The organism is Marinobacter sp. F4216 (assembly GCF_019931195.1).
Taxonomy (GTDB): domain Bacteria; phylum Pseudomonadota; class Gammaproteobacteria; order Pseudomonadales; family Oleiphilaceae; genus Marinobacter; species Marinobacter suaedae.
In genome coordinates, this window is sequence record NZ_JAIOUO010000004.1 from 1 (window position 1) to 230,686 (window position 230,686).

Genomic DNA, 230,686 nt, shown 5'->3' on the forward strand with positions numbered 1-230,686 from the left:
GCCATGGGAATACCTGGCGAAACACCAACGGGCGGAAAACTCTAATCAGCGGTGCAACTGAAACAGGGGTGTTTACAAAAGCAAGAGAGGCTTTATTTGCATCAATAGGTGAAATTGCACTAGGAATTGATGACAAACATGAATTTCAGAGCAAAGCCGATGAGCTTATTCGTAGTTATCGGAAGGAGTCAGAAGAACTACTCAGGGAACGAAGTAATATTGATTATAAAATAAAATGTGATATAGGCATTGCTGCTTTGAGCGGAGGCCCTGCCTTTATCGGCCTGCTTTCACAACTAGCGTCCCCGCTAGCTAGTATCGGTATAACGATGGCTGCCGGCGGGGTGTGGGCTTTGGATAAAAGTAAAGAATATGTTCCCGCCTTGAAAGAACTTAAAGCGCGGGAGCAGGAGTTAAAACGAGGGGCTGGATTTGGTATTCACGACTTTTACTCTCGACTTAAGTAAAAGCGCTAACAAAGACAGTCATAGGGGTCTACCCACTGCGTCCTTCAGTCATTGCTGGCAAGGTGGATCACCGCACCCGAATGCCCTCTTGTTCGACCAAAATTTGCATAGTGGTCATACCTTGCCGTTGAGTTCCAGTCTGGTTGCTCGTGTCACTAGAAGTTAATGGAATATTATGCTTCTCGATTGAAAAAATGGGGTAGGTCAGATCAGTTTTTCTGAATAAGAAAAACCAGCGATTTTTGGGTCGCTGGCTTTCGTTCTTAGTTATCCTCGAATGCGTCGCCACACTTAAGCCAAACGGCTTGGTCACTGACGGGGCTTTTTCATGCTTTCCTCCGAAACTTAGGCACAAATCCCTCCGGCTTATCCCGCAACCATTCCACAAACACCCTAAGCTCTTCCAGCTCCAACAGCTTCTCCCGGGTATTGAAATGCAGACCCAGCTCGTATTCGGAGCATGCCTCATGAATGGCGTTATGGCAGGGGCGGCAGACCCACAGGGTGCGGGTAATCAGTTCCTCCTTGCTGAACAACTTCTGGAATCTCTTCTTACGGTGAAGGTGTTTGGGGATCAGGTGATGACGGGTGAGCTTAACGACCGGGCGCCGGCAAAGCTCACATTGATCCGGCTGTTCAGGCAACTTCAGCATGAGCAATCAACTACCTTTCAGATGAGCGGCTAAGGAGGCGGCAGGAAGTACCGATCCAGCAGATGAGGATCATCAAAATGCCGTCGCCCTACAAAAGATACGGCATGCCGCCCCCACTGGCGCATTCCCCCAGCAGACGGCACCCCTGTCGGCCACAGCAAGAAACGTTCAAGTCGCTCGGTTCCGGCAATCAAACCATCGTCGCCATACAGGCGACCGCCCGCATTCGACAGCCCGCGAAGTCCGTCCAACGACTCCAGGCGATAGCTGTGGATTTCCGCGCCAAGATCAGTCGGGTGGAACCCTGAGGCACCAACGAGCTGATGGTCACCCGCAGAAAGAGACAACAAAGGCGCTTCCTTTCCACCCAGTGGAAGGGACCCGAGCAACCAGATTTGCTCTGCCTCATAATCAACACCAACGCTTTTTACCAGCCCACCTTCTGGCAACAGCCACTGGTGGTAGCAGCCACAGGGATGAATGGTGTCATACGCCAGCGGCTGCCCCCTCGGGCCCAAAGTGACCCTCCAGATAAAGCCATCGAGCTCTCCGGCGTAGATATCCAACCAGTGCTCTGATGGCCGGCCCGAAAACCAGAGCACATAGACCAGTTGGGGCAGAATCCGCCCTCTCATTCGGGCAAAGCTGAGATGAGTAAACACCACCGGCTCTGGCCGAAACTGCAGCTGCCCATTCAAACCTCGAGCAGGAATTCCCGGCACATCGTGACTGTCCCGCGTCTCAATTCGCCATGCAGGCGCATGACGCTGAAACAGCATCAAACGCAACGATTCGCCCAGAACTGGCACGCCGAGAGAATCTAACGGGTAAGTTTCGACCTCAGAACGCCCAACGACGTCAGTCAGGTCCGGCACATAGGTTCGCCAGCCTGCCAAGGCTTTGTAGTGACCGTACTGATCAACCAGCTCCCCCATGGTCACACCGGCCCGCCAACGAACGACGGGTTTCACCAGCGGATACACCCCAAGAACCTGGGCGGGAGTGCTGTAGCTGTCAGGGACCTGCACCGATTCGGCCAGTTTCAACCACAGATCCGACTCCGCCCCCAGCTTCGATACCGCCTGGAGAGCACAGCTCCTCAGATCGTCCAGCCACTGCGAGGACGCATCCGGACCACCCTGAAGCTCAAACTGCCAGGCAATATCCGCCTTATCGTAAGCGCGCCCCAACCAATCACGACGCTGCGCGGGTGTAAGCTCTGTCAGATCAAAGCTGGCGAGAAAACGGTCGACTCGTAAATAGGGAAAGCCGGGAGGAGACCACTCCTGAGCATCAAAACGATCATCGCTGACGACCCAGTTACGCCACAGGGTAAAGTGGCGATCACAGTCACGGGAAACCGCGACCGTCGGCTCAGCGGCGTATTGAGGGCTCGCACAACCAGTCAGCACCTCCAGCAGAAGCGCCATCCAGACTACGAGCCACCAGTTTCGCCCCATGATGAACCGTCCACCATCGCCCTATCTTGTGTTTTGAAGGCTGCGCGATGGCATTGGTTCCCGGCGAACGCATCTCTCCGGAATCTATCAGTGCATCAGGGTGTACAGTTTACGGCGATAGGTTCGCACGTCAGGGTTGCTGTTACCCAGCTTGTCGAACAGCTCGATCAGGGTGGTTTTGGCGACGCCCTCTTTGTAATTGGCATCCGCCTGCATCAAGCGAATCAACAGCGCCATGGCCTCGCCATTTTCTTCCTTGATTACGTGCTGCAGAGCCAGCTGGTGAAGGGCTTCCGGATTCTTAGGATCGTTTGCCAGAATATGCTCCAGCTCGGCCACCGGCGGTAACTGCCCGGCCTGACGGATAAACTTGATGCGCGCCGCCAGCTGCTTGGCCTGGGGCTGGAGTTTCTCTTCGGGCGGCAGACTATCCAGCACCTGCTCGGCCGTATCCACATCCCCCAGCTCGGCTTTCAGCTGGGCAATGTCGATCAGCACCTTGAGGTTATCCGGATCTTGCTGATTCATCTCCGTCAGGATGGCCAGTGCGCCTTCAACATCCCCCTGCTCCCAACGCTTGTGCGCCGCTTCGTAAGGGTCTTCTGCCGGTGCTTCCACGTGCTTGTCGAGGATCTTGCGAACCTCACCTTCGGGCAACGCACCATTGAAGCCATCCACGGCCTGCCCGTCCTTTACCAGAATTACCGTGGGCAGGCTGCGAACACCAAGACTGGCAGTCAGCTGCTGCTGTTCGTCAGCGTTTACTTTCGCCACCAGGAACTGCCCCTGGTATTCATTCGCCAGTTTTTCCAGGATCGGCATCAACTGTTTGCACGGCGCACACCAGTCGGCCCATACGTCCACCAGAATCGGCGTTTCCGATGAGGCATCCATGACCTGCTGCTGAAAATTTTCCATGGTGGCGTCAAATATGTACGGGGACTCGCTCATGCATTGCACCTGTTATCAATCAATGAATCGTCAAATCTGCCACAGAACGTGGGGGCAGATGACCAGAAATCAAGCAGCCAGCGCAGCAGGCCGTGCCTTGAAATCACCACAACCGTCGTTACATAGACTATAACTTGGCATCCCGGGCAAAAACGCAGACGCCCTGGCCCCGATTTCACGCTTTCCGGACGGATATCGCACAGCATGAATGACGAAAACCGCAAAGACAAAATCGAGGAACTCGAAGAAGACATCACCGAGTACATCGGCAAGGATGAGCATAGCAAGGGCCTGGCGCTGCCGCAGCAGATGATGCCCCGGCGCATGTACGTCCTGCCGGTCTCCAACCGTCCCTTCTTCCCTGCCCAGGTGCAACCGATCATGGTGAACCAGAACCCCTGGCAGGAAACCCTCAAGCGGGTTGGCGAAACCGACCATCGGGTACTGGGCATTTGCTTTGTCGACCATCAGGAAGTGGAAGACGACATCCCCGCCAGCGATGAACTGGAAACCGTTGGCTGCGCGGTTCGCGTCCACCACGCCCAGCAGGAAAACGGCAAGGTTCAGTTTATTGCCCAGGGCCTGCAGCGTTTTCGCATTGTCCAGTGGCTGCGCCGGAAACCACCCTACCTGGTGGAAGTGGAATACCCCTCCGAACCGGAGGAAGATGCCGATGAACTGAAGGCCTATACCCTGGCCATTATCAGCACCATCAAGGAGTTGCTGCGCAGCAATCCGCTGTACGGCGAAGAGGTCAAACAGTACCTGTCCCGCTTCGGCCCGGACGATAGCTCCCCTCTGGCCGACTTCGGAGCCTCGATGACCAGCGCACCCGGCCATGAACTGCAGGATGTCCTGAACACTCTGCCACTGGTCCGGCGCATGGAGAAAGTCTTGCTGCTGATGCGCAAGGAGCAGGAGGTTGCACGCCTGCAGTCGGAAATCAGTGAAGAGGTCAACGCCAAGGTCCAGAAACATCAGCGGGAGTTCTTCCTGAAGGAACAGCTGAAAGTCATTCAGCGTGAACTGGGCATGGCCAAGGACGACAAGACTGCCGACATCGAACGCTTTGAAGAGCGCATGTCGGAACTGAACCCGCCGGAACAGGTGAGGGAGCGCTTCACGGAGGAAGTGCAGAAACTGCAGGTGTTGGAACAGGGGTCCCCGGAATACGGTGTGACCCGCAACTATCTGGACTGGCTGACCCAGGTCCCCTGGGGCGTGCATTCCGAAGACCACTTTGACCTGCCAGAAGCACGCCGCGTTCTTGATCGGGACCACGACGGTCTGGAAGATGTGAAATCCCGGATTATCGAATTCCTTGCCGAAGGTACTTTCAAGGGCGAGATCAGTGGCTCCATCCTGTTACTGGTGGGCCCGCCAGGCGTCGGCAAAACCTCCATCGGCCACTCGGTGGCCGACGCGCTCGGCCGGAAATTTTACCGGTTCAGCGTCGGCGGCATGCGCGACGAGGCGGAGATCAAGGGGCACCGTCGCACATACATTGGCGCCATGCCGGGCAAGTTCGTCCAGGCACTGAAAGACAGCGGTGTATCCAATCCGGTGATCATGCTGGATGAAATCGACAAGATCGGCGCCTCCTACCAGGGCGATCCGGCCTCCGCCCTGCTGGAAACCCTGGACCCGGAACAGAACAACGACTTCCTGGATCATTACCTGGACGTTCGCATGGACCTGTCGAAGGTTCTGTTTATCTGCACCGCCAACCAACTGGACACCATTCCCCGGCCTCTGCTGGACCGGATGGACGTCATTCGGCTGTCCGGTTACATCACCGAAGAAAAGCTGGCAATTGCCAAGCACCACTTGCTGCCGCGACTGCTGAAACGGGCAGGCCTGCTGAAAAAGCAGATCAACATCACCGATGCTGCCATCAAACAGGTGATCGAAGGCTACGCGCGGGAAGCCGGCGTTCGGAATCTGGAGAAACTGCTGCACAAGATCATTCGCAAGGGTATCGTGAAGCTGCTTGAAGATCCCGACACCCCGGTGCGGGTTGGCGTCTCGAGCCTGCCGGACTACCTTGGCCAGCCAGCGTTCAAGAAAGAAAAAGCCCTGAAGGGTACCGGCGTGGTCACTGGTCTGGCCTGGACCGCCATGGGCGGCGCCACACTGAGCATCGAAGCATCACGAATTCACGCCAGCCAGCGCGGCTTCAAGCTGACCGGCCAGCTCGGGGATGTGATGCGGGAATCGGCAGAAATTGCCTACAGCTTTATCTCCTCGAACCTCAAGCAGTTTAAGGGGGACCCGATGTTTTTCGACGAGTCCTTTGTGCACCTGCACGTACCGGAGGGGGCTACCCCCAAGGACGGCCCAAGCGCCGGCATCACCATGGCCACCGCCCTGCTGTCCATCGCTCGCAAGGAGCCGCCGCAGCAGAACATCGCCATGACCGGCGAACTGACGCTAACGGGGCAAGTGCTACCGGTGGGAGGCATTCGGGAAAAGGTGATTGCCGCCCGGCGCCAGAAAATCACCAACCTGATCCTGCCGGAGGCGAACCGGGGAGACTTTGAAGAGCTGCCGGACTACCTCAAGGAAGGCCTGACGGTGAATTTTGCCAGGCATTACAATGACGTGTTCCAGGTCTGCTTCGCCAACAAACCCCGCAAGGGCTCAAGCGTTCACTGAGAAACTGGTCCTACCAGTGAGCGGCCTCCTTGACGCTCACTGGGCTGCTGTCTTTACTGCCACTGAACCAGTGTTCAAAAAGCAATCAGCGGAGAACGTTCCGATTCTCCGCCCCGATTCGTGGACCAAGGAGCGGAAAACAATGAACAAGAAAGCCCCTGTGATGTGCCTGGCTGCGAGCGTTGCAGCCATCTCGTTCGCCCATGCCCAGTCTGATGAAACGCTTAAAAAGCTGGGAAGTTTCAAGACTACCGGGAAGGCCGAATTCACTGTCATTGACCAGCAGAGCGACAGCGCTGACGCCATCCGGAAAACCCTGGAAAAAATCACCCTGCCCAAAGGCTTCGAAATTACCCTGTATGCGCTGGTGCCCGATGCCCGCCACATGGCCGTCGGCCCCCAGGGCGTTGTCACCTTTGTCGGAACCCGGAAAACTGAGGTCTGGGCTGTCACCGACCGGGACAAAGACCGGGTTGCGGATGATGTAAAGAACTTTGCACCATCGCTTGCAAAGTCGGTTCCCAACGGCCCCTGCTTCTCACCGGACGGAGTTCTTTATATCGCCGAGCAGAACCGGGTACTGGCCTACCCGGCCGCCGAATTTTTCTATGAGGGCGGGGACGTTGTGGCTTCGGAAGTGATTCCCGGTGGCGAATTGATTCCCGAGGAGTTTGTCAGTTACAACCACACCGCCCGGGTCTGCGATGTCGGTCCCGATGGCAAACTCTATATCTCCCTGGGCCAACCCTACAACGTCCCACCGAAGGAGCATATGGAGACGTTCAATGAGGTGGGTATAGGCGGCATCATCCGGGTCAACCAGGACGGCACCGAGCGGGAAGTGTACACCCGCGGCGTCCGGAATTCGGTGGGCCACGACTTCAACCCGACCACAGGCGAGCTGTGGTTTACCGACAACCAAGTCGATGGTATGGGTGACGACATCCCACCGGGTGAGATCAACCGCCAGACTGCCATGGGCCAGAATTTTGGCTTCCCATGGTACGGCGGCGGTGACGTTCGCACCAACGAATACAAGGATGAGGAAGTGCCGGGCGACGTGGTATTCCCGGTGTCCGAAACCGTCGCCCACGCTGCCGACCTGGGTATGATTTTCTACCGGGGCAACATGTTTCCGAAGAAATACCAGGGCGGGATATTTTCAGCCCAGCACGGCTCCTGGAACCGCACCACCCCCATCGGCGCCCGGGTCATGTTTACCCCGGTTGATGCGGACGGCAATATTGCCGGGGAAACCGTTCCCTTCGCCGAGGGCTGGCTGGATGAAAACGGCGAATACTTGGGTCGCCCGGTCGATGTAGCCCAACTTAAAGACGGGTCACTGTTGGTCTCCGACGACCTGGCCGGCGCCGTTTATCGAATCGCCTACACCGGCTCAGGCTCCTGAGTCATGCCTGCCCAGTGCCGGAGAGCAGAACGCTCTCCGGCAAACCGGAGACTCTGCATGTCGAAAGCATTCAGAACAGCCCTTGAACGGGCGCTGGTGCCAGCGTTACTGCTATCCGCCGTGTCCCTTCCGGTCTATTCGGCCGATCCCGAGGCCGGACGTAAACTCGCAGCGCAATGCAAAACCTGCCACGGCCTGGACGGCATCGCGACCATTCCCATCGCGCCCAACCTCGCCGGCGAAAGTCAGATCTATATACAGAATCAGCTGAAAGCCTTCCGCAGCGGCAAACGGGAACATGAAATGATGACAGTCGTCGCCCGGGACCTGACCGATCAGCAGATTGCCGACGTGGCGGCGTGGTATGAATCGATCGAAGTCACTGCGAAACTGCCAGAGTAATCGTCAGGTACGATACCCGCCCTCAGGATTTGGACTCCGATTTCCAGCCATCCTCCCGCAGTACCGGCCCGACGTGCAGCACGGGTGAGGCGTCGATCTCATCGGCGTCCATCATGTTCGCCACTCGCTGCAGCGACGCCAGAATCATGGTCTGTTCCCACTCGTCCAGGCTCTGGAACTTCTTGATGAACTCTTCCTGGAGCGGATTTGGCGCCTTGGCCAGCAGGTCGGCCCCGTCCTCGGTCAGATGGGCATGTACTTTGCGCTTATCCTGGGTACTGCGAACCCGGTACACCAGCTTGCGGTGCTCCAGCCGATCCAGAATCGTGGTCACGGTAGCCTGGCTCAAACTCACCTTGTCGGCGATGGTTCCGATCGTCACTTCGCCGAGGTCACGTATGGTCCGCATAATCAAAAGTTGAGGGCCGGTCAGCCCGTTGTGCTTGCTCAGCCGCTTGGAGTGAAGATCCGTCGCCCGGATAACACGCCGAAGCGCTACCAGCACCTGCTCGTAATTGTTCACAGAATTGCTCCGATCGGGGGCAAGCGCCCCTGGTTGAGATGGACCGGAGGCTAAGGGCGACTTCGAGTACATGGTCTTGCTACTCGCCATCTGCTTTGGCCTCGTTCCGATGGTCAAACACTTTCTTCCGAGAAATATCAGTTTATTTATACCACTAATAATTAGAGGGCTTTGGAACATGAAATGCAAGTCGCAACTTGTGCTAACCAACTGAGCACCGGCTTATTCCAATGATGCGGCTCTTTTTCCAATCGTCACTATGCTAAGGTCAGCAGCTTTTTAAAGAACCCGTAAAGCAACCAGTAAACGTGGAACGCAATTCATGATCAGCCGAAAGCTCCTCCCACATCCCCTATCCTTACTGTCCACGGCGTCCCGGCCCCGCGTCGGACATCTGCTGGTTTGGATGGCGGCGATGATAACTCTTACGCTGACAATGCCCGCCCAAGTCCACGCCCAAGGCACAGACACCGCTCCGCCCGGCAAAAAAGACATCATGGAAGAGGATATCGCCGCAGCATTGTCTGATCTCGAAGAGCCGATGTACACGCCCTTTATTGAGCTTTACTTGCTCGAGGAAACCAAGGCCCTGCGCAAGGAGCTACAGAATACCCGTGCCGAACTGATCGAAAAGGTTGTGGACAAGGAGCTGTCAGTTGCCGACAAAACCATGTCGTATGCCACCGACACGGTCACGTACTTCTTCTACTTGATTGCCGGCGCCAGTTCGATTCTGGTTGTCATCGGCTGGAACTCCATCCGCGACATGCGGGCCCAGCTCACCAGTCTGGCGGAAAAGCGGGTAAACGAACTGGTCGTGGTTTACGAGAAACGCCTCAAGGACATTGAAGAGCAGCTGCAGCAGAAGTCCGACATCATCAACCAGAACCAGGTTGAGATTGAGCGCACCAACGAAATTCACTCCCTGTGGCTAAAAGCCAGCCAGGAGACTTCCCAGCAGAATAAAATTTCCGCGTACGACCAGATCCTGGATCTGCGCCCGGACGATGTGGAGGCGCTCAGCTATAAGGCAGATGCAGTTCTGGAAATGCAAGAACCCCTGTGGGCCATCAGCCTGTGTCAACGTGCGCTCAAGCTAGATCCAGACAACGGTCACGCACTGTATCAGCTGGCCTGTGCCTACGCCGAAATTGGCCGTTGGGAAGACTCGGTTTCCACGTTACAAAAAGCAATAGACATTTCCGAAGCTTACAGAGACGATGCCTCGGTCGACCTGAGTTTCGAGCAGCTGCGGGAGCATGAAAGCTTCCGCACACTGGTCTTCCCGGATAAGGAAGAAAGCTCGGACACCTGATTCAGACAACGTAAAAAACGTGACTTTTTCTCGGCCGGGCATCCCCGCCACTGCTGCAGTGGCCGGTGCCTTGACAAGCCCGCGGCTGTGGTGTTTGTTTAACTCGCTGAGAACAAAAGAATAACCCTGAAAAAGAAACAGGAAGGATCCAATGAAAACGTCAGTTAAAAAGCTAGTGACTGCTGTAAGCACTTCCGTTGCCCTGATGGCCGCGGGCAACGCCGCTGCAGAAATCCAGATTGGTATCGCTGGCCCGATGACCGGCCCGGTTGCCCAGTATGGTGACATGCAATTCTCCGGTGCCCGCATGGCGATCGAGCAAATCAACGCCAACGGTGGCGTGATGGGCGAGCAGCTGGTTGCCGTCGAATACGACGACGTGTGCGACCCGAAGCAGGCCGTAACCGTGGCCAACAGCATGGTGAATGATGGCGTTCAGTTCGTTATCGGCCACCTGTGCTCAAGCTCCACCCAGCCCGCGTCTGACATCTACGAAGACGAAGGCATCCTGATGGTCACCCCGGCTTCCACCAGCCCGGACATCACCGAGCGCGGCTATGAGCTGGTGTTCCGCACCATCGGTCTGGACAGCATGCAGGGCCCGGTTGCCGCCAACTATCTGGCCAGCCTGAACCCTGAGCGCGTTGCCATCGTTCACGACAAGCAGCAGTACGGTGAAGGTATTGCCACCGCCGTTCGCGATACGCTGGAAGCCAAAGGCGTCGAGATTGCCATGTTCGAAGGCATTACTGCCGGCGACAAGGACTTCTCGTCCCTGGTCACCAAAATGAAGCAGGCCGACGTGGACTTCGTTTACTACGGCGGTTACCACCCGGAGCTTGGTCTGATTCTGCGCCAGGCCGGTCAGGCTGGCCTCGACGCCCGCTTCATGGGTCCTGAGGGTGTAGGCAACAAGGACATCAACACCATCGCCGGCGAAGCCGCTGAAGGTCTTCTGGTGACCCTGCCGCCCAGCTTCGATCAGAAGGCAGAGAACCAGGCGCTGGTGAAGGCGTTCCAGGACAAGGGCGAAGACCCATCCGGCCCGTTCGTCCTGACCTCGTACGCAGCGGTCCAGCTGGTCGTCGACGGCATCAAGCAGGCTGAGTCCACCGATCCGTTTGAAGTCGCCCAGGCTCTGCGCAGCGGCAGCTTCGAAACACCGATCGGTACCGTTCAGTACGACGAAGCCGGTGATCTGCAGTCGTTTGAGTTTGTTGTTTACGAATGGCATTCAGACGGCAGCAAAACTCCGGTAAACTAAGCCGGAACCGTTAACTAACGGTAATCCAAAGAGCACCTTCTCGCCATGCCCCGGGAGAAGGTGTTTTTCTTGGCTATCAAGCTTTTTTCCGCCCCCGGCCGGATTTTCCGTACCGGGGGCGAAATTTAGCAGAGAGCGGGCATTCAGAGAGTTCCAAAAACCATGCAAGACCTCTTGTATTTCTTTCAACAACTTATAAACGGGCTGACGATCGGAAGCACTTACGCCCTCATTGCCATCGGATACACGATGGTTTATGGAATCATCGGAATGATTAACTTTGCCCATGGTGAGATCTATATGATCGGTGCCTACACGGCGCTGATTGCGATCACCGGGCTGGCAACACTGGGTATCGCCTGGCTGCCGCTGGTACTGCTTGTTGCGCTGGTGTGCGCGATGATCGTATCCAGTTCCATGGGCTGGGCCGTAGAACGGGTCGCCTATCGCCCTGTGCGTGGCCGGCACCGACTGATCCCGCTGATTTCGGCCATCGGTATGTCCATCTTCCTGCAGAACTACGTGCACCTGGCACAGGGTTCCCGGAACATTGGCTTCCCATCGCTGATTCAGGGCGGTTTCACCTTCGGTTCCGAAGGCTCTTTCCAGATGTCTCTGTCCTACATGCAGATTACGATCTTCATCACCACGCTGATCTGTATGACTGCGTTGTCTCTGTTCATTTCCCGCTCCCGCATTGGTCGGGCCTGTCGCGCCGTCTCCCAGGATCTGGGCATGGCTAACCTGCTGGGCATTGATACCAACCGCATCATTTCCGCCACCTTCGTTATTGGTGCGGCGCTGGCAGCGGTCGCGGGTCTCCTGCTTGGCATGTACTACGGCTCTATCGACCCGCTGTTCGGTTTTATTGCCGGCCTTAAAGCCTTTACTGCAGCGGTGCTGGGCGGCATCGGCAGTATTCCTGGCGCCATGCTCGGCGGTCTGATTCTGGGTGTTGCCGAGAGCATGACCTCCGGCTACCTCAGTGGCGAGTACAAGGACGTGGTCTCCTTTGGCCTGCTGATCCTGATTTTGCTGTTCAAGCCCACCGGCCTGCTTGGCAAACCGGAGGTTGAGAAAATCTGATGCCTGCTCAAAATTTCAAACACGCGCTGTTTTGCGCGGTGATCACGCTGATCATTGCCTATCCCATTCTTGGTCTGAACCTCGAAGCCCAGGGCATTAACGTAACTCTGACGGGCGCCGACACCTTTACCATTGTCAGCGTGTTTCTGGCCGCCGTCGTGGTATTCCTGTTCCAGCTGTTCCGCGACAACATCATGGGGAGCCTCCAGGGTGCCCTGTCCGGCCTGAGTTCCGGCTCTCAAAAGGAGCCGATGGCGGAGAACAAGCGCGCCAAGATCGAATCCTGGGTGCTGACCGGCATCGTGGTTCTGGCCCTGTTCTGGCCGTTTTTTGTCTCACGAGGCGCCGTTGACCTGGCTACACTGGTACTCATCTATGTGATGCTGGCCCTGGGCCTGAACGTGGTTGTGGGCCTCGCCGGCCTGCTGGACCTTGGGTACGTGGCCTTCTACGCGGTGGGCGCTTATACCTTCGCATTGCTGTCCCAGTACACCGGCATTTCCTTCTGGGTGTCGCTGCCCCTGGGTGCCCTGCTGGCCGCTCTGTTCGGTCTGGTGCTCGGATTCCCGGTCCTGCGACTCCGCGGGGATTATCTGGCGATTGTGACCCTGGGTTTTGGTGAAATCATCCGGATCCTGCTGAACAACTGGACCAGCCTGACTGGCGGCCCGAACGGTATTGGCGGCATTCCGGATCCCACACTGTTCGGCATGGAGTTCGGTCGCCGGGTGAAGGAAGAGGGCAACACCTCCTTCCACGAGACCTTCGGTATTGCCTACAGCGGCGAGCACAAAGTAATCTTTCTGTACCTGATTGCCCTGGTGCTGGCGGTCTTCACGGCTCTCGTCATCCGCCGCTTCATGCGCATGCCCGTGGGCCGTGCCTGGGAAGCCCTTCGGGAAGACGAAATCGCTGCCCGCTCTCTGGGGCTGAGCCGCACCGCTGTCAAGCTGTCCGCGTTCACCATCGGCGCTTTCTTTGCCGGTTTCGCCGGTACCGTGTTCGCCTCCAAGCAGGGCTTTATCAGCCCGGAATCGTTCGTATTCCTCGAGTCCGCCATCATCCTGGCGATCGTGGTACTGGGCGGCATGGGTTCACAGATCGGTGTGGTACTGGCCGCAATTGCCGTGACCATCCTCCCTGAACTGGCCCGTGAATTCTCCGAATACCGCATGCTGGTGTTCGGTGCCGCCATGGTACTGATGATGGTTTGGCGTCCGCAGGGACTCATGCCCATGCGCCGCATTCACATTGAACTCAACAAGCAGGATTAACGGACGATGCTAGACGTAAAGAATCTGTCCATGCGCTTTGGCGGCCTGCTGGCTGTAGATCAAGTGTCTCTGGACGTAAAAGAACGGGAAATTGTTTCCGTCATCGGCCCCAACGGGGCCGGTAAAACCACGGTATTTAACTGCATCAGCGGTTTCTACAAGCCCACCGGAGGCACCATCAGCTTCCAGGGCGAGGAAGTGCAAGGAAAGCCGGATTACCAGATTTCACGGTTGGGCATGGTGCGAACCTTCCAGCACGTGCGCCTGTTCAACCAGATGACGGTAGTGGAGAACCTGCTGGTTGCCCAGCACCGGCACCTGAATACCAACCTGATTGCCGGCCTGCTGAAAACGCCGGGCTACCGGGACCGGGAGCAAAAGGCCCTGGACCGTGCTGCTTACTGGCTGGACCGCGTAGGCCTTCTGGAACTCGCTAACCGGGAAGCCGGCAACCTCGCGTATGGCCAGCAGCGCCGGCTGGAAATCGCCCGCTGCATGGTGACCGAGCCCAACCTGCTGATGCTCGACGAGCCGGCAGCAGGTCTCAATCCGGCGGAAACCAAGGATCTCAACCAGCTGATTGTAAGCTTGAAAGAAGATTACTGCGTTTCCGTGCTGTTGATTGAGCACGATATGAGTCTGGTCATGGATATTTCCGACCGCATCAACGTAATCAACCAGGGTCGTCCTCTTGCCAGCGGAACTCCGGACGAGATCCGCCAGAACGACGACGTGATCAAAGCTTACCTGGGTGAGGCCTGAGGAAATCCAATGCTAGTACTAGAAAATGTCCATACCCACTACGGTAAGATCGAGGCGCTGCATGGCGTCTCGGTTGAGGTCAACAAAGGTGAGATTGTCTCCCTGATTGGTGCCAACGGCGCCGGTAAGACCACCCTGCTGATGACGGTTTGCGGCACCCCCCAGGCCACATCCGGCCGGGTGATCCTGGAAGGCCGGGATATTACCCATGAGCCCACCTCGCAGATCATGCGTTCCGGCATTGCCATCGTGCCTGAAGGCCGCCGCATCTTCTCGGGCCTGACGGTGGAAGAAAACCTTCACATGGGAGGCTTCTTCAACACCAAGGCGGAGATTCGCAAGAGCCAGGATCATGTGTACGAACTGTTTCCGCGCCTGAAGGAACGGGAGAGCCAGCGCGCAGGCACCATGTCCGGCGGTGAGCAACAGATGCTGGCCATCGGCCGCGCCCTGATGAGCAAGCCGCGCATGATCATCCTGGACGAACCCTCGCTGGGCCTTGCCCCGATCGTGATCAAGCAGATTTTCGAGATCATCGGCCACCTGCGCGACGAGGGGATCACCGTCTTCCTGGTCGAACAGAACGCCCACCAGGCGCTCAACCTGGCGGACCGTGGCTATGTGCTCGAAACCGGCAAGATCCGCCTGCACGACACCGGCAAGAACCTTTTGGCCAACCCGGAAGTGCAAAATGCCTATCTCGGCGGCTGATGAATGAATCATCAGTATCCTGAAGCCGGCGCATGGTTCCATGCGCCGGCTTTTGTGTTTTTAAACACGACACAAACTCCCCTCCCCGATTTTTTCAGGAGAAATCAATTACTCACACCGCTTTCCGCTTGCACTTTCGGGTTTTGAACTATACTCAGACGAACGGTAATCCTGTCTCCGCACAAACCAGTCAGGGCCGTTTCCGCAATGCAGCGCCCGATTCCGGGCCTCCATGCGTTGACCGCGCAACCACACAAAGGAGTGGATAATGAAAAAACTGATTGCAGGTGCAGTTCTTCTGGGTGCTTCGTCTCTCGCATTTGCTCAGCCGGGCTGTGGCGTTGGCGCCATGATCTGGAAGGGCCAGTCCGGGGCGGCCCCGCACATTCTAGCGGCGACCACCAACGGCACTTTCGGTAACCAGACGCTGGGTATGACCACCGGCACGCTGGGTTGCGACACCGATCAGTCTGTACAATCCATGGCGTTGTTCATGGACAACAACATCGACAAGGTCGCCCGCGACATGTCCCGCGGCAGTGGTGAAAATCTCGACACAATGGCGGTCCTGCTGGGTGTAGATCCGGCCGATCGAGACGCCTTCCGCAAGGTGCTGCAGGATAACTTCGCCACCATCTTCCCCAACTCAGACACCACGTCCGGTGAAGCGGTTGACGCCATCGTTGCCGTACTGGAAAAGGACAAGACCCTGAGCAAGTACGTCTCGGCTTAATGTCGATGATCTAAGGAATGCCCGAGCGCCACGGATGGCAAAGCCTTTCTGTATTCCATCACGCTAAAATCCGGAAGTATTAAAACCCATGGGCAATCTGTTCCGCCTGGGGCTTGTAGTGTGCTGGCTGGCTCAGTTCCCGCTTGCACAGGCCCAATCGACACTTGCTGATAGCAACAAGCTGTATCTGGACCCTGCGTGGCTGACGCTGGGTCACTACCACCCCGACAAATTTGGCGGCGGCTATACGAGCCAGGCGGACGATCCGGCCTTTTTTCTGAGCGAACAGGGGAAACACTCCCCGGAATCAGAGTTAACTGCCACACTGGACGCCATCCAGCAACCCGGTAATGGCGATGGTCATGCCCAATGCCGGTTCCCGGCCCGCACCGCCTGGCTGGCAGACACGCTCGATCTCTCTTTGCCTCGGGTTACCTGCCCGGCCTATCGGGAATGGGCTAACGAACTCAATACCGCGAGTGTGACACTGGTATTTGCGGCCTCCTACCTGAACAGCCCCTCGTCCATGTTCGGCCACACCTTCCTGCGCCTCGATCCCCCAAGCACGGACGCCACCACCAATCTGTTGCTGGCAAGCACCATCTCCTATGCGGCCGATGCCGCCGCCCACGACAGTGAACTCCTGTTTGCCTACAAGGGCATCTTTGGCGGGTATCCGGGGATTACCAGCGTTCAGCCCTACTACGAGAAGATTCGCCTGTATTCCGATATCGAACATCGAGACTTGTGGGAATATCGGCTCAATCTGTCGGAAACTGAGGTGGATCAGTTGCTGGCACACGCCTGGGAAATTCAGGATCGCAACTTCGATTACTACTTCTTCGATGAGAACTGTGCTTATCGTTTGTTAGCCCTTATCGATGTAGCGCGGCCGGGCACCCGGTTGTTGGGCGAAGTATCCACACACGCGATTCCATCCGATACCGTGCGATGGGTGCTGGACAAGGATCTGGTCCGCGATATTCACTACCGCCCCTCGGCCGCTACCGAAGTGGCTTACAGTCTGAACATACTGCCCGAGGCACATCAGGACCTGGCCGCTGCCATTGCCACTGGCGACATCAGCGCGGAATCCGAAGAGCTTGCGGGACTGTCTGATGAAGAACGGGCCCGACTCCTGGATGCCACCTACGATTACGTGCGCTACCAGAGCGAAGCGGAAGACTGGCCCCGGGACTATGCTGCGCCCCTGTCCCACCAACTCCTGAAAGAGCGCAGCAAGGTGGATGACGCAGTGGCATTACCCTCGCCGCCCCAGCCTGCTGTAAGGGATGACGAGGGCCACAACACCTTTCGCGCCAGCCTGGGCGCTGGACAGATCGACCATCGCGAGTTTATCCGCCTTAGCCTGCGCCCTGCCTATCACGACCTCCTTGACCCTCCGGCGGGTTATCGGGAAGGTGCGCAACTCCAGTTTCTAGGATTGGATACCCGCTACTACACTGATAATGATGAATGGCAGGTTGAGGAATTAATCGGCGTCGAAATCCGATCCCTCAGCCCCAGGGATGCGTTTTTCGAACCGCTTTCCTGGCAGGTTGGGTTCGGTGGGCGCCGTACTGACACCGGTAGTAAGCGAGTATTTACTGCCTACCTGGATGGTGGGGCCGGTGGAAGCTGGAAACTTGAGGACCATATGCAAGCTTTTGCTCTGGCCACCGCCGACCTTGAGGTGGACGACGAGCTTCGCCGTGGTTATGACGTCGCACCCGGGGTTGACGTGGGCCTGCTGTACCAGGCGCCTCGCCTGAGCCTGCTCGCGGGCCTGAAGACAAAGGCGTGGATTGTCAGTGACCAGCATCGCCAGGATCAGGCCTACGCCAGGGCCGGCTGGCATTTCCAAAGGGGTCTGAGCCTGTACACCGAATTGACCCGGGAAGACCACTACGACAGGTACCAGAGCATATGGCAAGCCGGCGTTCACGCATACTTCTGATGGTTCGGGAGGCAACCCTGAAAACCAGGCTTGCCGTGGTTCTGGCCGGCCTCGGGCTGATGACGGGTTGCAGTAGTGCATTTTTCTACCCCGACGACATCACCTACGTCACACCGGGACGCCTTAACCTGACCTACGAGGACGTTTATCTGGACACCCGTGACGGGGAAACCCTGCATGGCTGGTGGCTACCCGCAGAACCCTCTGAGGCACCACCCAAAGGCACTGTGTATTTTCTCCATGGCAATGCCCAGAATATCAGCAGCCACATCCTGAACGTGTCCTGGCTGCCGGAGCAGGGCTATAACGTCTTTGCCCTGGATTATCGGGGCTATGGTAAGTCAACGGGTGCACCAGACATTGAAGGCGCCCTTCACGACGCAGAAACCGGCCTCAACTGGCTGAACACACGGGACGAAGTCCGCACAGGACCTCTTTTCCTGCTGGGCCAGAGCCTTGGCGGAGCGCTGGGGGTCGCGCTGGCGAGTGAATGGATCAAGCGAGGCAAAGAGCCGGGCATCGACGGGGTGATCATCGACGGCGCATTTTCCGGGTTTCGCGGTATCGCAAGGGAAAAACTCAGCAGCTTCTGGCTGACCTGGCCACTTCAAATTCCCCTGAGCTGGACCATTCCGGACGATTACGAAGGCGTGGACCGAGTCAGGGATATCAGCCCGGTTCCCCTGCTGGTGATTCACAGCCTTCGGGATGAGGTGATCCCGTTCCATCATGGCAAGGCGCTTTTCGAAGCAGCAGCCCAGCCCAAACGACTGATCGCTACCGACACCCCGCACGCTGCGACGTTCATTCTTCCTGAACATCGGATCACCGCGCTGAGCTTTTTCGACGAGGCCGGCGCCGAGCAAACCCAGGTATCCGCCGCTCAGGAGCCATAAAAAAACCCGCATCTCCCTGAGGAGTGCGGGTTTTTCCTTCAGCCGCCAGCTATCAGGCGGAGAAGTCGGTCGGCTGCTCGCCTTCCTTCACTTCTTTCATGGACAGCTTGACGCGACCGCGGTTGTCCACATCCAGCACCTTAACCAGAACTTCCTGGCCTTCGCTCAGCTCGTCAGTCACGTTCTCGATGCGACGGTCAGAGATCTGGGAAATGTGCACCAGACCATCCTTGCCAGGCAGGATGTTAACGAAGGCACCGAAGTCCACAATGCGCTCAACGCGACCACTGTAGATGGCACCCACTTCGATTTCAGCAGTGATTTCAGTAACCCGCTTGACCGCGGCCTGAGCAGAAGCCTGGTCGTCGGCGTAGATTTTCACATTGCCGTCATCGTCCAGATCGATGGAAGCACCGGTCTCTTCACAGATAGCACGGATGGTGGCCCCACCCTTGCCGATCACGTCTCGGATCTTGTCCGGGTTGATCTTGATTGCGGTTATGCTCGGTGCACGGTCAGACAGTTCCGGACGGGACTCGGCAATCACCTTGTTCATCTCTCCCAGGATGTGCAGACGCGCTTCGTGAGCCTGCTCCAGAGCGATTTCCATGATCTCGTCGGTGATACCGTTGATCTTGATATCCATCTGCAATGCGGTCACACCATCTTTGGTACCGGCTACTTTGAAGTCCATGTCGCCCAGGTGATCTTCGTCACCCAGGATATCGGTCAGTACCGCGAACTTGTCGCCTTCCTTGACCAGACCCATGGCGATACCGGCAACCGGAGCCTTCAGCGGTACACCCGCGTCCATCAGAGCCAGGCTGGAGCCACACACGGAGGCCATGGAGCTGGAACCGTTGGATTCGGTGATCTCGGATACCGCACGGATGGTGTACGGGAACTCGTCGATGGTCGGCATAACCGCCGCAACACCACGCTTGGCCAGACGACCGTGACCGATCTCACGACGGCCCGGGCTGCCCATACGACCGGCTTCACCAACGGAGTACGGAGGGAAGTTGTAGTGGAACAGGAACGGATCCTTACGCTCGCCTTCCAGCGCATCGATGATCTGCATATCACGGGCAGTACCCAGAGTCGCAGTTACGATGGCCTGGGTCTCACCGCGGGTAAACAGGGCAGAACCGTGAGTGCTCGGCAGGACGCCAACTTCGATCTCGATCGGACGAACGGTCTTGTTGTCACGACCATCGATACGCGGCTTGCCGTCAATAACCTGGTTGCGAACAACCGACTTCTCGATCTTGCCGAAGTACTTCTTCACTTCCTCTTCGGACGGCTGGCCTTCTTCTTCCCCGGCCAGTTTCTCAACCGCAGCAGTCTTGATCTCGCCCAGACGCGCATAACGCTCCATCTTGTCACGGATGGTGTAGGCTTCTTCGATCTGGCCAGCAAACTCGCCCTTGATGGCATTCAGCAGTTCGGTATTTTCCTGCTCTGGCTGCCACTCCCAGCGCGGCTTGCCGATTTCAGCAGAAAACTCTTTGATGGCGGTAATGGCAGTCTGCATTTCCTGGTGACCATACAGAACGGCACCCAGCATCTGATCTTCGGTCAGGCCCTTGGCTTCGGACTCAACCATCAGAACCGCTTCGTCAGTACCGGCCACAACCATGTCCAGCAGCGAGGTTTCCAGTTCCTCGAAGGTCGGGTTCAGGAAGTAGCCACGCTCGTTGGTGAAGGCAACACGAGCTGCGCCGATCGGGCCGTCGAACGGAATGCCGGAGATAGCCAGAGCCGCGGAAGCAGCCAGCATGGCAGCAATGTCCGGATCCTGGGTCTTGTTGGCAGACATCACGGTCAGGACAACCTGAACTTCATTCATGTAGCCATTCGGGAACAGAGGACGGATCGGACGATCGATCAGGCGAGATGTCAGGGTTTCCTTTTCAGAAGGACGACCTTCACGCTTGAAAAAACCACCGGGGATTTTGCCCACGGCGTAGGTCTTCTCGGTGTAGTTAACGGTCAGCGGGAAGAAGCCCTGGCCCGGCTTTGGCTCTTTAGCGCCAACAACGGTGCCCAGTACGGACACATCGTCGATGGAGACCAGAACGGCGCCGGTTGCCTGACGGGCAATACGACCGGTTTCCAGAGTGACGGTCTTGCCACCCAGTTCAAACGTTTTCTTGGTAGGGGTTAGATTCAGGTTCACAAATCGCTCCTGGCAATGTGTTTCCAATTCATTCAACCGATGCCCGCGGGAATCGGTCATGTCGATTGCAGTTCAGTGCCAAGGCATCCAAAAAACACTCTGTCTGAAAGCTAACAGGCTGTTGCAAAACCCCGGAGATTTCTTTGGCGAACACCCGGGCTTTCAACAACCTGCTATCAGTTTCGGCTTTCGGTTACGACAGATGGGCTCCCTCGATGATTGACACGTTCACTGCGGCTTTCTTGAAGAGAAATACACAACCGGCAGAACCCGTGAGGATTCCGCCGGTTGTTCGGGCTCAACGGCGCAAGCCGTCAATGCCCTGAAGGTCAAAAAGACCCTATTAACGACGCAGACCAAGACGCTTGATCAGCTCCAGATAACGGTCAGCGTTCTTACGCTTCAGGTAGTCCAGCAGCTTACGACGCTGGTTTACCATGCGAATCAGGCCGCGGCGGGAATGGTGATCCTGCTTGTTGGCCTTGAAGTGATCCTGCAGCTTGTTGATGTTGGCGCTCAGCAGAGCTACCTGAACTTCAGGAGAGCCGGTATCGCCATCACCTTGCTGATAATCCTTTACGATCTGAGCTTTCTCTTCGGCAGAAAGAGCCATAATTCACCTCATTGTTTGCGGTGCTTTCGAATACAGCCGAACCGCGCACCTCTACAGCCCGGCTACTTCAGCGGACGTTAAAATTTCCCGCTGTTCTTTACCAGCCGACGGGGCGCTAACTCACACTCCTCGCCGTCCGGCAATGCTTCGGCCACCCCCAGAAAACGGTCGGCACCATACAAGCGCACATACCCGCTCAGGGATGAGCCCGGTATTCTAACTGGTTGTCCGTTCAATATCGACACTGATGCCGGTTCCGGCAAGCGAACCTCCGGAAACATGGCCAGCGCTGAATCTGGCGGCAACAAAAGACCATCCAGACTCTCTCCCTCAGCCCGGAGGTTCTCAAGCTGCTGGATTTCATGAGCATTTTCCAGGGTATAACCAGATGCCATGGTTCTCCGCAGCGCGGTAACGTGAGCACCACAGCCCAGCGCCTCGCCGATATCCTCGACGAGTGAGCGAATGTACGTACCTTTCGTACAGGTCACCGCCAGATCCAGCTCATTGTCGCGAACAGCCAATAGCCTCAATTCATAAATCGTTACGGGTCGCGCGGGCCGTTCGATCTCGATACCCTCCCGGGCATACTCGTACAGGGGACGACCTTTGTGCTTGAGCGCGGAATACATCGACGGCACCTGCTCAATAGCGCCCCGAAAACGATCAAGTATCGGCTCAAGGACTTCTGGCGTCAGACCAGACGGTACCGGCTTTTCCTCAACCACAGCGCCTTCACTGTCGCCCGTTTCCGTACTTACGCCCAGATGGGCGGTGGTGATGTAGGCCTTGTCACTGTCCAGCATCAACTGCGAAAACTTGGTAGCTTCGCCAAAGCACAGCGGCAACACACCCGTGGCCAGAGGATCGAGAGCGCCTGTGTGCCCTGCCTTGGCAGCACCCATCAAACGCTTGACCTGTTGGAGAATACCGTTGGAGGTGACGCCCTGCGGCTTGTCGATCACCAGAATTCCGTTGACGTCACGACCTTTGCGTCTTCGGCTCAATCGCTCGACTCCGGATCTTTCGGGTCACTGTTATCCCGCTTGACCGCAGGTTCGTCGCCGACCGCTTTGCGGATCAGGGAATCGAGCCGTCGGCTGTAACCTTGCAGGGTATCAAAATGGAAGCGCAGTTGCGGGACAACCCGCAACTTCATGGCGCGGCCAACCTGACCCCGCAGGAACCCGGCCGCCTTGTTTAAGACGGCGATGGATTCCTTCACTTCCGGGGAGTTCTCTGACAACTCCTCGGCCGACAGCAGCGAGATATAGACATCCGCATAGCCAAGGTCACGGCTGACCTTTACGGCATTCACGGTGACCATGCCTACCCGCGGATCTTTAACTTCCCGCTGGATCAGCGTGGCCAACTCCCGCTGCATCTGATCGCCGATGCGATCTACACGACTGAATTCGCGTGCCATCAAGCCCCCGAAGATTTGAGCTCACGCTCTACCCTGACGCGATCGAAGACCTCGATCTGGTCACCGACTTTCACATCGTAACCCTTAACGCCAATACCACACTCCATGCCATTACGGACTTCCGGCACGTCATCCTTGAAGCGACGCAGGGATTCCAGCTCACCCTCAAAGATAACCACGTTGTCCCGCAGTACACGGATCGGCTTGTTCCGGTAGACGGTCCCCTCAGTCACCATACAGCCAGCCACCTGGCCAAACTTCGGCGAACGGAACACGTCACGAACGTCGGCGATACCAACGATGTCTTCGCGGAATTCCGGCGCCAGCATGCCAGTCAGCGCTGCTTTCACATCATCGATCAGGTTGTAGATGATGCTGTAATAACGCAAATCCAGGCCTTCCTGCTCTACCAGACGCTTGGCCGCAGTATCCGCCCGCACGTTGAAGCCGAAAATGACCGCACTGGATGCCATCGCCAGGGACACATCGGTCTCGGCGATACCGCCCACGCCGGAAGACACGATCTTGACCTGCACTTCGTCGTTGCCCAGATCCTGCAAGGCCTTGCTGATTGCTTCCAGAGAACCACGCACATCGGTCTTGAGCACAACGTTGAGGGTCTTGACCTCGTCCTTGCCCATGTTCTCGAACAGGTTCTCCAGCTTCGCTGCCTGCTGGCGCTGCAATCGTTGCTCACGCTCACGGGACTGACGGAACTCGGCCAGTTCTTTGGCCTTCTTCTCGTCAACAACCGCCAGGAACTCATCGCCGGCGTCCGGGGTACCGTTCAGGCCCAGGATTTCGACCGGAATAGCCGGTCCGGCTTCTTTAACCTGCTTGCCTGCTTCGTCGGTCATCGCCCGGACTTTACCGAAGTAAGGACCGGCAACAACCATGTCACCCTGGCGCAAGGTGCCGTTCTGCACCAGCACAGTGGCAACGGAACCACGGCCACGCTCAAGACTGGATTCAACCACAACGCCCTTGGCCGGGGCGTCCGGAGACGCCTCAAGCTCCAGCATTTCTGACTGAAGGATCAGCGCTTCGAGCAGATCATCAATACCGGCGCCAGTGTGCGCAGACACCGGAACGAACTGAACATCACCGCCCCAGTCTTCCGGAATGACTTCCATACTCGCCAGTTCGTTCTTCACGCGGTCAGGATCGGCTTCTTCCTTGTCCATCTTGTTGATGGCAACAACGATAGGCACACCGGCAGAACGAGCGTGATCCACCGCTTCCTTGGTCTGCGGCATGACGCCGTCATCCGCCGCGACAACCAGAACCACGATATCGGTGCACTGAGCACCACGCGCCCGCATGGCGGTGAACGCCGCGTGGCCCGGAGTATCCAGGAAAGAAACCATACCGTGATCGGTTTCTACGTGGTAAGCACCGATGTGCTGGGTAATGCCGCCGGATTCGCCGGAAGCGACCTTGGTGCGACGAATGTAGTCAAGCAGCGAGGTCTTACCATGGTCAACGTGACCCATGACACTGACCACCGGCGCTCGTTTGATCGTCTCCTTGCCTTCAACAGCAAGCTCGCTGAGCACTTCTTCTTCGTATGCATCTTCGCTGACGAGCTTGGCCTTGTGGCCCAGCTCCTCAGTTACCAGAACCGCAGTTTCCTGGTCCAGTGCTTGGTTGATGGTAGCCATCACACCCATTCCCATGAGTGTCTTGATGACATCCGCCGCCTTTACGGCCATGCGCTGGGCAAGGTCACCGACGGTAATTGTTTCTGGAATTTCAACTTCTCTGACCATAGGCTTGGTCGGCTTTTCGAAGCCGTGACGCTTATCTTTGGGTTTCTTTTTCGCCCGCAGCGGTTTACGAAGGGTGGAAGATTCTTCGTCCTCTGAAATGACCAGAGGTTCCTCCACCGGACGGCTGCGCGGCCCACGATGGCCTGCCGACTTCTTCTTCGGCTTGCCTTCGTCCATGTCGTCCCCGCGTTCACGGCCTTTTTCTTTTTTCTTCTTGCTGTGCTTGCGATCCTTGCCCTCATCCTCGGGCGGCGGCATCGGAATCTCTGAGGGTTCCGGCACCTGCTCCGCTTCTTCGGTCGGGGCGGGTTCTTGCTCTACTTCAGGCTCTGCCTTGGCTTCAACCGTTGGCTCAGCCTGTGTCTGTTCGGTTTCCTGCACCTGCTCGGCAGCGGCCTTCGGTGCTTCCTCTACCACCGCCTCTTCAGGCACCTGAGCCTGTGCTTCCGGCGTCTCTGCTTCGGGCTGGAGCTCTGCTCGCTTGATATACGTCCGGCGCTTGCGCACCTCTACGTTGACCGTCTTGGTCTTGCCCGCCTTCAGAGTAGTCGTTGTTTTACGCTTAAGCGTAATTTTGCGCGGCTCGGCTTCGGCCTCACCGTGAGTTTTTCTCAAGTAGGCCAGCAACTGCTGCTTCTCGTCACTGGTCACAGAATCGGTTTCAGCGCGAGCCTTGAGACCCGCCTCAACAATCTGCTTCAGCAGACGATCCACGGGAGCGCCTATATCATCGGCCAGTTGTTTAACCGTTACTTCTGCCATACTGGTCCTCCTCCCGAATTAAGCCTGGTCTTCAAACCAGGGGGCACGTGCGGTCATGATCAACTGCCCGGCACGCTCTTCATCCATACCTTCGATCTCAAGCAGGTCGTCAACAGACTGCTCTGCCAGATCCTCCATGGTGCGCACACCCTTGCCCGCCAGCTTGAACGCCAGGGCACGGTCCATGCCATCCATTTCCAACAAATCTTCGGCCGGCTCTGCGCCTTCAAGCGCTTCTTCGCTCGCCAGTGCCTGGTTCAGCAGCACATCCTTGGCGCGACGACGGAGTTCCGTGACGGTCTCCTCATCGAAGCCCTCGATGGCCAGCATTTCCTCCATGGGCACATAGGCCACCTCTTCAATGGAGGTGAAGCCTTCTTCGATCAGCACACCGGCGAACTCATCATCCACATCCAGATTGGAAGTGAAGTGCTCAACCAGACGGCTGTATTCCTGCTCCTGACGTTCGCCCGCTTCTTCTTCGGTCATCACGTTCAGGGTCCAACCGGTCAGATCAGTGGCCAGACGCACGTTCTGGCCGTTTCGACCGATGGCCTGTGCAAGATTGTCTTCCGCCACAGCGACGTCCATGGTGTTGCGATCCTCATCCATCACGATGGACGCGACCTCTGCGGGCGCCATGGCGTTGATCACCAGTTGTGCCGGATTGTCATCCCACAGAACGATGTCCACACGCTCGCCACCCAGCTCGTTAGATACGGCTTGGACGCGGGAACCGCGCATACCGACGCAGGCACCAACAGGATCTATGCGACGGTCGTTCGTCTTTACGGCAATTTTCGCACGGGAACCCGGATCACGGGCCGCGCCACGAATCTCAATCAACTCTTCCGCAATTTCAGGCACTTCGATGCGGAACAACTCGATCAGCATCTGTGGAGCCGTGCGGCTCAGGATCAACTGAGGGCCACGGTGATCCGTGCGAATTTCCAGCAGCAACGCACGCACACGGTCACCCATGCGGAACGTTTCCCGCGGAATCAGGTGTTCACGGGGCAGCAACGCTTCGGCATTGGAACCCAGATCGACAATGACATTGTCCCGCGTCACTTTCTTTACGGTGCCGGAAACCAGCTCGCCAATACGGTCACGGTAGCTGTCGACAATCTTGGTGCGCTCAGCTTCACGGACCTTCTGGAAAATAATCTGCTTGGCCGCCTGGGCGCCGATCCGGCCAAAGGCGACAGACTCGATTTTCTCCTCGTGGATATCACCCGGCTGCAGTGCCGTGTCAATTTCTTCGGCCTCCTGCAGCGTGAGCTCGGTGCCCAGTGCAGGAACCGCGTCATTGTCCACCACCAGCCAGCGGCGGAAGGTTTCGTATTCACCGGTGCGACGATCAATGGCAACCCGAATATCCGCTTCCTCGTCCTCGTACCGCTTTTTAGCAGCAGTGGCGAGCGCGAGCTCGATCGCTTCAAAAATCACATCCTTCTCGACACCTTTTTCGTTCGAGACGGATTCAACAACCAGCAAGATCTCTTTACTCATTGGATTGCCCTGCCCTCTAGATAAACCGTACGTCTAACAAATTCTTTTCGTTGGAATTCACTCAAATACCGGAACGATATTCGCACGTTCGATGCTTTCGAACGGCAACAGGTATTCGTGGTCATCCACCACGATCACCACGTCCTCGCCTTCGACCCCCTTGATGAGCCCCAGGAATTTCCGGCGACCCTCAAAAGCCATGCGCAACCGGAGCTCCACCTTATGCCCTACATAGGCCTGATATTGCTCAAGGCGGAATAGTGGCCGGTCCATTCCCGGAGAAGACACCTCAAGGGTGTACTCGGTCTGGATGGGATCTTCCACATCCATGACACCGCTGATCTGGCGGCTGACTTTTTCGCAATCTTCAACAGAAATGCCGCTCTCGACATTGTCAATAAAGACGCGCAGGGTGGAATGACGGCCCTGGGAGCGAAACTCAATACCCCAGTAGTCATACCCCATCCCCTCGACCACAGGTCGCAGGAGTTCTTCGAGTTGTTGCAGCTTGGCTGACACCTTGTGCCTTCTCCGTATTCAGTTTCTGTGCCCCACAAACAAAAAAAGGGCTGTTAATCAGCCCTTTTTATGCATCAGGGCCCGATGCGCCAGGCCCCTTAATCAAAAAGCCCCTTGCTTGGGGCCTTTTGTTGCAAGTACTCACAGGAAGCAAACCGATAAACCACTTCCTGCTGACAGACACCTGGCCTGCCAGAAACCCGAAAGCGTTAAAAACGCCCACCGGTTCCAATATCCGCCGGAGTATAGAGACGCCCAACGGACTGGTCAAGGACTGACCAAAAAAAACGGCCTGGATACTCCAAGCCGCCTTTTACTATATGGTGCCCAGGGCCGGACTCGAACCGGCACGGCTTTCGCCACTACCCCCTCAAGATAGCGTGTCTACCAGTTTCACCACCTGGGCAATTCTTTTACTCGAGCTCGGGGAGTCCTGACTCCTCGCCCTCAAGATCAACTTCGACGCCGGACTCGTCTTCCGCAGGCTGGGCCGAAGGAGCGGTTTCGTCAGAAGACTCCTCAACGACCGGAATACCGGCCTCACCAGCTACTTCCGCACGCTGCTTGGCGAACACGGCCAGCGAAAAGCTGGTCACAAAAAACACGATGGCCAGCATGGTGGTCAGACGGGTCAGAAAACTACCACTGCCCTGACTACCAAACACAGTCTGGGAGGCACCGCCACCAAATGCCGCACCGGCATCCGCGCCTTTGCCCTGCTGAATCAGCACCAGACCTACCAGCGCGATGGCAATCACTACGTGCACAACGACTACCAGTGTTTCCATCCAGTCCATAATAACTCTCGCGAACTTAGCCTTTGGCACCCGCCGGCATAGCCCGGCAAATGCTTATAAAATCATTTTCAACCAATGACGCCCCACCAATAAGACCGCCATCAATATCCGGCTGGGCGAAAAGCGCGGCAGCATTATCCGCTTTTACACTTCCGCCGTAAAGCACCGACACTGATTCTGCCGGCGCCCCCATATCGGCAAGCACTTTCCGAATTTCGGCATGCATTGCCTGAGCGTCTTCTGCGGTTGCCGTCTTGCCAGTACCGATCGCCCAAACGGGTTCGTAGGCAACCACAATCTGCGACCACTGATCACCGGTCACGGTCGCAAGCCCCTTACGAACCTGACCAGCAACAACATCAACCGCTCGGCCAGCTTCCCGCTGCTCAAGGGTCTCCCCGACACAAACAACTGCGCGAAGCCCGCCCTTCAAGAGCAAAGACACTTTTTCTGCAACCAACTCGTCGGTCTCACCAAACAGTTGGCGCCGTTCAGAGTGGCCGACCAATGCAAACTGACACCCCTGATCCACTGCCATTCCGGCGGATATCTCGCCGGTGTACGCGCCAGATGGCCATTGCCCGATATTCTGGACACCAACACTGAGCTCACCACCGGCTTTATCAGCAACGTCCCGGACATAGATTGCGGGAGGGATGATAACAACCTCCACACCATTATCAAGAGACGCGACCTCTGAGCGGACCGAGCCAACCAGAGTAGTTACCAGGTCTTTCGACCCGTTCATCTTCCAATTTCCGGCTACGATCTTCCGACGCATGACAGCTCCCAACCCTGAGGGAGGCCGAACTATACAGGACTCCCCCTCTCCAGACAACCGACCAAAATCAGAATTTCAGTCGCAGGATCCTTCGACGACTTTGGCCAGATTCCGGGCGACCTGTTCGATCTGCTCGGCGTCCTGCCCCTCGGCCATCACCCGGATTAGCGGCTCGGTTCCCGACGCCCTGAGCAGAATTCGCCCGGCTTCACCCAACTTCGCTTCCGCCTCACGCACTGCAGAAACAATATCTTCGCGGGAAAGGGGATCGAATCGTTCTGCCACGCGCACGTTGATCATGGTCTGAGGGAGCTTGCTCATGCCCTGACGAAGCTCCGACAGCCTCTTACCCGACTTACGGATGGACAAAAGCGCCTGCAGCGCCGAAACAATGCCATCGCCCGTGCTGGTGCAGTCGCGAATCACCATATGTCCGGACCCTTCGCCACCGAGCACCCAGTTGCGGGCCGTCAGGCGCTCCATGACGTAACGATCCCCCACCTTGGCGCGCTCGAATTCGATGCCTTGCTCTTTGAGGGCCAATTCAACACCGAGATTGGTCATCAAGGTACCAACCACACCACCTTTGAGGCTGCCCTCAGCAAATCGCTGGGATGCAATGATGTACAGCAACTCATCGCCATCGACCTCAGATCCGTCACTGTCCACCATCAACACCCGGTCACCGTCGCCGTCAAAGGCAATCCCGAGGTCCGCTCCCTTTTCGACAACGAAGTGCTTAAGGGCGTCGAGACTGGTGGACCCCACACTGAGATTGATATTCAGCCCATCGGGCGACGCTCCGATGACCGACACTTTGGCCCCCAACTCCCGGAACACCTTGGGTGCCACGTTATAGGTCGCCCCATGGGCACAATCCAGAACGATGTTCAGGCCATCAAGGGTGAACTCATTGGGCACCGTGCTCTTGCAGAACTCCACGTAACGCCCGGGCGCATCTTCAATTCGCGATGCCTTGCCAAGCTCCTCGGAAGGACCCACCACCAAGGGCTTGTCCAGCCACTGCTCGATCTCTGCTTCCAGGCGGTCATCCAGTTTCGTACCCAGGGCAGAGAAGAACTTGATTCCGTTGTCGTGATGGGGATTGTGAGAGGCACTGATCACGATGCCGGCAGAGGCTCGAAAGGTGCGGGTAAGATAGGCAATGGCCGGCGTGGGCATCGGCCCCAGAAGCTTCACATCGACCCCGGCCGCCGAAAGACCAGCCTCCAGGGCCGACTCGAACATGTAGCCCGACAACCGGGTGTCCTTGCCAATCAACACACTGTTACGCTGACCAGCCCGCTTGAAGGCCATACCGGCCGCCCAGCCCAGCTTGAGCATGAACTCAGGCGTAATCGGTGATTCACCAACCCGTCCGCGAATCCCATCGGTACCGAAATACTTTCTTTCTGACATTAATGCGCCTCCCTCATCGCCGTGACCACTTTCACGGCATCGACTGTCTCTCTCACATCGTGCACCCGGACGATGCTGACCCCCTTCATGGCGGATATTGTTGCTGCCGCGAGACTGGCCGACAAACGCTCGCCCACCTCACGACCAGTAATGGCGCCGAGCATGGATTTACGGGACATGCCTACCAGCAAAGGATGGCCCAGCAAATGAAACTGCTCCAGAGCTGCCAGAAGCTGAAGGTTGTGATCCAGCGTTTTGCCGAAACCAAATCCAGGGTCCAAAACGATATTCTCCGGCTTCACACCGGCCAACTCAGCCGCCCGGACCCGCTCTGTCAAAAAAGCGCTCACCTCTCGTCGCACATTCCGGTATTCCGGGCGCAGCTGCATGGTGTCCGGCTCCCCCTGAATGTGCATCAAACACACCGGCACGCCGGCCCGGGCAGCAGCGTCAAGCGCACCATCCCGCCGTAAAGCGCGTACATCATTCAACAAGCCCGCCCCGAGGCGCACCGCTTCGGTCATGACCTCGGGGGAACTGGTATCCACCGAGACCACCGCGTCGAGCTCGCTGGCAATCTTTTCGACCACCGGACACACGCGGTCCATCTCTTCCTGAACGGATACCGGGGCGGCACCAGGACGAGTGGACTCACCACCCACGTCGATAAAGCCAGCACCTTCCGACACCATTTGACGGGCCCGCACCAGCGCCGCATCCGGGCGATTGAAACGCCCGCCATCGGAAAACGAATCCGGGGTAACGTTCAACACGCCCATGACATGACACCGGGACATATCCAGAACTCGTCCGGCAAAATTCATTTCCATATAAAGTCCACCCGATCTGATTGCAGAAGCAACAAAAAACAGACGCCGCCCGTTTCCGGGCGGCGCCTATATCCGTGCGCTACTGGATGGTCGGCAGTTACCGACCGATCAGTGCTCACCTGCCGGACGCCCGACCTCAGGCTGGCGCCCGTCGTCGTCATCCTTCTTCGACTCAGCCGGCTTCGGCTCTTCAGCCTGCACACCGCCAGTCGGACCGTTATCACCCCAGCCTTTGGGTGGGCGTGGCACTCGTCCTTCCATGATGTCGTCAATCTGGAAACGGTCGATGGTTTCGTACTTCATCAGGGCGTCTGCCATCAAATCGAGCTTGTCACGATTATCAACCAGCAAGTGACGAGCCTTTTCGTAACAGGTATCGATGATTTCGCGAACCTCGTCATCAATGCGGCGTGCGGTTTCCTGAGAGTGCACGGAATGAGACTGTCCGGCCGTACGACCAAGGAACGGCTCTTCGCTGTCCGAATCGTACTGGAGAGGCCCCAGCTTTTCCGACAAGCCCCACTTGGTCACCATGTTGCGGGCGAGACTGGTAGCCCGTTCGATGTCATTCGAAGCACCGGTGGTGACACCATCAAAACCAAGGGTCAGCTCTTCCGCAATACGACCACCAAACAGACTACAGATCGAGCTGATCAGATAACGCTTGGAGTGACTGTACTTGTCCTCTTCCGGCAAGAACATGGTCACACCCAGGGCCCGGCCGCGAGGAATGATGCTGACTTTGTAAACCGGATCGTGCTCGGGCATCAGCCGCCCGACGATGGCGTGCCCAGCCTCGTGGTACGCGGTGTTTCGCTTTTCCTTCTCGCTCATGACCATTGACCGGCGCTCGGCGCCCATCATGATCTTGTCCTTGGCGAGTTCAAACTCCTCCATGGAAACCAGACGCTGGTTTCGACGGGCCGCAAACAGCGCCGCCTCGTTCACCAGGTTCGCCAGATCCGCACCGGAGAAGCCCGGTGTACCGCGAGCAATGTAGACGGGTTCCACACCCTCGGCCAACGGCACTTTCTTCATGTGTACTTTAAGAATCTGCTCCCGACCAATAATGTCCGGCAAGCCGACCACAACCTGACGATCGAAACGGCCCGGACGCAACAGCGCGGGGTCGAGAACATCGGGACGGTTAGTAGCGGCAATCACGATAACACCTTCATTACCCTCGAAGCCGTCCATTTCTACCAGCAACTGGTTGAGGGTCTGCTCACGCTCATCGTGACCACCACCCATGCCAGCGCCCCGGTGACGACCGACCGCATCAATCTCATCAATAAAGATGATGCAGGGGCTCTGCTTCTTGGCCTGTTCGAACATGTCGCGAACACGGGATGCGCCCACACCCACGAACATCTCTACGAAGTCAGAACCGGAGATCGAGAAGAAAGGCACTTTAGCCTCACCGGCAATCGCCTTGGCGAGCAGGGTTTTACCGGTACCCGGAGGACCAACCATCAGCACGCCCTTGGGTATTGTGCCACCCAGACGCTGGAACTTGCTCGGATCCCTCAGGAAGTCCACCAATTCCTTGACGTCCTCCTTGGCCTCATCAACACCGGCCACGTCCGCGAAGGTAGTCTTGATCTGATCTTCGCTCATCAATCGCGCTTTGCTCTTGCCGAACGACATGGGGCCTTTGCCGCCACCGCCGCCCTGCATCTGCCGCATAAAGAAAACAAAGAGCGCAATGATGATCAGTATCGGGAACGCCGCGACCAGCAACTGAGTCCACAGGCTCTGACGCTCAGGCTCCTTGCCGACCACTTCGACGTTGTTGGCCAGCAGATCGTCCATCAGCTTGTTGTCAGCCACCTGAGGCCGGATGGTCTGGAATTGCGAGCCATCACCCAGACGGCCCTGAATATCAAGACCGTCGATGGTCACAGAGTTGACCCGGCCTTGCTGGACCATTTCAACAAACTGGGAATAATTGACTTGTTGCCCGCTGGTGGTTGGTGAGAAATTCTGAAACACCATCATCAGCACGGCGGCTATGATTAGCCAGAGAACCAGATTTTTTGCCATATCGTTCAAGGATCGTCACCTGTGAATGAAAGAACGGTTGTCACGCGCCGCTCCCTTTTTCGCCACCTTACACCAATTCTACGTCCATCCACCAGAAACGGCCTATCCGCCCGTAAACAGATCGTAAAGGTCACCAGGTCAGCGCTTAAAACCTTTACAAAGCCACCAGTCGGCAGAAAAACTGCCGGCCACACCCCGCATGGTTCCCCTCTCGGTCAGTGCCTTGAGGTGATAAACGGCGGCTCTACCACACATATTGGGCACCAAATTTGAAATTACAACATCTGCCCGGCGATCTCCTGGCAATCAGCGTAATTCTTCAATGCCTTGAGCTCTGCTGAAGGGCCTTCAACGGAACGGTTTGACCCAGCCCCACTCTAAATGTTCCTTCCGCCAGGAAAACGCCAGATGCGGTACTGCACCGATCCGAAGTCCCAGACAATCCGTCCTGATGGTTTAACCGTAAGGGTTAACGGCCATTTCTACCGCCCAGCGATTTGTTACAATCATCGGATTATAGGACGATACCAGCGAATAAGCCGCTGACCTTTCGTTAATCACACCGATAAAGAGATTACATCATGAGTCTTTCACCGGAACAGCGCCGGGCCTACCGGGGCATAGCCCACCACCTGAAGCCCGTCATTATCGTTGGCGACAAAGGCCTGACCGAGGGCCTGCAGGAAGAGCTGGAACGTGCCCTGAACGATCACGAACTGATCAAAATCAAGGTGGCCAGCAATGACCGGGAAGCGCGCCTGGAAGCAGTGAACGCTCTCTGCGAATCCTCCGGTGCCGAGCTGGTGCAAACCATCGGCAAGATCGCTGTCATCCTGCGGCGGGCCAAAAAGCCAAATCCGAAGCTGTCCAATCTGGTTCGCCACCAAAACTGACGGCACGGGCTCCGAAAATAAAAAAGCCGGCACATCAAATGCCGGCTTTTTTGTAGGCGCCGTGAGGGATCAGACGTATTCGACTTCCTCGATTTCGTATTCCACCGTGCCAGACGGTACGCGAATAGCCACGACATCCCCTTCACTCTTACCGACCAGGGCGCGGGCAATCGGTGATGAAATGGAAATTTTGCCCGCTTTGATGTCAGCCTCATCCTCACCAACGATCTGGTAAGTGACCTGCTCATCGGTGTCCATGTTCAGCAGTTGCACAGTAGTGCCGAAGATCACCTTGCCGGTGTTCTCCATGCTGGCCACATCAATCACCTGAGCCGCCGACAGCTTGCCTTCGATCTCCTGAATACGACCTTCGATAAAGCTCTGCTGCTCACGGGCGGCGTGGTACTCCGCGTTCTCCTTCAGGTCACCGTGCTCACGCGCATCGGCGATAGCCGCGATAACTCGCGGCCGATCCTCTGACTTCAGTTTCTGGAGTTCGTCGCGAAGGGCGGCTTCACCCGCCTTCGTCATAGGTACTCTGTCAGACATAGTCTTACTTTCCTGCGTGCAAATCCTGGAGACGGCGAACAGTACGCTCCGGGCCAAATTTAATCGCCCGACTTAGCGCATCGCCACCTGCCAGTGTTGTTGTATAAGTCACTTTGGCCTGCAGTGCGGACTGGCGAATTTGCGCAGAGTCCGAAATCGCCTTGCGACCTTCAGTGGTGTTGATAATCAGCTGAACCTCGCCGTTCTTGATCGCATCCACAATATGCGGGCGCCCCTCACGGACTTTGTTCACCCGCTGGACTTCAATACCCGCTTCCCTCAGAGCCTTGGCAGTGCCAGTCGTCGCAATCAGCTTAAAGCCAGCGTCAAGAAGATCTCGCGCCACATTAGCTACGCCCGGCTTGTCCATATCACGGACCGACATGAAGGCCGTACCTTTTTCCGGCAATACAGCACCTACACCCAATGCAGCCTTGGCAAAGGCCTCATCGAAGCTGTCACCTACCCCCATAACCTCACCCGTGGACTTCATTTCCGGCCCAAGGATCGGATCTACTGCAGGGAATTTATTGAATGGGAAAACAGACTCTTTGACAGAGTAGTGGTCAGGTACGATTTCCTGGGTGAAACCCTGCTCTGCCAGAGACGTGCCCGCCATAACCCGGGCAGCCACTTTGGCCAGAGAGGTACCAATCGCCTTCGAGACAAACGGTACAGTACGGGACGCCCGCGGATTCACCTCAATCACATAGATTTCGTTGTCCTGCCAGGCCAGCTGTACGTTCATCAGGCCAACCACTTCAAGCTCAACAGCCATCTTTTTCACGGCCTCACGCATTTCATCCTGCACATCTTTGGGCAGGGTGTAGGGAGGCAGCGAACAGGCGGAGTCACCGGAGTGAACACCCGCCTGCTCGATATGCTGCATGATACCACCGATAACCACATCCTTGCCGTCGCAGATGGCATCGATATCTACCTCAATGGCAGCATTCAGGAAGTGATCCAGCAGAACCGGGCTGTCGTTGGACACCAGCACCGCATCGCGCATGTAACGGGTCAGCTCATCTTCGGTGTAGACGATTTCCATCGCCCGACCACCCAGCACGTAGGACGGACGAACCACCAGCGGATAACCGATTTCCCGCGCCGCGAGCACACCTTCTTCGTGGCTGCGCACGGTGGCGTTCTTCGGCTGCTTCAGACCCAGTCGGCTGATCATCTGCTGGAACCGCTCACGATCCTCGGCACGGTCGATGGCGTCCGGGCTGGTGCCGATGATCGGTACGCCAGCTGCTTCCAGGCCACGAGCCAGTTTCAGCGGAGTCTGGCCACCGTACTGTACAATCACGCCCTTCGGCTTCTCGACGTGAATGATCTCCAGCACGTCTTCCAGGGTGATAGGTTCGAAATACAGCCGGTCGGAAGTGTCGTAATCTGTGGACACGGTTTCCGGGTTGCAGTTAATCATGATGGTTTCGTAACCATCTTCCCGCATGGCCAGCGCCGCGTGCACACAGCAGTAATCAAACTCGATCCCCTGACCGATCCGGTTTGGCCCGCCACCAATAACCACAATCTTCTCGCGATCAGACACATCCGCCTCGCACTCTTCCTCATAGGTCGAGTACATGTAGGCCGTGTCAGAGGCAAACTCGGCGGCACAGGTATCCACCCGCTTGTAGACCGGACGCACATTCAGGTCGTGACGAAGTTTGCGCAGGCTCACCTCGGAAATACCCAGCAATTTGGCCAGGCGGGCATCGGAGAACCCCTTGCGCTTCAGGCGGAACAGGGTGGCGTGATCGATATCCGCCTTGCCAGCCGACTTGAGCGCCTGCTCTTCCTTGATCAGATCCTCAATCTGGATCAGGAACCAGCGGTCAATCTTGGTATGAGCGAACACGTCGTCCACGGTCAATCCCGCACGGAACGCATCCCCCAAGTACCAGATTCGCTCGGCACCGGGCACGTTCATTTCCCGGATCAGAGTTTCCTCAGCATTCTGGGACGTCAGCTCTTCAAGCTTCTCATCGAAACCGTCAGCACCCACCTCAAGGCCACGCAGGGCCTTCTGAACGGACTCCTGGAAGGTCCGACCAATGGCCATGACCTCGCCCACAGACTTCATCTGGGTGGTCAGGCGGGCATCGGCCTGCGGAAACTTCTCGAAGGTGAAGCGCGGAATCTTGGTGACCACGTAGTCGATGCTCGGCTCGAAGGAGGCCGGGGTAACACCACCGGTAATCTCGTTGCGCAGCTCGTCCAGCGTGTAACCGATGGCGAGCTTGGCGGCTACCTTGGCGATCGGGAAGCCGGTGGCCTTGGACGCCAGCGCGGACGAACGGGACACCCGTGGGTTCATCTCGATCACGACCATACGCCCGGTGTCCGGATTGATACCGAACTGGACGTTGGAGCCACCGGTTTCGACGCCAATCTCACGCAGAACCGCCAGCGAGGCGTTCCGCATGATCTGGTATTCCTTGTCCGTCAGGGTCTGTGCAGGCGCTACGGTGATGGAGTCCCCTGTGTGCACGCCCATCGGGTCGAAGTTTTCGATGGCACAGACAATGATGCAGTTGTCGTTCTTATCGCGGACAACCTCCATCTCGTACTCTTTCCAGCCAATCAGCGACTCGTCGATCAGCAGTTCGTTGGTCGGTGATAGGTCCAGCCCACGTGTGCAGATCTCTTCGAATTCATCCCGGTTGTAGGCAATACCACCACCCGAGCCACCCATGGTGAAGGACGGCCGGATGATGCAGGGAAAGCCGATTTCCTCCGCCACTTTCCAGGCCTCGTCCATGGAGTGGGCGATCTCGGCCCGCGGGCACTCCAGACCAATCTTTTTCATGGCCTTGTCGAAGCGATCCCGGTCTTCCGCCTTGTCGATGGTGTCCGCGTTGGCACCGATCATTTCCACACCGTGCTTCTCAAGCACCCCATGCCTCTCAAGGTCGAGAGCGCAGTTCAGTGCGGTCTGTCCGCCCATGGTGGGCAGCAGCACATCCGGCTTTTCCTTCTCAATGATCTTTTCGACAGTTTTCCAGGTGATCGGCTCAATGTAGGTGGCGTCAGCCATCACCGGATCGGTCATGATGGTGGCCGGGTTGGAGTTCACCAGGATAACCCGATAGCCCTCTTCACGGAGGGCCTTACAGGCCTGGGCACCGGAGTAGTCAAACTCGCACGCCTGCCCAATGACGATGGGGCCCGCGCCCAGAATCAGAATGCTCTGGATGTCAGTACGTTTCGGCATGTCTTGGTATACCTGTCAGCAACTTGGTAATTCGTGTAGCGCAATGCATGGCGCCGGTCTCGTCCGGACCGCGCGGCCCGGAACCTGCCCTCAGGCAGAGCGATCTTCCATCAACCGGATAAACTGGTCGAACAGCGGCGCCACATCGTGTGGGCCAGGGCTGGCTTCAGGGTGCCCCTGGAAGCTGAACGCCGGCTTGTCAGTACGGCGGATGCCCTGCAAGGTGCCATCAAACAGCGACTTGTGGGTCGCCTCAAGGTTGTCCGGCAATGAAGACTCATCCACGGCGAACCCGTGGTTCTGGCTGGTAATCATCACTGTGCCATCCGCAAGGTTCTGCACCGGATGGTTGGCACCGTGGTGGCCGTGTCCCATCTTCATCGTCTTGGCACCACTGGCCAGTGCAAGCAACTGATGCCCCAGACAGATACCGAACACCGGGATATCGGTCTCCAGCACGGCCTTGATCGCCGTAATCGCGTAGTCACAGGGCTCGGGATCCCCTGGACCGTTGGACAGGAACACGCCGTCCGGATTCATGGCCAGCACCTCTGAAGCAGGCGTTGTCGCCGGCACCACGGTGATGTCACAGCCGCGGGAGGCGAGCATCCGAAGGATGTTGTACTTCACGCCATAATCCCAGGCCACGACCTTGAAGCGAGCCTCTTCCCGCTGACCGTAGCCATCGGTCAGCGACCACTCGCTTTCACTCCACTGGGAAACCGAATCAGCGGTCACTTCTTTGGCCAGGTCCATACCCTTCAATCCTGGGAAGGCCTTGGCCAGCTCCAGGGCACGCTCAGTGCTGGCGTCAGCGCCGGCAACGATGGCCCCGTTCTGGGAGCCCTTGTCCCGCAGAATGCGGGTCAGGCGTCGAGTGTCGATATCGGCGATACCAACAATGTCGTTAACCCGCAAATACTCATCCAGAGATTCTTCGCTGCGCCAGTTGCTGGCCACCAACGGCAGATCACGGATAATCAGGCCCGCGGCATGGATACGGTCTGACTCAACGTCTTCTTTGTTGATTCCGGTGTTTCCGATGTGGGGGTATGTAAGAGTGACAATCTGGCGGGAATAAGAGGGATCGGTCAGGATTTCCTGGTAACCGGTCATGGCGGTGTTGAAAACCACCTCACCACTGGTTTCTCCGTCGGCACCAATTGCCGTACCGTAGAACAGGCTTCCGTCTTCGAGTGCAAGGATTGCGGGAGTACTCAAGGCTTGTATCCTCATCGAGTGGCGTATCATTTCGTCACTAGCAGGAACGCAAGCGCGTATTCAGGTTGCAAAAAAGCGAGAGGGAGTCAGAACTCCGTCCCGCTTTTTGCTCTCCGGGCAGTCGGTGCCCGGATATTTTTCTAACTACGCCTTGGTGCAGCTAAATCGCCATATTGTAAAAAATCTTTACTGCAGTGTCCACGCTGATACACAAGATCACGTCGACTAACGCTGACTACTCAAGACTTAAGGGATAGCACATCCTGCATATCAAACAAGCCGGCAGGCTTATCCTTCAGCCACAAGGCAGCGCGCATGGCGCCCTTGGCGAAGGTCATCCGGCTGCTGGCCTTGTGGGTGATCTCGATGCGTTCACCCTCGGTGGCAAACAAAACCGTATGGTCACCGACTACGTCACCGGCACGAATAGTTTCGAACCCGATCTCCTTGCGACTGCGCTCACCGGTAAAGCCTTCACGGCCGTAGACCGCACACTCCTTCAAGTCCCGACCCAGAGCATCGGCAACCACCTCACCCATACGAAGAGCGGTGCCTGACGGCGCGTCCTTCTTATGACGGTGATGGGCCTCGATGATTTCCACATCGTAGTCATCACCCAGTGCCTGAGCGGCGGTGCGGAGCAGGTTCAGGGCCACGTTCACACCCACACTCATGTTGGGGGCAAACACCATCGGAACCGTTTCAGCTGCCTGGGCCAATTGCTCCTTTTCAGCCTCGGACATCCCGGTGGTACCGATGACGAGCTTTTTGCCGTTCTTCTTGCAGAACTCGGCATTGGCGAGGGCCAGGTCCGGGAAGGTGAAGTCGATCAACACATCGAAATCATCCCGGGCATCATCCAGGCTTCCTGCCAACGTCACGCCAAGCCGGCCAATACCGGCCACTTCACCGGCATCCGCACCCACCAGAGTACTACCCGGCTCGACAATTGCCGCACCCAGTTCAAGGCCGTCGGTTCCGTCGACCGCTTCAATGAGCACTTTCCCCATGCGCCCGGCGGCGCCGATGATTCCTACCCTCATAATCGGACGACTCCCGGTTGTCCTGTCAGAATTTCATTTCGTCGAAGAAGCTCTTCACACCCTCGAACCAGGAGGTTTTCCTGGGAGCGTGATTCTTTCCGTCGGCATGATCCAGCGTCTGCTGAAACTCTTCCAGCAGGTCTTTCTGGCGCTTGGTCAGTTTGACCGGAGTCTCCACGATCACACGACACAACAGGTCGCCTGCGGCCCCGCCGCGAACCGGTGTCACCCCTTTGTTTCGGAGGCGGAACAGCTTGCCGGTCTGGGTTTCTGCCGGAATCTTCAACTTTACGCGGCCATCCAGCGTTGGCACTTCCAACTCTCCACCAAGCGCGGCATCCACGATGCTGATGGGCACTTCACAGTAAAGGTTTCTGCCGTCGCGGGTAAAGATCGAGTGCTCGCGAACCGCGACCTGAACGTACAGATCGCCGGGAGGACCACCATCAACGCCCATCTCACCTTCACCGGACAGGCGAATTCGATCACCGGTATCCACGCCGGGCGGCACTTTAACAGAAAGCGTCTTTTCTTCCTGCACGCGGCCCTGACCATGACACACCTTGCACGGATTCTTGATGATCTGCCCGGAACCACGGCACGTTGGGCACGCCTGCTGGACCGCAAAGAAGCCCTGCTGCATGCGCACCTGCCCCATACCTTTACAGGTTCCACAGGTCTCGGGTTTGGAGCCTTTTTCAGCCCCACTGCCATCGCACGTCTCGCACTCTTTATGACCCGGGATGGTGATCTCGACGGCCTTGCCCTTGACCGCTTCTTCCAGATCCAACTCCAGGGTGTAGCGCAGATCGCTGCCACGGGTATTTCGACCGCGACCACCGCCGCCAAAAATATCACCGAACACATCGCCAAAGATGTCGGAGAAATTCGCGCCTCCGCCACCGAAGCCACCTCCGGCCTGGCCATCCACGCCGGCATGACCAAACTGATCGTAGGCTGCCCGCTTGGAATCATCGGCGAGCACTTCGTAGGCTTCGCTGGCCTCTTTGAACTTGTTCTCGGACTCAGTATCGCCCGGATTACGGTCGGGGTGATGTTTCATGGCGAGCTTACGATAAGCCCGCTTGATTTCCTTGTCGTCCGCATCCCGGGACACACCGAGAACTTCGTAATAATCGCGTTTGGCCATGCTTGAAAACCTTGTTTGTAAACGCGGAAAACGCGGGGCTTACCCCGCGTTTTCCAACCATCTGATATCGATCAGATTACCGCTTATCGTCGTCTTTAACTTCTTCAAATTCGGCGTCGACTGCGTCGTCGCCTGACTGAGCCTGGGCCTCTTCCTGACCGCCAGCCTGCTCAGCCTGATCGGCATACATCTTCTGAGCGAGCTCAGAGGATACTTCCGTCACCTTCTGGGTCTTGGCTTCGATATCCTCTTTGTCGGAACCTTCCAGAGCCTGCTCCAGATCCTTGATGGCCGCTTCGATAGACTCTTTCTCGCTGTCGGACACCTTGTCACCAGCTTCGGTCAGGGTCTTGCGCACCGCGTGAACCATGGCATCGCCCTGGTTACGAGCCTGCACCAGCTCCTCGAACTTGCGATCTTCCTCGGCATTGGCCTCGGCGTCGTTGACCATCTTATCGATCTCGTCATCGCTCAGACCGGAAGAAGCCTTGATGACAATGGACTGCTCCTTACCAGTCGCCTTGTCCTTCGCGGACACGTTCAGGATGCCGTTGGCATCGATGTCAAAGGTGACTTCGATCTGCGGCACACCGCGCGGCGCCGGCGGGATGTCCGCCAGGTCGAACCGGCCCAGCGACTTGTTCTGGCTCGCCTGCTTGCGCTCACCCTGAACCACGTGGATGGTTACGGCAGTCTGGTTGTCATCCGCGGTAGAGAAAGTCTGAGACTTCTTGGTCGGGATGGTGGTGTTCTTGTCGATCAGCGGAGTCGCTACGCCACCCATGGTTTCGATACCCAGGGTCAGCGGAGTCACGTCCAGCAGCAGAACGTCTTTCACATCACCAGACAGTACCGCTGCCTGGATGGCCGCACCCATGGCAACCGCTTCATCCGGGTTCACGTCTTTGCGAGCTTCCTTACCGAAGAAGTTTTTCACCTTCTCCTGAACCAGCGGCATACGGGTCTGACCACCCACCAAAATCACTTCATCCACTTCACTGGCACTCATGCCGGCGTCCTTCAGAGCCACTTTACACGGCTCGAGAGAACGGTCGACCAGATCTTCAACCAGTGACTCCAACTTGGCACGGGTCAGCTTCACGTTCATGTGCTTCGGACCGCTCGCATCTGCAGTGATGTACGGCAGGTTCACGTCGGTCTGCTGGCTGCTGGACAGCTCGATCTTGGCCTTCTCCCCAGCTTCCTTCAGACGCTGCATGGCCAGAGAGTCGCCGCGCAGGTCGATACCGCTGTCTTTCTTGAACTGGTCGGCCAGGTATTCGATAACCTTAAGGTCAAAGTCTTCACCACCCAGGAAGGTGTCACCGTTGGTCGCCAGTACTTCGAACTGGTGCTCGCCATCCACGTCGGCGATTTCAATGATGGACAGGTCGAAAGTACCACCACCCAGGTCATAAACGGCCACAGTGCGGTCGCCACTCTTCTTGTCCAGACCATAAGCCAGGGCAGCGGCGGTCGGCTCGTTGATGATCCGCTTCACTTCCAGACCGGCGATTTTACCGGCGTCCTTGGTGGCCTGGCGCTGGCTGTCGTTGAAGTAAGCCGGAACGGTGATAACCGCTTCCGTCACTTTCTCACCCAGGTAGTCCTCGGCGGTTTTCTTCATCTTCTTCAGCACTTCCGCAGACACCTGCGGCGGCGCCATTTTCTGGCCTTTCACCTCAACCCACGCATCACCATTGTCGGCCTTGGCGATCTTGTAAGGCACCATCTTGATGTCTTTCTGAACCACGTCATCTTCAAAGCGACGACCGATCAGGCGCTTGATGGCGTACAGCGTGTTGTCCGGGTTGGTAACCGCCTGACGCTTTGCAGACTGGCCAACCAGAGTCTCACCATCATCGGTATAAGCGATGATGGACGGGGTAGTGCGATCGCCCTCGGCGTTCTCGATCACTTTGACCTTGTCACCATCCATGATGGCAACGCAGGAGTTGGTCGTTCCCAGATCAATACCGATAATTTTGCTCATTGATTCACTCCAATTCTTTTGCACATTCCCGGAGGCTCAAGACTCCGGCTTTAACCGTTATCTGGCTATATTGGCGCTTTAATCGACTTTTCAAGCCTGCTCGTCGATTTTTGGCGCACTATCCGCTTTTGCGACCACCACCATGGCCGGGCGCACCACTCGACCGTTCAGCAAGTATCCTTTCTGAACCACTGCCACCACACTGTTCGGCTCAGCGTCCGCCGCCGGCACCATGGACATCGCCTCATGCTGCTGGGGATCAAACGGTTCGCCCACCGGATTTACCTGCTCAACGTTGAATTTTCCAAGGCTGTTCAGGAAAAGGTTCAGGGTCATTTCCATCCCTTCGCGGATGGAGGCCACGACCTCACCGGCGTTCTCAGTGCCTTCTGTGCTTTCAACGGCCTTTTCGAGGCTGTCCGCAACCGGCAACAACTCCTTAACAAACTTCTCCAGCGCGAATTTGTGCGCCTTCTCAACATCAATTTCGGCACGGCGGCGAACATTCTGCATCTCCGCCTGCGCCCGAAGAACCTGATCCTGGGCATCCTTTACCTGGGCCTTCAGCGCCTCCAGTTCAGAACCTGCGCCCTCTTCTTCAACCGCATCCTGCTCCAGCGCCTCTTCGGCGGCAGCTTCTGTCGCTTCATTCAGTTCCTCAGCGACCTGCTCGTTGCGCTTCTCCTCAGTGCTCATGTTGACTCCTGCTGAATATCCGGCGGCCAGTCCGGACTGGCCAATTGCATGTGGTTCCCGGCCAACGCAAGCCGGAACTGAGTATTTGCGAAGGGATATGGGGCCCAGTTGACAGGTTTCAACCACCCCTGACGATCATTCACTCACTTTTTATACGGACCGGTTTGCAAACAGGAAAAACCCTGTATATATTCACAGTCACTGTATTCGCATACAGTATTTTTTGATTGAGAACTGTCGCGCCGGGGGCAAGACTCCCAGAAAAGGACACGGAGGCAACGCACATGCTCACACAGCTCACCGTCTCGAACTACGCCATCGCTGAACGCGTGGAACTGCAATTCAAGCAGGGAATGACCGCGCTGACCGGTGAAACCGGTGCCGGCAAGTCCATTGTGCTGGATGCACTGGGCCTGGCTATGGGCGGCAGAGCCGATGCCGGCGCCGTGCGTCACGGGGCCAAACGTGCCGACATCACCGCCAGTTTCGATGTATCCAGCATTCCTGAAGCCACTCAGTGGCTGGAAAGCCATGAACTCGACGACGACAGCGACTGCATCCTCCGCCGGGTAATCAGCAAGGACGGCCGGTCCCGCGCCTACATTAACGGACAACCCTGCCCCCTCGCGCACCTCAAGGAGCTGGGCGGATTGCTGATGGATATCCACAGCCAGCACCAGCACCAGTCACTGCTGCGCAAAGACACCCACCGCAAGTTACTGGACGAGTTCGCCGGCGCTGAAACCCTCGCGACAGAGGTTCAGGCTGCCTGGAAAATCTGGAACCAGACCCGCCAGCGCCTGACCGAGCGCCAGCAAAATGCCGATGAAACCGAAGCGAAGCTGCAGCTGTTGAGATATCAGGTTGAAGAGCTGGACCGGCTCGACCTGCAAGAAGACGAGCAGGCACAACTTGAGCAGGAACAGGCCCAACTCAGCCAGGCGGATGCCGTACTGCATAACAGCCATCAGGCAGCCCAGCTGTGCACTGAAGAAGACAACAGTGCCGCAAGCCTTGTTCGCCAGGCGCTACAGCAACTGGAACAACTACCGACCGACGTACCGGCTCTGGCTGACACGATCCAGATGCTGAACGAGGCACAAATCCAGATCAGCGAAGCGGGCGACAACCTGCGCCGGTTCGTCGACGATTACGAAGCCGACCCCGCCCGGCTGGCCGACGTGGAAGAACGACTCAGCGCTATCTACCAGATGGCACGCAAACATCGGATCGGGCCAGAAGAACTGCCGGAATTCCATCAGAAACTGTCTGCAGAACTGGCCGAGCTGGACGGCGGCGCTGGCAGCCTGGAGCAGCTGGAGGCGGAGCTGGGCGAACATCGACAAGCCTACGATGCTCTTGCCAAGCAACTGACCGATGCCCGCCAGCGCGCCTCCGTTGAACTGGATCAGCGAATCGCTGAAGAACTGGCCCAGTTGAGCATGCCCTCGGTGCAGTTCGTCACTCACCTGAACCGCAGCGCCGACGGCGAGCCAACACCTCATGGTCAGCAGGACATTGAATTCCTGGTCAGCGCCAATCCCGGACAGCCGGCGCGCGCGCTGTCCAAGGTGGCGTCGGGCGGTGAGCTTTCCCGCATCAGCCTCGCCATTCAGGTGGTGGTCGCACAGACCTCAACCACGCCCACCCTGGTATTCGATGAAGTGGATGTGGGGATTGGCGGTGGCACCGCTGAAGTGGTCGGCCGATTGTTACGCAAATTGGGTGAGAACGGACAGATCCTTTGCGTCACGCACCTTCCGCAAGTGGCCGCGCAATGCCACCAGCATCTGTTCGTCAGCAAGTTCACCGAACAGGACACCACCTTCTCCAGGATCGAAACACTGGATGATCAGGGGCGCATCAGCGAAGTAGCCCGAATGCTCGGCGGCGTGGATATGACCGATCAGACGCTGGCACACGCAAAGGAAATGGTTTCAAAAGGGCAGGCGACGCATCACTGACAGGGCCTGGCCGCGACGGCGAACCGAACACATCCCCTCTCGACTTCGAGAGCTTTTACGGGCGGACCACAATCCGCCCTTTTTTGTTCGGTATTATTGAGACTTGATGGGCTTCACGTACAGGATCAGGCTGTGATCAACAATTTCATAGCCATGCTCCTGAGCGATTTTCTTCTGGCGCTCTTCAATCACTTCGTCGACAAACTCAATGACCTCACCGGTCTGGGTACACACCATGTGATCGTGATGATCGTCGCCAGCCATCTCAAACACGGCATGACCACCCTCGAAATTGTGGCGCAACACCAGCCCGGCGGCTTCGAACTGAGTCAGAACCCGGTATACCGTCGCCAGTCCAACGTCATCCCCTTGCTCGAGCAGTTTCTTGTAGACGTCTTCGGCACTCAGATGATGCTCGTCCGCGGTCTCAAGAATGTTCAGGATCTTCACCCGCGGCAGAGTGACTTTCAGACCGACCTTACGTAATTCGGCGTTCTCGGATGACATGTTACATTTCACTCTTTGGTGTACTTCCCGGCTTCCGGTATGATGAAGCCGCTTTAAATAACGGTATAGCGCCCATGCCCGCTTGTGGCAGGCGTTTTCAAAAATAGAGGATTTGCTCCGGCGATGCAAAAGCTAATCTCATTTATTCTCATCTTCATGATGGCTGGCTGCAGCTTTCCTGGCGTGTACAAGATCAATGTCCAGCAGGGCAACATTGTGACCGAGGAAGAGATTAGCCAATTGGCTGAAGGCATGCCGAGACGGCAGGTTCATGCGGTGCTCGGAACCCCCCTGCTGATCAATCCCACTGACATGTCCAGAGAATACTTTGTGTATACCTTCCAGCGCGAGGGTGGCGATATCCGCAAGCAACAGGTCGTGGTGCATTACAACAGCGATAACCAGCTCGCTCGTTACGAAACCGAACTTCTTGCCGAGACGCCGGCGTACTGAGCCTGCCCGGATTACCCTTTCTTCTTTGCCCGATTCAGTCTTGCCTGCTTGGGATCGATAATCAGCGGGCGGTAAAGCTCTACGCGATCGCCTTCCCGCAACGTATGCGCCGAAGGATCTTTAACGACCTTGCCGAATATGCCCATATCCGTTTCCCGGGGATTCACCTCGGGAAAGAGGGTGGCAATGCCAGATAGCTCGACCGCCTCCAGAACCGTGGTACCCTCCGGAACGTTTACCTTCACGATTTCCTGTCGGTCCGGCCGGGCGTAGGCCACTTCTACGTTCAGCATCACACCGCCCCCCGGTAAACTTCATCCGCTCGTTTGCAGAACGCATCCACCATGGTGTTGGCCACCTGATTGAACACCGTCCCAAACGCCATGCGTGACAAAGAGCCGGAGAACTCAAATTCCAGCGTAAGGATCACTTTACAGGCGTTATCTGCCAGCGGCCGGAAATGCCACCGACCGGTAAGATTCTGGAATGGCCCGTCCACCAGGTTCATGTCAATGCGCTCGGGCATCAGCAGCTCATTTCGAGTGGTCAGGGTATGACGAACGCCAGCCTTCTCGATTTGCATCGAAGCGGTAATGGCATCCGAACTCTGTTCATGAATCTCAGTATTGGCGCACCAGGGCAAAAATTCGGGATACCGGGCCACGTCATTGACGAGGTGAAACATCCGCTCCGCTGAGTGCATGACCAGGGCTGACTTATCAATCTGATGGGGCATGAGCTCCGATTATCCTGCTAAAACACGCTGTGCATCTAAAGACACATCGAACAGATGCGTCAAATTCAGACGCTATGATAAAGGATCTCGTCCTGTTTGGGAGCGCGACGATCAGATGCCGGCTCCTGCGGGGATTTCCGAGCCGGTGTGTCCAGCTCCTGTTCAGCGGCCGGTCGCGGTACCGGACCGCTTTGCACTGTGCCCTTGTCGCCCGGCGTCTCATCCAGTCTTTGGCCCTCGATTTCAGTAAGCACTGAGGGCTGACCGCACCAAAGCCCTTCACTACCCGAGTCGCACAGGTAAGCAAGTGACGACACCATGTACTGAACACCAATAAACAGAACAACTACTGGCACCACCAGGCGCATCACCCAATACCAGGTCGCCAGGAACAGGCCTGGCCCCTCACCGAGAATCCGCCGGGACAAACTGTGGGTGAGCTTCCAGCCGAAAAACACGGAGATGAGGATGGCGACGGTCGGGATCAGCAAGCCGCCGGTCAACAACTCTACCCAACGGAACAGCGTACCGCCGGCCAATCGCTCTCCGGCCCAGATATTGAAGGACAGCAGGGTCCCCAGGCCGGCAAACCAGGCCAGCGCGCCAATCAGAAGGGCCGACCACCCCCTCGGGGCCCCCGTCCACTCCCGGAACCAGCCGACAACAGGCTCCATCAACGCCAGTGAGGTGGTCCAGACAATGAGCACCACCATCAGGAAAACGCCGGAGATCACGAACTGACTGGCCGGAAGCTGCCCGAGCGTCACCGGCAGGGAAATAAACAGCAAGCCAAAGCCCCGCTCACCCTCCAGAAGCCCACCCCCGTCGGCAGCCACGGAGAACATCATCATTCCCGCGACAATCGCGACCAGCGTATCGATCAACACCACCGCCAGCAGGGATCGCTTGAGGCTGGTTCCAACCGCGGTATAGGCGCCAAAGATGGTCCACACCCCCATGCCGAGCCCCAGAGTGAAGAAGGCGTGAAACAAGGCGGCACGTACACTCTCAAAGGTAACGTCTTCCGGATGCATGGCGAGGATCTGGCTAACCGCGCTATCCACCCGGCCATGCCAGGCTGACAGGACAAACAACCCCAGCATCAGCAACAAGGTGAAGGGCACGACCACTCGCAGTGTCCGCTCAACACCTCTTACCACGCCCTGCACCGAGACCCAGATCACCAGCATCATGAACAGGGCGTGCCAGGCCATAAACAGTCGGTATTCTTCCGGATCGGAGACGAGGTGGGAAAGCACCCAACCAGCCTCTATCTCATCCGCTCCGCTGAAGCGTCCCAGGGCACCGAAGAAGACATACGCCAGGGCGATAGCACCAAATACCGCGGTAAACGAGAGCACGAGGAAAGCAGCGATCACCGACAGCCGCCCCGCCAGAACCCAGGCGCGGGACACCTTGGCACTGCGGACAAATCCGTCCATCGCCAGCACAATGCCGTGGCGGGCATAACGTCCTACGGTGGATTCGGTCACCATGATGGGGAGGGTTACCAGGAGCAGGCACCCCAGGTAGAGAAGAATGAAAAGACCGCCGCCGTGAAGGCTGGCCAGATACGGAAACTGCCAGAGATTCGCCAAACCAACGGTGGCGCCAACCCCAGCCCAGAAAAACGTCGATTTTCGGGTAAAGGACCCAATAGATGTCTGATACGGCGTAGGCATTCGTGTCCCTGATCCAATCTTACTGTTCATTGTAACGGAAGGATTCACGAACGCACGACCACCGGCAGACAATATCGGCGAATTCGTGACCGGTCTGGCACTCCTGAGCTACAATGCGCCCTTTGCCGGCACCGTGCCGGCCCATTCAGTCATTTGTCTGAACCCGGATTAACTGATTCATGAGTAAGAAAAAGCCCGGAACCCCGAGCTCAACCATCGCCCTGAACAAAAAGGCGAAACACGAATACCACATTGAAGAACGCTTCGAGGCGGGTCTTGCCCTTCTTGGCTGGGAAGTGAAATCCCTGCGCGCCGGAAAGGCCCAGCTTGTGGACGCCTACGTGCTTCTGAAAGACGGGGAAGCCTGGCTGCTGGGTGCGCACATCACGCCGCTGAGCACGGCGTCGACTCACGTGATTGCCGACCCGACCCGCACTCGCAAACTGCTGCTCCACGCCAAGGAAATTGCCAAGATTGTCGGCCAGGTCAACCAGACCGGACACACCTGCATTCCGCTGGCTTTGTACTGGAAGAAAAACAAGGTCAAATGCGAAATTGCCCTTGTGAAAGGCAAGAAGCAGCACGACAAGCGCGCCACCGAGAAAGAGCGCGACTGGAATCGCCAGAAGCAGCGCATCATGCGCGACGCCAACGCTTAAACGCGGATTTTTCGACCGGAGCGTGACCCACATCAACTGCGACACCGGCCAGTGTGTCGCATACTCATTCTCTTTGCGGCCGGTTTTTCGGGCTCTATACTCGGGCCATGGAATACCCGGCAAAGGGAGTGTTTATGTCAATAACAAGAACCCCCATGACCTCCGTAGATCGTGCCTGGTTGCGCATGGATTCTCCGGAAAACCCCATGATGATCTGCGGGGTTCTGGCGCTGGACCGGCAGATTTCCATCAACCGCCTGAAGCACACGATCGAGCAACGCCTGTTGTGCTTTGATCGATTCCGCCAGCGGGTGATCGACAAGGGCGAGCGGGCCTACTGGCAGGAAGACCCTCTGTTCCACATCGACAACCATCTGCACCAGATCGCCCTCCCCGGCCATGCCGGCAAAACCGAATTACAGACCCTGGTCAGTGATCTCAACAGCAGTGCACTCGATTTTCGTCGACCGCTTTGGCAAATGCATTACATCGACAACTACGAATCCGGCAGTGCGGTCTTGCTGAGGGTTCATCACTGCATCGCCGATGGCATATCGCTGGTGCGGGTCATGCTCTCCCTGGCGGACACAACACCCGAGCCCCGGCTGCGGCGCTCCGCCAGCAGCAAAACACCAACACCCTCTGCCGGATCCGGATTACAGAAAACCCTACACAGAGCGGTGGACAGTGCACTGATGGCCGCGGAACAGACTCGGTTATTTCTTAGCGAAATCCGCAAGGAACCCAACTATCCGATGAAGCTGGCATCGGCCGCAGGAGGCATCGCCACCGATCTGCTCAAGCTCGGGCTCGCCCCGTTTGAACCCGCCACCGGATTACGGCAACCCCTGAGTGGCCGCAAACAGGTGGCCTGGGCCGAACCGCTGGATCTGGCCGAAGTCAAAGCCTGCGCCAAGGCGCTGGGGGGCACCATCAACGACGTTCTGATGAGCACTGTCACGTGCGCCCTGCAGCGGCACTTCAAGGCCCGGAAAGAACCCATACCCGAGTGCGGGCTGCGCGTTGCCGTGCCCTTTAATCTTCGCCCCCTGGATCAGCCCATCCAGACCCTTGGCAATAAATTTGGACTGGTCATCGTGCCACTGCCGGTTGAGATACAGGACCCCATCATGTGTTTCAACCAGGTTCGCGAGAACATGAACCGCCTCAAACATTCCTACCAGGCTCAGGTCACCTACAGCCTGCTGGACCTGTTTGGCCGCGGCCCAGACATCCTCGAACGCCGGGCCCTGGACCTGCTCAGCAACAAGGCGTCTGCCGTGCTGACCAATGTACCCGGCCCCAAAGAACCGCTGTATTTCGCCGGCGGCAAGATCACCCAGCCCATGTTCTGGGTCCCCCAGAGTGGCACCATCGGCATCGGGCTGAGCGTATTCAGCTATGCCGGCACGGTTCAGTTTGGGGTGACACTGGACAAGAACATCCACGCCGATCCGGACGAAGTGATCGCTCATTTCCAGGAGAGTTTTAAAGCGCTCAGCCATGCAGCGCTGGCTGGCCGGGAGGGTCTGATAAACAGGCAGGCGGGATAATTCTCCGGGCAGGATTTACCTGCCCGCTACGACGCTTAAAACGGTATTCAATTAGAGGCTCGCCGCATTAGCAGGACGAATCCCCGCATAAGGGCCGACGGGCATCCAGTTTTCGACGTTTCTAGCCAGAGATGAAGCCCCCAAAGCCTTAAACCTTTCATCTGAAATGGCTTGCCGATAGGTGGTGTCGCCCATCCATATCTCGATCATGGTTTTGAGGCTAGTATTGAGATAGACGTCCACCTCTTTACCCGGGTCGTGGACACACACATCCACTTCCTCACCTTCCACCACCAACCACCAGTTCGGGAAAGCATCCACATCATCGAAGTTAAAACGGATAATGGTTTCTCGCCCGACCAGCTTGTGGACATCGATATGCCGGGGCAAATGCAGCATGAGCAGGTCCAGGTCGTAATCCTCTTCCGTCATCTGCCCCCGGGCCCAGCGCATGCCCCACTGGGAAAGGTGGTCAATCACCGGCATGAGCTCCGAGCAACACTCTGAGGGGAAGTACTCGTACCCTTTCTGGCCCGGTATTTTCTTCTTAATCACCAGCCCCTCTTCCACCAGGGTATTCAGGCGGCGAGTCAGCATCGTGGGCGACATCATCCGAAGCCCCCGCTGAAGCTGGCTGAATCGAGTTGAGCCCAGAACGAGCTCCCGAACCAGCAACAACGTCCAGCGCTCACCCAGAATCTCCATCGCTTTGGAAAGGGGACAAAATTGGCTGCTACTCATAATACCGCTGCCCTCCTGACAGGGTGCCGGACCGGTGCTTAAGCAAGTATCAAAACAGTAGTGGGTTACTACCATTTTTGTAGTGGGTTACTACCGTTCGTGAAGTATCTCGGCCAACACCCGACTCATATAGTGACACTGACAAATGAAACACACCGAGGTTCTTGTCATGTGCCACTCAACCATCAACACCACCAACCCAACCGATACCAAACAGTATCGCAGCACGCTGGGCCGTTACCCCACCGGGGTAGCTGTTGTCACCATGCAGCACGAAAGCGGGCATTACATCGGAATGACCATCAACAGCTTCTGCTCGCTGTCACTGAGCCCGGCGCTGGTCAGCATCTGCATTGATGATCGCTCTCCAAACTATAGCAGCTACTACCACTGCAAAGGATTCACGCTGTCCTTCCTGAGCGCCGACCAGGCGGCCATCGCCACGTTGTTTGCCACCCGCGGCGCCGACAAGTTCAGCAACATCGATTACTCGCACCCCGAAAACCAATTCGCACCGGCCATCACCGATGCGATCGCGATTCTGGATTGCGAAACCTACCGGCGAATGCCCGTCGGTGACCACCTCATGCTGGTGGGCAAGGTCAGGCACTTCCAACACTCTGACCAGGCCCCACTGGTATTCGAACAAGGTCGGTTTACCGGCATTACCGACCACCAGAACCCGGCCCAACAAACGGCCGCCTAATAAGAAAAACACAAACAACCGTAACAGGAGAATGACAATGAAACAGCCAACCCAACTTTTTGATCGTCTCGAAGGCATCACCAGCATTTATGCCGCCAACGGCCAGGAGGCCGATAACAGCGACCGTTTCTCGGTCGAGAATTACCAGCTGCTCAAGCAGCACAACATCTTCTCGGCCATGGTGCCGGAGGATCTGGGTGGCGGCGGAGCCAGCTACGCAGACATGTGCCAGCTACTGCAGCAGCTGGCGGGCCTGCACCCTGCCACCACGCTGTCGCTGTCCATGCATCAGCACATTGTGGCGGCCAACCGCTACAACCACACCCACGGCCGCCCGGGGAAAGCGGTACTGGAAAAAGTAGCCGCCAACGAGCTGGCGCTGATTTCCACCGGTGCCGGTGACTGGCTGGCGTCGAGTGGTACGCTGACCAAAACCGAGGGCGGCTACCTGATATCCGCCACCAAGCACTTTGCCAGTGGCTCCCCCGGCGGCGACGTATTTGTGACCTCCGCGCCCTATAAAGACCCGGAAGACGGCTGGATGGTGTTCCATTTCCCGGTGTCCACCAAGGCTGAAGGCGTACAAATCCTCGATAACTGGCGCCCCATGGGCATGCGCGGCTCGGGCTCCAACTCCGTCGTCATGAAAGACGTGTTTGTACCCGAAGAAACCATCGCTGCCCGCCGCCCCCGTGGCGAGTACCACGCCATGTGGTCCGTCGTTCTTCCCGTCGCCCTGCCACTGATCATGTCGGTATACCTGGGCGTCGCCAAGAAGGCTGCCGAGAAAGCGCGCGAACGCTGCAAGCAAAGCAACGACCCGGTCACCCCTTACCTGCTGGGTGAAATGGAGAACGCACTTACCACCGCGGCCATCACGGTGAAGGACATGATCCGCATTGTTGATGACTTTAACTTCACCGCCGACCTGGACACGGTGAACGAAATCGTCAAACGCAAAACCATTGCCGCGGAAGCCTGCAAGGAAACCGCCCGCAAAGCCGTCGAAGCCTGTGGTGGCCCTGGCTACCTGCGTGACTTCGGCATCGAGAGCCTGCTGAGGGATGTCATGGCGTCTCACTTCCACCCACTGCAAGAGAAGCGGCAGCACCTGTTTACCGGCTCCCTTGCGATGGGCCAGGAACCCCCAGGACAAGCCTTTCAGAGCTAACCGCTCTGGAAGGTCCTCTTAAAACCATCGAGTGAAGGAGAAGAGTCATGGCTTTATTACCGGAAACCACTCGTCTGCGCTTGTTCGACAAGCTTTCCATCCAGACCATGCGCTACGTGCATGCCGTACCCTACGATAAAGCGACGGGAGCGCTTAAAGAGATGTATGAGCAGGTCAATCGGGATTTCTTCATCAACGGATCCCTGACCGCCCGCTCCAAGGTCACGAACCTGTTTGCCGCGGCATGGGTCATCGGCCGGGAAGCCATCCTGGTGACCGATGAACTGGACCGCACCACCAAAGAGGCCATCGCGGCAGTGCTGTCCAGCATCAACGACTGCCCTTACTGCGGAGAGATGCTGATAAGCCTGGTTCATGCCGGGAAACGCTCGGACGATGCCATGAAGATCTTCGACCAGGACGAAGAAACCATCGAAGATCCCCAACTGAAAGCGAGGCTGGCCTGGGTCAAAGCCGTGGTCCGAGCCGATGACATGGTTCCACCGCTGCCGTTCTCGACCCAACAGTTGCCGGAAGTGATCGCCTCCATCATGGCCATGAGCGACATCAACCGCTTCAGCCATGTTGTGATGGCTGGATCGCCGGTCAAGGTGCCTTTTGGCGCCAAGGCTCTCAGGAAGGCGGCATTGAAAGTGTTCGGCAACGAACTCAAGCCCAACCACCATAAACCGCTGAGCAAAGGCACCAGTCTGCATTTCTTGCCTGCAGCCACGATGCCTCCAGACCTGAACTGGGCCAACGGGAACCCGAGAGTCGCCCAGGCCGTGGCACGCTGGGCGGCGATGAGTGAAGAGGAGGCAACCGCGCTCATTTCTCCGGAGGTTAAACAGCGCGTCCACGCTAACCTGCGAGCATGGGATGGCAAGCCCATGCCCATGGGGCGCCACTGGGCGGAACGGGAAATCGAGGGCTTGGCAGGGAAAGACAAGCGAATCGCCCGGTTCGCCCTGCTGCTGGCCAAGGCCCCCTGGACGATTGACGACAATATGGTCACCGACATCCTGGCCATCGCCGGCAACGAAAAGAACTTCATTCGCATATTGGCCTGGAGTTCCTGCGCATCGGCCCGCCATCTGGCCGGCAGGATCGCCCGATCCATTCCGGAAATAAACCAACTGCCCCATGTGGCTTAACTTACCCACCACTCAGCCGCCCCAAACGTTTCACCGGCGTTTCGGGCGGCCCGCTCGCTCCTTACGTGCCCCGGATGGGTACAACTACCGACCGCCAAATACGGGCCAGACAAAAACAACCCTTGAAGTACAACAAACCGGCCACATATACTGAGACATAAGGGGACGACATGGCTTCGACGCTGGTGACGAACCCTTGGGTGCATGTCGAGATGGCAGCCAATCTCGTAAATCAAAAGCTGCAATTAAATAGTCGCAAACGACGAAAACTACGCACTGGCGGCCTAAGGGCCTGCCAGTCGTCCCGGCTAGGATGCCTGTAACCTAGTAGCAACATCCCGGGACGTCATCGCTAACAGGATGCTCCGTTAGTCAGATCCCACTGGTTGACGGCTAAGATTAAAGGGATCGCCTCTTGCACCCTGGCCTTCGGGTCGCTTGAGGTTAAATCAATAGAAGGACACTAAGCATGTAGATCTCAAGGCCTAGTGCTGGCGGACGCGGGTTCAATTCCCGCCGTCTCCACCAAATTAGGAATTGACGGGAACTTCCCGGCATTCAAACCCTCACAGAAAGCCCCGAATTTCGGGGCTTTTTTTCGTTTATACCTTCCGAACACATCCCCATTCTTCCACTGGATTCCGGCCCCACGCGGGGGTATCTTTGGGGGTACACAGGGGGATCACAAAACACATACCCCCAAACTGCGCACCCCAGCATGGAGACTAGGCCGTGAGCAGAGCCATGAACAAACTAACGGAAAACACCATCAAACACGCTTCGTTCGAAAAATTCGGCAAACGAACCAAGCTCGCCGATGGTGGCGGTATGTATTTGGACGTCCAAAAGGCGGGTCGCTACTGGCGTATGAAGTATCGCTTTGGCGGAAAAGAAAAGCTCTTAGCTCTCGGTGTATACCCCTCTGTATCGCTGAAAGAAGCACGACTCAAACGGGACGAAGCCAAACGCCTGCTGGCAAATCACACCGATCCCATGACCCACCGTAGTTCAATTAAATCCGAACGCATCGAAAATGCCGCAAATACCTTCAAAGCAGTTGCCCAAGAATGGCTAGAACACGTGCACAAAAAATCGGTGGGCGAAACGACTTCAGGGCGAAATGAACGCAGGCTGGAGATGTATGCATACCCAAAGCTTGGCCGATGCCCGATTGCCGAAATAGAGCCTCCCGACGTATTGGCGACCCTGCGAGACATTGAAAAGACGGGTCACCTAGAGAGTGCCCACAGGGTGAAAGCCCTGATCGGACAAGTATTCCGCTACGCGGTCAGCACAAGCCGCGCGCCGAGAGACGTGACAACGGACCTGCGCGGCACTCTTCCACCATCAAAACCCAAACATCACGCCGCCGTTGTCACCCCAGATGAAATTGCCCGGCTTCTGAACCTGATCGATCATTACGGGGGCACCCCCACCGTCCGCATGGCACTGAAAATGTCATCCTACGTATTCCTGCGCCCCGGGGAGCTCCGGACCATGCGTTGGGATGAAATCGACTGGAACAATGCCACCTGGACACGGGAAAAAACGAAAAACGGCGAGGCCTTGATCGTTCCCTTAGCTCGGCAGGTCATCGAGATCCTGCGGGAACTCCAAGAGATCAACGGCAAATGGAAATGGGTGTTTCCAAACGGCCATAGCAGACAGCGCGCAATGAGCGACAACGGCATTAACGCAGCTTTAAAACGCATGGAGTTGCGAGACATCATGACCCCGCACGGATTCCGTGCCATGGCCAGAACCGTGTTGGCGGAGCGCTTGGGGTTCAGAACCGAAATTATTGAAATGCAGCTAGCCCATCGGGTAAGAGACGTTCACGGCAGAGCCTACAATCGCACCACTTGGCTTTCGGAGCGCCGAGCCATGATGCAGAAATGGGCAGACTACTTGGACGAACTTAAGGTGTCGAAAAAAACACAGATGGAATTAAGAAGCAGGCAGCATGACTACCAGATCGAAATCTAGGCTCACAAAACGATCAGAGCGTCGGACATCCAATTCAACAACCATTGCGACTAAATAGAGCCCAAATAATCAGGCCATCAACATGAAAACAATTGACCTAAAAGATTCTTTTACTTTGGAAGAGGCTGCAGTTTACCTTTCGCAGCTCACAGAGGAGAGCATAGCCCGCTCTGATCTGAAAGCGTTCGGGCTGCTCGGGCTCGTGACACTTTCCATAAAACTAACACGTCGGTATCCCGCAATGACTGGCAAAATGGTTGATGTCAACGACGCCGCCCTAATTAAGATCCCGCTTAAAGCCCCATCGCCAGACAGGCACTCAGCCGCTGTTTCAAAGCCGGAAAGGTGCGTTTTTATTGCTAGTGAATCTGGACGATTCATTGAGCGATCCTTGTCTCACGCCCCCCATTCTGAAACGCCCGACAGCTTTATCATCGAAACGCTCAAACTCATCTCTGAATCACCAGAAGCCGACTCCGCAGTTTTCTTCAGAGGTGATCTTTCACCCGATGGCAGGGGAGTAATCGAGCTTAACGAAGACCGTATTGACTACGTAACTGACCTTTGGGATTTGCCCCTGGTAGGAACAGAACGCCTATCGATTAAAGGCGCTCCAGTCTCAGAAGATGAAGTAAAGGAAGTCGACATGACAACGTTACGTGGCGTACTTCTGAAGCACCCATACGCTAATCGCTGGGCCAGACTCCATGAAAAATACTCCGATGGTCGTCACTACAACGACCCTCGAGTACACGGAGAAATGAGGCGCTTGCCAGAGGGGGAAGAAATTGTAATTCGTACAGATGAGCTAAAACGATTCGCCGACGTCCTGCTTCCAAAAGAAGAACTTCTTCCCCTGGATCCGGACTGCGAAATCCGTTCAGAAGATCTCCAACACCTAATCGCAGCCGCAGATAAATTCTGGGTAAACGCTGACCCCGACGACCGAGGAACTTGGCCCCCCAAAGACATGGTTGTAACGCATCTGATAAACCTAGGGTTTAGCCGTCGAGCCGCAGCAACTGGAGCCACAATAGCCACGCCAAGCTGGGGCCGAAGGAACCAGAAATAAACTCACCCTGTCACCCTTTCAGACCTTGGTACACAAGGGTTTAGCGACTTGTGTCACCCTTACCCTGTACACCCTGCCACCTGTTCAATCCCAAGCAGCAAAGACAGGATTACCCAACACCAGAGAGGAACTAAGGGGTAATCCTGAATGACCGAAAAATCGCAAACCGAAGAAAACATCCAACCTCAGATCGAACGCATGCTTCGCCGCCCCGAAGTCGAAGTCATCACCGGTCGCAGCCGCAGTGCGATCTATGAAGGGATGGCCAACGGAACCTTTCCTAAACCCGTAAAAATCGGGGCACGTGCCGTGGCGTGGCCGGAGTCTGTAATCCGTCAATGGATTGCAGACCGGATGATGGAGGGCCAGGCATGAAAAAAGCGCCCGCCACCGAAGCAGCAAAGCGCCTGACCCGGCACAAGTATAACAGTACACAGCCAGAAACACGCACGGTACGCAGTTGTGCCGAGTGCTTGGCATCCATTCATGCAACGCTGCTGCAAGCGGATATAACGCCGATCGATGTTGATGCCTTGATGGCCCGCATACAGATCACCGACGGCGAAGTGATACGATTCGCTACTGCTGGAAAACCACGCCACAAAAACGGATGGCTGATTGCTTACCATGATCTCGGTCTTCCGCATGTGGTGATCGCTGGAGACTGGAGTAGCGGGGCCGAAACCAAGTGGATTGCCGGAACCACAAGCAGCCTTACCGCAGCCGAAAAGCAGAGACTGCAACACCGCATCCACGAAGCCCGTGAGACCAGAAAGGCAGAACAGATCCGCCAATGGGAGCGAGTGGCCACAAAAGCAGCTCGCCTCTGGCACGCCAGCTCACCCGCTGCCCCCAATCATCCCTACCTTCGACGCAAGGGTATTCAGGCCCACGGGGCCCGCCAGATAGGGCGAAACATCGTCTTACTCATCACTGACTTCTACGGCAAAGCCTGGAGCCTGCAAACCATAAACGAAGCCGGGGAAAAGCGGCTTTTGGCCGGTGGCAGGAAGTCCGGCAACTTCGTAGTTGTCGCTGGCCCGGCATGCCCGGCCCGCATACTTATCTGCGAGGGCTACGCAACGGGCTGCACCCTGGCCGAACTCCATCCGGAAGCCCTAGTGCTGGCAGCTCTTGATTGTGGCAACCTCAAGACGGTCGCAACCGGCGCCAGGAACCGATGGCCCAGCGAAGAACTGATTATATGCGGTGATGATGACCGCAAAACCCCCGGCAACCCAGGCGCCAAGGCCGCGCACGCAGCAGCAGTGGCTGCTAGTGCGAAGCTTGCTCTGCCCACTTGGCCTCCAGCGGCTCCACTACACCTATCGGACTTCAATGACTTGATCAACTGGCAGGGGGGCGCAGCATGAGCAAACAGCCCCCGATGGCAATCATTGATACGCGAACCAATGTACAAACACCATTGCCTGGCTTTGACGCCAACCCCATCCCCCTTACACGCAAAGCGCCAGCACCCGAGTATCCGGTCGAGGCTCTTGGAGAACTTCTCGGCCGCGCCGCAACCGCCCTGGCGCATCATGTCCAAGCCCCTGTCGGGATGGCCGCACAATCTGTACTCGCAGCTGCCTCACTGGCCGTCCACGGTCATGCCAATGTGCAAAAAGGGGGCATCGGTATAAGCCCCTTAAGCCTGTACTTTCTTACCATCGCGGCCAGCGGCGAGCGCAAGAGCTCGCTCGACAACCTCGCCATGAAACCCGTGTACGACTACCAGAAGGAGCGGCGGGAAGAGTATGAATTCCTTATGGCGAAATACCGGGCGGACATGGAGGCTCATGAAATGCGCCATAAAAGTATCGTGGCGAGCTACAAAGGACACGGCAAAAAGCACAAACCCTTGACCCATGACGAACAGCAAGCCCTGGCATCCGATCTGGCAGAACTAGAGAAGAATCGTCCGACACCACCAAGCCGGCCTCATATCTTGATGGAGGAGCCCACAGCTGAAGGCATCTATAAACATTTCCTGGAATCCCTGCCATCAGGAGGCCTTTTCTCCGACGAGGGTGGCGGATTCTTCAGTGGCCACGGTATGTCCGACGAGGCAAAAGGCAGAACAATCACCCTGCTCTCCCAACTCTGGGATGGCAAGCCCATTACCCGAACGAGGGCTGCCGCAGGGGAGTCCGGGGTTCTGGCCGGCCGTCGCCTCGCTGCTCATCTGATGATACAACCGGTGATCGCTGACAAGGTACTGTCCGACAGGCTGATGATGGGGCAAGGCTTTTTGGCCCGTTTTCTCGTTTGTAGTGATCGCTCGCTGGTCGGCAGCCGCTTTCTGGCAAATCGCCCCCGAGATGAGCGCGCACTCCACGACCCGGCAATCAACCAGTTCTGGGAAAGGATATCAGAGCTGATCCGGCAGTCCCTGCCAACCGACGAAGCCGGAGAGATAGACCCCGTCATCCTTCCGATCAACGGGGCTGCCTATGACCAATGGACGAACGTACACGACACCATCGAGGAGCAGTTAGGCCCCCATGGTGAATTCTCCGTTATCCCTGGCTTTGCCTCGAAAGCTGCCGATAACGTCGCTCGAATTGCAGCCGTTCTTAGCTATGTTGAAACGGGCGCAGCTCCAGATAAGGAACACATCAACCGAGCTGCAGAAATCATCCAGTATTTTCTGCAAACCATGCTTCAGCGGTCGCAGGAAGCCTCAAGTGGTGCAGCAGAACACGACGCCATGGAGTTGGCTGACTGGATCAAACGCAACGGGGGCGAACTGCACGCCAACAACTTCAACAAACTTCCCGCCGCTTACCGAAAAGCACAAACCGCCCGGGCACTCCTGGCCTTGCTAGTGGAGTGCGGACATGCCGTCGTCACCGCAATCGGTCCCAACCGAAAGCCTCGCGCTTGGCAGCTGGTGGAGGGCGACGAAAATGTTTGATTTGATGCGGGCAATTCGAAGCAAGGACGAAAACAACCGGAGTTCACCGGCTGCGGAAACTGCGGATACTGCGGAGAGCGCACCACCACGGTCTGAACACACTGCGGACGATTTGCGGAAAACGCCGGATTGTTACGATAGCATCGACTCTCCCGCAACCATTTGCAACCATCCGCGAGCTCCCGCATCCCACAGAGTCTCGGAAAAAACGGGTACGCGGAGTTTTTCTGCAAGTCCGCAACATCCGCAGGCGCCAGTCGGTGAAAACAACCTGAACCCGAATGTCGTGCTGATGGAAATTGCCCAACACCTGCAAGCAGATCCCCTTATGCTGCTTTTGCTCGTTTCGGAAGATGACATGCAGGCTATCGCCGAGCGAGCATACAGCCGCGATTACCTCATAGCCTACTTCGAACAGATGGCGAGGGATGGAAATCCACTGAAGGCTCCGCAATGGATCAAGGATACCTTGCTCCGGCCTGCCCCAAGCCACACCGAGGACCCCGACAAAAACGTGGACTGGGAAAGCAACTGGCAAGCTGCCCATGCGCTATTTCTGAACCACCTGATGGCCTGCCCAGCCTGTCTTGCACCACGGGATCGGTACTGCCCCCAAGGCGCACGCCTGCGTTCGGGGTACCGGTGGGCCTACGAGCAAACAGAAGTTTGAAGCACGACCGCCAACGCTATGGGCCATCAACACGGCGGGGCGAAGAACGGGCCTGACCCGCAAGACTCACCCAGATCCTGCGGGGTAAAGCCCATCTCCCCCGAACTACCATTTACCACCATGTTGTCGGTTGGCTTGTCTCTGTGAGCCAACTCCAGTAAAACACCACCATAACGACTAGTTAACAATCCATGTTCATGCGTTTTTGCACGCGGCCTCCACAACACCAAAGGGGATAGAACTCGCCCCTTGTTCTCGGCCGCAATTCGCGACGCTGCGCGGACAATCCCTAATCAAGGCCCTCAACTACCAATGAACAACACGGAACAACAATTCCTCAAAGCCCTCGACGACAAACTCTGGAAAGCCGCCGATAAACTCCGCGCCAACCTAGACGCTGCCAACTACAAGCACGTAGTGCTGGGGCTTATCTTTCTGAAGTACGTGTCCGATGCCTTCGAAGAACGTCAGGAAGAGCTGTTGGCGCGGTTCAAGGACGAAAACGAGGATCTTTATTACCTTCCGCCAGAAGACTATGACACCGACGAAGAGTACCAACAGGCGCTGATAGAAGAACTGGAAGTACTGGATTACTACCGCGAAGCCAATGTGTTCTGGGTACCCAAGCCCGCCCGCTGGAGCACCCTGAAAGAAAAAGCGGTCTTGCCCGTTGGTACTGTACTCTGGCAGGACGATGCCGGTAATGATGTGAAGTTGCGCTCAGTCTCCTGGCTGATCGACAACGCCCTGGAAGAGATCGAGAAGAGCAACACCAAGTTAAAAGGCATCCTCAACCGCATCAGCCAGTATCAGCTAGAGAACGACAAGCTGTTGGGCCTGATCAACACCTTCTCCGACACCTCCTTCACCAAGCCGGTATTCAACGGCGAGAAGCTGAGCCTGCACAGCAAAGACATCCTCGGCCATGTATACGAATACTTTCTGGGCCAGTTCGCGCTGGCTGAAGGCAAGCAGGGTGGCCAGTACTACACCCCCAAGAGCATCGTTACCCTGATCGTGGAAATGCTCGAACCCTACTCCGGCCGCGTCTATGACCCCGCTATGGGCTCCGGTGGCTTCTTTGTTTCCAGCGACAAGTTCATCGAAGAGCACGCCAAAGAGCAGCTCTACGACGCCAGCGAACAGAAAAAACACATCTCCGTGTACGGTCAAGAGTCCAATCCCACCACCTGGAAGCTGGCCGCCATGAACATGGCCATTCGGGGCATCGACTTTAACTTCGGCAAAAAGAATGGCGATACCTTCCTCAACGACCAGCATCCTGACTTGCGCGCGGACTTCGTCATGGCCAACCCGCCGTTCAACATGAAGGACTGGTGGAGCGAGTCCTTGGCCGAAGACAGCCGCTGGAAATACGGCACCCCGCCAAAAGGCAACGCCAACTTTGCGTGGATGCAACACATGATCCACCACTTGGCACCTACGGGCAGCATGGCCCTGCTGCTGGCCAACGGTTCCATGAGCTCCAACACCAACAACGAAGGCGAAATCCGCAAGCGGCTAGTGGAAGAAGACCTCGTGGAATGCCTGGTCGCCCTGCCCGGCCAGCTGTTCACCAATACCCAGATTCCGGCGTGCATTTGGTTCCTAACCCGAGACAAAACCAACGGAATGGTGCGCAACGAGAAAAAGCGAGACCGGCGAAAAGAATTCTTGTTCATCGATGCCCGCAATCTGGGCTTCATGCGGGATCGGGTGCTACGGGACTTCACAAATGAAGACATCGCCAAGATCGCCGACACACACCATGCCTGGCAGCGCGGTGAGGGTTACGAGGATATCGCCGGATTCTGCAAATCCGCCAGCCTGGACGAGATCAAGAAGCATGACTTTGTGCTGACGCCGGGACGCTATGTGGGTGCTCAGGAGCAGGAAGGCGATGGCGAGCCCTTTGCCGAGAAGATGGCGAGATTGACCGGGCAGTTACGGGAACATTTCACTGAGAGTGGGCGACTGGAGGCTGAGATCAAGCAGAATCTTAAGGGGCTGGGATATGAGCTCTGATTGGCCTTTGGTTCAACTGGTTGACCTAATATCCATTAAACACGGGTTCGCTTTCAAAGGTGAATTTTTCAGCGATACGTCAACGGATACTGTATTGGTAACACCTGGGAACTTCGCCATAGGCGGAGGCTTCAAAGCTGACAAATTGAAATTCTACAGCGGCCCGGTTCCTGCGGGGTACAAGCTGAAAGCCGATGATTTGATAGTAACCATGACTGACCTCAGTAAGCAGGCTGATACCCTCGGGTACTCGGCACTGGTTCCGGAACATTCGGGTCGGCTCTATCTCCATAATCAACGTATCGGGCTTGTCGAGATCAAAAGTCAGGAGCTTGATAAGCTCTATCTGTATTTCTTGATGCGTTCTCGCGAATACCGCCACCACGTGGTAAGTTCCGCCACCGGATCGACTGTTAAGCACACATCCCCAAGCAAAATAATGTCCTTTGAGTTTCGTCTGCCACCTCTAGAAACTCAGAAAAACATAGGTCGGGCATTAAAACTTTTGGAAGAAAGGGCTGAAATCAGTCACAAAATCAACCTCACCCTCGAACAGATGGCTCAAGCCATCTTCAAAAGCTGGTTTGTCGATTTCGAGCCGGTCAAAGCCAAGATCGCCGCACTGGAAGCCGGTGGCAGCGAGGAAGACGCCCTGCTCGCCGCCATGCAGGCCGTATCCAGCAAGGAAGAAGCCCAGCTAACCCGCATGAAGACCGACCAGCCCGAGCAATACACAGAACTCCGTGCCACCGCCGAGCTGTTCCCGTCGGCCATGCAGGATAGTGAGTTGGGGGAAGTCCCCGAGGGTTGGAATCCAGGAACTCTTCATGACGTGGCGAAGTTTCCGAACGAACGAATTTCAACGGAACATCTGGGGCCGGATTCTTACGTGTCGACGGAAAACATGCTAGAAAATAAGCGGGGAATCAGTACCGCATCTTCACTGCCCTCCTCGACCTCAGTTCCTGCCTTCGAGCCCGGACAAATCTTGATTTCAAATATTAGGCCCTACTTTAAGAAAATCTGGCTTGCAAATATTCAGGGTGGTCGCTCACCCGATGTCCTTGGCTTCAAGTGCAAGCACGACCACACAACCGAGTTTCTCTTTAACCTTCTCTATCAAGACCAGTTTTTCGATTACATGATGCTCACATCGAAAGGGGCGAAGATGCCCCGTGGCGATAAGAAAGCGATCATGCAGTTTGTCTGTACGCTTCCCCCCATCAAACTAATGCAGCGCTTCTCCGATCGAATCAAGCCGTTCTATACCTTATCCAACTCGAACAACACCGAGTCAAAGCTGCTTGAGGCAACACGCGAGGCACTTTTACCCAAGCTCCTTTCCGGCGAGCTCTCCATACCAGAAGCGAAGACATGTATGCCCCCCGCATTGGCACCAGCTCGGGAGGAAAATTGATGGAGCTTTGGCTAACTCGTGCTGGCTCACATGGTGAGTTCGAGCAAAAGTTCCTGGACGAAAGACGCATCTACCTGACCTGGGATGGATTGAATGCGAACCTGGCCGCTTTGGACAGTCGGGAGTCCCTGCTTGAGCACCTGGAAGAAGCTTACCCGGATGAAAAGCTGAAGCGGCTCCAGAACCACAGCAGCCAGATCTGGGCATTTACCAAATCCATGCAAAATGGGGATTGGGTCGTACTACCATCGAAGAAGCAGCCCGTCGTCTACGTCGGGCGAATCACTGGTGATTACATCCACAACCCCGAAAGCCCGGACCCATTCTTTCATTGGCGCACAGTCGATTGGTTCGGTTTGGAGATTCCTCGATCCCACTTCGGCCAGGATCTGCTCTATAGCTTCGGGGCGTTCATGACCATTTGCCGTATCCGCCGCAACAACGCGCTGCAGCGCCTGCAGGCCATGTACGAAAACGGGTGGAAAGCTGAAAGCACTAAATCCCTTGTGAAGCACACAGGCAACGCTGTAAGCGGGCAAGCAGACGATATATCCGACGACGACAGCGTCGAGTTCAACCTTGCCGACCTGGCGAAACAACAGGTCGTCGCTCTGATCGAGCAAAAATTTAAGGGCCATGAACTCACTCGCCTGGTGGCGTCGATCTTGAAAGCACAGGGCTATACGGTCTGGCAAAGCCCAGAAGGGGCCGACGGTGGCGCCGACATTCTGGCATCCAACGGCATGATGGGGTTCGGCAGCCAAACCATTTGCGTCGAGGTGAAGTCCGGCACAGGCACAGTGGATCGCCCAACCGTGGACAAGCTTTTAGGGGCCATGTCCAAGTTCAACGCAGACCACGGCCTATTCGTCGCCTGGGGAGGCTTCAAGCAAAACGTACAGAAGGATATGGCCAGCAGCTTCTTCCGCCTACGGTTGTGGTCACAGGACGATTTGTTGAACGAACTTTTCGCGGTTTATGACAAGCTGGAAGACGAACTGAAAGCCCAACTGCCGCTTAAACGGGTTTGGACGGTAGTTGCATCTGAGGACTGATGCTTTTCTCAAAATGAGATTTGCCTGAGTCGCAGGTAGCTGGAGCGGTATAGGAACGGACTGATGACGGAAGACCAACTAGAACAACAATGCCTGGAATGGTTCGCTGAAGGTGGCTGGGAAGTCGCGCACGGACCTGATCTGGCTCCTGATGGCGAGGCGCCAGAACGCGCCGATTACAAACAAGTCCTGCTTCTGTCGGACCTTGAGGCAGCAATTCGCCGCATCAACCCTCACCTGCCGCAAAGTGCCGTGGAACAGGCTGTAGCCGTCGCCAAAAAACCGGAAAGCTTGGATACCGTCGTCAGCAACCGATCGTTTCACCGCCTTCTACTAGACGGCGTGCCGGTCAGCTACAAGAACGAAGACAAGGAGATTCATGATCAGGCGTTTCTACTGGATTTCGGCGATCTGACCGCTAACCGCTTTCGGGCCATCAATCAGTTCACCATTGAAGGTTCGAAGCAACTACGTCGTCCGGACATTGTGTGCTTCATCAATGGAATTCCGTTAGCAGTTTTAGAGCTGAAAAGCCCTAGCTCGGACAGTGCAGACTTCTGGGATGCCTACCACCAGATTCAAACTTACAAGGATGAGGTCAGCGACCTCTTCGCCTTCAACGAAGCCGCGATCATCAGTGATGGATGGACCGCCCGCGTGGGTTCTCTCACAGCAAGCCAGGAGCGATACATGCCCTGGCGCACCATCAAGGACGAAGACGATAAGCCCTTGATGGAGCGGCAGCTGGAAACCATGGTTCGGGGCTTCTTCGGCCGGGAATTGTTTCTGGATTACATCCGCCACTTCGTTATTTTCGAATCAGACTCAGACAAACTCATCAAGAAAATCGCCGGTTATCACCAATTCCATGCGGTGCGAGAAGCAGTAAAAGCAACGATCATTGCCGCTCAACCTTCGACCGGGGGAAGCTCTGGCGAAACGACAACCACCAACGCCGACGGCGTGCTCCCCGGCAGCAAAAAAGCGGGGGTGGTTTGGCACACTCAAGGCTCCGGCAAGAGTATTTCCATGTGCTGCTACGCAGGCAAACTGCTGCAACAGCCGGAGATGAATAACCCGACCCTGATTGTGGTCACCGACCGAAATGATCTCGATGGCCAACTCTTCGCCACGTTCAGCGCAGCCCGAGAACTTCTAAAGCAGGAGCCGGTGCAGGCCGACGACCGCGATGCTCTGCGCCGTCTTCTGGCCGAGAGAGAATCAGGCGGGATCATTTTTACCACGGTTCAGAAGTTTGCCCTGCTGGACGATGAATCCAGTCACCCCGTGCTGAACGACCGTCACAACATCGTGGTGATATCAGACGAAGCTCACCGCAGCCAATACGGCCTGAAAGCCACCCTGAAAAAGGATGGCAAGTTTAAGTACGGTTATGCCCGCCACATGCGCGACGCGCTGCCCAATGCCTCATTCATTGGCTTCACTGGAACCCCCATCGAAAGTGAGGACAAAGATACCCGGGCAGTATTCGGCGACTACGTGTCTATTTACGACATCCAGGATGCGATGGAGGATGGCGCAACCGTACCCATTTACTATGAGTCCCGTCTCGCCAAGCTAGACATCAATCGTGATGCTATCGATGAACTTTCCGATCAAGTAGATGAGGTCGTTGAGGACGAAGAGGACGTTGGCGCGCGAGAAAGAACCAAAGGCGAATGGAGCCGACTGGAGAAGTTGGTCGGGTCCGGCCCTCGTCTACAACAAATCGCAGAAGATCTTGTCACCCACTTCGAAGCACGCTCCAGCGTGATTGATGGCAAGGCCATGATTGTCGCCATGAGCCGGGAGATCGCCGTTCACCTATACAACGAGATCGTTCAGCTGCGGCCAGACTGGCATGACGACGATCCAGAAAAAGGTGCCATCAAGATTGTGATGACGGGCTCAGCATCCGACAAAGCGCTGCTGCAACCGCACATCCACAACAAGCAGACAAAGAAGCGGCTGGAGAAGCGATTTAAGGACACCAACGACCCGCTCAAACTGGTGATTGTCCGGGATATGTGGCTCACCGGTTTCGATGCCCCGTGCTGCCATACCATGTACGTGGATAAGCCGATGAAGGGCCACAACCTGATGCAGGCCATCGCTCGGGTGAACCGAGTCTTTAAGGACAAGCCTGGCGGTCTGGTTGTGGATTACATCGGGATCGCCAACGAGCTTAAGCAAGCCCTGAAAACTTACACCGACGCAAAGGGCAAAGGTGAGCCAACACACAGTGCCGAAGAAGCCTATGCCATCCTACTGGAAAAGCTGGACATCATTCACGGTATGTTCGCTCCCGGCCCTAAAGGCAGGGGCTTCGATTACAGCGGATTTGAGGTCGACCCCTTCAAACTGCTTGTACCCACCGCCAACTACATCCTCAGCCTGGAGGACGGCAAGAAGCGCTTCTTGGATACCGTCCTGGCCATGAGCAAGGCATTCTCACTGTGTGCCACCCTGGATGAGGCCCAGCCACTTCAGAAAGAAGTCGCCTTCCTCGCGCAGGTGAAGACAGCTATTACCAAGTTCACCAGCGTGGACAAAAAACTGACCGAAGAGGAAAAGAACTCCGCACTCAAGCAGATTCTGGACAACGCCGTAATTGCGGATGGCGTAACCGATGTCTTCGCCCTCTGCGGCTTGGACAAGCCCAATATCGGATTGCTCTCCGACGAGTTCCTGGAAGACGTTCGGCAAATGCCCTACAAGAACTTTGCGGTAGAGCTGCTTGAGAAGCTGCTTAAGGACGAGATCAAAGCCCGAACGCGCAATAACGTCGTGCAGGAAAAGAAGTACGCAGAGCGGTTACAAGAGACGCTGCGCAAGTACAACAACCGAGGCATCGAGACCGCGCAGGTCATTGAAGAGCTGATCGCCATGGCCAAACAGTTCCAGGCTGAACTGGATCGTGATGCAGGACTCGGCCTGAATCCAGACGAGGTGGCCTTCTACGACGCCCTGGCTAGCAACGAGAGCGCCGTACGCGAACTCGGGGATGAGATCCTGAAGAAAATCGCCGTTGATATCACCGACAAACTGCGCAGATCCACCACCGTGGACTGGCAAGTACGGGAGAGTGTGCGGGCCAAGCTGCGGATTCTGGTACGGCGAACGTTGCAACGATACAAATATCCGCCTGACAAGGCTCCTGAAGCCGTTGAGCTTGTGATGAAGCAGGCAGAGGCGTTATCCAACCACTGGACGCAAAACTAACAGGCGCATAAGTCTATACAGAAGCCAGACGGGAACTTTACTCAATCCATGTTGAAGCCCATATAAAAACATGGTTTAAGTTAGCCTCAAATTTGAATTTCGATAGGACCACCGGTTTCAATGTTTACCAGAATAAAAATCATCCTGACCATCGCATTGGCAGTAACGATAACCAGCGGCTGTACCTTCCACAAAATCAACACAAGCTTCAACGCCGCTGATGCTGGCGCCTATTACTCCTCTGGCTGGATCGTCCAAGAACGTCAGTCTGACCAGTATATCGTCCGCCTTGCCATACTTGATGAGAAGAACCCTTGGTCCGCTGTTACTGGTGACGTTTTTGTTCAAAACCTCACAGACACTCCGGTGACGATAAGCGTTGAGGACATTTCGTTTACTCAAGATGAGAATCCAATCGGCTTGCTGTCATACAAACAGTTAAAAAAGAAATATGTCAGCCAAGCACAATCCCGCAGAACCGCAGTCGCCTTAGGCGCGATGGCTCAAAGCCTCAGCGCCTCCCAGCCGCAAACTACGACGACCTATGGTTCTGGCACTGCCTACGGCACTGGTGGTTCAGCGTCCTATTACGGATCGACGCAGTCATACTCATACAACCCAGCAGCCTCAGCAGCCGCTAACGCGCAAATTCAGGCTAATGCCCAAGCAGGAATCAACAACATCGAATCAGACCTGCAAAAAAGCCTGAATTCGCTGGATGGCTACCTTCAAAAAACAACCATATTCCCAGACCAGGCATACGGGGGCATGTTTAAATCAGAGATGACTCGTTTCGACCAGAGACCCGAGTCCTTCTACACATTCGCAGTTAACGTCGGGACAGAACGGTTCACTTTCCAGTTCGTGGAAAAAACAGTCATCACTACACAAGAAAGAAAACTGTTTTAAAGGCTTATCCACTGACTGACAGACCAGAGAGAATCTCTTCTACGGGGGTATTATTGGGGGTATCAACCTCAGACAAAAAAACGAAACACCATATCATTCAATACTATAAGGCCATTATTCAGTGGGCGCCGTCTCCACCAAACGCCAAAAAGCCCCCGACTTCGGGGGCTTTTTTCGTTACTGAGGACAGCGATCTGATGGCATCGCGCTTAACAGCAACTCGAATCACCCTGGAATCTCTTGAAACTCTCGCGAATCCTCAGCAACCAGAATGGCGTCAGTCGACAGCAGGCCATACGGACCATCGCCGCCGGGCAGGTTCATGTGGACGGCGAGGTCTGCACCGATGCGGCCAGGGAGGTGTCACGTTTCGAGAGTGTGGTTGTCGGTGATCAAGAGATACAGCGTGCGGTTGCCGCCCACTACCTGATGCTGAACAAACCTGCCGGATACCTCAGTGCCACAAAGGACGAAATACATCCAACGGTGATGGAACTGGTACCTGAGGAGCTACGCCCCCACCTTCACATTGCGGGGCGCCTGGACCGGGCCTCTACCGGCCTGCTGATTATGACCAACGACGGCAACTGGTCGCGACGGCTAACTGAGCCCGCCGTCAAGATCCCCAAGGTCTACCGGGTAAAAACCCTCCAGCCCATTAGCAAGGAAACAGAGCAACGGTTTGCGGAGGGCATATGGTTTGCCTGGGAAGGACTCACAACCTCGCCCGCGGCAATAGAACAGCTAGCCCCCTGCGAGGCGCGCGTGACCATCTTTGAAGGACGCTACCATCAGGTGAAGCGAATGTTCCATGCCGTTGGCAACCAGGTCACCAGCCTGCACCGCGAACGCATTGGCGGTATCACCCTGCCAGCCCAACTGCCCCAGGGCGCCTACCAGAGCCTGACGCCAACCCAGGTAGCGTCAGTACGGCGCCATTAATTCCGCAAACACTCCCAGATTCGGCCGCTACCATTCACCCGATGTGTGAGCACCCCATCTACCTCTCCGTGATTAGATAAGCCATCACAAAGCCATGCTCATTCCCCACAAATATCGGTTTTTTCGACTAACAGAAGCCCGCTCGATGTAGATAGGATTGGAATTATTCGTACCCTATTCAGGAAACATAATCCATGAGAACTCTGCTTCTGACGTTTATTGCTCTCACCCTTTCCACCCCATTCGCACTGGCGCGGGATGCAAAACCGCTACGAGTTGGAATGGACGTTCCCTACGCACCTTTTGGCGTGCGCGGTCCAGACGGTGTGCTAACAGGATTTGAAGTCGATCTGGGCAATGCCATGTGCCAGGAAGTCACTGGCCAGGACTGCGAGTGGGTAGTACAGGCATGGGACGGCATCATTCCGGGACTGCTTGCTCGAAAGTACGACCTTATTATTTCTTCCATGACCATCACCGCAGAGCGTCGCAACGCGGTGCTGTTCTCTGAGCCCTACTACGCCACCCCCTCAGCGTTCTTCACCCGGGCTTCGTCGGAGTTTGATCTAAGCAATACCAGCAACACTCGTATCGGCGTTCAGCGCGGAACCAACCAGGAACGCTTTGTGGCGGAAATTCTTCCGGACGCAGAAGTTGTTCGCTACACCACGACAGACGACATGTACCTCGATCTGATTGGCGAGCGCCTCGACGCCGTTATGCTCGACGCTCCTGTCGGTATTCAATGGGCTGAGGACGACACCAAGGTCGTGCAGAGCGGCGACTTCATCAAGGAACCGGCACGGATTTTTGGTGAGGGTGTGGGCGTGGCCATGCGCAAGCGCGACAGAAAGCTAGCGGAACAGGTTAACGCTGCTCTCGACAAGCTGAAGAACAACGGTGTCTACGACGAGCTGATGGCGAAGTATTTTAGCTTCGATATCAAACTCTGACGTCGCTTTCTCCGCCAAACACGAAAAAGCCCCCGGTCTCGGGGGCTTTTTTATTGCCTTTACTCGGCAAGACCAACTTACCTCCTGCCTTGCTGAGGCCTCTGAACTTACTTGTTCATAATATGCGCCCGAATCCGCGCCGAGATGGCCTCGGAGAAGATCACGGTGAGCAAGATGGCCAGGATGATGAGAGACACCTGCGGCCAGGCCAAGGTGTTGAGGGAGGAAGAAAGCTGAAGGCCGATACCGCCCGCACCCACCAGGCCCAGTACGGTGGAGTGACGAATATTCACATCCCACCGGAACACGGCCACCCCAACGAAAATCGCTTTCACCTGAGGCCACACCGCATAAGCCATCACCTGCAAGGGCGAGGCGCCCGTTGCCCTGATAGCCTCTACTGGCGTGGTGTCGATTTCTTCAATGGCTTCATAGATCAACTTTGCAAAGAAACCAATGGAACGAAGCGAGATGGCAACCACACCTGCCAGCACACCAGGCCCCAGAATGGCGACCGTCAGCAGAGCCCAGATCAGGGAATTGATCGAACGGGATGCAACGATGAACACCATGCATATCGGGCGAATGATGTAACGCGATGGGGTGGTGTTATTGGCCGTCAGGAAGGCCATGGGAACACCAAACAGGATCGCGATCCCGGTGCCGATGGTGGCGATATTGAAGGTATCCCACAGCGGCTCCCAGAGTTCGTTGATGTATTCCCAGCGCGGCGGCATCGCCCGCGTGAATATATCCTCGGCAATACGCGGCGCATCGAACACGAAGAACCAGGTGGTGGCCTCCGAGATGATCTGCCAGCAGAGTACAAACAGTACCAGCCCGGCCAGCCAGCCCGACCAGATCATCAGGCTGGTTTTCAGGTCATGGCGCTGCCATTTCTTAGTGTCATCACTTAAAAACTTTACCGCCATGTTTACTGCACCTTAACTCGTAGCCAACTGGAGGTGTATTCCGCCATCAAGACCAGCGCGATGATGATCAGGATGATGGCCGCCGCCGTGTCGAACTCGTAGCGGTCAAACGCGGTATTCAGGGTTGCCCCGATACCACCGGCCCCGACAATGCCCAGTACGGCCGATTCCCGGAAGTTGATATCCAGCCGGTACATCGACAGTCCGATGAATCTTGGAAAAACCTGCGGATGGATGCCGTACAACACCCACTGCGACCAGCTTGCGCCGGTCGCGCGAATGGCTTCCGACTGGGACTTACTGACATCCTCTATTCTTTCCGCCAGCAACTTGGCGAAGAAGCCGATCGTCGCGAACGCGAGAGTCAGGAAACCGGCAAACGGCCCGAAGCCAAAAATGGCCACCATCAGAATGGCAACAATGATTTCCTGCAAGGCCCGCGAGAGCGCAATGATGCCACGGCAAACCAGATAAACCGGCGTTGGAGCCAGGTTCTTTGCTGCGCCCAGGCCAATGGGAACGGAGATCAGAATGCCCACCACCGTTGAGGCAAAAGCCATCACCAGGCTTTCATAAATGCCCTCGTAGATATCATTCCAGCGAGTCGTAAAATCCGGCGACGAGAACGACAGAATGAACTCCTTGGCTCTGGGTAGACCATCGATCACCCGCGCCCAGTTCACTTCCATGCTGCCAAGAGACAACACCACATAGAGCGGCACACCGACCCAGACCAGCGCCCGAAGCCAGGTGCGCTTGATCATCGGTGGGCGACGCCACCTTTTCAATTGAACGGTATCAGTCATTCCTTCTCCACCGCGTACGCTTCTGGGGTCTCTGCTTCGGATGCGCCTTCGTCGCCATCTTTCCGGACGGTGGCGGACCAGTCTTCTTCACCGTAGATTTCGGTAAGCACTTCCGGTGTCAGGCCTTCGGGCGGTCCGTCATAGGCCACCTGCCCTGCTTTCAGGCCAATCACCCGTTCCACAAACTGCTGGGCCAGGGCCACGTCGTGAATGTTGATGATGGCAGCAAGGTTGCGCTCGTGACACAGATCCTGAATCAGGCGCATCACCTGGCGGGCGGTTTTCGGATCGAGAGACGCGGTGGGTTCGTCCACCAACAACAGACTGGGGTTCTGGATCAGGGCACGGGCGATACCGACTCGCTGGCGCTGGCCGCCAGACAGGGCATCGGCTCGCTTATCTTCGTAGCCGGGCAAGCCTACTTTCTCCAGCAAACCGAACGCATCGTTCTCGGCTTCCGGACCAAACTTACGGAACAGGCTCCGCCAGAACCCGACATAACCCAGTCGACCGGACAGGATGTTTTCCATCACAGTCAGGCGTTCCACCAGGGCGTAATCCTGGAAAATCATGCCCATCTGGCGGCGCACCTGGCGCAGCTTTCGTGTGGGCATCGCGGTGATGTTCTTCCCGTTTAAACTGGCGGTGCCGGAGGTGGGGTCCACCAAACGGTTGATACAGCGGATCAGGGTCGATTTGCCGGCGCCGGATGGTCCAATCAGCGCGACGACCTGCCCTTTCTCAATGGTGAAACTGACGTCCTTCAGGGCGTAATCACCAGACGTATAGGCTTTGGACAACTTCTCAAGTTCGAGCACGAATTCATTCCCTAACAAACAGGCTTAACAGTGGAAAAACCGGGCAGCGGAACATCCGCTGCCCGTCGACCTCTTGGTAGCTCTTTATTTTTAAGAGCAGGAGTAGGAAACGTCGTTCGCGGCGTCGATCTTGCGAATCACATCCCAGTGTTCCTTGTAGGTAATGGGAACAAACTGAGCTTCGCCGTTACGGGAGAACTCCTCTTCCAACGTGGTGCCTTCCCAGGGGAAGTTGAGGAATGCCTGCTGGATTTTCTCCTGCAGTTCCGGCTTCAGGTTATGTGCCACGCCATAGCTGGTGGTCGGGAAGGTCTGGGATTTGTAGATAGACACAATCTGGTCCTGAGTGACCACATCGCGGGACAGCATCCGGCCCAGCACGGAGTTGGCAACAGCCGCGGCCGGGTAATCCTGGTTGGCAACACCCAGAATGGAGTTATCGTGCTTGCCAGAGTAAACCGGCTCAAAATCCCGCTCAGGCATCATATTGTAATCAGCCTTCAGAATGGCAGACGGAGCCTTGAATCCAGAGTTGGAGGTTGGTGAGGTAAAGGCCATTTTTTTGCCTTTGATGTCCTCAATGGATTCGATTCCTGAGCCCGGATAGGTCAGGATTTCCATTTCATAGCCATAGCTGCCATCGTCACCGGCCATCATGGTGAACGGACGATAACCTGCACAGTTAACGGCCAAAGGGTTAGAACCGGTGTTAAAGCCCGCAATGTGAAGGCGGCCAGAGCGCATGGCTTCGATTTCAGCCGCGTTGGACTGTACCGGGAAGAACACGACTTCCTTGCCGGTTTGCTCTTCCAGATAGGTCAGGAAGTCCGCCCAGGCTTCTTTATACACGGCCGGATCTTCAACCGGGGTGTAGGCAAAAATCAGGGTTTCCGGATCCAGCCACTGGCTGGAGTCAGCAGGGATATCCGCAATCAGGTCGTTGTCCGCGTCACAGTAGCGCGCATCCAATGTACCCTGGTTGGAGCAAGCGGCGCTTGCTGCTGTGCTGAACGTCGCCGTGATCCCGGCAAGTGCTATGGCTTTGGCAATTGTTTTTATTTTGCTCATCGCGTGTTCCTTATCATTCCGTTGTTTGTTGTCGTTATATCGATGGCAGGATGTAGTCCGGTACGATCTCCGATTTAGAAATGTAGGTAGCCACATCTTGCCCGGCATAACTGCCATGATCCGTCACCAGGGCAGTTTTAATTCCGGAGGCCTGTCCCCCGAGAATATCCGTATGCAGGGTATCCCCCAGCATAAGAATTCGATCCAACGGCAAAAGCGCGTTGTTTTTCCTTATCCTTTCGATGGCATAACTGAAGGTGTTTCCAAAGGGTTTGCCAAAGAATTCCACCGGACATTGGGTCTGGTCCAGCAGCTCATGGGCGTAATATCCCGGTTCCAGGGAAAAACGGCCCTCTCTCGGGGCTACAAGATCAGGATTCCCCACATACACCGGCTTTGGATTTTGCTTGAGATGGGCGAGCAATTCGGCCTGAGCTGCATCACTCCATTGCGCCGCACTTAAGAAGATATAGCCATCCGCTTGCAGGAACGGTTCGTTGCTGGACACGGCTTCCGCATCGCCCTCGCCGGAAATGGATTCGTACTGAAGATTTTTGGGGAAGTCCGCTAGGTTACAGACGTTGATCACTCCCCACGAATTAATATCAGAGCCGGAAAAGATATCGGCGGCAACCAGGGAGTGAATCATCACTTCCCGACTGCTGATGATGTTCCCCGCCTCAACCTCAAAGCCAAGACGGCGAAACTTGGCCACCAGGGAATCTTTCTCGTAGCTGGCCGAGTTGGTCAGGATGTACAGATCCTTCCCCATCGCTTGCAGCGACCGGAATCGGGAAGCGGCGCCCTCAATGGCTTGTTCACCAACGTTCAATACCCCAAAAGCATCAAACAGAAAAGCATCAAACCGGGCTGATATTTCACCCAGATCGTTAACGTGTTCGGGTAACTTTGGCAACGGAGAAGACAGCAGGCCAGAAAGGGGCAGGCGCCAACGAATTTCTTCGTATCGATCGAAAATCGCTTGCGGGGTCATAAATCTACAACAAACCTTTTTTATTTTTTTCAGGCGCTTAGCGCCTTCTATTATTATTTCTAGCCGTCATAAGCACTTGTACAAGTTCGTATGAAGGCCAACGAAAGTCAAGGAAAAATGGTGATTCGGATCACAACCCATATTGGGCTGGGGCACAGTTGCTTAAGGCGCACCCACTGAACTCAGGAGACAACTTAGATCTTTCAAAACTCAATCGACTCCGAGAACAGTTTCCGAGCTCGTTTGTGGGTCACTTTTTGAAGCTTTCTTTGTGTTTGCAGAACACAGCCTTTTGCAGTTCTCCAATGTTTTGTATCCAGAGCTATCTCATCTCGATGCGTTTTCAGATAATCCAGCAACACCGACTGATCGTTGGCCTGCCCCTGCACTTCCGTGACATCCCTGAGTTCTCGCACCCATGTTTTGAGTTCCTTACCCATCACCGGCCTCAGCGCCCGGGAGCAGTAAAACAGGTCTTTCGAACATTTCCGAAACCGATGAAAGTCTTCTATGTCGCCGGATTTACGCGCCCTTTTTTCGGCACGTCGGGCTTTCTTGAGGAGTCGCTGGAGTACTGGGGAGAGTTCTTTCGGGGCGCTGGGCAGGTTCCAGCTGCGGGAAGCCGTTCGTTCTGCCTCCACCTCCTGGGCCAATCTCAGAAAGAAATGTTCATCGCCAAGGTTCTTTCGAGCACGTTTTTTGTATTTGTTCAGAATTCGAGTGACGTTCCTGAACGACCTGGCCTGCAGTTCGGGATTTTCTTCGACCAACAACCGCCAGGTCGTCAGGCGCACATCGGCATCGCGGGTGTCCCCAAGTTTCTTCGCCAGTTTGCGATAGCGAGCACGCCAATCGGCGTACGTGGCCTTGCCAAGCCAGGGCCGAACCAGTCGGAGCAGTGCCCGGATTTCTTTGGTGCGTTTACGGGCTTCATGCACACCGGTTTCCGGATCCCGGGTGGCATGCAGAAGGGACAAAGCAATGTCTTCATGGACGGACTGGATGAGCCGCTTGAGCTGTTTGTTGAAGTTGCCGTCGCGGCTGAGTCGATAGCGCATGCCTCCTCCTGAGGCGTTACATGCCCAGCGTTTTCGCAGCGATGATTGTTCCGCCGACGCGGTTTACAGCGACGACCTTACCGCCGCTGCCAGGTTCCATCGGGCTGGCACACCAGGGGCCCAATGACCGTACCTGTCGGGTAGGACTCGCCGTTGTACATGCAATCCGCTGCAGCCGCGGATGCGAAGAAGAAGCTGGCTAACAGAATCATTGTTTTCATTGGTCACCTCCAGTGCCATGAAAAACCATGGACACGCTTGTTGTGCTGTCATTAACGATTGCCTTGACCTGATACCCCAACGGCACCACGAACATGAGCGCTGATTTGATCTGGCCCGTCTCGTCACCCTCTCCGTAGAGCTTCTCAGCGGTGTTGCTATTTATGGTGATGAGGGGCGACCTTACCTCTTCGCCATCCTGAAAGCAGATAAAGGGATTACGCGCGTACACCGACACCATTCTTTCCGCCATATCCTTGTTGGCTAACACCAGATCGTGGCCGATGTACTTGTGTTTACCGGGCGAGCAGACAGAGGCATGGTTATCGGAAAGTCGTGAAGGTGGCACCACTGCGATCTCCACCGGCTGGCCGATCTGCCTGAATATTCCTTCCTGATTCACCGCCGCATCCCTGAGACGAACAGCGGCCGGCGATTCCGGATTTAGTTTGATGATTTCGAGGGCAGCACTGAGGGTATGGATGTTCCGATAGGTATGGAACTGATGATCAAAGGGGCCAGCGCCATCCACCAGCAGCCCGATGATTTCCTCAGACACTTGGTCCTGCGGGGAAAGGCGACGCAGGTAGTCGACAAACTCGATGCTTTTGACGTTGTAGAGGTCGTAGTTTTCCCGGAGGGTCGCCCGCACGATGGCAGCCCGTTTTTCATCCTCCATCACTTTATCGATGAGGGTGGTCAGCTCATATTCCTGCTCGCTGAAATCCAGCTCAAACGCGTTACCACCTTTGGTGGTGACTTTCAGGCTGCCCGGCACCTGCTGGTTTACAACCATGTAGACAAAGAACGCGGCGAATAACAGAAACGCCACAACGATAATGCTGGTATTGAGTTTTATACCTTCACTCATGAGTCCTCCCCTTGCTGCGTCTGGCCAGGTGAAACTGGAGGAACTCCCCAACAACAAGAGCGACGCAGGCCTTTGGCCATTGCTCTATGGAAGGAATCGGGCGAGGTAAAGGTAGGACGGCTGACCGACACCCGCTCGCCGCCAAGTTGCAGTCTTGCTATGTGAATCCTTCGGTTAATTTAGATCATCCTGAGAGGATCACAAGTTGGCAGGGCCCGCAACGGTGGCGTCTTTCCAGCGATCAAGTAGGGTTTTCAGCACGGGAATATCAAAATGCCGCTTGGTGGTGATGGCATAGAAGTTTTCCATCACTCCCTCAAGTACCGCGTATTTCTGTAAGGTTCCGTTCTTTAGTTCGTCCTGAACCACCACCTCGGGAACCACAGCGACACCTCCGGAATCCCGCGCCAGCAGACGAAGCATGGCCATGTCATCCACCTCGGCATAGGGTTCTATCTCAACGCCAAGCTGCTGACACAACATGTCGAACTGGCTGCGGATATTGCTGCTGGGGCCAGGCACCAGCAGGTTCACTTTGGGCAAATCCTCCGGGAATCGAAAATGCTCGCCTTCTTTACCCGCCGGGCCGACCAGGCAGACATTACGCTGGGCAATACGCTGGCAGCGCCAGGGAGTGACCGAATCGGTGGCGACTGGGCGGTTAGAGAGGATCAGATCCAGCTTGTGCACCTTCAGCTGTTCCAGAAGCTCCTCCTGGCTGGCCGAATGAATGACCAGTTTGATCTGCGCCTCACCCACCACCGGGCGCAGGAAGTTTTCCTGAAAGTTCCGGGACAATGTGGCCACAGCGCCAATGCGCAGGCGCTGGACTCGCTCGAGCTTTCCGCTTTCCACCGTAGCCAGCATTTCGCCACCCAGGTTGAAGATAGTGTCTGCATAGGCGAGCACCAGATGACCCGTTTCGGTCAGGCGCAGCGTTCGGCCATCCCGGATGAACAGGTCACGGCCCAGGCGCTGCTCCAGCTTCCGGATCTGGGAGGACAACGCCGATTGGGAAACATGCAGCTGCGTAGCGGCGCGTGTCAGGTTTCCCTCTCTGGCGACCATCCGGAAGTAATACAGATGATGAAAGTTCAGGCTTCTCATTCGTCAGTTCTCTTTTTTAGAACGGTTCATGTATTTATATATATTTTAAAAAACGACGGATAAGCAACAAACTATAGGGAGTTATTTAACAAACCCACCGAGGCACACAGACACCATGGAACACCTTTCGAGCGGTTGGTTGCTCGCCGGCACCTACACAGTTGGATGCTTACTTGCGTTCTTATCCTCTCAAGGCGTCTGGCGCATCGCCCGGAACACCGCCCACCTTGGACTTGCCGGCGCGTTGATCAGCGGTGGCTGGGCGCTGCTGGATTCATCAGGCGACCACGATGCCCTCGGCCTGGTGATGACCGTTCTGGTTGCCTTGCTGGGCTGGGTAATCACCCGGTTTTCTTACCGCTACCTTCACGGTGAGCCTCGCCAGCCCCTGTTCGTGCGAGCGCTGTTGTTTACCCTGTCGTGTGTGGGGGTGTTGGTTACCAGTAACCATCTGGCGGTGGTCGCTCTTGCCTGGTGCGGTACCAGTGTGGGCCTGCATTATCTGCTCACTTTTTACCGGGAGCGCAAGGCCGCGCAAATCGTTGCCCACAAGAAGTTCATTGTCAGCCGACTGGCGGACCTGTCACTGCTGGTCGCACTGGGGCTTATTTACCACAGCACCGGCACGCTCACGCTTGATGGTCTGAATGCCCAAGTAGCCTCCATGCAGACCCTGCCGGCAGGGCTGCATGCTGCCGCCGTCCTGTTCGCACTGGCCGCCATTCTCAAGTCCGCCCAGTTGCCCCTGCACGGCTGGCTGATTCAGGTGATGGAAGCTCCAACACCTGTGTCAGCGCTGCTCCACGCGGGTGTAGTAAACATCGGTGGCTTCGTACTGATTCGTCTGACGGATCTCATCATCCTGGCGCCGATGGCACAGGCCATGCTCGTTGTCGTCGGTGGACTGACTGCGCTGCTCGCCGGTCTGGTGGTGATGACCCGTATCAGTATCAAGGTTCGGCTGGCCTGGTCGACCTGTGCCCAGATGGGCTTCATGCTGATGGAAATCGGTCTTGGGCTCTATGAGCTGGCACTGCTGCACCTGCTTGCCCACTCGCTGTACAAGGCCTACGCCTTCCTGAGCTCCGGCGATACGGTGAACGAAGCACGTCGCAAGGATCTGTTCAGCGGGTTGGGGCAAACCTCGTCCCTGCCCTGGCTGCTGGCGGCCCCCCTGATCACAGCCGTGTTGATTGCCAGCACCCTGCTGCTCTGGCAAGTGGCGTTGCCGACCATGCACATACCCATGGCCGCGCTGCTGATCGTTACCTTTGGACTGGCTCCCTTGCTCTGGCTGGAACATGGAAAAGGCACCCCTCACCTGCTGCTGGGCACCTTCCGGGGCGTAGGACTGACCCAGCTTTACATGGTCTGGCACCTGCTGTTTGCCGAACTGGCCCCGGCCTCCTCAGAACCTTCCATCCTGCTCACCACCTGGGTGCTCGCCATGATCGGGGGCCTGTACGTGACCCAGATATGGCTGCGCTGTTTCCCCCGGGGCAAGTTCGCCGAACGGTTTTACCCGTGGGCCTACTGTGGGTTCTATCTGGATGAAAGCTTCACTCGCCTGACGTTCAAGCTGTGGCCGGCGCGCCTGAGCCCGGCGCAGGCTAAAACCTCGGTTAACCGTCATCCTGCACAACTGGGAGCCGTCAAATGAGCGCATCCGTCGTGGCACAAACCAGCATTCAGGCCGAGGTACACGAAGCCATTCAAAGCGCCTGCGACAGCATTGCGCCAACCTGGCCGCTGGACCGGATGATTGCCGTCAATCCGTACTGGCAACACGTGTCTGCCCCCTTCAGTCAGACTGCGGAAACGCTGGACCGGTTGGCCGGATCACCGATGGCGATGTCACTGACTTACTACCGTGAGCGCTGGCAAGCCGGTACGATTGAACGCACCCACCTGGCCCGGGCGATTGAGGAACACTCTGCGTCCGTGAGCGCCGGGCAGTTGATTGCCGCGCTGGATGATCAGGAACGGGAGCCAACACCGGCCCCCTTGCTATGTGATGCCCTGGATCGACAACGGAACCTGCTCCATGAGCCCGCCTGGTGCGACACCATCACCCACCAGATCGCACAGTTTTGCGCGGCCTATTTCGACCGGGAACAAGCCGACTGGCACCCCGATCAAACCGCCGAGCTCTACAGCGCCTGGCGCAAAACCCTGGGCGATGACCACAGTGTCGCCCTGCTGATGAAAGCATCGGACATTCCCCGCAACGCAAGGGAACTGCCCGACGATGCCGAAACCCTGATCCAACAAGCACTGGAGCAACTGGTTCCTGACCCGGAACACTGGCAGCCCTATCTGCAGGCCGTCCTCCTGCGGATCAGTGGTTGGGCCGCCGGATGTGCCTACCGGCGCTGGCAGGCCCGACTGGAAGGCGGCGATGATCAGACCCTGACGGACCTGCTCGCTATTCGCCTGAGCTGGGAAAGCCTTATTGACGACGGCAAACGCCACCCGGGTTCGGTGTTCAATCGCTGGCAAAGCGCCTGGCGCGAGCACTTTCAGGAACAAGATCGCCCCGAGCGAGCCTTGCGACAACTCTGGCAACGGGCCCACGAGATCAGTTATCAGCAATCGTTATTCCAGAGCCTCACAAACCATCGCCCGGCACCGGCTGTGCAGACCTCGCCGGACGTTCAGGCGGTGTTCTGTATCGATGTCCGATCCGAAGTGTTTCGCCGCCACCTGGAAGCGCAATCTGACCACATACAGACGTTTGGCTTTGCCGGCTTCTTTGGGTTACCCATCAGTTACCGCCCCCTGGGCACCGAGGCCCGGCGCCCCCAATTGCCTGGATTGCTGGCACCGGCGCTGGAGATAACCGACTCCTCCGGCGATTCCGCCGCTGATGAACAGATCGTTCACCAGCGTCAGCAGTCGTTGAAAAACCGCCTGAATTGGCGTGCATTCACGTCGGTGCCGGCCTCTGCCTTTACGCTGGTGGAAACCCTCGGGCTTGGCTATGTGGGGAAACTGATCAAGCGCAGTGCGCCGAGGGTGGGCTGCGCCAGAAACAAGGATGGACTGTCGTTGAGTGCTGCCCAGAGCGCCCGTCCGAGTCTGATCACCGCCGTGGGCAGCGATGTGGGCAGCGATGTGGGTGCCCAGGTGGACATCGCCACCCGCGTGCTCAAAGGCATGAACCTGACGGAGGACTTCGCCCCTCTTGTGTTACTGGTAGGCCATGGCAGCCAGACCGAAAACAACCCCCAGCGTGCGGGCCTGGATTGCGGCGCCTGCTGCGGCCAGACCGGCGAGATCAACGCCCGGGCGCTGGCCGGTTTGCTGAACGACACGGAGGTGCGCGGCGCGCTCCGTGGGCAAGGGATCAACATACCTGGCAGTACCTGGTTCATCGCGGCACTGCACAACACCACCACCGATGAAGTGGCGCTGTTCGATACCGACGACGTGCCGGGGGAACTGAATGGCGCTCTGGATACGCTGTCGCAGCAGCTTGGCCAAGCGGGCGAAGGCGCCCGCCGGGAGCGATCGCCGGCGCTTGGCCTGTCACACCTGCGGGAAAAAACCGACAAGCTGAAAAAAGCCATCAAGTTGCGCGCCAGCGACTGGGCACAAACCCGCCCGGAGTGGGGACTGGCAAACAACGCGGCGTTTGTGGTGGCCCCCAGATCCCATACCCGGGGTCTGTCGCTGGATGGTCGCAGTTTCCTGCACGACTACGATCACCGCAACGACCCGGATGGCAAGCTGCTAGAGCAGATCATGACCGCTCCGATGATCGTCACCCATTGGATCAACATGCAATATTACGCATCCACCGTGGACAACCAACGCTTTGGCAGCGGCAACAAAACCCTGCACAACGTGGTTGGGGGCCGACTGGGTGTGTTTGAAGGCAACGGCGGCGATTTACGCATTGGCCTGGCGTGGCAGTCGGTGCACGACGGTGAACGCTTCCGGCACGAACCGTTGCGGCTAACGGTGGTGATTGATGCCCCGAGAGAATCGATCGAGCGGGTTATTGAAAGCCACGAGGTGGTGAGGAACCTCGTGGACAATCAGTGGCTGTACCTGGCGCGCCTGGACGGAGATGCTGTTGAGACTTATCAACCCGGCGACCAGAAACCCTGGCACGCCGCACGTCAGGCCGGCTTGGCGCCCAGCACAGAGGTGTAGCAATTCATGCCGAGGTAACTGAAACGCCGGGTGTCTTTGATACTCAGCCCCTCGGCTTCCATTAATTCCGGATAGTTGTAGATCTCGTGCACCGCGTTATCGGAGGCAAAATAGAAGATGATCGCCGCGGTGTACCAGTAAACCTTTTGCACGCCCCGGGCCAGCAGGTTGCCGCTGGGATAGGAGAAGTCGCCGATGACGAACGTGCCACCGGGCTTCACGCACAGCACCAGGTGACTTAGCAGCTTGCGCATGAACGCCTCATCAAACACGTTGAGGAAGAAATTGGCGACGACCATGTCATAACGCTCGAACTCCTCAAACTTCAGGATGTCAGCGTGTACCACTCGCACCTTGAGGTCATCGGGGTGTTTCTCAAATGCCGCCTGCAATTTCTTGAGCATGGTTTCCGAGATATCCACCACCGTGACATCGGCACCCATTTCGGCGGCGCGGATGGCGTCCTTCCCATGCCCAACACCCGCAATCAGGATCTTGTCGCCCGGCTTCACGTACTCGGGGGTCAGCATCGCCCGCTTGCAGTCGTGGATGGCTTCACCGCCATAGATGCTGCTAAGGAAATCGTAAAGAGGCCCGATGTATTTATATTTGTCGCGCATGACACTTCCCGCTTTGTCCGTTGTCCTTCCTTGAGGCTTTGCAGTCTACGACCTCGGTATTGATTGCGGAAGCTGGTGCTGGCGTGCCTGCCCGAAAACCTGACGGTGGTCACACCTCCGGCATCGAATGGCGCTGACATTGCCAAGTTTGAGAGCTTCGGCCAGCTTTGGCGCCAGCAAATGGTTACTCTCGGGTTTTGATCGATTTTCTAAGCCAACAAGGATTGGGCACTTACTCATGACAGCACAGCCGAGCCAGTCACAACACCAGTCGTCACCAGAGCACTCTCTCACGCGCGCCGCGCTGGCCGGCAAGCGCATTCTGTTGACGGGCACCACTGGATTTCTGGGCAAGGTCATACTGGAAAAGCTGATTCGGGAGGTGCCCGATCTGGGCGGGCTGGTGCTGCTGATTCGCGGCAACCGAAAATACCCCTGCGCCAAGGCCCGTTTCCACGCTGAGGTGGCCACCTCCTCTGTATTCGATCACCTGCGCGAAACCGACCCGGCACGCCTGAGCGCCTTTCTGGATAACCGCCTTCAGTGCGTGGGCGGAGAGATTACCCAGCACCGTTTTGGCCTGGAAGACGAGGCTTACGAGGCACTGGCCCAATCCGTCGACGTGATTATCAATTCAGCCGCATCCGTGAATTTCCGCGAAGCACTGGACACCGCAATCACCATCAATGCCATGTGCCTGCATAACCTCGCGGATTTTGCTGAGGACGCTGGACAGGTTCCGGTCATACAAATTTCCACCTGCTACGTGAACGGCTACAACCGCGGCAACATTGCAGAAAAGGTCTCCGCGCCGACCTCAGGCTTGATTCCCCGTGATGCCAATGGCCATTTCGCCGTGGAAAGTACCCTGGTGACGCTGCGACACAAATGCAATGACTTGAAGCGCCGCATCCAGGATCCGGAGGCCCTTGCCGAAGCCCTGACAGAACTTGGCCAGCACGAAGCCCACCGGTACGGCTGGGGCGACACTTACACGTTCACCAAATGGCTTGGCGAGCAGATTCTCCTCAATCGTTTGAAGGGTAAAACCCTTACCATCGTTCGGCCGTCCGTCATCGAAAGCTGCCTGCAAGGCCCGAAGCCCGGCTGGATTGAGGGCGTTAAAGTGACCGACGCCATCCTGCTGGCCTATGCACGGGGCAAGGTATCCCTGTTCCCCGGCCGCAAAGCCGGGGTTGTCGATATCATTCCAGCCGATCTGGTGGCCAATGCGACCATCCTGAGCGTGGCAGAAGCACTGCTGGAGCCGGGCCACTCCCGTATCTACCAGAGCTGCAGCGGCACCCAGAATCCCCTGATCGTCCGTGACTACGTGCCCACCATCTGCGGCGAAGTGAAGGACAACTGGCAAAAGTACCCGCGCCTGACCCGCAAAGGCCCCAGAAAGAACATGAAACTGGTGAACAAGCACCTGTTCGTTGCCCTGATTCAGGTACTGCGGGGCGTATTCACCGTAACGGATCGGTTGCGTTTGCGCACCGCCGGCAATAAATCGAAGACCCTTGAGGCCGTGGAGACCACCCTCAAACTGACGAAAATCTACAGCACCTACACCAGCCCCACCTACGTCTTCAGCAGTGACCGCCTGATGGCGCTGGCCGCACGGATGGGCGAAGTGGACAAGAGCCTGTTCCCAGTGGATGCAGCACTGATCGACTGGAAAGAATACTTCACGGAGATTCACGTGGCCGGTCTTAACCAATACGGGCTGGAAGATCGAAAAGTGCCGACGCCAAGCCCTGCAGAGACAACGACGGTCAGCGAAGAAGTGGCAGACACCACCCCGGCTTGATCGCAAGAGACGACACTTCCTGGAACAATAAAAAGAGCGTTAACAGAATGACCAAGGACAAATACTGGCTGATGGGCCCGGTTTATGATGCGTTGAGCTGGGTCTTTGCCGGCAACTCCATCTACAAGTGCAAGTGCAGCATGCTGGAAGACCCGTGGCTGAAGCCGGGTGACAAAGTGCTGTTCGCAGGCGTCGGGCACGGCAAAGAAGCCATCTACGCCGCCGAGCGGGGCGCCAGGGTCACCGTGGTGGACCTGTCCGAAGCCATGCTCAACAAGTTCCGGGAAGCTGTGGAAAAGACAGGCAAGAACCTGGACGTACGCATCATCCACGCCGACATCTTCAAAGTGGAAGAATTCGGCGAATACGACATGGTGACTGGCAACTTCTTCTTTAACCTGTTCCCGCGTGAGATGATTCCGGAGGTACTCGAACACCTCAAAAAGCTAGCTCGGAAAGACGGCTACATCGTCATCAGCGACTTCGCTTACCCCCAGGGCAACCCACTGGCCAAGCTGTTCAAGAACGCCTACTGGTACACCGCCATCCTGATTTTCTGGGCAACCACCGGCGCGGCCATTCACCCGGTCTATGACTACCAGCACTACATGGAACAGGCCGGACTGAAGATGCGGGACCTCAAGCACACGCCCTTCCTGGGCATCAATGCCTACACCTCCATGCTGGGGCAGCGCCTGGCCTGAGGACCGCTGCGAGGCTATTTTTTTCAGGGACGTAAATCTTCGTAAAATCCTGTAGTTTTCTGCGCCCTTTCTCGCCGGAATTAGCCGCTATCGGTCATACTCACCAGACGTGAACGTGTGCCCCGGGTGTCTATGGGATTGACCTGGATGCTCGGCCCCTCACACGTTGTTGTCACGGACTGCCTACCGACGCGTCGCCAGACGCCAAGCTTGGCATCCCCGGGCCAAGTGGGCGTCGATCGTGATCCAGTACGAACCGACTCAAAAGGACCGTCTCCGCCATTTTCGTGGGAGCAGGTTTTGCCCTGATGAACGAACTGATGAATGTGAAAGAGGCTGCCTTGAAACTAACGAAGTATCTCCGCGTGAATACCCTGCACTTACCCCTGTTCGGATTATTGGCCACCCTGACTGCCTGTGGTGGTGGCGGAAGTGGGGGTGACGATACCCCGAACTCGGCACCTATCGGCACTGTCTCAATCTCGGGTACCGTCGCGGAGCGGGAGTTACTGACAGCTTCCCATAACCTCACCGACGCCGACGGCATGGGCACAGTGACCTACCGGTGGAAGCGCGATGGCGTGGACCTGGGAGCGACCTCCAGCACCTACACACTGACCTATGAAGACGTCGATGCCCTGATTACAGTGACGGCCTCCTACACGGACGGCGCTGGCAACAAAGAGAGTGTGGACAGTGATCCCACCGTGGCCGTCGGCCGCAAGCACGACATGCTGATCGTTTTTGGCGACTACAACCTGTACAGCAACACCTCAACAGACTCCGGTGCAAGCTGGAACGGCGCCACGACTTTTGATGTCCTGGGTCTTACCAACGGAGACGTCTATCATTACGACGGTGATGGTGCTTCCGACGGCAAAGGCAACATTATCGTGGTCTGGGGCGGAGAAGCGATTCCGGGGTACGGCTCTGAGATTGATATCATCTTTAAAACGTCCAATGACGATGGCGCGACCTGGAGTGATCTGGTTGCCGTCAACAGTCTGGCAGAGACGGATTCAATTGATGACGAAGACCCCAGTATTGCCACGAACGGAGAAGGGCGCTGGATCGTTGTGTGGTCTGGGCCGAACGCCGACGGCGGCACCGGCGACGATATCCTCTATGCCATTTCTGACGATAACGGTGCCACCTGGTCCGCTCAGACGGAGCTGGCGTCAAGTGTTGAATCCTACATTGATTCCGTTCCGATGATTGCCAATGACGGTGGCGATAATTGGTTGGTCGTGTGGTACAGCGGCGATGACCTGAACGACACCATCGGCGCGGATTACGACATTCTGTACAGCTACTCCTCTGACAATGGCGAAACCTGGAGCCCTCGGGCGGCCCTGGATTCCCGTGCTGCATCCGATGGCAGCGCATCGGATGGGTGGCCCTCGCTGGCGATGGATGCCAGCGGAAACGCGATCGTTGTGTGGCAAAGTAATAATGATCTGGGCGGCACCGTCGGTACGGACAACGATATTTTTGTCGCACGCTCTTCCGACGCCGGTCACACGTGGACGACCTCGGCTGTGGTTAACGACAATGCTGCAACGGATGGCGTCGGATCAAATAGTGATAGGAGGCCTCAGGTGGCCATGGATAATGCCGGTAACGTGGTGGTCTTGTGGCAATCCGACGAGGACCTGGATGGTACGGCGGGAACGGACATTGATATCTTTGTCGCCAGCTCCAGTGACCTCGGAGCGAACTGGAGCAGCGTGGCCACTTTGAACAGCGACGCGGCTATGGATGGTGCAGACAGGGATGAATACCCCAGGATCACGACGGATCGAGACGGGAACTGGTTAGTTGTCTGGCGCGACACCCTGGCCGCCTTCAGCAGCAGCGTCAGCACCGATAACGGAAAAACCTGGAGCCCCCTGGTGAATGTGGACGAGGGCGTTATGTCCCAGGATAACTACAGCTCGATTCCCATCGTCTACTAACGGTGACTGTCAAAAAAGCCCCGATATTCTCGGGGCTTTTTTGTTGAATCTGGTTACCGCAATCTATTGGCTAATCGTTAGTGTGCCACCACAGCCTGCTAGGGCGAGGCCGCCCAGTACCAGGGACTGGCCGATGCCTGACATCCCTCTGTTCAGTTAAACAAACGTGTCCAGAGTTCCCGCACATCGAGTGATTCACTGGCGAAAATCAACATCGCCTCACCATCACTTTTCAGTGCCAACTGTGGGCTGAAATCTCCGTAATCATCTCCAAGACGATTCAATTCGGTGGCGCTCGTCCAGCCGGTGGTGGCGCGGTATCGGTTGAACCAGAGATTGCTGTTTGTGCCATCGTCATAGGACCAGACAAACAAGACATGCCCACGATCATCGATAACTAAGCTAGGCTCATCGAAGTCGGCGGCCGAGTAATCGAACGTTTCTTCCACGCCCCAGCCTGCATCCGGAGTGTAAACCCGGCTGGCAAAACCCAAAAATTTGGAAGATGGATCTTCCTTCGCCCAGATAACCATCGCTGTTCCGCTGTTGTTCATAGTCAATACCGGAGATTCGGCAGCTGGCTCATGTGTCTCCAGAAGTGCCTCGCCCTGCCAGCCGGTATTGACGTCGAAACGGTTGAACCAGAGATCGGTAGACGTCCCGTTATTGTGTACCCAGACAACAAGCGCGTTGCCACTGCCATCCATGGCGAGTTGTGGGTTGTATATGGGGTTGGAAGCGCCAGTCTCCAGGCTCTCGATCAGGGTAGCCCCGCCCCAACCTGTCTCCGCCGAAAACCGGTTCGAGTACATGCTGAACTGGGTGCCATCCTTCTGTGTCCACACGGCAATGGCGTTGCCGCTTTCGTCCACGGCAACTTCTGGTCCGTAAGCGTTATCGTCGCCAATCTCGATGGGCTCCGCGCTACCCCAGCCAACTCCCGGTTTGTATGCGTTTCCCTCAATGCTGGTAACAAGATCCATTCGCTGACCCCATATTGCTACCGCGGCACCGTCAGCGTTAAGGTCGATCGAAAAATCTCCGACCCAGTCAGCTGCAGCCCCGATGTTTTCAGGGGCTTCCCAGGTATCCGTCGCACTGATATAACGACTGGCCCACACTTCTGTGCCAGCCTCTCGCCATATAGCGATCGCATTGCCTGCCCCGTCGCTGGCCAGCTGCGGGTCTGCCCCATTAACCTCTGGATCAGTCTGCAACAGGAACGGTGTCCCCCAGCCGCCACCGGCGGTGTAGTGACTCGCCAGAACTTGCGTCTTAAACGTCGACAAATTCATTTCATACCAAACGGATATCGCTTGACCGTCATCGGAATAAGCAATCCTCGGCTTGTTCACACTGACACTGCTATCGCTTTGCACCGATTCGGCCGCAGCGCTCAGGGTGCCGTCTGCGGTAGTGAAGCTCCAGTTGTAGCTCGCGTTCAGAGGGTCGCCTGACAGGTCGGTGATGTCGGTACTGAGTGTCGCTGAATAGGTGGTCAACATAGCCAGCGCTTCAGCGGGCGTGAAGGTTGCCGTGTTGGTCAGCGCATCAAAGGTGACCGTGCCATCAATCGGAGAGTCCGACGCCAGAGTAAAGCTGGTGTCCGATACCGTTGTGGCAAACACGTCTTTGTTGAAGGTGGCCGTTACCGGGGCTGAACGGTTGGCTTCTGACGCATCGCTGGCCGGTGAGGTGGCAACTACCGCAATGCCTGCATCCGAAGATGCGCCTTCCTGGTCACCGCCATCGCTACTTCCGCCACCACAACCGGCCAGTGCAAAAACCACGACCGAGCCGAGAACAAGAGACTGCTTCATACCTTCCAATCCTCTGATAAAACTTATGAACGGCACTTACTGACGGATGGTCACCGTGCCGCCACTTTGAATATCGCTGGTTTCCAGCATCACCGGCATGCCATCGGCGGTTCTGGCCACTTCCACATTCGCCAGGCTGACGGTGAAGGACTTCTCCACCGTCGTATTTCCTGTGTTGCTGGTATTGGCCGGCGAGTCGCCGGAGCCACCGCCCCCACAACCCACGAGTGCGAGTGCCAGGCCGGTGATCGTCAGAGCGGTTTTAACGTTGTTCATGAATGTGTCTCCCTCAGAACTCATAGGTCACCAGGAAGCGGGTCTCGCCCACCGGCAGTGGCCAGGCTTCGGTCAGTGTCAGCGTGAGCAGGCCGCCGGCCAGTTCGAACGTGCTTTCTTCCTGCAGCTCATCGGCATCGGCGATGCCGTCCTGGTTATCGTCCCGATACAGCCGAACTTGAGCGATATCGTTGGCCGGGTCCAGATCGCCGCCGGCGGCCAGGGTAAAGGAGCGCACCTCGTTGCCGGTTTCAGTGCTGGTCAGGGCGAAGGCCAGGACCACCTGTTCGCCATCTCCAGAGGTGAAGGTCATGGTCGGAGTTTGAGAGCCATCGGATTCAGTGCTGGCGATGCTGATCTGGTCCACCGCATCCATGACCCCGTTGTTGTCATCATCGGTGTCGGCGTTGTCGCCAATGGAATCGCCGTCAGCGTCGGCCCATTCGGTATCATCCAGCGGGAAGGCATCGGCGCCATCGTCCACACCGTCATTGTCATCATCGGTGTCAGCGTTATTGCCGATGGTGTCACCGTCGGTGTCCACGGATTCGTCCGGATCGTTCGGGAAGGCATCGGCGTTGTCGCCCACGCCGTCGTCGTCCGTGTCGGCGATCTCGGTCGGGTCAAACGGGAAGGCATCGTCTGGATCTGCCGTACCATCGGCATCAAAGTCACCGAAGGGGTCGTACTCGATGGCGCCGATGTCCAGCTCTTTGTAGAGCGGGCCGTCCGGATGGTCCGGGTTGTAGATACCGTCAATGCGCTCGTTGCCGAGGAAGTCGAGGGTGTGACCGTCCGGATCACCCATAAAGCCGGCGTCGATGGTGGCGCTGCCAGGCACCGGGCGGAAGTCGTTGTAGTCGGGGTCGGCCAGGTACACCCAGCCAGAGGAGGTGACGCCGCAGGCGCTGTCTTCCACCCAGCTGTATTCCCGTCGGGTCCAGGTGGTGACCTCGCAGGAAGCCGTCCCGGTTGAGCCATGAAGGATCAGGCTGTTGTACAGATCAGCCGTCCCTTCGCCCTGTACACGGAGCGAGCCGCCCGGGTGATCCACCACGGTGCTGCTGAACAGCTGCAGGCGGCCGTCGGCCATGTCGATGGCCGGGAAGTCGCCCGAGGTCCGGGCCAGCACGCTGTTCTCCAGCGTATAGCTGCCGAGTTCTGAGCCAAGGGCCGGTGCGGTATTGTCCACCATCAATGAGAATTCGATGAGTGCCCAGCGGCCATTGGCAATGTTCACCGCGCTGCCAGCGCCAACCAGGTTGTTCGGGTCCAGATCCAGGCTGGCGTAATCGATAGACCCACCGGTCAGCGTCAGACCGGACAGATGCAGGAACTGGGTACCCGGCAGGTGCTCGGGCATCACCACCCGGAACAGCTCGCCGGTGCCATTGCCGTCAATGGTGACCGCACGGTTGCCGTCGATCTTCATGCCCTTGGTGACCAGCAGAGGGCTTTCCAGTGTGATGGTCATGGGCCCGTCGAAGCTGATCACGTTCAGGTCCGAGAACTGATCGTTGGCACACAGGTTGGCCATGGCCTCGCGCAGGGTACCGGCGCCACTGTCGGCGTTGCTGGTGACGGTGATGGCGGTGCTGGTACAGGCCACAAACGGCGCTTCGTCGGCGGCGTTGTCCACGCCGTCGCCATCGATATCCAGATCATCGCCATCGTGGGTGCCGTCACCATCGGTGTCGGCCCAGTCGCGGTTCAGCTCATCGTTGGGGCTGGGGTCTTCGCCGTCGAGGAAGGCATCACCATCGGTATTGCTGTCCAGCGGGTCGGTGATGAAACCGTCCTCGCCCAGGGTGGTCTCTTCGATGTCGCTCAGGCCGTCGTTGTCGTCATCGGTATCGGTGTTGTTGCCAATGCCGTCGCCGTCGGTGTCCAGCCACTCGGTTGGGTCGAACGGGAAGGCATCGAAGCCATCGGCTTTGTTATCACCGTCGTCGTCCCAGTCCTGGCTATTGGCCACACCGTCACCATCGAAATCATCATCGTACGTGAGGTGGGCTGAGCAGACGGTTTCGCCGAAGACTTCCAGCGTGGCTGGCGTGACGCAGTAGCGAATATCCGTGCCGACGGCCATGGCGCCTTCAAAGGTATTCTCGGTCGCACCCGTAATGTCCACCCAACTGCCACCGCTCACGCGGCTTTGCCACTGGTGAGTGCTAACGGGCTGGTTGTCATTGGCATCGTAGAAACTGTAGGAACCGGCGAGAATGTCGCCGCTGATGGGCACCGGCTGCAGAGACAGAATCTTCACATCGGTTGCTACCGGGGCGACAGAAACCTGATACCACTTGGAGCAGTTCTCCTCATTGCCGGGGGTCATACAAAAAGCCAGCCACTGCCCCTGGTCCGCGAAGGTGGCCTGGTAGCCAAACTCGTTGCTCGCGACGGTGATGGGGTTGCTGCCGTCGGCACTATCCGAGCGCACCCAGCGGTAATCGGTGGCTTCCACGCCCCAGGGCACATTGGCGAACAGGTAGTCGTCCGGTCGCAACAGGCCTGTCAGCGGTGCGGCTTTGGGTAAAATCCGGGTTGCCTGCCAATATGCGTTATTTTTGGAGTGAGGTAGTAAAAAGAAGCCCAGGTGATAACTGGAGTAGTCGTCTTCTGCTCCGTGATATTTTTCGGTTCCGTGGTAGCCAATCGTGCTGGCCTGGATCTGCCAGATGTCCCAGTTGTGGGCATCTGGGAACCATTGAGCGTTCATTACCAAATTCGAAAGGCCTCTCCGCATTACGCCATAGCGAATCTGGTCCGGAAGATCGTAATTCAGGTAGCTGGCAAGCCGGTCGGCTGCCCACGCAGGCGGCTGGATGCGTTGCTGCCAGGTCTGTGAGTCGACTAATGACCAGTCGGCATCACTAAATATCTTCTGACTGATGCTGGTGCCGTCAAGGAAGAACGCGTGCGAACCAGCATCAGAACTATAGGTGGCATTGGTATCATTTACATCCGACATCCAGTGGGCGATTTCCCAGGCCAGATTGTCGCCCCCCAGAATAGTGGGGTCAGTCACTGCAAAATCGGTACAGGCGGTGGAGACACCGTCAAACAGGCAGGTATCGTAGTGATTGACGGTAAGCCACAGGTACCAGTAAGACCGGGGAATAAAAAGGTCCCAGCCCCGGGCCACGTTAATATTGGCGTGCATGCGCGCCAGCGCACCCCGGATTTTTCCGCCGGTGTACTGATTGTCAGGAGCAAGCAGCGAGGTAGCCACCTCGTCACGCCAGTAATCAAAATGGGGATGAGACTCACTCCCCCACTCGGCGTCTTCCTTGTCCATCCAGTAGCTTCGCACCAGCTGCATGGGCTCGAAGTCAGCGTCCACATAAGGCAGGCGGGGGGTGTTGAAGAGGCCCCGGCTGAAGGTATCCACCGGTGGCGTCATAAACACACAGAAATCATCGACATTGTCGTCCGCGCCGCAGCCGGACTTGTTCAGCAGCGGGCTGGTTGCAGCACCGTGGTAGCGGTTGTGGAAATAGCTCAAATCCGCCACGAATGGGGCGCCATGGCGGATGCTGATGCCGATCCGCTCAATCTGGAAGCCCCGATCCATGCTGGTGACGTTGCCCAATACCATGAAGCCCACACGGCCGGCGAGCACCTTGCCAGAGGCGGCAGCCTCGGTATCGGCATCCTGCATCAGGCGCAGGGTCAGGCTGCTGAAGCTGTCAGAGCCGTTTACCAGAGTGGCTCCCATATACAGGGAACCGGCGGAAACGCCGTTGAAATTGCCCTCGCTCAGACGCTTCAACAGCGGCCGCTGCAGCTGCACCACGGTGGTGGCGTCGGTAAAGCTGGCCCCGAGCTCAAAGCTCTTGCCGGCAAAGTCGGTGTCTTTCAGTTCGGTGGAAGAGACCAGCAGTACACGGCCGTCGGCCAGTCGGTGCCAGCCTTCCTCGGCGACAAAGTAATCGACGGTGACGCCTTCCAGATCCGCGTCCTCAAAGCCTGGCGTGGTGCGCACCACAAATTTAAAGGTGTTGCCCTTCATCAGCGGCGCCAGCGGAACCACCGATACGCCAGCTGTGACCGAGGGGTCGCGCACCTGCAGGAAAATCGCCGGGCGGTAGTAAGCCCGTTCGGTGATCACATCCTCGATGGTATTGCCAGAACCGATGGTAAAGGACCCCACTTCGCCGGGTATCCCCAGCAGCGCCGGCTCACCGTCAATCTCAATGGCCCTGGCCACCACGTTGCTGGTGGCGTTGCCATCGCTGCCAACGTAGGCCCATTGGTTGCTGCCGTTTTCCACCACGAAGCCAGGCATGGCCGGGTTGAGTGCCTGGGCGAAAATGCGCTTGTCGCCCGTGATGTGAGCACCCGCGTCGGCCGGAGTGCTGGAGAGCAAACCGCCAAGTCCGTAGGAGGTGATAGAGGATGCGTGGGCGAACGTGGTCATCACCATGCCCAGAACGAGCAGGCTGAAGGCCTTCCCTGACTGCAACTTCATACTTCGTTTCCTTCCTTCCAAGCCTCTGATCAACAGAGTAGGTTGCGCTTACTGACGGATGGTCACCGTGCCGCCACTTTGAATATCGCTGGTTTCCAGCATCACCGGCATGCCATCGGCGGTTCTGGCCACTTCCACATTCGCCAGGCTGACGGTGAAGGACTTCTCCACCGTCGTATTTCCTGTGTTGCTGGTGTTGGCAGACGAGTCGCCGGAGCCACCTCCACCAGACTGCTGCAACAGGAGGCAAGTATTTTCACAAGTGGGTACCGCGTAGTAGGCCTCTCATTGTGCTTTAAAAGGCGACATGATTCCCGTCATGCCCGGAATTACTGTGAAGCGCGTCACCCCTGAGTGCCTGAAACCTTTGATGCAAATGAGTGATCTCAGGTTCACCAATTGCCCCCCAATGACTGAATACGGTTGTCGCGCTAAGCTTCCATGCATGCCAGTGCAACGAGGAATGTCGCCCCATGGCCCGGAGCCAATCGCCAGCCAGCCTGACTGACGTGCTGAATCTTCTCCGGGCAAACACCCGGGGCCAGCAACAGGTTTCCATCGGCGATGTGCTGGATGCCGTGGGGCAGCGGTCGTTCGGGCCAGTGGTGTTGATCGCTGGCCTGCTGACCCTGGCGCCACTGGTTGGCGACCTGCCCGGTGTCCCTACCCTGCTCGGGCTTCTGGTACTGCTGACGCTCGTTCAACTGCCGTTTCAACAACAGAGCATCTGGATTCCCTCCCATCTATCCCGGCGCAAAATTGAGCGACATAAACTGACAAAGGGTCTGGACTGGATTGAAAAGCCGGCTCGCTTCATTGATCGCTGGACCAGCCAGCGACTGACATGGCTGGTGCGCGGGCCCGGCCGCTATCTGACGGCACTGATCTGCATGCTGGTTGCGGCTGCCTTGCCGGCCATGGAACTGGTGCCCTTCAGCGCCAATGGCGGCGGACTGGCGCTGACGCTTTTCGGTATCGCCCTGGTGGCCGACGATGGCCTGTTTGCCCTGCTCGGTATTCTGTTTACCGGCGGAACTCTGTGGATGGTTATTTCCGGCCTAATGGGTCTGTGAGACCAGCAAGGCAACCCGGGATCAGCGACGGCTGTCCTGAAGGAATCCGTTCAGGGCTGTAATACCTTCCGAGACGATCGCTTCGGTTTCGGGCTGATGCTGCCCATAGCGAGTGAGACGAACGGCATACCACAGCAGGCTCAGGTATCGGTATACCACCCGCCCATGCTGAAGCCGCTCCAGATCAGGGGCCGTCACCGGCCGCCGTAAATAGCCTTCCAGAAACCGGGATTGCTGGTTTTCATCCAGGCAGTGTTCTTCGACAATCAACGCAATATCGAAGAAGGGATCCCCCATGGCGGCGTATTCCCAGTCGATGGCCCAGAGCGTCTCCGGCCCACTCAGTACCAGATTCCCGGCAACCAGATCATTGTGGCAAAGCGTCCGTTTTTCGCAGAGCGCTTCGGCAGCAGCAAGGTGATCACTCACCCTGTCTCCGAGGCTGAGCAGGTCACCATAAACAGCGGCAGCAGGATCGATAGCCTGCCAGTAAGTGTCGGCTTTGTCCTGGCACTGGAGATGTGCCCGAACGGCAGGCAAGGCATGGATGTCTGCGGTGAGGTCGGCCAGCAAGTCCAGGTGCCTGGGGTCATCCGGCTGGCAGGTGTCGCCTTCGATAAATTCAGTGACCAGGTAACGATGCTGCGGATCGTTATGAACCACAGGCGCACACAGCTCGGCTCTGGTGGCACGGCCCAGCGCCTCGGCTTCTGCTGCACGGTCGATATCGAGAGCAGCGCTGTCACGGGTATTGAGGCGCAGTACCAGCCGACGGTCGCCAGCAGCCAGCAAGTAACTGCGGTTGGTCAGCCCGCCGGGCAGCGGGCGGATCACCCGGGGTTCGGGTGTGCTCCAGGTTGGCCAGTCTGCTGGCACAATGTCAGTTGAAGGCTGGGGCATGGCATCGCTTCAGGCAGAAATTCGAGGGTTACCGGCGCCCGGGAACAAAACGGAAGCCCGGGATCACGCCTTCTGGATTCTGCCTGAATGACTCAGGGAAGCACAGCAAACGGCTTAAAGCCGAAACCACCTTTGCTTGATGGCTTCGTAGTCGTCGTGAGAGATGAGGCCTTCCCTGGATAGCCGGCGCATTTCTGCGACGGCCAGCGGAATGCGCCCCTTGCCTTCGGGCAACTGATTCTGTCCCCGGAGAATGCCTTTGCACAATGCATCGACAAACGCGGTGACGTGCGCCTCATCATTGGTGAGCGCATCCACCCTGAACAGGACCACATCGCTGTTCAGCGCGGTGAACTCAAAGTAGTGGTTCCGCCAGCGCCACGCCAGCAACATCAGCACGAGCGCCAGTACGACCGGCGCCAGCAACCAGACTGGCGATGACGGCACCAGCGAGTAGATGGCAGCGGGAATCGTCAGCAGGCAGGCGGCCGCGAACCACAGTTTGAGCTGGTAGTTCTTCACTTCCCGGGGCTGTGGCTCCACAAATGTCAGGTCCAGAACCGTCTCAGGCAGTTCTTTCTTGCGGCGGTGGGTCGTGATGGCGAGGTAATGCCCGTTGAAACGCCGGAACAGGGTGCTGGTTTTCTTCCGCAGAAAGGTCTGCCGGAATTTGCCTTCTACTCGCCATTCTTCCCGGGGGGGAATTTCCCAGCCCTGACGCTGAAGGTCAAAGCTGGGGAGATTCAGGGAGTCCAGATTGATGGTATCTGCCTGCTCCGTCGCAACGTTCACTGTGTCTTTCCTTCCTAATCTTACGGCGTCGGGAACTCGAATTTGTCCGGCTCGTTGTACATGTGGGCCCCGGAATCCAGCCACTCGGCAATCAGACGCAGTTCGGCATCGGTCAGCATGCCTTTGTGGCTCTGACGGATTGCCGCGGTTTCCGAGGTTTCCACTTCGTACGCATCGTCATCCGGATCGTTGTCGAACAGGCTGAAGAAGCGGGCGCTGGCGATGGCGCCGCGGGCACTCATCAGACGACGGGTAAAGCAAATGCCCGGCTCCGGCAGTATGGTCAAATCCCCATCCACACCTTCCGGACACTCGGTGGCCAGGTTGGTCTCGTCCACCTCGACCCAGTCTCCGGTTGAGGTTTCCCGCAGATAGTAGTCTGCCTCGAACAGTTCGACATAGGATTCGATAAAGCGCGGATCCCAGGAAGCATTGTTGCGACCAAGCCGAAGTCCGTTGCTGGCGCCACTGGAGCCACCACCTGCTGCGCAGGATTTAGTTTCTGCAGCCCGGTGGCAGTTCTGGCAGGAGTTGACGGAACCGTCGTTCGGATTGGTGCGGCACACCTCCCAGATCGGCTGGATGTGCTCCAGATAGTTGATGGTGGCCTTGCAGTCCGGTGTCCAATCGGTCAAGCACGACGGGTCATTCACCGGTGCCGGAGTATCCAGCTCTGCATAGGTGTTCTGGAACGCCAGGGAGTCATCGGGCGGATTGCTCCAGTAATCTTCATACCTCTGGGTGTCCGCTCCCGTAGAGACCAGAGTACCCAGGGAATTTACCAGCGCCTCGGCCATGGTGTCCTTCCAGTTCGCCGCCAGGATCTGCGGGTTAGCGTTCGGGAACGGCATGGCGTCGCCCGGTGCACCCGGGTTGGCGGATGCCAGTTCGACATCGGTCCGTGCGTGTGGAATGTCGATCTCAGGATCGTGACAGCCGTAGCACTTCAACACCTGGCCATTTTCCAACAGCAGGGACTGGGGATGCTGGATCAGATAGTTGTAGTTGTAGTTGTCTTCGGCAATCAGGTTCACCCGCTTGCCATACTTGTTGACCACTTCGAAGGTAAAGCTGGTATCCGCCGGCACCTTGACCATGGCTGAGCCGTCTGGCTCTACCATGGAGTAAGACAGCACATCGTACAGGGCACGCTTATTGTCAGTACCCAACAGAGGCCACAGGTACAGATTCTCACGAACACCGTCATTCGGGTTGTAGGTCTCGTCGGCAAGGATGGCCTGTTCCAGTTCAGGTGGAATCTCACGCTTGCCCAGTACGCGGATGAAGCGCTCGGAACGATCGTCCGGACGGGTCAATGAAGGATCACGACGGGTTTCGATACCGCCATCGAACTGCTCGGCCATGTCCGCACCGTCCAGATCGTAGATGCTGCGAATACTGAACACGGCGGTGTTTTCTTCCAGATTCAGATTGTGCTTGTCGCCGGTGTAGGGGCGGGCCAATTCGTTTTCATCCGCGATAACCACGTCGGTGTACAGGGCACGCTTGTAGCTGCGGACCACCGGCAAGCGGGTGTTCTGGTTCGGATCCAGCATCCAGATGCCGTACTGAGGCGCACTGAGGTTGTCTACGGTGGACGAGCCTTCACACACGTCAGTGATCGCATCTTGCTTGGTCAGACACTGGGACCAGCTGGCCAGCAGTCGACCAGAGCCATCACCGTAAGGAGCCACGGCACTGTACCAGCCGGACGGAGACACCTGGTTGGGGTAGAAGTTGACCACCCCCGGAGTCATGGACTCTTCTGCTTCGCCCACTACGCTGTCGGCAACCGGCTGGCCGACCGCGAAGAAATTCTGGCTGTTGATGGTGACCACATCACCGCCGTAAATCGGGTTGTAGACGTGGCGCATCACAGTCAGCAGGTTTCCGTCATCCAGCGGGATCGGATCCATGTAGTGGATGAACGAGGCATCGCTGAACTCTTCATTGAGGCTACCGAAATAGCGGTGCACATTACCGCCGCTCGGGGTAATGCGGTAGAGACTGAGCACGTCTTCGACAAAGACACGCTCACCGGTATCACCCTCCAGAGACAGTACGCACTTATCCTGTTCGTTCCACTCTTTGGGCTCTTCCAGACCGGACGGGAAGCTGCTGCCATTACCCTGACCAAAGCCGTTACCATTGGTCTGCTGGTTGAAGTCCGGGTCGTCAATGTCGGCGGTGGTGCAGTCCTCGAGGGTTTCGTAGATACGGCCAAAACGAATGAAGACGATCTGTCCGTCATTCATCGTGCTTGGCTCGATATCGTGGTATGCGCCGAAGGTAATCTGAATCAGGTCGCTGCCATCAGGCTTGACCGAGTGCAGCAGGGATGCCGGTTCGCTGAAGTCTTCCAGGTATTCGCGAAGATCCAGCAGGCGCCAGTCACCCCGGGCATGTTGCCGGGAGGACGAGAAAATAATGGTGCCTTCGTTGGTGTAGGCCGGGTTGGTGTCATGGCCCAGGTTGGCCAGATCGTCGTCCGCAAGGATACGACGGACCTTTCCGGTGGCGAAGGTGTATTCGTAGATATTCCAGCTGCTGTGGGCGGCGTTACCGGCCGGGCCATGGGCGGCAAAGACCATTCGCTCGCCATCCGGCGATACGTCCAAGTCCTTGACGTCATAACCACTGCTGCCGAAGTAACGGGTCAGCACATCGCGCTCTTCCGAGCTGAGCGCGATGCGGTCACGGACCATCAGCTGGGCACCCGGCTCGAAAGCATAGGGTGCGCGCGGGTCGAGGGGCGGTCGCTCATTGGCCGAAGACACTTCTCCCATCTCCGGATAGTCTCTCACCACATAGGCGAAAGGCTGATCCGCAAGGATATCCTGGTCATTACTGCTCAGCTCGCCCTCAAAGCAACCGCTCAGGCTTACCGATACCAGCCCGGCCAGCATCAGGCTGCTGACCTTACGTTGAATTGTCTTCATGATTCTCATCCCCTACTACCCGCACTACCGGGAACGTAAAGACCAGACGCTCAGCCTGGTCTTTCGGTTCCGTTATCCAGGCATAAAGTCAAACTTGTAATTCACCGGCGTTGCCGCGACATCCTCCGGACCGAAGGAAATCATCTGGATACGGGCCAGCAGTTTCAGCTCCAGCTTCTTGTCGCCCAGCTGACTTTCCACCAGCTTGATGCTGGAGATGCTGCCACTGGGTTCGATCACGATATGGAACACGAACTTGCCTTTCAGGCTCGGATCGCTACGCAATGCACGGTTATACAGGGCGTAAATCGCACCTTTGTGTTGCTCGAATACACGACGGATGGATTCCATGTCGCGACCACCAGCCACGGTGGAGCTCTTGGAACCGCCGCCCGTACCGCCGCCTCCGGCACCGGTGCCGCCGCCGATCGGGCTTTCAACTGCGGTTGAACTGTGTGCCGCCAGCTGGGTACCGCTGCCGGAGTCGTTCATCACCGAGCTGCTCACGCCGCCACTGGTCTTGGTGGCCGAGGATGCACCCAGAACTGAACGTGCGGCCTTGGCGGCTGCCCCGGTCTTCACGTTGGTGTTCTTGGCCTGCAACTTGGCCACATCCAATGAACTGCGCAGTGACGCCAGTTCATTGGAGAACGCGGCGACGCCCATCTTGGAAACCTTTTCCCTGGCCTTTTTCACTTCTTTGGCCGGGGCCGGTTTCGGAGCCGCTTCCTTTTTCTGGGCTTCAGGCTTGGCCTCTTCCTGCTTGACCGGTTCGGGCGGCGGCGGTGGCGGAGCCACCTTGCGCTGCTCGATCAACACCTTGGCCAGGCTCGGAGGTACGCGCTCTTTTTCCTCCCGCTCGATTTCCGGCAGGGGCAGCCAGGGAAACACGACCAGGAGCAGGAGAAGCAGCAGCAAGGCGCGCTTGAGTATGCGTTTGAAGCGGCTGTCTTCTTCACCAGTTGCATCCCAGGGCAGCTCGAAGTCGTACGGTTGTGCTGTTATTGCTGTCATTCTTTCCCTCCGTCAGGCGCCGCTGGAACCGGAAACCCGGGACACAGCCATGGAGAGATCCCGGTAATCTGCCTTGGCACAGGTCAGCATCACCCGCTTCAGGAGCTCGTACGGAATTTCCTGGTCACCCAGAATGGTCACCGCCCGGCCGAGTGATGTCTCACGCTCGGTCAGCTCGGTGCGCTTAGCGGCCTGGAAGCGCAGCTCTTCCATCAACCCGTCGATCAGTCCGTTGGACGCAACCACCTCCTCGATGGTCGCCACGGGTCGACCGTCCACCAGGATGTCCTCCTCGGTGATGGTGACCACGGTGGTCTCCTTCGGACGCTCTTCCGCCGTGGAGTCCGGCAGTTCGACGTCGTTCACCTTCAGGATCTCGTTGCTGCCGGAGTTCAGCAGCAGGAAGAACACCAGGATGGTGAAGATGTCCATCAGGGACACCAGGTTCAGCTTGGCCGGCTTTGGAAACAGTTCGCGGTTACCCCGCAGGCCAAAGGATGTCAGTCGCTGGCTCATGACTTACCTCCCTTCTTCGGGGCATCACCCAGGGAGATGTCCGGGAACAGCTCGACTTCAACAGCCTCAGCCACGACCACGGTCTTGGCGGAACGAACAGTATCCATGGTGGAGACCAGGGACTGATAGCTCACGCCCGGCTCAGACATCAACAGAACGTCTTTCTTGGCGATGTTCTTGGCGTTCAGGCGGCGTTTGATTTCCTGCAGGACTTCCGACAGCTGATTGAAGTCGTGACGGGCGTCCTTCTCGTCGGTGGCTTCCTTCTTGGCAATGGTTTTCACCAGGTTGCCACTGGGGTAGTACACCTCGATGCCCGACTCGCGAATCACCACTTCCAGTTGCCGGTTTTCTTCGGCACTGGCGGTCTGCGCCCCGGTCAGGTCCGGCAGGTTGAGCTCTAGAATGGAGATATGGTTGAACACCATACTCATCAGCAGGACCGGCACCAGTACGATCATGAGGTTCATGAACGCCGTGATGTCGATATCCGCCTCTTCCATTTCTCTTCGTTTGGAAAACATAACGAATTACCTGCTGCGATCAGGCGTCGCTTTCACGGGTGTTAACGAGGTTCCGGTTGTTACGGACGATGGTGTTCAGTGCCTTCACGCCGGCCATTTCGATGCTCTCGACGATTTCCAGGGTCTTGTTCTGCAGCAGAGAGTGGATCAGCAGCAGCGGAATCGCAGCAATCAGACCGAATGCGGTGGTGTTCATGGCTACCGAGATGGACTGGGACAGCAGTGTGGCCTTATCCGCCGGATCGGCGTTGGCAACCGCGGTAAACGCAGCGATCAGACCGATGATGGTACCCAGCAGCCCCAGCAGGGTGGATACGTTGGCCAGGATCGACAGATAGTTGGTGCGCTTGGACAGACGGGGGATGTTTTCCATCACACCTTCCTGCATGGCGGCGTGGATGTCGTCACGACGGGGCGAGGAGCGCATGGTGTCGATAGCCACGGCGATCAGGCGGCCAATGGCAGAGCTGTTATCCTGGGCCACTTTTTCAGCCTCGTCGAACTTGTGTTCCTTCATCAGGGGCAGCAGCTCACCATAGGCACTCTTGTTGGCCATGTAAGCGCGCTTGAGGAAGAACCAGCGCTCAACGGCAATGGCGAGGCCGATCATCAGCACCAGCGCGATCGGGAACATGAACGCGCCACCTTCCTGGAAGAAAGAAACAATGCTTGTGTAAAAATTCATCTTGCTACTCCACACACGTCGCTAAAACGAGTTATTCGGTTTGGTTATTGGTTTACTTGGTCGAGCCGTCTGGCGCTTCCAGTGAAAGTTCGTCGTAGAACTTCATGGTTCTTGAGTGAATGTCCCGGTCCACTACCTCAAACACCCGGCCTGAGACCGAAGTGATTGATCGGTAGAGCCGCTCGGGTCCTTCCGGTGGCTTCCATGGAATGAAATAACTGACCGACGGCTGCTCTTTGTCCCCGACAAAGGTGCTCTCCAGGTCAATACCTTCCTGTCCCCAGACGCCTGATGAGGCGGCCAGTGCGGCAGTGAAAGCGAGGAAACGAAAACGGACGTTGGCCATAGTGTTCTCCTACCCTTTCTCTTCCACAGGTTCTTCATTGGGTGCCGCATCCGCTGCGACCGGTTCGCCATCGTTGCCTTCGGCGGCCGGTTCCTGCTTGTTCGGCGGAATATCGATGAAGCTGGTTTCAATGCCGGTTCGGCGACGAATCTCGATCAGCCAGTCCGCCACCTGCGGGTGGTCTCCCTTCACCAGGAACTCGTACGCCTCGAAGTGCGGCTGAGCATTCACCGGCTGGTTCATGTACAGGTCGTACAGAATCGCCAGGTTCAGGTGCGCCTCGGGAAAATCCTTCCACAGTTTCAGTGCCGACACGTAGGTGTCCCGCGATGCCTCGAAGTCGCCGTTACGACGCTGGAGCAAGGCCAGCGACAGATAGGCGTTGACGTTCTCCGTGTTCACCTCGATCGCCGTGCGATAGGACTTCTCCGCCCGCTCCAGGCGTTCGCCAATTTCCGCCAACTCACCCAGCTTGACCCAGGGGCCAGACAGCTCCGGGTAATCCCGGGTGATGGCTTCGAAGGCCTTGCGAGCCATGCGGTTCTGTTCCTCCGCCATCAGCTTGCTGGCCGCCTGGAACCGGGCCACCGCTTCCGGTGCTACCGGAACGGACGCCTGGATGTAGGGGTTGGGTTCCGATTCATAGTCAATTTTGTTGCCGGCCACGTCATAGGCCTGCCGCGGCAGGTACTGGTGGCTGGGAGCCTCGCCCTGAACCTCCGGCACGACCACCGGGGCGGTTTCCACCACGGTTTTCTCCGGCGCTTCCTGGGTCGGCTTGGGGCCGGTCATGGTGCCGAGCCCGGCACAACCGGACAGCAGGATCACCGACATGAGTGCGCCTGTGCGCAAGGGCTTAACGAATACCATCGCCATACGCCACCTGTACTTCTTGCTTGTCGAATCGAGCCGGATTCAGCTTGGCCATGGCGCCAAAGCTCCGCTCGATCCAGGGATTGAATTGCCCGCCCCAGGAACGGTCGATGTTGGCCTGGTGGACCTCGATCGCCAGATCCTCGAAGGGGATCGCCTGCTCTTCCAGGATCAGCTCGTACTGCATGGCTTCCAGCTCGCTCAGACCCTTGGGCCGCGGCGCATCCATCAGCTCCCGGGCAAACTGGCCGTAGAGATCGGCAATATTGAACGTCGCCCGGCTGGTCTGCCCCTGCACCGCGTATTCGGCCGCCTTGTTGTAACGGTCCAGCGCGTTCTTCAGCTTCTCGTTCTTGCGCGGAATGCTTTTCTGCAGGGGATGACGCAGACGAACCCGGTCAAACTCGATGCGCCAGTAATCGCCGTACTCGTTGTTGGCCCAGGCCGCCAGCCACGCGGAGCGGCCGGTTTGCCAGTCTTCCGGTGCCTTGTTGTGGCCATCGATGACCCGGCGCAGCCAGTACAGATGACGATTCAGGTCATCCATGCGCTTGTACAGGTAGGCCACGTGATAGCGGGCTTCCATTCGGGTATCGAACGGCTCTTCATAGTCGAAGGCCCATTTCTTGAAGTACGCCAGCGCCTGCTCGTCTTCGCCGGACTTCTCGTACAGTTCGGCCGACAGGAACAGGGCATCGCGACGGATATCTGCACGCTTGTCGTTGCGATAGATCCATTCGTATTCACGGGCCGCGTTCAGCCACTGCTCATCCTGTTCGTAGGCCCAGGCAATCTTGTTGGGCAGATCAGTTGCCAGCTTGTGGTTCGGGAACAGCTTGCGCAGCTCCTTCATTTCAGCCAGCGCCGGGTCCCAGTTTTCCAGGGTCAGCAGGTGGGTGGCGGCATCGAACTGGGCAATCACCCGAACCTCAGTGTTCGGCGCCACCGCCTTGATTCGAAGGAACTCGTCGACGGCACCGGCCATGTCGCCGGCCGCCAGTTTCTGCTCGCCCTGCTTGTAGATGGTGACCGCCATGCGCTCGGTGACTTCGGCGTACTGCTTGTCCGTGGTGTCGATGTAGCGCAACTGGTTGCGGTAGCCTTCTTCGGCGTCAGCCAGATTACCCAGCTCGTACTGGCTGTGCGCAATGACGCCCCAAGCCGTGCGGTTCAGCTCGCGGTCCACATCGCCGGCGCGGCTGACAATGGAGGTGGCCACTTCCAGGGCCTTCTCGTAACGACCCAGAGCGAAGAGTTCTTCCGAGGTCTTGGCCAGCACCGAACCGGAACGCTCGTCATCCCGGTAGGTCTGGACGAACTGCAACTGGCTGTCGACGCCCTTGCTGCGCCACTGGCGAAGCTGCTCGGAACTCTCGCCCACCGTCGCTTTCAGGCGATCCGCCTCTTTCTGGTAGGCGATGATGGCCGCGTAGCCGGCGTCGGGGCCGTACTTGGGATGCTTGAACTCGTAAGCACTGCGCTCGTAATGGGTGATGGCCGTCGGGTAGTCTTCCCCGTCGAAGGCGGCTTCGGCGCGCATGTAGACCATTTCCGGGATGCGCGGATCGTTCGGGAAGGTCTGCTCGTACTCGCCATAGAACTCCGACGCTTTCAGGAAGCTGGTGCGCTTTTCAGCCTCGGAGGCTACGCTCTTCGCTGCCGCCACCGTGCCATCCGCCAGCTCACGCTTCAGACGCTGACCGGTCGCGTGGTAATGGCGTGCCAGTTCGTCGATGTAGACCTTGAGATTTGGAATGACCTTGGCTTTCACGTCCGCCGGCTTGGTGTTCCAGAACTCTGAACGGATGCCGTAGTTGCGCACGTAGCTCTCTTTTTCCGGCAGCACCTGCTGGTTGAACTCGCCGTCCACATAGGCACGGATCATGTCCGCATGCATTTCCGGCGCCCGTTCGGAATCCGGGTTTTGCATAACGAAGGCGCGGAACGACTGGGCGGAATCTTCATACCGCTCTTTTTCCAGGTAGTGCTTACCCAGGCTGGAATACAGGATCCAGGTGTACTTGGCCGCCTCCGGACGATTGGCAAACATGCTGTCGATCTTCGCCGCACCACCGGCGTAGGCCAGCCCCACGCTCATGATCCGCAGGGTGTCATCCACCAGCGAGCGGTTCACGTTATCCAGCTTTTCCACCTTGCCGTCGTCCGGCACCAGCCGGTCCAGCACCTTGGAGAAGTTCATCAGGCTGTTGTCGTAGTCAGACAATTTGTACTGCGCCCAGCCCAGCAGGTAGTAGGAGTTGTTCAGGAACGTGGACTCCTGCCCCAGCGCGACCACCGCCTTGTAGGCTTTTTCCGCCTGCCCGTACTCTTCATGACGGAAATGGATATCCCCCTTCCGGAAGTACACCTCGGCCAGTCGACCGGAATGAGGGTGATCCTCGATGAACTGTTCCAGAACGGTCTTGGCTTCCTGATCCCGGCCATCCAGGTCGTAGGCCTTGGCCAGCTGGTACATGGCTTCCGCGTTCTGCTTGGAATCCGGGTAGCGCTTGAGGAGTTCGTTGTACGCGGCAATCGCGTCCGGGAAATAACCGTTCTCGCCCGGCAGCAAACCCAGCAGCTGGTTGTAGTCGCCCTCGAGCATGTACACACTGGCAATGCGGCGCTCAATCAGCTCACGGAGCTTCTGGTCCTCGATGGTTTTCAGAAGGTCCCGGTATTCTTCGCGCACGTCTTCGTGCATCACCCGCGGCAGGGGAATATCCGCCAGCGGTTCATAGTCCTTCTGCAGCTTGCCGATTGTGGTGCCGTCGTTAAAGCTGGCGCAGCCGCCCACCAGAAGACTCAGGAGAAGTACCTTAGATCGCATGGTCACCCTCCTCTTCGGACTGGGCAGACACGGCAGGCTCAGCATCGGTATCGTCGCTTTCCGCCGGGCCATCCAGGTACTGCAGGGAGCGGTCCAGAATACGCACCTTGGCCAACTGCGCCTCCACCTGGTATTGCTTCAGGCGCTCTTCGTGGATATCCAGTTCGGTGCCCACCAGGTTCAGCATCACATCCTCAAGATGGGCAATCAGGCCATCGGTCTGAGTCATCTGCTCATCCACCTGGGACATCATGCGGCTGACCGCCATGCTGAACTGGTCACCTTCTGACACTGAATGGGCGCTGCGGAGGGCTTCGAGCATTTGCTCACCGCGGGCGATATCAAACGCCAGGTCTTCCATCTGCCACTGCAGTTTTTCCTTCGCCACCTCTGGCTGGCCGGTGACCCGGCTGGCCAGGTTCTGGTAGCTCTGGCGGGCCTCTTCCAGATAACGGGTCAGACGGGCCACACCCTGCTTATGGCTTTCGCCGTCGAGGCTGCCGTCACGGGCGGCCAGAATCACTTCGAAGTCGTCACGACGCTCCTGCCAGCGCTCCAGATTGTTGCGAATGGCGTACAGGTCCCGGAGGTCCTTCAGGACGGACTGGAAGGCGTGGTCTGACATCAGATCCACCAGAAAGGGCGACAGATGGTTCACCGACACCGACGGCGCGGAACCAAACCAGTCGCTCTCACCCAGTACCTGATCCAGATTGCGGACGAACAGCTCAAGCACGTCCGCCCCTTTCAGGGAAGTTCGGGCTTTTTGCAGCCATTCGAGGGCATCTCGAAATTTCTGATCGGCGTCGATAAAACCCTGGGCTGCGCGACCATTCAGGCCCATCTGCTCATAGACGTGGGGCTGGAGCAGAATGGCTTCCTGAACTTCCGGCAGGGCGATGGAACGGTCGGTCAGCACATCCAGAGGGCCCAGCGCATCCCGGAACGCACCGTCGTTAATGGCCATCCAGCTGGCGCCCAGCAGGCCCCGGTTGGAGTAGGCGCCACTGGTGCTGATCAGCGACAGCTGCAGACTGGCATTGGCCTGGTCATTCTGACCGGCGTAAAGGTAGGACAGCGCCATGCGCGCCCGGTCTGACAGGCGACGCAGCTCTTCCGTGTCATCGTTCAGTTCGATGACTTTCTCAAGCGCCGAGATCGCACGCCCGGTTTCCTGCTGGCCGCCATAGGCAATCGCCAGGTTGAAGTAGAAGTAAGGCGCAAAGGGGCTGTCATCGTCGATGGTATCGGCGACCGACTCACCCGCAGAGAAGTAACCCAGCTTCACGTTTACCAGAGCCGCCAGGTAACGATACTCATCGTCCACGGCAGCCGGCAGACCACCCTGGACGCGCGCCAGGTTACGGGCCGCATCGTCCACATCGCCACGCAGGTACTGCATCTTGCCCAGGTAGAACCAGGCCCGGTTACGGGTTTCTTCATCCAGGTTCTCGCGGGCAACACGGTTAAAAATGTTTTCAGCCTGGGAATCCAGGCCGTAGGACAGGCTGATCCCGCCCTTCAGCAATTCCGGGTAGGTGCCGTGGTTGACGATGCCACCGTGCTCTTCGGCCCAGGCGTATTCCACCAGCGCCTCGAAATAGTTCTGCTGGTAGAACTCAAACAGGATGGCGCCGTATTTCAGGTCCTGCACACTGGTCACCGGCGCAGCCACACTGGCCGGCAGGCACATGGAACCAATCACGATGCCGGCAATGGCTTGCCTGAAGGACTGTTGAGCGGCGCGCACTAGCTTCATCACTTACCACTCCCGAATGGCAAATTCAGGCTGCTGACGGGCCTCGGAGTCGGCGATGCTCAACTCCACGTACTTCGGCCCCTGCCCTTTGGTGAAACGCAGACTGCTGCCACGCTTGTATTCGCGACCATTCGGACCCTGACCGATGAAGAACGCAGACAGCGTATGCTCCCCGGCACTGACGTTACCCAGGTGCAAACGGTGCATGCCGCCCTTGGCCAGCGCGGTACGCTCTTCTTCGCTGTACAGGTAGGAGGCCACGGTTTCGTTATTCAGGCGCAATTCCACACCCTCAAGACGGAAGAACTCGCCCACGTCCAAAGACAGGAACACGTGAAACCGGGTATTGGCCGGGAACAGCAGATCTTCCTCAAGCACGCGGAGATCCTTGTTCAGGGTCACCACAGACTGCTTCAGATCCTGAATTTCCCGCGACAGGTCGTTAACGGCACGCTGGGCGCGCTCGCGGCTCTCGCGCACGGACATCGGCGTTTCCAGAATCTGTTCAAGCGGTGCAGCCGACTTGGCCGCCTGCTCACCGTCCACGACGGACGATTCGGCCTCACTGGCGCTTGCCTGGCCACTCAACAAGGTGCACAGGGCCATCGCCAGGAGCGCGATCAACCCGCTTGTGTTCATTTTTTTCGGTCTGCTCGCAGACCCCTGCATTTGTAAACTCACCATCCTGCTCCCATGACAGCCCGCGTCCGGGCGGCACCGGTCAATAGCATTGAATATTCCGGGAAATAACCTTTGAGATACCGATTCTGCCCAGGGACTCTTGCGGTCCGACTTCTTCTTTGAGCCATCGACTTTGTTGGAATCGTTTCATTCGTAAAATTCTGCAAAATACGCTATCACATCTTCCTTGACGCTAAGGAGACATATTTCGCGTCAATTTTTCATTCTGTGACTGTCTTCCCGAAACGCAGAGTCCTCTATTGCCGAACGCCTGCCCAATCGCCACAGTTCCGACCCATATCTCACTTTGTTAGCAAAAACATGTATTTACAATTATTAACATTTGATTACCTTCAGCACTGAAGCCAGCTTCGACATTATGAAAGCAATCACAGACATGACTCTTAGGCTGACGCCTGTCCGGACATTTTCCCGTCATCTTCTCGTCGGGCTGATGCTGGCCACCCCCGTTGCCCCGGTCACGGCACAAACCGGGTTTGAAAACGAGGCCGCCGTGCTGGAAGTGGTGGATCCGTTTATCGAGCTGCACACCGCGCCCGGCCGGGGCTACCCGGTGTTCCACGTCATCGAGAAGGGTGAACAGGTTGAGCTGATCAAGCGCAAAACGAACTGGTACAAGGTTCGCTCTGCGGAAGGCGAAGAAGGCTGGACCAAGGCCGCCCAGCTGGGCCGTACCCTGCAGCCGACGGGACTGCCCGCCGACCTGCCCGAGGTCAGCCACGGCGAGTATCTGGAATCGAGCTGGCGGGTGGGCTTCACCACCGGCCTGTTTGAGGAATCCACCAGTTTCAGTTTGACCGTTGGTTACCGCCCACTGACCTGGGTTGGTGCGGAACTGGAAGCCGGCAAGATCTACAACCGGTCGGTGACCAGTGATTATTACAGCGCCAACCTGATCTTCGAGCCCATGAACCAGTGGGACATCACGCCCTACGCGGTAACCGGCATCTCCACATTTTCCTTCGATGCGCGGCAGAAAGTCCTGCTGAGCGATCTGGGCGATGCCGATGGGTTCAACGTTGGCGGCGGCCTCAGTTACTACATTGGCCGGAACTTCCTCGTACGTGCCGAGTACCGCATGTATTCGGTTTCATCAAATTCAGAAAGCACAGGTTTAAGTGAATGGAAATTCGGTCTGAACACGTTTTTCTAAGTGCCAGCCTGACGGCCCGCTCCGCGACCTCCGCCCTGCTCCTGGCAGGCGCCCTCGCCGCGCCGCAGCTGGCCACGGCACAGGACGCTGATGACAGCGCCAAACCCGCACCGGTCCAGGTCATCGCGCCGGAAGTGGAGCCTCGCAGCATTCGCGAAGCGGATATCGACGCAGAGTTTTTCGAGGTCGGCGCCTTTGCCGGCATGATGACCATCGACAACTTCAGCTCCGAACCGCTTGTGGGCGTGAGCGCGGCATTCCATGCCACGGAAGACTTCTTCCTGCAGTTCAATTACGGCTTCACCGAAGCGGGACTGACGTCCTTCGAGGAGCTGAGCGGTGCGGATGTCCGCCTGCTGACGGACGATGACCGGGAATACAGCTATTACGACTTCCTGGTGGGGTACAACATCTTCCCGGGCGAGGTGTTCTTCAGTGATTCGCTGACGTTCAACTCAGCGTTCTACCTGGTCGGCGGGGTTGGGAATACCGAGTTCGGTGGCGAAAGCAATTTCACCACCACCCTCGGCACCGGTTTCCGTGTGGTCCTGCTCGACTGGCTGACCGTGCACGTGGACTTCCGGGACCACATGTTCAAGAGCGACCTGATTCGTGAGTCGCAACTGACTCACAACATCGAACTGTCCTCCGGGTTCACCCTGTTCTTCTGAGCAGGTGAACCCGAAACGGGTATATCCTAACTACCCGCCTGTGTGCGCTGGCGCAGATCCACGAAAAACGAATCGGTTTCGGCCCGGATCTCTGTCAGCGCCTCATTCCAGTCTTCCCGATAGCGCTCAAAGGTTTCTTCGCTCAGGCGACTGAAGCGCTCGCCGGTGCGGGCCATTGCCCGACTGGCTTCGGCCAGGGAATCCATGGACGGATCATCCAGGGACTCGCTGTTGCCCTCCAGGTCCACCGCGGCTTCCTCAAGCAGGACCTTGTCGTCCCGCGGCATCTGGTCGTTATCTTCCAGTGCCTCGTTGATGGAGTCGGCCAGGTCTTCCATTGCGTTCTGCAGACTCTCACCGAAGTCTTCCATGGCTTCCTTGGCCTGCTGTTCAAGATCCCGGGTGTAGGCTTCAAACTCGGAGGCAAACTCATTCATGCTGGCCTCCAGATCGTTGGAGGACGAGGCAAAGCTGGCCTCCAGCTTGTCCCGGAGCTTGCCGAGCTCGCCCATCAGCTGCCCGAAGGGCGACGGATTCATTATCGCCTCACGGGTCCGCCTGTAATCCACCTGCCAGCCCTCCTGCTGACGGACCAGGTAGGTCACCAGCTCCTGGGGATCGGCGTCCGGACCATCTTCAGACGGCAGGCGCGTCACGATCGTGGCCTCGACATCGTCGATCACCACCCGACCGAACGCCGGCGCCACGTCCGTCCAGTCCCGGTCAAAACCATCAAAGTCCTTGGTTTTATCCAGTGTCGACAGCTCGGCCATCGAATCCACGTCGTTTTCAGCCACTGACTGCCAGAAGGCTTCGGCCACTTCCTGCGGCGTTTCCGGCCCACTGCAACCAGCAGTGACAACAAGCACGAGTGAAACAGCCAGACTCCGAAGCAGAGCAATTCCCATGATAACAATCCTCACATCTTTCGTTCGGGCGCATCATACCCTGCCTAGAGACGGCATGTCAGGCTTGGCAATTCCTCGTCAAACACCCGGCGGTTCTCGCGGTAGTCCACGGGCACTTCCAGTAACCGGACACCGCCGGCACTCAACGCGGCCCGCAACCGGGGCAACAGGTCTTCGGCCCGCTCTACGCGCTCGCCCGAGGCTCCATATGACCGGGCATAGGCGACGAAATCCGGATTGCCGTAATCCAGCCCGAAGGTTTCGAACCCCTCCTGGGCCTGTTTCCACTTGATCATGCCGTAGGCGCTGTCGTTGATGATCAGCACCATCAGGTTCAGCCCAAGGCGCACCGCCGTTTCCATTTCCTGGCTGTTCATCATGAACCCGCCATCGCCACAGACGGCCACCACCCGGCGATCCGGATACAGCATGGCCGCCATCATGGCGCTGGGCAGCCCGGCACCCATAGACGCCAGGGCGTTATCCAGCAGCACCGTGTTGTTGTCATAGGCCGGGTAATTGCGGGCAAACCACAGTTTGTACATGCCGTTGTCCAGGGCAATGATGCCGTCCTCCGGCACGGCCTGCCGCACATCGCTGACAATACGTTGTGGCAACAGCGGGAAACTGTCGTCGCCGGCCTTGTCCATCAGATGCTCGTCCACCGCGGACTTGACCCTCATAAGCCGGCTGAAATCGTGCCCGCCACAACGACCACAATGTTCGGCCAGGTACTCGACACTGTTGGCGATGTCGCCCACGACCTCGTGCTGGGGAAAGTACACCGCATCGACATTGGCGCCGGAGAAATTGACGTGAATAACCTTCTTGCCGCCGGGGTGCATGAAAAACGGGGGTTTCTCGACCAGGTCATGCCCCACGTTGATCACCAGATCGGCCTCATCGATGGCACAGTGCACGAAGTCCCCTGAGGACAGCGCCGCATTCCCCAGATAGCGGGGGTGGCGCTCATCGATGACGCCCTTGCCCATCTGGGTGGTAAAAAACGGGATGTCTGTGGAGTTCACCAGATGCAGCAGCGCCCGGGAGACCCGCTTCCGATTGGCACCGGCACCGATCATGATCAACGGGTGGCGGGCTTCGCGCAGCATATCGCAGGCGATATCCAGGCTCTTGGTACTGGCGGTCGGTCGGCGGGCGTCACTGGCGGCAAAGATATGGTTGTCGTCATGGGGACGTTCGGCGGCGATATCCTCGGGCAGCTCCAGGTGCACGGCCCCGGGCCGCTCTTCCGCTGCCAGACGGAAGGCTTCACGAACTTTGGCGGGAATGGTGTTGGCGTTGCTGATCTGGCGGGTGTATTTGGTAATGGGTCGCATCAGATCCACCACATCCAGGATCTGGAACAACCCCTGTTTTGACGATTTGATTGGCTTTTGCCCGGTCACCATCATCATCGGCATCCCACCCAACTGGGCATAGGCGGCAGCCGTCACCAGATTGGTGGCGCCGGGACCGAGCGTCGACAGACAGACGCCCACCTTACCTGTCAGCCGACCGTAGGTGGCCGCCATGAACCCCGCAGCCTGCTCGTGGCGATTGAGGATCAGCTGAATATCAGACGTGCGCAGGGCTTCCAGCAGGGCCAGATTCTCTTCACCCGGAACCGCAAAAATGTACTCGACACCTTCGCTTTCCAACGCCCGGACAAACAGCCTCGCCCCATCGGATTCCGAGATTGTGCGTTCGCTCTCCATGGCTCCCTCCCATCAACGGTGTATTGCCGGTCAGGCGGTATGGCCTGGCCGGCATTGGCTTATCCAAGTGTACGCCAGCACGGCGGTTTGGATGCCCCGGACACCGGATGGAAACGCTACGAGCCCCCGGGCGGTTCTGCCTGCAATTCCTCTGACGGCAACCGGTCAGCACCCCAGGTGCGGTAGACCCGACCGACGACCCGCTGCAGTTCCTCGTCAGTAACATTGGCGGGCTCACCCCGTTCCAGAGGATCGTAATGGAAGATGTACAGGCGGGAAGTGAATTGCTCGAAAGGTAACGACGATTCGCCGAAGTGCTCGCCATGGCCGGCAGTGCTCACCTCGACATCGTTACCCCAGTGCTGGCCGCTGTCGTTGTTGGGGTTGAAGAAGTAGACCCGCATCTCGCCTTCAGGGTCCAGCGCTACGCGGAGGATAGTGATCGCATGCCAGCCGACAAACCGGGCCGCCCGGTCGGTCACGGCAACGCCCGCCGGCTGCGGATGCACCAGCGGCTGATTGCCGTTGTAGAACGGATGATAGCTGGCGTAGAAATGCCGGATAAAACCTTCCAGGTCATGCAGTTTTCCGGTCGCCACATCCACGTTGATGGCAAAGCCCCGGCCGGAAGCCCAGCCATGGAATTCGGGATTCACCCACTGGTGGGGATCGCCTTGCCGATCCGCCACCATCCGACCCATTTCGGCATAGATCCGGTCCAGGTGGGGAACCACAATCAATGAAACGGGGTCCAGATCCAGGGTCACTTCCGAGGCCACGCCACCCAGGCTGTGGGCCGAGGAGACCGGGCGACCTTCGAAATGAATGATGACCTCGTTGTCGCGGGCCGCCCAGGCGACCATCTGCAAGAGGTAGTCCGGGTCGTTGTAGGCCCACATGGACAGCGCCCGGGCCGACTGGCAGGTCGGGTTGTTACCCTGCCCCACCCCCAGGGGTTGGCCCAGCATATTCAGCACGCCCTGAATCAGCCAGACGCTGGGCGCTGGCTGATAACCAAAGGCCAGTTGCAGACGCTCCTTGGCAGGTTCGCACAAGGTCAGATTGAGCTGACGCCATAATCCCGGTGCCACCGGTGGCTGGTACAAAATGCCCCGCTCCAGCATCAGGGCGAGCCCATAAATGCCCTGGGCGGTTTCCGGGAAGACCCCGTCCCGAATCAGCGCGTACACCAATTCCTGATAGCAGATCAGGCAGTCCTTTCCGGTACTGGAAAGACCCAGCGCCTCCGGTAGCACCGAGGTCTGGTGCTCCAGGGCGAAACGCAAAAAGGTGGCGTGATAAGGCGACACCAGGCCCGTGTCGTGCATGGATCGGGCAAAGCCTGTGGCCTCGTTCTGTAAGGCCTGGGCATCCAGGGTGGCCAGCCGCTGCTCGTAGACAACGGTGCCCGGATCTTCACTGCTGGCACGGGTTGGACCGTACAGGCTGGAGATCAGCCGATCGGCGCCTCGTCCCGCACCACCCAGATCTGCGTCTGGATCTGCCCGACAAAGGGCTATCTGGGTAATCATCCGGCGAACATCCTCCACCTGAATCGGCCGTTGCTGGAGAATCCGCCAGATTTCTTCAATCAAACTATCGAGCACGTGCTCATAGCCGATGTGCTCTGCCAGGTACTGAACCGCAGACTGGCTCACGACAGCCAGCCGCCCTTGCTTGCGCTCGGCCTCGCCGGTCAGCCCAAAGAGAAGTCCCAGGTTAACCGCCAGCACCTGAGTCAGGTGATGACGTGCCTGCTCTGCAGAGACGGTGGGATGCAGGTAAAGCTCCCGGGCAATCGCCAGAAAGCGCAGCTCACTGATGACTTCGATGACCACTGTATCGGCGTTGGTACTGCCGAGTGACTGCGGGGTCAGTGAGGGCAACAGAATTTTGGGATTCGCCCAGTCCGTGCCCTGATAAAGACCGGCATTTTCCAGGCGCTCAGAGCGTTCTTCAATGATCCGGCAGCCATCGGGCTGGAGCAGAACTCGGCGAGCGATATCAAGCAGGCGAGGAAGCTTGCCCGCTTTGGCAAACGGCCGACTCTGTTCCAGCGATTCAATCGCGTCGTCCAGCCGTTGTACCAGTTTATCGAGGTTGACCGCTGGCGATTCACCAGCGGAATGATGATCACTCAAATCTATTCCTCAGTCCGTGCGGCAACCTCACAAACGGTTGCCGCGCTCGCTGATTATACATAGAAATCGAGTTCTTCCTGATGCTTCAGCAAATCCCGCATCACATAGGGATCATCGCCGAAGAAATACACCAGTCCCCAATGCGTACCGAAAGCGGTTCGCTTGGTAACGGTTTCTTCCATCGGTGGCGTCAGCTCGTGGGACTCGAAATAGTCGTGATTTTCGGTTTCTTCCGGCATTTCGAGGCGGCTGACCACACGACGGCGTGGATACACACCGAAGCAGCCAGCATAACCCTTGGCATCTTCCACTTCTTTCGGGAAGAAGGCTTTGACTTCTTCCTCGGTGGTCTTCGGATCAAAGCACATGATCATGGCCTGGTACGCGTTGAAGCCGTACGCACGCTCAAGCAGCTCGAATACCTTGAACCCAGGCGGGCGATAGGCCACCTCACCGAAGTACATGGTGCCGTCGCTAGTGACGAAGTACTCCGGGTGAATCAGGCCAAAGTCGATATCAAAGGTCTTGATCAGCTTTTCGATCTCGCCCCGGATCTGTTCCCGGTACTTTTCGAGGTCCGGAGTGGCTGGCACGAACACGGAATAACCGAGCGTGACGTACTCCGAAATGTTCAGGAAGGCAATCTTACCATTGTGAATCCAGGCCTCGACGGCAAACTCCCAGCCATCGAGGTGGGATTCCATCAGAACCGGAAATTCCTCATCGGGGATACTGTCGATTTCATCCGGCGTACGGATGACCCGGTGGCCGAGGCAACCGGCCTTGTCGAAGGCCTTCAGGTGAATCGGATCGTTCGGGTCGCCATCCAGCTTGAGCAAGGTCTGGTTAACCCGCTTCAGGAAGCGAATGACATCGTCCTTGTCGTGTGCCTCTTCGAAGATACCCACACGGATGCCACCGAGCTGGGCCCGGCGTTTCATCAGTGCCTTGTCCCGCAGCAGCATGGCCTGACCGAACAGGCGGGGCTTGTCCATCAGCACCGAGTTAATGGCGCCGGCCCACTCGACGGTTTCTTCGAACAGGGGAATGGCAACATCCACACCCATATCCTGGAGGGTCTGAGCGATTTCCACGGAGCGGTCGTTCAGACGCTCGAAATTCCACGGCACATAGGGAATGTCGTGTTCTTTGCAGTATGCCTCAGCCCAATCCGGGGCGACCACTACGTAACGGCGGTCAAACTTATCGGCGGCTTCAACCGCGTTGAGACTCCATCCCAGCAGTGCCACGTACCCTTTGTCCGGGTTGTATTCGTGCTCACTCATTAACTCCCTCCTTTGCTTTTGGCTGTACTACAACCGTAACTCCTTGTTACTAAAAAGCAAATAAGAGTCATCCTCAAAAAAGGAAAAGCACCGCGAACGCTGGCCGGAAGGCCAGCGTTCGCGGTGCTTTCACGCCTGTTAGACCGATTAGGAATATCAGGTCAATTTCAGGGTGGACAGGGTCCGTTCCCGCACTTTGGTCAACAGAGCCTCGTCATCCACCAGCGATCGACCGTAGGACGGCACCAGGGTTTTCATCCGCTCCTGCCACTCGGGCGACTTGATTTTTTCCGGGAAGCAACGTTCCAGCACATCGATCATTGCGTTGGCCGCTGTTGAGGCGCCTGGAGAGGCTCCCAGCAGCGCCGCCAGAGTACCGTCTTTGGCCGCCACGATTTCGGTACCGAACTCCAGCTTGCCCCGGCCGCCTTCATCCTGCTTGATGATCTGCACGCGCTGGCCCGCCATTTTCAGTTCCCAGTCGTCTTCGCCGGCGTCGGGGAAGAAGTTACGCAGGGAGGCCACACGATCACTGTGGGACTGAAACACTTCGCCGATCAGGTACCGTGTCAGATCCATGTTGTTCTTGCTTACCGACAACATCGGGCGGAGGTTCGCCGCCCGTACAGACCCAAACAGGTCAAACATCGAACCCTGTTTCAGGAATCGGGTTGTGAAACCGGCAAACGGGCCGAACAACAAGGCTGGCTCGCCGTTGATGATGCGGGTATCCAGATGCGGTACCGACATGGGCGGAGCCCCGATGGGGGCCTTGCCGTACACCTTGGAGTCGTGCTGTTTCACGATTTCTGGTTTCTGGCACACCAGCCACTGACCACTGACCGGGAAACCACCATAGCCGCGAGCCTCTTTGATGCCGGACTTCTGCAGCAACGGCAGCGCACCACCTCCAGCCCCCAGAAACACAAACCCGGCTTCCAGCTTGGTCAGCTCACCGGTCTTCTGATTGCGCACACGGACTTTCCAGCGTCCGTTGTCCCGCTGATCCAGATAATGAACCGGACTGCTCAGCATCAGTTCGAAATTGGGCTGGCTCTGCAGATAGTCCACCATGCTGCGGGTCAGGGACCCGAAATCCACATCCGCGCCATACTCCACACGGGTGGCCGCAATCGGCTCTCCGGCCTGACGGTTTTTCACCACCAGTGGCATCCACTCGCCCAGCTCGTCGAGGGATTCGGTGTACTTCATGTCCCGGAACAGGTGATGCTTGCTCAGGCGCTCGAACCGGCGCTTGAGGAACTTAACCCCATCCTCGCCCCAGACAAAGCTCTGGTGAGGCGTGCGGTTAATAAACTTGTTTGGCTCGGGCAACATGCCCTGCTCAACTAGGTACGACCAGAACTGAAGCGACACTTCGAACTGCGCGTTGATCTTCAGTGCACGATCGATGGCCACGTCGCCATCGCCGGTTTCCGGCGTGTAGTTCAGTTCGCAGTAGCCGGCGTGCCCGGTGCCTGCGTTATTCCAGCCATCGGTGCTTTCATGGGCAACGTGGTCGAGACGCTCCACCATGACGATGTCCAGAGAGGGATCAAGCTGTCTAAGCATCATGCCGAGGGTGGCGCTCATGACACCACCACCGACCAGCACTACGTCTGCCTGTCTAGCGGCCATTGGTTTATACCCTAGCTTGTAATGAGCCTGTCGTGCTCCCCCACGATCAGCAGGGAAGCCTGTTGGAAGCCGGTCTTATGCGAGGTAAAAGCGCGGCCGTTTGCTTCCTGTTTTATACGCGGGCGCAATTATCCTGATTTTCGCTGCAAGAATAAAATGTGATTCGCGAACCCGTGCTTCACCGGTCCAATCTGGCCCTTGAATCAGCAGTTGGGTGGTACGCACACTGGTTTAGTGTGGGTCACGGCGCTACACTTCGCCCGCGTTCGCGTGCGGCCCGACAGCGACCGCCCATTAAGAATTCCGGACTGGATACTCGCCCGATGCCTGCATTTGAAATCGTGTTGATCGCCCTGGCGGTCCTGGCGCTACTTGGCGTCATATTTGAAGAAAAGCTTCATATCAACAAAGCCAAGGTCACACTATTTTTCGGCACACTGAGCTGGATCCTGTTGTTCAGCGCCAGTGACAGCACTCTGGAAACGGATGCCATTGCCGCCGGACTCTCAGAAAGTATTGCCGAAATTGCCGGGCTCTGGCTGTTCCTGGTCGCCGCAATGACTTTCGTGGCCTACCTGAACAAGAAAGGCATGATCGAGAATCTGGTGTATCTGATCATGCCCGGCCAGGTTAGCGAGCGAAAACTCCTGTTCCTGACAGGGCTGTTTTGCTTCCTGTTTTCTTCTCTTGCCGACAACATCACCGCCACGCTCGTCTCCTGCACACTGATCCTGTCTCTGGACCTACCCCGCAAGAAACGCCTGCAGTTCACCACCCTGGTGGTGTTTGCCGTGAACTCCGGTGGCGTTGCCTTGATTACCGGCGATGTAACGACGCTGATGATTTTCCTGGCCGACAAGGTCGAAATCCTCACCTTGCTGACCCTGTCCCTGCCGGCGGCCATAACGGTTTTCCTGCTCGCCATATTCCTGTCCCGCGGGCTGGATGGCACCGTTACTCTGAAAGCCCACAAAACCCAGATCCGCCCCGTTGATGCCACCATCAGCGCCCTGTTCCTGTTGACGATTCTGGGCACCATTGCCGGCAATGCGCTGCTGGGCATTCCACCGGTACTAACGTTCCTGTTTGGACTGTCGGTGATGTTCCTGGTGTCCCGCTTCATGAGCGACGATTCGGATCTGGACCCAATTCTGGAATACATCCGTATCATCGAGTTTGAAACGTTGCTGTTTTTCCTTGGCATCCTGCTACTGGTGGGCATGCTCAAGGAGATTCATGCGCTGAACTCGTTCGTCGCGATCTATGATGTACTACCGCCCCTGTATGCCAACTACCTGATGGGCATTTTCTCGGCGGTGATTGATAACGTGCCACTGACTGCAGCGCTGCTGAAGGCCGGCATTACCATGACACCGGGTGAATGGATGGGGCTCACCTACGCCGTTGGTGTGGGCGGCTCGCTGCTGATCATCGGCTCAGCCGCCGGCATTGTGGCCATGAGCAAAATCCCGGGGCTGACCTTCGGTGCCTACATGCGGTATCTTGCCCACCTTCTAGCGGCCTACACACTGGGGTACGCCGGGGTTTTCATGCTAGGAAAATTCATTCACTGAGGTCTTTCTATGTTAATGGCGATTGCCGCGGTTGCTGCCGGGCTGGTTCTGCTGGTCTGGAGCGCAGACAAATTCGTCGATGGGGCCGCCGCGACGGCCAAGCACCTGGGCATGCCTGCCCTGCTGATCGGGATGGTAATCATTGGTTTCGGCACTTCGGCCCCGGAACTGGCGGTATCGGCCATGGCCGCCGCCGATGGCAATCCGGGCCTGGCCCTCGGTAACGGCTATGGTTCCAATATCACCAACATTGCCCTGATTGTGGGCCTGACCGCCGTGATCGCGCCCATTGCCGTGCATTCCCAGGTGATCCGCAAGGAACTGCCCCTGTTGGTGGTACTGACCCTCATTGCTGGCGCACAGCTGATCGATGGTGAATTGTCTCGCCTGGATGGCTGGGTGCTGCTTGCGGTGTTTGCGGCAGTCATGGGCTGGTCGATTTTTCAGGGCCTGCGCAACAAGGCTGATCCAATGACCGGTGCGGGCGACGACGCCGAGGTCCCGGCCATGTCCATGAACAGCGCCATCGTGTGGCTGTTGATTGGCCTGGTTCTGCTGGTCGTCAGTTCCCGCCTGCTGGTCTGGGGCGCCGTGACGATTGCTCAGACGCTGGGCGTCAGTGATCTGATCATTGGCCTGACCATCGTGGCGATCGGCACCTCGCTGCCGGAACTCGCCTCGGCCATCGCCGCCGTTCGCAAGAACGAGCACGACCTGATTCTCGGCAACATCCTCGGTTCCGGCATTTTCAACACCCTGGCCGTGGTTGGTCTGGCAGCGGCTATTGAGCCCCTGCAGGTAGACCCGGAAGTGCTTTATCGAGACTGGACGCTGATGTTGGCGCTGACCGTTGGCTTGCTATTGATGGGCTACGGCCTGATCAGCGGCAAGAAGGCCATCAGCCGGCCCAATGGCGCCATCCTTTTGCTGGTCTACGTGGCTTATACAGGCTACCTGCTCTCCACCGTGGTATCCGCCGCAACGGCGTAACCCACTACCAGGCGGAGCCCACGGTCAGTGGGCTTCGCCATCCCCCAGAAGAGTTTCAATCCGCTGACGCACCTCTGCCATTACCTCCGGAAGTTCCTCCTTGGTTTTGCCGGCGGTATCCAGCGGCTCCCCCACCTGAACCTCCACCGACTGCCCGATGTTGATCTGCATGGTTCTGGCCGGCAACACCCGGTGGATGCCACGAATGGCGACCGGCACGATAACCGCCTGAGTATCCAGGGCGAGATGGAAACAGCCCTTCTTGAACGGAAGTAGCTGCCCATCCGGAGAACGGGTGCCCTCGGGCGCCGCCCACAAAACGATGCCGCTTTCCATCATCTCCCGCGCCTTGTCCAGATCCTTCAGGGCCCGGGCGCGGTTGGACCGGTCTACCGACGGGAACTCCCCTGCCCGCATCGCCTGCCCCAGCAGGGGAATGGCGTAAAGCTCTTTCTTTGCCAGCATCCGGATGGAGCCGGGCAAAGACACGAAGGCCACGGGAATGTCGTAATGACTGGCGTGTGTAGACATGATGATGTAGCGCCGGCCATCGTTGAAATCAGGTACCTCACCCCGCACCGCCAGATTGGCCCTCACCAGACGCAACAGGGCGGCCGACCATTCCCGGCAATACTTGTCCACAATGGGACGGTGAAGTTTGCCGACCAGCGCTCGCAACAGAACAAGTAACGAATACAAAGCCGTCAGGCCAACGGAGCCCAGCACTACGCCTGCCCGGCGCAACAGTGTCGCCGACTCCGTCAGCGGGTTGAGTTTCAATCGAATCATTACATCCGCACCATCGAGTACCGCGTCCGGAATTGGCTGCCCGGACAGTTGGCCGGATTATACCCACTCGCTCCTGACGGGGATAACCCGCCTACAAACTGGACATTTTTTCGCCAGCTTCTATAAAGGTAATAAGGATATTACCCACCACGATAGGTCGTGGTGCCATCCCACCGTCCAACAAAAAAAGGCCCAAGGAGACGGAACATGAACAGGGACATCATGCCCCGACAAGCCCCGGCAACACCCGGGCTGGAAAACCCCGGCCGCCGCCAGATCCTGCTTGGCAGTGCCAGCGCTATGGCAGCCGTAACCCTTCTGGGGTTCACACCGCTGGCCCGCGCTGAAGAGCCAAAATCACTGCCTGATTACGCGGCCTGGAAAGAACGCAATGCGCTGATCGTCCACAGCGCCAACACCATGGAAACCCAGCGGGACGCCATTGGTCAGGGAGTGATTACCCCGAGCGACCGACTGTTCATCCGCAACAACCTGCCCACCCCACCCGAGGCCATTGTCGCCGACCGGGATGCCTGGGAAATCCAGGTTGAAGGTGTGAAAAACCCGGGCTCCATCACCATTGGCGAACTGAAAAAACTCGGCGTGACAACCGTTGCCTCGGTGCTGCAATGCTCCGGCAATGGCCGGGCCTTCTTTCCCCACGGTGCCGGAGGGACCCAGTGGTCCGTCGGTGCCGCTGGCTGTATCGCCTGGACCGGCGTGCCACTGAAAGATGTGGTGGAAGCCATGGGTGGCCCGGCCGACGGGGCCGGATACATCACCAGCACCGGAGGTGAGGAACTGCCCGAAGGCCTGGATCCAATGCAGGCCACGGTCGAGCGGTCCGTTCCCATGCGCGCCATGGAACAGGCTCTGCTGGCCTGGGGCATGAACGACGAAGACCTGCCCCTGACCCACGGAGGCCCGCTACGCATGGTCATCCCCGGGTTCTACGGCGTGAACAACGTCAAATACGTGAAAAAGGTGGCCCTCACCGAGGCGCAGACCAACGTGAAGATTCAGGCCTCCAGTTACCGGGTGCGGGATGTGGGCGTCAAAGGCTCCCCGGACCAGCCCTCCATGTGGGAAATGAACGTGAAGTCCTGGGTCACCTCCCCGCTGGAAAGCGCCGGCAAGGGACGCACCATGATTTACGGTGTGGCGCTGGGTGGCACGGTGGACCTCGACAAGGTGGAGGTGTCACTGGACGGCGGCGAGAACTGGCAGCAGGCAAGGTTCCTGGGGCCGGATCTTGGCCCCTTCGCGTGGCGGCCATTTGTACTGGCGGCGGACCTGTCACCCGGTGAGTACCGGATTGTCAGCAAGGCCACGGACGTCGAGGGCAACAGCCAGCCCGAAGGCCGCACCGATAATGAGCGCGGCTATGGCCACAATGGCTGGAGTGACCACGGGGTTACCCTTGTCGTCAGTTAACCATACCGGGCCGGCGTCCTGCCGGTCCGCTCTTACCCAACCAATCAGGGATATCTCTTCATGATCAAACACGCAGTCGGGCTGCTTATCGGCGCCCTTGTGACCATGAATGGAGTTGCCGACGAGCAGCTTGAACAGGGAAAAAAGATCTTCACCCAGGAAGCCAAGCCTTCCTGCACCGTTTGCCACACGCTGTCGGATGCGGGGTCGGCGGGCACCATTGGCCCCAATCTGGATGACCTTGCGCCGTCTATGGAACAGGTGCAAAACGCAGTTCGCAGTGGCGTCGGAGTGATGCCCGCCTTCGGTGAGTCACTGTCGGCGGAACAAATCGAAGCCGTCGCCCGCTATGTGGCCACGGTCACCGGCGGCGAATAAAAAAAACGGGGCCTGCGCCCCGTTCTTTCCTTCCGGCCTTCAGGCCTTTTCGTTGAACACCATGGCAATGGAATTCAGGCAGTAGCGTTTGCCGGTCGGGGGCGGGCCATCCGGGAACACGTGGCCCAGGTGACTGTCGCAACGCACACAGCGAATTTCCGTGCGCACGCGTCCCAGGCTGGTGTCTTCCAGGTACCGGATGTGTTCCGGGTCGTAGGGCTGAAAGAAACTCGGCCAGCCAGTACCGGAATCAAACTTGGAATCGGAGCTGAACAACGGCAAATCGCACAGGCGGCAGTGGTAGGCCCCCTCTTTCTTGTTGTCCAGCAGCGTTCCACAGAACGGATGCTCGGTACCGTGATCCAGCAGAACTTCCCGCTCCTCGGGAGTCAGATCGGCGGCTTTCTTCTCAATCTCGTCCGCTGTCAGCGGCGTCAGGTCGAAACCTGCTGCAGACACGGCCATGGTTACCTCCTCAGGCTGTGTGTTCGTCTCATTGGTCATTATCAGACTGCACGTATTCCGGTTTCAGCCGATCAGGGTAGTTAGCTACCAGCTTCTCAACCTTCGGCGCCGCAGCGGCCATCACGTAGGGCTGGTAAGGATTACGGGCAGCAAAATTCTGGTGGTACTCCTCCGCCGGATAGAAGGCGTCCAGCGGTTCCAGGCGGGTAACAATAGGCTCCGGATAGACCCCGGCCGCATCGAGCTGCCGAATGTACGCCTCGGTAACCTGTTTCTGCTCATCGGTCTCGTAAAACACCGCAGAACGGTACTGGGTGCCCCGGTCGTTGCCCTGACGGTTGAGCTGGGTGGGGTCGTGTGCAACCGAGAAAAATACTTTTAGCAACTCGCCAAAACTGACTTTGGACGGATCGTAGTGAACGTCAACCACCTCCGCGTGGCCACTGGTACCAGAACCTACCGCCTGGTAATTCGCGGTCTCGGCACTGCCTCCCGCATACCCGGATTCGACACGGGTCACACCATTGATAGCGAGATATACCGCTTCAACACACCAGAAACAGCCACCCGCCAGCACCAGCCTCGCTTCACTGCCTTGCTGTGGAAGATCCTGTTCCGGATCCGGGAAACGGCTGCGGGGCACCTTGAGGCCCGGAATATCGCATGATGTCACGTTGAAATCCTCAATGATCGGAATGTATTAAGCCGGGGGCATAAAACACCCGGGAATGTCGCTAGTACGCTGCGAGTCTGACTGCGGCTCACGATGACGGTACAAACATGAACAAATGGAACCGCCGGTTGATTACCGCGGGATGGCAACCATAATGACATAAAGGGTTTGCTGCAACGCAGTCACGCAGTCCCGCACGGCATATCAAGGAAAGAAGTATGACGGCACGGGCTCCCACTCCCAAGAATCATGACGAACTCCTGAGTTATCGCCTGAGTTTGCGACTTGGCCCTGTTCACGCCCGCCAGCGGCTGGGCATCGAGCAGGAAGCGGAGTCACGCATCTTTGACCGGGAACGCTGGTCATTCCATCTGGAAAATATCACCAACGCACCGGGGTTTATACGTTTCTGCCTTAAGCTGGTCGGGCTGCACCAGCGCGGCCAGAATAACAGCCGACAACTGCAAACGGTGCATAACGGATTCTCCCTGCCAGCACTGCCAGAGGCGTTCGAGGGATATCGTATTCTCCACCTGACCGATCTGCACGTGGACATGGACGAAGCCAACCTCCAGGCGGTCATCGACAAAATTACCCCGCTGGAGTACGACCTGTGTGTGCTGACCGGCGACTACCGTCGGCAGACCTGGGGCCCGGTCGACGATGCCCTGGCCGGAATGGCCAAACTGCGGGGTGCCATAAAGGGGGATGCCTATGCGGTACTTGGCAACCACGACAGCGTACGCATGCTGCCCGGTCTGGAGGACATGGGCTATACCCTGTTGATGAACGAAATGGTTCCCCTTGAACGCAGCGGCCACCAAATCTACCTGGCGGGCGTGGATGATGCCCACTATTACAAGGTGCATAACCTGCAGCAGGCCGGCGACAAGATCCCCCCGGAAGGCACCAGCATTCTGCTCAGCCATACCCCGGAAATCTGGCGCGAGGCCGCCCATGCGGGCCACGACATCTTCCTGTGCGGGCATACCCATGGTGGTCAGATCTGCCTGCCCGGTGGTATTCCCGTCACCCTGGATTCCGACATTCCACGCCGTCTTGGCCGGGGGCTCTGGCGGGTAAATGGCATGCTGGGGTATACCTCGCCGGGGGCCGGTACATCGGTGGTCAATGTACGGCTCAACTGCCCTCCGGAAATTACCCTTCACACCCTGACGCGAGGCCCCCGTTAGCCCGACGCAATCAAGCCGGTCAGTGGGGATGGCGCCGAATCCCCAGCTGGTAAAGCAGGGGTGAAAACAGGATGTTCGCCACGGTGAAGATGAGCACCAGAACCACCAGCCCCCACCAGGTGGCCAGCCCCCAAAATACCGCCAATATCATGGGCAACAGGCACTCCGGCACCTGATCCAGCCCAACCGCCCGGGCGCTTGAATCGAGCCCCATTCGCCGCTTGGTAAAGCTGCTCAGCAGATCCCCCAGCAGTCCAAGCGCGCCGAATAACAGGCCGAACATAAACCCCAGACCCACGGCCCACGAGAACAGGGCGCAACTGAGGGAGCCAGCGGCCAGGCCACGCCACGTCTTGCTCTTACCCAGAACCCGGCGGCTATCAGACCAGAGCCGACCACCGTCCACCGGCGCCGCCCATTTACGCCTGAACAGGCGTGCGGCAACAACCGGTGCTCCGTTTGCCAGCACCAGCATCACGAACAATTCCAGCAGTATTTTCAACAGGGAAAGCTCTCCATCAGCCTGGTCCATCAGCGCCTCAGGTAACCTCCTGGTGGGTCAGCTTCAACGGGTCCATCAATTGTTCGAGCCGCTCCCGGCTCAGGCCGCTGCGTTCTTCGGCCACATCGATTACTGGCCGGCCAGAGGCGTAGGCTTCCTTGGCAATATCAGCCGCCAGACTGTAGCCGATTTCCGGGTTAAGCGCGGTCACCAGCACCGGATTCCGGCCAACGCCTTCGTTGAGATTTTTCGCATTGACGGTGAACCCGTGGATGGCCTTATCAGCCAGTAAGTTGGAGGCGTTACTGAGCAGAGCAATCATGTCCAGCAAGTTGGCCGCAACCAGAGGCAGCATGACATTGAGCTGGAAATTCCCGGACTGACCGGCAATGGCTACCGTACTGTCCAGCCCCATGACCTGTGCCGCCGCCATGGCGACCGATTCCGGGATCACCGGGTTCACTTTGCCCGGCATGATGCTGCTACCCGGTTGCAGCGCAGGCAGGCTGATTTCCGCCAGACCGTGGATCGGCCCGCTGTTCATCCAGCGGAGATCATTGGCGATTTTGGTCAGCACGATGGCCACGCCTCGCAACTGGCCCGACAGGGCCACGGGCGCGTCCACCGCACTCTGGCCAACAAACTTGTGCTCCAGCTCGCGGAAGGAATAACCGGTGTTGGCTTTCAGGAAACGGATGAACTGCCCGGCAAATTCGGGGCCGGCATTGACGCCCGTCCCCACCGCTGTCCCGCCCTGGGGCACCGCCAGCAACTCGTCCATTGCCGTTTCAAGCCGTGCCTTGCACGCCAAGATCTGTTCGCGCCAGGTGCGCAGCTCCTGCCCGAGCGTCACCGGCATGGCATCCATCAGGTGGGTGCGACCGGTTTTTACCTGCTCCGCTAACCGGGATTCCTGTCCGTAAATGGCCCCACATAAATGGGTCAGGGCCGGAATCAGACGCTCTTGTACCGCCGTGGCAGCGCTGATGTGGATGGCGGTCGGGATGACATCGTTCGAGCTCTGGCTCATGTTGACGTGATCGTTGGGATGGATGTTCATCCCCTGCTGCTGACGGATGATGGCCGCCACCACCTCGTTCACGTTCATATTGGTGCTGGTACCGGACCCCGTCTGGTACCGGTCCACCGGGAACTGGTCCGCGTACTCCCCCTCGATCAGCGTCTGGCAGGCGGACACAATGGCATCCCGCTGCTCGTTTTCCAGCAGCCCCAAACTGGCGTTGGCTTCGGCCGCCGCCCATTTGATATGCGCCACGGCCGCGATGAAGCCTGCCGGCATGGCCAGGCCGCTGACCGGGAAGTTCTCGACGGCACGCTGGGTCTGCGCACCCCAGAGTGCGTCCACGGGCACCTGAACATCACCCAGGCTATCGGTTTCTATCCGAAATTGGCTCATGATTCCTGTACTCCTGACTGTCGCTCCCTGTTTGTCCCTCGAAAATCATGATCGTCAGCGTCAGTCGGTGTGTGAATTCAGTCGGACATGATCGCAAATGCCGGTTACGTTGCCGAACTCCAGGATCAGCGTGTGTACCGTGTTGGTGTAGGTGTCGTGCAGATGAAACTTGAAACGATGCTGTTTTTCCCCTTGAAGGTAGGCGTCGTATTCGCGCACAAGTTCCCGGACGTCGCCGCCCTCATTGCGGGTCCAGGTCGCGTTAAACGGCCCCAAGACAGCCCCACCGGCCAGACAGATGGTCACCTCGTGATTGGTCAGTCTGGTATCCTGGCCACTCATGGTCACTCTCCCCTTTTGCTTTTGTCGTGTTACGGGTTAAGTGTAGCCGCTGCCGGCCGGCATGCACTTGCCAACCATACGGAAGATCTCGTTTTTTCCGAACATAAAGCCTCCTCCCGCCGCGTATTGAATCCGATCATGCAATGTAGACAATGAATAAACGAAGACGTGCAGTCACGAACGGTTGCCGTTAACCTGCACACTGCCATCCTCTAGCCCTACCGATGGTTGTTTATGAGCGAGGAAGTCATGACCGATGCACCGCTGATACGAGTCCGTGCCATGACGGCCGTGCCGGACGTTATCCGCGAGCTGGGCGCCGACCCGGAACCTTTCCTTGCCGGTTTTCATCTGCGCGAAGAGATGATCGACGACCCCAAACAAATGATGCCCTACCTCAACCTGATCCAGATGATGGAGCAGGCGGCCGAGGAGTTTGGCTGCCCGGACTTTGGTCTGAGGGTCGGTCTCAAACAGGGCATGACCGTACTTGGCCCCATCGCCGTGATTGCCCAGAACTCGTCCACAGTCGAAGAAGCCCTGAACCATGTTATCCAGTACATCGGTTACCACAGTCCGGCCGTCCTCCTGCGCTTACAGCCCCAGGAAGAGACCAAGGCGCGTAGTCTGCAGTTCGATATTGCGCTGACCGAGGGGCAGCAACGGGCACAGACCGTCGAGATGAGCCTGGTGCTGGCGATCCAGGTGCTCAGGGTCCTGATCGGGAGGGATTTCGTCCCTCGCCACGTGCGCTTTCGCCATAAACTCATCAGCCCCACGGCCCGCTACCGGACCATTTTCGCCGGTCCGGTCAGCTTCGGGGAACCGGTCAATGCCATTGCCATCGCCAATATCGATCTCACCCGCCCCATCCGGCAGAGCGACCCAGCACTGCTCAACGCCATGGAGGAGTTTGTCCGGCAGAAGCTGGCCCAGCAACGATCCACGCTCCGGGAGAACGTCCGATCCCTGGTCATCTCGCTTCTGCCTCTGGAACGGCGCTGCACCATCACCCTGATTGCTCGCCACCTGGCGGTCAGCGAACGCACGCTGCAACGCCGGCTCAAGAAGGAAGACATCGTATTCGAAGAACTGGTGGACGATGTTCGCAGGGAGCTGGCCGAAGACTACCTGCGGGAACGGAGTATGAGCATGAACCAGGTTGCAGGCCTGCTGGGTTACGGTCAGCAGAGCTCGTTCAATCGTGCCTGCTCGCGATGGTTTGGGCAGTCACCGAAGGTGATTCGTGCGCAGTTGCTGGCGTCTCACTGAGTACTGACTCGCCCCGCCCAGAACCCTGCCTTTATTTTGCCCTTGGTACAATTTACGAGAAAAATGTCGTGAAAAGCTAAAACCAAGCGTGTCGCCATGAGCCAACATGGAAACTGAACGTTAATAACAAAACGACAACCACCAACAGGAGCGAACCTATGCTTCCCGTGACTGTTCAGGACAATGATACTCTTCTGACAATCAACTCCAACGACGCCCCCGTCTACAAAGATATCCTGGTGCCAGGGCTGGATGTTCAGCCGCTGTATCTGGATCCGACCAAGGGCATCTGGGCACTGCGCGTGTTCTTCCACCCGGGCGTAAAACTGCCAACCCACTACCACACCGGTACGGTGCATTTCTGGACCCTGTCCGGCCGCTGGAACTATGTGGAGCATCCGGACCAGCCGCAGACCGCCGGAAGCTACTTGTTTGAACCGGGCGGCAGCATCCATACGTTTAACGTCCCGGAGGACAACAAAGAAGTTACTGAAACCGTGATGATCATCGAAGGTGCCAATGTGAACTTCGATGAGAACGGCGAGTACCACAGTATTCTGGACGCCAGCTCCATTATGGCCATGATTGAGGCCTGCATTCAGGAGCGCGGACTGGACCCATCCATGTACATCACCACGCCGATGGCAAATCACGCTGATAAGATTTCCCGCTAGGCAAGAAAAGCCCGAGAGGGGCGGCCGCCCCTCTCCGACCAACTTGCCAGCGACCCTCAAATTCTGATTGCATGGCACCGACAATGGAGCCCTCAGGCGATGGGCAGACACCCGCTTGACTCAGAGGGCGAAAACAAAACTGGCTGCTAAATTGGAGAAACAAGCACAATGCAACAACAACCCTGGCTCCAGCACTACCCAGATAATGTCCCCCATACCATCAACCCTGACGAATTCAGTTCCGTGCAGGCGCTGTTCAAACAGGCGGTGGAAAAATTCCCCGATCACATTGCACTTGAGTGCTTTGGCCTCACGCTGACCTACCAGCAGCTGGATGCAGTTTCAGACACGCTTGCCGCAGCGATGCAGAAAGAGCTCGGCATCGCCAAGGGCGACCGTGTTGCGGTGATGCTGCCAAACCTGTTCGCCTACCCGATTTCGTTACTGGCGATCCTCAAAACCGGTGCTATCCAGGTCAACGTGAATCCCCTTTACACGCCAAGGGAACTGGAACACCAGCTCAACGACTCCGGCGCAGAACATATCATCATATACACCGGGTCTACGCCGGCCCTGGCCGATATCCGCGACAAGACTTCGATTCGCAACGTAATCACCGTTGGCCCCGGGGATGGTTCCGGTCACGACATCCCTGCGCCGCCCGTGGCGGAGAATCTGGGTGAGCACGTCGCGCTGACCGAGTTACTGGCTCGCCACGATGGCGAAAAGCCCGATATCGTTGACCTCCACGGCGAGGACGTTCTCTTCCTGCAGTACACGGGCGGGACGACCGGCCCCTCCAAGGGCGCCACCCTGACCCACCGCAACCTGGTGGCCAACACGTTGCAGTTCAAAGCCTTCGTTCCGGATGCCAACGAACCCGGCAAGGAGTGCGTGGTGCTATCGCTGCCGATGTACCACATCTTCGGACTGATGATTTACGTGGCTTACGCGGCCATCGGGGCCAAGGCCGTTCTGATTCCGAATCCGCGCGACATGGATGCCTACATTGGCGCCATCAAGAATGTGGGTTTCTCGGTGATTGGCGGCGTGAACACCCTGTTTGCCGGCATGACCATGCATCCGGAATTCAAGGACGTCGATTTTTCCCGCTACAAGGTGGCCTTCGGCGGTGGTTCCAAGATTTTCCCGAGCACCTCCGAGCGCTGGCACGCGGTGACCGGCTCCCACATTATCGAAGGCTTTGGTCTGTCCGAGACGGCTCCGATCCTGACCCTGAACCTGATGAGCAACAACGAGTTCACCGGAACTGTGGGCTACCCGGTACCCTCCACCGACGTGAAAATCCTCGGCCCGGACGACCAACCGCTGCCTCCGGGCGAGCCCGGTGAGATTTGCGCCAAGGGCCCACAGGTCATGAAGGGGTATTGGAACCGGGAACAGGCAACCGCTGAGGTCTTCACACCGGACGGATACTTCCGCACCGGCGACGTCGCAGTGATGCACGAGGACGGCAAATTCGAGATCGTCGATCGCAAGAAAGACATGCTCATCGTGTCGGGCTTCAACGTCTACCCGAACGAAGTGGAAGGCGTGGTATGCGAGATGGACAGTGTCGCTGAAGCCGCCGTGGTTGGCGCTCCTGATGAGAAAACCGGGGAACGGGTCAAGCTCTTCGTCTCACCGTCCGGTAAGGGCGAGTTGGACGAAGACGCCATTATCGAGCACTGCCGGGCTAACCTGGCGGCCTACAAGGTACCCAAGGAAGTGGTCGTGTTGGACGAAATCCCCAAGTCCAACGTTGGCAAGATCCTGCGCCGGAACCTGCGCTGATCCTCACACAAAAATACGGGGCCCCAATGCTGTTCATTGGAGGCCCCAACATTTCTTAAAAAATTAAGAATCCACTGCTATGACAGAAACATCTGTGCCGAAAGGCAAAGACGGACAAACCCCTGAACTACCAAAAAAAGTTTTCATCACCGGCGCCAACGGCTTCATTGGCCGCAAACTCTATGACCGCTATAAAGGGCTGGGTTGCGAGGTTGCGGGAATGGACCTGCATTCGGACGAATCCCGCAATGTGGTGCCCGGTGACCTGACCGAACCTGACACCTGGCAGGATCACGCTCAGGGCTGCGACCTGTTCATCAATACCGCCGCCATGGTTTCGCTGGCAGCGGACTGGGACGACTACACTCGGGTATCCCTGGCCGGTGTTCGCAATGCCCTGGATGTCGCCATCCGCGGTGGTGCCAAGCGCTTCGTTCATTTCTCGTCGATTGCCGCCATGGGTTATGACTACCCGCCTGGAGCCGATGAAACCGCGCCTGTGGTTATTGGCGAGCAATACCGCTATGGCGTAGCAAAGGGAGCGTCCGAACACGCGGTACTGACGGCTCATGCCGCCGGGGAAATCGACTGCACCATCATCCGCCCTGGGGATGTCTACGGTCCAGGCTCGCGCCCATGGCTGCTGGAGCCTCTCAGAATGGCCAAGGCCGCGCAACTGATCCTGCCAGATCAGGGCAAAGGCATCCATACCCCGGTCTACATTGATGACCTGGTGGATGGCACGGTACTGGCGGCCGGGTTACCCGCCGGCAGTGGGCGTATCTTTATCCTGTGGGGCGACGAGCCCATCACCTGCCGGGAGTTCTTCTCCAACCACTGGGCCTGGGCCGGTCGCAAAGGCGCACCACCCAGTCTTCCGCTGGCAGCGGCTTTGAAACTGACGTCCAGCATCTGGTGGGTGAACAAGAAGTTCAACCGCAAAGATGAAGTGACGCCGGATACCATGCTGATGTTCTCCCGCAAGGGAGGCTACACCATGACAAACGCCCGCAAGCACCTGGGATTCGAGCCCAAGGTAAAACTGCAAGAAGGCCTCAAGCGCTCGGAAGCATGGCTCAGAGAAATCGGCGAACTTCAGTAAATCAACAAAACAACTGGCGCGCACGATTACGTGGTAGCCGTGTGGCCAGACCGGAAAACATACAGGAGACCGACCATGCGCGGAGCCGTCGTAGAAAACAGTAAATTAAAAGTTGCGGAGGTACCGGAGCCCACCCCGAAAGAAAACGAACTGCTGGTCAAGTCCATGGTGTGCGGCATCTGCGGCACAGACCTGCACTGCGTCCACCACGCCAATGACATGGCCGAAGCCACACGCCAGATCATTGGCCAGCCACTGGTGGACATCAGCCAGCCCATATCCCTGGGCCACGAATTTGTCGGTGAAGTTCTGGAGAGCAATGCCCCCGGGACCTCCTTCAAACCCGGCGACCGGGTAGTGTCCCTGCCGTTCCTGATGCGCGAAGAGGGCATGGCGTTTATTGGCTCTGGCACGCCCAATCTGCCCGGCGGTTTTTCAGAGCGCCTGCTACTGGACAGCCGGCTGACCATGAAAGTGCCGAACGGCCTGGACCCGGATATTGCCTCCCTGACCGAGCCCATGGCGGTCGCCCTGCACGCAGTGAATCGAGGCGAACCCACCCAGAACCACGTTCCCCTGGTTATCGGCTGCGGCCCTATTGGCCTGGCGGTGATTGCCGTACTGAAGATGAAGAACATCGGCCCGATTGTGGCGTCGGACTTCTCTGCAGCGCGGCGGGAACTGGCCAAGCAAGTGGGTGCCGATGTGGTAGTCAACCCGGCTGAACAATCACCCTATGAGAGCTGGCAAGAAGCGGCCAAAGCCAGTTCCGCCGACCAGGCGGGACCATTCTCGCCCCTGTTCGGCGGCGCAGACCTGCGGCCGTCACTGATTTTCGAATGCGTTGGCATTCCTGGTCTGATCCAGAACGTCTGTGCCGGTGCGCCCTACGGTGCAAGAGTGGTGGTTGTGGGATTGTGCATGGAGCCAGACAACATGGTGCCGGCCTTCCCGATCCTGAAGGAGCTGGATCTGCGCTTTGCCAGTTTCTACACACCGGAAGAGTTCGGTGCGACCCTGCATCATCTCGCCGAGGGCGAACTGGAAGCCAGCAGCCTGATCTCCGATACCGTAGGGCTGGATGACATTGAATCGGCCTTTGAACGGCTCGGAAAGCCTGAAAAGGACATCAAGATCCTGGTCAAACCCTCGGAATAACCCTGCCTGCCGGCTCCCGCCCCCCGGGAGCCGGCCTACTCCTACTGGTGCGCAGACACCAGCTTCCTGCCCAGACCGATCAATACCGCCCCGAAACCGTACATCATGATGCTGTAGATCACGGCGGGCACCGACATGTCGCTGGATTCCAGCAATGTCAGGGTCACCATCAGCGCGATCGTACCGTTCTTGATACCCAGCTCGATGGCCACCGCCAGGGACTCGCGCTGGGACAGCCCGGCAAGGCGGCTCAGTCCAAGCCCCACGATCAGGCCCGCCAGATTGAGCAGGAAAGCGGCAGGCCCAGCCTCGGAGATCAGCGTCGGCAAGCGCTCCCTGGCCCCCCAGAGAATCACCACGATCAAAGCCAGCAACACCACACCCCCAAAGATACTGACAATGCTCTCGGCTTTCTGGGCCGCTTGCGGTGCCCGGGTGCGGATGATCATCCCGAGGGCCACTGGCAGCAGGACGATCACCACCAGCATGGCAATGGTCTTACCTGCCGGGAGGGTAATGTCGGCACCCTCTCCCATGTAGGTCTGCAACGCAAAGTTGGTGAACAGCGGCAGGGTCAGGATGGTAATCAGGCTGGCCGAGACCGTCAGCAGTATCGACAGGGCGATATTGGCCCGGGCCAGCAGTGCAAACAGGTTGGAGGTAGTCCCGCCCGGACAGGCGGCAATAATCACCAACCCCACCGCCAGAGCCGGGGCCAGCCCCAACACCTGGGCAATGGCAAAAGCCGTCAGCGGCATCACGAGGATCTGGGCGGCAGTACCAACCAGAATGCTTTTCGGGTTGCGGGTAACCTGGCCAAAATCCCGAAGGGTCAGGGTCAGACCAATACCGACCATGATAATGAACAGGGAAACGGGCAAGCCAATCGAGATAAGTGGACTGGATTCCACGGGGGGTACTCCGGACATTGTTGTTTTTGATGCAGGCATCCAGCGCCGATGGTTTTAATAAATTTTTCGGGACAGGGCGAGGAACGGCCATGCTGCGTTGCCGGTCAGTCTAATGCAAAGACCGCCAACAAAATGTAAACATTTTTACAGTCTTTGGTGAATCGCGGGGCTAGCGGTTACTTTGATAACCAGCGAATGTGGAATACTGGTCAAGCTCCCGCAGACAGTCCTCCAGGAAATCATCCGGGTCACTCAGCACCGCCTCATCCGCCACGACGCCAAACTGCACCTGCCCGGCGTAACTGATGATACTCACCCCCAAGCCGATGCTGCCGGCCTGTGGCACCCAGAACATCTGTTCCCTGATCCGACAGCCGGCGATATAACGGGGTTCCGGCGTACCAGGCACATTGGACACCACCGCGCTGGCTTTGCGGTAGAACACCTCGGCAACAGGGTCGCGCCAGGGCTCCGGAATCACCGAGGCGCTGGCTGCCAGCCCCCACGCAATGCCCGGTTGCCAGCTTTTTTTCAGGCGCCGGGTTTCATGCTTGATCCGGAACAGCCGCTCCAGGGCGCTTTCACCATCCACCGGCAGCGGCACGAACACGGTGCCAAAATAATTCCCCAGCATGCCGGGTTCCGGCTGCAACTCCTCCGGCAAACGATCGCGAATATCCACCGGCACGGCTGCGTGCAGGGTGGCATCATCCAGTTCTTCCTCAGTCAGCCCCAGCCGGGAACGCACGGCAGCGGCCACGCAACTGAGCAACACATCGTTAATGGTGACATTGGTGGCCCTGGCCACCGACCGGAAGTGATCCAATGGCAAGGGCTCGGACCATCGGCAATGGCAACGGCCAAGCAGGTCGCGCCGCAGATCCGACGGGGTATCCTCCGCCTCTGCCAGGAACTCGCTGACTTCATGCACCAGCTTGAGCCCCTGCTGGGCGGTTCTTTCCAGCAAACGTGCGGCCTGCTGGTACTGACTTGTCTGCCCCGCTGCCCGGGCATCGACCTGTTCGCTGCATACCACTGTTTTCTCCCCGGCCACCAGCCGGTCCAACCAGGCTTTGGCGGCATCGGCCCAACGCCCCAACTCCGGTACTTCCGGCGCGCCATAAATGGCCGGGTGCTGAAGTGGTGAGGGAGGACACAGGCTGTTGAAGAGACCAAGCAGGGAGAGCCCATCGGCGTAACAGTGATGCATGCGCAGTAGCAGAACCGCGCCGCCCTCGGCCCTGGGGGCCAGCCAGAATTTCCAAAGGGGACGATACAGGGTCAGCGGCTGATTGAGCCGGGCGGAAACCCAGTCTTGCAGCTGATCCCGGGTAAAACGATCGATCACCACATCCAGGTGGTGTTTCAGGTCAAACACCGGGTCGGCTTCCCAGTGCCAGACCGATGAGCGCTTGACCGGCCGATAATAGAAGCGCTCCCAGGCCATCCAGTACACCCTGAGGAACTCTCGTAGTCGGGGGGCGGTCAAACCATCTACCCGCATCATGACGGTGATGGTCATCGGATTTTCAGGTCGTTCCAGGGCCAACCAGGCCGAATCGGCAGGCTGCATCAAATGCGAATGCTTGTGGCTCAAACCTGGAATTCCCCGGACAAGTGAAAGATAGCGAGTGCGTTACGGACACTGCATTGTGCCAGACGCCAGACATAGTACAACGGCTCCATAAGCTGCTGATGCACAAGCTTACAGAACGCTACACGTTAATAACCGTTAAATTCTTTACGGAAAACAGGCTACAGTGAGAAGGTAACCACTGCCGAAAAGAGTCATCGATTGGCTGGGGTGCAGCGTAAGTAAGGTTCCCAGCGTCAATAACAGTGTGACCGGTTCGGAGTACAACAGGGCCACCAGCAGGTTCCAACACCAATAACAGACCGACTCGCAGGCTGGACAGGAGCACTGATTATGAAAGCGAGCCATGTTCGCAAACTGATCAAGCCGATCGACAGCGCCTACTCGGAAATGTTTTCCGGCAAAGTTTTCCGCGTTGGCAAAGGGGCTGTGTCCGTCCGCAATCACAGCGGCCGGGCGGAACAGACAGTCATTGGCGTACATGGCTTCCTTGAAAACCACTGCTACTTCACCCAAGCCTACGAAGGTCCCACCACCGAACTGATCCTGCTGACCTGCAGCAATTACCATATACCGGTCAATGGCGTAACGCCGGAAAAACCGGACTGGTCGGTGCCCATCAAGCGACTGGAAGGCACCATCGAATACGATGCCGCCATTCTCAACCAGGCCCTGGCCAACCTGCCCTCCACCCGGAACATTCGCATCCACGGCCATTCCCGTGGCGGCGCGGTGATACTGGAAGCGATCAAACAGTGGCCGGAACTCTACGATGAGGTCGAGGTGGTGCTGGAAGCTCCGGTACTGCCGGAAGGCAAGCTGCACGCGCTGGTCACCACCCTGCTCGAACCCGTCAGTCATGGCATGTGGCCCTGGGTGGTTCGTTTGATCAACAGCGCACCCTCATCGGCTTATGGCCAGACCTTCTTCGGCAAGATGAACCCGCGCAAGAAACAGCTGCTCAGCAGCCTGTTCTCGGCCACCAAGGACCACCTGACCATCGTCCGCAACATTGAAAACATCATGGACTGGATGGCACGCACAGACACCAGTGTCTACAACCATGTACGTCATGGCACCTTCCTGATCCCCGCCGTAGACCGCATCCTGGACCGCAATGCCATGCTGGCCAGCGCCCGCAAGAGTCCCACCACCATGAGGATTGTGGAAACCGAAGCACCCAGTCACTTCATCACGCTGGACAGTAAGGACTGGATACCCGGCTTCGACACCCTGCCGGCCGCCAGTCAGGCATAAGGTGCCTCCGGCGCCCTGCTTCGTTACACTGGCGTCGTTTAAAAGGAAGGAAGTAACGGAGCAGAAGCACATGTATCGTCAGCGCCTTGTCGACACCGAGGTTTCATCGGATGGCGCCCGCCGTCTTCAGCGGCTGCTGATCGATTATCACGACTTCCGCCAGCACAAGAAGCAACACCCGTTGCTGGACGACACCTACCGCGTCACCGACTGGCAGGCCCAGCGCCTGAAAGCCACTCATCAGGACCTCTACGAACACCCGGGCTACCACATCGGCCTGGAATTTCTGCTGACCGACCTCTACGCCCCCACCTCCATGACTCAGCGGGATGACAACATCGACCGGGTGTTTCCCAAGATGGTGAAATGGCTACCGGAACGCCAGCTCGATACCCTCGCCGGTCTGGTGGAACTCAACCTTGTCACCCAGCAACTGGACCTGGAATTGACTGAGTACCTGACAGCCCACGACATGCTGGCAACTGACCTATCCGCAGAAGCGTATTGCGAGGCCTACCGCCTGAGCCGGCAACCGGAACTGAGGGAGCGCCAGATTGACCTGGTTGAAGACGTTGGCCTGCAGCTGGAACGCTATGTGCGCAATCGCACCCTCGGCTGGCTGCTCTCAATCGGCAAGACGCCTGCCGAGATGGCCGGTCTGGAGGACCTTCACAGTTTCCTGCATCGGGGATACAGCGCCTTTCGGCAGATGGACAACGTCGAAATCCTGATACGGCGACTGGTGAGGCGGGAAACCCGGGTGATGGAGAATATCCTGCAGGGTCACCCGGACCCGTTCACGCTACCGGGCGACCTGTGAGAGCAGAAGCCTGGTAAAGAATCAGACCTGAATAATCTGATCGAGCTGGGAGTTAATCTCCTGTTCGATCTTGTGCTTGAACGGTCGCAACAGCATGCCGAGTTCCAGGTGCACGTGCAGGTCCGACGGGCTGATGTTCAGGTGCCCTTTCACACCACTGCGCTTAAACTCCATCACATCGCCGTCCCACCGGTAATTGACGTCAAACTGCTGGGACAAATCCTGCGCCAGGGTTTCCGCCACTTCTCGGGCGTGTTCCCGATCCAGGGCGTGCGGACGATGAACATCGATAACGGACATAGGTCGAATTTCTCTCGCAAAATAGGGGGAATGTAAGTGTAAGGCCGGTTTAAGCTTGTAGCCACCCCCTCAGCCGTTAGAATACGGGGTTTGGAAATCTGACAGGATAGTTTTCATGAGTGAGCAGCAACCGCAAGGCAATCAGGCCCAGACCTCCGAGGAACCGAACGACCTCACCCACTTTGGCTACAGCAATGTGCCCAAGAACCAGAAAGCGGGCCGCGTTGCCGAGGTCTTCCACAGCGTTGCCGGCAAGTACGATCTCATGAATGACCTGATGTCCATGGGCATCCACCGGCTGTGGAAGCGCTTTACCATCGAACTGTCCGGCGTTCGCCCGGGCCACCAGGTACTGGACATTGCCGGGGGCACCGGCGACCTGACCATGAAATTTTCCGACCTGGTGGGCCCCACCGGCAAGGTGGTACTGGCAGACATCAACGCCTCCATGCTGCAGGTCGGGCGCAGCCGCCTTACCGATCGGGGTTACGCCGGCAACATTGAGTATGTTCAGGCCGACGCAGAGCACCTGCCATTCCCGGACAACACCTTCAACGCCGTGTCGATCGCCTTTGGCCTGCGTAACGTCACCGACAAGGACCAGGCCCTGCGGGACATGGCCCGGGTGCTCAAGCCCGGCGGCAAGCTGATGATCCTGGAGTTCTCCAAACCCAGCAACCCGCTGCTCAGCAAGGTGTACGACGCCTACTCGTTCAATGCCCTGCCGCTGATGGGCCAGATGATTGCCGGCGACAGCGAAAGCTACAAGTACCTGGCCGAGTCCATCCGCATGCACCCGGACCAGGACACCCTGAAAGGCATGATGGAAACCGCCGGCCTGGTGAACTGCAAGTATTACAACATGACCGGCGGCATCGTTGCCCTGCACGTGGGAATCAAGCCCTGATGTTTCCCGGCCCTACTCTGCTCAGTGCCATAACGGCCATCATTGAGGGCGGACTGAACCACACCCTGGAGCTGGATCCGGCCGGCCGACAGGGGCTGCTGGATGCCCTGACAGCGCCGGTGAACATTCATGTCACCGCCCCCGTGCCCCTGACTTATTCCCTGTCTCGTGTTGGGGAACGCGTGAGTGTGAGCAGCCAGCCGGCAGAGCAGCCGGCCCTGAGCATCAGCGGCAAGCCCATTGCGTTCGCCGCTTTGGCCATTGGTGACGACAAGGTGTTCGGCGATGGCCGGCTTGGCGTCGATGGCGACATGGGGCTGGCCCATCAGATTCAGCGCGCCATCCACCAGCTAAACCCGGACTGGGAAGCGGCCATGGCCCGGTATCTGGGCGATGTACCGGCTCACTTTCTGGGCACACGCATTCGCAGTGCCGTCAGCTGGAGCCAAAACGCCGTCAGCGCACTGAACGCCAATATTGAAGAATACCTGCACGAGGAAAGCCGCAGCCTGCCCGGACGACGTGAACTGGAAGCCACCTTCGGGGACATCGACCAGTTGCACCTGCGCACCGAACGCCTGGAAGCAAGACTGAACCACCTCGAGAACCGAGCCGACACCGACGAACCGGAGAACCCGTGACCCGCCTGCAACGCCTGTTCCGAATTGCCTGGGTATTCTGCCGCTACCGGCTGGATACGTTTTTGCCCCTGGCGGAACTTCCTGCACCGCTCAAGATTGTGTTTCTTCTGGCGCCCTGGCACCTGTTCCCCAAGCCCAAACTGAGCCGTGGCGACCGTCTTCGTCTGGCGCTGGAAGAGCTCGGGCCGGTGTTCGTCAAGTTCGGACAGATTCTCTCCACCCGGCGCGATCTTTTGCCGGACGACATGGCCGATTCCCTGAAACACTTGCAAGACCGGGTTCCGCCGTTCTCCAGTGACGTCGCCCGGGAGATTATCGAATCCTCCCTCGGTGCGCCGGTGTCGGAGCTGTTTCTTGAGTTCACGGCGGACCCGCTCGCCTCGGCTTCGGTCGCCCAGGTGCACGGTGCCACCCTGCCCTCCGGCCAGCGGGTCGTGGTGAAGGTTCTGCGCCCCGGTATCGAAAAGGTGATCCGCCAGGATCTGGCGCTCATGTACCTCATGGCAGGGCTGCTGGAAAAATACTGGTCCGAAGGCAAACGGCTGCATCCGGTCGATGTGGTCGCCGATTACGACAGCACTATCCACGACGAACTGGATCTGCAGCGCGAGGCCGCCAACGCCAGCCAGTTACGGCGCAATTTCGAGAATTCGTCACTGATCTATATCCCGGCCATCGACTGGGATTACACCCGCAAATCTGTGCTGGTCATGGAGCGCATCCACGGCATTCCCATTGCCGATGTGCCTGCCCTGAAGGCGGCGGGTGTCGACATGAAAGTACTGGCGGAAAAAGGCGTGGAAATCTTCTTTACCCAGGTCTTCCGGGACAGCTTCTTCCACGCCGACATGCATCCGGGCAATATTTTCGTGGACACCACCAATCCGGCGGATCCCAAGTACATCGCCATCGATTTCGGCATCGTGGGCACCCTGGCACCGGACGACCAGAGCTACCTTGCCCGCAACCTGCTGGCCTTCTTCCGTCGGGATTACCGTCAGGTGGCGCAACTGCACATTCAATCCGGCTGGGTACCGCCGGATACCCGGGTAAACGAGTTTGAAGCCGCCATCCGCACCGTGTGCGAACCCATCTTTGAACGGCCGCTGAAGGACATCTCCTTCGGACATTTCCTGTTGCGCCTGTTCCAGACCGCCCGCCGGTTCAACATGGAAGTGCAGCCCCAGCTGGTACTGCTGCAGAAAACCCTGCTGAACGTGGAAGGCCTGGGTCGCCAGCTGTATCCGGACCTGGACCTGTGGAGTACCGCACAGCCTTTCCTGGAAGACTGGATGCGTAAACGCATTGGTCCATCCGGCCTTTTCAAATCCCTGCAGAGCCACCTGCCTTCCTGGCTGGAGCAATCGCCGGAAATGCCGCAACTGGTGCACGACGCGCTGCTTCAGCTGCGCCAGGCGGGGCCCACCGAGCAACAGAATCAGGCTACACTGGAGCTACTCCGGGAACAGCAAAAGCGCACCGATCGCCGATGGCGACGGGGGTTGACAGCCTCCGCGCTGGTTGCCGCCGCAGTCCTGGTTGCCCTGCCCGAAGCCCGCATCTGGGTAGAACAGGCACCGCCCTGGAGCTGGGGCCTGCTGGCGGCAGCAGGATTGGTCATTCTGCGTGGCAGCCGCTAACTCATTGGCTCAGGATTCATGGAAATGAAAGATTCACCCGATAACGTCAACACCACTGACTGGCTGGACACGATCCGCTGGAACGACGACGGACTGGTCCCGGCCATTGCCCAGGACGCCGAAACCGGTGACATCCTGATGATGGCCTGGATGAACCGCGAATCCCTGCGCCTGACCGCAGAGGAAGGCCAGGCGATCTACTGGTCCCGTTCCCGGGCCAGGCTCTGGCGCAAAGGCGAGAGTTCCGGCCACCAGCAGCTGGTAAAAGACATCCGGCTGGACTGCGACGAAGACGTCATCCTGCTGAAAGTGGAACAGAAAGGCGGCATCGCCTGTCACACTGGTCGTAAGAGCTGTTTTTATCGCACCCTTGAAGGCGACCAGTGGATCAGCGTGGAGCCGGTGATCAAAGATCCCGATGCCATTTACGGCAAATCATAAGGAGCACAGACGTTGAGTGACCTACTGGAACGACTGGCTGAGGTGCTGGAGCAACGCAAGGCTGCCAACCCGGACACTTCCTATGTAGCCAGCCTGCACGCCAAGGGTCTGAACAAGATCCTTGAGAAGGTGGGCGAAGAGTGTACAGAAACCCTGCTGGCCGCCAAGGACGCCGAGCAGTCCGGCGACACCTCGAAGCTGGTTTATGAAACTGCAGACCTGTGGTTCCACAGCCTGGTCATGCTCTCCAACCTAGGCCTCGGGCCACAGGATATTCTCGAAGAACTGGCCCGACGCTTTGACCTGTCGGGACTGGAAGAAAAGGCCGGGCGGAAAAGTCAGTAATTACATGCGTGTTATCAGCCCATCTATCTGATAACGTGCCATAATAAAAAGCAGAAACCAAAAAGCGAGGGTCCCGTGATGGGTATCAGTATCTGGCAACTCCTTATCGTACTTGGCATTGTTATCCTGCTGTTCGGAACCAAGAAACTGCGCAACATCGGAAGCGATCTCGGTGGCGCCATTCGTGGATTCAAGAAGTCCATGAATGACGAAGAGAGCAAACCTTCCGAGAAGGACGCCATCGAAGAGAGCGCCCAGCCGCAGCAGCAGGCCAAAGCGGAAGAAAAGCCACGGGACCAGTCCCACAGCTGAGACCACGCTGAATGTTCGATATTGGCTTTCTCGAGCTGATCATTTGCGCGGTCATTGCCCTGCTCATTCTGGGTCCCGAGCGCCTGCCCACTGCGGCACGGGCCGCCGGACGATGGGTCGGTGCTGCGCGCCGCATGGTCGGCCAGTTCACATCGGAGCTGGACCGGCAGCTGAAGGCGGATGAACTGCGCGAAGAGCTTCGCAAGGCGGGCGATGTGGGTCTTGGCGATGTGCAGAAAACGGTGCGCGATGCCCTGAATGAGGCCAAGCAATACGAACACATGATCCTGCCGGACAGTGAGATCGAAGCCCCCAGTTCAGCACCGGCAACCCGCCGGACCAGTGGCGAAACACCGGAAAACCCGCTAGCACCACCCGCGAGCCAAGGGACGCCATCCCCGGACACCAGCAAACCTTCAGAGCCGGCCAAAGAACCTTCTGCGGGCCGGAAGTCAGGATCGTCGGATAAGCATTCATGACAGCCAAGCCAGAGGGCAAGCACCCCCCTGAACAATCGGAAATGCCACTCGTTGAGCACCTGCTGGAGTTGCGCGGCCGCCTCCTGAAAATGACGCTCGCCGTGGTGATTTGTTTTGCGGCGATCTACCCGTTTGCCAACCCACTCTACCTGTGGATCTCCGACCCTCTGAGGGAATTGCTGCCGGTCGGCCAGACCATGATTGCCACGGATGTCACCTCGCCCTTCTTCGCACCGCTGAAACTGGCACTGGTTCTGTCGGTATTCGTCGCCATTCCGTTCATCCTCTATCAGATCTGGAGTTTCGTGGCACCCGGTCTCTATGCCCACGAAAAGCGGCTGGCCTTCCCGTTGCTGTTTACCTCGGTCATCCTGTTCTACGCCGGAGCCGCGTTTGCCTACTACGTGGTGTTCCCTCTGGTGTTCGGTTTCTTCACGGCGATCGGGCCCGACGGAATTGTGGAGCTACCCGATATCAGCAGTTATCTCAATTTCGTCCTGAAAATGTTCTTTGCCTTCGGGGTGGCGTTTGAAATACCGGTGGCCACCGTGCTGTTGATTCTCACGGGCGCCACCACGCCGGAAAGCCTCGCGGCCAAGCGTCCCTACGTGGTTGTCGGCTGCTTCATCATCGGCATGCTGCTGACCCCGCCCGACATCATTTCCCAGACGCTGCTGGCCGTGCCCATGTGGATACTGTTCGAGTTCGGTATTCTCTTTGGGCGGCTCGCCAAACGCGAGGTCAACGAACCGCAGCCGGATGAGTCCAGCGGTCAATGAACCTGGCATTACTGTTTGACGAGGATTTCACGGCGTCTGATCGGGTGAAACTGACCGGTCGTCGCCTTGCTCACCTGCACTCGGTGATCAAGGTCAAAGCCGGTGACCAGATAGCGGTTGGAAGGGTAGACGGCGCCATGGGCACCGGTGAAGTGATCCGCCTGTCGGACACCGAAGCCGAACTGACCGTCACCCTGGATCAATCGCCGCCCCCACCCTTGCCGCTGACCCTGGTTCTCGCCATGCCCCGGCCCAAGATGTTTCGACGGGTGTTGCAAACCTGCGCCAGCCTGGGTGTGAAAGACCTCTGGCTGATCAACAGCTACAAGGTGGAAAAGAGCTTCTGGCAAACCCCCTGGCTGTCCGAACAGAGCCTTCTGGACAACCTCACATTAGGGCTGGAACAGGCCAAGGACACGGTCATGCCGCGGGTGCATATCCGCAAGCTCTTCAAACCCTTTGTGGAGGATGAATTACCCGCCCTGCTGGCTGGCAAACGAGCCCTCGTGGCCCACCCGGGCACCGAAGTACCCTGCCCGACACACCTGCCGGAGGCCGCTGTCCTCTGCGTGGGGCCCGAAGGGGGCTTCACCCCCTACGAAGTCGGAAAACTGGAAGAAGCCGGCTGCCAGGCTGTTCATCTGGGCCGGCGAATTCTGCGCGTTGAAACCGCAGTACCGGTGCTGGTCAGCCGACTGTTCGACGCCTGTCTCTAGTTCAGGCCGAGCGCGCTGCCCAGAGTTTCTGCAGCGGGGTAATCACGGCCACCAGAATCGCCCCGGCAATCAGACCAAACAGCCCATCCCCCAAGGTCGGAAGAATGGCGCCCAGTAGGCCACCAAACCCTTCGGCGAAGTGGTGAATGGCGTCATACACCGGCGGCAAACCGTGGGTCAGAATGCCACCGCCTACCAGGAACATGGCGATGGTGCCGAGGATGGAGAGGGTTTTCATCATGTAGGGTGCCAGCCAGAGGATGCCTCGACCTATTGCCTGGGTGAATGCGCCCTCTTTCTGACTCAAATAAAGACCACCATCATCCAGCTTCACGATGCCAGCCACCAAGCCGTAAACGCCAACGGTAATCATGATGGCCACCACCGTCAGCACCGCGAACTGCATGCCGATCGTCTGATCGGTGACAGTACCCAGGGTAATGGCAATGATCTCGGCGGACAGGATGAAATCCGTCCGGATGGCGCCTTTGATTTTGTCCTGCTCCAGAGCCCTCATGTCGACTTCGGGATTTTTCAGCGCCTCGTGAAGATCCTTCTTGTGGGCCGCATCCTCTTCCCGATGAAGAAACTTGTGCGCAATTTTCTCGAAGCCCTCGAAGCACAGGAAAGCGCCACCAAGCATCAACAGAGGCGTCACCAACCAGGGCACGAAGAAACTGATCGCCAGTGCTGCCGGCACCAGGATCGCCTTGTTCTTCATGGAGCCCTTGGCCACCGCCCATACCACCGGCAGCTCACGGGCCGGTTTCACCCCCGTGACCTGCTGGGCGTTAAGGGCCAGGTCGTCGCCCAGCACCCCGGCGGTTTTCTTGGTAGCGGTTTTGGTCATCAGGGCGACATCGTCAAGCACCGTGGCGATGTCATCGATCAGTACGAGCAGACTGCTTGCAGCCATAGTTGAACATCCTTAACAACAGAGGGGTTAAGTGTGCTAGCGACTCAGTCCCATGGCCTCAGCCGCAATCCGATGTTTGATCGGACCCAGTGTGTCCAACCACCGCATCCCGGCGTTTCGCAGCCAGCGCAGGGGCAGCTCATCCCGCGCAAATAATTGTTTGAAGCCTTCCATAGCGGTCATCATGGCCAGATTGTCGGCCTTCCGGCGGCGCTGATAACGCGCCAGAACCAGAGCCTCGTCCGGGCTCAGGCCAGCCCTTCTGGCGCCGGACAGTTCCTCCAGCAAAACCCGGACATCGCTGTAACCAAGATTAGCACCCTGGCCAGCCAACGGATGGATAGTGTGGGCGGCATCGCCAACCAGCACCACCCCGACAGCCACGTAGTCTTTCGCATGGCGTTGACGCAGGGGAAAACTGAAGCGCCGGGAAATATCCTCCACGGCACCCAACTCCCGTTCAATGGCGTCCTGGAGCTCGGCACGGAATGCGCCATCATCGAGGGCCATCAGACGGCGGGCCTCGGCCGTATCCTGGGACCAGACGATAGAGCAGTAGTGATCGTCCCCGGATTCCGTCAGCAGGGGCAGGAACGCCAGCGGCCCCGTCGGCGAGAAGCGCTGCCAGGCCGTAAATCGATGGCTTTGGGTGGTCCGGACCGTGCAGACGATGGCTTCCTGCCCGTAATCCCATTCGCGGGTCGGCAGCCCGGCCCATTGGCGCAGCCTGGAATTGCCGCCATCGGCCGCCACCACCAGTTTTGACTCAAGGCAGCTTCCATCCGCCAGGGTAAGGCGACGAACGTCTCCCTGCTGGGAAAACGCGGTCACCGAAGTGCCATCCACTATCTCAACCGTGCTGTTTTCCAGCGCCCTGAACAGGGCACTGACGACATGGCGATTTTCGACAATCGTGCCGAGGGCCGGCGCATGCAGTTCCGCGGCATCAAAGTTGATCCGTCCGGTACCATCGCCGTCCCAGACCGTCATCTGCCGGTAGCCGCAATGCCGGGTCGACTGCACCGTCGACCAAACACCCAGGTTTTCCAGTAATCTCTGGCTGGCGGCCGAAATAGCACTCACCCGGGGCTCAAACCCCTCGACGCCGCTTGCCGGCTCAGGGGGACTGATCAGGAATTTACGCTCGCTGGTTTCCACCATCCCTACCTGCCACCCCTGCCGTGACAGCCCGAGCGCCAACGCGGAACCGATCATCCCGCCGCCGACCACCACAATATCCAGGCTCCGGGTCTCACTCATTCCCTGCAGACTCCCCTTCCGCAAAAGCACCCTGGCCGCTGATCAAAGGTTTTCGCCCTCCTATGCCCATGGCGCGCCGGGCAAACCAGCGTTTGGCCCCCGGCAAAAGATCCAGCCCCACAAGTCCGGCATCCCGGGCAGCTGCCAGCGGAGCGGGAGCCTGCCCGAAGATACGAATCAACGAATCGGAAAAACGAACGGTTTGCTGCCAGTCCTGCTGGTGCGCCTGCTGATAGCCGCCGAGTACGCCCAGATCGCCCAGCGAACGCCCCTGCTGAATCGCCGAGCGGAATTGTTCCACCAGCGTCATCAGGCCTCGCAGGGCCAGGTTGAATCCCTGTCCCGCGACTGGGTGCAGGGTATGGGCTGCATTGCCCACCAGGGCCACGCCGGGCCGAACGGGTTCTGCCACGGTGGTCAGCTTGAGGGGGTAGTGGCTGAGCTCGCCCATCCGGGTGAATCGCCCGAGGCGCCAGCCGAACCGATCCTGCAACCGCTGGCATCGACCTTCGCTATCCAGCTTAATAAGCGCTTGCAATGCCTGGTCGGTGAGTGTCCAGACCAGCGCGGATTGATTACCGGGACGATCGGGTGCGCCACCGGGTAACAACGCCATGGGGCCGGCGTCGGTAAATCGCTCAAAGGCGGTGAACTGGTGACTGTCACTGGTGGACACGTTGGCGATCAGTGCGTTCTGTCCATAGTCTTCGTGCCGTGCCTGGAAGCCCAGAGATTCCCTCAGGCCGGAACGCCCGCCATCGGCTACCACCAGACACTGCGCCGACATCTGAGCCACCTTGTCGCCGGTTTTCACCGCCACGGAAACGCCATACGGCTGCGGTGTCATTCCCAGCACTTCTGCCGGCGCTTTCCACTGGACAGCTGTGGTCTGCAATTCACGCATCAGGCTCAAGCCCATCCAGCGGTTGTCAGCCACGTAGCCCAGCGCCGGCTGGCCATGATCCTCTGCGCTCAGGCGGGTGGCACCGAATCGGCCCCGGTCAGACACATGAATCCGCCGAATCGGTGTAGCGTGTTCGGATAAGCGGTCCCACAGCCCAAGCTCCTCGAAAATCAGGCGAGAGCCCCAGGCCAGTGCCGTGGAACGGGCATCGTAACTGGGCTGGTAATCCTCTGGCAGGGCATCGGTGGATAACGGGAAGGCTTCCACCACCGTCACCTTCAGAGACGGCAGCACCCGAGACAGGGCGAGGGCCAGGGTTGCCCCCGCGAGGCCACCACCGGCAATGATTACGTCCGTATCCAAACGGTCCACAGGGTCAGTCCGCCATCAGTGCTTCAATCTCGGTGATGGTTTTGGGTACCCCGTCGGTCAGAACACGGCACCCATCCTTAGTCACCACCACATCGTCTTCAATCCGAATCCCGATACCACGCCATTTCTCATCCACATCGGTATTGTCCGGCGCAATATACAGACCAGGCTCGACCGTCAGCACCATCCCCGGCTCGAGCTGGCGCCAGGCATCACCCACTTTGTAGTCGCCCACGTCGTGAACGTCCATGCCCAGCCAGTGGCCTGTACGGTGCATGAAGAAGGGCTTGTAGGCTTCCCCGGCAATGGCTTCCTCCACCGTTCCGCTGAGCAGGCCCAGGTCAATCAGGCCCCGGGTCAGCACCCGCAAGGCGGCTTCGTGTGAGTGGTTCCAGTGGTTTCCGGGGCGCACCGCATCGATGGCCTCGTACTGGGCTGCCAGCACTACCTCGTAGAGTGCTCGCTGTTCCGGACTGAACTTGCCGCTGACCGGAAAAGTGCGGGTAATATCCGAGGCATAGCACTGGTATTCGCAACCGGCATCAATCAGCACCAGGTCACCCTCTTTCAGGGGCGCGCGGTTTTCAATGTAATGCAGGATGCAGGCGTTGGGACCACCGCCGACGATCGAAGGATAGGCGGTGGAACGGGCGCCATGTTCCATGAACGTATGGATCAGCTCAGCTTCCAGGTGATATTCGAAACCACCCTTGCGGGCCCGTTTCATGGCACGACAGTGGGCCTCGGCACTGATTTCCCCCGCCTTGGCCATTACCTTGATCTCGTTGGCGCTCTTGAACAGACGCAGGTCGTGCAGGAAGTGCTCCAGGGACACAAACTCACCGGGAGGATGGGCCCCGGTCCGTACTTTCGCCCGCAGGCTCTTCACCCAGTCCATCACCCGGGTGTCGAACTGATGATCCTTGCCCAGCGGATAATAGATCCGACTCCTGCCTTCCAGCATGCCCGGCAGGATGTCGTCGATATCGGAAATCGGAAACGCGTCGTCCATACCAAAGCGCTCGATGGCGCCTTCGGGGCCAGCGAGGAAACCATCCCACAATTCCTTTTCCGGGTTCCGCTCCTTGCAGAACAGGACGGACTCGCCGTGCTCACGCCCCGGAATCAGCACCAGCACCGCGTCAGGTTCGTCAAACCCGGTCAGGTAGAAGAAATCGCTGTCCTGCCGATACGGATGCAGGACGTCCCGGTTGCGCACCCGCTCAGGCGCGGCGGGCAAAATGGCAATGCTGTCCGGCGCCATAACGTCCATCAGCTTACGACGGCGCGCGGCAAACTCCTTGACGGGAACAATGGATGACATAGGGTCTCCAGTGATGATGAACGGGGATCAGTGCAGGGTCGGGGAACCGGACTCCGGTTTCGGCGGCGCGTTGAACTCGGTGAACACCGCCAGCGCGCCCAACCGGACGTACTCGGTGATTTCCAGCAATTGCTGCTCGCTTTCCTCGTCGGCTTCTTCGTCTTCGGCCAACTGGCTGATCGCCACCATATCCTCGATCAGCTCACGAATTTCATCCGGTGCCTCGCCCAGGGAGGCGCCGGCGGTAAGCGCCATACCTTCGAGGAAACCCCGCACCCAGGCAATCAGCGCTTCAAGCCGCTGTTCGATGGCGTAGTCATCGTCTGGCAGCAGGGGGTGGAAACTCATGTCCGCGGAGCTCAGCAGCGCCAGCGCCTGCTGGTAAGCCTTGTTCATGAAAGGCGCCAGGTCTTCAGAATCTTCAACGGCCTGTTCGGGCAAGCCCATGTGTTCACAGACCATCGCCAGCCAGTCGGCCTCCTGAATTCGTGAGCCTGTGGCCAGGCGACCGCACAGGGCTCCGTGCAACTCGGAGGGATGACTGAAGGCCTGGTGCGCCGTAAATACGTTTGCCCAGCGCTCAAATTCGGCCGCGCGGGCGGCACCGGAAGTATCGGTTTCTGACATGAACCAAGACAATCCTGTGTTGTTGAATGGTGGCTCTATCCTAGCATTCACGGGCCTTTAAAACACGAACCGCTTGCGTTTATCTCCGCCCCATGCAAAATGTTATAACATTGCAAAAGCAACCGAGATCCATCGATGAAACGACCAGCACCATCCCGTTTTCTAGCCACTTTTTGCGTGACCACCATCCTCGGCTCTGGCACGGCGATGGCAGCCTCCGAAGCGCCCCATGTTCATGGGCATGGCACGCTTCAATTCGCCATTGAAAACTCGCAGGTGGACATTGTGTTCTCGTCGCCGGCAGGCAATCTGCTCGGCTTTGAGCACACCGCCCACACCGAGGAAGAGAAAACGGTTGTCCGCGAGGTGACGGAGTGGCTGAGCGCCACCCCATTGCTCAACACCCCGAGTGGTACCTGCACCCTGAAGGCATCTGAGCCGGATGTAGACTCATACGCCGGGCACCAGTATCACGATGGTGAACACAGTGATATCCAAGTCAGCCAGACACTCGACTGCCCGGGTACGGGTAACGCCCCGGAACTGACAACGCCGCTGCTCAAGCAGTATCCGGGGCTGGAAGAACTGGATGTCATGTGGGTAACGCCCACAGGGCAAGGGGGCACGGTGCTGACCGATCCTCAGCAGAGCATCCGCCTGAACTGAACCCCTGATTTACTGCTGGTAGAGGGTGACGGACTCAGCCTCGATGGAGTAAGCGGAGGTACCCAGATCGTTTTCAGTGCGGTCGATCACCAGTTTGCCTTCCACCCAGACGGCATCGTACAGGGCTTGCAGCTTGAACCCCTCCGGGTAACGAACGTGGATGATCTGGTTGGGCGGGGGTGGCGGCACATGAATACAGGCGCCATAGTACGGAACCAGGAAGAACTCGAGGATCTTCATGTCGTTGGTGGTTTTCAGGGGTACGACGAAACCGGGAATACGCCCTTCGGTGTTATTCATCTCCGGCACGACCCGGCCAGTCATGATCTCATCCGGCAGCAGTGCCGGGCCATCGCCCTCGTGCTCTACCTCTGGCAGATTTTCCAGCAATGCCAGATCCTCGGCGGGCATCAGTTCCAGCCAGTCAATTTCCGGGACTTCGGCGCGGCTTGCCGACGGCAGCCCAAGACCAAAAGCCAGCAACAAGGCCACAATGATAAACGTCTGGTTTTTTGGCATCCGGAATAAAAACACGGCAATCTCCACAATGCGAAGGACAACTCGATAACACGATCGTCCCTATCATATACGAGGCGAACACGCTCGAACATGAAGATCAGGACACAGCCAGACCCTCAACCGGCAAGTGACACGGAAACCCTGGCCATTCAGACCCGATCACTGGAATTCCAGTGGCAGCCCCGACAAAAGCCTCTGGCGTTCCCTGACATCCACCTGCTGGCTGGCGAGCATCTGTTTCTGCATGGACCAAGCGGCGCTGGAAAGAGCACCTTTCTGAGCCTGTTGTCCGGCATGCTGGCGCCCGTCACTGGCAGCGTCACGATACTGGGAACCGAGCTATCCGCTTTGCCGGCCAGTGCCCGGGACCGTTTTCGGGCCAACCACCTGGGAGTGATTTTCCAGCAGTTCAATCTGGTGCCTTACCTGACCGTGCTGGCCAACGTCACATTGCCCTGCTCGCTCTCGAAGCTGCGCAGCAAGGCCACAGCGCCAAACACGGACGAAGAGGCGCACCGATTACTTTCAGCCCTGGCCATTCCCGAAGGCCTGTGGCACCGAAAGGTCACCCAGCTCAGCATTGGCCAGCAGCAACGGGTCGCGGCCGCACGGGCCCTGATTGGCGCTCCAGGTGTCATCCTGGCCGACGAGCCCACATCGGCCCTGGACACCGACAACCGCGACCGTTTCCTGAAATTGCTTCTGAACCTGGCCGACAAACGCAACACCTCGGTCCTGTTTGTCAGCCACGACCATCGGCTCGCCAGCCATTTTCACCATCGGGTAGAGCTGTCCGGAGGCCACGCATGAACATTCGCCTGACGCTATCGCTGGCCCTGGCCAGCCTGTGGCATCGGCGCCGGGTACTGGCACTGGTGTGTCTGACACTGACCCTGAGCATCTCGCTGCTGCTGGGCATCCAGTATTTGCGCACCGAAGTCCGGCACTCCTTCACCAGCACCGTCAGCGGCACGGATCTCATTATCGGTGCGCGAAGCGGCCAACTGAACCTGTTGCTGTACACCGTGTTCCATATCGGCGACCCCACCAACAATGTGAGTTGGGACACCTTCCAGAGCCTTGAGGACGACGCCCGCATTGACTGGCTGATCCCCATTTCTCTTGGAGATTCCTATCGGGGCTACCGCGTTGTGGGAACCGACGCCCGCTTCCTGGAGCATTTCCAATACGGCCAGGGCACCGCTCTGGAGCTTGGCGAGGGACGCTGGTTTGAGGGCGTGTTCGAAGTGGTTCTGGGCGCCCGGGTCGCCCGGGAATTCGGACACGCCACCGGGGATAGCATCGTGCTGTCCCATGGCGCCGGACGAACCAGTTTCTCCAACCACGAACAAACACCGTTCACAGTGTCCGGCATTCTGGAAAGCACCGGAACGCCAGTGGACCAGGCAGTCTACGTCAGCCTGGCCGGCATCGAAGCCATGCATGTGGGGTGGGAGTCCGGCGTCGCCATCCCGGGGCGCACCCTCACGCCGGATCAGGCATCCGAGCGGGACCTGACTCCCTCGAACCTCTCGGCAGCATACGCGGGCCTGAAACAGCGCCTGCTGACATTCCAGGTTCAGCGCGACATCAACCAGTTCAACCGGGAGCCTCTATCAGCCATCCTGCCGGGCGTGGCACTCAGCGAGCTTTGGCGACTGATGGGGCAGTTCGAAAACGTGCTCCTGGCCATCACCGGACTGGTAATTATCACCAGCTTTATCGGACTGGTGGCCGTTCTGCTCTCGATTCAGGCGCAGCGCGCCCATGAAATCTCGATTCTGAGGGCCACCGGAGCATCCCCCCGCCTCATTGCCGCACTCCAGGTTTTCGAGTGCGTCGTGCTGGGTCTTGTTGCCTGCGCCCTCGCCCTGGCGCTCAGCGCCCTGCTGGTGTCAGCCCTTGGCCCCTGGTTACAGAGCCAATACGGCCTGCAGATTCGCCTGCGCCCACTGAACACGTCCGAATGGATGCTGCTGGCTGCCGTTCCGGTGGTCGCGGGGCTGGTTGGGCTCATTCCGGCGCTTGGAGCCTGGTTTCGAAGCCGCTCGATCACACTAGGAAGTGCACCTGGCGAGTGACGGGAGTCACGGCGCCAAGTCTTTAACCTTCCTGTAAATTGACCGACTTAGCGTACCAACTTATAGTTAGTTGCATCCTCAACAACAATGCTGGACGTATAATGGAACAGTCCGATGTACAAGCATTAGCGGACAAGCTGGACAAGCTGATTGAACACTGCCAGAAACTGGAGCAAGACAACGCTGCCCTGCGACAGCTTCAGGACGACTGGAATCGGGAGCGAGCCCAACTGATGCAGAAGAATGATCTTGCCAAGAACAAGATCGAAGCCATGATTGGCCGCCTGCGGGCGCTGGAGCACCACTGATGTCTCAGGAACCCACCACCGTTGAGGTCAAAATTCTCGACAAGGAATACCTCGTCGCCTGCCCGGAAGAAGAACAAGACGCGCTGACCCGGGCTGCCAAGCATCTGGACAAGAAAATGCGTGAAATCCGCGCCAGCGGCAAGGTATTCGGTACCGAGCGCATTGCGGTCATGGCGGCGCTCAACATCACCCACGAGCTGCTTGAACAGGACAGCATGTCCGGGGCCACCAAATCCATTCTCGAGTCCATGGACAGCAAACTCGACAGCGCGCTCGGCAAGCCTTCCGAATAACCGCCAATAGTTTGTGTGCATCGAGGCTTCCCGAAACAGCTATTGCATCAAGCCCGGGGGCTACCCGTATAATGATCCCAACTTCCTGGGCTGTTCGACGGGTCGGATACGTCCTCGAGCCGATGCGCACTACCCAGGTGGCTACTTCAGGGCATTGTGAGCACGTCCCCACAAGGGGAAAGCCTAATATGTCACAGCGGCCACCGACCTTGAACTTTGGGTTCAAGGGCCACATCCGACAACGGCAGCCCGGGAAGCTTATTTTTCAACCAGTTAATCAAAAGCGGTTATTTACGGCCTGCACTCAACACTGAACTGGCACAAAAGGTAGGGTTCAGTGCGTCAAAGCCAGCGGTAGATCTCAGCGCCAGCACCTCTCTCGTGCACAACAAGTCGCCTCAAGAAACCTAACAGTTGAGTTTTGGGATCTGGTAGCCACAGCAAACGGAACTTCTAACGGCTTAGATCCAAATGCCCAACTTCCTCCAATGGGAGCATGACTTGAATTTCGGCGCGCTGGGCTTTCTCAATAACGTCCGATCTCATTTTCCCTTGAGAGACCCAAGCCAACATCTTTAACTCAGTATCCAGGGGAACTCTCCCCAAGGGCAGCTGATAGAACATGAAGGTAGCCGCCTCCTTTGCATTGTATCCTTCCTCAAGTGCCATGCTTTGAACGCACCTTCGGAACGATAAATCAATCTTCGCCGGATCAATGCCAAGAGCTGTTAATGCAGCGTTAAAGCCGAATGTCATGCGAATACTTGCAAACATATATTCCTCTCTAACGTACTTCTTTCTTATTCTCTACCGTGTTCTATTAAACTAAAAATAGCTCACACTATTGATCAGGAGCTTTTAGCGGGATCACGCTCCGATTTATGTTTCAAATTTATGAAACAGATCACAAACAACGACCGGAAAACCGATCCTGAAGACACTTTGAAGCGTCACAATCAGCCAATCCCTGAACCTTGCATTCAGGGGCAACCGAATCAGAGCAGCCCCGGAAGCTTTATTTTGACTCACCTCACCACGCCCCAACCGTTTGACGATCATCCGGACAAGCCAAACCGCGCCCAGTTGCGCAAGTCTTTGCGCCGTCAGCGACGCTCCCTGACCGCCAACGCCCAGCGGGATGCCGCCAACAACTTGGCCCTTAACCTGCTGACCCATCCCGACCTGATTCGGGCAAAACACATTGCGATATATCTGCCCAACGATGGCGAGATAGACCCGCGCATATTCATGCAAATGGCTCACCGGCGGCAGGGACAGTTTTACCTGCCAGTTTTGCATCCGATTCACGATGGCAAACTGAGTTTCATGCGATTTGATGAACAGACGAAACTGTTTCCGAACCGGTTTGGCATACCGGAACCGACGTTTCAGCCGCAGATGACCCGGCCCGCCTGGGCCCTGGATGCGGTTCTGTTTCCACTGGTGGGATTCGATGCCAAAGGCGGCCGCCTTGGCATGGGTGGAGGGTTCTACGACCGGACCTTTGCCTTCAGCCGCTTACGACCGGCAATGGCTCCGAAGCTGATTGGACTGGCTCACGAGTTCCAGCGCGTTGACCGACTGCCCATCGAACCCTGGGACATTCCCCTGCACGGCGTGGTCACCGACCAACAACGTTACCGATTCAGGCGATCCTCGACAGACTGAAGTGTCACTGGTCCCAGGCCCGCCTGCGCGGTTGATGCCTTTTCGGAAAACTCGATGGATGTGAAGCCACTGATAACCAGCCCTACGGCAAAGATCAGCACAATGGCCTTGATGATGTCAGGCTTGGCGCCCATGGTGCGTGCTTCCTTCAGATTTTTGTGATTAGAATTATCTGAAAAACAGTAAGCTACAGAAACTTCTCAGAATTAAAACAAAGATTAACACGTATCTTCACATTGGCAATTCTTGGCGGGTTACAGAGCGGTAATTTTTTGACTACCCCCCTGCCCCGACTGACGCCACTTACCCCTTACCGTTGCCAGCGCCCAGGAACAGCCGGTAGGCATCGTTATCGGTCATGTTTTCGTAGCGGAATCCGACCTTGTCGAGCATCTTCTCGAAATCGGACACTTCATCAGCCGCCACCTGAGCACCCAGCAGCACCCGACTGTAGGCCGCTCCGTGATTGCGGTAATGGAACATGGAGATGTTCCAGCGGGTACCCAGAGAACTGAGGAATTTCATCAGCGCGCCCGGGCGCTCGGGAAACTCGAACTGGAATACCTGCTCTTCGCCAATATTCGGCGCATGGCCGCCCACCATATGGCGGATGTGCTGCTTGGCCAGGTCACTATCGGTGAGGTCAATGACGCCGTAGCCCGTTTCCCGCAGGTCATGAACCAGTTCCTCACGACCATGGCCACCCGCCTCAATCTGCACGCCAACAAAGATGGTTGCTTCCGCAGAGTCCGAATAACGGTAGTTGAACTCGGTGATGTTGCGCTTGTGCAGCGCGTTGATAAACGTTTTGAACGCTCCCGGCTTTTCCGGAATGGTGACCGCCAGAATGGCCTCGCGCTTCTCGCCCACCTCGGTGCGCTCGGACACGTACCGCAGGCGATCAAAGTTCATGTTGGCACCACTGAGAGTGGCAATCAGATTCTCGCCTTCGATCTGTTCACGCTCGATGTATTTCTTGATACCGGCGACACCCAACGCTCCGGCAGGTTCGGCAATGGAGCGGGTGTCCTCAAACACGTCCTTGATGGCTGCGCAGATTTCATCTGTGGACACGGTGATAACTTCATCCACGTGATCCTTGCAGATCTCCCACGGGTATTCGCCGATCTGCTTCACCGCCACGCCGTCGGCGAAGATGCCCACTTCGTCCAGCACCACCCGTTCGCCCGCCTGCATGGCCGCTTGCAGGCAGTTGGAATCCTCCGGCTCCACACCGATGACTTTCACCTCGGGACGCAGATACTTGATGTAGGCCGCCATGCCTGCAATCAGACCGCCACCGCCGACACAGATAAAGATCGCGTGAATTGGCTTGCTGAACTGCCACATGATCTCCATGGCCACAGTGCCCTGCCCGGCAATCACATCGGGATCATCGTAGGGCGGGATATAGGTGTAGCCGTGTTTTTGCAACAGCTCCTGGGCGTGGGCTGCGGCCTCATCGAAAGCGTCGCCCTTGAGCACCACCTTTGCACCATGATCACGTACCGACCGCACCTTGATCTCCGGCGTGGTCTGGGGCATCACAATCACCGCCTTGATGCCCAGTTTCTTGGCCGCCAGCGCCACGCCCTGGGCATGGTTACCGGCCGAGGCACAGATCACCCCCCGCGCCTTCTGTTCCTCTGACAACTGGGCAATCCGGTTGTAGGCGCCGCGAATCTTGAAAGAAAACACCGGCTGAAGGTCTTCGCGCTTGAGAAAAATATTGTTGGCAAAGCGCTTGGACAAACTGCGGGCTTCCGTCAGCGGTGTCTCGTTGGCGACATCATAAACCCGCGCATCGAGAATCTTCTTGATATAGCGTTGCGGCATAACAGTTCCGGTTAAGCGTAAGTGATTGTAAAAACGCACAGTGTAGAAAGTTTGCACCATAGCCGTCTATAAGCTGGGCACGCCGAAGGGCTATAATGACGTCAAACTCACATTGATTTGCTGCCGGAGTTCAAAATGAACCAGGACGAACTGAAAAAAGCCGTGGCCCAGGCCGCCGTGGATTACATTGCCCCCAAGCTGGACAGCGACAGCATTATTGGCGTAGGCACCGGAAGCACTGCGAACTTTTTCATCGACCTGCTGGCGGAACACAAAACCGATTTTGATGGCGCCGTCGCCAGCTCGGAAGCCACAGCAGAACGCCTGAAAAGCCATGGCATCCCGGTGTACGACCTGAACAGCGCGGGTTCTCTGGAATTCTACGTGGATGGTGCCGACGAGACCAACGAACACCTGGAACTGATCAAGGGCGGCGGTGCGGCCCTGACCCGCGAAAAAATCGTAGCGGCCGTCGCCAAAACCTTCATCTGCATAGCCGACGAATCCAAAATGGTCGGCGTCCTCGGGGCTTTTCCACTCCCGGTGGAAGTCATCCCCATGGCGCGCAGCCATGTAGGGCGTGAAATCGTCAAACTCGGCGGCGACCCGGTCTACCGGGAAGGCGTAGTGACCGATAACGGCAACATCATTATCGACGTTCACAATCTGGATCTTTCCCGACCGCTGGATATGGAAAACAAGATCAACAACATCGTTGGCGTGGTGACCAACGGCCTGTTTGCCCGTCGGCCGGCAGACATCCTGCTACTCGGCACAGCCAATGCAGTGAAAACCATCACTGCCGATAGCTAGCCCCATCAATTTCGTAAAAAGCCGGCTGCTATGCCGGCTTTTTTAGCCCTAAACACCAAACCAAGCGCTTGCTTGGCACACTACTTTGAGCAACACTCCTGCATACGCACATCAACGAGGGACCGTCACCGTGGCCGAGTACTTCAACGATCTCCACGAGCAAGCCCGTCTGAGCGCACAAAAATTCATCAACACCGAAGTCCTACCCTATATCGACGACTGGGAAGAGGCCGGGGAGTTTCCCCGCGAGCTTTACCAGAAGGCTGGAAAAGCCGGCCTACTGGGCATTGGCTATCCGGAGGCTCTCGGCGGCAGCGGTGAGAATGATATTTTCCTGAGAGTGGCTGTTTCAGAGGAATTGATGCGTTCCACCTCGGGCGGTCTGGTGGCCAGCCTCGGTTCTCTGGACATTGCTCTGCCACCCGTCGTGAAATGGGCGCAACCCGCCGTTCGCGAGCAGGTGGTTCCAGCCGTACTGAGCGGTGATAACATTGCCGCACTGGCCATCACCGAACCCGGCGGCGGATCAGACGTGGCGAATCTGAAAACCCGTGCCGTGCGGGATGGCGACCATTTTGTCGTCAACGGCAGCAAAACGTTTATTACCAGCGGGCACCGGGCCGATCATTATACGGTCGCGGTGCGCACCGGCGACGCAGGCCACAACGGCATCAGCCTGTTACTGATTGACCGGGACACCCCTGGCTTTTCGACCGGCAAGAAGCTACGCAAGATGGGCTGGTGGGCAAGTGACACCGCGGAGCTGTTCTTCGAGGATTGTCGGGTACCCGCGGACCGCCTGATCGGTGCCGAGAATGGCGGTTTCATTGCCATCATGAGCAACTTCCTGGCCGAACGCCTGAGCCTGTCGGTAATGGCGTACATGACCGCCCAGCTGGCCTACGAAGCAGCCCTGGACTATGCCGGCCAGCGCCAGGCTTTTGGCCGTAACCTGAGCGGCTTCCAGGTCACCCGCCACAAGCTGGTGGATATGGCGACACAGATCGATGTGGCCCGGGAATACGCCTATCGCTGCGCTGCTTTGATGCAGGCCGGCAAGAACCCGATCAAGCAGGTGGCCATGGCCAAGAACTTTGCGGTCGAGGTGTGCGAAAACGTCACCCGGGAGGCCGTTCAGGTATTCGGCGGCATGGGTTACATGCGGGAGTCGGTGGTCGAGCGCCTGTACCGGGATGCCAAGATCCTGTCCATTGGCGGCGGCACCACCGAAATTATGAAGGAACTGATAGCCAAGCAGCTCAGGCTTTAGGGCTGCGCCCGACGGTTTGGTTTCGAACTTCCTGAGACTGCCGTATAATTATCGGCCTCTTTTTACCGCAGTCACATTCAAGACTTACACGCCAGGAAGGATTAACTATGCAATTTGCAAACATCCCCGCAGGCAAGAACCCGCCTGAAGATATCTACGTCGCTATTGAAATCCCGGCCAACAGCTCCCCGGTCAAGTACGAGCTGGACAAGGACATGGGCGCCCTGCTGGTCGACCGTTTCATGGCCACGCCGATGTTCTACCCGGCCAACTACGGCTTCATCCCGCACACCCTGGCTGACGACGGCGACCCACTGGACGTGCTGGTTGTTACTCCGTACCCGGTACAGGCCGGTTCCGTGATCCGCTGCCGTCCGGTCGGCGTTCTGAACATGGAAGACGAAGCCGGTGGCGACGCCAAGCTGGTTGCCGTTCCTCACGACAAGCTGACCACCACCTACCACGACATCAAGGAAATCGACGATCTGCCGGAACTGCTGCGCAACCAGATCCAGCACTTCTTCGAAAACTACAAAACCCTTGAGCCGGGCAAGTGGGTCAAGGTGCAGGGCTGGGACAACGCCGCCGCTGCCAAGAAGGCCATTGAGGACTCAATCAAGGCCTACAACGGCTGATCGGGCCGCACTCGGCACAAAAAAACCGGGCATCTGCCCGGTTTTTTCATACCTGTTTATTCGCTTTGTCAGCCCCGGGACAGCAAGTCACGCATATCACTGATCGCTGCGTTGGCCCGAGACAGGTAGGCCGCCATGGTCAGGGAATGATTCGCCAGCACGCCGAAGCCACTGCCATTCAGCACGACCGGGCTCCACATGGAGCTGTTGGCGCCCTCCAACTCGATGATTACCTGCTTTACGCTCGCCATGGCATTCTTGTCTCGCAGGACCTTACGAAAGTCCACCTCAATAGCCCGGAAGATGTGCAACAACGCCCAGGCACTGCCGCGGGCTTCGTAGAACACATCGTCGATCTCGGTCCAGGGGGTTTGTACGGACATGCCACCCACTTCCTCTTCCAGCGGATTCTCATCGGACACATTGGCTACGGCATCGGACACCGAGGCCTTACCGATGCTCTCACCCAGGGTGCGTGACAGGCTGCCCAGACGGGTTTCCAGGTCCGCCAGCCAGTTGCTCAGGTTATCCGCCCGGGCGAAGAACTGGGCATCCGCCTGCTGGGGATCGGACAGGCGATTCAGGTAGCGTTTGAGCGCCCGGATACCACGACGGTACTCGGCTTCTGTCGAGGGAATCGCCCAGCTACCAGCATTGAAGTGGAACTGGGGCTCGGCAATGCTCAGGTCGCGGTCTTCCGCGGACTGGCTCTGGGACCGGCTAATGTCCTTGCGCATGGCCCGCGAAAAATCACGCAACTGCACCAGGGCACCGTATTCCCAATTCGGCATGTTATCGAGCCAGAGCCCGGGGGGGAAAATATCGTTATAAATGTAGCCGCCGGGTTTATCCAGAAGCGTTTCTGCGATGCGAATCAGGGTGGCCGTGGTAGCGAAACCGGTGATCGGTTCGCGATCCATGCTGTTGGCCAGAGACCGGGTGTGCTCGCGCACCGAGAAGGTATCCGGCTCACTGCTCCAGAACATGCCCAGGACAATGGTCACCAGCAGATACACCACCAGGACAATCATGACGAATTTTCCGAACACGCTGCCTCCGCCGGCGTAATCCTGAACGTCGTTTTTCTTGTCCCTGAAATACTGTCTGATTTTGCCCGGCATAGACTGCGATTCCCCTATCGATTAGTTGTCGGCAACAAACGGTCGTCCCAGATGGTAACCCATGGCTCCGTCGATACCCAATTCAGTGAGTACCGAGTACTCTGCGGCAGTTTCCACACCGGTGGCAAACACTTTCACACCACGGCTATGGGCAATGGAGAGCACCGATTCCACATAGAAGCGATTATCGTCATGGGTGTCGATATCGTGGACGAAGGTGTTGTCGATGCGCAACGCCTGCACGGGCAGGTTCCTCAGGTAACTGAAGGGCACGCCGCCCACACCGAAGCGGTCCACCAGCACCGGCACACCGAGGCGAACCAGTGCCTTCACCAGAATGCCCGCCTCGGTGCGGTGATGGTGAATGGTATGCTCGGAGATACCCACCCACAGGTTGACGCGCTCTTCACCGGCGTCTGACAGCATCGACAGTAAGTTATCCCGAAAAGCCTCACTCGCCACGGACGCGCCGCCCAGCGAAATAGCCAGACCGCGCTCCTGCTCCCTCGCCAGATGGGTGAGCACCTTCCGGACCACCTGACGGTCAATATCGGCGATCAGGCCGAAACGCTCTGCCAGGGGCACGAAGGCACTGGCCTTCAGGGCGACCTCAGGCCCGTCGAGGCGGGAGAATACCTGGTAATACACGGGCTCCGCCTGACCTTCGCTGATCATTGGCTGCATCCACAGGACCAGACTCTGCTCACGAATGGCCTGACTGATGATGGCCCGCCAGGTCTCCAGATTGTGGTGCCCTTCGCTGTCTGGCTCGGACAGCACACAACCGGTGTCGCCTCGCTCCTGCGCCGCCCGCAGCGCCTCATCCGCCGAGGCCAGCATCTCGCGAATGCCCCGCTCTACTCCGGTCGGTGCCACCCCGGCATGAACCGCCACGTCCATGGGCGTGGCGAGATCGGCATAGAGTCCGTCCAGTTGCCTGAGCAGCTCACCACACCAGATTTTCGCATCGGCAGGCAGTACACCGGGTATGTAGATCGAGAACTCGGCACCGTTGCGCCGGCCGGCAAAGGAACCCGCGTGCGCGGCCACAAAGGCACCGATGGACTTCGCCATGGATGACAGCAGGCGATTGGCCTCGTTACGGCCAAAGGTCTGGTTATACTCCGAAAAACCCGCCAACTGCAGCAACACCAGGACACCCGGAGCCGAGCGTTCCTCCGATTCCACTTCGGTTTTCAGGCGCTGATCAAAAGCCCGCTGGCTGGACAACCCGGTGATGGGGTCTTCGTTATTGACCCGGCGCAAATGGGCGATCAGCTTGCCCTGTCCATCGAACAACCGACCGAGGTCGTCCGTCATCTGGTTCATGGCCGAGGTCACCTGATTAAGCTCGCGGGTAGACTGGGCAGTGACCCGATTTCGGAAATTCCTCTGACTCAGGGCCTTGGCATGCTGTTCCAGTGCACGCAAAGGCCTGAGCGCACGGGTAAGCAGTAAAAACAATCCCAACAGGCCGAGGCCGCCAATCACCAGGGTTCCGATGACCAACCCCAGGGTGATGCGCCACAAGTCCTGGTAGGCCCTTTGCGGGTTACTGACCACCTCCACCGTGCCCAGCCGGCTCCAGCCCTGCACCACCTCGGCCTGTCCCGGCGTCAGATCCAGGTCTGCCAGTGACTGGAACCAGCCTGGCGTGGGCATTTCTGACATAGGCAGGACGCGACCGGCGATTTCCTCACCGTTGAGATCCAGGTAGCGCACCGACTGGTAGTGGCCACTGTCAAACACAGCGTCGATCAGTGACGCTGAAGCCACCGGATCCCGACCGTCGATGGCGTTGGAAAGCGACAAGCCAACTGCTGTGGCGCCATCCTGGGCATGCTCAGCTAACTGCTCCGACACATAGGAACGGAAGTAGCCGAAGCTGGACACAAAGCCAACAGCAAGTACCAGCAGCAGCAAGGCGCCAGTAAATAGCAGAAGGATGACGCGCAGGGAAACAGCCCCACGCTGCGTTTGATGACTGGGAGCCCGGTTAACCACCATTCATGAATACTCTGGCTGATTGAGGGCCAGCCGACCGGCAGAAATGTGACTTACTCCGGGCGGTTGACAAAGATTTACACAGAACAACCTGCGCCCACATAAGTAAACACTATAGACTCTGAACAAAGGACTGACGGGGAAAATTGTCCGAGTGGGAGTGGACAAGGACCTAATAAAAAAGAAATAGGCCGGAACACAATGAACGACGAGAGCCAGAAAGAAAAACTCAGGCAGCATTTCGCGCGACGTGTGACAACACAGGCAAGGGTTGTTCTGGATACCTGGCAGAAAATTCACTCGGACCTGAAAGGATCCAGCGCCCATCGCTCGGACTTCTTCGCAGCCACCGACAAGCTGGTGCGGTATGCACAGCGCTTCGAAATGGCGAACCATGCCGAGTCCGGCACCCGAATCCTCGATCTGATCCGGACCTGGCCCGAGGAGACAACCCTCGACGACACCCTGAGCCAGACGCTCCATGACGCCATTGAAAACCTCTCCCGCAGCACACTTCGTCGTACCGATCACGGCAACACCCAGCCCCCCCGTCAGTTCCGGCGCACCCCGGTCTACATTGCGCTGGCCAGCGAAGATCTGTCGGGCCGGCTGGTACGCCAACTGGAATTCTTCGGTTTCCGGGCGGCCGCCTTTACCGATCCCGAAAAACTGATCGAAGCCTGCGGGCTGCATAAACCGGAAACCATCCTGATGGATGTAAACTTTGGCGGCGAGGCCAATGCGGGGCTGTCCACCATCGAGCACCTTCAGGAGCGTCACGATACGGCCATTCCAGTCATTTTTGTCAGCGACGAGGACGGCAGTATTGAGACCCGCCTGCGGGCTTCCCGCTGTGGCGGTGAAGAGTTCTTCTATCCCGCCGTCGACCCGGGGCAGCTGATCGAAAAAATCGAAACCTACACCTACGGCAATACGGTAGATCCCTATCGGGTGCTGGTGCTGGATGACTCCCGGGCCCAGGCCAAATACATGGAAACGGTACTGACCAAGGCCGGCATGAACCCGCACGTCATTACCGACCCAATGCAGATCATGCATGCCCTGGAGGAGTTCCCCCCCGAGATCATCATCCTGGACATGTACATGCCGGGCTGTACCGGCATGGAAATCGCCCGGGTGATCCGCCAGCAGGACAAGCTGCACAGCGTACCGATCATTTACCTGTCCGCCGAGGACGACGTCAGCAAGCAGTTACATGCCATGAGTCTCGGCGGCGACGACTTCCTGACCAAGCCGATCGATCCCAAGCATCTGATCGCCACCATCCATAACAGGGGTCGCCGGGCACGCTCACTGCTGGCGCTGATGATTCGAGACAGCCTGACCGGCCTGTACAATCACACTCATACGCTGCAACTGCTGGATCAGGAAATCAGCAAGGCCAAGCAGAAACAACACCCCCTGTGCTTTGGCATGATCGACATCGATTACTTCAAGAAGATCAACGACACCTTCGGCCACCCAATTGGTGACCGGGTCCTGCGCAGCCTTTCGATGTTCCTTAAACAGCGACTGCGCAAAACCGACCACATCGGCCGTTACGGTGGCGAGGAGTTTGCCATCATCCTGCCGGATACCCGGCCCAGCGATGCCCGCAACATCCTCAACGAAATCCGGGAACGCTTTGCCGAACTGCATCAGCCGGCCGGTGAACGGGTGTTCAACGTGACCTTCAGCTGTGGCATAGCCCAATGGCGAGAAGAAAACTCTCAGGCGTTGTGCGAGCGGGCCGACCAGGCCCTTTACGCTTCCAAGGATCAGGGTCGTAACTGCGTCACCCTCGCCGAAGACTGACCATTCCGCGGCCGGGCGCACCTCCCTGCGTCCGGCGCCCCCCACAGCTATGAAACCAACGTCGTATGGATGCCGGGCCGGCACTTGCCGACAATAGGCACCGCTGGGGCTAACCAGATCCGGCCGCACCCGGTCTGGTTCGCTTCGGGCTACGACCAATTGCCCATTCGAAAACCGCCAAAAAGCATTGATCTGAGCCGAAAAACTGCTCACCATTACAGGAAAATGTCGCGAAATTCCGTGATCCTGCAAAACTTACTAAGGCGCCTCACTCCATGTCGACTATCCTTGTACTCCATGGCCCGAATCTGAACATGCTCGGCACCCGCGAGCCGGAGGTTTATGGACATGAGACCCTAGACGACATTGACAATCGCCTGCGAGAAGCCGCCTCGACGCAGGGACACCATCTGCTTCACCTGCAATCCAACGCCGAGTACGAACTGATTGACCGTATTCATGAGGCCAAGGCGGAAGGGGTGGATTACATCATCATCAACCCGGCCGCCTTCACCCATACCAGCGTCGCCCTGCGCGACGCCTTGCTGGCGTCTGGTATTCCTTTCATTGAGGTGCATTTATCCAATGTTCATGCACGGGAAGCCTTTCGCCACCACTCGTATTTTTCAGATATCGCAGACGGCGTTATCTGCGGCCTGGGCAGCCAAGGCTACGATCTGGCCTTGCAGGCTGCCCTGAAACGACTTCACTGATAGAACAGATATAACGGGATCGGAATAACCATGGATATTCGTAAAGTAAAAAAACTGATTGAGCTGCTCGAAGAGTCCGATGTCGAGGAGTTGGAGATTCACGAGGGAGATGACTCCGTTCGCATCTCCCGCCGTCGCGAACAGACTGGCGGCACCCAGTACGTAAGCCATTACGCGCCAGCTGCGCCCCAGCAGTTTGCTGCTCCGGACACTGCGCCGGCACCGTCGTCAAGCCAGGAAGCTGAGGCGCCGGCCCAACCCAGCGGCCACAGCGTGAAATCGCCGATGGTGGGTACCTTCTACCGGGCACCGTCCCCCACCGCCACCCCGTTTGTGGAAGTGGGCCAGACCGTGAAAGCCGGCGAGGTCATCTGCATTGTGGAAGCAATGAAAATGATGAACCAGATTGAAGCCGACAAGAGCGGTACCATCACGGACATCCTGGTCGAAAACGGCCAGCCGGTTGAATACGACCAGCCACTGGTTGTCATTTCCTGAATTCGGTGAACCTTTCCCATGGCTATGCTAGAAAAAGTTCTGATCGCCAACCGGGGTGAAATTGCCCTGCGCATCCTGCGAGCCTGCAAGGAACTGGGCATCAAGACCGTTGCCGTACACTCCCAGGTTGACCGCGACCTGATGCATGTCCGGCTGGCAGACGAATCGGTCTGTATCGGCCCGAACAATCCGCTGGACAGCTACCTGAACATTCCGTCCATCATCAGTGCGGCGGAAGTGACGGACTCCGTTGGTATCCATCCCGGTTACGGGTTCCTGGCGGAAAACGCCGACTTTGCCGAACAGGTTGAGAAGAGCGGTTTCCGTTTCATCGGCCCGAAGGCTGAAACCATTCGCCTGATGGGCAACAAGGTGTCGGCCATCAACGCCATGATCAAGGCCGGCGTACCCACCGTTCCCGGCTCTGACGGCCCGATCACCGATGACCACGAACGCACCCTGCGCATCGCCCGTGAAATTGGTTATCCGATCATGATCAAGGCCGCCGCCGGTGGCGGTGGTCGGGGCATGCAGGTAGTGCACTCCGAGGCAACCCTGCTCAAGTCCATCCAGATTACCCAGAGTGAGGCCCGCAACGCCTTCGGTGACCCCACCGTGTACCTGGAAAAATTCCTGGAGCATCCCCGCCACGTGGAGGTGCAGGTGCTCGCCGACATGCACGGCAACTGCATTCACCTGGGTGACCGGGACTGCTCCATGCAGCGCCGGAATCAGAAGGTGATTGAGGAGGCCCCGGCCCCCAACATCAACCAGGAATCCCGGGCCCGCACCCTTAAGGCGTGCGTGGATGCGTGCAAGGAAATTGGTTACGTCGGTGCAGGTACCTTTGAATTCCTGTACCAGGATGGCGAGTTCTACTTCATTGAAATGAACACCCGGGTTCAGGTGGAGCACCCGGTGTCCGAGATGGTCACCGGCGTGGATATCGTGCGCGAACAGCTGCGCATCGCCAGTGGTTTGCCCCTGCAGTACAGCCAGGAGGACATCCGCATCTCCGGCCATGCCATGGAGTGCCGGATCAACGCCGAAGACCCGAAGTCCTTCGTGCCCAGCCCCGGCAAGGTCAAGCACTACCACGCCCCCGGCGGCTATGGCGTGCGGGTCGATTCGCATCTGTACAGCGGCTACACAGTACCGCCCTACTACGACTCCCTGATTGCTAAACTCATTACCTGGGGAGACGACCGGGAAATCGCCCGTCGCCGTATGAAGAACGCGCTGGACGAACTGGTGGTGGAAGGCATCAAGACCAATCAGCCGCTACACCGCCGACTGGTACGCGACGGTGGCTTCAAGCAGGTAGACTTTACCATTCACCACCTGGAAAAACTGATGCGGGAATAATCGCCCCGTCGCCAACAGCAGGACCCACTATGCCCTGGATACAACTCCAGATCCCTGCGACCCCGGAGGACGCGGACCAGCTTGAAGACGTGCTCATGGAGATGGGCGCTGACGCCGTCTCCATGGAGGACGCCGCCGACCAGCCCCTTTACGAACCGGATCCCGGCACCACCCCGCTGTGGAGCCAGACGGTCGTTAAGGGGCTGTTCCAGTCTGACCGGGACATCGATCAGTTGTGTGCGGACGTCCGGGATGCCTGGCATCAGGCCACCCAGCAGAGCTTGCCGGATATCGAGGTCAGCCTGATCAAGGACCAGGACTGGGAACGCGCCTGGATGGATGATTTTCAGCCTCTGCAGTTCGGTCAGCGACTGTGGATTGTGCCAAGCTGGCATCAACCACCCGATCCTGAGGCGGCCAACCTGATGCTGGACCCGGGCCTGGCCTTCGGCACCGGCACTCATCCGACCACCGCCCTGTGTCTGGAATGGCTGGACGGCCAGGATGTGCAGGGCAAGCAAGTGACCGACTACGGCTGCGGTTCTGGCATTCTGGGCCTGGCCGCCCTGCTGCTGGGCGCGGACCATGTCGTTGGCGTGGATACCGATCCCCAGGCCCTGGAGGCCAGTCGCGACAACGCCCGGCGCAACAGCGTAGAAGACAGTCGTCTGGACCTGTATTTGCCGGAAAACGAGCCCGATACCCAGGCCGACCTTATGCTGGCCAATATTCTGGCCCAGCCGCTTATCGGCCTGGCCTCCCATCTGGCCAAACTCACCAAGCCCGGCGGCCAACTGGTGCTGTCTGGCATTTTGTCGAATCAGGCCCGTGAGGTCATGGAAGCTTATGAGCCCTGGTTCATCATGGACGAGCCCGAGCAGCGGGAAGAATGGATACGCCTCACAGGACGCCGCCACGACGGGTGACGCAAGGCACGAGAACCTCTAAACTGCCAATTTTGTAGTTAAGTGCCTTTCAGGACGGAAGAATGAGCCAGAGCAGTCTGCAAACCCAGTGCCCCAAATGCGAGACACGATTCCGGGTAACCGAGGACCAACTCAGCGTTGCCAGGGGCAAGGTTCGTTGCGGAAACTGCATGTCGGTGTTCAACGCCATTGAGCATCAGGTAGTGCCAGAGGGCTCGGCGAGCAAGCCACAGACCGAAGCGCCAAAAGCGGAGCAGCCTGGAAAATTTTCCACGGAAGAAGAGTTTGTCTTCGCCGACAACCCGGACGAAGACGCCACCGAAGGCCATTACACCGGAAGCACGCTGAGCTTTTCCGACGATGAACTGAGCGACAGCTTCCGCACCATCGACGAAAAACCTTCCAGCACCTTCACAGACATCGACCACGAAGACTCGAACGAAAATATCGATGAAAGCTGGGCCGAGGCGATGCTCAACGAGCTCGGCGATGCCGAACCGGAAGCCCCTCGAAAGCCCACCAAAAGGGAACCCGCCGCCCGGGCCGAGGTACCCCCGCAGCCAGCACCGGAACCCATTGCCCCTGAGCCGGCCAGGACATCTGTGCCCGAGGACACGCCCACGGAGCCGCCTGCCAACGAGCAAACGCCAGCTCCAACCGCACCGCCAACCGAATCCGGCTTTGAATTGATGGACGACACCACGACCTTCCGTGCCACCGGCCAGGAAGACCGTCTTGGCGAACCCATGTCCGCTTCCGTCCCATTCAGTGACCTGCGCCGTGAGCCGGTCTCGGTGCCCAGCAGTGGCGGCGGACGGCTGCGCACCTTCCTCTGGAGTCTTGTGGTCCTGGCACTGCTCGGCGTCCTGGTCGCCCAGGTCACCTGGTTCCAGTTCGATCGCCTGTCCGCCATTCCCGAATTACGCCCCTTCTACGAAAAAGGCTGCGAACTGGCAGGATGCGAACTCGAACCGCTGGTCAATGTGGGCGCCATTCAGAGCCGGAAACTGGTGGTCAAAACCAATCCGGAAAACAGGACCCAGCTGCTGGTGGACGCAGTTATCATCAACCGGGGCAAGTTTGAACAGCCGTTCCCGGCCATCGCCCTCACTTTCTCCAACCTGAACGGCGATGTGGTGGCCCAGAGCATCTTTACACCCGAAGAATACCTGGCAGGCGAAGGCCGAAGTCTGGAAGCCATGCCGACCAACACACCGGTTCGCATTGCCATTTCCATTCGCGACCCGGGCAAAGATGCGGTCAACTACAACATTATCTTCCGCCCCCACACACCCTGAGCGGCTAGCAAGTATTTACCCGCAAGTAAATACGGACCGCCGCTCAGAAGAACAAAAGTCAAACAAAAAGCACGAAAAATAATCACCTTTTTCACCGTCAGGCCCCTTCAATCAGGCCGGCCCCGACGGTATCATTAGCGCCCTTCGGTTCTTGGTCGATCACTAATTGAACAACCATTAAATATCCGAAATTTGCTTAACCCGCTGTGACACGGACTCAGATCATGCTGCCGACGGCAAAAATCGGGCCGTACACCTTGCCCAATCCGCTCATTGTTGCACCGATGGCCGGTGTGACCGACCGTCCCTTTCGGCTTCTGTGCCGGAGGATGGGAGCAGGCCTGGCGGTCTCCGAGATGGTCATAGCGGACAGCAAACTCTGGCATACCCGCAAGTCCAAGTTTCGTCTGAATCATACGGGCGAACCGGAGCCACGGTCGGTTCAGATCGCGGGCGGCGATCCGGAGATGCTCGCCACCGCAGCCAGGAAGAACGCCGAGCTCGGCGCCCAGATAATCGACATCAATATGGGCTGCCCTGCCAAGAAAGTGTGTAACAAGGCAGCAGGCTCTGCACTGATGAGGGATGAAAAACTGGTCGGAGAAATCCTGACCGCCGTCGTCAATGCGGTGGATATTCCGGTCACGCTGAAAATGCGCACCGGCTGGAATCACGAGCATCGCAATGCGCCAACGATTGCCCGCATGGCGGAAGAGGCAGGCATTCAGGCCCTGGCGATCCACGGTCGCACCCGTGCCGACAAATACAACGGTGACGCAGAGTACGACACCATTGCCGAGGTGAAAGCCCAGGTCGATATTCCGGTGTTTGCCAACGGCGATATCAACTCCCCGGAAAAAGCCCGGCACGTGCTCCAGTACACCGGTGCCGATGGCCTGCTGATCGGCCGGGCAGCACAGGGCAGGCCCTGGATCTTCCGGGAAATCCTGCATTTCCTGGAAACCGGAAAGCACCTGCCCGCACCACCGATGGACGAAGTGGAGCAGATCCTGGCGGAGCATCTGGATGCATTGCACGGTTTCTATGGCGAAACCATGGGCGTGCGGATTGCCAGAAAGCATGTGGGCTGGTACCTGCAGACCCACGAGCAGGGCGAACAGTTTCGCAGACGCTTCAACGCGATCGATTGCGCGCTGGAGCAGAGAGACAGTATTCAACAGTACTTTGAAGATTTACGAAATGGAGAGGTATTCGCAGCATGACCGCTGAGACTTTGGCTTCTGAAAACCTGAACACTCAGGTTAACGATGATATCCATCAGCTGAAAACGCTGAATGGCGGCGGCAACCATGTCACCCTGCGTGACAGCGTCGAAGTTGCGCTGAAAAACTACTTCGCGCAGCTGGACGGCGCACCGGTAACCGACGTCTACCAGCTGGTGTTGTCCGAAGTGGAAGCGCCCCTGCTGGAGCAGGTGATGAAGTACACCCGTAACAACCAGACCAAGGCGTCAGTGATGCTGGGATTGAACCGCGGCACTCTGCGGAAGAAACTCAAGCAGTACGGTCTGCTATAATCCCGACACCCGTTTTAATAAGGGCCTCCCGGACACACTTCGCGAGGCCCTTATTCGTTCATCCCGCAGCAAAAAGAAAGTGACACATGGCAAATCAGGTTAACACCCCGATCCGTCGCGCACTGATCAGCGTGAGTGACAAAACCGGCATCGTCGACTTCGGCCGCGCCCTCACCGAACTCGGCGTCGAACTGCTTTCCACCGGCGGCACCTTCCGCCTCCTGAAAGAAAACAACGTTCCGGTCACCGAAGTTTCCGACTACACAGGCTTCCCCGAGATGATGGATGGCCGGGTCAAAACCCTGCATCCGAAGATTCACGGTGGCATCCTGGGCCGGCGCGGCACCGACGACAGTGTGATGGCCGAACACGGTATCAACGCCATCGACATGGTCGTGGTCAACCTGTACCCGTTCGAAGAAACGGTGGCCAACCCGGACTGTGACCTGCCTACCGCCATCGAGAACATCGACATCGGCGGGCCAACCATGGTCCGTGCTGCCGCCAAGAACCACAACGACGTTGCTATCGTGGTAAACGCGTCCGACTACAGCAGCGTGCTGAAAGAGCTGAAAGACAACGGCGGTGAACTGACCTATCGCACCCGTTTTGATCTGGCCGTGAAGGCGTTCGAGCACACCGCCGGTTACGATGGCGCCATTGCCAACTACCTGGGCGGACGTACGGCCGACAACGAGACTCCCGATTTCCCCCGCACCTTCAACACTCAGTTCGTGAAAGTGCAGGACATGCGTTACGGCGAGAACCCGCACCAGCGGGCGGCTTTTTACGCCGAACGCAACCCTAAGGAAGCCTGTGTTGCGACCGCCAAGCAGCTGCAGGGCAAAGAGCTTTCCTACAACAACGTGGCCGATACCGACGCCGCGCTGGAGTGCGTCAAGCCGTTTGCCGATCCTGCCTGTGTCATCGTCAAGCACGCCAACCCCTGTGGTGTCGCCATTGGCGCGGATATCCGTCAGGCCTACGACCTGGCCTTCGCCACCGACCCCACTTCCGCGTTCGGCGGCATCATTGCCTTTAACCGGGAGCTGGACGCCGAAACGGCCAGCGCCATCATCGAGCGTCAGTTCGTCGAAGTGATCATTGCGCCAACCGTCAGCGCTGAAGCCGCCGAACTGGTGTCAGCCAAGAAAAACGTGCGCTTGCTGGCCTGCGGCGAGTTCAATGGCGAGCGTATCCAGAGCATGGACTACAAGCGAGTGACCGGCGGCCTGCTGGTTCAGGATCGGGATCTGGGCATGGTGGCCATGGAAGACGTCAAGGTGGTCACCGAGCGCCAGCCGTCCGAAGAAGAGCTGAACGACCTGCTGTTTGCCTGGGAAGTGGCCAAGTACGTCAAGTCCAACGCCATCGTGTATGCCAAGGCCGGCCGCACCATTGGCATTGGCGCAGGCCAGATGAGCCGCGTCTACAGTGCCCGCATCGCCGGCATCAAGGCCGCCGATGAGGGCCTGGAAGTGAAAGGCTCCGTGATGTCCTCCGATGCCTTCTTCCCGTTCCGCGATGGCATTGATGCCGCCGCCGAAGCGGGCATTACCGCGGTCATCCAGCCGGGTGGCTCCATGCGCGACCAGGAAGTGATCGATGCGGCCAATGAGCACGGCATTGCCATGGTATTCACCGGCATGCGCCATTTCCGCCACTGATTCGGATTTCGCAAAAGGATTATGAGCATGAACGTACTTGTTATTGGCAGCGGCGGTCGTGAACACGCCCTGGCCTGGAAAGCCGCCCAGTGCCCGGACGCCGAACGCGTCTTTGTAGCGCCCGGGAATGCCGGCACCGCTCGTGAACCGGGTCTGGAAAACGTGGCCATCGACGTGATGGACCTGGACGGCCTGGCCAACTTCGCTGCAGCCAACAACGTTGGCCTGACCATTGTGGGCCCGGAAGCGCCACTGGTTGCCGGCATCGTCGACAAATTTGAAGAGCGAGGCCTGCGAGTGTTCGGCCCAAGTGCGGGCGCAGCACAGCTGGAAGGTTCCAAGGCCTTCACCAAGGACTTCCTAGCAAGACACACCATTCCCACCGCAGCCTACGCCAACTTCACCGATGTGGACCAGGCGCTGGCCTACGTCCGTGAGCAAGGCGCCCCGATTGTCGTCAAGGCCGACGGCCTGGCCGCCGGCAAAGGCGTTATCGTGGCGATGACCCTGGAAGAAGCTGAAGACGCCATTCGCGACATGCTGTCGGGCAATACCTTTGGTGACGCAGGCAGCCGCGTGGTGATCGAGGAATTCCTCGACGGCGAGGAAGCCAGTTTCATCGTTATGGTGGATGGCGAGAATGTCCTGCCCATGGCGACCTCCCAGGACCACAAACGTGTCGGTGATGGCGATACCGGACCCAATACCGGAGGCATGGGTGCCTACTCTCCTGCGCCTGTGGTCACCGCCGACATCCATAAGCGGATCATGGACGAGGTGATCTACCCTACCGTGCGTGGCATGGCCGCCGAAGGGCATCCCTACAAGGGGTTCCTGTACGCCGGCCTGATGATCGACGCGTCCGGTGCGCCAAAGGTGATCGAATTCAACTGCCGTTTTGGTGACCCGGAAACCCAGCCCATCATGCTGCGTATGCGCTCCGACCTGGTCGAGCTGTGCAACGCTGCGATTGATGGCAAGCTGGACCAGTGCAGCTCCGACTGGGACGAGCGCGCCTCTGTGGGCATTGTTCTGGCCGCCGGCGGCTACCCCGGCAGCTACAACAAGGGGGACGCCATCAGCGGCCTGCCACAGGCCGAAACCGAAGGCGAAAAGGTGTTTCACGCAGGCACCAAGCTGGACGGCGAACAGGTCGTGACCGCCGGCGGACGGGTACTGTGCGCCACCGCACTGGGCAACACCGTCACCGAAGCCCAGCAGCGGGCCTACAAGCTCGCCGAATCCATTTGCTGGGACGGCGTGTTCTACCGCAAGGACATTGCATATCGGGCCATCGCCCGTGAGCAGGCCTGATACAACACACGAAATCAAAGCCCGGTCATTGACCGGGCTTTTTTATGGGATACAGTCTGTGATCACACCGGCATCGCCGTCTCGTGATTGATCAGGAGTTGTTCTTATGCCCCGAAAAACCGGCTTCAAGGTTTCCCTGTTAATACTCTCCATGCTGTGGCTGAGCGCCTGCTCCCGGCACAGCATGTACGAGACTGCGATTGGCCTGGAGCGTTCCGGTGCCGGGCTGCAGGTCAAGACCGTGGAGGTCGGGGACTGGCAGATAGCCTATCTGGCTAACAAGGAACCAACCGATGGCGACACCGTGGTGATGGTTCACGGTTTCGGCGCCGACAAGGACAACTGGACCCGCCTGGCCAGGGAGCTGACCGACGACTTCAACGTTTACGCCATCGACCTGCCCGGCCACGGTGACAGCAGCAAGCCGATGGACCTGGGTTACAGCCTGGCCCAGCAGACGGAACACCTGGCCCGCATTCTCGACGCCCTGGCCCTGAACCAGTACCACATGATGGGCAACTCCATGGGTGGCGCCATCACCGCCCTGTATTCGTCCCGTTACCCGGACCGCATCAAGTCCGCCATGCTGCTCAACCCGGCAGGCATCATGGAATACGAATCGGAACTGGTGGACCTGGTTGTCGCCGGTGACAACCCGCTGATTCCAAGCAAACCGGGCGACTTTGAGCGTCTGATCGACTTTGCCCTCCAGGAAAAGCCGTTCATCCCCTGGCCAGTGCTCGGTGTGGTGGAAGAAAAAAAGATCGCTAACCGGGAAATCAACGAAGTGATTTTCGAAGCCATCCGTGACAGTGGCTTCCAGACCGAGTTCCGCCAGCGCATCCAAGGTATACAGGCCCCGACCCTCGTGGTGTGGGGCAAAGAGGATCGGGTCATCAACTACCGTAACGGCGATCTGTTCGTGTCACTGATCGACAACGCCCGGCTGGAAATCATGGAAGACATTGGCCACGCACCAATGATCGAAGCACCCGAACGCTCCGCAGAGCTTTTCAGGGAACTGGCCGACGCGTCGGATTAACCGGCGCTCCGGAATAAATTCCGGCGGATTCCACGTTAATCGACTACAACGGGGGCGCGAAAAAGGATAGCCTTGCACTCGTAACCCTGTGATTACAGAAAGAATCCGCCAATGCCTGAAGCTCTCTGGATATCCTTTGCCTTTATTCTTGGCCTGATGGTGAAAACCGTCGGACTCCCTCCTCTGGTAGGCTATCTGGCTGCCGGCTTCCTACTAAGTGGACTTGGCTCGGTCACCGACCTGACAATCGAGTCCACACACGCACTGGAAGAATTCGCTCACATTGGCGTTCTGCTACTGCTCTTTACTGTCGGTCTCAAGCTCAAGCTCCGGTCCATTTTCAGCCCGGAAGTCATTGGTGGCAGCCTGCTGCACTTCGCAATTACCTGCACGGTTTTCACTCCGGGGCTGTACCTGCTGATGGACCTGTCCTGGTCCACCGCCCTGCTGCTGGCCATCGCCCTGTCGTTCTCCTCCACGGTGCTGGCGGCCAAGGTTCTGGAATCAAAGCGCGAACTGAGGGCGTTTCATGGTCGGGTCGCCATCGGCATCCTGATCATGCAGGATCTGATTGCCCTGGCGGTGATGAGTTTCGCTGCCGGCCAGACACCATCCCAGTGGGCGTTGATTGTGTTCGGCTTGCCCCTGTTGCGACCGGTGCTGTTCCGCTTGCTCGACGCCAGTGGTCACGACGAATTGCTGGTGCTGCTGGGCCTGTTGCTGGCCCTGGTCCTTGGTGGCTACGGATTTGACATGGTGGGCCTGAGCTCCGAACTTGGCGCCCTGGTGTTCGGGGCCATGCTGGCCAAACACCCCCGTTCTCAGGAGCTGTCCAAGTCGCTGTGGAGCGTGAAAGAGATGTTCCTGGTGGGCTTTTTCCTGCAAATTGGTATCGGCGGACTACCGGATGCCGATTCCCTGATGTTCGCGGTGATTGCTGGGCTGGTGCTGCCCCTCAAAGGGATACTGTTCTTTTTCCTGCTACTCGCCTTCCGGCTACGAGCGCGCAGTGCGTTTCTCTCGTCACTGGCGCTGACCAACTACAGCGAATTCGGTTTGATCGTCGCCAGCGTGGCTCTGCCGGAATGGCTGGTCCCACTGGCGATCTCGGTGTCCATTTCGTTTGCCATCTCTGCCCCACTGAACCGGTTTGCCCACCCGATCTTCGAGCGTTATGGCAACCGGCTCACCCCGTTTGAAGGCAAACAGCATCATCCGGATGAACAGCCGATTTCTCTGGGCACCACCCGGGTTCTGATCATGGGAATGGGCCGGACCGGCACCGCCGCTTATGACTGGATAGCCAGGCACGAGACCGAACTGATGGGGCTGGACTCGGACCCGGCAAAAGCGCAGAAGCATCAGAAGCGGGGTCGCAATGTGGTCTTTGCCGATGCGGAAGATGCCTCCTTCTGGAGCGGGCTGCACATGCCATCCGTGCACTCGGTGATCCTCGCGCTCGGGGATATTGAAGCCAAGCTGGTCGCCGCCCGTATGCTCAGAAAACTCGGCTTCCGGGGCTACATTGTGGCGCACACCATGTACGACGACGAAGCCAAGGCGATTCGTGAAGCCGGTGCCAATGACGCCTACCTGACCATGAGCGAAACGGGCGTGGCTCTGGGCAGCCACATCATCACGCGCCAGGAACAGAAAGAAAGCTGACGCCCAGTTACCGGGCGCAGGTTCGGAAACCGGTGTAGACGTCGTTGCGCAGCGGCAAATAGGCCTGCCGATAGGTGCCACGAATCAGGCACGAAGAGGTAGCGCAACTGCCTCCCCGGCTCACCTTGTGATCCCCGAACTGCAAGGTGGACATGAACGGATACATATCCACCTTGAAGCCGTCGTAAGGCAGAAACTGGTTGCTGGTCCACTCCCAGACACTACCGATCATCTGTCTGCAACCGAAAGGACTGTCGGATTCCGGATAATCAAACACCGGGTTTTGCCCCATGCAAAGGGCGTCCAGATCCGCCAGATGCTTATCGGGATACTCGTTGCCCCACGGAAAACGGCGGAAGGTCTCACCCGGTCGATTGGCCAGGGCGGCCACTTCCCATTCGAATTCCGTTGGCAGGCGCCTGCCCGCCCATTGGCAGTAGGCCTCCGCTTCCCAGTAAGTCAGGTGCTTCGCAGGTGCATCCAGGTTCAGCGGTTGCCAGCGGTCAAACACCCGCTCCTGCCAGGCGTTGTCGTGCCAGCGCCAGTACAGCGGGTGCAATGGTGCCCGTGGCATGGGTTCGGTGCTGCCATGGACCAGCGCAACGTCCACCTCTGTCTCAAGCCACTTGCGACCGCCAAACGACCACAAGCCGGGCTTGCGGTAACCGCCATCTTCCACAAAGGCCAGATACTCCCCGCAGGACACCGGTTGCCGGGCGATCGCAAAGGCGTCCATTTCGACTTCGAACCTCGGCTTCTCGTTGTCAAAAGCAAAGTCTTCCATTGGGTATCGGGGCGAGGCATCTGGCATGCCAATCACCCAGCGTCCGGCGGGAATCTCAGCATCGCCGGGTACCGGAGCGCCTGGCGCAGGACGCTCAAACGTCGCGTCCGGAGTCGCGGGATAACCAACCGTCTGGCGACACCAGGTCATGGATTCGATATGCATGTTCTGGTGGAACACCGAATATCGGTTCAGGTACAAGGCCTGGTTATCCAGCGGCGTTGAACGGATGCGCTCGGCCACCCGGTCGTAGATCGTGTCAAAGTAGGCAAGAGTTTGTTCCCGCCCCGGGAAAAACTCCCGATTCCAGCGGTCCCGGTGCTCGATGTGAAAGGAATCCCACAAATCATCCATGGAAGGGTCAACACTGGGTGTGCCGTCGAGCAGGTTGAACACGAACACTTCGTAAAAGAACGCGGAATGTCCCATCTCCCACAGCGGTGGGTTCACTCCGGGATGGTACGGAACATCCAGTTTTTCATCAGGCAGTGAGGTAATCAGCGCCCGCGTGCGCTGCCGGGAGCGTTCAAGATCGGCCAGTAACGTGTTGCGCCAGGTTTCCACCGCATCGATCGCGTTCATTTCACCCATAGATCACCAGACTCCTTCGGTTTTCCCCAGCATAGCAGAAGGTGCGGTTCCGAAACGTCAGCAGTAAAACGTCAAGATTCTTTACGACTTTACGAACGGCGTTTTGGATCGGCCTTGCCAACCAGTTGAAACAAAGCCACATTGAAAGATTGGCACACAATGTGACTCCCGTCTCAAATCCGGGGTGCGACAGGATCGAAGCCCGGGATCTGGAAGCTCACCTTCCAGCGCATCGCCCCACCAGGTGAATTGGGCATATTCTGTTCAGTTGGCAGTCCCGTTTCCCCATGGGTCAAACTTTGGAGGTTTGGCATGTCGGAAAAGAGACCGCTTGTCTGGCTGTCAGCGGCAAACGGAAGTACTACGCTGCGCCGGGCATTGGACGCCCACTGGCACATCACAGGCTATAGCTTGCAGGCCCCTGTTCCGATCATGATGTCGGTACCTGAGGATACCCGTGTTGGCATTCTCGATCTCACCAACCTTCCGCCCGAGGCGGCTCTGGCAGCGGAACAGTGGCTGGAAGCACTGAGCCTTGATGTATGGGTAGGCATTGTCGCCCACCGCCCCGTCAGCGGCATGCCCGCGGCCCAGCTGATCGCCCGCTACTGTTCCGATTTCCACACCACGCCCGTGCATGTGGACCGGCTCAATACGGTGCTCGGTCATTTGTGGGGCATGGCATCCATTCGTGCATCCGCACCAGATCCGGTCGGAGACAACTACCACGCCCTCGCGATGGAGGGCGATTCGGAAACCATTCGAAAAATACGCGGTTTACTGAGACGGTTTGCGGTAACGCCTGATCCCGTGCTGATTACCGGGGAAAGCGGATCAGGCAAATACGCGGCGGCCCGGTTTCTTCACCAGACCTCCCCCCGTGCGGCCGGCCCGCTCATCAACGTCAACTGTGCCGCACTGCCAGACACCCTCGCCCGGAGCGAACTGTTTGGCGTTGAAAGCTACTCCTCGCAAGACGACGTGGAAACCATCCAACCGGGTCGTATTGAGCAGGCCAATGGCGGATCGCTGATGCTGTCGTCTATCGATGAACTGGACGACAACCAGCAGTCGGCCCTCCTGGGCTTCTTGCAGGAGGGTCAGATTGAGCGGGTTGGCAGTACAACGCCGATTCCCATCAACTGCCGAATCATCACCACTGCAACCCGACCACTGCAAGATCTGGTAAACAGTGGTCAGTTCCGCAGCGATGTCTTCTACCGGCTCGGGGGGCTGGAGATCCGCATGCCTCCGCTGCGGGATCGCCGGGAGGATATTCCCGCCATTGCCAGCGCTCTGCTGGCAGCAACGGCGAGTCATCAGAAGCCCAAGCAACTGAGCCTGGCCGCCATCGAGTGCCTGGTCAAACACAATTGGCCTGGCAACTTCCGGGAACTGCAGAACCGGCTGCGCCAAGCCTCGCTGCTGTGCGATAAGGGCACCATTGAACCCGAGGATCTGGGCTTGGATGAAGGGGGTACTGATGCCACCCAGATGGCGAGCACCAATCTCAGCCTGGAAGAGTTTCGTGCCCGGGCCGACCGGCAAGCGCTGTCTTGCAGTCTGGCGTTAGCCCATCACAACATATCTGCCGCGGCACGAATTCTGAAAATCTCCCGGGTGTCCTTTTACCGCCTGATGGAAAAGTACAACCAGAGCCATCACGCGGACCCCTGATCTTCTTCGCGACCCGGTTTAGCGGGGCCACCCCCGGGCCTCCGCCGTCCCGGCGTCGTCCGGGCTCCTCTGCACCGCTGTAACAGCGCCCGTTTTCAGTGCCCCGTCACAGTTTCCCGGAAAATTGCACAATTTGACACTTAACCATCGGAAAAGTCTGTTAATTTCGGTCCATCCACAGCACCACCGAAAGGAACCGACATGTCCGTTGATCGCTACCAGATCCTGTTTTCCGGCCAGATTCTGGACGGCTTTGAGGAAAACCAGGTTAAAGCCAACCTGCAGGAGCTGTTCAGAGCCACCGAGGCTCGCATTGAACGCCTGTTTCTGCCCACCGCCACACCGGTCATCAAGTCTGACCTGAACCATCAGGACGCTGAGATCTATTACCAGAAGCTGACCCGCGCAGGCGCCAACGTCCGGATTTCAGCCCAACCGAGAGCGGCAGCCAAGCCGGTAGTCGATTCTGAAGCCAACGCCCCAGCAACCGCAGATACTCCACCTCCGGCCACCCCCAATGCAGGTCGGGAACAACCGGGAGACGATGACCGTCGCCGTGCGGGCCTGGAGTTCACCGGTAAGGGTGGCGAATACTTCGGCATCTGGATCGTCAACATACTGCTGACCATCCTCACCCTCGGTATTTATTCCGCCTGGGCCACCGTTCGCAACAATCAGTACTTTTATGGCAACACCCAGTTGGATGGTGCGAGCTTTCAGTACCTGGCCAGCCCGATCACCATTTTGAAGGGACGCCTGATTGCCCTGGCAGTCCTGATTGCCTATGTGGCCATCACTAACCTCGTTCCGGAAGCAGCCATCCTGTTCGTTGCGGTATTCCTGGTCGCAACGCCCTGGATCATGATTCGCTCCCTGCGTTTCAATGCCATCAACAGCGCCTACCGGAACATTCGTTTCGATTTTGTGGGTAGCTATGGCCAGGCGTTCATGGTCACTTTCGTGTGGCCGCTGCTGAACCTGGTCTGCCTGCTTCTGCTGACCCCTCTGGTGCTGAAGAAGACTCACCAGTTCATCGCCGATAACAGCCGTTATGGCACAACCGCCTTTGAACTCCAGGCCACCACCAGGGCCTATTACCGGTTCTTCGGCATGGCTCTGCTGATGGTTCTCGGTTTTGCTGCTGCAGCATTGGGACTGATGCAGGTTGGTCAGGAAATCCTGGCAACGCTGGTTGCCGTCGCAGGCTACATCGCTCTGATTGGCTATTTCATGGCCGGTGTGACCAATCTTTTCCTGGGTTCCACCACTCTGGCCGACCATCAGTTCGAATCTGAGCTGAGTCCGGGCAAGATGGTCTGGATCTACGCCAGCAACGTTTTCCTGATCGTGCTGACGCTGGGCCTGTTCACGCCCTGGGCGAAGGTCCGGATGGCACGCTACCGCGCCAACTGTTCAGCGATGTGGATTGCCGGCGACCTGGATCACTTCACCGCCGCTGAACAGAACCGGACCAGCGCCGTAGGCCAGGAACTGGGAGACGCCTTTGATGTCGCCTTCTCCGCTGTCTGAGCTGGCGATTGAGGGCCAGTACTACACCGGCCAGAACTCCCGTCGCCAGAGCGCAGTCCTGTGCTCTGGCGACGGAGTGGTAGAGCTGAAAACCGACATTGAACAGCGGATTCTTACCTGGCAGGACCTGACCATCTCCCCAAGAGTGGGTAACACGCCACGCTACCTTCACCTCCCGGACGATGGTGTTTTCGAAACCACCGACAACGACGGTGTCGACCAGCTCAGCCGGCAATCCTCCGGCAGCGTTTTTTCGCGACTGGTGCACCGCCTTGAGCGTAACCTCGGACTGATTCTGATTGCGGCAGTGGTGACCGTCGCTGTCGCCGGCCTGACGCTCACCTACGGCGTCCCTCTGGCCTCCAAAACCATCGCCTACAGTTTGCCAGACAAGGTAGCACAAACAGTCGGCGAAACCGCGCTGCAGTCGCTGGACGACACCTGGTTCGAACCCTCGACCCTGTCACAACCGCGCAAACAGGCCCTGCTCGAGCACTTCGCGCCGTATCTGGGCACGGCAGGAGGTCAGGAGCTTGCCGTTGAATTCCGTGATGCGCCATTGCTTGGCGCCAATGCCCTCGCGCTGCCCAATGGCACGCTGGTATTTACCGACGACCTGATCGCCCTGGCTGAACAAGACGACGAGCTGGTGGCCATACTGGCCCATGAGATCGGCCATATCGAGCATCGCCACGGCATGCAGGGGATGGTGCAGTCATCGCTGTTGTTCTGGCTGATGGTGATGATGACCGGAGACCTGTCAGCGTTCTCAGACCCCACTCTGGCGCTTCCCGCCTTCCTGATGAGTCTGTCGTATTCAAGGGACATGGAGCAGCAGGCCGATGACTATGCGCTGGAAACCCTGCTCAGTCACGACCTGGATCCGATGCTGTTCGCCAACATCATGGCCCGTCTGACGGAAGAGGATCTCACCGAAGAAGAAACCGATGAGAGCACCTTCCTGCTCGAAGTGATGCTGTCGAGCCACCCGATCTCGAGGGAGCGCATCGAACAATTCAGGAACGCCTCCGAGGCCTGGCTCGGGACCCGTGACTGAAAGCTCTCCAGAAGGGTAAAAGAGCCCTAGCCCGGGCGGTTCGGCGGTATGGAATAGGTGCCCGTCGCCTGGGCAACGGGCTCACTCAAGCCGTCGGAATAGATCAGCACATCGCCGACGGCGAGCGTCTTCCCCACCTTGATCAACCGGCATTCCGCAATAATGTCACGATCTGCGGCCGGCCTACGGAGGAAATTGACATTCAGGTTTGTGGTCACCGCCAGTGCCACCAGGCCTATTTCGCCCAGAATCGCCACGTACAGGGCCACATCCGCCATGGCCATCAGAACCGGACCGGACACAGTGCCGCCGGGCCGGAGATGATCGAAGTTAATCTGCTTGCGGACGGTGGCCGATTTGTTGCCCACAGACTCGATCACAAAGTCCGCCTGAGGAAACTCGGTACGGAAAAATTCCCTGAGTTCTTCGGTCGTTACCATCATCTCTCCTGCACGCTAATGGGATCTTCGGATCGCAGGCCACACTCACCTGGCGGCTTCTGCCTTGATCCAGGCAATGAAACTTTGAACAAGCATTGTTCGGGCGGCTCTCTCCGAGGCGATGATATCGTAGCCGATACTCGTTTCCACCACGTCCGTAAAGGGCCGAACCAGAAGACCTGCAGACACCAGGTCTCGCATAATCGGCAGGCTCCCGAGCACCACTCCCTGCCCCGCGATGGCGGCCTGGACGGCCAGGTTATAGTCGCTGAAACTGATTCCCCGGCGCGCATCAATACGTTCAACACCCAGTTGGCTAAGCCAGGACTGCCAACTGACGCAGTCCCGGGTCGCCCTCGCCCAGGTCAGGGCCGAGGTATCCCAGTGAATCAATGTGGCACGGGACAGGTCTGTTAACTGTTTCAAGCCATCCGGCCCCCTGGTCAATGACGGGCTGCAAAACGCGCAGAGTGTTTCGTCAAATAGCCGATGGGCCACCACGCCCTTCTGCGGCGCCGCTCCGAAACGTATCGCCACATCAGCCACGCCCGCCTCCAGGTCCGCGAGGCGCAACGACGAGTCAATCAGCACATCCACATCGGCGTGCAGCGCCCGAAACCGTTCAAGCCGGGGCACCAGCCAGGCAGTGGCAAAAGAGGGTTCGGCCGAAATAATCAGTCGCCGGGGCTGCCTGTATCCACGAATCTGACCAACCGCATCCTCAATCTGCTGGAAGCCAGCGGCCAGAGCATCCAGCCCTGCCCGACCTGCCGGTGTTACCTTCAGTCCACGGCCACTACGTTCCACCAGTGCAATACCCAGGTGCTCTTCCAGCTTCCGGACGAGCTGCTTCACAGCAGCCGGGGTCACATGGAGCTCCTCGGCCGCTTGAGCAAAACTCAAGTGGCGACAGGTGGTTTCAAAGGCGCGGAGTGCGTTGAGGGAGGGTAGCGGCTGACTCATTAGAAGTTAGATTAGCTAACCCCTCGGGGTAGATCAAATGAATTGCATAGACTAAAAAGATAAGCAAAATAACGCCGCTCGCGTGCTCACGCGTTAGAAAAGGTTTTCCTCTCCAGGACACCGTCCGAGCTATCATCGTTAGCTGGCCTGCGGCCTGTGGAAGACCACCGTCTGGCTCCCCCTGAATTGCGAGGCCTGTCTTATGAACGATGATCGCCACACCCTACTTGCCTCCGCCATCGTCCTGTTTACCGGCGTACTCTGGGGTATCTACTGGTTACCGGTTCGAGCCCTCGGTGACATGGGACTGACCGGTGCCTGGGGCACCGCCGCCATTACGGTGGCAACCGTTCTACTGCTGTTACCCATTGCGATTCGGCACCGTCGTCAGCTGAGGCAAACTCATCCCATCGCCCTTGTCTCCATTGCCGCGGGGGGAGCCGCCTTTGCCCTCTACTCCGTGGGCTTCATGTATGGGCGGGTCGCAATCATTATCCTGCTCTGGTTCCTGAGCCCGGTCTGGAGCACACTGATCGGCCGCTATGTAATGGGCTGGCCAACACCCCGGTTACGGATTGTTGCCATCGTGTTGGGCCTGGTGGGTCTGTTGATAATGCTCGGGGCTGACGGAGGACTACCCTTACCCCAGGGTATTGGTGAGTGGATGGCGCTGATCGCCGGCATCCTGTGGTCATTCTCGACCACCGGCATTCGCGTGAAATCCAACATTGAGGCAATGCCCGCGACCTTTATCTTTGCCGTTGGTGCAGCCATAACAGCGCTGGTTCTGGCCCCGATACTGGAGCCCGTTCCAACCCTAACCAGCACCGAGGCCCCAGCTATGGCCGGACTGGCACTGATCACGGGCGGTCTCTGGTGGGGTCTTAATCTGGTGGCACTGATGTGGGCAACGGCCCGGCTGGAGCCGGCTCGGGTGTGCATCCTGTTGATGTCAGAGGTGCTTTTTGGTGCATTGTCCGCAGCCGTTCTCGCGGGGGAAACTCTGCATCCGGCCGAAGTGATTGGCGGCATGATTGTGTTGATTGCCGGGCTTCTGGAAGTCCTTCCGGTTCGCCCCAAGGTTAACCACAAACCGGGCCTGTAAGCGGCCCGGTTACTGGCAATCACTCCGTACTACCGGTTTTTCAGAGCGCTCAAACCGCGCCAGTCCTCCAGATCCTGCTCCGGCTTTTCGGCGCGAAAGCGCGCGTAAAGATCGATGCCAGCCTGATCTTCCAGAATATCCACCTGAACGCCTTTTTCCCGTAGCAGCGCTTCCGTGCCAGAAGCATTCGTCACATCGCCGACCACGGCCCGATGGAATCCGCGCATATGAATGAGTGTCGCGCACACATCACAGGGGCTCAACGTACTGTAGATCGTGGTGTTGCTGAAATCTATGCGTCCCGCATCCCGAATAGCAGAGGTTTCCCCATGATTGTACGGGTGCCCTTCCTGGACAAGGGTATTGTGCCCCTTACCCAGAATCTGGTTGGTATCCTTATCAACGATGACCGCGCCAATCGGGCAACCTCCTTCGTCATAACTCTTTTGCGCAAGCATCACAGCGATCCGCATGAAGTCCGCATCGGTAAGCGTTCGCGCAAAGTCACTATCCATCAACACAGGCAAACTCTTGGTCGGCATGTGGGCAATCGCCCTCAGTGCCTGTTCCGATTTCTGGGAATTCTTGCCGAAGAGGGTATTCATAAGTTAAGGCCACTATTTGGAGAAACTCATGATGAAAAGCCGGGAACCCGACCACCACTGATTCTCGGAGAAAAGACAAACCGGACCTTAGCTCATGTTCTAACCGAAAGACACAGCCACTCAAGCACGATTCGATTCATTAAATGCCTCTTTTTTTCTCATTCTCTTGAGAACGTCTCTCTTTCTTAGTGAGTGCCCTTTACCATCTGTTTCAATATACTCTTGGGTAAACCGATCAATCCACTTCCTATTCAGGCTTGAGGCTTGCTTTTCCAAGGAGGGTTTTAACTCGACATTGTCAAGATATTCTTTGGGAAGAAAAAAACTCAAAACCTCGCGAGGACTCTTAACAAGCTCTTCGTATACAACTTCAATTACAGGAACATTTATCGACGAAACAAAGATATCCGAGAATATATCCTGCTGCTTAATGGAGTTGATTCGATACTTTATACTTTTGAAAGAGTATACGGGCTCAGCCCTAGCTTGGAATTCACTGCTCCACCCCCCCGTTTGAGTCGCGATTTCGTAGGATACCGCTTGAGCCACCACATCTTTTCGCCGAACTCTTACCACGACTTTCTCCGATTGCGGAAAGTATTCTTCAAGCTTCCAATACAAGGGCAAGTGACGTCCATGTAAATTGATACCGAGCCATCCACTTTCCATAGTTCGGAATCGAATTAGCTGATTAATGAACTTCTCTTTATCAAGAATGCCTTTTCGTAGACACTTCCATCTTTTTGCAATTATTGGCAGGTAGTTATAGGGCTGGAAGTACTCATGCGCCAAACAGAATCCGGATTGGAAGAGCAGATCACAGATCATCGTACTGCCTGACCGTGGGGTGCTCAGAAGAAGAAAAACCCCTTTGATGTCTTGCGCATGCTCTACATCGTATTGCTTATCGATGAAATCTGACTCAGGGATCTGAGCTATTGCCGATTTCGTCGCCTCTCGGGTAATTCTGATTACGTCATTTTTGGCCATGATCCTTCCTCGCGCAGAGCGCTAACGCCGAACCCATTTCTGCAGCTTCAAGCGTATGCGACGACCAGAGGTACGCACTCACTCAACTTTTGAAGCTTACTGAGCAATCTAAAGATCAAGAACTAGATGTTTCAAACCAAACAAGATGTGAGTCTGAAAGCTAGTACTCAGAGAGAACAGACATGAATAGGTAATACCACTACCTTGGCTGAGACTTTGGACATTAAGCAGGGCGCATTAGCTAGCAGTCAAAGTTGTCGTCAAAACGAAACCACTTATCCTTGTCATTACTCAACTGTCTATGTATCAGAGCTCTTATCACAGGGAACGGGCAAAAGTTACAAAAAAGCCCCATCAAACGATGGGGCTTTTCGGGGGCTTCCGGAGTGATCCGGAAGCGACAACTCAGAACCGTCGATAGCCGAACTGGTTCATGGTGTTGTCTTTACCACCAGCCTTCAGAGCCGCTTCACCAGCGAAGAACTCTTTGTGGTCGTCACCGATGTTGGAACCAGCCATGTCCTGGTGCTTAACGGTGGCGATACCCTGACGGATTTCCTTAAGCTTTACGGCTGCGGCAAACAGGCCAGCCAACAGCATATGAGGCAGGATATGGGAAAACGACCGACCCTTTCCAGGCCAGCATGAGCCCGAGAGCACCGGGACGATCACGAACAATCATGACAAATAACTCCAGGCAGCGAGAGCGGCATGTTAACACTGCTTGGAGATCTGAGGGTCAGATGATAGGTATGGCCGAAAACGACATCTGACTAGCCAGACCTATGTTAGATGGATTCAAAATGGAATGGGCCAGCGACGACAGCGAGCAATCCTACACCAACGAAAATCCATTGTTAGCAACAGCGCAGCTGTTGATATCATCGACTGGGAATGCAACCACATTTTGCCGCTGCTTATGCCAGACAACGGACTCATTCAGTCTTGAGCGAATAGGATATATCCACTGCTTGCGAAATATCCTTGCCGACAGGGGCATGAGCAATCACCCAGTCAACCAGCTCCTGAATTTCTTCCCGAGGGGCATTTTTAGCTCGAATATCAAAACTGACTCGCATTTCAGAAGACCCCGGAGATATCCCCTCATCCAGAAACATTCCACGACCGTCAGACATAGCATCAACTCTCACGACTATCGAATCCAGATCAATCCCACATCGGGCAGCTCTCATCGCCAACAACGTAGCATCACAGCTGGCAATTGCAGCCCGCATCAACCATCCCGGCGAATTACAGGTGGCAGTACCACCGACCTCTTCGGGCATGTCGGTATAAACAAATCTGCCGTCTGGCGATTGAATACGGCACTTGAGCCCATCCTCAACCACTGCCGTGGCACAAACATCGGGCTCTGGTCCGGTTCTGGTCCTCATGTAGGTTTCGACGTTCTCAACTGCTTTTCCAATGTGCTGGGTAGTCATCGTTGTCTCACGAAGTAAGTTTTCGTTGTTTCGCACAGAGTCTGGGCAAACCAGGGAAATCCTTACTGGCGTTGCCCTCGCGATAAGCACTTCCGACGAGCAAAGCTGCCTTCTCAGTATGGACCACCCCTGTCGAAGCGCCCGCCTCGAAACCACTTGTCAGGATCAAACATGAGGAAACGCATTTGGGCATCGTCCTGCTGGGTCATTGGTTCGTTGTGAGGCCGAAACTCCAGGATTTCCAGAGTGAGCACCCGAAATTCGAAGCACAGTTGACGTCCACACTATTCTGGTCCGTACAGGCACAAAAAAAGCCCCATCAAACGATGGGGCTTTTTGGGGCCTCCGGATCACTCCGGAAGCGACAACTCAGAACCGTCGATTAGCCGAACTGGTTCATGGTGTTGTCTTTACCACCAGCCTTCAGAGCCGCTTCACCAGCGAAGAACTCTTTGTGGTCGTCACCGATGTTGGAACCAGCCATGTCCTGGTGCTTAACGGTGGCGATACCCTGACGGATTTCCTTACGCTGTACGCCTGCAACGTAGGCCAGCATGCCTTCGTCACCGAAGTAGCCCTTGGCCAGGTTGTCGGTAGACAGGGCCGCAGTGTGGTAAGTCGGCAGAGTGATCAGGTGGTGGAAGATACCCGCTTCGCGAGATCCGTCACGCTGGAAGTTCTGACACCACTCGTCGGCCAGCTGGCCCAGTTCGGTGTTGTCGTACTCTTCGCTCATCAGCTTGGCGCGGTCGTAAGCAGATACGTCCTTGCCTTCTTCCTGCCATGCGTCGAATACCTGCTGACGGAAGTTCAGGGTCCAGTTGAAGGACGGGCTGTTGTTGTAAACCAGCTTGGCATCGGGCACCACTTCACGGATGCGGTTAACCATGCTGGCGATCTGGCCAACGTGGGGTTTCTCAGTCTCGATCCACAGCAGGTCAGCGCCGTTCTGCAGGCTGGCGATACAGTCCATAACAACACGGTCTTCACCAGAGCCCGGCTTGAACTGGAACAGGCCAGAAGGCAGACGCTTCGGCTTAACCAGCTTGCCGTTTTGCTTGATAACAACGTCGCCGTTGGCGATGTCGTCAGCGCTTTCAATCACGTCGCCGTCGATGAAGCTGTTGTACTGGTCGCCCAGGTCGCCCGGCTCGTTGGTTACAGCGATCTGCTTGGTCAGGCCAGCACCCAGGGAGTCGGTACGAGCAACGATAACACCGTCGTCCACACCCAGCTCCAGGAACGCCAGACGAACAGCGTTGATCTTGGCCAGGAAGTCAGCGTGAGGAACGGTTACTTTACCGTCCTGGTGGCCACACTGCTTCTCGTCAGAAACCTGGTTCTCCAGCTGGATGCAGCAGGCACCGGCTTCGATCATTTGCTTGGCCAGCAGGTAAGTCGCTTCGGCGTTACCGAAACCAGCGTCGATGTCGGCAATGATCGGCACAACGTGGGTTTCGTGGTTGTCGATCTGAGCTTCGATTTCCTTGGCCTTGGCGTCGTCACCGGCTTGCTCAGCTTCGTCCAGAGCGCGGAACAGGTGGTTCAGTTCCCAGGCGTCAGCCTGACGCAGGAAGGTGTACAGCTCTTCGATCAGGCCAGAAACGGCAGTCTTCTCGTGCATAGACTGGTCAGGCAGGGGACCGAATTCTGAACGCAGGGCGGCTACCATCCAACCGGACAGGTACAGGTAACGACGCTTGGTGCTGCCGAAATGCTTCTTGATGGAGATCAGCTTCTGCTGACCGATGAAGCCGTGCCAGCATCCCAGAGACTGGGTGTACTGGGAAGTGTCCTTGTCGTAGGCTGCCATGTCTTCGCGCATGATCTTGGCGGTGTACTTGGCGATGTCCAGACCAGTCTTGAACTTGTTCTGGGCGCGCATACGAGCGGCGTGCTTCGGGTTGATGGCGTTCCAGGTCGGGTTCTGCTGAACCAGGGAAGCGATGTGGTCTACATCTTGTGCAAACGGCATGGTTTCGATCCTTTCTAGATGATGTACCGATAAGGTCTGGAGAAGCAGATGCTGCTCCTGCCAACGGGTCGGTTTCTACGTACCCCGATGGCGATGGGGCTACTTTAGTGGTTTCATTTTTATAATTGAAATTTATATGATCTATTTCCAGCATTTTTTTGGTGAATGGCAAACCATCACCGCATAGCAGTGTTCACGGAATGAACAGGCGGAGTCATTCGAAAGGACCAAGGGTTCAAAAAGATCATTCAGTTAAACACAGGACCACGAGTTTGTCGGCCTCCTGAAGATCCAGAAAATGCTGCCTCGGCGGATTGAGAATCAGGTGGCGGCCTTGTTTATCGGGCCGAGCTCGAAACACGCCAAGAGTGATTTCCCCACCCTCGGCCAGCATTTTCTTCAGATGGTGAAAATCGACACTCTCCGGCAACGGGTAATCGGCCGGGTCCCGGAACTGGATCTCGGCCCCTCCGGCCGTAAAGAGTTCATCCAGAACAACCCTGAGCTCCCGACGCAGCGCCACCTGGGCCAGCACATGGGACAGTATCACCGGGCTCACCAGCATTTCCGCGGGGCTGCCATCCAGAAGGTGTCGGTTGGCGGGATCACTGAGCTCCAAAATCACCTGAGGTCTGTGCGCCGACGCCGAAAGAACATCTTCCAGCTGCAGATAACCGACCATGGCTCTGGCGTCCGCCTCTTCCCCGGAAGGCAGGCGATCACTGCTCAGCAGAATCACAGAGTCGTATGTCGATGGCTCCAACTGCCGCAGCTCCCCTTCGAGCATGTAATCGGCCTCGATATGCCGACAGATCACTGGCGGTGTACTGCTGTATGTCCGAATAGCCAGCTCCCTTTCCTCAGCTGGAACCACCGACACACAGGTCAAATGAAAGCCAGCACACGGATAACTGGCCAGCTCTGACAACAAGCTGGGAACCCGTCGATTCCACCCGAGAACCAGGATGCGTCGGGGTTCAGAGCTTCGCTCCAGCGTCACCGCTCGGGGTTCCTGCAGCCGGACAGCCGCCATACGTTGGCGTTCTGGACTGGCCTCGGTGTCCGCATAGTCCCGGGCCATCAGGATGACACGGTCGTCAGTGTCGACACGGGTATCCGAGGATGCGACAAGCTGAACATGCCATTCGTGGTGGTTACGCTTGAGTACACCAAGCACAATGGCGCTTGGCCTGGCGGCAGCAATCTCAGCCAGGGTAAGGCCGGCCATCGACTCTCCCCCTCGAACGAATATTTCGTTACCGCTTCCAGCGGTCAGGAGCTCGTTGTAGACCTCGGAAAGGCCCGGGTGAAGAAGGTTCTGAGCCATCAGACGGCTGATGGTGGCATCACCGGCAACCACTTCCGCAGCACCTGGGTAGGCCCGCTCAATCACAGCCCGTTTGCGAATATCCTGGATTTCCGCCACCACGAAGGGCAACGGGGAGCGGGACTGGCGTGCCAACGCTGCTATCGACAATAACGCCTTGACCGTTTCAACGTCAGAAGTCACCAGATGGCTGACAGAATCATTGGGCGCGCTGGGCAGAATCACCACCGCCGCATCCAGACAGGCCACTCGATTCAGGGCCTCGGGCTGGATCGCCGTGCCCGAGCGCAGGATCACCCGACGCACACGACGACCGATGCCCGGCTGGTTTCGAAGTTCGATCAGCTGATCTGCCGAAGCTTCTTCCGACAGCACCACAAGATTAAGCCGCTGGGTTTCGTGTTTTTCGAGAAAACGCTTCATGCGACCGGAGGAGGCCAGCAACTCGGACACCAGCGGCAGGCTCTGGCGGCTCATTCCCAGAACCACCAGATGGTTCTTCAGTGTCACCGGTGTCAGGCCACGTTCCAGATCGGCCATCTTGGCGATCAACCAGCGGGTGAGAATGGCCACCAGGGTGCCCATAAACACCACATAGCCGCTGATGGTCAGCAGAGTCGAAACAACCCGCTGCCAATTGCCGACGTCATCGCCCAGATAACCCGGGTCGGTCAGGCGAAGGAAAGCCCACCAGATGGCCGAGCCTACGCTATCGAACGCCCCTCCAACAGGCAGGACCAGCAAGCCGCCCACCAGCGATATCAGGGCGATAAACAGGGCGACCACCATTAGTTGAAAGCCAGCGCCTTTGACCAGTTGGCGTTCTATTACAAACTTGAGTCGATCAAGAATCCTCAACGGCTGCATCGCTGCCCCTTTCCAGCAAACTGAATTACATCAGCTTATCCGATACCCGGATGATTTCACGAAACTTTTTCTTGCCGAAGTCTCATTTTGACGGGTTGCCGTATACTGCCTGTATGAAAACATCCTTCCCCGCCCTGTTTCTGATCGCTCACCTGCTCGGCACACTTGGCTGCTCAACCATGACAACCTCTTCAAACCCGGCTCTCCCGCACGACACGCTCTACGATGCCAGTGTGTTCGATGCGGCTACCGCAACTGCGCTGTCGATCGAACAACTGGCGCAGCAACTGAAAGACACCGACGTCGTCGTGGTTGGCGAGTACCACGGCCACCAGGGAGCCCACCTGCTGCAATCCCGCCTGCAGGTGGCGTTGCACGGCCAGCGGCCGGAACAGGTGTTGACCATGGAGCAGTTCAACCTGGATCACCAGGCCGATGTCGATCGTTACCTGAGGGGGGGAACCGGCGAAACAGAGATGATCGAAGATACCGATGCCTGGCCAAACTACCGGGCGTCCTATCGCCCTCTGGTTGAGTTCGCACGTCAACACAGCATCCCGGTTGTCGCGGCCAACGCGCCAGCCGATGTGGTTCGCTGCGTGGGCAGGAGAGGCGCCGACTATCTGCAAACCCTGTCCTCAGAGGCCCGCATGCAACTACCGGAGACACCTTTCGCCGACACGGAGGGCTACCGTGAGAAATTCCTGGAGGCGATAGGCCACAGCCACGGGGAGTCCTCTGGCGAGATGAGTGCCCGCATGCAGAACACCTATCGCGCGCAGCTCCTTCGCGACAACACCATGGCCATGCGAATCCGTCAGGCCCGGGAGCAACACCCCGGGCATCAGGTACTGCATGTCACCGGCACGTTTCACAGTGAGGACCGCCTTGGCACCGTCGGCCTGCTCGAAGCCATGGCTCCGGATGTGTCAGTCGCCGTTATTTCGCCGGTGTTCCGTGCTGAAAATGGAACGGAGCCAGATATGAAGGAACACGGCAGGAAAGGCGACTACCTGTATCTCATCCACCCCCTGCCGCCGGAGTTCCGTGATTCGGAGCGGGAAAAAAAGGCCATGCGGGCACGATTCAACCGCAGTGCTGATACCGAGTGCGATTGATTCGGAATCTAGCCGGCAGGCACCAGTCCCGCCTGGGAAAACGCGTGTCGAAAGGTGCGGTAATCACCTGAGCTGAACAGTACCAGCCGAACCTGTTTGACGCTCTTCAGGCGGGGAAGCGTATCAGCGATGGCCTGCGCCGTGACCTCGGCGGCCTCCCGCAGCGGATAACCAAACACGCCGGTGGAAATGGCCGGGAAAGCCACCGAGGACAGGCTGTTCTGCTCCGCCAGCATCAGCGCCTCCCGGTAGCAGGAGGCCAATAATTGGTCCGATGGCTCATCCACACCATACACAGGCCCCAGGCAATGGATGACGTGACGGTTGGGCAGTGCATGGGCCGAACTGATCACCGCCTGCCCACACCGGATCGGCGCCAGTGGGCGGCACTCCTGCGCCAGTCCCGGTCCGGCAGCGGAGTGAATCGCACCCGCCACCCCGGCACCGGGCATGAGCTGGGCATTCGCCGCATTCACGATGGCATCCATGTCCGGCTGATCCGCAATATTCCCTTGCACACATTCGACAGTCACCTGACTCATGGCAACGCCTCCTCGGTGCTTGAAATCACTGGCAAACCAACGCCGTTTGATGTGATTACTGGGTCTGGACCATTTCGTCGGTAACCTGGTAATCACCGTTCAGCCAACGCACCACCTCTCTGGCCGCCGGATGCTCGAATCCCTCGTAGCGGGTCTTCAGCGATCGCTTTTTCTCATCGCTGATTCGACCCAGGCCAGCATCCTGCAGCACCAGCAAGTCGGCATGAATCTGATCTGCCAGCTCCAGGCCCAGCACTTCCCGTGCTGCGTGGCGGAAGGAATGCATGTACTGGTAGTCGGGCCCCAGACGATAGGATTCCGCCAGGGTGATGGCCGGAATCTGGCTCAGTGTGGGCTGCAAGGCCGGATTGATGCCGTGCCCATGCAGGTAGGCCGCGTTGGCCGCCGGTCGGCCGGTAAAGCCACGTAAGTGCAGATGACGGGACATCCGATCGCCATCGTTGACCGGGTAGTTGTCCCACAGCACCGGCTTGCGCCCGAGCAGGTCACCCACCTTGCGAAGATGGCCCGGCGTAATCTCCCGGGAACAGACTTCTTCGCCGGTCCAGAACACATCGATGTCATGGTCCAACAGGCGCCCGAAGTTATAAAGGTAATCCGAAGGCCGGTCCCCGAATACCCGGTCCAGTACCGGGTCGTCCGAGTAGTAGCTGGGGCAAACGCTGAGGCGCTGAACCGACACCTGGTCCCGCACCCAGTGAACAATATCCGCCTGGGTCTGGGCCAGGTCTGGCGTGTCAGCGCGCATGTCGTCGAACAAGATGGCGAGTTCTTCGATACCGATGTGCTCCAGCCAGATCAGTTTCTGGGCCAGTGCCTCCCGGGCAGCATCGTCGAAGTGATTGAAGATCTCATAGGGGCTCAACCCAACGCCAAAGCGGACGCCCTGTTCCCGACAGGTCCGGGCAAAATGTTTCAGCTCCGCCCGGGCTTCTGGCGGATGGGGTTCCTGCCAGCGCCGACGCAGGAACGGATCCGCCTTGGGAGCGTAAAGATAAAACCCATAGCCATGGGGTGCCAGAGCCTGAACCAGATGGCGCCGATCCTCCCAACTCCAGAGCGGCCCGTAGAACCCCTCGATCACGCCCAGTGTGATACTCATGGCTACACCTCCTTGTATGAATTGGCGTGGAAACCGGGCTACGCCGCCAGCTGCGGACAATAACATCGGCCAAGGTTAGGGCCTGTCACCAAAGCCGGCTATTATAGCCACAGGCCCCGGGAATTATTTATGACCGCATCCACTCAACGACTTGCCAGCCTTGATGCCCTGCGGGGGCTGGCCGCACTGGCGGTGGTGCTGTTTCACTACCTGCCCTATTACAACACGCTCTACGGCCATTCCTTCAATTTATCAGACAACAGCGAATGGCTGCTAAGCTTTGGCCGTTACGGGGTCCACGTGTTTTTCATTATCAGTGGCTTCGTTATTTTCATGACCCTTGAAAAGACCAGCCACGCTCGCTGGTTTGGCTTGGCACGCGCCTTTCGACTGTTACCGGCCCTGTGGGCTGGCATTGCACTCACCTACCTGTCGGTCCAGTGGCTGGGTCCTGAAGATCGGGCCGTCAGCTTTGGCACCGCACTGCTGAACACCACCCTGATGCACGAATACCTGGGGGCCGAACATGTAGATGGCGCCTACTGGAGCCTGGTGATCGAGGTAACCTTCTACGGCTGGATGGCACTGTTGTTCTTCGGCCTGCGCAGCTGGCATCAACTCAGAACCCTGCTGACACTCTGGGTCGCCATCAGCTACGCTGGCGTAATCTGGTGGAAACAGATTCCCGAGCCACTGGAATTCCTGATCAAAGACCTGCTGTTCGTCAAATACGCTCCGCTGTTTGTCACCGGCATGCTGATCTACCGCCGCTACCGTCACGGCCCTGGCAGCCACTGGGACACGCTCCTGCTGTTGATGAGTATCGGCCATGGGCTGGTTGCCTACAAATCGCCCTATAACATCTTTGTCCTGCTCTGCCTCGGGCTGTTTACCCTGGCCGTATTCGGGTGGGCCAACTGGCTGGCCAACCGTCCGCTGCTCTGGCTGGGCAGTCTCTCCTACAGCCTCTATCTGCTGCACCAGAACATCGGCTATGGCGTGATGGACCTGAGCTACGCGTCCGGACTGCCCGGCTGGCTGGGGGTGGTGCTGGCGCTGACCACGGCCCTTACGCTGGCAGCACTGGTGCACTACACCATTGAAAAACCCGCCCTTTCAGCTTTCCGCCGCTGGCGACGCCGAAGCGAGAAGCCGGCGGCATCCGCCCTGACGGAATGACGTGCCTCAAACGCAGTCGTTCCGATTGTTGTCTAGACTGTCTGTCATCGCCAATGGTCACCCCGTTGCCCGGACAACATCCGCTGTAGGAGCCCACCATGGAAATAAAAACCTATGAGGAGCTGATTGACTGGACGCGCCAGCTGCATGCCCACCTGGCAAGAAGCCTTCAGGCATCAGCCGAGAAAGCCACGGATGAACGAGCCCGCGCCCTGCTGGATTACATCAGCACCCATGAAGCCAAGCTGGAACAGGCAGTGGCTGAATTCGAGAAACAGGCCGACCCCAAGGCCATGCATACCCGGCTGTACGATTACGCGAATCACAAGCCCATTGAATCCCACCGGACCATTGATACCCACTACGCCGAGCTGGGCTTCTCCGACATCGAACGGGAAGTCTTTGATTTTCATGACCAGGTTATGGACCTGTATGACACCTTGATCGGCAAGGCAGAAATCCCCGAGGCCAAAGCCCTGCTGGAAGACCTCAAGGCCCTGGAAGAGCACGAGGCCATGCGCCTGGCTCGCCAGATCGGTAGCGCTGATGACCTGTAGCCGCCTAAGACCAAGGTCGTAAACCGCCCCCTTTTTGTTCAGTTTTCCTACTACAATTGCTAACTTGAACGCCCGATAAGCGCTGGCTCTTTCCCAACGGAATGGGCTTATAAATAAAATGAGTAGAGGTAAGAAGAGCAATGAAGATTCGTTCTGTTCTTTCCGCGGCCGTGCTGGCCGTGAGCACTGTGTTCGCATCCACGCAGGCCCTCGCACAGGAAAAATTCACTCTGCGTCTGGCAGAAACCTGGGGCCCGAACTTCCCGATTTTCGGTGAAGCTACCAAGAACATGGCCGAGATGGCCGAAAAGATGTCCGATGGCCGCCTGCGCATCCGCATCGATTCCTCCAACAAGCATAAGGCTCCGTTCGGCGTCTTCGACATGGTCAAGGCCGGCCAGTACGACATGGGCCACTCGGCCTCCTACTACTGGAAAGGCAAGGTGCCCAACACCCTGTTCTTCACCAGCATGCCATTTGGCATGACTGCGCAGGAGCAGTATGCCTGGTTCTACTACGGCGATGGCATGGAGCTGATGCAGGAAGTGTATGAGCCCCATAACCTGATGTCCTTCCCGGGTGGCAACACCGGCATCCAGATGGGCGGCTGGTTCCGCAAGGAAATCAACTCCATTGACGACCTGCAGGGCCTGAAAATGCGTATTCCGGGCTTTGCCGGCGAAGTCTTCGCCGAAGTCGGCGTCAGCCCCACCAACATTGCCCCGGGCGAGCTGTACACCGCGCTCGAGCGTAATACCATCGACGCCGTTGAATGGGTAGGCCCGGCTCTGGACCTGCGTCTGGGCTTCCAGCAGATCGCCGATTACTACTATACCGGCTGGCACGAGCCTGCCACCGAACTGCAATTCCTGGTGAACAAGAAGACCTGGGAAAAGCTGCCGGCTGACCTGCAGGAGATCCTGCGTATCTCGATGCGTACCGCCGCCTACGACATGCTGATCCAATCCCAGCATGAAAATGCCAAGGCCTGGGCCACCATCAAAGAAGAGCATCCGGAGCTGCAGGTTAAGCAATTCCCGGAAGAGGTGTTTGAAGCCATGTACAAGGCTAACAAGAAGCTTCTGAAAGAAGCGGCTGAGGGTGACGAACTGGCGTCCCGGATTGTTGCCTCCCAGGAGGAATATCTGGAGAAGTCCCGCGCTTACACGGATATTTCCGAGCGCGCATACCTCAACACCATGGCTGAAGTCGAGTAAGATAGAGGCCGTCAAAGAGCCGGGATCGCTCTGAGCGATCCCGGTTTTGTTGTTTATAGGGAGTCGATCGACGACGACCAGAGAGCAAAACGCACCAGACCGCGAGGCGGAGGGTTTTTGATGCAGTGGATAATTAAACTCGACGAAGGCCTCGGCCGTTTATCCACGTTCTGTGGGTGGATTGCCTGTATTGCCATGATCCTGATGACGGCCAACGTGTTTTACGATGTGGTCGCCCGATACCTGTTTAACTCGGTTTCCATCGGAATGCAGGAAATGGAGTGGCATCTCTATTCCGTTGTCTTCCTGTTAGGTATCCCCTACGCCCTGCGGGCCGATGGCCACGTTCGGGTGGACGTGTTCTACGCCAGATGGGGTAACAAGGCCAAGGCCTGGGTCAACCTGATCGGCGCCGTCATTTTTGTGCTGCCCTTTGCTTACCTGATCGGCACCTACGGTTACGAGTTCGCCCTGGACTCCTACAAGATGGGCGAAAGCAGTGGTGACCCCGGTGGCCTGCCGCATCGCTTCATCATCAAAGCGGTTATTCCTTTTTCTGCCTTTTTCATCGCCACCGCCGGCCTGGGCATGATCACCCTCGCCCTACGGGTTATGTCCGGTGAGAAAAGCTACGAAGTCGAGCACAGCGCAGGAGGTCTGGCATGATCGGAATCATCATGTTTGGTGTCGCCCTCGTCATGCTGATGCTGGGCTTCCCGGTGGCGTTCACCTTTGGTGGCGTGGCCCTGTTCTTCGGTGTCCTTGCTGAGGGCATGGATCTGTTTGCCTTCATGCCCTTCCGCATCATGAGCGTGATGCAGAATACCGTATTGATGGCCGTGCCCCTGTTCATTTTCATGGGAGTGGTGCTGCAGCGCACCCGACTGGCTGAACAACTGCTGACCTCCATGGGCCGGCTGTTTGGCGGACTGCCCGGGGGCCTGGCCATTTCGACCATTCTGGTAGGGGCGCTGCTGGCCGCATCAACCGGTGTGGTGGGCGCCAGCGTGGTGGCCATGGGTCTGATTTCCCTGCCGGTCATGCTGGCCCACAAGTACGACAAACGCCTGAGTACCGGTACCATCTGTGCCTCCGGTACCCTGGGGCAAATTGTTCCACCCTCCATCATCCTGATCATCCTTGGGGATGTACTGGGGCTGCCCGTGGGCGATCTGTTCAGGGCCGCCGTCTGGCCAGGAGTGGTGCTGATTGGCCTGTACATCATCTATATTCTGATCCTTACCCGGCTCAAGCCGGAAACCGCCCCGGCCATGCCCGAGGACCCGACGCGCTCCCGCAAGCAGGAAATCGTCTCGGCCCTGCTGGCGATCATCCCGCCACTGGCACTGATCATCGTGGTGCTGGGCTCCATCTTCAGCGGCATCGCCACGCCGACCGAATCTTCGGCCCTGGGCGGCGTTGGTGCAATCATCCTGGCGATAATCTACCGCCAGTTCTCCTTCAAGATGGTCTGGGACAGCGCCAAGGACACGGTGAAAGTCACAGCAATGGTGTTCGCCATCCTGATCGGGGCAACGGCCTTCTCCATGGTGTTCAGCTACACCGGTGGCGACTACCTCCTGGAAGACTGGCTGCACGCGCTGCCAGGCGAGCAGTGGGGCTTCATTATTCTGGCCATGCTGGTGATTCTGGTGCTGGGCTTTTTCATCGACTTCGTGGAGATTTCCTTCATCATCGTACCAATCCTGGCGCCGGTGGCCGAAGCCATGGGCATCAATATGCTCTGGTTCGCCATCCTGATTGCCATGAACCTGCAAACCAGCTTCCTGACCCCACCCTTCGGGTTCTCGCTGTTCTACCTGAAAGGGGTGGCCCCACCGGAAGTACGAACGGTAGACATCTACCGGGGCATTATTCCGTTTATTGCCATACAGATACTGGTCCTGGCACTGATCGTGATCTTCCCGGAATGGTTCGGGATGAGTTCAACCTACTGACGCCAACTGGAACCGGGCTCCTGGAGCCCGGTTTTTTTTGGCCTTGAGCACCCTGCCCTTGCACTACCTACATTCCTTTCTGGCCTATTCCAACCTGACAAAACTGGACCTTTTTCTATACTTAACTTAGGCATGGCGATTCTCAGACCCGTAGTCGGGCCAAGCCCTTACGCAGCGTCCTCCGCCAGCACGGCGTTGAGATCAGGAAGGGAGAAATGGATTTATGACCGAGAATACCGCTCAGAAAACCGAGCAGACGAGATCGGCAGGCAAGGCCCACGTGCTGACCCTTCCTACCGAGGCCCGCAACGCCGACCGACAGCCCCATACGTACGAACGCTGGCTGGTCGCCAAGCTCATGCGTATGGCGGGCTCGCCACCCATCCGCTTCCGGCTGTGGAATGGCGATGTGATCGAGCCCGAGAAGGCCGAGGCCCAGTTCGTCATCCATTTAAAAGATCCCAAAGCCCTCTACTCCCTGGTGGCCAATCCCAACCTGGCCTTTGGCGACCTGTACAGCGCAGGCCGGCTGGACGTGGAAGGCGATTTGCCCGAATTAATGGAAGCCCTGTACCGTTCGGTACACCGGGCCAAACAACAGTGGCCACGCTGGCTGGATGCCGTGTGGCGCAACCACAACCCGCGCTCCACCGGCATCAGTGAAGCCAAGGAAAACATTCATCACCACTACGACCTGGGCAACGAGTTTTACCGCCTTTGGCTGGACCAGGCCGCTATGCAGTACACCTGCGCCTACTACGAAAAACCGGACCTGACACTAGAACAAGCTCAGCTGGCCAAGCTGGAACATGTATGCCGGAAACTGCGCCTGAAACCCGGCATGACCGTCGTGGAGGCCGGTTGCGGCTGGGGTGGTCTGGCTCGTTACATGGCCCGCCACTATGGCGTGAAGGTGTACTCCTATAACATCTCCAGGGCGCAACTGGATTATGCCCGCGAGGAATCGCGCCGGCAGGGACTGGATCATCTGGTGACCTACGTCGAGGACGATTACCGGAACATTGCGGGCGAATACGATGCCTTCGTCTCCATCGGCATGCTGGAACACGTTGGTAAGGACAACTTTCCCGCCCTGGCCGAGCTGATCAAACGCAGCCTGAAGCCGGGGGGGCTGGCACTGCTGCACAGCATCGGCCGAAACCGCCCCATGCTGATGAACGCCTGGATCGAGAAACGCATCTTTCCCGGCGCCTACCCGCCGAGCATCGGCGAATTCATGTCCATTTGCGAACACTCGGATTTCTCCGTACTGGATGTGGAGAACCTTCGGTTGCATTACGCCCAGACGCTTAGGCACTGGATGGAACGCTTTACCGAGAATCAGGCCCGGGTCACCGACATGTACGACGCCCATTTCACCCGGGCATGGCAGATGTACCTGGCCGGCTCCATCGCCGCCTTCCGGGCGGGTTCCCTGCAATTGTTCCAGGTGGTGTTTACCCACGGTGGCAACAACCAGCTGCCGCAAAACCGGTGTGACATCTACAGCTCGCCTGCCGCGCCGGAGGATGTCTGATGGAGTACTACGACCTGATCATCGTGGGTGCGGGCCCCGCGGGCTCCACCCTTGCCCATCGGTTGCAAAACACCGGCAAGCGGGTGCTGATCATCGACAAACAGACCTTTCCCCGGGACAAGACCTGCGCCGGCTGGGTCACCCCAGCAGTCTTCGAATCCCTGGACATCGACCTGAATGATTACCGGAAGGGCCGGACCCTGCAGCCCATCCAACGATTCCGCATTGGCATGATGGGGCAGCCGGCGGTAGAAAATGACCACCACAAAGTGGTCAGCTACGGCATCCGGCGGTGTGAATTCGATGCGTACCTGCTTGACCGGGTGGCGTCTCCGAAAGCACTTGCCACACAGGTCAAATCGATTGAACGCCAGTCTGGCAACTGGGTGATCAACAACACCTGGGAAGCGCCCCTGCTGATTGGTGCCGGTGGTCATTTCTGCCCGGTCGCCCGTTTGCTGGGTGAGGGCCCCGGCAGCCACGAGACCATCGTCGCTGCCAAAGAAGTCGAATTCGAAATGACTCACGAGCAGGCAGAACTGTGCCAGGCCCGGGGCGACACGCCGGAACTCTGGTTTTGTAAAGACCTCAAGGGCTACGCCTGGGTATTCCGTAAGGGCAACTACCTGAACATCGGACTGGGCCGGGAGGATAACCAGAAGCTGACCGACCACCTGGAAAGCTTTGTTGAAGAAATGAAAGCTTCCGGGCGCATCCCGAACGACCTCCCCGGCCGTTTTAAAGGCCACGCCTACCTTCTTTACGCCCACGCCGAACGCCCGCTGGTGGACGACGGCATTATGCTGATTGGTGACTCCGCCGGACTGGCCTACACCCAGAGCGGTGAAGGCATTCGCCCTGCCATTGAGTCCGCCATGATGGCCGCTGACGTCATACGCGATGCCTCGGACTACTCGGCGGCGTCCCTGCAGGTATACGGCGACGCCATCGCCGAGCGCTTTGGCACCCGGGCCACCGACATGGAACCCGCCTGGCAAGTACCGGACTGGGTCAAAATGCCCCTGGCCAGCGCGCTGATGCGCTCACACTGGTTCACTCGCAAGGTGGTAACGGAGAAATGGTTCCTGCACCAGGAAACACCGCCGCTGAAACGGGCGGTGTGATCTCCTCCCTCAATCAACGTAAAAAAGGCGGCCCCATGGCCGCCTTTTTTAGCTTATTAGAAAGGATGTGTTACTGACCCAAGTAACTGCGATACATCCAAACGGTTTTTTCCTGCTGGGAAATGTAATCACTCATCAGAGCAACGGTACCTTCATCTTCCGCCTCGCCGGCAAGACTGAGCAGATCGCGTTGTTTGGCAATCAGCGTCGCAAAACTCTCTGCGATGTAGCCGACCGCCTCCTTGCCGTTCGACACGTCTTTGCGTTCGGGAACGGCTGACGCCTGGATGTAATCACTGTAGGCGTGGGCCGGTGTGTGTCCGAGCGTCAGAACACGCTCTGCAATCTCATCGATCTTCAGTAGCAAATCGGTATAGAGCTCTTCAAACTTCACGTGCAGTTCGAAAAAGTTATCCCCTTTGATGTTCCAGTGATAACCGCGCACGTTCATGTAGAAGATCTGATAGTTTGCCAGCAGATCGTTCAGGGCCTCTGTCAAACCGGCTGTTTTGTCCGTATCCAATCCGATGAAATTCTTGGTCATGGTTGGCTCCTTCTGCTTTCCGCTGAATCAATAAGCCTCACATTACGGACCCAAGGCTTGTTGAGCCAGTGAAGTTAGCCAATCCACCGGATAGTTGCACCCTATGACAATCCGGCTTTAAATAGTTTTATAATTACTTTATCCGAGTCATCAGACGCCGGGACCACACTCCATGCAACCTTCTGCCGGCTCCTGTCCGATACTCAGGTTGCGGTTCAGCTGCTTCAAAGCGGTCCTTAAACCCTCCTCCACCACCGGATGGTAGAACGGCATCTCGAGCATCTCACTGACCGTTAATCGCCGTTGCACGGACCACGCCAGCAGATGGGCCATATGCTCGGCTGCCGGTGCAAACAGCTCGGCGCCCAGAAACTGTCCGGTTCCCTGCCGGGCGTACACCCGCAGCAAGCCCCGGTTCTTGCCCATGATCAGGCTCCGCCCCTGGTCTTCAAACGACACTTCCCCTACCGCAAAACAACCTTTGTACTCCTCATCCACCTCATCCAGCGTCAGCCCCACGGAGGCGATCTGGGGATCCGTAAACACAATCGCCAGCGGCGTCCGGCGGAGCCCGGCGCGCACCTCCGGATAGGCAGCGGCATTGTCCCCGGCAATACGTCCTTCATCAGCGGCCTCGTGCAACAGCGGCTTCAGCTGGTTGGCATCGCCGGCAATGAAGATATGACTGTCGCCACACCGCATGGTGTAGCGATCAAAACTTGGTACCCCGCTGTCCTCCAGATCAACACCAGCGTTCTGGATATCCAATCCATCCACATTGGGCTGCCGCCCGGTAGCCGCCAGCACGTAGTCAAAGGTTTCGGTAATCTGCCCCTGTTCCGGGTGCCGGTAAGTGATTGCGACCCCATCGTCTGTGCGCTCCAGGTGCTTAACGTCCGCGTCGGGGTCGAGAGGAAATTCTTGATTGAAGGTTCCCAGGGCGTATTCCCTGATCGCATCATCCCGGATCGGTCCGACCGCGCCACCGAGGCCAAACATGCGCACCCGAACCCCAAGCCGGCTTAACGCCTGCCCCAATTCCAGCCCGATCACGCCCGGGCCAAACACCGCGACGGAGTCCGGCAAATCCTGCCATTCAAAGATATTGTCATTGATCACCAGACGGTCCCGGGCTTCCTCGAGCATTTTGGGAACCGCTGACCGGGACCCGGTGGCGATAATGATCCGCTCGGCCTGGATTTCCAGATCAGACGTACGGTCACGTTCCACCATCAACCGGTGTGGATCCACGAACCGGGCATGGCCCAGCACCCGATGCTCCTCGGGCAGCTTCTCGACCGAGCGGATCACGCCCTCCACAAACTGATCCCGCTCCCGGCGAACCCGGTTCATAACCGCTTGCCCGTCTATCCGAACCTGTCCGGCCGTGACACCAAAGAGCGAGGCGTTCGCCATCTGATGCGCGCTATCAGCGGCGGCGATCAACAGCTTGCTGGGCATACACCCCACCCGGGCGCAGGTAGTACCGTACTGGCCCGCCTCGATCATCACCACCCGGTCGGTTACCTTTCGCACACGCTGGTAGGCCACCAGGCCAGCCGTGCCCGAGCCAATAATCGCGACATCCACATCACGCTTTTCCATCCAATACTCTCCTTGCCGGTGATCCGGTAACGGGATGCTCGTCGGCAACCCGGGTGTCTTTTCAGTATAGAAGCCGTTGCAACCCATCCGGAGATCCGGGGCGGACACGCCCGGCGAATTGGCTTAAGCTGTCGCCCTGCTAAAACGACGGCCAGAGGAGATGGAAACGGCGTGCAAAACTATTGGGCGGAATTCGTGACGGTAGCCGTGGTGCACTTGCTGGCAGTGGCCAGCCCGGGGCCGGATTTTGCCGTGATGCTGAGGCAAGCTCTGAGCCAGAGCCGCAGCAACGCCCTGCTAACGGCTCCGGGAATTGGCCTGGGCATTCTGGTGCACGTAAGCTATTCGCTGCTGGGAATAGGGCTGCTGATACAACAGTCGGTATGGTTGTTTAATGTGCTCAAGGTCGTCGGCGCCCTCTACCTCACCTGGATCGCCCTGCAATGCCTGAAGGCCAGGGCTGGCGATGTGCAACTGGAAAGCGCAACGGGACGCGGACAGACCGGCTTCGCGGCGTTTCGGCTGGGGTTCCTGACCAACACCCTCAACCCCAAAGCGACCCTGTTTTTTGTATCCCTGTTTTCCGTGGTGATCAGTCCGGATACCCCGGTGCTGATGCAGGCCGGCTACGGTCTATACATGGCGCTGGCCACAGGCCTGTGGTTTTCCCTGGTGGCGGTTTGCTTCACCATGCCCAGGGTGCGACAGCAGTTCACGCGCTTCGGCCACTGGCTCGACCGCCTCATGGGTGGCGTGCTCCTGCTGCTTGCCGGGCAGCTCCTGCTGGCTACAGTGAGCGGATCAGAGCCTCCGTCTGCGCCCAGCCCAGACACGGATCGGTAATCGAGCAGCCGTAGATCAGGTCCTCGCCATCGTTCTGGCGGCCTGGCTCGAGGAAGCTTTCCAGCATCAATCCCCGAATATGGCGCAGTCCGTTACGCTGCTGTTCCATCACCTGCCGGGCAATATCCACCTGACGCTCGGCCTGCTTGCAGGCGTTGTCATGACTGCAATCGACCATGACCGACGTCAGCAGTTCATGTTCGGCAAGATTGGCCGCAGCCGCAGCAATACTGTCAGCATCGTAGTTGGTGATGCCCCGACCGCCCCGCAACACCAGATGGGTGTCCGGGTTGCCACTGGTGCTGATCATGGCTGGCGCACCGGTGGCGGATACGCCCATATGATGATGGGGATGCGCCGCCGATTTCATGGCATTGATGGCAACACTGACCCCGCCATCGGTTCCGTTCTTGAAGCCCACGGGCATTGGCAAGCCGCTGACCATTTCACGGTGTACCTGGGATTCTGTGGTGCGGGCACCGATGGCCGTCCAGCTCACCAGATCACCCAGGTAATCCATAGCGAAGGGACTCAGTGCTTCGGTGGCGAGTGGTAAGCCCATGGCAGACAGGTTAGACAGCAGCCGGCGGGACCGGACCAGACCACTGTGTATATCACCGCTGCCGGTGCGCTCAGGATCGTACAGCAGACCTTTCCAGCCAACACTGGTACGGGGCTTTTCCAGGTAGGCCCGCATCACGATAAGGAAGCGGTCACTTACCTCGTCCGCCAGGCGCTTGAGCTTTTCACCGTATTCCAGCGCCGCCACTTCGTCGTGAATGGAGCAAGGCCCGACCACCAGCAAGGTACGGTGATCATCGCCCCGAAGGATGTTTCGAATCGCCGACCGATGCTTCGCAATCCGTTGCGCCACGCCAGCTTCCAGTGGCATGGCCGCCCGCAGGGCTTCCGGTGTCGGCAGTGCAGTTTCCGTGCGCCGTCCTTTCATGGCTTCAGACGCTACCTCGTTCAGTACCTCGGTGCTTGGCGGCATGTTCATGTCAGTGGTCCCATTTCCCTGTGTCAGAATCAAAAAAGCCCCGGCTGGGCTACCAGTCGGGGCTTTTTGAATCCGGTGGCAGCCTGGTTTGTCTGCCGGGCTGCCTTCCTCGTTGTTCGTTTGATGAAGATCTTACGGGCGGCCCGGGCTCTGGCTAAAATAAAAGCCATAACCAAACCACCAAGAAAACACAGCAGCGCCTGCCGCCTTCAGGTTTTCACCGAAAGCGCTCAGAACGTTCAATTGACAGGTAGCGTGTGTCGTCTTCATGCTGATCAATATATACCCTGCATTTCGGGCTTGGCAACCCCGAAAGCCCAAAGATCCGAATTCGTCGACCAAAGACGGGACCGCTCATGACTGATGTTCAAAACGTTCGCCTATGGAACCGGCCTTCGATTCTGACCCTGGCCACCGCCCTGCTGCTCGCACTCTCCCTGACGGGAAACACGGCTCAGGCGCAAACAGACACACGAATCTACGACGTACAGAATCGCGCTGCTGAAGACATCGCAAGCCAGATCCGTGATCTCTACCAGGACACATCCATGACCGTCACCGCAAGGGGGCAGCGGCTCGTGGTTCGGGGGGACAGCCAGATTCTGGAGGAAGTTGGCACACTGGTCACCGTGCTGGACGTGGCGCCGGTTCAACTGAGAGTGACGGTTCGATCCAGGGAGGATATTGGCGGTAAACGCTCCGGCGCGGGAGTCTCCGGCTCCTCCAACCAGCTGACACTGAATGCCGAACGCAAGGTCATCAGCACCAGCAGCTCCCGACAGCGAAGCCTGATTGTGCAGGACGGTCAGTCCGCCCACATCACCTCCGGCCAGGTCCGTACCCTGCCCTTCGCCATTCAGGGAGGGCGCAACCCGGCGGCCATACTGGAACGGGTTGAGACCCGCAGCGGTTTCCTGGTCAGCCCGCAGATGATTTCCGACCAGGCGATTGAGTTGAACATTATGTCGTTCGAGGAAGACCCCGCGGCCCTACCGGGCTACGACACCGAAGCGGTGGTTACCATGCGGCGGGTAGAGCCCGGCCAATGGGTGTCACTGGGCAGCACATCAACCCAAACGAGCAATCGGCAATCCGGCATAACGTACAGTGTGAATGGCAATCAGGCCCAGTCCATGAGCTACGAAGTGAAAGTAGATATCCTGCCCTGACGGTCAGGCATGAAGTTCATGCAGAAGCACGTCCCGGGCCTCGTTGATCTTGGCCGCTAAATAGTCGTTTCCGCCGCGGTCCGGGTGGAGCTTCTGTATCAGCCGGCGGTGGGCAGCAACGATCTCGTCCTCGCCACAACCAGGGGCGACGCCAAGAACCTCGCAAGCCTCCGACCGGGTCATCATCGAACGGTCAACCGGACCCTGTTGCCGGCCCTGCCTGGGGCCATGACTACCCGGCCCCAGATGTTCTTTGACGCGAGGCACCAGCGACAGCAACCCCGGCAGTTTGCGCAATAAGGGAATAAGTGCTGCGACGGCGGCAGTTAACACGTGCACCCTGCCGGTCAGCACCATAAACAGCAGCAGCGCCCCACCAGCCACCAACGCGATTTTCCAGACAGCGTCCTTTTTCTTCTCCGGGCTGAGCGCCCCCCACTTCTTGAGGATAACGAAGGCGGCGGCCGTCAGTGCGATGCCCAGAATCCAGTGCATGGTCAATCCCTTGGAAACAAACAGATACGTATTGTGTCACTTGAAGATGCCACGGTTCCAGCACAAAGCCAATCGCACAACCAATCCATTCGTACTGGTCTGTACGTAATGGGGCGGGCAATCGAGTGACAAAACCAGGCCCGTTTTGTAGGATGCTACCCTTTTCAGGGCAGATGCCAATCAGCAAAGACCTTGAGGTGGTTGCGGTTACCAGGCCGTGACAGCGCCGGTCTGTTGATTGGCCTGAACTCTTAACCAGACTGAACTCCGTTTTTCAGGACCCGTCATTATGCGCACAGCTTCCCGCTTCGTGATCGTACTCATTTTTCTCGGTGCCGTTCTCGGTGGCATCTTTGGCTACAAGTTCTACCAGTTCAGCCAGTTCAAGGAGATGATGAGCAAGCCGCAGCCGCCGGTTCAGATTTCCGCGGTTGACGCGACAAAGGAATTCTGGACTCCGGCCATCAAAGCCGTTGGCAGCATCGAGGCGGTGAATGGTGTTCAGGTGGCCAACGAGGTGCCGGGTGTTATTCAGTCCATCAATTTTGAATCCGGCGACTCCGTCAAACAGGGCGACGTCCTGATCCGACTGAACACCGACATCGATGAAGCGGCGCTGAGAACCCGTCGTGCAGAGGCGGAGCTGGCCGCTCAGGAATTCAAGCGCGTGTCGGACCTGCTACCCAAGCGGGCGGTATCCCAGTCCCAGTATGACGAAGCCAAGGCCAACTTTGACGCAGCCCGGGCCAGGGTTAACGAAGCCGAGGCCACGCTGAGCAAGAAGGTGATTCGCGCTCCGTTCGACGGCACCCTCGGCATTCGCATGGTGGACCAGGGCGAATACATCGCCACCGGCACGCCGATTGTCGAGGTCAACATGCTGGACCCGATCTACGTGGATTACACACTGTCTGAAAAGAACCTGCCGGAAGTGGCCACCGGCTACCCGGTGGTTGCCACCGTAGCAGCGGTACCGGACCAGCAGTTTGCCGGTGAAGTCAGCGCCATTAACACCTCGGTGAACCCGGAAACCCGTACAGTGCGTATCCGCGCCACCGTGAGCAACGACGGCAACCAGCTGCGCCCGGGCATGTTCGCCACCGTGATGACCCGCCAGCCGAAAGACGACGAAGTGATTACCGTGCCTCGTACTGCGGTGTCCTACAACACCTACGGTGACTTTGTCTTTGTGGTGGAGGAAAACGACGAGGGCATTCTGGTGGTGAACCGTCGGACCGTGGACACCGGTGAGACCCGAGAAGGCCGTGTCGCGGTTCTGTCCGGCCTGGAAGAAGGCGAGACTGTGGTGTCCAAGGGTCTGCTCCGCCTGCGCGCCGGCCAGTCGGTGGAAATTCAGCAGGAGGCGGATGCCGCCGCGGAGGCCACTGACTGATGAAATTCACCGACATATTTATCCACCGTCCAGTATTGTCGACGGTGGTCAGCCTGTTGATCCTGCTGCTCGGTGCCCGGGCCGCACTGGAAATGGAAATCCGCCAGTACCCGGAGCTGGAAAGCACTACAGTGACGGTGACCACCGCCTATCCTGGCGCCAGCTCGGATCTGGTCAAGGGATTCATCACCACACCGCTGCAGCAGGCCATTGCCGAGGCCAGTGGCATTGATTACCTGACCTCGACCAGCTCCCAGGGCGTTTCCACCATCGAAGCAAATATGGTGCTGAACTACGATGCCAACGATGCGCTGGCGGAAATCCAGGCCAAGGTGGCCAGTCAGCGTAACGTGCTGCCTGCCGAAGCCCAGGATCCGGTGATCACCTCCACCACTGGCGATTCCACGGCCCTGATGTACATCGCCTTTTACAGCGAAGAGCTGGCCGTACCGCAGATCACCGATTACCTCACCCGGGTGGTTCAGCCCCGCTTGCAGGCACTGTCCGGCGTGGGCAAGGCCGACCTGATCGGCCGCAAGTACGCGCTGCGAGTCTGGCTGGATCCGGAGCGGTTGGCCGCGGTGGACATGACCCCACCAGAAGTGGCCGCCAAACTGCGGGCCAACAACTACCAGGCAGGCGTCGGCAACACCAAAGGCAAGTACACGGAAATCGCCTTGACCAGCGACACCGATGTCGCGGATCCGGATCAGTTCCGCCAGCTGGTGGTGAAGCAATCCGGCGGCACCCAGATCCGCCTGCAGGACATTGCCCGGGTGGAACTGGGCTCGGAATCCTATGATCAGCTCGCGCTTTATAAGGGCCAGCCCGCTACGTACGTGGCTATCGAACTGGCCCCCGGCGCGAACCCACTGACCGTCGCCGGACTGGTGAAAGATACCCTGCCGGACATTGAGAGCCAGCTGCCTTCAGGCCTGAAAGTACGCCTGTCTTACGATGCCTCCGAGTTTATTGACGACTCCATCAACGAGGTAATCAAGACGCTGCTGGAAGCCATGGTTATTGTGTTGGTGGTGGTGTTCCTGTGCCTGGGTTCAATCCGGGCGGCCATCGTTCCCTCTGTGGCGGTTCCCCTGTCGCTGATCGGGGGCGCCTTCGTCATGTTGCTGCTTGGTTTCTCCCTCAACCTGCTGACTCTGCTATCCATGGTGCTGGCCATCGGTCTGGTGGTGGACGACGCCATCATCATGGTGGAAAACGTGCACCGGCACATCGAGCAGGGAGCCTCCCGCTTCGATGCAGCGATTCAGGGCGCGCGGGAAATGGCAGTGCCCATTATTGCAATGACCACCACCCTGGTGGCGGTCTATGCCCCGATTGGTTTCATGGGCGGCCTCGTCGGTTCTCTGTTCACCGAGTTTGCCTTTACCCTCGCCGGTGCTGTGGTCATTTCCGGTATCGTAGCGCTGACTCTGTCGCCCATGCTGTCCGGCAAGGTGCTCAAGCCTCACGGCGAATCCGGCATGTTCGAGCAGGTAGTCGAACGCTCCTTCAACGGCCTCGCCAACGGCTACAAGAAAGCGCTTGGTTCCATGATGGAAACCAAGTCGGTGGTGGTATTTTTCGCCCTGGTCGTCCTGGCATCCATCTACTTCATGGCCATGATGAGCAAGAGTGAACTGGCCCCCACCGAAGACCAGAGCATTTTGTTCTATCAGGGCCTCGGTCCTCAGACAGCAACCCTGGATTACCTGCAGGAACACGGTGATGAGATGCAGGACCGCATGTCCCAGCTTCCGGGGTACAGCGAGGACTTCATGATCATCGGCTTTACCGGACCGAATGCCGTGTTCGGTGGTTACAAGCTCGAGCCCTGGAGTCAACGAGAGGTCTCGCAGTTCGAGGTTCAGCCCATGCTGGATGCCGAACTTAAGAAAGTAACGGGGCTGCAGACGGCCGTGTTCCCGCGCCCCTCCCTGCCGGGTGCGGGCGGCGGCCTGCCGTTCCAGTTCGTGATCACCACCGGCAACGATTATGCCCAGCTCGATCAGGTGGCCAGTGAAATACTCGGCGAGGCGATGGGCAGTGGCAACTTCATGTTCCTGCGCAAGTCGATCAACTTCGACCGTCCCGTCACCCGTATTCATGTGGACCGGGACCGGGTCGCGGACCTTGGCCTGTCCATGCAGGATGTCGGTCAGGTACTTTCCAGCATGCTTGGCGGCGGCTACATCAACCGCTTCAGCATGGAAGGTCGCTCTTATCAGGTGATTCCTCAGGTGGAGCAAAGCTTCCGTCTGGACGAACAGGCCCTGAACGACTACTACGTACGAGCCGATTCGGGCGAACTGGTTCCGCTCGGCAGCGTGGTCAGCTTCAACCGGGACATCGAACCCTCGAGCCGAACCCAGCTGAACCAGCAGAACTCGGTCACCCTCGAAGGCGTGGTTATGCCGGGCGTGGCAGCCGGTGACGCCATGGCGTTCATGGAAAGCACCGCAGCGGAAGTTCTGCCCCAGGGCTTCACTTACGATTACACCGGCCAGAGCCGCCAGTTGGCGAATCAGGGCAGCGCCCTGGTGGTGACCTTCTTCCTGTCACTGCTGGTCATCTACCTGGTGCTGGCCGCCCAGTTCGAAAGCTGGCGTGATCCGTTCATCATCCTGGTGTCGGTCCCCATGTCGGTGGCGGGCGCCATGGCCTTTATCGTGCTCGGCTTTACCAGCATGAACATTTACAGCCAGGTAGGTTTGATCACCCTGATCGGGGTGGTTTCCAAGAACGGCATCCTGATCGTTGAGTTCGCCAACAAGCTGCAGATTGAGCAGGGCCTCAGCAAAACCAAGGCCGTGGTGGAAGCGGCAGCCATCCGGCTGCGTCCGATCATCATGACCTCACTGGCGCTGATCTTCGCCATGATCCCGCTGCTGATCGCCATCGGCCCCGGAGCGGAGAGCCGGTTTGCCATCGGCCTTACCATCAGCGCGGGCCTTGGCATAGGTACCCTGTTCACCATCTTCGTGCTGCCAGCGTTCTACATACTGCTGGCCCGGGACCACAGCAAAACGGCTCACTGATCAAGGTCGAACTAAAAGCCCGGTCACTGCAAAGTGCACCGGGCTTTTTTTCAGCATTCAGAAAAGGACAAGCACCTTTCTACCCTCTGGCCAATAAGTTAGGCTGTTATCGCATCCTCCCATGCATTACTGAGAGCAAGCCAACGTCGTGACTCTGGGTTCCCTATTCTGGCTTTTCCTGGCCGGCTTTGCCGTCTGGTACTGGTGGCGGGCCAAGGCCATCAAGGATTTTGTCCTGCAAGCCGCACATCGATACTGCAAGAGTATGGATGTGATGCTGCTGGACGATGCCGTCTACCTGCGTGGCTTGTGGTTCAAGCGGGACGACAACGGTCGTATCCGGGTCTGGCGCCGTTTCCTGTTCGACTTTACCTCCACCGGCGAAGAGCGCTACACTGGTCGGGTCATCATGCTCGGCCAGCGCATCCTGCACATGGAACTGGACCCCCACCGCTTTTCCTGAGCCCTCCCCCAAATGGGCGATACCCGCCTCTCCCCCATCGGCGAATACTTGATCCCGCATTAAAGACCGATGGCTGCATGGGCAGCCGTTACAAAAACAACAGGAGTCAATTATGCGTTCCCGTATGACCGCAGCGATTACGCTGGGGCTCGTATTGCTGTCAGCCTCATTCTTTTCACACGCAAGCTATACCAACACCCGCTACCCCATCGTGCTTGTCCACGGCGTTACCGGATTCGACACCATCGGCGGCCTGATCAACTATTTCCACACCATTCCCTGGAACCTGAGACGCAGCGGTGCCACCGTGCATAACGCCAGCGTCTCGTTCGTCAACAGCAGTGAGAAGCGCGGCCAGCAACTGGCCAGTTTCGTCAACAGTCTTGGCTACTCCAAGGTCAACCTGATGGCACACAGCCAGGGCGCGCCCACCTCCCGGGTCACCGCCTCGCTGATTCCTCACAAGATCGCCTCCATCACCTCCATCAACGGGGTGAACAAGGGTTCCAAGGTAGCCGACGTGATTCGCGGCATCATTCCACCTGGCAGTTATGTGGAAGGTGGCGCGGATGCCATTGCCCGCGCCCTGGGCGACATTGTGAACGAGCTGTCCGACGCCAATAACCCGCAGGATGGTGTTGCTGCGCTGGAAACCCTGACCACACGGGGTACCACCGCGCTGAACGACGCTCTTGGCTGGAAAGGCGTGAACAAATCCTCTTGCTCCGGCACGTCCGAAGACGTCTGGATCAACGGCAACAAGATCAAGTTCTTCTCCTGGACCGGCCGAGGCATCTGGACCAACATTCTGGACGTTTCCGACCCGTTCCTTGGCATCACCTCCAAGGCTTTCGGCAGTGAGCCCAGCGATGGTCTGGTTGGCGTCTGCGCAACCATGATGGGCCGTGTCATCGGCACCCATTACGACATGAACCACGTGGATGCCATCAACCATATCCTGGGCAATCGTTCGATCTGGGTAAACCCGGTCTCCCTGTACCGCAACCAGGCTAATCGTCTGAAAAACCGCGGCCTGTAATTCGAGGTAGGCATGAGACATCGTCCGTTGTTAAACCGTCGATGGCTCTCCGGCATCGCACTGTCAGCCCTGGTGGCTGGCAGTGCCATGTGGTTCCACCTGTCGGAGACCCGTACCGAAGTTCCGTTCGAACCGGGCGTTACCCGTGAGGTTCCCCAACCGGCGCCCCCCCCGGCCAAGTCAGCGCCGGAAACGCTGGAAGCCTGGCTGGGGAATCCTGACCAGTTTGCCGACGTGGTGGCAGCACGCACCCCGGCATCCCTCGGGCCCAGGCCCTTCGCCACCTCCCTTGAGGGTACCGAAATCGATGGCGCCCTGAAGGCTGACCACAACGGCGAACTGATCGTCGATCTCGAAACCCGGGATTTTTTCGACTACTTCATGAGTACCGTCGGCGAGGTGCCGCCGGAGGTTGCCCTGGAACAGGTCCGTGCACTTGCCTACAACAACTTGCCGGAATCAGCCGCCAGGCAGGCGATGGCAATACTGGATCAGTACCTGCATTTCAAAGAACAGGCGGTACTGATGCAGCAAAGGCCGCTCGACCCGTCACGACAGAGTGATCCTGCCTACCAACGGGAGATGCTGCAGCAGGCGTTTGCCGAACTCAGGCAACTCAGGCAATCCATTTTCAGTCCGGATGTTCATCAGGCCTTCTTTGGCCTGGAGGAAGCGTATGGCGAATACACCCTGGCAACGATCGACCTCGCCAGCCGCGAGGACCTCGGTACCGAAGCCAAGGCGGCGCTCGCCACCTGGCACCGGAACCAGTTACCGGAACCCCTGCGAGTCACCGAACAGGAAATGCTGGCAAGCCAGCAGGAAAATCTGCAGCGCATGGACATCATCGAAAGCTCGGTGTCAGCGGAATCCGCAGGTCAGCAACTGCTGGAGCGCGGCATGTCTCCGGTCGCTGCCGCCGAAGTGACCTCTTACCTGAACCAACGGGATGCGTTTGAAAAGCGCTTTGACCAGTTCAAGATCGCACTGTCTCAACTGGAGACCTCTGGCCTCGCCCCGGACGATGAGTCCAGCCAGACCGAGGAACTGATTCAGCGTTACTTCCCGGACCAGAAGCTTCAGACCTGGGCCAGGCTCCAGCTTTTGAGCAGTAATTGATCAGAATGTGGACCCACTCCCGCCCAATGTTCGACAGCCAACGTACACTGACAAGGCCAGGGACAGGGCGGGCACACGTGGACACGCAGGTTATTCGATCTCAGCAGGCAGCGGGCTTCCGCCGCCTGCGCTTCAGTCAGGAACTGGAACCCCGGTATCAGGAGTTCCGCGCTTCCGTGGTTCGTGACCGGGCCAGGCTGGTGTCTGCCGCTGGCCTGATGCTGTTCTCGTCCTTCATCCTCGCCGATCTGTTGCTCCTTCCTGCCGAACTGGCAAGCGTCACCATCGCTATCCGGCTGTGGCTGACACTGCCAACGATTACGGTGGTCTGGTGGCTGTCCTTCTGCCACAAGCCGGCCAACATCCTGTTCGAACATCTTTACACCCTGGCCTATCTCATCGGCGGGCTGAGCGTTGTGGCCATTATTGCCGCGGCCCGGGTCCGGGACTTTCCTCTGCCCTACGAGGGTATGCTGCTGATACTGATGTTCGGCTACTTCGCCATGGGCCTGCCGTTTTTCGCGGTGTCCATTGCCTCGGCCCTCATCATCGCCACCTATGTTGCCGCGGAGTTAGCCACCGGGCATCCCGTCACGCCCCTGCTGGTCAACCTGTTTTTCATCCTGACCGCCAACACCATTGGCATGGTGGGTTCCTGGCTGAGCGAATATCGGCACCGCGCCCACTTCCTCGACCAGAAGCTGATCGAGTTACTGCACCAGAGTGCAAAAGAAGAGAGCGAGCAAAAGGGACGATTGATTTCCGTGGCCAGCCACGACCTACGGCAGCCGCTGAATGTCATCGCATTGATGCTGGACAATCTCTCGCAAGCCCGACTGTCGGCCACTCACCTGTCCCTGATCCAGCGGCTTCAGCGCACTGTGGGGCATTTCCGCCAGCTGCTGAGCAACGTGCTCGACGTTTCCAGGCTGCATGAAGGCATGGTTTGTCCCCAGAACGAAGGTTTCACACTCACCCCGCTGATCGGACAACTGATTGACCTGACCGTGGATCAGGCAGCGATCCACCGAATAACCCTGAAGCAGGACACCATCCCGGCCAACCTGAGGGTCCATGCCGATCCGGATCTGCTGCTGCGGGTCCTGCAGAATCTGGTATTCAATGCCATTGATCACAGCGGGGGCCGTAATATACGTGTCTCTGCCAATCAGCGCGGTGATACGGTGCGGATAGAGATCAGCGATGATGGCGGCGGGCTGGATGACCGAATCAAACCGGACGTATTCAAACCCTACATCCGTGGCGAACATGGGCCGGACCACCCCGCCGGCCTGGGTCTCGGACTGGCCATTGTGCAACAGCTGACACAGATGATGGGAGGGCGCTGCGGCGTTCGTTCATACCCTACCCAGGGCAGCAGCTTCTGGGTGGAACTGGCGGTCGCACCACCCCCTGACGAAACGGCGGCGACCGCCGATGCGGCGGGTGACGTGCCCCTCAGATCCAACCCATCTGCCGTGCCTGATTAACACACTCGGTTCGGTTGTGAACGCCCATGAGGGTAAAGATGGCCTTCAGGTGGGTTTTAACCGTGTGCTCGGTCAGATTCAGGCTCTGGCAAATTCGCTTGTTCGGAAACCCCTGCGCCAGCAAAAACAACACTTGCGTCTGACGAGGCGTAAGACCATGGACCTGATCCGTCGTCCGAGCACGGCCCGGGAAATAATCGGCTCCCTGACTGATACTCCGGCACATGGCGACCAGTGCCGTTCGGCCCGCCGACTTGGGCACAAACCCCCGCGCTCCGGCCGCCCTGGCAGCCCGGACCGTGGTTTCATCCTCGGAACTCGAAATGACCACCACCGGTACATCCAGCCCACGAGCCACAACCCGTGGCAACAACATAAGGCCGGTTTCCCCCTGTAGGGAAACGTCCAGCAACACCAAGTCGACAGCCTGGCTTGATAAAACGTTTACCGCCTCGTCGACGGAGCTGGCTGTATATACCGCACCCGTCAGGCCGGCCTGTTTCATCAGGCCACCCAGCCCCTGGGAAAACAACGAGTGATCATCAACAATCAGAACCCGGCCCAATGGCAGGCCCGGCCCAATCCCCGGGTTCCCTTTGGGTTGGGTTTCGGCCATGGAGTGTCTCATGATACCTCCGCATATTGTGATTGTTAGATACTGCGGACCACCCACTATAGGCCAGCACCGTGTTTATCACCCGGAGCCATTTAACACTTTTTGACAATTAATCAAGCAACCCGTCATGACGAGTGTCAGCCCTCGGATACCGACCAAAGTCTCACTCGAAATACGGCAACCACGTACCCCGGCCTTGCTAACAAGCGGCGCTTGGTTTCATATACTGATTCGGTCACTTTTTCACCACAGGCTGGGAATATGGATATCCACACCGAACATCGCTATGCCATTAACCTGAATGTCCGGGGCATTCAGCCGTCTTCCACCCTTCGCATCAATGAACTGAGCAACCACCTGAAGGCGGAGGGCAAGGACATCATCAAGCTGGGCCTGGGGCAGTCGCCCTTCCCGGTACCCGAACGGGTAGTCAGGGCACTGCAGGACCACGCCCAGGAAAAGGACTACCTGCCAGTTAAAGGACTGAAGGGCCTACGCCAAGCAATTTCCGGGTACATCAACCGGAAAGCCAAACTCAGCAGTAGCTGGGAGGACGTACTCATTGGCCCGGGCTCCAAGGAGCTGCTGTTCATCCTGCAGCTGGCCTACTACGGTGACCTGCTCATTCCCCGGCCAAGCTGGGTCTCCTATGCCCCGCAAGCGCGGATCATTGGCCGCTCCGTGCACTGGCTGCCAACCCACGCCGAGAACAACTGGCAACTGACCGCTGAAGAACTGGATATCATCTGCCGGGATGACCCCACACGCCCCCGCATCCTGATTCTCAATTACCCGTCCAACCCCACGGGCTGCACCTACACGGAAGAACAGCTACTGGCGATTGCCAACGTTGCCCGCAAGTACCGGCTGATTCTGCTCTCGGACGAAATCTACGGTGAGGTGCATTTCGAGGGCAAACACAAATCCATCGCCCGCTATTACCCCGAGGGCACCATCATCAGCACCGGCCTGAGCAAGTGGGCAGGGGCCGGTGGCTGGCGCCTGGGCACCTTCATCTTCCCGCCCGAGCTGCGGCCGCTGCTGGACGCCATGGCCATTATTGCCAGCGAGACGTTCACCTCCACCAGCGCCCCCATCCAGTACGCCGCCATTCCGGCGTTCGAGGGCGGCGATGACATCGAGGAATACCTGGTTCAGTCGCGACGGGTGCTCAAGGTGATCGGGGAGTATGTGCATCGAAGACTCTGTGACATGGGCGCCGAGGTTCAGAAACCCGAGGGTGCCTTCTACCTGTTCCCGAACTTTTCCAGCTTCCGGGAGATCCTCGCCAAACGGGACATCAAGACCAGCCAGGCCTTTTGTCAGGCGCTGCTTGAAAGCACCGGCGTGGCGACTCTGCCCGCCAGTGATTTCGGCTTCGTGCCCGATCATCTGGGGGCCCGGCTGGCGTTCGTCGACTTTGACGGCGCACAGGCACTGACCATGGCAGCGTCCGAGTTTGGCGATTGCGACCTGAACGATGAATTCGTCCAGAAAGCCTGCCCGCGCATCGTCATGGCCATGGATAAAATGGAGCGCTGGCTGGGCAGCCTCTGACCCGCCCGTGCTAGACTGGTGCCCTCAATTTGACTGCATTCTGGGGGCACCGTGACCAACCCGACATCCGTCACCGAGATCACCGATTTCGCCGAAACCATCGCCCGGGAAGCGGGTGAGCTGATTGTTCGTGAACGGGAACAGAATACCCTGCGCACGGATTACAAGGCACAAACGGAACTGGTGACCCACGCGGATGTGCTGGCGGATCAGCTCATCACCGACGCCATCCGGAAACGTTTTCCCGGGCACCGGATTCTGTCCGAGGAAACCATGCCGGACCTGAGCCAGGCCGAGCATCTGGACACGCCGCTGTGGATCGTCGACCCCATCGACGGCACCGTTAACTACGCCTACGGACACCCCCAGGTGGCGGTGTCGATAGCCTATGCGGAAATGGGGCGGGTTCAGGCGGGTGTGGTGCATGCGCCCTTCGCTGGCGAGACCTTCCGGGGTACACGCGGCGATGGCGCGACACTGAACGGCAAAGTTATTCAGCACAGTGGCGCGACCGAACTGCGCCAATCTCTGTTTGCCACTGGCTTCCCCTACACCAAGGACAACCTTGAGCCATTGATCAAACGGCTGGATGCGATGATTCACCAGTGTCGGGATCTGCGCCGGATTGGCTCCGCGGCACTGGATATCTGCTGGGTGGCGTGTGGCCGACTGGATATCTACTACGAAAACGTCAGCCCCTGGGACTTTGCCGCTGCCCGCCTGATCGCGCTGGAGGCGGGAGCAACCGCAGGGCATTTCAGCGACGTCCCGGACGGCTACCCGGCAGACCTGTGGGGACGGGATATCCTGATCTCCGCCCCGGACATCTGGCAGGGCGCGCGCGAATTGCTAAGATCCGCGTCCGGTTACGCGTAGGCCGGTTGTTCCCAGACGCTGTCGACCATCAGGCCCCAGCTCTCGTCCAGATCAGCCGATGGCAGGCGGCTGAAGGATGAGCGGATAAAGCGCTGGATTTTACCTTCGACAAACACCAGCACGAACTCGGCACCCCGTGCCGGACTGGTCCGGGGCCGAACGCCCTGGCGAATCTCGCCTTCCTTCAGAACCTGCCGGACCTGGGTTTCGAGGCGCTCGAAGAACTGGGATGCCCGTTTGCGCAGGGCCTCGTTCTCGCCCATCAGGGCATCACCGGTCAGCACACAGCACAGGCCCGGATTCCGCTCGGCAAACAGCAGGACCAGATGCACCAGCTGCTGCAGACGCACGGCAACATCGTCCTGCTCCTGCAGAATCGTCTGGCAACGGGTAAACACTGCCTCTTCCGCGAATTCGATCAACGCCTCGAACATCTTTCGCTTGCTGGGAAAGTGCCGGTACAGCGCGGCCTCGGTAACGCCAACGGATTTGGCCAGGCCAGCGGTGGTAATGCGGGCGCCCGGGTCGTTTTCTAGCAACTCCACCAGGGCGTGGAGAATCGCCTCGCGGCGACTGGTTTTTTGGTCGGTCATGACAGGACTGCAGTGCTCTGTTGTTCGTTGGCCGAGCCGACTCAGCAGCCGGCCCAGAAATTCTTATGAGGGGAATTGTGCACCAGATCAGAAAAAGGTGCCATCAATGGGCGACGATGCACTGGCATAGAGTTTCTTGGGCATGCGCCCGGCAAGGTAAGCTTCCCGTCCTGCATCAATGGCATAGCGCATGGCACGGGCCATCCGGACGGGATCTTTGGCCTGGGCAATAGCGGTATTCATCAATACCCCATCACACCCCAGTTCCATGGCAATGGTCGCATCCGAGGCCGTTCCCACGCCCGCATCCACCAGCACCGGCACCCGGGCATTCTCGACGATCAGGCGAATATTGTAACGGTTCTGGATACCCAGCCCCGAGCCAATGGGGGCGCCCAGCGGCATGATGGCGACGCACCCCATTTCTTCCAGCCGCTTGGCCAGCAACGGATCATCGGAGCAATAGACCATGACCTTGAAGCCATCGTTCACCAGCGCTTCGGCCGCCAGCAGGGTTTCCGTCATGTCCGGATACAGGGTTTTCTCTTCCCCCAGCACTTCCAGTTTGACCAGATCATGGCCATCCAGCAGTTCACGGGCCAGTTTGCAGGTACGAACGGCGTCTTTTGCGGTGTAGCAGCCGGCGGTATTGGGCAGGATGGTGTATCGGGCCGGCGAGATCACATCCAGCAGGTTGGGTTCGTCCGGGTTCTGGCCAAGGTTGGCCCGTCGCACGGCCACGGTAACAATGTTTGCTCCACTGGCTTCGATGGCCTGTCCGGTTTCGGCCAGGTCCCGGTACTTTCCGGTACCCACCAGGAGCCGGGAAGCGAACGTCTGGCCGGCAATGCGCAACGGATTGTCTTCAGGCAACGTATTCGATTGGGATTCGCTCATAACCTTCCTTGCGTCTTCGAATGTATTGAGAGTCACTGCATGTGGGAAAGAGCTCAGGAATCAGCCGCCACCAATAGCCTGGACCACCTCCACCCGGTCGCCCTCGCTGAGGGTAAAATCACCATGTTGGCTGCGCGGCACGATGTCCTCGTTAACCTCCACAGCCAGACGTTTTCCGGCGAGTGCCATCTGTTCTATCAGCGTCGAGACGGTCGCGCGGGAAGGTAGCTCCATCGATTCGCCATTCACGTGTACCAGCATCCGGTTTACCTCGTTGCCATCGTATCCAGCCAGCGGCTGAACCATCACGGTGCCCGGCGTAACGCCGCCACAATAATCAGTGCCCAGCCGGCCATCAAGCAAATCCCGCCCAGGGGAGTGACCGGGCCAACCCAGCGCATGTCGGTCAGCACCAGCAAATACAAACTGCCGCTAAACATCAGGATGCCCGCCAGAAACAAACCTGCGGCCATCATCAGCAAACGCCGGTTCAATCCGTTGGCCGACAGCAGCGCGACCAGCACCAGCGCAATGGCATGGTAGAACTGGTAAGTGACCGCGGTGTCGAATACCTCAAGCCCACGTCCTTCGAGTACCCCCCGCAGGGCATGGGCACCCATGGCGCCGGCAATGACCGACAACAGCGCCAGAAATGCGCCCAACACCAAAGGCAAACGCATCAGACGAGGGTTGTCGGCGGCCACAGGTTCAGCAGTCACAGTGCAGCTTCTCGCCGGTATCCAGATTCATGATGGTCAGGGCCCCGCCCCAGACACAGCCCGTGTCCAGGCCGATGAAGCGATCCTGCCCGGTCTCTCCTTCCAGCGCCGCCCAGTGACCAAACACGATCCGGACGTCGTCCTCCCGGGGGAACTCGAACCAGGGGGCATAGCCTTCGGGGGCGGTGTCGACACCCTCCTTGGAACTCAGTTCCAGCGCGCCGTGCTCGTCGATAAAACGCATTCGGGTGAAATAGTTGGTGACAACCCGCCAGCGCTCGGCACCCTCAAGCTTCTTGCTCCACCGGTCCGGCTCGTTACCGTACATGTGTGTGAAATACTCTTCGGCTTGCCTGCTCCGAATCACCGACTCCACCTCTTGCGCCAACGACACCGCCTGTTTGACGCTCCAGATATGGGGAATACCGGCATGGGCCATTACCAGGTTTCGTTTCTTGTCGTGGATACACAGCCGTTGTTGCCGGAGCCAATCCACCAGCCTGTCATGGTCGGGGGCGTCAAGAATGTCAGCAAAGGTATCTTTCTTGCGGGGCTGATGGCCGCCGATGGCAACCGCCAGCAGATGCAGATCGTGATTACCCAGCACCACCTGGGCGGACTCACCCATCTGCTCGATAAATCGCAGGGTTTCCAGGGACGACGGCCCGCGGTTAATCAGGTCCCCGGCCACCCAGAGCCGGTCCCGGGACGGCGAGAAAGACACCTTGCCCAACACTTCCCGAAGCCGGTCATAGCAGCCCTGAATGTCGCCAATGGCGTAGTCAGTCATTACTTACATCCGATACGTCTTCACTATCGCCTTTGTGTTCAGCCAGAAAGTCGGCAATACGCACATAATCCGCCAGTGTGAGGTTCTCCGGGCGCAGCCCGTCATTGATGCCCATGCCCTGGAGCTGCTCGGCGGTCACCAGGCCACCCAGGGCCTTGCGCAGGGTCTTGCGGCGGGCGTTAAAGGCGGTGCGGACCACGGCCTGTAGCACCGTGAGGTCTTTGGCCGGATGAGGCAAGGTTTCATGGGGCACCAGCCGGACAATGGCGGAATCCACTTTCGGCGCCGGTCGGAAGGCCCCTGGCCCCACTTCGAACAGTGGCTGAACCTTGCAGAAATACTGGGCCATGATACCCAGCCGGCCATAGTTGTTATCGCCGGGTATCGCCGCCAGCCGCTGTACCACTTCCTTTTGCAGCATGAAATGCATGTCTTTCACCACGCCGGCCTGCTCAAGCAAATGGAAAATCAAGGGCGTGGAGATGTTGTACGGCAGGTTGCCGACGATCCGAAGCGGCTTGCCATCCCGAACCAGCTGGCTGAAATCGAACTTCAGCGCGTCGGCTTCGTGGATTCGGAACTCCGGGTAATTGAAAAACTTGGTGCGCAGTACCGGGATCAGGTCGCGATCCAGCTCCACCACCTGCAGGGACGGATTGACCGCCAGAATCTCTTCGGTCAGGGCGCCCAGCCCGGGCCCGATCTCCACCATGGTGTCGTCGGGTTTGGGGTTGATCGACCGGACGATGCGTTCGATCACCCCGGGGTCATGGAGGAAGTTCTGGCCAAACCGTTTTCTGGCCTGGTGGCCGCCTTTGTTACTCACGAATCCAATCCTCGGTTCACGTTTTTTCGGCTCCGGGCCATGTGGGCGCCAACACGGATGGCGGTGTGCAGGCTGCCGGCATCGGCCTTGCCAGTCCCGGCCAGATCCAGCGCGGTACCATGGTCCACCGACGTCCTGACAATGGGCAGGCCGAGGGTGACATTCACCGCGCGGCCAAAACCCTGGTACTTCAGCACGGGCAGGCCCTGGTCGTGGTACATCGCCAACGCCGCATCGGCCTGGTCCAGCCAATGGGGCGTGAACAAGGTATCCGCCGGCAACGGCCCGATCAGCTTCAGACCCTCGGCACGCAGACGCTCCAGAGTAGGTTCGATGGTATCCAGCTCTTCGCGACCGAGGTGTCCGCCCTCACCCGCATGGGGATTCAGACCAGCCACCAGGATGCGCGGCTGTTCGATGCCGAAGAAGGTTCTAAGATCGGCATCAAGGATTCGGGCCACCTGTATCAGCCGCTCCGGGGTAATGGCCGCTGGCACATCCTTGAGCGGCAGGTGAGTCGTCACCAGCGCCACCCTGAGGTCGTCGGTAGCCAGCATCATCACCACCCGCTCCACACCACACAGTTCCTGCAGGAACTCGGTGTGGCCACTGAACTCGATACCTGCCTCGTTGATCACACCTTTGTGCACCGGCGCCGTCACCATGCCGTCGAACTCACCGTTCAGGCAGCCGCGGGCTGCAGTCTCCAGGGTTTTCAGTACATAAGCGCTGTTGGCGGGATCCAGTTTGCCGGCATCGACAGAGTGGCAACCGGCAATATCCAGCACCGACAGACTGCCGGCAGCCTGGGAGGGCGCATCACCTGGCGCCCAGTCATGCCAATTGACCGTCACACCCAGCAAACGAGCGCGGGCAGCCAGCAGTTCTTTGCTGGCCACCACCACAAGCCCTGCCTCACGGGGCTGGGCCGCAAGCTGCAGGCAAAGCTCCGGGCCTATGCCACCGGGCTCGCCGGCGGTCAGCGCCAGGGTCACAGGATCAGTCATGATTCGCCGCCGGCTTCCTCAGCAGTATCGTTATCAGCGTAATCACCCTTGAACTCGATAAAGGCCTCGTCCTGGATTTCTCTCAACCAGTTCTGCAGTTCGGCCTCGAACTTGCGACGATAGATCGCCTGACGCGCTTCGGACTGGCGCATTTCGCCACTCACATCCTTCTGACGGCGTTCCTGAACCTGAAGAATGTGCCATCCGAACTGGGACCGGAATGGGCCCTTCAGTTCACCGATGTTGGCTTCCAGCATGGCCTGCTCAAACTCGGGAACCATCTGCCCCCGGCTCACCCAGTCCAGATTTCCGCCATCGGAGCCTGAGACCGGATCGTCCGAGAATTCCCTGGCCAGCTCCGCAAAGTCGGCACCCTGCTCCAGTCGACGGTACAGGTCGCGAATTTTGGCTTCAGCCTGAGCGTCCGTCACCGCCTCGGATGGACGAATCAGGATGTGGCGCGTCTTGTGTTGTTCTACCAGCTGCGCCTGATCACCACCGCGACGGTCCAACACCATCACCAGGTAAAAACCGCTGTTGTTCTCAAGGACTCGGGAAGGAACACCCACCGATAGGTCCGGTACCACCGGCGCAATCAGGGAGGGCAACTGGCTCTCTGTCCGCCAGCCCATATCACCACCCTCAAGGGCATTGCTGGCATCGGATTCCGCCACGGCAACCTCACGGAAATCCCGTCCGTCGATAATCTCCTCGCGCAGGGCCTCGGCCTTGGTCCGGGCTTCGGCCACGGACTCCTCACTGCCCGGATCTTCCGCTTCAATCAGGATATAGGCCAGACGGTACTCGGCACTACTCTCACCCCGACTTTCCAGGGCGGCCAGGTAATTGTCGACTTCCCGGTCCGTGACCCGCACCCGATTGCCCACCCGGCGCTGCTGGACTCGGCTGATCAGCATCTCGGTGCGGATCTGGTCCCGGGCCTGGCGAAAAGTCACACCTTCGGTGGCCAGTTGCTGTTCGAACTGGTCCATGCTCATGCCATTGCGGCGCATGATGTTGGCCATGGTTTCGTTCAGTTCGTTGTCGCTGATGCGCATGCCCATTCTGTCGGCCATCTGTAACTGAATGGACTCGACAATCAGCTGGTCCAGCACCCGACTCTCGAGTACTTCCCGTGGCGGCAGACCGGTGCCCTGAGCCTGCAGGCGGCTGACAATGGTGCCAATTCGATTTTCCAGCTCGGTCTGGAGGACCACGTCGTCATCCACGATAGCAACCACTTGATCCAACAGCTTGCGCTCTGCCTGTGCATACACACTCAGCGAGGTCAGCGCGATCAGCAACAATGTTTGGACAACGTGGCGAACAGTCGCCTTCATAGACACCTCTTGTTAATAATGAACTGCGGGCGGAATACCCGGTTTAGTCATGACGGGAATCAGGGAGTTCCAAACCGGCGACGTTCCCGCTCATCAAACCCGTATATGGCATCGGCGATGTTGCTGGAAGCACCTCCGGTGCCGCCCAGCCCCTTGAGCTGAATCTGGAACAACAGACGCGTATCCAGTTCGCGATCGTCGGTCAGGTAATTCTGGTGCACCACCTGGAAGCTCCAGCAACAGTTGTTGTACTCCAGGCCAGCCAGCGATCCGACGGTGCGATCCAGCCTGGAGTCATACACCCAGCGGCCGATCAGACTAACACGATCTGTGACCGGAACAACCGCCGCCAGATCGGACTGTTCAATCTCGCTCTTGCGATAGGTGTGCCCCACGCTGGCCAGGTACCGGTAGTCGTCGGAATAATAGACGAGCTGGCTGCGGCCTTCTTCGGTTTCACCGGTTTCAGCATCCCAGAGGCCGGAGGAACGTATCTCGAGATTATCCACCGGATACACGGCCAGCTCGCCGGCCAAGGGTGACCGGCTGCGAGTCGCATCGCCCTGGCCGAATAACGTGACCTCACGGTCCCGGAAATACTGGACCTGTCCAATGCTGAACCGGGCCCGCTCGGCCCCCGTCATCAGGTCGTTGAAGCGGCTGGTGAGTGCGACTGTCAGCTGATTGGCGTCACCAACCCGGTCGCCGCCGGTGAAGCGGTCCGGCCGGAACAGCTGATCGAAGCGGAAGGTCTGCAGGTCGGTATCGAAGTCCGGGATGTCGTTCTGATCCGCATCGGCATCGGCCCAGGCGTAATACAGACGAGGCTCGAGGCTCTGGTTGTACGGCGTACCAAACAGGCTGGACCGGCGGTCGAAATAAAGACCGCTGTCCCACTCGGCGATGGGCACGGTACGGTCGAAACTGCTGTCACCCAGAGTGTAATCCTCCAGGTCGTAACGGGTGTAGTCCACGCTGACCGAGGGCCGGGCAAAGCCCCAGATCGCGCGCATGGGCACCGCCAGCTCCGGCACCGCGCGAATGCGTTGTCCGTTCGCCCGGTCCAGCCCGGCGAGGTTCTCGTTTTCCCGTTCGAACCAGGTGTACTGACTCTCCAAACCGGCCTCCAGCCAGCCGATATCCCGGACCGTGCCGTACAGCACATCCGGCAGCTGGGCATAGGGTTTGTCCACATCGGTAATGCGGTCGGCGATGGTCTGATAATCGCTGAGGTACGCATCAAAATACTGAACCCGGTCCCGATAGCGGAAGCCGCCACGGCGCTCAAGATGGGTGGCCTGATTGATGTCCAGACTCCGGTTCAGGTCACTCAGATAATCCTCGTCGCTGACCACCGAGTAGTCACCATAACCAACCCAGCCGCTGCTGAACCGGGCCCGTGTGGTGGCATCCAGAGCCCAGCGCTCCCCCCCTTCCCCCGGGTTCTCCTGTTTGAAATAGGAGTCATTGCCGATGTAACCGACCTGCAGGGTGGTTTGCCCCAGCGAAGTCAGGTAACGGCCTTCCACCTCGGTAAACAGGCCCCGGCCGTGAATGTAATGGGGTGTCAGGGTGGCATCGTAATGGGGGGCCAGGTTCAGGTAATAAGGCAGCGC

At 58.0% G+C, this 230,686-nt stretch carries 210 protein-coding genes, 1 tRNA gene, 2 other RNA genes and 1 pseudogene (1 of these 214 cut by a window edge); 108 read left to right on the forward strand and 106 right to left on the reverse strand.

From position 1 onward, the window contains the following. Positions 1-467: hypothetical protein (locus K8I84_RS09435; RefSeq protein ID WP_223794513.1), on the forward strand; the 467-nt coding region annotated here is incomplete at its 5' end. Positions 468-793: 326 nt separating this feature from the next. On the opposite strand, the gene K8I84_RS09440 is transcribed toward K8I84_RS09435, so the two are convergent. From K8I84_RS09440 to trxA, 3 genes are all read right to left on the reverse strand, one after another. Further along, the gene (locus tag K8I84_RS09440) at positions 794-1,120 is read right to left on the reverse strand and encodes a hypothetical protein (RefSeq protein ID WP_223794514.1); all 327 of its coding nucleotides are present in this window, start codon (positions 1,118-1,120) and stop codon (positions 794-796) included. Between the two features lie 29 nt (positions 1,121-1,149). Next, positions 1,150-2,580 (reverse strand): hypothetical protein, encoded by a 1,431-nt coding sequence (locus K8I84_RS09445; protein WP_223794515.1) that lies wholly within the window; start codon positions 2,578-2,580, stop codon positions 1,150-1,152. A gap of 87 nt (positions 2,581-2,667) precedes the next feature. Next, positions 2,668-3,531, reverse strand: a complete 864-nt coding sequence (gene trxA / locus K8I84_RS09450; protein WP_223794516.1) for a thioredoxin — start codon at positions 3,529-3,531, stop codon at positions 2,668-2,670. 204 nt (positions 3,532-3,735) lie between these two features. Here trxA and lon point away from each other — a divergent pair, with 204 nt between their 5' ends. From lon to K8I84_RS09465, 3 genes are all read left to right on the forward strand, one after another. Then, on the forward strand, positions 3,736-6,186 hold the full coding sequence (gene lon, locus K8I84_RS09455) for an endopeptidase La (RefSeq protein ID WP_223794517.1): 2,451 nt from the start codon (positions 3,736-3,738) through the stop codon (positions 6,184-6,186). A gap of 163 nt (positions 6,187-6,349) precedes the next feature. After that, a complete protein-coding gene (locus K8I84_RS09460; protein ID WP_263283094.1) occupies positions 6,350-7,594 on the forward strand; it encodes a PQQ-dependent sugar dehydrogenase in 1,245 nt (414 codons plus the stop codon). A gap of 57 nt (positions 7,595-7,651) precedes the next feature. Then, positions 7,652-7,996, forward strand: a complete 345-nt coding sequence (locus tag K8I84_RS09465) for a c-type cytochrome (RefSeq protein ID WP_223794519.1) — start codon at positions 7,652-7,654, stop codon at positions 7,994-7,996. A gap of 22 nt (positions 7,997-8,018) precedes the next feature. On the opposite strand, the gene K8I84_RS09470 is transcribed toward K8I84_RS09465, so the two are convergent. Then, on the reverse strand, positions 8,019-8,519 hold the full coding sequence (locus K8I84_RS09470; protein ID WP_223794520.1) for a MarR family winged helix-turn-helix transcriptional regulator: 501 nt from the start codon (positions 8,517-8,519) through the stop codon (positions 8,019-8,021). Between the two features lie 415 nt (positions 8,520-8,934). On the opposite strand from K8I84_RS09470, the gene K8I84_RS09475 reads away from it, so the two are divergent. Together K8I84_RS09475 and K8I84_RS09480 are read left to right on the forward strand one after the other, a co-directional pair. Then, positions 8,935-9,834, forward strand: a complete 900-nt coding sequence (locus K8I84_RS09475; protein ID WP_223794521.1) for a tetratricopeptide repeat protein — start codon at positions 8,935-8,937, stop codon at positions 9,832-9,834. Positions 9,835-9,985: 151 nt separating this feature from the next. Continuing rightward, the gene (locus K8I84_RS09480; protein ID WP_223794522.1) at positions 9,986-11,098 is read left to right on the forward strand and encodes a branched-chain amino acid ABC transporter substrate-binding protein; all 1,113 of its coding nucleotides are present in this window, start codon (positions 9,986-9,988) and stop codon (positions 11,096-11,098) included. On the opposite strand, the gene K8I84_RS09485 is transcribed toward K8I84_RS09480, so the two are convergent. After that, complete coding sequence (locus tag K8I84_RS09485; protein ID WP_223794982.1) at positions 11,069-11,386, reverse strand: Dyp-type peroxidase; 318 nt, start codon at positions 11,384-11,386, stop codon at positions 11,069-11,071. The genes K8I84_RS09480 and K8I84_RS09485 overlap by 30 nt on opposite strands. Here K8I84_RS09485 and livH point away from each other — a divergent pair. The 7 genes from livH to K8I84_RS09520 all read left to right on the forward strand — a co-directional run bounded on the left by livH (position 11,273) and on the right by K8I84_RS09520 (position 18,517). Further along, complete coding sequence (gene livH, locus K8I84_RS09490; RefSeq protein ID WP_223794968.1) at positions 11,273-12,184, forward strand: high-affinity branched-chain amino acid ABC transporter permease LivH; 912 nt, start codon at positions 11,273-11,275, stop codon at positions 12,182-12,184. The genes K8I84_RS09485 and livH overlap by 114 nt on opposite strands. Then, positions 12,184-13,458, forward strand: a complete 1,275-nt coding sequence (locus K8I84_RS09495) for a high-affinity branched-chain amino acid ABC transporter permease LivM (RefSeq protein WP_223794523.1) — start codon at positions 12,184-12,186, stop codon at positions 13,456-13,458. The genes livH and K8I84_RS09495 overlap by 1 nt, the downstream gene beginning before the upstream one ends. A 6-nt stretch (positions 13,459-13,464) precedes the next feature. Beyond that, positions 13,465-14,220, forward strand: coding sequence for a high-affinity branched-chain amino acid ABC transporter ATP-binding protein LivG (gene livG / locus K8I84_RS09500; RefSeq protein ID WP_223794524.1), 756 nt, complete (start codon positions 13,465-13,467; stop codon positions 14,218-14,220). 9 nt (positions 14,221-14,229) lie between these two features. Continuing rightward, complete coding sequence (locus tag K8I84_RS09505) at positions 14,230-14,931, forward strand: ABC transporter ATP-binding protein (protein WP_223794525.1); 702 nt, start codon at positions 14,230-14,232, stop codon at positions 14,929-14,931. Between the two features lie 268 nt (positions 14,932-15,199). Beyond that, a complete protein-coding gene (locus K8I84_RS09510; protein ID WP_223794526.1) occupies positions 15,200-15,664 on the forward strand; it encodes a DUF3015 domain-containing protein in 465 nt (154 codons plus the stop codon). Positions 15,665-15,752: 88 nt separating this feature from the next. After that, positions 15,753-17,621 (forward strand): DUF4105 domain-containing protein, encoded by a 1,869-nt coding sequence (locus K8I84_RS09515; protein WP_223794527.1) that lies wholly within the window; start codon positions 15,753-15,755, stop codon positions 17,619-17,621. Next, positions 17,591-18,517 (forward strand): alpha/beta hydrolase, encoded by a 927-nt coding sequence (locus tag K8I84_RS09520; protein WP_223794528.1) that lies wholly within the window; start codon positions 17,591-17,593, stop codon positions 18,515-18,517. Before K8I84_RS09515 ends, K8I84_RS09520 begins: the two co-directional genes overlap by 31 nt. Positions 18,518-18,569: 52 nt before the next feature. Here K8I84_RS09520 and pnp read toward each other — a convergent pair whose 3' ends face one another. The 13 genes from pnp to ftsH all read right to left on the reverse strand — a co-directional run bounded on the left by pnp (position 18,570) and on the right by ftsH (position 33,176). Further along, a complete protein-coding gene (gene pnp / locus K8I84_RS09525; protein ID WP_411722670.1) occupies positions 18,570-20,756 on the reverse strand; it encodes a polyribonucleotide nucleotidyltransferase in 2,187 nt (728 codons plus the stop codon). A 283-nt stretch (positions 20,757-21,039) separates the two neighbouring features. Then, positions 21,040-21,309 carry a 30S ribosomal protein S15 gene (gene rpsO, locus K8I84_RS09530; RefSeq protein ID WP_223794529.1) on the reverse strand — a complete coding sequence of 90 codons (270 nt, stop codon included), beginning with the start codon at positions 21,307-21,309 and terminating at the stop codon, positions 21,040-21,042. Between the two features lie 77 nt (positions 21,310-21,386). Continuing rightward, positions 21,387-22,316, reverse strand: a complete 930-nt coding sequence (gene truB, locus K8I84_RS09535) for a tRNA pseudouridine(55) synthase TruB (protein ID WP_223794530.1) — start codon at positions 22,314-22,316, stop codon at positions 21,387-21,389. Beyond that, positions 22,313-22,735, reverse strand: a complete 423-nt coding sequence (gene rbfA / locus K8I84_RS09540) for a 30S ribosome-binding factor RbfA (protein ID WP_223794531.1) — start codon at positions 22,733-22,735, stop codon at positions 22,313-22,315. The genes truB and rbfA overlap by 4 nt, the downstream gene beginning before the upstream one ends. After that, positions 22,735-25,266 carry a translation initiation factor IF-2 gene (gene infB, locus K8I84_RS09545; protein ID WP_223794532.1) on the reverse strand — a complete coding sequence of 844 codons (2,532 nt, stop codon included), beginning with the start codon at positions 25,264-25,266 and terminating at the stop codon, positions 22,735-22,737. The genes rbfA and infB overlap by 1 nt, the downstream gene beginning before the upstream one ends. Before the next feature lie 18 nt (positions 25,267-25,284). Further along, positions 25,285-26,778 carry a transcription termination factor NusA gene (nusA, locus tag K8I84_RS09550; RefSeq protein ID WP_223794533.1) on the reverse strand — a complete coding sequence of 498 codons (1,494 nt, stop codon included), beginning with the start codon at positions 26,776-26,778 and terminating at the stop codon, positions 25,285-25,287. 57 nt (positions 26,779-26,835) lie between these two features. Continuing rightward, on the reverse strand, positions 26,836-27,297 hold the full coding sequence (gene rimP / locus K8I84_RS09555; protein ID WP_223794534.1) for a ribosome maturation factor RimP: 462 nt from the start codon (positions 27,295-27,297) through the stop codon (positions 26,836-26,838). A gap of 321 nt (positions 27,298-27,618) precedes the next feature. Then, a tRNA-Leu gene (locus tag K8I84_RS09560) sits at positions 27,619-27,703 on the reverse strand. Between the two features lie 7 nt (positions 27,704-27,710). Next, the gene (gene secG, locus K8I84_RS09565; RefSeq protein ID WP_223794535.1) at positions 27,711-28,094 is read right to left on the reverse strand and encodes a preprotein translocase subunit SecG; all 384 of its coding nucleotides are present in this window, start codon (positions 28,092-28,094) and stop codon (positions 27,711-27,713) included. 16 nt (positions 28,095-28,110) lie between these two features. Continuing rightward, complete coding sequence (gene tpiA / locus K8I84_RS09570) at positions 28,111-28,875, reverse strand: triose-phosphate isomerase (protein WP_223794536.1); 765 nt, start codon at positions 28,873-28,875, stop codon at positions 28,111-28,113. Positions 28,876-28,950: 75 nt separating this feature from the next. Beyond that, the gene (glmM, locus tag K8I84_RS09575) at positions 28,951-30,294 is read right to left on the reverse strand and encodes a phosphoglucosamine mutase (RefSeq protein WP_223794537.1); all 1,344 of its coding nucleotides are present in this window, start codon (positions 30,292-30,294) and stop codon (positions 28,951-28,953) included. Continuing rightward, on the reverse strand, positions 30,294-31,124 hold the full coding sequence (gene folP, locus K8I84_RS09580) for a dihydropteroate synthase (RefSeq protein WP_223794538.1): 831 nt from the start codon (positions 31,122-31,124) through the stop codon (positions 30,294-30,296). Before folP ends, glmM begins: the two co-directional genes overlap by 1 nt. A 108-nt stretch (positions 31,125-31,232) precedes the next feature. Continuing rightward, entirely contained in the window at positions 31,233-33,176 is a 1,944-nt protein-coding gene (gene ftsH / locus K8I84_RS09585) for an ATP-dependent zinc metalloprotease FtsH (RefSeq protein WP_317848210.1), read from the reverse strand. 572 nt (positions 33,177-33,748) lie between these two features. On the opposite strand from ftsH, the gene yhbY reads away from it, so the two are divergent. Further along, entirely contained in the window at positions 33,749-34,060 is a 312-nt protein-coding gene (gene yhbY, locus K8I84_RS09590; protein ID WP_263283073.1) for a ribosome assembly RNA-binding protein YhbY, read from the forward strand. Positions 34,061-34,129: 69 nt separating this feature from the next. On the opposite strand, the gene greA is transcribed toward yhbY, so the two are convergent. The 7 genes from greA to grpE form a co-directional block, all read right to left on the reverse strand. Beyond that, complete coding sequence (greA, locus tag K8I84_RS09595) at positions 34,130-34,609, reverse strand: transcription elongation factor GreA (protein WP_223794539.1); 480 nt, start codon at positions 34,607-34,609, stop codon at positions 34,130-34,132. 4 nt (positions 34,610-34,613) lie between these two features. Next, entirely contained in the window at positions 34,614-37,832 is a 3,219-nt protein-coding gene (gene carB, locus K8I84_RS09600; RefSeq protein ID WP_223794540.1) for a carbamoyl-phosphate synthase large subunit, read from the reverse strand. Positions 37,833-37,922: 90 nt separating this feature from the next. After that, entirely contained in the window at positions 37,923-39,053 is a 1,131-nt protein-coding gene (carA, locus tag K8I84_RS09605; protein WP_263283074.1) for a glutamine-hydrolyzing carbamoyl-phosphate synthase small subunit, read from the reverse strand. Positions 39,054-39,292: 239 nt separating this feature from the next. Next, positions 39,293-40,096 carry a 4-hydroxy-tetrahydrodipicolinate reductase gene (gene dapB / locus K8I84_RS09610; protein WP_223794542.1) on the reverse strand — a complete coding sequence of 268 codons (804 nt, stop codon included), beginning with the start codon at positions 40,094-40,096 and terminating at the stop codon, positions 39,293-39,295. A 25-nt stretch (positions 40,097-40,121) separates the two neighbouring features. Continuing rightward, a complete protein-coding gene (gene dnaJ / locus K8I84_RS09615; protein ID WP_223794543.1) occupies positions 40,122-41,246 on the reverse strand; it encodes a molecular chaperone DnaJ in 1,125 nt (374 codons plus the stop codon). Between the two features lie 76 nt (positions 41,247-41,322). Then, positions 41,323-43,239 (reverse strand): molecular chaperone DnaK, encoded by a 1,917-nt coding sequence (gene dnaK / locus K8I84_RS09620; protein ID WP_223794544.1) that lies wholly within the window; start codon positions 43,237-43,239, stop codon positions 41,323-41,325. A 90-nt stretch (positions 43,240-43,329) separates the two neighbouring features. Further along, complete coding sequence (gene grpE / locus K8I84_RS09625) at positions 43,330-43,935, reverse strand: nucleotide exchange factor GrpE (RefSeq protein ID WP_223794545.1); 606 nt, start codon at positions 43,933-43,935, stop codon at positions 43,330-43,332. A 284-nt stretch (positions 43,936-44,219) separates the two neighbouring features. Here grpE and recN point away from each other — a divergent pair, with 284 nt between their 5' ends. Beyond that, positions 44,220-45,899 carry a DNA repair protein RecN gene (gene recN / locus K8I84_RS09630; RefSeq protein WP_223794546.1) on the forward strand — a complete coding sequence of 560 codons (1,680 nt, stop codon included), beginning with the start codon at positions 44,220-44,222 and terminating at the stop codon, positions 45,897-45,899. 93 nt (positions 45,900-45,992) lie between these two features. On the opposite strand, the gene fur is transcribed toward recN, so the two are convergent. After that, on the reverse strand, positions 45,993-46,406 hold the full coding sequence (gene fur, locus K8I84_RS09635; protein WP_223794547.1) for a ferric iron uptake transcriptional regulator: 414 nt from the start codon (positions 46,404-46,406) through the stop codon (positions 45,993-45,995). Positions 46,407-46,529: 123 nt separating this feature from the next. Between fur and K8I84_RS09640 the strand changes: the two genes are divergently transcribed. Continuing rightward, the gene (locus K8I84_RS09640; protein WP_223794548.1) at positions 46,530-46,859 is read left to right on the forward strand and encodes an outer membrane protein assembly factor BamE; all 330 of its coding nucleotides are present in this window, start codon (positions 46,530-46,532) and stop codon (positions 46,857-46,859) included. An 11-nt stretch (positions 46,860-46,870) separates the two neighbouring features. On the opposite strand, the gene K8I84_RS09645 is transcribed toward K8I84_RS09640, so the two are convergent. The 3 genes from K8I84_RS09645 to K8I84_RS09655 all read right to left on the reverse strand — a co-directional run bounded on the left by K8I84_RS09645 (position 46,871) and on the right by K8I84_RS09655 (position 49,277). Next, entirely contained in the window at positions 46,871-47,152 is a 282-nt protein-coding gene (locus K8I84_RS09645; RefSeq protein ID WP_223794549.1) for an RnfH family protein, read from the reverse strand. Beyond that, positions 47,152-47,595: a type II toxin-antitoxin system RatA family toxin gene (locus K8I84_RS09650; protein WP_223794550.1), complete on the reverse strand. Its 444-nt coding sequence runs from the start codon at positions 47,593-47,595 to the stop codon at positions 47,152-47,154. The genes K8I84_RS09645 and K8I84_RS09650 overlap by 1 nt, the downstream gene beginning before the upstream one ends. A 65-nt stretch (positions 47,596-47,660) precedes the next feature. Beyond that, positions 47,661-49,277, reverse strand: coding sequence for a sodium-dependent transporter (locus K8I84_RS09655; RefSeq protein WP_223794551.1), 1,617 nt, complete (start codon positions 49,275-49,277; stop codon positions 47,661-47,663). A gap of 179 nt (positions 49,278-49,456) precedes the next feature. On the opposite strand from K8I84_RS09655, the gene smpB reads away from it, so the two are divergent. Both smpB and K8I84_RS09665 read left to right on the forward strand, forming a co-directional pair. After that, positions 49,457-49,936, forward strand: coding sequence for an SsrA-binding protein SmpB (gene smpB, locus K8I84_RS09660; RefSeq protein ID WP_223794552.1), 480 nt, complete (start codon positions 49,457-49,459; stop codon positions 49,934-49,936). A 134-nt stretch (positions 49,937-50,070) separates the two neighbouring features. After that, positions 50,071-51,489, forward strand: a complete 1,419-nt coding sequence (locus K8I84_RS09665) for a WS/DGAT/MGAT family O-acyltransferase (protein WP_223794553.1) — start codon at positions 50,071-50,073, stop codon at positions 51,487-51,489. A gap of 51 nt (positions 51,490-51,540) precedes the next feature. Here the strand turns inward: K8I84_RS09665 and K8I84_RS09670 are convergent, their stop codons facing one another. Continuing rightward, positions 51,541-52,230, reverse strand: a complete 690-nt coding sequence (locus tag K8I84_RS09670; RefSeq protein WP_223794554.1) for a winged helix-turn-helix transcriptional regulator — start codon at positions 52,228-52,230, stop codon at positions 51,541-51,543. Between the two features lie 145 nt (positions 52,231-52,375). Between K8I84_RS09670 and K8I84_RS09675 the strand changes: the two genes are divergently transcribed. The 17 genes from K8I84_RS09675 to K8I84_RS09755 all read left to right on the forward strand — a co-directional run bounded on the left by K8I84_RS09675 (position 52,376) and on the right by K8I84_RS09755 (position 72,429). Then, positions 52,376-52,936 carry a flavin reductase family protein gene (locus K8I84_RS09675; RefSeq protein ID WP_223794555.1) on the forward strand — a complete coding sequence of 187 codons (561 nt, stop codon included), beginning with the start codon at positions 52,376-52,378 and terminating at the stop codon, positions 52,934-52,936. A 37-nt stretch (positions 52,937-52,973) separates the two neighbouring features. Further along, a complete protein-coding gene (locus tag K8I84_RS09680) occupies positions 52,974-54,107 on the forward strand; it encodes an acyl-CoA dehydrogenase family protein (RefSeq protein WP_223794556.1) in 1,134 nt (377 codons plus the stop codon). Between the two features lie 47 nt (positions 54,108-54,154). Beyond that, positions 54,155-55,261 (forward strand): carboxymuconolactone decarboxylase family protein, encoded by a 1,107-nt coding sequence (locus tag K8I84_RS09685; protein WP_223794557.1) that lies wholly within the window; start codon positions 54,155-54,157, stop codon positions 55,259-55,261. Between the two features lie 161 nt (positions 55,262-55,422). Further along, positions 55,423-55,789, forward strand: a transfer-messenger RNA (tmRNA) gene (gene ssrA / locus K8I84_RS09690). 216 nt (positions 55,790-56,005) lie between these two features. Then, complete coding sequence (locus K8I84_RS09695) at positions 56,006-57,247, forward strand: tyrosine-type recombinase/integrase (RefSeq protein WP_223794558.1); 1,242 nt, start codon at positions 56,006-56,008, stop codon at positions 57,245-57,247. An 82-nt stretch (positions 57,248-57,329) separates the two neighbouring features. Beyond that, positions 57,330-58,319: a hypothetical protein gene (locus K8I84_RS09700; RefSeq protein WP_223794559.1), complete on the forward strand. Its 990-nt coding sequence runs from the start codon at positions 57,330-57,332 to the stop codon at positions 58,317-58,319. 147 nt (positions 58,320-58,466) lie between these two features. Then, complete coding sequence (locus K8I84_RS09705) at positions 58,467-58,694, forward strand: helix-turn-helix transcriptional regulator (protein ID WP_223794560.1); 228 nt, start codon at positions 58,467-58,469, stop codon at positions 58,692-58,694. Then, positions 58,691-59,692: a toprim domain-containing protein gene (locus K8I84_RS09710; RefSeq protein WP_223794561.1), complete on the forward strand. Its 1,002-nt coding sequence runs from the start codon at positions 58,691-58,693 to the stop codon at positions 59,690-59,692. The genes K8I84_RS09705 and K8I84_RS09710 overlap by 4 nt, the downstream gene beginning before the upstream one ends. Next, complete coding sequence (locus K8I84_RS09715; RefSeq protein WP_223794562.1) at positions 59,689-61,236, forward strand: YfjI family protein; 1,548 nt, start codon at positions 59,689-59,691, stop codon at positions 61,234-61,236. Before K8I84_RS09710 ends, K8I84_RS09715 begins: the two co-directional genes overlap by 4 nt. A gap of 328 nt (positions 61,237-61,564) precedes the next feature. After that, positions 61,565-61,906 (forward strand): hypothetical protein, encoded by a 342-nt coding sequence (locus tag K8I84_RS09720; RefSeq protein ID WP_206644282.1) that lies wholly within the window; start codon positions 61,565-61,567, stop codon positions 61,904-61,906. A 312-nt stretch (positions 61,907-62,218) separates the two neighbouring features. Then, positions 62,219-63,931 carry a type I restriction-modification system subunit M gene (locus K8I84_RS09725; protein ID WP_206644283.1) on the forward strand — a complete coding sequence of 571 codons (1,713 nt, stop codon included), beginning with the start codon at positions 62,219-62,221 and terminating at the stop codon, positions 63,929-63,931. Continuing rightward, on the forward strand, positions 63,921-65,348 hold the full coding sequence (locus tag K8I84_RS09730; protein WP_223794563.1) for a restriction endonuclease subunit S: 1,428 nt from the start codon (positions 63,921-63,923) through the stop codon (positions 65,346-65,348). Before K8I84_RS09725 ends, K8I84_RS09730 begins: the two co-directional genes overlap by 11 nt. After that, positions 65,348-66,403: a restriction endonuclease gene (locus tag K8I84_RS09735; RefSeq protein ID WP_223794564.1), complete on the forward strand. Its 1,056-nt coding sequence runs from the start codon at positions 65,348-65,350 to the stop codon at positions 66,401-66,403. Before K8I84_RS09730 ends, K8I84_RS09735 begins: the two co-directional genes overlap by 1 nt. 63 nt (positions 66,404-66,466) lie before the next feature. Beyond that, positions 66,467-69,625 (forward strand): type I restriction endonuclease subunit R, encoded by a 3,159-nt coding sequence (locus K8I84_RS09740; protein WP_223794565.1) that lies wholly within the window; start codon positions 66,467-66,469, stop codon positions 69,623-69,625. Between the two features lie 120 nt (positions 69,626-69,745). After that, on the forward strand, positions 69,746-70,534 hold the full coding sequence (locus K8I84_RS09745) for a hypothetical protein (RefSeq protein ID WP_223794566.1): 789 nt from the start codon (positions 69,746-69,748) through the stop codon (positions 70,532-70,534). A gap of 240 nt (positions 70,535-70,774) precedes the next feature. Continuing rightward, positions 70,775-71,476 (forward strand): pseudouridine synthase, encoded by a 702-nt coding sequence (locus K8I84_RS09750; protein WP_223794567.1) that lies wholly within the window; start codon positions 70,775-70,777, stop codon positions 71,474-71,476. A 194-nt stretch (positions 71,477-71,670) separates the two neighbouring features. Continuing rightward, on the forward strand, positions 71,671-72,429 hold the full coding sequence (locus K8I84_RS09755) for a transporter substrate-binding domain-containing protein (protein WP_223794568.1): 759 nt from the start codon (positions 71,671-71,673) through the stop codon (positions 72,427-72,429). Positions 72,430-72,536: 107 nt separating this feature from the next. Here K8I84_RS09755 and phnE (K8I84_RS09760) read toward each other — a convergent pair whose 3' ends face one another. The 9 genes from phnE (K8I84_RS09760) to K8I84_RS09800 all read right to left on the reverse strand — a co-directional run bounded on the left by phnE (K8I84_RS09760) (position 72,537) and on the right by K8I84_RS09800 (position 80,302). Further along, positions 72,537-73,361 (reverse strand): phosphonate ABC transporter, permease protein PhnE, encoded by an 825-nt coding sequence (gene phnE / locus K8I84_RS09760; protein ID WP_223794569.1) that lies wholly within the window; start codon positions 73,359-73,361, stop codon positions 72,537-72,539. Positions 73,362-73,363: 2 nt separating this feature from the next. Further along, on the reverse strand, positions 73,364-74,167 hold the full coding sequence (gene phnE, locus K8I84_RS09765; protein WP_223794570.1) for a phosphonate ABC transporter, permease protein PhnE: 804 nt from the start codon (positions 74,165-74,167) through the stop codon (positions 73,364-73,366). Continuing rightward, on the reverse strand, positions 74,164-74,985 hold the full coding sequence (phnC, locus tag K8I84_RS09770) for a phosphonate ABC transporter ATP-binding protein (RefSeq protein ID WP_223794571.1): 822 nt from the start codon (positions 74,983-74,985) through the stop codon (positions 74,164-74,166). The genes phnE (K8I84_RS09765) and phnC overlap by 4 nt, the downstream gene beginning before the upstream one ends. A 90-nt stretch (positions 74,986-75,075) precedes the next feature. Then, complete coding sequence (gene phnD, locus K8I84_RS09775; protein ID WP_223794572.1) at positions 75,076-76,053, reverse strand: phosphate/phosphite/phosphonate ABC transporter substrate-binding protein; 978 nt, start codon at positions 76,051-76,053, stop codon at positions 75,076-75,078. A gap of 34 nt (positions 76,054-76,087) precedes the next feature. Beyond that, positions 76,088-77,047 (reverse strand): HAD-IIA family hydrolase, encoded by a 960-nt coding sequence (locus K8I84_RS09780; RefSeq protein WP_223794573.1) that lies wholly within the window; start codon positions 77,045-77,047, stop codon positions 76,088-76,090. A 203-nt stretch (positions 77,048-77,250) separates the two neighbouring features. Then, positions 77,251-78,105 (reverse strand): CHAD domain-containing protein, encoded by an 855-nt coding sequence (locus tag K8I84_RS09785; protein ID WP_223794574.1) that lies wholly within the window; start codon positions 78,103-78,105, stop codon positions 77,251-77,253. A gap of 77 nt (positions 78,106-78,182) precedes the next feature. Next, positions 78,183-78,326, reverse strand: coding sequence for a hypothetical protein (locus K8I84_RS09790; RefSeq protein ID WP_223794575.1), 144 nt, complete (start codon positions 78,324-78,326; stop codon positions 78,183-78,185). Further along, the gene (locus tag K8I84_RS09795) at positions 78,323-79,195 is read right to left on the reverse strand and encodes a hypothetical protein (protein ID WP_223794576.1); all 873 of its coding nucleotides are present in this window, start codon (positions 79,193-79,195) and stop codon (positions 78,323-78,325) included. The genes K8I84_RS09790 and K8I84_RS09795 overlap by 4 nt, the downstream gene beginning before the upstream one ends. Positions 79,196-79,393: 198 nt before the next feature. Further along, on the reverse strand, positions 79,394-80,302 hold the full coding sequence (locus tag K8I84_RS09800) for a LysR substrate-binding domain-containing protein (RefSeq protein WP_223794577.1): 909 nt from the start codon (positions 80,300-80,302) through the stop codon (positions 79,394-79,396). Between the two features lie 115 nt (positions 80,303-80,417). On the opposite strand from K8I84_RS09800, the gene K8I84_RS09805 reads away from it, so the two are divergent. Beyond that, entirely contained in the window at positions 80,418-81,962 is a 1,545-nt protein-coding gene (locus K8I84_RS09805) for an NADH-quinone oxidoreductase subunit L (RefSeq protein WP_223794578.1), read from the forward strand. After that, on the forward strand, positions 81,959-84,460 hold the full coding sequence (locus tag K8I84_RS09810; protein WP_223794579.1) for a YbcC family protein: 2,502 nt from the start codon (positions 81,959-81,961) through the stop codon (positions 84,458-84,460). The genes K8I84_RS09805 and K8I84_RS09810 overlap by 4 nt, the downstream gene beginning before the upstream one ends. Here K8I84_RS09810 and K8I84_RS09815 read toward each other — a convergent pair. Beyond that, on the reverse strand, positions 84,427-85,080 hold the full coding sequence (locus K8I84_RS09815) for a class I SAM-dependent methyltransferase (protein ID WP_223794580.1): 654 nt from the start codon (positions 85,078-85,080) through the stop codon (positions 84,427-84,429). The two genes, K8I84_RS09810 and K8I84_RS09815, sit on opposite strands and share 34 nt — an antisense overlap. 238 nt (positions 85,081-85,318) lie before the next feature. Between K8I84_RS09815 and K8I84_RS09820 the strand changes: the two genes are divergently transcribed. The 3 genes from K8I84_RS09820 to K8I84_RS09830 all read left to right on the forward strand — a co-directional run bounded on the left by K8I84_RS09820 (position 85,319) and on the right by K8I84_RS09830 (position 89,552). Further along, positions 85,319-86,893, forward strand: coding sequence for a fatty acyl-CoA reductase (locus tag K8I84_RS09820; RefSeq protein WP_223794581.1), 1,575 nt, complete (start codon positions 85,319-85,321; stop codon positions 86,891-86,893). 47 nt (positions 86,894-86,940) lie between these two features. After that, the gene (locus tag K8I84_RS09825; RefSeq protein WP_223794582.1) at positions 86,941-87,597 is read left to right on the forward strand and encodes a class I SAM-dependent methyltransferase; all 657 of its coding nucleotides are present in this window, start codon (positions 86,941-86,943) and stop codon (positions 87,595-87,597) included. Positions 87,598-87,905: 308 nt separating this feature from the next. Beyond that, complete coding sequence (locus tag K8I84_RS09830; RefSeq protein WP_223794583.1) at positions 87,906-89,552, forward strand: sialidase family protein; 1,647 nt, start codon at positions 87,906-87,908, stop codon at positions 89,550-89,552. Between the two features lie 152 nt (positions 89,553-89,704). Here K8I84_RS09830 and K8I84_RS09835 read toward each other — a convergent pair whose 3' ends face one another. From K8I84_RS09835 to K8I84_RS16930, 4 genes are read right to left on the reverse strand one after another with little or no spacing between them, the layout of a single operon-like run. Further along, a complete protein-coding gene (locus tag K8I84_RS09835; RefSeq protein ID WP_223794584.1) occupies positions 89,705-91,372 on the reverse strand; it encodes an Ig-like domain-containing protein in 1,668 nt (555 codons plus the stop codon). A gap of 36 nt (positions 91,373-91,408) precedes the next feature. Then, positions 91,409-91,648 carry a hypothetical protein gene (locus K8I84_RS09840; RefSeq protein ID WP_223794585.1) on the reverse strand — a complete coding sequence of 80 codons (240 nt, stop codon included), beginning with the start codon at positions 91,646-91,648 and terminating at the stop codon, positions 91,409-91,411. Positions 91,649-91,661: 13 nt separating this feature from the next. Beyond that, positions 91,662-96,119, reverse strand: coding sequence for a hypothetical protein (locus K8I84_RS09845; protein ID WP_223794586.1), 4,458 nt, complete (start codon positions 96,117-96,119; stop codon positions 91,662-91,664). Between the two features lie 48 nt (positions 96,120-96,167). Then, positions 96,168-96,290: a hypothetical protein gene (locus K8I84_RS16930; RefSeq protein WP_263283077.1), complete on the reverse strand. Its 123-nt coding sequence runs from the start codon at positions 96,288-96,290 to the stop codon at positions 96,168-96,170. 302 nt (positions 96,291-96,592) lie between these two features. Between K8I84_RS16930 and K8I84_RS09850 the strand changes: the two genes are divergently transcribed. Beyond that, complete coding sequence (locus K8I84_RS09850) at positions 96,593-97,192, forward strand: exopolysaccharide biosynthesis protein (protein ID WP_223794587.1); 600 nt, start codon at positions 96,593-96,595, stop codon at positions 97,190-97,192. 21 nt (positions 97,193-97,213) lie between these two features. Here K8I84_RS09850 and K8I84_RS09855 read toward each other — a convergent pair whose 3' ends face one another. The 12 genes from K8I84_RS09855 to K8I84_RS09910 form a co-directional block, all read right to left on the reverse strand. Further along, positions 97,214-98,092, reverse strand: a complete 879-nt coding sequence (locus tag K8I84_RS09855) for a choline/ethanolamine kinase family protein (RefSeq protein ID WP_223794588.1) — start codon at positions 98,090-98,092, stop codon at positions 97,214-97,216. A 114-nt stretch (positions 98,093-98,206) separates the two neighbouring features. Further along, positions 98,207-98,884, reverse strand: a complete 678-nt coding sequence (locus tag K8I84_RS09860; RefSeq protein WP_223794589.1) for a hypothetical protein — start codon at positions 98,882-98,884, stop codon at positions 98,207-98,209. A gap of 20 nt (positions 98,885-98,904) precedes the next feature. Beyond that, positions 98,905-101,823 carry a hypothetical protein gene (locus K8I84_RS09865; protein ID WP_223794590.1) on the reverse strand — a complete coding sequence of 973 codons (2,919 nt, stop codon included), beginning with the start codon at positions 101,821-101,823 and terminating at the stop codon, positions 98,905-98,907. 72 nt (positions 101,824-101,895) lie between these two features. Beyond that, the gene (locus K8I84_RS09870) at positions 101,896-102,837 is read right to left on the reverse strand and encodes an AgmX/PglI C-terminal domain-containing protein (protein ID WP_223794591.1); all 942 of its coding nucleotides are present in this window, start codon (positions 102,835-102,837) and stop codon (positions 101,896-101,898) included. A gap of 12 nt (positions 102,838-102,849) precedes the next feature. Further along, positions 102,850-103,353 carry an ExbD/TolR family protein gene (locus K8I84_RS09875; RefSeq protein ID WP_223794592.1) on the reverse strand — a complete coding sequence of 168 codons (504 nt, stop codon included), beginning with the start codon at positions 103,351-103,353 and terminating at the stop codon, positions 102,850-102,852. Further along, a complete protein-coding gene (locus tag K8I84_RS09880; RefSeq protein WP_223794593.1) occupies positions 103,350-103,877 on the reverse strand; it encodes an ExbD/TolR family protein in 528 nt (175 codons plus the stop codon). Before K8I84_RS09880 ends, K8I84_RS09875 begins: the two co-directional genes overlap by 4 nt. Positions 103,878-103,896: 19 nt before the next feature. Further along, entirely contained in the window at positions 103,897-104,562 is a 666-nt protein-coding gene (locus K8I84_RS09885) for a MotA/TolQ/ExbB proton channel family protein (RefSeq protein ID WP_223794594.1), read from the reverse strand. A 52-nt stretch (positions 104,563-104,614) separates the two neighbouring features. Continuing rightward, complete coding sequence (locus K8I84_RS09890; RefSeq protein WP_223794595.1) at positions 104,615-104,908, reverse strand: hypothetical protein; 294 nt, start codon at positions 104,906-104,908, stop codon at positions 104,615-104,617. A gap of 9 nt (positions 104,909-104,917) precedes the next feature. Next, the gene (locus K8I84_RS09895) at positions 104,918-105,784 is read right to left on the reverse strand and encodes a tetratricopeptide repeat protein (protein WP_223794596.1); all 867 of its coding nucleotides are present in this window, start codon (positions 105,782-105,784) and stop codon (positions 104,918-104,920) included. Further along, positions 105,765-108,611 (reverse strand): tetratricopeptide repeat protein, encoded by a 2,847-nt coding sequence (locus K8I84_RS09900; RefSeq protein WP_223794597.1) that lies wholly within the window; start codon positions 108,609-108,611, stop codon positions 105,765-105,767. The genes K8I84_RS09895 and K8I84_RS09900 overlap by 20 nt, the downstream gene beginning before the upstream one ends. Continuing rightward, positions 108,601-110,373 (reverse strand): tetratricopeptide repeat protein, encoded by a 1,773-nt coding sequence (locus tag K8I84_RS09905; protein ID WP_223794598.1) that lies wholly within the window; start codon positions 110,371-110,373, stop codon positions 108,601-108,603. The genes K8I84_RS09900 and K8I84_RS09905 overlap by 11 nt, the downstream gene beginning before the upstream one ends. Next, on the reverse strand, positions 110,374-111,009 hold the full coding sequence (locus K8I84_RS09910) for a hypothetical protein (RefSeq protein WP_223794599.1): 636 nt from the start codon (positions 111,007-111,009) through the stop codon (positions 110,374-110,376). Positions 111,010-111,448: 439 nt separating this feature from the next. On the opposite strand from K8I84_RS09910, the gene K8I84_RS09915 reads away from it, so the two are divergent. After that, entirely contained in the window at positions 111,449-112,225 is a 777-nt protein-coding gene (locus K8I84_RS09915) for an SH3 domain-containing protein (RefSeq protein WP_223794600.1), read from the forward strand. Then, complete coding sequence (locus tag K8I84_RS09920) at positions 112,195-112,896, forward strand: outer membrane beta-barrel domain-containing protein (RefSeq protein WP_223794601.1); 702 nt, start codon at positions 112,195-112,197, stop codon at positions 112,894-112,896. The genes K8I84_RS09915 and K8I84_RS09920 overlap by 31 nt, the downstream gene beginning before the upstream one ends. Before the next feature lie 26 nt (positions 112,897-112,922). Here K8I84_RS09920 and K8I84_RS09925 read toward each other — a convergent pair whose 3' ends face one another. The 5 genes from K8I84_RS09925 to mqo form a co-directional block, all read right to left on the reverse strand. Then, positions 112,923-113,804: an apolipoprotein A1/A4/E family protein gene (locus tag K8I84_RS09925; protein WP_223794602.1), complete on the reverse strand. Its 882-nt coding sequence runs from the start codon at positions 113,802-113,804 to the stop codon at positions 112,923-112,925. Between the two features lie 44 nt (positions 113,805-113,848). Further along, complete coding sequence (locus K8I84_RS09930) at positions 113,849-115,522, reverse strand: acetolactate synthase large subunit (RefSeq protein ID WP_223794603.1); 1,674 nt, start codon at positions 115,520-115,522, stop codon at positions 113,849-113,851. Between the two features lie 116 nt (positions 115,523-115,638). Beyond that, the gene (locus K8I84_RS09935; RefSeq protein ID WP_223794604.1) at positions 115,639-117,663 is read right to left on the reverse strand and encodes a hypothetical protein; all 2,025 of its coding nucleotides are present in this window, start codon (positions 117,661-117,663) and stop codon (positions 115,639-115,641) included. Positions 117,664-117,716: 53 nt separating this feature from the next. Further along, positions 117,717-118,949: an acetyl-CoA carboxylase biotin carboxylase subunit family protein gene (locus tag K8I84_RS09940; protein ID WP_223794605.1), complete on the reverse strand. Its 1,233-nt coding sequence runs from the start codon at positions 118,947-118,949 to the stop codon at positions 117,717-117,719. A gap of 156 nt (positions 118,950-119,105) precedes the next feature. Further along, entirely contained in the window at positions 119,106-120,587 is a 1,482-nt protein-coding gene (gene mqo, locus K8I84_RS09945) for a malate dehydrogenase (quinone) (RefSeq protein WP_223794606.1), read from the reverse strand. 323 nt (positions 120,588-120,910) lie between these two features. On the opposite strand from mqo, the gene nhaD reads away from it, so the two are divergent. Next, complete coding sequence (gene nhaD, locus K8I84_RS09950) at positions 120,911-122,161, forward strand: sodium:proton antiporter NhaD (RefSeq protein WP_223794607.1); 1,251 nt, start codon at positions 120,911-120,913, stop codon at positions 122,159-122,161. A 9-nt stretch (positions 122,162-122,170) separates the two neighbouring features. Beyond that, positions 122,171-123,151, forward strand: a complete 981-nt coding sequence (locus K8I84_RS09955; protein ID WP_223794608.1) for a calcium/sodium antiporter — start codon at positions 122,171-122,173, stop codon at positions 123,149-123,151. 24 nt (positions 123,152-123,175) lie between these two features. On the opposite strand, the gene K8I84_RS09960 is transcribed toward K8I84_RS09955, so the two are convergent. Next, entirely contained in the window at positions 123,176-123,940 is a 765-nt protein-coding gene (locus K8I84_RS09960; protein WP_223794609.1) for a lysophospholipid acyltransferase family protein, read from the reverse strand. Positions 123,941-124,147: 207 nt separating this feature from the next. Between K8I84_RS09960 and K8I84_RS09965 the strand changes: the two genes are divergently transcribed. Further along, the gene (locus K8I84_RS09965; RefSeq protein ID WP_223794610.1) at positions 124,148-125,374 is read left to right on the forward strand and encodes a sulfite oxidase; all 1,227 of its coding nucleotides are present in this window, start codon (positions 124,148-124,150) and stop codon (positions 125,372-125,374) included. Positions 125,375-125,434: 60 nt separating this feature from the next. Then, positions 125,435-125,752 carry a c-type cytochrome gene (locus K8I84_RS09970; RefSeq protein ID WP_223794611.1) on the forward strand — a complete coding sequence of 106 codons (318 nt, stop codon included), beginning with the start codon at positions 125,435-125,437 and terminating at the stop codon, positions 125,750-125,752. A gap of 39 nt (positions 125,753-125,791) precedes the next feature. Here K8I84_RS09970 and msrB read toward each other — a convergent pair whose 3' ends face one another. Together msrB and msrA are read right to left on the reverse strand one after the other, a co-directional pair. Continuing rightward, complete coding sequence (gene msrB / locus K8I84_RS09975; protein ID WP_223794612.1) at positions 125,792-126,217, reverse strand: peptide-methionine (R)-S-oxide reductase MsrB; 426 nt, start codon at positions 126,215-126,217, stop codon at positions 125,792-125,794. A gap of 28 nt (positions 126,218-126,245) precedes the next feature. Beyond that, positions 126,246-126,890 carry a peptide-methionine (S)-S-oxide reductase MsrA gene (gene msrA / locus K8I84_RS09980; RefSeq protein ID WP_223794613.1) on the reverse strand — a complete coding sequence of 215 codons (645 nt, stop codon included), beginning with the start codon at positions 126,888-126,890 and terminating at the stop codon, positions 126,246-126,248. A gap of 218 nt (positions 126,891-127,108) precedes the next feature. Here msrA and K8I84_RS09985 point away from each other — a divergent pair, with 218 nt between their 5' ends. Further along, on the forward strand, positions 127,109-128,083 hold the full coding sequence (locus K8I84_RS09985) for a metallophosphoesterase (protein ID WP_223794614.1): 975 nt from the start codon (positions 127,109-127,111) through the stop codon (positions 128,081-128,083). A gap of 19 nt (positions 128,084-128,102) precedes the next feature. On the opposite strand, the gene K8I84_RS09990 is transcribed toward K8I84_RS09985, so the two are convergent. From K8I84_RS09990 to K8I84_RS10000, 3 genes are read right to left on the reverse strand one after another with little or no spacing between them, the layout of a single operon-like run. After that, entirely contained in the window at positions 128,103-128,615 is a 513-nt protein-coding gene (locus tag K8I84_RS09990) for a CDP-archaeol synthase (protein WP_223794615.1), read from the reverse strand. 7 nt (positions 128,616-128,622) lie between these two features. After that, positions 128,623-130,002: a class II fumarate hydratase gene (locus K8I84_RS09995; RefSeq protein WP_223794616.1), complete on the reverse strand. Its 1,380-nt coding sequence runs from the start codon at positions 130,000-130,002 to the stop codon at positions 128,623-128,625. A 60-nt stretch (positions 130,003-130,062) separates the two neighbouring features. Next, complete coding sequence (locus tag K8I84_RS10000) at positions 130,063-130,344, reverse strand: hypothetical protein (protein ID WP_223794617.1); 282 nt, start codon at positions 130,342-130,344, stop codon at positions 130,063-130,065. Positions 130,345-130,578: 234 nt separating this feature from the next. Here K8I84_RS10000 and K8I84_RS10005 point away from each other — a divergent pair, with 234 nt between their 5' ends. The 5 genes from K8I84_RS10005 (at position 130,579) to K8I84_RS10025 (ending at position 136,344) form a co-directional block, all read left to right on the forward strand. Continuing rightward, positions 130,579-131,616 carry an AraC family transcriptional regulator gene (locus K8I84_RS10005; RefSeq protein WP_223794618.1) on the forward strand — a complete coding sequence of 346 codons (1,038 nt, stop codon included), beginning with the start codon at positions 130,579-130,581 and terminating at the stop codon, positions 131,614-131,616. A gap of 158 nt (positions 131,617-131,774) precedes the next feature. Next, positions 131,775-132,290, forward strand: a complete 516-nt coding sequence (locus tag K8I84_RS10010; RefSeq protein ID WP_223794619.1) for a 2,4'-dihydroxyacetophenone dioxygenase family protein — start codon at positions 131,775-131,777, stop codon at positions 132,288-132,290. 168 nt (positions 132,291-132,458) lie between these two features. Next, positions 132,459-134,084: an AMP-binding protein gene (locus K8I84_RS10015; RefSeq protein ID WP_223794620.1), complete on the forward strand. Its 1,626-nt coding sequence runs from the start codon at positions 132,459-132,461 to the stop codon at positions 134,082-134,084. A 79-nt stretch (positions 134,085-134,163) separates the two neighbouring features. Continuing rightward, positions 134,164-135,186: an NAD-dependent epimerase/dehydratase family protein gene (locus K8I84_RS10020; RefSeq protein WP_223794621.1), complete on the forward strand. Its 1,023-nt coding sequence runs from the start codon at positions 134,164-134,166 to the stop codon at positions 135,184-135,186. A 75-nt stretch (positions 135,187-135,261) separates the two neighbouring features. Continuing rightward, entirely contained in the window at positions 135,262-136,344 is a 1,083-nt protein-coding gene (locus K8I84_RS10025) for a zinc-binding dehydrogenase (protein ID WP_223794622.1), read from the forward strand. A gap of 41 nt (positions 136,345-136,385) precedes the next feature. On the opposite strand, the gene K8I84_RS10030 is transcribed toward K8I84_RS10025, so the two are convergent. Together K8I84_RS10030 and K8I84_RS10035 are read right to left on the reverse strand one after the other, a co-directional pair. Further along, on the reverse strand, positions 136,386-137,255 hold the full coding sequence (locus tag K8I84_RS10030) for a bile acid:sodium symporter family protein (RefSeq protein ID WP_223794623.1): 870 nt from the start codon (positions 137,253-137,255) through the stop codon (positions 136,386-136,388). Between the two features lie 169 nt (positions 137,256-137,424). After that, the gene (locus K8I84_RS10035; RefSeq protein ID WP_223794624.1) at positions 137,425-138,852 is read right to left on the reverse strand and encodes a WS/DGAT domain-containing protein; all 1,428 of its coding nucleotides are present in this window, start codon (positions 138,850-138,852) and stop codon (positions 137,425-137,427) included. A 330-nt stretch (positions 138,853-139,182) separates the two neighbouring features. On the opposite strand from K8I84_RS10035, the gene K8I84_RS10040 reads away from it, so the two are divergent. Together K8I84_RS10040 and K8I84_RS10045 are read left to right on the forward strand one after the other, a co-directional pair. Continuing rightward, positions 139,183-140,106 carry an alpha/beta hydrolase gene (locus K8I84_RS10040; RefSeq protein ID WP_223794625.1) on the forward strand — a complete coding sequence of 308 codons (924 nt, stop codon included), beginning with the start codon at positions 139,183-139,185 and terminating at the stop codon, positions 140,104-140,106. A 70-nt stretch (positions 140,107-140,176) separates the two neighbouring features. Then, positions 140,177-140,926 (forward strand): FFLEELY motif protein, encoded by a 750-nt coding sequence (locus tag K8I84_RS10045; protein WP_223794626.1) that lies wholly within the window; start codon positions 140,177-140,179, stop codon positions 140,924-140,926. 21 nt (positions 140,927-140,947) lie between these two features. Here the strand turns inward: K8I84_RS10045 and K8I84_RS10050 are convergent, their stop codons facing one another. Further along, entirely contained in the window at positions 140,948-141,226 is a 279-nt protein-coding gene (locus K8I84_RS10050) for a polyhydroxyalkanoic acid system family protein (RefSeq protein ID WP_223794627.1), read from the reverse strand. A 115-nt stretch (positions 141,227-141,341) separates the two neighbouring features. Between K8I84_RS10050 and ubiE the strand changes: the two genes are divergently transcribed. From ubiE to K8I84_RS10095, 9 genes are all read left to right on the forward strand, one after another. Then, the gene (gene ubiE / locus K8I84_RS10055; protein ID WP_223794628.1) at positions 141,342-142,133 is read left to right on the forward strand and encodes a bifunctional demethylmenaquinone methyltransferase/2-methoxy-6-polyprenyl-1,4-benzoquinol methylase UbiE; all 792 of its coding nucleotides are present in this window, start codon (positions 141,342-141,344) and stop codon (positions 142,131-142,133) included. Beyond that, positions 142,133-142,774, forward strand: coding sequence for an SCP2 domain-containing protein (locus K8I84_RS10060; RefSeq protein WP_223794629.1), 642 nt, complete (start codon positions 142,133-142,135; stop codon positions 142,772-142,774). Before ubiE ends, K8I84_RS10060 begins: the two co-directional genes overlap by 1 nt. Beyond that, positions 142,771-144,414, forward strand: coding sequence for a ubiquinone biosynthesis regulatory protein kinase UbiB (gene ubiB, locus K8I84_RS10065; RefSeq protein WP_223794630.1), 1,644 nt, complete (start codon positions 142,771-142,773; stop codon positions 144,412-144,414). The genes K8I84_RS10060 and ubiB overlap by 4 nt, the downstream gene beginning before the upstream one ends. Before the next feature lie 24 nt (positions 144,415-144,438). Beyond that, positions 144,439-144,855, forward strand: a complete 417-nt coding sequence (gene hisI / locus K8I84_RS10070; RefSeq protein ID WP_223794631.1) for a phosphoribosyl-AMP cyclohydrolase — start codon at positions 144,439-144,441, stop codon at positions 144,853-144,855. Between the two features lie 12 nt (positions 144,856-144,867). Then, positions 144,868-145,200, forward strand: coding sequence for a phosphoribosyl-ATP diphosphatase (locus K8I84_RS10075; RefSeq protein ID WP_223794632.1), 333 nt, complete (start codon positions 144,868-144,870; stop codon positions 145,198-145,200). Positions 145,201-145,278: 78 nt separating this feature from the next. Further along, the gene (gene tatA / locus K8I84_RS10080) at positions 145,279-145,512 is read left to right on the forward strand and encodes a Sec-independent protein translocase subunit TatA (RefSeq protein WP_223794633.1); all 234 of its coding nucleotides are present in this window, start codon (positions 145,279-145,281) and stop codon (positions 145,510-145,512) included. A gap of 11 nt (positions 145,513-145,523) precedes the next feature. After that, positions 145,524-145,991 carry a Sec-independent protein translocase protein TatB gene (gene tatB, locus K8I84_RS10085; protein WP_223794634.1) on the forward strand — a complete coding sequence of 156 codons (468 nt, stop codon included), beginning with the start codon at positions 145,524-145,526 and terminating at the stop codon, positions 145,989-145,991. Continuing rightward, positions 145,988-146,770, forward strand: coding sequence for a twin-arginine translocase subunit TatC (gene tatC, locus K8I84_RS10090; protein WP_223794635.1), 783 nt, complete (start codon positions 145,988-145,990; stop codon positions 146,768-146,770). Before tatB ends, tatC begins: the two co-directional genes overlap by 4 nt. Further along, on the forward strand, positions 146,767-147,486 hold the full coding sequence (locus K8I84_RS10095) for a 16S rRNA (uracil(1498)-N(3))-methyltransferase (protein ID WP_223794636.1): 720 nt from the start codon (positions 146,767-146,769) through the stop codon (positions 147,484-147,486). The genes tatC and K8I84_RS10095 overlap by 4 nt, the downstream gene beginning before the upstream one ends. Before the next feature lies 1 nt (position 147,487). Here K8I84_RS10095 and K8I84_RS10100 read toward each other — a convergent pair whose 3' ends face one another. From K8I84_RS10100 to K8I84_RS10120, 5 genes are read right to left on the reverse strand one after another with little or no spacing between them, the layout of a single operon-like run. Continuing rightward, positions 147,488-148,402 carry a DUF808 domain-containing protein gene (locus K8I84_RS10100; protein ID WP_223794637.1) on the reverse strand — a complete coding sequence of 305 codons (915 nt, stop codon included), beginning with the start codon at positions 148,400-148,402 and terminating at the stop codon, positions 147,488-147,490. A gap of 36 nt (positions 148,403-148,438) precedes the next feature. Beyond that, the gene (locus K8I84_RS10105) at positions 148,439-149,662 is read right to left on the reverse strand and encodes a UbiH/UbiF/VisC/COQ6 family ubiquinone biosynthesis hydroxylase (RefSeq protein ID WP_223794638.1); all 1,224 of its coding nucleotides are present in this window, start codon (positions 149,660-149,662) and stop codon (positions 148,439-148,441) included. Then, a complete protein-coding gene (gene ubiH, locus K8I84_RS10110) occupies positions 149,655-150,938 on the reverse strand; it encodes a 2-octaprenyl-6-methoxyphenyl hydroxylase (protein ID WP_223794639.1) in 1,284 nt (427 codons plus the stop codon). The genes K8I84_RS10105 and ubiH overlap by 8 nt, the downstream gene beginning before the upstream one ends. A 4-nt stretch (positions 150,939-150,942) precedes the next feature. Continuing rightward, positions 150,943-152,262, reverse strand: a complete 1,320-nt coding sequence (gene pepP / locus K8I84_RS10115; RefSeq protein ID WP_223794640.1) for a Xaa-Pro aminopeptidase — start codon at positions 152,260-152,262, stop codon at positions 150,943-150,945. 27 nt (positions 152,263-152,289) lie between these two features. Further along, on the reverse strand, positions 152,290-152,889 hold the full coding sequence (locus K8I84_RS10120; RefSeq protein ID WP_223794641.1) for a UPF0149 family protein: 600 nt from the start codon (positions 152,887-152,889) through the stop codon (positions 152,290-152,292). Between the two features lie 135 nt (positions 152,890-153,024). Between K8I84_RS10120 and K8I84_RS10125 the strand changes: the two genes are divergently transcribed. Next, positions 153,025-153,555, forward strand: coding sequence for a ZrgA family zinc uptake protein (locus tag K8I84_RS10125; RefSeq protein ID WP_223794642.1), 531 nt, complete (start codon positions 153,025-153,027; stop codon positions 153,553-153,555). Positions 153,556-153,564: 9 nt separating this feature from the next. On the opposite strand, the gene K8I84_RS10130 is transcribed toward K8I84_RS10125, so the two are convergent. Then, the gene (locus tag K8I84_RS10130) at positions 153,565-154,074 is read right to left on the reverse strand and encodes a DUF3299 domain-containing protein (protein WP_411722675.1); all 510 of its coding nucleotides are present in this window, start codon (positions 154,072-154,074) and stop codon (positions 153,565-153,567) included. A 90-nt stretch (positions 154,075-154,164) separates the two neighbouring features. Between K8I84_RS10130 and K8I84_RS10135 the strand changes: the two genes are divergently transcribed. The 5 genes from K8I84_RS10135 (at position 154,165) to ssrS (ending at position 157,016) form a co-directional block, all read left to right on the forward strand. Further along, positions 154,165-154,884: an ABC transporter ATP-binding protein gene (locus tag K8I84_RS10135; RefSeq protein WP_223794643.1), complete on the forward strand. Its 720-nt coding sequence runs from the start codon at positions 154,165-154,167 to the stop codon at positions 154,882-154,884. After that, on the forward strand, positions 154,881-156,155 hold the full coding sequence (locus K8I84_RS10140) for an ABC transporter permease (RefSeq protein WP_223794644.1): 1,275 nt from the start codon (positions 154,881-154,883) through the stop codon (positions 156,153-156,155). The genes K8I84_RS10135 and K8I84_RS10140 overlap by 4 nt, the downstream gene beginning before the upstream one ends. Positions 156,156-156,256: 101 nt before the next feature. Then, positions 156,257-156,463, forward strand: a complete 207-nt coding sequence (locus tag K8I84_RS10145; RefSeq protein ID WP_223794645.1) for a TIGR02449 family protein — start codon at positions 156,257-156,259, stop codon at positions 156,461-156,463. Continuing rightward, on the forward strand, positions 156,463-156,756 hold the full coding sequence (locus K8I84_RS10150) for a cell division protein ZapA (RefSeq protein WP_223794646.1): 294 nt from the start codon (positions 156,463-156,465) through the stop codon (positions 156,754-156,756). Before K8I84_RS10145 ends, K8I84_RS10150 begins: the two co-directional genes overlap by 1 nt. A gap of 79 nt (positions 156,757-156,835) precedes the next feature. After that, positions 156,836-157,016: non-coding RNA, 6S RNA (gene ssrS / locus K8I84_RS10155), on the forward strand. 193 nt (positions 157,017-157,209) lie between these two features. Here ssrS and K8I84_RS10160 read toward each other — a convergent pair. Next, a complete protein-coding gene (locus tag K8I84_RS10160) occupies positions 157,210-157,530 on the reverse strand; it encodes a hypothetical protein (protein WP_223794647.1) in 321 nt (106 codons plus the stop codon). Between the two features lie 246 nt (positions 157,531-157,776). On the opposite strand from K8I84_RS10160, the gene K8I84_RS10165 reads away from it, so the two are divergent. Further along, positions 157,777-158,424 carry a 5-formyltetrahydrofolate cyclo-ligase gene (locus K8I84_RS10165; protein WP_411722676.1) on the forward strand — a complete coding sequence of 216 codons (648 nt, stop codon included), beginning with the start codon at positions 157,777-157,779 and terminating at the stop codon, positions 158,422-158,424. Here K8I84_RS10165 and K8I84_RS10170 read toward each other — a convergent pair. Further along, the gene (locus K8I84_RS10170) at positions 158,394-158,558 is read right to left on the reverse strand and encodes a hypothetical protein (protein ID WP_223794649.1); all 165 of its coding nucleotides are present in this window, start codon (positions 158,556-158,558) and stop codon (positions 158,394-158,396) included. The two genes, K8I84_RS10165 and K8I84_RS10170, sit on opposite strands and share 31 nt — an antisense overlap. Before the next feature lie 169 nt (positions 158,559-158,727). Continuing rightward, positions 158,728-160,260 carry a threonine ammonia-lyase, biosynthetic gene (gene ilvA / locus K8I84_RS10175; protein WP_223794650.1) on the reverse strand — a complete coding sequence of 511 codons (1,533 nt, stop codon included), beginning with the start codon at positions 160,258-160,260 and terminating at the stop codon, positions 158,728-158,730. Between the two features lie 135 nt (positions 160,261-160,395). On the opposite strand from ilvA, the gene rpiA reads away from it, so the two are divergent. The 3 genes from rpiA to ppa all read left to right on the forward strand — a co-directional run bounded on the left by rpiA (position 160,396) and on the right by ppa (position 162,978). Next, positions 160,396-161,073, forward strand: a complete 678-nt coding sequence (rpiA, locus tag K8I84_RS10180; RefSeq protein WP_223794651.1) for a ribose-5-phosphate isomerase RpiA — start codon at positions 160,396-160,398, stop codon at positions 161,071-161,073. Positions 161,074-161,203: 130 nt separating this feature from the next. Next, complete coding sequence (locus K8I84_RS10185; RefSeq protein ID WP_223794652.1) at positions 161,204-162,343, forward strand: acyl-CoA dehydrogenase family protein; 1,140 nt, start codon at positions 161,204-161,206, stop codon at positions 162,341-162,343. Between the two features lie 107 nt (positions 162,344-162,450). After that, a complete protein-coding gene (gene ppa / locus K8I84_RS10190) occupies positions 162,451-162,978 on the forward strand; it encodes an inorganic diphosphatase (RefSeq protein ID WP_223794653.1) in 528 nt (175 codons plus the stop codon). Between the two features lie 68 nt (positions 162,979-163,046). On the opposite strand, the gene K8I84_RS10195 is transcribed toward ppa, so the two are convergent. After that, complete coding sequence (locus K8I84_RS10195; protein WP_223794654.1) at positions 163,047-164,099, reverse strand: DUF2333 family protein; 1,053 nt, start codon at positions 164,097-164,099, stop codon at positions 163,047-163,049. 21 nt (positions 164,100-164,120) lie between these two features. Continuing rightward, positions 164,121-166,106 (reverse strand): EAL domain-containing protein, encoded by a 1,986-nt coding sequence (locus K8I84_RS10200; RefSeq protein ID WP_223794655.1) that lies wholly within the window; start codon positions 166,104-166,106, stop codon positions 164,121-164,123. A 198-nt stretch (positions 166,107-166,304) separates the two neighbouring features. Here K8I84_RS10200 and K8I84_RS10205 point away from each other — a divergent pair, with 198 nt between their 5' ends. The 12 genes from K8I84_RS10205 to K8I84_RS10260 all read left to right on the forward strand — a co-directional run bounded on the left by K8I84_RS10205 (position 166,305) and on the right by K8I84_RS10260 (position 179,943). Then, the gene (locus tag K8I84_RS10205; protein ID WP_223794656.1) at positions 166,305-167,918 is read left to right on the forward strand and encodes a diguanylate cyclase; all 1,614 of its coding nucleotides are present in this window, start codon (positions 166,305-166,307) and stop codon (positions 167,916-167,918) included. A 275-nt stretch (positions 167,919-168,193) separates the two neighbouring features. Then, the gene (gene aroQ, locus K8I84_RS10210; RefSeq protein ID WP_223794657.1) at positions 168,194-168,631 is read left to right on the forward strand and encodes a type II 3-dehydroquinate dehydratase; all 438 of its coding nucleotides are present in this window, start codon (positions 168,194-168,196) and stop codon (positions 168,629-168,631) included. 30 nt (positions 168,632-168,661) lie between these two features. Beyond that, positions 168,662-169,129, forward strand: a complete 468-nt coding sequence (gene accB / locus K8I84_RS10215) for an acetyl-CoA carboxylase biotin carboxyl carrier protein (protein WP_223794658.1) — start codon at positions 168,662-168,664, stop codon at positions 169,127-169,129. 18 nt (positions 169,130-169,147) lie between these two features. Beyond that, on the forward strand, positions 169,148-170,494 hold the full coding sequence (gene accC, locus K8I84_RS10220; RefSeq protein ID WP_223794659.1) for an acetyl-CoA carboxylase biotin carboxylase subunit: 1,347 nt from the start codon (positions 169,148-169,150) through the stop codon (positions 170,492-170,494). 29 nt (positions 170,495-170,523) lie between these two features. Next, positions 170,524-171,420: a 50S ribosomal protein L11 methyltransferase gene (gene prmA, locus K8I84_RS10225; RefSeq protein ID WP_223794660.1), complete on the forward strand. Its 897-nt coding sequence runs from the start codon at positions 170,524-170,526 to the stop codon at positions 171,418-171,420. Positions 171,421-171,482: 62 nt separating this feature from the next. Then, positions 171,483-172,718 (forward strand): DUF3426 domain-containing protein, encoded by a 1,236-nt coding sequence (locus K8I84_RS10230; protein WP_223794661.1) that lies wholly within the window; start codon positions 171,483-171,485, stop codon positions 172,716-172,718. Positions 172,719-172,942: 224 nt separating this feature from the next. Next, positions 172,943-173,941: a tRNA dihydrouridine synthase DusB gene (gene dusB, locus K8I84_RS10235; RefSeq protein ID WP_223794662.1), complete on the forward strand. Its 999-nt coding sequence runs from the start codon at positions 172,943-172,945 to the stop codon at positions 173,939-173,941. After that, positions 173,938-174,255, forward strand: a complete 318-nt coding sequence (gene fis, locus K8I84_RS10240) for a DNA-binding transcriptional regulator Fis (RefSeq protein WP_223794663.1) — start codon at positions 173,938-173,940, stop codon at positions 174,253-174,255. The genes dusB and fis overlap by 4 nt, the downstream gene beginning before the upstream one ends. A gap of 86 nt (positions 174,256-174,341) precedes the next feature. Beyond that, a complete protein-coding gene (gene purH / locus K8I84_RS10245; RefSeq protein ID WP_223794664.1) occupies positions 174,342-175,922 on the forward strand; it encodes a bifunctional phosphoribosylaminoimidazolecarboxamide formyltransferase/IMP cyclohydrolase in 1,581 nt (526 codons plus the stop codon). A gap of 27 nt (positions 175,923-175,949) precedes the next feature. Then, entirely contained in the window at positions 175,950-177,236 is a 1,287-nt protein-coding gene (gene purD / locus K8I84_RS10250; RefSeq protein ID WP_223794665.1) for a phosphoribosylamine--glycine ligase, read from the forward strand. A 106-nt stretch (positions 177,237-177,342) separates the two neighbouring features. Beyond that, positions 177,343-178,278 carry an alpha/beta fold hydrolase gene (locus K8I84_RS10255; protein ID WP_223794666.1) on the forward strand — a complete coding sequence of 312 codons (936 nt, stop codon included), beginning with the start codon at positions 177,343-177,345 and terminating at the stop codon, positions 178,276-178,278. Positions 178,279-178,389: 111 nt separating this feature from the next. Next, a complete protein-coding gene (locus K8I84_RS10260; RefSeq protein ID WP_223794667.1) occupies positions 178,390-179,943 on the forward strand; it encodes a cation:proton antiporter family protein in 1,554 nt (517 codons plus the stop codon). Between the two features lie 7 nt (positions 179,944-179,950). On the opposite strand, the gene senA is transcribed toward K8I84_RS10260, so the two are convergent. Then, the gene (gene senA / locus K8I84_RS10265) at positions 179,951-181,318 is read right to left on the reverse strand and encodes a selenoneine synthase SenA (protein WP_223794668.1); all 1,368 of its coding nucleotides are present in this window, start codon (positions 181,316-181,318) and stop codon (positions 179,951-179,953) included. A 312-nt stretch (positions 181,319-181,630) separates the two neighbouring features. On the opposite strand from senA, the gene K8I84_RS10270 reads away from it, so the two are divergent. The 3 genes from K8I84_RS10270 (at position 181,631) to K8I84_RS10280 (ending at position 185,582) form a co-directional block, all read left to right on the forward strand. After that, positions 181,631-182,995 (forward strand): sigma-54 dependent transcriptional regulator, encoded by a 1,365-nt coding sequence (locus K8I84_RS10270; protein ID WP_223794669.1) that lies wholly within the window; start codon positions 181,631-181,633, stop codon positions 182,993-182,995. Between the two features lie 201 nt (positions 182,996-183,196). Beyond that, entirely contained in the window at positions 183,197-184,525 is a 1,329-nt protein-coding gene (locus tag K8I84_RS10275) for a YjgN family protein (RefSeq protein WP_223794670.1), read from the forward strand. Continuing rightward, on the forward strand, positions 184,503-185,582 hold the full coding sequence (locus K8I84_RS10280; protein WP_223794671.1) for a M48 family metallopeptidase: 1,080 nt from the start codon (positions 184,503-184,505) through the stop codon (positions 185,580-185,582). The genes K8I84_RS10275 and K8I84_RS10280 overlap by 23 nt, the downstream gene beginning before the upstream one ends. 26 nt (positions 185,583-185,608) lie before the next feature. Here the strand turns inward: K8I84_RS10280 and K8I84_RS10285 are convergent, their stop codons facing one another. Then, positions 185,609-186,025, reverse strand: coding sequence for a PaaI family thioesterase (locus tag K8I84_RS10285; protein WP_223794672.1), 417 nt, complete (start codon positions 186,023-186,025; stop codon positions 185,609-185,611). A 42-nt stretch (positions 186,026-186,067) separates the two neighbouring features. Further along, the gene (locus tag K8I84_RS10290; protein ID WP_223794673.1) at positions 186,068-186,985 is read right to left on the reverse strand and encodes a LysR substrate-binding domain-containing protein; all 918 of its coding nucleotides are present in this window, start codon (positions 186,983-186,985) and stop codon (positions 186,068-186,070) included. A 202-nt stretch (positions 186,986-187,187) separates the two neighbouring features. Between K8I84_RS10290 and K8I84_RS10295 the strand changes: the two genes are divergently transcribed. After that, complete coding sequence (locus K8I84_RS10295; protein WP_223794674.1) at positions 187,188-188,090, forward strand: DMT family transporter; 903 nt, start codon at positions 187,188-187,190, stop codon at positions 188,088-188,090. 29 nt (positions 188,091-188,119) lie between these two features. On the opposite strand, the gene K8I84_RS10300 is transcribed toward K8I84_RS10295, so the two are convergent. From K8I84_RS10300 to K8I84_RS10325, 6 genes and pseudogenes are all read right to left on the reverse strand, one after another. Then, entirely contained in the window at positions 188,120-188,695 is a 576-nt protein-coding gene (locus K8I84_RS10300) for a nucleoside deaminase (RefSeq protein WP_223794675.1), read from the reverse strand. A 120-nt stretch (positions 188,696-188,815) separates the two neighbouring features. After that, positions 188,816-189,685, reverse strand: a complete 870-nt coding sequence (locus K8I84_RS10305; RefSeq protein WP_223794676.1) for a Stf0 family sulfotransferase — start codon at positions 189,683-189,685, stop codon at positions 188,816-188,818. A gap of 405 nt (positions 189,686-190,090) precedes the next feature. Further along, positions 190,091-190,246: pseudogene (locus K8I84_RS10310) on the reverse strand (hypothetical protein); the annotation flags it as partial. Between the two features lie 374 nt (positions 190,247-190,620). Next, positions 190,621-191,127 carry an OsmC family protein gene (locus K8I84_RS10315; protein WP_223794677.1) on the reverse strand — a complete coding sequence of 169 codons (507 nt, stop codon included), beginning with the start codon at positions 191,125-191,127 and terminating at the stop codon, positions 190,621-190,623. A 382-nt stretch (positions 191,128-191,509) separates the two neighbouring features. Further along, positions 191,510-193,102, reverse strand: coding sequence for an isocitrate lyase (locus K8I84_RS10320; protein ID WP_223794678.1), 1,593 nt, complete (start codon positions 193,100-193,102; stop codon positions 191,510-191,512). A gap of 244 nt (positions 193,103-193,346) precedes the next feature. Continuing rightward, entirely contained in the window at positions 193,347-195,296 is a 1,950-nt protein-coding gene (locus K8I84_RS10325; RefSeq protein WP_223794679.1) for a CASTOR/POLLUX-related putative ion channel, read from the reverse strand. A gap of 113 nt (positions 195,297-195,409) precedes the next feature. Between K8I84_RS10325 and K8I84_RS10330 the strand changes: the two genes are divergently transcribed. Next, positions 195,410-196,414, forward strand: a complete 1,005-nt coding sequence (locus K8I84_RS10330; protein WP_223794680.1) for a ChaN family lipoprotein — start codon at positions 195,410-195,412, stop codon at positions 196,412-196,414. A gap of 8 nt (positions 196,415-196,422) precedes the next feature. On the opposite strand, the gene K8I84_RS10335 is transcribed toward K8I84_RS10330, so the two are convergent. Both K8I84_RS10335 and K8I84_RS10340 read right to left on the reverse strand, forming a co-directional pair. Next, the gene (locus K8I84_RS10335) at positions 196,423-196,956 is read right to left on the reverse strand and encodes a macro domain-containing protein (protein WP_223794681.1); all 534 of its coding nucleotides are present in this window, start codon (positions 196,954-196,956) and stop codon (positions 196,423-196,425) included. 55 nt (positions 196,957-197,011) lie between these two features. Continuing rightward, on the reverse strand, positions 197,012-198,079 hold the full coding sequence (locus K8I84_RS10340) for a beta-N-acetylglucosaminidase domain-containing protein (RefSeq protein ID WP_223794682.1): 1,068 nt from the start codon (positions 198,077-198,079) through the stop codon (positions 197,012-197,014). Between the two features lie 129 nt (positions 198,080-198,208). Between K8I84_RS10340 and K8I84_RS10345 the strand changes: the two genes are divergently transcribed. The 7 genes from K8I84_RS10345 to K8I84_RS10375 all read left to right on the forward strand — a co-directional run bounded on the left by K8I84_RS10345 (position 198,209) and on the right by K8I84_RS10375 (position 205,651). Next, positions 198,209-199,258 carry an acyltransferase family protein gene (locus K8I84_RS10345; RefSeq protein ID WP_223794683.1) on the forward strand — a complete coding sequence of 350 codons (1,050 nt, stop codon included), beginning with the start codon at positions 198,209-198,211 and terminating at the stop codon, positions 199,256-199,258. A gap of 98 nt (positions 199,259-199,356) precedes the next feature. Then, entirely contained in the window at positions 199,357-199,815 is a 459-nt protein-coding gene (locus K8I84_RS10350; RefSeq protein WP_223794684.1) for an ATPase, read from the forward strand. A 140-nt stretch (positions 199,816-199,955) separates the two neighbouring features. Continuing rightward, positions 199,956-201,032 carry a TRAP transporter substrate-binding protein gene (locus tag K8I84_RS10355; RefSeq protein WP_223794685.1) on the forward strand — a complete coding sequence of 359 codons (1,077 nt, stop codon included), beginning with the start codon at positions 199,956-199,958 and terminating at the stop codon, positions 201,030-201,032. A gap of 120 nt (positions 201,033-201,152) precedes the next feature. Continuing rightward, positions 201,153-201,698: a TRAP transporter small permease subunit gene (locus tag K8I84_RS10360; protein ID WP_223794686.1), complete on the forward strand. Its 546-nt coding sequence runs from the start codon at positions 201,153-201,155 to the stop codon at positions 201,696-201,698. Next, positions 201,695-202,990: a TRAP transporter large permease subunit gene (locus K8I84_RS10365; RefSeq protein ID WP_223794687.1), complete on the forward strand. Its 1,296-nt coding sequence runs from the start codon at positions 201,695-201,697 to the stop codon at positions 202,988-202,990. The genes K8I84_RS10360 and K8I84_RS10365 overlap by 4 nt, the downstream gene beginning before the upstream one ends. A gap of 223 nt (positions 202,991-203,213) precedes the next feature. After that, positions 203,214-204,527, forward strand: a complete 1,314-nt coding sequence (locus K8I84_RS10370; protein WP_223794688.1) for an SAM-dependent methyltransferase — start codon at positions 203,214-203,216, stop codon at positions 204,525-204,527. Further along, positions 204,527-205,651 (forward strand): NAD(P)/FAD-dependent oxidoreductase, encoded by a 1,125-nt coding sequence (locus K8I84_RS10375; RefSeq protein WP_223794689.1) that lies wholly within the window; start codon positions 204,527-204,529, stop codon positions 205,649-205,651. Before K8I84_RS10370 ends, K8I84_RS10375 begins: the two co-directional genes overlap by 1 nt. A 70-nt stretch (positions 205,652-205,721) precedes the next feature. On the opposite strand, the gene K8I84_RS10380 is transcribed toward K8I84_RS10375, so the two are convergent. Both K8I84_RS10380 and K8I84_RS10385 read right to left on the reverse strand, forming a co-directional pair. Further along, on the reverse strand, positions 205,722-206,195 hold the full coding sequence (locus K8I84_RS10380; RefSeq protein WP_223794690.1) for a Dps family protein: 474 nt from the start codon (positions 206,193-206,195) through the stop codon (positions 205,722-205,724). A 150-nt stretch (positions 206,196-206,345) separates the two neighbouring features. Further along, a complete protein-coding gene (locus K8I84_RS10385; protein WP_223794691.1) occupies positions 206,346-207,800 on the reverse strand; it encodes a dihydrolipoyl dehydrogenase in 1,455 nt (484 codons plus the stop codon). Between the two features lie 171 nt (positions 207,801-207,971). Here K8I84_RS10385 and K8I84_RS10390 point away from each other — a divergent pair, with 171 nt between their 5' ends. Then, positions 207,972-208,643 carry a LysE family translocator gene (locus tag K8I84_RS10390; protein ID WP_223794692.1) on the forward strand — a complete coding sequence of 224 codons (672 nt, stop codon included), beginning with the start codon at positions 207,972-207,974 and terminating at the stop codon, positions 208,641-208,643. Here the strand turns inward: K8I84_RS10390 and K8I84_RS10395 are convergent. Then, complete coding sequence (locus tag K8I84_RS10395) at positions 208,588-209,643, reverse strand: 3-deoxy-7-phosphoheptulonate synthase (RefSeq protein WP_223794693.1); 1,056 nt, start codon at positions 209,641-209,643, stop codon at positions 208,588-208,590. The genes K8I84_RS10390 and K8I84_RS10395 overlap by 56 nt on opposite strands. Before the next feature lie 356 nt (positions 209,644-209,999). Between K8I84_RS10395 and K8I84_RS10400 the strand changes: the two genes are divergently transcribed. Continuing rightward, entirely contained in the window at positions 210,000-210,812 is an 813-nt protein-coding gene (locus K8I84_RS10400) for a secretin N-terminal domain-containing protein (RefSeq protein ID WP_223794694.1), read from the forward strand. 3 nt (positions 210,813-210,815) lie between these two features. Here K8I84_RS10400 and K8I84_RS10405 read toward each other — a convergent pair whose 3' ends face one another. Continuing rightward, positions 210,816-211,307 carry a DnaJ domain-containing protein gene (locus K8I84_RS10405; protein ID WP_223794695.1) on the reverse strand — a complete coding sequence of 164 codons (492 nt, stop codon included), beginning with the start codon at positions 211,305-211,307 and terminating at the stop codon, positions 210,816-210,818. A gap of 289 nt (positions 211,308-211,596) precedes the next feature. Here K8I84_RS10405 and K8I84_RS10410 point away from each other — a divergent pair, with 289 nt between their 5' ends. The 6 genes from K8I84_RS10410 (at position 211,597) to K8I84_RS17010 (ending at position 219,849) form a co-directional block, all read left to right on the forward strand. After that, complete coding sequence (locus K8I84_RS10410; RefSeq protein ID WP_223794696.1) at positions 211,597-212,700, forward strand: efflux RND transporter periplasmic adaptor subunit; 1,104 nt, start codon at positions 211,597-211,599, stop codon at positions 212,698-212,700. Then, the gene (locus tag K8I84_RS10415) at positions 212,700-215,738 is read left to right on the forward strand and encodes an efflux RND transporter permease subunit (protein WP_223794697.1); all 3,039 of its coding nucleotides are present in this window, start codon (positions 212,700-212,702) and stop codon (positions 215,736-215,738) included. The genes K8I84_RS10410 and K8I84_RS10415 overlap by 1 nt, the downstream gene beginning before the upstream one ends. Before the next feature lie 148 nt (positions 215,739-215,886). Beyond that, positions 215,887-216,201: a DUF3301 domain-containing protein gene (locus K8I84_RS10420; protein ID WP_223794698.1), complete on the forward strand. Its 315-nt coding sequence runs from the start codon at positions 215,887-215,889 to the stop codon at positions 216,199-216,201. Between the two features lie 112 nt (positions 216,202-216,313). Beyond that, complete coding sequence (locus tag K8I84_RS10425) at positions 216,314-217,240, forward strand: esterase/lipase family protein (protein WP_223794699.1); 927 nt, start codon at positions 216,314-216,316, stop codon at positions 217,238-217,240. 12 nt (positions 217,241-217,252) lie between these two features. After that, on the forward strand, positions 217,253-218,359 hold the full coding sequence (locus tag K8I84_RS10430; RefSeq protein ID WP_223794700.1) for a lipase secretion chaperone: 1,107 nt from the start codon (positions 217,253-217,255) through the stop codon (positions 218,357-218,359). Positions 218,360-218,436: 77 nt separating this feature from the next. After that, positions 218,437-219,849: a sensor histidine kinase gene (locus K8I84_RS17010; protein WP_223794701.1), complete on the forward strand. Its 1,413-nt coding sequence runs from the start codon at positions 218,437-218,439 to the stop codon at positions 219,847-219,849. On the opposite strand, the gene K8I84_RS10440 is transcribed toward K8I84_RS17010, so the two are convergent. After that, positions 219,818-220,477, reverse strand: coding sequence for a response regulator transcription factor (locus tag K8I84_RS10440; protein WP_223794702.1), 660 nt, complete (start codon positions 220,475-220,477; stop codon positions 219,818-219,820). The genes K8I84_RS17010 and K8I84_RS10440 overlap by 32 nt on opposite strands. Positions 220,478-220,726: 249 nt before the next feature. Between K8I84_RS10440 and K8I84_RS10445 the strand changes: the two genes are divergently transcribed. Continuing rightward, positions 220,727-222,022, forward strand: a complete 1,296-nt coding sequence (locus K8I84_RS10445) for a pyridoxal phosphate-dependent aminotransferase (protein ID WP_223794703.1) — start codon at positions 220,727-220,729, stop codon at positions 222,020-222,022. Positions 222,023-222,073: 51 nt separating this feature from the next. Then, a complete protein-coding gene (locus K8I84_RS10450; protein ID WP_223794704.1) occupies positions 222,074-222,898 on the forward strand; it encodes an inositol monophosphatase family protein in 825 nt (274 codons plus the stop codon). On the opposite strand, the gene slmA is transcribed toward K8I84_RS10450, so the two are convergent. The 9 genes from slmA to K8I84_RS10495 all read right to left on the reverse strand — a co-directional run. Continuing rightward, the gene (gene slmA, locus K8I84_RS10455) at positions 222,889-223,491 is read right to left on the reverse strand and encodes a nucleoid occlusion factor SlmA (RefSeq protein ID WP_223794705.1); all 603 of its coding nucleotides are present in this window, start codon (positions 223,489-223,491) and stop codon (positions 222,889-222,891) included. The two genes, K8I84_RS10450 and slmA, sit on opposite strands and share 10 nt — an antisense overlap. Positions 223,492-223,578: 87 nt before the next feature. Then, complete coding sequence (locus K8I84_RS10460; RefSeq protein WP_223794706.1) at positions 223,579-224,388, reverse strand: thiazole synthase; 810 nt, start codon at positions 224,386-224,388, stop codon at positions 223,579-223,581. Positions 224,389-224,448: 60 nt separating this feature from the next. Continuing rightward, positions 224,449-224,649: a sulfur carrier protein ThiS gene (gene thiS / locus K8I84_RS10465; protein WP_223794973.1), complete on the reverse strand. Its 201-nt coding sequence runs from the start codon at positions 224,647-224,649 to the stop codon at positions 224,449-224,451. A 44-nt stretch (positions 224,650-224,693) separates the two neighbouring features. Continuing rightward, positions 224,694-225,068, reverse strand: a complete 375-nt coding sequence (locus K8I84_RS10470; RefSeq protein WP_223794974.1) for a DUF423 domain-containing protein — start codon at positions 225,066-225,068, stop codon at positions 224,694-224,696. Between the two features lie 28 nt (positions 225,069-225,096). Beyond that, entirely contained in the window at positions 225,097-225,897 is an 801-nt protein-coding gene (locus K8I84_RS10475; RefSeq protein ID WP_223794707.1) for a symmetrical bis(5'-nucleosyl)-tetraphosphatase, read from the reverse strand. Then, positions 225,890-226,723 carry a 16S rRNA (adenine(1518)-N(6)/adenine(1519)-N(6))-dimethyltransferase RsmA gene (gene rsmA / locus K8I84_RS10480; protein WP_223794708.1) on the reverse strand — a complete coding sequence of 278 codons (834 nt, stop codon included), beginning with the start codon at positions 226,721-226,723 and terminating at the stop codon, positions 225,890-225,892. The genes K8I84_RS10475 and rsmA overlap by 8 nt, the downstream gene beginning before the upstream one ends. Beyond that, positions 226,720-227,730: a 4-hydroxythreonine-4-phosphate dehydrogenase PdxA gene (gene pdxA, locus K8I84_RS10485; RefSeq protein ID WP_223794709.1), complete on the reverse strand. Its 1,011-nt coding sequence runs from the start codon at positions 227,728-227,730 to the stop codon at positions 226,720-226,722. The genes rsmA and pdxA overlap by 4 nt, the downstream gene beginning before the upstream one ends. Continuing rightward, complete coding sequence (locus tag K8I84_RS10490) at positions 227,727-229,070, reverse strand: peptidylprolyl isomerase (RefSeq protein WP_223794710.1); 1,344 nt, start codon at positions 229,068-229,070, stop codon at positions 227,727-227,729. The genes pdxA and K8I84_RS10490 overlap by 4 nt, the downstream gene beginning before the upstream one ends. Positions 229,071-229,129: 59 nt before the next feature. Beyond that, positions 229,130-230,686, reverse strand: the 3' portion of a protein-coding gene (locus K8I84_RS10495; RefSeq protein WP_411722671.1) for an LPS-assembly protein LptD. The gene runs 810 nt beyond the window's last position; only the last 1,557 of its 2,367 coding nucleotides appear in the window; the start codon falls outside the window, past its right edge; the stop codon is at positions 229,130-229,132.

Excerpts from the sequence above, each read along its gene's own strand:
- K8I84_RS09445 (WP_223794515.1), bottom strand. The coding sequence starts at position 2,580 with ATGGGGCGAAACTGGTGGCTCGTAGTCTGGATGGCGCTTCTGCTGGAG.
- K8I84_RS10315 (WP_223794677.1), bottom strand. The coding sequence starts at position 191,127 with ATGACTACCCAGCACATTGGAAAAGCAGTTGAGAACGTCGAAACCTAC.
- K8I84_RS10150 (WP_223794646.1), top strand. The coding sequence starts at position 156,463 with ATGTCTCAGGAACCCACCACCGTTGAGGTCAAAATTCTCGACAAGGAA.
- K8I84_RS10440 (WP_223794702.1), bottom strand. The coding sequence starts at position 220,477 with ATGAGACACTCCATGGCCGAAACCCAACCCAAAGGGAACCCGGGGATT.
- K8I84_RS09795 (WP_223794576.1), bottom strand. The coding sequence starts at position 79,195 with ATGAGTGAAGGTATAAAACTCAATACCAGCATTATCGTTGTGGCGTTT.
- K8I84_RS09815 (WP_223794580.1), bottom strand. The coding sequence starts at position 85,080 with ATGCGCGACAAATATAAATACATCGGGCCTCTTTACGATTTCCTTAGC.
- K8I84_RS09725 (WP_206644283.1), top strand. The coding sequence starts at position 62,219 with ATGAACAACACGGAACAACAATTCCTCAAAGCCCTCGACGACAAACTC.
- K8I84_RS10475 (WP_223794707.1), bottom strand. The coding sequence starts at position 225,897 with ATGACTGACTACGCCATTGGCGACATTCAGGGCTGCTATGACCGGCTT.
- K8I84_RS10425 (WP_223794699.1), top strand. The coding sequence starts at position 216,314 with ATGCGTTCCCGTATGACCGCAGCGATTACGCTGGGGCTCGTATTGCTG.
- K8I84_RS09790 (WP_223794575.1), bottom strand. The coding sequence starts at position 78,326 with ATGAAAACAATGATTCTGTTAGCCAGCTTCTTCTTCGCATCCGCGGCT.
- K8I84_RS10330 (WP_223794680.1), top strand. The coding sequence starts at position 195,410 with ATGAAAACATCCTTCCCCGCCCTGTTTCTGATCGCTCACCTGCTCGGC.
- K8I84_RS10025 (WP_223794622.1), top strand. The coding sequence starts at position 135,262 with ATGCGCGGAGCCGTCGTAGAAAACAGTAAATTAAAAGTTGCGGAGGTA.
- K8I84_RS10145 (WP_223794645.1), top strand. The coding sequence starts at position 156,257 with ATGGAACAGTCCGATGTACAAGCATTAGCGGACAAGCTGGACAAGCTG.
- K8I84_RS10120 (WP_223794641.1), bottom strand. The coding sequence starts at position 152,889 with ATGTCAGAAACCGATACTTCCGGTGCCGCCCGCGCGGCCGAATTTGAG.
- K8I84_RS09695 (WP_223794558.1), top strand. The coding sequence starts at position 56,006 with ATGAACAAACTAACGGAAAACACCATCAAACACGCTTCGTTCGAAAAA.
- K8I84_RS09710 (WP_223794561.1), top strand. The coding sequence starts at position 58,691 with ATGAAAAAAGCGCCCGCCACCGAAGCAGCAAAGCGCCTGACCCGGCAC.
- K8I84_RS09645 (WP_223794549.1), bottom strand. The coding sequence starts at position 47,152 with ATGCTGAACGTAGAAGTGGCCTACGCCCGGCCGGACCGACAGGAAATC.
- K8I84_RS09845 (WP_223794586.1), bottom strand. The coding sequence starts at position 96,119 with ATGAAGTTGCAGTCAGGGAAGGCCTTCAGCCTGCTCGTTCTGGGCATG.
- K8I84_RS10350 (WP_223794684.1), top strand. The coding sequence starts at position 199,357 with ATGGAAATAAAAACCTATGAGGAGCTGATTGACTGGACGCGCCAGCTG.
- K8I84_RS10015 (WP_223794620.1), top strand. The coding sequence starts at position 132,459 with ATGCAACAACAACCCTGGCTCCAGCACTACCCAGATAATGTCCCCCAT.
- K8I84_RS10260 (WP_223794667.1), top strand. The coding sequence starts at position 178,390 with ATGCCTGAAGCTCTCTGGATATCCTTTGCCTTTATTCTTGGCCTGATG.
- K8I84_RS10170 (WP_223794649.1), bottom strand. The coding sequence starts at position 158,558 with ATGGGCGCCAAGCCTGACATCATCAAGGCCATTGTGCTGATCTTTGCC.
- K8I84_RS09495 (WP_223794523.1), top strand. The coding sequence starts at position 12,184 with ATGCCTGCTCAAAATTTCAAACACGCGCTGTTTTGCGCGGTGATCACG.
- purD (WP_223794665.1), top strand. The coding sequence starts at position 175,950 with ATGAACGTACTTGTTATTGGCAGCGGCGGTCGTGAACACGCCCTGGCC.
- K8I84_RS10140 (WP_223794644.1), top strand. The coding sequence starts at position 154,881 with ATGAACATTCGCCTGACGCTATCGCTGGCCCTGGCCAGCCTGTGGCAT.
- K8I84_RS10355 (WP_223794685.1), top strand. The coding sequence starts at position 199,956 with ATGAAGATTCGTTCTGTTCTTTCCGCGGCCGTGCTGGCCGTGAGCACT.
- K8I84_RS09920 (WP_223794601.1), top strand. The coding sequence starts at position 112,195 with ATGGAAATTCGGTCTGAACACGTTTTTCTAAGTGCCAGCCTGACGGCC.
- K8I84_RS10130 (WP_411722675.1), bottom strand. The coding sequence starts at position 154,074 with ATGCCAAAAAACCAGACGTTTATCATTGTGGCCTTGTTGCTGGCTTTT.
- tatA (WP_223794633.1), top strand. The coding sequence starts at position 145,279 with ATGGGTATCAGTATCTGGCAACTCCTTATCGTACTTGGCATTGTTATC.
- K8I84_RS10335 (WP_223794681.1), bottom strand. The coding sequence starts at position 196,956 with ATGAGTCAGGTGACTGTCGAATGTGTGCAAGGGAATATTGCGGATCAG.
- K8I84_RS09965 (WP_223794610.1), top strand. The coding sequence starts at position 124,148 with ATGAACAGGGACATCATGCCCCGACAAGCCCCGGCAACACCCGGGCTG.
- K8I84_RS10380 (WP_223794690.1), bottom strand. The coding sequence starts at position 206,195 with ATGACCAAGAATTTCATCGGATTGGATACGGACAAAACAGCCGGTTTG.
- K8I84_RS09805 (WP_223794578.1), top strand. The coding sequence starts at position 80,418 with ATGGAACACCTTTCGAGCGGTTGGTTGCTCGCCGGCACCTACACAGTT.
- K8I84_RS09880 (WP_223794593.1), bottom strand. The coding sequence starts at position 103,877 with ATGTTTTCCAAACGAAGAGAAATGGAAGAGGCGGATATCGACATCACG.
- K8I84_RS09755 (WP_223794568.1), top strand. The coding sequence starts at position 71,671 with ATGAGAACTCTGCTTCTGACGTTTATTGCTCTCACCCTTTCCACCCCA.
- K8I84_RS10370 (WP_223794688.1), top strand. The coding sequence starts at position 203,214 with ATGACCGAGAATACCGCTCAGAAAACCGAGCAGACGAGATCGGCAGGC.
- grpE (WP_223794545.1), bottom strand. The coding sequence starts at position 43,935 with ATGAGCACTGAGGAGAAGCGCAACGAGCAGGTCGCTGAGGAACTGAAT.
- K8I84_RS09740 (WP_223794565.1), top strand. The coding sequence starts at position 66,467 with ATGACGGAAGACCAACTAGAACAACAATGCCTGGAATGGTTCGCTGAA.
- dnaK (WP_223794544.1), bottom strand. The coding sequence starts at position 43,239 with ATGAGCAAAATTATCGGTATTGATCTGGGAACGACCAACTCCTGCGTT.
- K8I84_RS09930 (WP_223794603.1), bottom strand. The coding sequence starts at position 115,522 with ATGGAGAGCGAACGCACAATCTCGGAATCCGATGGGGCGAGGCTGTTT.
- K8I84_RS10490 (WP_223794710.1), bottom strand. The coding sequence starts at position 229,070 with ATGAAGGCGACTGTTCGCCACGTTGTCCAAACATTGTTGCTGATCGCG.
- K8I84_RS09670 (WP_223794554.1), bottom strand. The coding sequence starts at position 52,230 with ATGAGTAGCAGCCAATTTTGTCCCCTTTCCAAAGCGATGGAGATTCTG.
- ubiE (WP_223794628.1), top strand. The coding sequence starts at position 141,342 with ATGAGTGAGCAGCAACCGCAAGGCAATCAGGCCCAGACCTCCGAGGAA.
- smpB (WP_223794552.1), top strand. The coding sequence starts at position 49,457 with ATGAGTAAGAAAAAGCCCGGAACCCCGAGCTCAACCATCGCCCTGAAC.
- K8I84_RS10295 (WP_223794674.1), top strand. The coding sequence starts at position 187,188 with ATGAACGATGATCGCCACACCCTACTTGCCTCCGCCATCGTCCTGTTT.
- K8I84_RS10020 (WP_223794621.1), top strand. The coding sequence starts at position 134,164 with ATGACAGAAACATCTGTGCCGAAAGGCAAAGACGGACAAACCCCTGAA.
- K8I84_RS10410 (WP_223794696.1), top strand. The coding sequence starts at position 211,597 with ATGCGCACAGCTTCCCGCTTCGTGATCGTACTCATTTTTCTCGGTGCC.
- aroQ (WP_223794657.1), top strand. The coding sequence starts at position 168,194 with ATGTCGACTATCCTTGTACTCCATGGCCCGAATCTGAACATGCTCGGC.
- mqo (WP_223794606.1), bottom strand. The coding sequence starts at position 120,587 with ATGGCCGCTAGACAGGCAGACGTAGTGCTGGTCGGTGGTGGTGTCATG.
- K8I84_RS10005 (WP_223794618.1), top strand. The coding sequence starts at position 130,579 with ATGAGCGAGGAAGTCATGACCGATGCACCGCTGATACGAGTCCGTGCC.
- K8I84_RS09650 (WP_223794550.1), bottom strand. The coding sequence starts at position 47,595 with ATGCCCCATCAGATTGATAAGTCAGCCCTGGTCATGCACTCAGCGGAG.
- K8I84_RS10105 (WP_223794638.1), bottom strand. The coding sequence starts at position 149,662 with ATGAGTGAGACCCGGAGCCTGGATATTGTGGTGGTCGGCGGCGGGATG.
- K8I84_RS09715 (WP_223794562.1), top strand. The coding sequence starts at position 59,689 with ATGAGCAAACAGCCCCCGATGGCAATCATTGATACGCGAACCAATGTA.
- recN (WP_223794546.1), top strand. The coding sequence starts at position 44,220 with ATGCTCACACAGCTCACCGTCTCGAACTACGCCATCGCTGAACGCGTG.
- phnD (WP_223794572.1), bottom strand. The coding sequence starts at position 76,053 with ATGAGCAAAATAAAAACAATTGCCAAAGCCATAGCACTTGCCGGGATC.
- K8I84_RS10285 (WP_223794672.1), bottom strand. The coding sequence starts at position 186,025 with ATGATGGTAACGACCGAAGAACTCAGGGAATTTTTCCGTACCGAGTTT.
- K8I84_RS09850 (WP_223794587.1), top strand. The coding sequence starts at position 96,593 with ATGGCCCGGAGCCAATCGCCAGCCAGCCTGACTGACGTGCTGAATCTT.
- K8I84_RS09720 (WP_206644282.1), top strand. The coding sequence starts at position 61,565 with ATGCTGCTTTTGCTCGTTTCGGAAGATGACATGCAGGCTATCGCCGAG.
- ppa (WP_223794653.1), top strand. The coding sequence starts at position 162,451 with ATGCAATTTGCAAACATCCCCGCAGGCAAGAACCCGCCTGAAGATATC.
- livG (WP_223794524.1), top strand. The coding sequence starts at position 13,465 with ATGCTAGACGTAAAGAATCTGTCCATGCGCTTTGGCGGCCTGCTGGCT.
- K8I84_RS09885 (WP_223794594.1), bottom strand. The coding sequence starts at position 104,562 with ATGAATTTTTACACAAGCATTGTTTCTTTCTTCCAGGAAGGTGGCGCG.
- K8I84_RS09685 (WP_223794557.1), top strand. The coding sequence starts at position 54,155 with ATGGCTTTATTACCGGAAACCACTCGTCTGCGCTTGTTCGACAAGCTT.
- K8I84_RS09460 (WP_263283094.1), top strand. The coding sequence starts at position 6,350 with ATGTGCCTGGCTGCGAGCGTTGCAGCCATCTCGTTCGCCCATGCCCAG.
- K8I84_RS09875 (WP_223794592.1), bottom strand. The coding sequence starts at position 103,353 with ATGAGCCAGCGACTGACATCCTTTGGCCTGCGGGGTAACCGCGAACTG.
- K8I84_RS10445 (WP_223794703.1), top strand. The coding sequence starts at position 220,727 with ATGGATATCCACACCGAACATCGCTATGCCATTAACCTGAATGTCCGG.
- accC (WP_223794659.1), top strand. The coding sequence starts at position 169,148 with ATGGCTATGCTAGAAAAAGTTCTGATCGCCAACCGGGGTGAAATTGCC.
- senA (WP_223794668.1), bottom strand. The coding sequence starts at position 181,318 with ATGGGTGAAATGAACGCGATCGATGCGGTGGAAACCTGGCGCAACACG.
- K8I84_RS10280 (WP_223794671.1), top strand. The coding sequence starts at position 184,503 with ATGTCGCCTTCTCCGCTGTCTGAGCTGGCGATTGAGGGCCAGTACTAC.
- accB (WP_223794658.1), top strand. The coding sequence starts at position 168,662 with ATGGATATTCGTAAAGTAAAAAAACTGATTGAGCTGCTCGAAGAGTCC.
- K8I84_RS09510 (WP_223794526.1), top strand. The coding sequence starts at position 15,200 with ATGAAAAAACTGATTGCAGGTGCAGTTCTTCTGGGTGCTTCGTCTCTC.
- K8I84_RS09840 (WP_223794585.1), bottom strand. The coding sequence starts at position 91,648 with ATGAACAACGTTAAAACCGCTCTGACGATCACCGGCCTGGCACTCGCA.
- pnp (WP_411722670.1), bottom strand. The coding sequence starts at position 20,756 with ATGACCGATTCCCGCGGGCATCGGTTGAATGAATTGGAAACACATTGC.
- dnaJ (WP_223794543.1), bottom strand. The coding sequence starts at position 41,246 with ATGGCCAAACGCGATTATTACGAAGTTCTCGGTGTGTCCCGGGATGCG.
- rbfA (WP_223794531.1), bottom strand. The coding sequence starts at position 22,735 with ATGGCACGCGAATTCAGTCGTGTAGATCGCATCGGCGATCAGATGCAG.
- K8I84_RS10040 (WP_223794625.1), top strand. The coding sequence starts at position 139,183 with ATGAAAGCGAGCCATGTTCGCAAACTGATCAAGCCGATCGACAGCGCC.
- K8I84_RS09925 (WP_223794602.1), bottom strand. The coding sequence starts at position 113,804 with ATGGGAATTGCTCTGCTTCGGAGTCTGGCTGTTTCACTCGTGCTTGTT.
- ilvA (WP_223794650.1), bottom strand. The coding sequence starts at position 160,260 with ATGCCGCAACGCTATATCAAGAAGATTCTCGATGCGCGGGTTTATGAT.
- glmM (WP_223794537.1), bottom strand. The coding sequence starts at position 30,294 with ATGTCAGAAAGAAAGTATTTCGGTACCGATGGGATTCGCGGACGGGTT.
- K8I84_RS09505 (WP_223794525.1), top strand. The coding sequence starts at position 14,230 with ATGCTAGTACTAGAAAATGTCCATACCCACTACGGTAAGATCGAGGCG.
- phnE (WP_223794570.1), bottom strand. The coding sequence starts at position 74,167 with ATGACTGATACCGTTCAATTGAAAAGGTGGCGTCGCCCACCGATGATC.
- lon (WP_223794517.1), top strand. The coding sequence starts at position 3,736 with ATGAATGACGAAAACCGCAAAGACAAAATCGAGGAACTCGAAGAAGAC.
- K8I84_RS10060 (WP_223794629.1), top strand. The coding sequence starts at position 142,133 with ATGTTTCCCGGCCCTACTCTGCTCAGTGCCATAACGGCCATCATTGAG.
- K8I84_RS09640 (WP_223794548.1), top strand. The coding sequence starts at position 46,530 with ATGCAAAAGCTAATCTCATTTATTCTCATCTTCATGATGGCTGGCTGC.
- K8I84_RS10230 (WP_223794661.1), top strand. The coding sequence starts at position 171,483 with ATGAGCCAGAGCAGTCTGCAAACCCAGTGCCCCAAATGCGAGACACGA.
- K8I84_RS10375 (WP_223794689.1), top strand. The coding sequence starts at position 204,527 with ATGGAGTACTACGACCTGATCATCGTGGGTGCGGGCCCCGCGGGCTCC.
- pdxA (WP_223794709.1), bottom strand. The coding sequence starts at position 227,730 with ATGACTGATCCTGTGACCCTGGCGCTGACCGCCGGCGAGCCCGGTGGC.
- K8I84_RS10360 (WP_223794686.1), top strand. The coding sequence starts at position 201,153 with ATGCAGTGGATAATTAAACTCGACGAAGGCCTCGGCCGTTTATCCACG.
- K8I84_RS09865 (WP_223794590.1), bottom strand. The coding sequence starts at position 101,823 with ATGAAGACAATTCAACGTAAGGTCAGCAGCCTGATGCTGGCCGGGCTG.
- greA (WP_223794539.1), bottom strand. The coding sequence starts at position 34,609 with ATGTCTGACAGAGTACCTATGACGAAGGCGGGTGAAGCCGCCCTTCGC.
- K8I84_RS09485 (WP_223794982.1), bottom strand. The coding sequence starts at position 11,386 with ATGGGCAAAGTTAATCATTCCGATGATTCCATAAACCATCGTGTATCC.
- K8I84_RS09910 (WP_223794599.1), bottom strand. The coding sequence starts at position 111,009 with ATGAACACAAGCGGGTTGATCGCGCTCCTGGCGATGGCCCTGTGCACC.
- K8I84_RS09465 (WP_223794519.1), top strand. The coding sequence starts at position 7,652 with ATGTCGAAAGCATTCAGAACAGCCCTTGAACGGGCGCTGGTGCCAGCG.
- K8I84_RS09870 (WP_223794591.1), bottom strand. The coding sequence starts at position 102,837 with ATGACAGCAATAACAGCACAACCGTACGACTTCGAGCTGCCCTGGGAT.
- K8I84_RS09680 (WP_223794556.1), top strand. The coding sequence starts at position 52,974 with ATGAAACAGCCAACCCAACTTTTTGATCGTCTCGAAGGCATCACCAGC.
- fis (WP_223794663.1), top strand. The coding sequence starts at position 173,938 with ATGACCGCTGAGACTTTGGCTTCTGAAAACCTGAACACTCAGGTTAAC.
- K8I84_RS10125 (WP_223794642.1), top strand. The coding sequence starts at position 153,025 with ATGAAACGACCAGCACCATCCCGTTTTCTAGCCACTTTTTGCGTGACC.
- K8I84_RS10395 (WP_223794693.1), bottom strand. The coding sequence starts at position 209,643 with ATGAACATGCCGCCAAGCACCGAGGTACTGAACGAGGTAGCGTCTGAA.
- carB (WP_223794540.1), bottom strand. The coding sequence starts at position 37,832 with ATGCCGAAACGTACTGACATCCAGAGCATTCTGATTCTGGGCGCGGGC.
- K8I84_RS09810 (WP_223794579.1), top strand. The coding sequence starts at position 81,959 with ATGAGCGCATCCGTCGTGGCACAAACCAGCATTCAGGCCGAGGTACAC.
- purH (WP_223794664.1), top strand. The coding sequence starts at position 174,342 with ATGGCAAATCAGGTTAACACCCCGATCCGTCGCGCACTGATCAGCGTG.
- K8I84_RS09895 (WP_223794596.1), bottom strand. The coding sequence starts at position 105,784 with ATGGCGATGGTATTCGTTAAGCCCTTGCGCACAGGCGCACTCATGTCG.
- tatB (WP_223794634.1), top strand. The coding sequence starts at position 145,524 with ATGTTCGATATTGGCTTTCTCGAGCTGATCATTTGCGCGGTCATTGCC.
- K8I84_RS10095 (WP_223794636.1), top strand. The coding sequence starts at position 146,767 with ATGAACCTGGCATTACTGTTTGACGAGGATTTCACGGCGTCTGATCGG.
- K8I84_RS10200 (WP_223794655.1), bottom strand. The coding sequence starts at position 166,106 with ATGGTGGTTAACCGGGCTCCCAGTCATCAAACGCAGCGTGGGGCTGTT.
- K8I84_RS10205 (WP_223794656.1), top strand. The coding sequence starts at position 166,305 with ATGAACGACGAGAGCCAGAAAGAAAAACTCAGGCAGCATTTCGCGCGA.
- dusB (WP_223794662.1), top strand. The coding sequence starts at position 172,943 with ATGCTGCCGACGGCAAAAATCGGGCCGTACACCTTGCCCAATCCGCTC.
- yhbY (WP_263283073.1), top strand. The coding sequence starts at position 33,749 with ATGAGTCTTTCACCGGAACAGCGCCGGGCCTACCGGGGCATAGCCCAC.
- K8I84_RS09890 (WP_223794595.1), bottom strand. The coding sequence starts at position 104,908 with ATGGCCAACGTCCGTTTTCGTTTCCTCGCTTTCACTGCCGCACTGGCC.
- K8I84_RS09730 (WP_223794563.1), top strand. The coding sequence starts at position 63,921 with ATGAGCTCTGATTGGCCTTTGGTTCAACTGGTTGACCTAATATCCATT.
- K8I84_RS10325 (WP_223794679.1), bottom strand. The coding sequence starts at position 195,296 with ATGCAGCCGTTGAGGATTCTTGATCGACTCAAGTTTGTAATAGAACGC.
- K8I84_RS09440 (WP_223794514.1), bottom strand. The coding sequence starts at position 1,120 with ATGCTGAAGTTGCCTGAACAGCCGGATCAATGTGAGCTTTGCCGGCGC.
- K8I84_RS09855 (WP_223794588.1), bottom strand. The coding sequence starts at position 98,092 with ATGCCCCAGCCTTCAACTGACATTGTGCCAGCAGACTGGCCAACCTGG.
- msrB (WP_223794612.1), bottom strand. The coding sequence starts at position 126,217 with ATGGCCGTGTCTGCAGCAGGTTTCGACCTGACGCCGCTGACAGCGGAC.
- rpsO (WP_223794529.1), bottom strand. The coding sequence starts at position 21,309 with ATGGCTCTTTCTGCCGAAGAGAAAGCTCAGATCGTAAAGGATTATCAG.
- fur (WP_223794547.1), bottom strand. The coding sequence starts at position 46,406 with ATGTCATCCGAGAACGCCGAATTACGTAAGGTCGGTCTGAAAGTCACT.
- K8I84_RS10405 (WP_223794695.1), bottom strand. The coding sequence starts at position 211,307 with ATGCACTGGATTCTGGGCATCGCACTGACGGCCGCCGCCTTCGTTATC.
- K8I84_RS10365 (WP_223794687.1), top strand. The coding sequence starts at position 201,695 with ATGATCGGAATCATCATGTTTGGTGTCGCCCTCGTCATGCTGATGCTG.
- K8I84_RS10160 (WP_223794647.1), bottom strand. The coding sequence starts at position 157,530 with ATGTTTGCAAGTATTCGCATGACATTCGGCTTTAACGCTGCATTAACA.
- K8I84_RS10195 (WP_223794654.1), bottom strand. The coding sequence starts at position 164,099 with ATGCCGGGCAAAATCAGACAGTATTTCAGGGACAAGAAAAACGACGTT.
- K8I84_RS09955 (WP_223794608.1), top strand. The coding sequence starts at position 122,171 with ATGTTAATGGCGATTGCCGCGGTTGCTGCCGGGCTGGTTCTGCTGGTC.
- dapB (WP_223794542.1), bottom strand. The coding sequence starts at position 40,096 with ATGAGGGTAGGAATCATCGGCGCCGCCGGGCGCATGGGGAAAGTGCTC.
- K8I84_RS09700 (WP_223794559.1), top strand. The coding sequence starts at position 57,330 with ATGAAAACAATTGACCTAAAAGATTCTTTTACTTTGGAAGAGGCTGCA.
- K8I84_RS09970 (WP_223794611.1), top strand. The coding sequence starts at position 125,435 with ATGATCAAACACGCAGTCGGGCTGCTTATCGGCGCCCTTGTGACCATG.
- K8I84_RS10275 (WP_223794670.1), top strand. The coding sequence starts at position 183,197 with ATGTCCGTTGATCGCTACCAGATCCTGTTTTCCGGCCAGATTCTGGAC.
- K8I84_RS09515 (WP_223794527.1), top strand. The coding sequence starts at position 15,753 with ATGGGCAATCTGTTCCGCCTGGGGCTTGTAGTGTGCTGGCTGGCTCAG.
- K8I84_RS10300 (WP_223794675.1), bottom strand. The coding sequence starts at position 188,695 with ATGAATACCCTCTTCGGCAAGAATTCCCAGAAATCGGAACAGGCACTG.
- K8I84_RS10270 (WP_223794669.1), top strand. The coding sequence starts at position 181,631 with ATGTCGGAAAAGAGACCGCTTGTCTGGCTGTCAGCGGCAAACGGAAGT.
- prmA (WP_223794660.1), top strand. The coding sequence starts at position 170,524 with ATGCCCTGGATACAACTCCAGATCCCTGCGACCCCGGAGGACGCGGAC.
- K8I84_RS09900 (WP_223794597.1), bottom strand. The coding sequence starts at position 108,611 with ATGCGATCTAAGGTACTTCTCCTGAGTCTTCTGGTGGGCGGCTGCGCC.
- K8I84_RS10460 (WP_223794706.1), bottom strand. The coding sequence starts at position 224,388 with ATGAGCGAATCCCAATCGAATACGTTGCCTGAAGACAATCCGTTGCGC.
- K8I84_RS09475 (WP_223794521.1), top strand. The coding sequence starts at position 8,935 with ATGATAACTCTTACGCTGACAATGCCCGCCCAAGTCCACGCCCAAGGC.
- K8I84_RS10320 (WP_223794678.1), bottom strand. The coding sequence starts at position 193,102 with ATGCCGTTTGCACAAGATGTAGACCACATCGCTTCCCTGGTTCAGCAG.
- K8I84_RS10305 (WP_223794676.1), bottom strand. The coding sequence starts at position 189,685 with ATGGCCAAAAATGACGTAATCAGAATTACCCGAGAGGCGACGAAATCG.
- K8I84_RS09520 (WP_223794528.1), top strand. The coding sequence starts at position 17,591 with ATGGCAAGCCGGCGTTCACGCATACTTCTGATGGTTCGGGAGGCAACC.
- K8I84_RS09780 (WP_223794573.1), bottom strand. The coding sequence starts at position 77,047 with ATGACCCCGCAAGCGATTTTCGATCGATACGAAGAAATTCGTTGGCGC.
- tatC (WP_223794635.1), top strand. The coding sequence starts at position 145,988 with ATGACAGCCAAGCCAGAGGGCAAGCACCCCCCTGAACAATCGGAAATG.
- secG (WP_223794535.1), bottom strand. The coding sequence starts at position 28,094 with ATGGACTGGATGGAAACACTGGTAGTCGTTGTGCACGTAGTGATTGCC.
- K8I84_RS10340 (WP_223794682.1), bottom strand. The coding sequence starts at position 198,079 with ATGAGTATCACACTGGGCGTGATCGAGGGGTTCTACGGGCCGCTCTGG.
- K8I84_RS09990 (WP_223794615.1), bottom strand. The coding sequence starts at position 128,615 with ATGGACCAGGCTGATGGAGAGCTTTCCCTGTTGAAAATACTGCTGGAA.
- K8I84_RS09960 (WP_223794609.1), bottom strand. The coding sequence starts at position 123,940 with ATGATTCGATTGAAACTCAACCCGCTGACGGAGTCGGCGACACTGTTG.
- K8I84_RS09655 (WP_223794551.1), bottom strand. The coding sequence starts at position 49,277 with ATGCCTACGCCGTATCAGACATCTATTGGGTCCTTTACCCGAAAATCG.
- K8I84_RS10100 (WP_223794637.1), bottom strand. The coding sequence starts at position 148,402 with ATGGCTGCAAGCAGTCTGCTCGTACTGATCGATGACATCGCCACGGTG.
- infB (WP_223794532.1), bottom strand. The coding sequence starts at position 25,266 with ATGGCAGAAGTAACGGTTAAACAACTGGCCGATGATATAGGCGCTCCC.
- K8I84_RS09915 (WP_223794600.1), top strand. The coding sequence starts at position 111,449 with ATGACTCTTAGGCTGACGCCTGTCCGGACATTTTCCCGTCATCTTCTC.
- K8I84_RS09940 (WP_223794605.1), bottom strand. The coding sequence starts at position 118,949 with ATGAGTGAGCACGAATACAACCCGGACAAAGGGTACGTGGCACTGCTG.
- thiS (WP_223794973.1), bottom strand. The coding sequence starts at position 224,649 with ATGCTGGTACACGTGAATGGCGAATCGATGGAGCTACCTTCCCGCGCG.
- K8I84_RS10400 (WP_223794694.1), top strand. The coding sequence starts at position 210,000 with ATGACTGATGTTCAAAACGTTCGCCTATGGAACCGGCCTTCGATTCTG.
- K8I84_RS09675 (WP_223794555.1), top strand. The coding sequence starts at position 52,376 with ATGAAACACACCGAGGTTCTTGTCATGTGCCACTCAACCATCAACACC.
- K8I84_RS09985 (WP_223794614.1), top strand. The coding sequence starts at position 127,109 with ATGACGGCACGGGCTCCCACTCCCAAGAATCATGACGAACTCCTGAGT.
- slmA (WP_223794705.1), bottom strand. The coding sequence starts at position 223,491 with ATGACCGACCAAAAAACCAGTCGCCGCGAGGCGATTCTCCACGCCCTG.
- K8I84_RS10050 (WP_223794627.1), bottom strand. The coding sequence starts at position 141,226 with ATGTCCGTTATCGATGTTCATCGTCCGCACGCCCTGGATCGGGAACAC.
- tpiA (WP_223794536.1), bottom strand. The coding sequence starts at position 28,875 with ATGCGTCGGAAGATCGTAGCCGGAAATTGGAAGATGAACGGGTCGAAA.
- K8I84_RS10430 (WP_223794700.1), top strand. The coding sequence starts at position 217,253 with ATGAGACATCGTCCGTTGTTAAACCGTCGATGGCTCTCCGGCATCGCA.
- K8I84_RS10045 (WP_223794626.1), top strand. The coding sequence starts at position 140,177 with ATGTATCGTCAGCGCCTTGTCGACACCGAGGTTTCATCGGATGGCGCC.
- folP (WP_223794538.1), bottom strand. The coding sequence starts at position 31,124 with ATGGAAATGAATTTTGCCGGACGAGTTCTGGATATGTCCCGGTGTCAT.
- K8I84_RS10255 (WP_223794666.1), top strand. The coding sequence starts at position 177,343 with ATGCCCCGAAAAACCGGCTTCAAGGTTTCCCTGTTAATACTCTCCATG.
- K8I84_RS09705 (WP_223794560.1), top strand. The coding sequence starts at position 58,467 with ATGACCGAAAAATCGCAAACCGAAGAAAACATCCAACCTCAGATCGAA.
- K8I84_RS10135 (WP_223794643.1), top strand. The coding sequence starts at position 154,165 with ATGAAGATCAGGACACAGCCAGACCCTCAACCGGCAAGTGACACGGAA.
- K8I84_RS10470 (WP_223794974.1), bottom strand. The coding sequence starts at position 225,068 with ATGCGTTTGCCTTTGGTGTTGGGCGCATTTCTGGCGCTGTTGTCGGTC.
- K8I84_RS10415 (WP_223794697.1), top strand. The coding sequence starts at position 212,700 with ATGAAATTCACCGACATATTTATCCACCGTCCAGTATTGTCGACGGTG.
- K8I84_RS09735 (WP_223794564.1), top strand. The coding sequence starts at position 65,348 with ATGGAGCTTTGGCTAACTCGTGCTGGCTCACATGGTGAGTTCGAGCAA.
- pepP (WP_223794640.1), bottom strand. The coding sequence starts at position 152,262 with ATGTCATCCATTGTTCCCGTCAAGGAGTTTGCCGCGCGCCGTCGTAAG.
- hisI (WP_223794631.1), top strand. The coding sequence starts at position 144,439 with ATGAAAGATTCACCCGATAACGTCAACACCACTGACTGGCTGGACACG.
- K8I84_RS09665 (WP_223794553.1), top strand. The coding sequence starts at position 50,071 with ATGTCAATAACAAGAACCCCCATGACCTCCGTAGATCGTGCCTGGTTG.
- phnE (WP_223794569.1), bottom strand. The coding sequence starts at position 73,361 with ATGGCGGTAAAGTTTTTAAGTGATGACACTAAGAAATGGCAGCGCCAT.
- K8I84_RS10000 (WP_223794617.1), bottom strand. The coding sequence starts at position 130,344 with ATGAGTGGCCAGGATACCAGACTGACCAATCACGAGGTGACCATCTGT.
- K8I84_RS09825 (WP_223794582.1), top strand. The coding sequence starts at position 86,941 with ATGACCAAGGACAAATACTGGCTGATGGGCCCGGTTTATGATGCGTTG.
- K8I84_RS09480 (WP_223794522.1), top strand. The coding sequence starts at position 9,986 with ATGAAAACGTCAGTTAAAAAGCTAGTGACTGCTGTAAGCACTTCCGTT.
- K8I84_RS10010 (WP_223794619.1), top strand. The coding sequence starts at position 131,775 with ATGCTTCCCGTGACTGTTCAGGACAATGATACTCTTCTGACAATCAAC.
- K8I84_RS10385 (WP_223794691.1), bottom strand. The coding sequence starts at position 207,800 with ATGGAAAAGCGTGATGTGGATGTCGCGATTATTGGCTCGGGCACGGCT.
- nhaD (WP_223794607.1), top strand. The coding sequence starts at position 120,911 with ATGCCTGCATTTGAAATCGTGTTGATCGCCCTGGCGGTCCTGGCGCTA.
- trxA (WP_223794516.1), bottom strand. The coding sequence starts at position 3,531 with ATGAGCGAGTCCCCGTACATATTTGACGCCACCATGGAAAATTTTCAG.
- K8I84_RS09835 (WP_223794584.1), bottom strand. The coding sequence starts at position 91,372 with ATGAAGCAGTCTCTTGTTCTCGGCTCGGTCGTGGTTTTTGCACTGGCC.
- K8I84_RS09830 (WP_223794583.1), top strand. The coding sequence starts at position 87,906 with ATGAACGAACTGATGAATGTGAAAGAGGCTGCCTTGAAACTAACGAAG.
- nusA (WP_223794533.1), bottom strand. The coding sequence starts at position 26,778 with ATGAGTAAAGAGATCTTGCTGGTTGTTGAATCCGTCTCGAACGAAAAA.
- rpiA (WP_223794651.1), top strand. The coding sequence starts at position 160,396 with ATGAACCAGGACGAACTGAAAAAAGCCGTGGCCCAGGCCGCCGTGGAT.
- K8I84_RS09745 (WP_223794566.1), top strand. The coding sequence starts at position 69,746 with ATGTTTACCAGAATAAAAATCATCCTGACCATCGCATTGGCAGTAACG.
- K8I84_RS10290 (WP_223794673.1), bottom strand. The coding sequence starts at position 186,985 with ATGAGTCAGCCGCTACCCTCCCTCAACGCACTCCGCGCCTTTGAAACC.
- K8I84_RS09820 (WP_223794581.1), top strand. The coding sequence starts at position 85,319 with ATGACAGCACAGCCGAGCCAGTCACAACACCAGTCGTCACCAGAGCAC.
- K8I84_RS10345 (WP_223794683.1), top strand. The coding sequence starts at position 198,209 with ATGACCGCATCCACTCAACGACTTGCCAGCCTTGATGCCCTGCGGGGG.
- K8I84_RS09995 (WP_223794616.1), bottom strand. The coding sequence starts at position 130,002 with ATGAGCCAATTTCGGATAGAAACCGATAGCCTGGGTGATGTTCAGGTG.
- K8I84_RS09800 (WP_223794577.1), bottom strand. The coding sequence starts at position 80,302 with ATGAGAAGCCTGAACTTTCATCATCTGTATTACTTCCGGATGGTCGCC.
- K8I84_RS09785 (WP_223794574.1), bottom strand. The coding sequence starts at position 78,105 with ATGCGCTATCGACTCAGCCGCGACGGCAACTTCAACAAACAGCTCAAG.